This is a genomic window from Chenggangzhangella methanolivorans (assembly GCF_019797865.1).
GTDB classification, from domain to species: domain Bacteria; phylum Pseudomonadota; class Alphaproteobacteria; order Rhizobiales; family Methylopilaceae; genus Methylopila; species Methylopila methanolivorans.
Genome location: NZ_CP081869.1, coordinates 1,349,700 through 1,572,397, shown reverse-complemented (window position 1 = coordinate 1,572,397; position 222,698 = coordinate 1,349,700). Strand labels below are relative to the sequence as shown.

Here is a 222,698-nt window from a genome sequence, read left to right as displayed (position 1 = left end):
GGCTCGGGCGGCCGGCGGCCTTTTCGAGGTCGTCGCGCGCGAACACGATCTTGGCGACGCCGCGGATCGCCGCCATGTCGCCGCCGAGCTTGGGCTGGAAGTAGTGGGTCGCGATCGAGGTCGCGCCGCCGCGCAGCATCTCGATCTTGTCCTGCGGGTCGGCGAACTTCTCGAGTCCGCGCTCGCGGATCGGGTTCAGCACCGCCACGCGCGCGCCGCGCATCGAGGCCTTGCGCAGGTCGCCGAGCATGCGGGGATGGTTGGTGGCCGGGTTCTGCCCGATCACGAAGATGGCGTCGGCGTGGTGGAAGTCCTCAAGCAGCACCGTGCCCTTGCCGATGCCGATGGAGGCGATCAGTCCGACGCCGCTCGCCTCGTGGCACATGTTGGAGCAGTCGGGGAAATTGTTGGTGCCGAAGCTTCGCGCGAACAGCTGGTAGAGGAACGCGGCCTCGTTGGAGGCGCGGCCCGAGGTGTAGAACTCGGCCTCGTTCGGGGAGTTCAGCTTGCGCAGTTCGGCGCCGATCTCGGCGAAGGCGTCCGCCCAGTCGACCGCGACGTAGCGGTCGGTCGCGGCGTCGTAGCGCATGGGATGGGTGAGGCGGCCGACATTTTCGAGGTCGTAGTCGCTCCAGCCGCGGAGCTCGCTCACCGTGTGCCTGGCGAAGAACGCCGGCGTCGCACGCCGCTCGGTCGATTCCCAGGCGACCGCCTTCACGCCGTTCTCGCAGAATTCGAACGACGAGCCGTGCTCCGGGTCGCCCCAGGCGCAGCCGGGACAATCAAAACCGTCGGGCTGGTTGGCCTTCAGCATGGCCTTCGCGCCAGCGAGCGCGGAGCCGCTCGCGAGCAGATGCTTACCGCAACTGCGAAGGGCTCCCCAACCGCCGGCTGCCTTCGATTTCTTCAGTGCGGGAGCAGCGTCTGTCATTTGAAACGTCTATCAATCAAGCGGCTCGACCGCTGGCTTCGTGCGGGTCGGAAGCTAAGTGCAACCACCTAACTCAACAATAATTTTCTATTATCCGCACGGTCGATGGTTTGATCGGCGACGCCTTTCAATCCCGCTGGCTGGAACTCGTCACAACCCAAGTCGATTGTCAGATCTGATCAATCTCTTGGCGCTGGGGCTGCGGGGCGATGTCGCCCGCGATCGGCTCACGACGAAAAAGAGATCGCCTGTGTTGCGTAGCAGCATGGCACATCCGCGCCGGGCGCATGGCGCGTTGGGAAGGCTTCCCGGCCGTCGTCCGCGCGCCCGGCTTCCTTTCGGGCCCGCGCGCCTCTATAAGCCCGCATCCTGAAAATCTGCGGCCGCCCGCCGCGCGCGCCCGACCGGCGCCCCGGAGCGTCCGCGAACCGCCGGAGACTCCCTTGGCCGGGCATTCGCAGTTCAAGAACATCATGCACCGCAAGGGCCGCCAGGACGCGGTCCGCGCCAAGCTCTTCTCAAAGCTCGGCCGCGAGATCACGGTGGCGGCGAAGGCCGGCTTGCCCGATCCCGACATGAATCCGCGCCTGCGCCTCGCGGTGGCCGCCGCCAAGGCCCAGTCGATGCCTAAGGACAACATCCAGCGCGCCATCAACAAGGCGGCTGGCGGCGACACCGAGAACTACGAAGAGGTGCGCTACGAGGGGTATGGCCCGGGCGGCGTCGCCATCATCGTCGAGGCGCTGACCGACAACCGCAACCGCACGGCGTCGGCCGTGCGCTCCTACTTCACCAAGTCCGGCGGCGCGCTCGGCGAAACCGGCTCGGTCGGCTTCATGTTCAACCGTCGGCGAGATCGTCTATCCGGCGAAGGCCGGCTCAGCCGACAAGGTGCTGGAGGCCGCGATCGAGGCCGGGGCGGAAGACTGCGAGTCCTCGGAAGAGAGCCACGTCGTCACCTGCGCGTTCGAAGATCTCAACGAGGTGTCGAAGGCGCTCGAGGCCTCGCTCGGCGAGCCCGAAAGCGTGAAGGCGGTGTTCCGCCCGAACGTCACGACCGCGCTCGACGAGGAGAAGGCGACGAGCCTGATGAAGCTGCTGGACAGCCTCGACGAGGACGACGACGTGCAGAACGTGCACGGGAACTACGAGATCTCCGAAGAGGTGATGGCCAAGCTCGGCTGACGGGCCGGGCTGCGCGCCGTGGCCGAGCGTTCCGTCGCTCGGCCAAAATGTTCAGATTTTCTTAGGACTTGGGCGTCGCCCCGCCGTTCCCCGTTCGGTCACGGGAGAACGAATCGTGAGGCGCCGGTTTGTTCTCGTGGAGGGGGCGCTGACGAAGGGAGTCGTCGTCCCAGGTCTAGATGCGGCCGAGCGCTACGAGCAGCGCGAAGAGGGCCGACATCCAGACGGAGCCGCCAATAAGCCCGGTCCAGGTCTGCGACATCACGAGCAAGCCGGAGGCGTCGCGGCCAAAGCCATGCCACGGAAACTCGGTCCGTTCCCCTTGCATCGCCTCGGCCCACGCGCGGCCGAAGCTGAGGGCTGCGAGGGCGAGGCGTCCCGTGCCGTAGAGGATGAACTCCCACAGCACGCCGGCGACGAAACGGACGAGAGCCTCGATCATCGGCTGATGATCGTGGCTCGCCTTCCGATGCGCCAGTGGGCTTCAGCTTTCCGCGCCGTTCGCCCTGCGCACCATGCCCGGGATCAGGAAGAGGTCGACGAGATACCAGATGAGCGCGAGCGGGATCAGCAGATACTGAAAGTCGTTGCCGCCTATGATGAGCGGCAGGAAGAGCGTCGTCACGCCGAGCGCGAGTTGCGCGTAGCCGGATTGCTTGTAGCCGAGATAGAAGCGGTGGAGCCCCAGAAAGCCGCCCCCGCCCATGATCTGCAGCGCATAGGCGACCCACATGGTCTTGCGCGCAGGCGGCGTTTGCCGCGCCGTTGGCGCGGCTTCTTCGGACAGGGCGTCGTGGCTTGTGACGCGGGGCACTCTCGCCAAGGTTCGCCTCCTTCGCCCTGCGGCTTTGGCGTTCGGCTTGCCCGCTGACCTTCGAGAGATGCAAGCGCCAAGGCGGCGGCCGCGATCACGTCCGCGCGCGCCGCGGTAAGGAAGCCGGGCCCGAAGCCTGCGCTCCGGGCCCGGCTGACGCCGCTTACTTTGCGGGCGCGGCCTGAGCGCCCCCTTCGCCCCGCTGCATCTGGAAGAAGCGGTCGAGCTTCTTACCCAACTGCGCGATCATCGACATGTTGAAGAAGTGGGTCGCGCCGAGCACCAGCATCACGAGACCCACCTTGAACGACAGCGCCTCCAGCACGCCATCGACCGTCTCGGGCTTCTCGCCGTAGCTCATGGCCAGCATCGCGTAGCCGAGGTTCACGAGATAGAAGCCCACCACCAGCAGATGGTTGATCGAGTCCGCGAGCGTCTCGTTGCCGCGCAGGAACTCGACCAGGAACACTCGGCCGCGGGTCGAGAGCGTGTGCGCGACCCAGATCGTCAGCGCCGCGCTGATGGCGATGTAGGCGAGATAATTGACGGTCGCGAAGGTCATGACTGCTCTCCATCGGTCTTGGGCTTGGGCCGGTCATCGGCCCGGGCGCCCGGGATGAACCGGGCGATCTTCGCGCCCATCCGCATCAGGCCCCTGAGGGTGCCGATGGGGAGGCGCTTGATTTCGCGGTACCAGACGTCGAGCTCCTGCCCGAAGGCCGAGAGCTCCACGATGCGCCGCCTCGTGATCTCCGGCGTCTCCTTGTCGCCGCTCGCCTCTTCCGAGAGCGCCTTCAGCGCGTCGAGCGTCGGCTGGATCTCCCGCTGGCGGCGGGCTTCGGCGACCTGCATCGCCATCTCCCACGGGTCGCCCAGCGTCTCGAAGTGATCCTTGCGGGTCGCCGACCCGGTGGACGAGGCGGGCGAGACCGAGCTGCTGGAGCTCCTTGAGGCTGCCCGAGACGTTGGAGCGCGAGATCGCGAGCTCCCTGGTCAGCTCGTCGGCGTCCACCGGGCGGCCGACGATGAACAGATAGCCGTGGATCTGCGCGACCGAGCGGTTCACGCCCCAGCGCGCGCCCATCTCTCCCCAATGCAGGACGAAGCGTTCCATCAGCGGCGTCATCTGTAATTTCCGTTATTTCAGTCAACACTGAAATTACTGAAATGACGGGCGGTGTCAAGGGGCGGGGAGACGATGCAGCTCGAAAGGCTCGATCCGTCGGCGTCATCCCGGCCGAAGAGCCGGGATCCAGAACCATCTCGTCGGCCCCAGCCCTGCGCCGCCGCCGCGTCTGGATCCCGGGTCAAGCCCGGGATGACGGGTCGAGGTTCGGGCGCAGGCCGCCGCCCGGCGCGCTCCGCGGACGCAGAGAGGGCGCGCCATCCGCCGCCGTCATCCCGGCCGGAGAGCCGGGATCCAGAACCATCTCGTCGGCTCCAGCCCTGCGCCGCCGCCGCGTCTGGATCCCGGGTCAGGCCCGGGATGACGGGCCGAGGTTCGGGCGCAGGCCGCCCGCCCGGGGGCGTTCCGTGGACGCAGAGAGGGCGCTCGATCTGCCGCCATCATCCCGGCCGAGAGCCGGGATCCAGAACCGTCGCGCGGCTCCAGTCCTTCGCCGCCGGCGGGTCTGGATCCCGGGTCAGGCCCGGGATGACGGGTCGGGGTTCGGGCGCAGGCCGCCCGCCCGCCGTGTTCCGTGGACGCAGAGAGGGCGCGCCTTCCACCGCCGTCATCCCGGCCGAAGAGCCGGGATCCAGAACCGTCGCGCGGCTCCAGCCCTGCGCCGCCGCCGCGTCTGGATCCCGGGTCAAGCCCGGGATGACGGGCCGAGGTTCGGGCGCAGGCCGCCCGCCCGGGGGCGTTCCGTGGACGCAGAGGGGCGCTCGATCTGCCGCCATCATCCCGGCCGAAGAGCCGGGATCCAGAACCGTCGCGCGGCTCCAGTCCTTCGCCGCCGGCGGGTCTGGATCCCGGGTCAGGCCCGGGATGACGGGTCGGGGTTCGGGCGCAGGCCGCCCGCCCGGCGCGTTCCGTGGACGCAGAGAGGGCGCTCGATCTGCCGCCATCATCCCGGCCGAAGAGCCGGGATCCAGAACCGTCGCGCGGCTCCAGCCCTGCGCCGCCGCCGCGTCTGGATCCCGGGTCAAGCCCGGGATGACGGGTCAAGGTTCGGGCGCCGGCCGCCCGACCGGGGCGCTCCGCGGACGCGGGAGAAAGCGCGCGACGACTGGACGGACGCGGCCAAGGCGCGGTAGGAGAGCCGCCCTCCAAAGCGCCTGCGACAACGCCCATGACCGCCTGCGGCCTCGACTTCGGCACGTCCAACACCACGCTCGGCGTCGTCGAGGGCGGCAGGCCCGCGCTTGTCCGCCTCGAGGGCGAGGAGCGCACGATCCCGAGCGCGATCTTCTTCGCGCCGTCGGCGGCCGCCAAGGTCGGGCGCGCCGCGATGTCGGCCTATCTCGACGGCGAGGCCGGCCGGCTGATGCGCAGCCTCAAGTCCGTGCTCGGCACCGGGCTCATCGACGAGGCGACGCAGGTCGGGCGCGAGCGCGTGAAGTTCCGCGACGTCATCGCCCGGTACCTGGCGATCGTGAAACGCCGGGCCGAAGCCGAGGCCGGCCGCGAGATCGACGCGGTCGCGCATGGCCGCCCCGTGCATTTCGTCGACGGCGACGAAGCGGCCGACCAGCGCGCCGAGGACACGTTGCGCGAGATCGCGCTTTCGGTCGGCTTCCGCGAGGTGTCGTTCCAGTTCGAGCCGGTGGCCGCCGCGCTCGACTACGAGCGCGAGGTCTCCGGCGAGGAGCTTGCGCTCATCGCCGACATCGGCGGCGGCACCTCGGACTTTTCCGTCATCCGGCTCGGTCCCGACCGCAGCGGGCGCGAGGACCGAAAGGGCGACATCCTCGCCAATGAGGGCGTGCGGGTCGGCGGCGTCGACTTCGACCGGCGTCTATCACTCGGCTCGGTGATGCCGCTGCTGGGGCTGGGCTCCGATGAAGCGGCGCGAGCTCGAGGCGCCCTCGGTCTATTTCCACGACCTCGCCACCTGGTCGAGCATCAACCGCCTCTATGACGGGCGCGCGCTGCGGCAGATCCGCGAGGTGCGCCGCGAGGCGGCGAGGCCCGAGCTCATCGACCGCCTGATCCGAGTGGTCGAGGACGAGCGCGGCCACGGGCTCGCGGCCGCCGTCGAGGCCGCCAAGATCCGCCTGTCGGACGGCGAGGAGACCGAAGTCGCGCTCGGCTACGCCGAACAGGGCCTCGTCGCCCCATCCGCCGCGCGGCGTTCGAGCGCCACACCGCGGCGCTCGGCGAGAAGATCGCGGAGCGCATCCGCCGCTGCCTCGCCGCCGCAGGACTGAAGCCGGAGAGCATCGACGCCGTGTTCCTCACCGGCGGCTCGACCCGCGTGCCGCATGTGCGTGCCGCCATCCTCGGCGAGGTTCCGGCCGCGCGCGTGGTCGAGGGCGACATCTTCGGCGCGGTCGGAACCGGCCTCACCATCGAGGCCGCGCGCCGCTACGGCTGAGGCCTGTCGACGACAATCCTGTTCCGCTTGTGTTCTGATAACGATTGGCCGCTAGTCTCGCGGTCATGAGCCCCGCGCCGATTCGCATCCTTGGCGTCGACCCCGGCCTCCGCCGCACCGGCTGGGGGGTGATTTCGGCCGAGGGCTCGCGCCTTTCCTTCGTCGCGGCGGGCGTCGTGCGTTCCGACGAGACCGCCTCGCTCGCCGCCCGCCTCGCCGAGCTTCACCATGGGCTGGTCGCGGTGCTCGAAGCGCATGGCCCCCACGAGGCCGCCGTGGAGGAGACCTTCGTCAACTCCAACCCGCATTCGACGTTGAAGCTCGGGCAGGCCAGGGGGGTGGCGCTGCTGGTCCCGGCGCTCGCGGGGCTCGGCGTCGCCGAGTACGCGCCGAACCTTATCAAGAAGACCGTGGTGGGCGCAGGCCACGCCGACAAGCGCCAGATCCAGGCGATGATCTCGGTGCTGCTGCCGAAGGCGCTGGTGACGAGCCCGGACGCCGCCGACGCGCTCGCGGTCGCGATCTGCCACGCCCAGCACCGCGGCGCCGCGGCCCGCCTCGCGGCCCTGAAGGTTCCGGCGTGACGGCGGTTTTCGCAAGATCGGGTCGTCTCCGCCTCCCTCCTCCTCGCGGGGGTAAGGGTGGGGGTGGTTCAGAATTGACCTCCGTCGCCGGGCGTAGAGCTGCGTCTCCGTCGGCGCTTCTTTCGGAGCCACCCCCATCCCCGGCCCCTCCCCGCAAGGGGGAGGGGAGACGTCGCCGCCTCCACTGGAACGCCCGAGCATGATCGGAAAGCTCACCGGAACCGTCGACTCGGTCGGCCCTGACTGGGTCATCCTCGACGTCGGCGGCGTCGGCTATGTGGTCTATTGCTCGACCAAGACGCTCTCGCGCCTGCCGAAGGCCGGCGAGACCGCGCGGCTCTCGATCGAGACCCATGTGCGCGAGGACCGCATCCAGCTGTTCGGCTTCATGGCCGATCTCGAGCGCGAGTGGTTCCGACTGCTCAACACCGTGCCGGGCATCGGCACGAAGGTCGCGCTCGCCGTGTTGTCGACCCTCGACGCGCCGGATCTCGCCACCGCGATCGCCTTGCGCGACGTCGCCGCGATCTCGCGCGCGCCGGGCGTCGGCCCAAAGGTCGCGGCGCGCGTCGCGGCCGAGCTCAAGGACAAGGCGCCGCTCTTCGCCGACGTCGATCCGGGGCTGGCGCGCGTCGCCGGCGAAGTCGCCGAGGCGAGGGGCGCCGCGACCCCGGTGCGCGACGCGGTCTCGGCGCTCGTCAATCTCGGCTACGCCGCGCCGCAGGCGAGCGCGGCGGTCGCGGCCGCGAAGCAGTCGCTCGGTGACGACGCCACCACCGAGCGCCTCATCCGCGCCGGCCTGAAGGAGCTCGCCAAGGGGTGAGGGAGCGTTCGGCCGTCAGCTTGCGGGGTGAGGTCCTGCGCGCAGGCTATGGCCGCGCGCCGGCGCGCGTGCGACACCTCGGCCGATGACCACGAGCCCCATCCGAGACCCTGACAGTCGCGACGACGAGCTCGACGCCTCGATCCGTCCGCAGACGCTCGCCGACTTCACGGGGCAACGCCAAGCCCGCGAGAACCTCTCGGTGTTCATCCAGGCCGCCAAGACCCGCGGCGAGGCGCTCGACCATGTCCTGCTCGCCGGCCCCCCCGGCCTCGGCAAGACCACGCTCGCCCAGATCGTCGCGCGCGAGCTCGGCGTGGGATTTCGCGCGACCTCGGGTCCGGTCATCGCCAAGGCCGGCGACCTCGCGGCGCTGCTGACGAACCTCGAAGAGCGCGACGTGCTCTTCATCGACGAGATCCACCGGCTCAATCCGGCGGTCGAGGAAATCCTCTATCCGGCCATGGAGGACTTCCAGCTCGACCTCATCATCGGCGAGGGCCCGGCGGCGCGCTCGGTGCGGATCGACCTGTCGAAGTTCACCCTCGTCGGCGCCACGACGCGCGCGGGGCTGCTCACTACGCCCCTCCGTGATCGCTTCGGCATTCCGGTGCGGCTCAATTTCTACGACGTCGACGAGCTCGAGCTGATCGTCGCGCGCGGCGCCCGGGTGCTTGGCCTTCCGATGCGGCGCGAGGGCGCGCGCGAGATCGCGCGGCGCGCGCGCGGCACGCCGCGCATCGCCGGCCGCCTGCTGCGCCGCGTGCGCGACTTCGCCTCGGTGTCGGGCGAACCGGAGGTGACGGCGGCCTCGGCCGACCGGGCGCTCCGGCTGCTCGACGTCGACGATCTCGGTCTCGACGCCATGGACCGCCGCTATCTCACCGCGATCGCCGAGCACTATGGCGGCGGGCCGGTCGGAGTGGAGACCATGGCGGCCGCGCTCTCGGAGCCGCGCGACGCCATCGAGGAGATCATCGAGCCCTACCTGCTGCAGCAGGGCTTTCTTCAGCGCACGCCCAGGGGCCGCGTTTTGACGCAGACCGCCTATCGCCATCTCGGCCTTGCGGCGCCGGCCGCCGCGGCCCAGATGCCTCTTTTCGAAGGGGAAGGGGGCCCGACAGAGTGATCGCAAAGGTGACCGACGGCCTCGGCGGGCGGATGGAAGGCGTGCGCCACATCCTGACGCTGCGGGTCTATTACGAGGACACGGATTTCTCCGGCTTCGTCTATCACGCGAGCTATCTGCGCTTCATGGAGCGCGCGCGCACCGAGATCCTGCGGGCGATCGAGTTCGACCACCGGCGGCTCTGGGACGAAAAGCGCGAGGGCTTCGTCGTGCGCCGCATGACGATCGACTATCTGCGGCCGGCCATGATGGACGACGTCATCGCGGTGACGACGACGGCCGAGGACGTGAAGGCGGCCTCGCTCGTGCTGCGCCAGACCGTGACGCGCGACGACGACGTGCTGGTCGCGGCGACCGCGCAATGCGCCTATCTGCGCGACGGCCGCCCGGCCCGCATGCCCGATCGCATGCGGCGCGAGATGATGCGGACGGAGTAGAACTCGGGCGGGCCGCTCGCCCGCCGGCGGTCAGAACCGCAGGACGAAGTCGCCGGCGTCGATCGAGTCCGGATTGTCGAACTGGATTTCGGCAATCAGCTTCGCCTTGCCCGACCCCGTCCCGTCGGCGTCGAAGAACAGTTTCCCGGTCTTGGTGTTGAACAGGAACGTGCCCTCGTCGGTGACGGCCTTCGCGCCGGGTCCCTTGATGAAGGTCACGCCGTCGATGACGGCGTAGTCGCCCGCGAGCTTGAAGCCGCTGCGGCTGATCCCGATCATGTCGTAGATGTCGTAGTCGAGGATCAGGTCGCCGCCTTCCTTGACGTTGGCGTAGTAGAACTCGTCGCCGTCCGAGAAGCCGAACGCCTCCTCGTCGCCGCGCAGGGTGTCGGCGCCCTTGCCGCCCTGCAGCGTGTCGGAGCCGTCCTCGCCGTAGAGGATGTTGTCGCCGTTGTCGCCGATCAGCCGGTCGCGGAACGAGGAGCCGATCAGGCCCTCGATGTTCTTGAGCTTGATGCCGACGACGCCTTCGGCGTTCGCGACCCCGTCCTTGAGCGACGCGTAGACGCCGATGCCGCCAGTCTCGCGGATCCCCTCGAAGGAGGCGAAGTCGAAGGAGCCTTTGTCGTCGTCGCCGCCGTTCAGCGTGTCGCGCCCGCCGCCGCCGACGAGCGTGTCGTCGCCGAGCGAGCCGTCGAGAACGTTGGCCTCCTCGTTTCCGACGAGCTTGTCGTCGAAATAGCCGCCGGTGACGTCCTCGATCGACGAGTAGGTGTGTCCTTCCGCGATGCCCGTGTTCTTGCTCGGATCGGCGAGGTTGACCGTCACGCCTTCGCCGGCCGCGTAGTAGTTCACCTTGTCGAAGCCCTGTCCGCCGTCGAAATAGGTCTCGGCGTCATGGGCGAGGAACACGTCGTGCCCGGCGCCGCCGAACAGGAAGTTGCCGGCGTCGCTCTCGCCCGAGATCGTGTCGCTGCCCTTGCCGCCGAAGAAGGTGAATTCGTCGTCGGGCCCCTCGTAGTTGAGCCCAAGCACGAGGCGCAGCGGAAGCGTGCTGCCCACGAAGGCGACCGCGGCGATGAACTCGCTCGACGAGATGTCGAGGTCGACGTCCGAGATCTCCGCGACGACGACGCCGTTGATCTTGAGCACGCCGCTCGTGATGTGGCCCGTATTGTCCTTCGGACGCAGGTCGTCGCCGTAGAACTCGACCGAGACGCCGTTCTCGCCGGTCATCACGATCTTGTCCTTGAAGTACTTGATCTCCGTCGTCGGCGAGAACACGTCACCCCGGAGGTCGTTCATGAAATCGTCGTAGGAAAAGCTCTTCTTGGTGACCAGCGTAATGGCGGACATGATCGGATGCTCTGAGCGTGCGCGGAACAGATATTCATCTGAATACCTCGCCCGCAGGATCTTCCGCCATCCGGGGTTCTACGTAGGTGAAATGGGTTACGCCTCGGCGATCGCCCGCAAGAACACGTCGCCGAACGCTTCCAGCTTGGCCGCTCCGACGCCCTTCACGCGCGCGAGCTGGTCCATGGTGCGGGGCCGCGCCGAGGCCATCTCGATCAGGGTGCTGTCGGCGAAAATGACGTAGGCGGGCGCGGCGCGCGCCACCGCGAGCTCGCGCCGCAACGCCTTCAGCTTCGTCAGCAGCTCTTCGTCGGCGCCGGAGAGATGCGCGGCCTCCGCCACCATGCGGCCGCGGCGCTCGCGCGTCCTGGGCTTCGGCTTGGCGATCGAGACGCGCTCTTCGCCCGCGAGAACGCGCTCGCCCTTGGCGGTCATGACCAGCCCGCCATAGGCTCCGGTCTCGACCTCGAGCGCATGCACGGCGACGAGCTGGCGCACGATCCCGCGCCAGTCCTGCGCCGGCCGGTCGGCCCCGCGGCCGAAGCCCGCGAGCTTCTCGTGGCCGCGCGCCGTCACCGTCTCGCTTTCGTGGCCGACCGCGAGCGCCACGATGTGGGCCGCGCCGAAGCGCTGCCCGGTGTCGCGCACGAGGCCGAGCAGCAGCCGCGCCTCCTGCGTGCCGTCGATCACCTCCGGCGGGTCGAGGCAGACGTCGCAGTTGCCGCAGGGCGGGTTGGTCTCGCCGAAATAGGCGAGCAGCGCCTGTCGCCGGCAGGCGGTCGTCTCGCAAAAGCCCACCAGCGCGTCGAGCCGCCGGCTCTCCACGCGCTTGCGCTCGGGCGCTGAGTCCTGCTCGTCGATGAAGCGGCGGCGCGTGCGGATGTCCTCGAGCCCGTAAAGCATCAGGGCCTCGGCCGGCTCGCCGTCGCGGCCGGCGCGACCGATCTCCTGGTAATAGGCCTCGAGGCTGCCGGGCGCGTCGCCATGGACGACGTAGCGCACGTCCGACTTGTCGATGCCCATGCCGAACGCGACCGTCGCCACCATGACGACCCCGCGCTCGGCCAGGAACGTCTCCTGCGCGGCGGCGCGGGCCTGGGCCTCCATTCCGGCGTGATAGGCGAGCGCGTTGACGCCGGCGCCCTGCAGCCGGGCCGCGGTCTCCTCCACCTTCTTGCGCGAGATGCGGTAGACGACGCCGCTGAGGCCCTTGCGGGCGTCCACATAGCGCTCGATCGCCGTCATGGCGTCGCGCTTCTCGGAGACCGCGATCTGGATATTGGGCCGGTCGAAGCCGGCCACATAGGTCTCGGCCGAGCCCTCGAAGAGCTTCTGCAGGATGTCGTCGCGGGTCGACTGGTCGGCGGTCGCGGTCAGCGCGATCATCCGGGCCTTCGGCAGCGCGGCGCGCGCCTGTCCGAGCAGGAGATATTCGGAGCGAAACGAATGGCCCCACTGCGAGACGCAGTGCGCCTCGTCGATCGCGACCAGCGAGACCGGGAGCTTGCCGAGCGCGGCGAGCATGCGCTCGGTCATCAGGCGCTCGGGCGCGAGGTAGAGCAGCCGCGCCTCGCCGGACGCCACCCGCCGCCACGACGCGACGTTGTCCTCGCGCGAACGGCCCGAATGGATCGCCTCGGCCCGCACCCCGTCGAGCCGGAGCCCCGCGACCTGATCCTCCATCAGCGCGATCAGCGGCGAGACCACCACCGCGAGCCCGCCCATCACCAGCGCCGGCGCCTGATAGCAGAGCGATTTTCCGGCCCCCGTCGGCATCACCGCGAGCACGTCGCGGCCCGACAGCAGCGCGTCGATCACCGGCTCCTGGCCGGGGCGGAACGCGTCGAAGCCGAAAGCGGTCTTGAGGACCCGGTACTTCTCGGCTTCGAGCTCGGGCGGCAGGGCGAAGGGATTTGGCATCGCGGTCATCGGCTCGCGCGGAGGTCTAGGAGATTCTCCGCGCGGGCGCGAGCAGGCGCCGGGCTCAATGGCCCGAGTGGTCCATGCCCTTCATGTCGCCGGACTTCGGCGCCGGCGCGGCTCCGGGAGCCTCGACCGCGAACTCCACCTCGACCTTGCCGGCGGTCTCGAAGGTGAGCTCGCCCTTGACCTTCTCGCCCTTGGTCAGGGCCGTCTTGAGGCCGACGAACATCAGGTGCTTGCCGCCGGGCGCGAACGATACGGTCTCGCCGGGCTTGACTTCGACGCCGCCCTCGATCTCACGCATCTTCGCGACGCCGTCCTCGACCGAGCTCTCGTGCATCTCGGCGCGTTCGGCGAACGGAACCGACACGGCGACGAGGCGGTCCGGCTTGTCGCCGTGGTTCATGATGGTGAAGTAGCCGCCGGCGACCTTCACGCCCGGAACGGTGGCGCGCGACCAGGGATGGCCGATCATCAGCTTGCCGACCGTGTATTCGTGCGCGCTCGCCGCCCCGGCGGAAAGCGCGAAGAGGAGAGCGGCGAAAGGCGCGGCGAGGCGCAGCGGAAGCAGCTTCGGCATTGGGAACGGAACTCCGGCTGTGGCGGGCGCGGCCGACCGGGCCGACGCTGCTTTGCGGGTAGCCTTCTTAGAACGGGACCAGGCGCTTCGCCACGGTCTTTGCGGCCGCGGAGCCGCGGGCGACCTAACGGCGCTCCCGGCGCGGCGGCGCGGACGAGACCTTGATGGCGCCCTCGGAATCCCAAGCGATGCGCGCCCCGGCGAGCGTGTTGGCTCCCGACGACTTGGTGACGATGTGATCGGCGAGCCGCTCCAGCCGCTCGAGCTTGACGCGCACGCCGCCGATCTCGGCGATGACGCGGCCGAGCAGGCGCAGCTTGATCTCGTCCGGCAGCGTGGCGGCGCTCGCCCCGATGACGGAGACGCCGTTCTTGCGCGCGACATGGAGCGCGGCCGCCTGATCGATCGCCGCCTCGATCGCGGCGTTGACCCGGGCCATCCGGAACGCGAGCACGCCGAGCCGCTCGGCGGTCATGCCCTCGCGTTCGAGCGCGCCGCGCGCCGAGCGCAGCCGCGCGCGGGCGAAGCGCGGGTCGACGTTCATGGGGTCTTCGGCCCAGCCGAGATTGCGCGCCTTCAGCGTCGCGACGAGCCGCGCCTTCGGCACCACGAGGAACGGCCTCAGCAGTTCGATCCCGTCGCGCCGCACGGCGTGGCGCATGGCCGCGAGCCCCATCGGGCCGCTGCCAGCCGACAGCCGCATCAGCACCGTCTCGGCCTGATCGTCGAGCGTATGGGCGGTGGCGACCGCATCCGCCCCGATGGACCGCGCGTGCGCCAGCAGCGCGCCGTAGCGCGAGACCCGCGCGGTCTCCTCGATCCGGGTGTCGCGCGGCGCGGTGCGTCCGTCGAGCCGCGCGAACGGCAGCCCGAAGCGTCCGGCGAGCGCCTCGACGGCGTCGGCCTCGGCGCGGGCCTCCTCGCGCAGGCCGTGATCGACGGTCGCGACCGCGATCTTGGGCGCGCCGCCCGTCTGGAACCATTCGCCGGCCAGGACCAGGAGCGCCGTGGAGTCCGCGCCGCCCGACACGGCGAGCAGCGCCGACTTGCGGCCTGCGAACGCCCGCTCGAACAGCTTGACGCTCTCCACGCCGCCGATCGGGTCGGCCGGGGGAAGGTCGGCGGTCCTGACGCCGCGGCGGGCGGTGGACGCGCGTCGCTTGGGGTCTTTCGAGGGCGGAGCCGCGTCGTTCATCGACCTGACCGCCTCTCGCCCTCGGACCTCAGCAGGCGATCCGCTTGTACTCGCGGTCGGACTGGGCCTTGATCCGGGTGTATTTCTTGCCGGCCGCGTCGAGCGTCGCGCAGGCCTGCTCCTTCTCGCCCATGCCGTTCAGCGCCATGCCGAGCTTCAGCATGCTTTCGGGCGCCTTCGCCGACTGCGGGTTGTCGCGATAGATGCCGAGGAAGGTCTCGACCGCGTCCGGATACTTCTTGCGCTGATAGAGGCTCTCGCCGAGCCAGTAGCGCGCTTCCGCGGCCTTCGGATCGTTCGGGTTCGACCGCAGGAAGTCGCGGAACGTCGCCTCGGCCTCGGCGTAGTCGCGCCGCTGCACGAAGCCGACGCCGAGCGCGAACTGGTCGTTGGGCGAGCCGGAGCCCGCGGTGATCCCGCCCGAATCGCGAGAGGCCATGCGGTCTCCGCCGGCGTTGCGGTCCGGCAGGCCGCTCGCGCCGACCGACTGCGAGCCGCCGCCGACGCCCGGCGGACGGATGCTCATCGGCGTTTGGGGTCGTCGTCGAGAAGGCCGCCGATGGCGTCGCCCGATCCGCCGCTCGAGCGCGTCTGCCCGAGGCTGGAGGGGGGCGCGCCGAGGCCGTCGTTGCGGCCCGTCGAGGCGGTCGAGGACCGGAGGAGCCGCCGTAGTCGCCGGCGTCGCCGCGACGGTTCGGGCAGGCTTCGACGAGCCACCGCCTCCGCCCTTGCCGCTTTCGAGATCCTGCAGGCGGAAATCCACGTCGCCCTGCATCTTGCGCAGGTTCTCGTCGTTCTTGCGGGTCTGGAACTGCATCTCCTCGATGCGGCCGTTGAGCTGCCGGATCTGGTTCTCGAGCCGATCGAGACGGACGGCGATGTCGGCCATCGAGGACTGGGCCGGCTGCACGACGCTCGGCGCGGCGGGGCGCTCGTCGCGGCCGCCGAAGAAGGCGAGGCCCTTCTCGAGCCCCTGCACGCGCTGCTCGAGCCAGTTTGGAGCCGCTCCCTCGCCGGCCGCCTGGGCCACGGCGGCGGAGGCCGTCAGGCAGGCGAAAGCGGCGCCGAGCGCGAGCCGCCTGGCGATCTTGGAGCGCGTCGAATCGAACATGTTCGGAAGAGGTCCCGGCCGGTGAGCGAGGCGATTTTCGCCTGTTACGCTTTCACTTCGGCCGAATTAGGGCCGGTCCCGGGACCGCGCGTCAAGCGACGCGGGGTCCCGGGACCGAAGTTCGTCAGGAGCCGGCGCCGCCCGAGAGCGCGGTGACCGCGCGGCGGTTCTGCGACCAGCAGGAGATGTCGTCGCACACCGCGACCGGACGTTCCTTGCCGTAGGAGGTGGTGCGCATGCGGCTCGAGGAGACGCCGCGGGCCGCGAGGTAGTCGCGGCTCACCTGCGAACGGCGGGCGCCGAGCGCGAAGTTGTATTCGCGGGTGCCGCGCTCGTCGGCGTGGCCTTCGACGAGGATCGAGTAGCGCGGATAGCGGCTGAGCCACGAGGCCTGCTTGTCGAGCGTCGCGCGGGCCGTCGAGGTGAGTTCGGTCGAGTCGGTCTCGAAGAACACGCGGTCGCCGACGTTCACGACGAAGTCCTGCTGGCTTCCGGGAGGGCCTCCGCGGCCGCCGCCGGCGCCGTAGCCGTTCGCGCCGTCCATTCCTTCGCCGGGCTTCTTGGCGCACGCGCCGAGGGCGAGCGCCGCGCACAGCGCGACGGCGATCTTGGCGCTACGGCCGATACGCATGGTACGCAACATACCCGATGACTCCTTGTGGCTGTCGGTTGCGCAATCCATAGCATTCTCCCCGTTAACCGAAGGTTCCGTTAGGATTAAGCAAAGGTTGATTTCGCCCTTGCGACAGTGGAACCGCGGAGCTCGAAAACGCCCGCCGAAGGCGGCGCGAACGTGGCCGCGATGGGGCGGGGAGGGGAACTCCTCACAGGTGAGTCCGGAAGGACACAGGGGGGAGGGATGGATCGGAAAGAGCTCAATCATTGCCGCGTCTGCGGCTTCAACCAACACGAGCCGTGGGGGCCGGATGGCACGGAGCCGACGTACGACATCTGCTCCTGTTGCGGCGTTGAGTTTGGCTACGAGGACTGCACGGTTGAGGGCGTGAAAGCGTACCGTGCGGAATGGCTCGCCAAAGGCGCGACCTGGTTTCAACCAAAAGAAAAGCCGACCGACTGGGATCTCGACGAGCAGATGAAAAGCGTTCCCGATCGCTTCAAGGACACGCTGGTGGGAAGCTGACGGCGGAAGCCATTGGAGGCGCAGAATGGGCGAAGCGGTGGAACCGACTCCGTCTCAACTGATCGACCAGAGGGTCGCCGACCTAGCCGATTGGCGCGGCGAGACGCTGGCGCGTGTGCGCGCCGTCATCCGGCGCGCGATGCCCGACGTCGTCGAGGAGTGGAAGTGGCGGGGCGTTCCGGTCTGGGAGTGCCGCGGGATCATCTGCACCGGCGAGACCTACAAGGCGGTCGTGAAAACTGACCTTCGCCAAGGGAGCGGCGCTCGATGACCCGGCGGGTCTGTTTAACGCGAGCCTTGACGGAAATGTGCGGCGCGCGATCGACATCCGCGAGGGCGAGGCGATCGACGAGGACGTGCTGGCGGCGCTGGTGAACGCGGCGGCCGAGCTCAACGCGGCGAAGAAGCGGTAGCCGAAGGGCGACGAGTCGAGAGGGAAGACCTCAGTCGTCATCCCCCGGCTTGTCCGGGGGATCCACGCTTCGTCACAGAACGCTGCGCTTCGGAAGCGTGGATGCCCGGACAAGCCGGGGCATGACGAGGTTTGTTCGTCCAACTCGGAAGACGATCCCGGATCGGCCCTTATGGGCCGTCCGGGATGACGCGTTCGGGGCTCAGTTCAGCGGGGGCGACCAGGCCGGGTCGGAGGCGAATCCTTGCGTCGGGATCGCCTGCTCGTTGCCGGTGACGTCGATCGAGAAGATCTTCGGGCCCGCGCCCTGGTCGCGGAAGAACATCAGCACGCGGCCGTTCGGGGCCCAGGTCGGGCCTTCGTTGTGGAAGCCCTCGGTAAGGACGCGCTCGCCCGATCCGTCGGGACGCATCACGCCGATCGCGAACTTGCCGCCGGACTGCTTGGTGAAGGCGATGAGGTCGCCGCGCGGGCTCCACACCGGGGTCGAGTAGCGGCCCTGGCCGAAGGAGATGCGCTGCGCGCCGCCGCCGCCGGCCGACATCACGTAGATCTGCTGGTTGCCGCCGCGGTCGCTCTCGAACACGATCTGGTTCCCGTCCGGCGAGTAGGACGGCGAAGTGTCGATCGCGCCGGAGTCGGTGAGCTTGGTGGTGGCGCGCGAGCGCAGGTCCATCGCGTAGATCGACGAGTTGCCGCCCTGCTCGAGGCTCATCGCGACCTTCTGGCCGTCGGGCGAGAAGCGCGGCGCGAACGTCATGCCGGGGAAATTGCCGACCTGCTCGCGCTGGCCGGTCTCGAGGTTCAGCAGGTAGACCCGCGGGTCCGCGTTGCCGAACGACATGTAGGTGATTTCCTGGCTGGTCGGGCTGAAGCGCGGGGTCAGCACCAGCTCGCCGCCGGCCGTGATGAAGCGGTTGTTGAAGCCGTCCTGGTCCATGATGGCGAGGCGCTTCACGCGCTTGTCCTTCGGACCGGTCTCGGAGACGTAGACCACGCGGGTGTCGAAGTAGCCCTTCTCGCCGGTCAGGCGCTCGTAGATCATGTCGGCGATGAGATGCGCCACGCGCCGCCAGTTCTTGTCGGTGAGGAACTGCTGGCCCTCGAGCTGGTTGCCCGCGAACACGTCCCACAGCCGGAACTGGGTCGAGACGCGGCCGTCGCCCTGGCGGACCACCTGGCCGGTCACCAGCGCTTGCGCGTTGATGATGCGCCAGTCGCCGAAGCGCGGGGGCGCGTCGAAGGACGAGATCTTCTCGATGAAGGCCTTGTGGTCGATCGGCGCGAAGAGCCCAGAGCGCTTCAGGTCGGCGGCGATGACGCCGGCGATGTCGCGCGCGAGCTGCGGGTCCGAGCCGTTGGCCAGGAAGTCCGGGATCGCGATCGGCAGCGGCTGGACGTTGCCCTGGTTGATGTCGATCGACACCTGGGCGCGCGCCGGGGCCGCGACCATCGCGAAGGCCGCGGCCAGCGCCGCGAGGGCGGCGATCCACGCGGCGGTCTTGAACATGCGGTCGGCGAGGGTCGTCATCGAGCGGTTCCGGTGTCGGCGCGGGACGGCGCTAGAAGGGACTGAGCGCCGAAGCCGCCCGGCCCGCGCATGCGGGCCTCCGCGGCTTCTGCGTCGTGAAGTTCCGGCATCGCCGGGCATGACGGCGAGAGCATGACGGCGCGAACCAGCCGGCTCATCCGCCCATCATGTCCCGCGGATCGAAGTTGATGGTGACCTGCCGCCAGTAGTCGTAGGCCTCGGCCGGCAGCTTGAGCGGCGCGCAGCGCTGCACCGCGCGGGTGGCGGCGCCTGCGGCCGCCCGGAAGGCGGGGTTCGACGAGGAGTTGGTGACGGTCGGCCCGTCGGCGAGCGTGCCGTCGGAGTTGAGCGTGAACGAGACCTTGACCGCAAGGCTTCCGTCGTTGGAGGCGCCGACCGGCGGGTTCCAGCACTGCATGACCTGCTCGCGCACGGCGTTGTCGATGCCGGTGCGGGCCGACATCGAGAGCTTGGTCGCCGTGCCGCGGCTGGTGCCGGCGGTCGTCTCGGGCGCGGCCTCGCGCGCCGAGGACGCCTTGCGGCTCGGGTCGCGGACGTCCTTCATGGCGCTCTCGCTCGACGACGGCTTGTCGCCCAGCAAGCTCGCGATCTTGGTCGGGTCGAACTTGCGCTCGGCGGCCTTGGCGGCGGCGGCCTTCTCCTTGGCCTCCTTCTCGGCCTTGGCCTGTTTTTCGGCGTCCGCCTTCGCCTTGGCGGCCTTTTCGGCCTCCGCCTTGGCGAGCTTCTCGGCCTTTTCCTTCGCCGCCTTCTCGGCGTCGGCCTTGGCCTGCGCCTCGGCCTTCTCCTTGGCGGCCTTCTCGGCCGCGACCTTTTCCTGCGCGGCCTTTTCGGCCTCGGCCTTTTCCTTGGCGCGCAGCTCCGCGGCCTCGGCCTGGGCGAGCTTCTCGGCCTTCTCGGCGGCGGCGGCCTTTTCCTGCGCGGCCTTGGCCGCGGCGGCCTTCTCGGCCACGGCCTTCTCCTGCGCGGCCTTGGCGGCCTTTTCAGCCTTCTCCGCCTTTTCGGCCTTCTCGGCTTCCGCAGCCTTGGCCTTTTCGGCGGCTTTCTCGGCAGCGACCTTGGCGGGATCGGGAACCGGCGGCGCGTCGCTCGCCTCGGGCTGCGGCGGAGGCGGCGGGGCCTTGACGTCTTCCTTGGCGATCTTGAGGTCGTCGGACGCCGGCTCGCTCGGCGGCCTCGACCGTCTCGGCCTTCTGCTTCGGCGCGTCGATCTTCGTCGAGGTCTTCGAGCCCTTGGTCATGGCGTCGAATTCCTGCGGGGTCAGGATCTCGATCGGAAGCGCCTCTGTCGGCCCGGTCTCGAACGGCTTCGCGCTGCTCAGGCCGACGATCGCATAGGCGAGCAGCGCGGCGTGAGCGGTCGAGGAGAAGATGAGCCCGGGACGCACCTTCACGGCGTCAGCTCCCCTGCTCCAGCTCGGTGACGAGCGCGACGCGCTTGAAGCCGCTCCGGAGAGCGTGCCCATCACCTTCATCACCTGGCCGTAGTTCACGTTGCGGTCGCCCCGGACGTAGATGCGCTCGTCGTAGCCGGAATTCGTGATTGCAATGAGGCGCGGCGCGAGCTCTTCGACCGTGACGGGAGTCTCCTGCAGGAAGACTTCGCCCTGGGTGTTCACCGAGATCGTCAGCGGCTCCTTCTCTTCGTTGAGAGGATTGGCCGAGGTCTGCGGCAGGTCGACCGGCACGCCGACGGTCAGCAGCGGCGCCGACACCATGAAGATGATGAGCAGCACCAGCATGACGTCGACCATCGGCGTCATGTTGATCTCGGCCATGACCTGGCTGCGGCGTCGCCGCCGCGCGCCGTGGGCGCCTGCCGATCCTCCGCCTCCGCTCATGCCCATGGGATCAGCCCCGCTCGTCGATCTGGCGGGACAGGATCGCCGAGAACTCGTCGGCGAAGCCTTCCATCCGCGACGCCTGGCGCGTCACCTGGTTGGAGAACTTGTTGTAGAAAATGACCGCCGGAATGGCGGCGATCAGGCCGATGGCGGTGGCGAACAGCGCCTCCGCGATGCCGGGCGCCACGACCGCGAGCGAGGTGTTCTTCGAGGCCGCGATCGACTGGAACGAGGTCATGATGCCCCACACCGTGCCGAAGAGGCCGATGAACGGGCCGGCCGAACCGACGGTCGCGAGCACGAGAAGCTTCGACTCCAGCCGCTCGACCTCGCGGGCGATGGTGACGTCCAGAACCTTGTCGATGCGCTGCTGAAGGCCGGCGACCGAGCGCGAGCCGCTCTCGTAGGAGCGCTTCCATTCGCGCATCGCGGCCACGAACAGGGCCGCCATGCCGGAGTTCGGACGGTTCAGCAGCGAGCGGTAGAGGTCCTCGAGGCTCTGGCCGGACCAGAAGATGGTCTCGAACTTATCCATGTTGCGCTTGTTGCGCGAGAACAGCAGCTGCTTGTCGATCACGATCGCCCAGCACCACACGGACGCGGCGAGCAGGCCGAGCATAACAAGCTTGACGATCAGAGCGGCCTGGAGGAACAGGCCCCACAGCGACATGTCGGGGGTCGGCATCGTCTTCGTCGTCTCCAGTCCTCGCGGCCGGGGGCCGCAAGCGCCGCGACCCGGGCGCCGCGGTCCTTCAGGGACCGTGGCCGCCGCGTCGATCGACCTTGAGGCTCGGAGCGTCCGCGCCTTTGGCGCGTCAATGTGTTGAAACTGCGACCCGATCCCGCAGGGCTAGGCTCGTTCATCGCTCGTCAAGGTTAAGACAGCGTTACCGGAGGCTCTCTGTTGCAGATGCGCGACGTTTTGCGCCCGCTCGCCGCCCTCGCTCTCGCGGTGCTGATTTCCGCGCCCGCCGCCGCGCAAACCGAGGGCTCGCCCGTGTCCTCGACGGTTTCGGTGCAGGCGGTCGAGCCTACCGCCGACGGCCGCGCCAGGGTCGCTGAATGCAGCGGCGCCTTCATCGCGCCCGACCTCGTGCTGACCTCCGGGCACTGCCTCGACGGAGCCGCGGGTCCGGCCCGCGTCGCGGTCTTCGCCTATCGTGACGGCAAGCCCGTTCCGAAGCCGCTGCTCGCCCGGGCGATCGCGCGCTTTCCGGGCCATGTCCCCGGCTGGAAGGACAAGGACGGCGACCCGGAGACGCGCCAGCGCGAAATCGCCGCGGACATGGCGCTGATCCGTCTCGCCGAGCCGGTCGCGGCCGTGCGTCCGCTCGTTCTCGGGCGGAGCATCGGCGGCGCGATCTCGGGCGCGGGGGCGACGGCGCCGGGCGGCCGGTCCGGCGTGATGAAGAGCGCGACGCTTTCGTCCGTGCGCGCCTCGACGGGATCGGGCGCCCATGTGGTGTTCGCGACCGCCTCGAAGACGGTGTGCGGCGGCGACAGCGGGGGACCTGCGGTCGCGGTCGCGGCGGACGGATCACCGGCGCTCTGGGGCGTGGTCTCGGCCGTTCTGAAGCCCAAGGGCGGCTGCGGGACGCGGATCGCGATCACCCCCGTCGATCCCGACCATGAGGGCTTTCGCGCCATGCGCGCGGCGGTCGGTCGTCCCTGACGACGGCTCGTTGTCGCGCGACGGACACAGGACGGCGCCCGTATGGCCGGAGCGCCAATTCGTGTTCGCGCCGCGCCGGAGGGACGTGCCAAGGTGGCCGTAACAGGATGGGTCGCCGCGCGTCGCCGCGGCCTCGTACGGGATTCCGGTATGCGTTTGTCCGCCTGGCGGCTCCTCGCCGCTCTGAGCCTTGTCGTCACCGTCGCGAGCCCCGCCATGGCGCTTTCGGGGGGATCGCCCGCGCGCGCCGGCGACCGACTGACCCGCGCGACCGTGTTCATCACGAGCCTCACCCCGTCGGGCCGCAACAAGGCGCAGGTCGGCAACTGCACCGGCGTGCTGATCGAGCGCCAGTTGGTGCTGACGGCCGGCCATTGCCTGTCCGATCTCGGCGGCCCGAGCCTCGTGGTGGCGCAGTTCTTCGACAAGTCGAACAAGGTCGCGGCCACGATCCAGGTGGCCTCCGGCGCGCTCCATCCCGACTACGCCGGCCGCGCCTCCGCCGAGAACCCGAGCCCGGAGCTTCTGGGCGCCGACCTTGCGGTGCTCAGGCTCGCCGAGCCCGCCCCCAAGGACCGCCAGCCGATCGCGCTGTCGCGCAACTCCGTCGAGGCCGCCAAGGCGAAGTCGATCCTGGCGGGCGCCGGCCTGCGGGTGCCGGCCGACGAGGCCTCGGGCGGGCAGCTGCGCATGGCGCGGGTCTCGGCCGAGGTCGTCACCAAGGGCCCGACCGCGGTGGCGCTCGGCGCCGCGGGCGGCTCGATCTGCCGCGGCGACAGCGGCGGCCCGGTGATCTCGTCGGGCGGCCTCTGGGGCATCGTGATCGCGATCGTGCGGCGCAAGAACCTCTGCAACTCGACCGTGTTCATGGCCGTGCTCGATCCGGAGTCGCGCTCCTTCCGTACGATGGTGTCGCGCGCCCGCAGAAGCTGAGCCGGCTTGATTTAAGCCGACGAGTTCTCCGTCATGCCCGGCTTCGGCCCGGTATGACGGCGGCGTCTCACCCTCGCGTCAGCGCATAGAGCGCGACCGCGCCCGTGGTCGCGACGTTGAGGCTGTCGAAGCCCGCCGCCATGTCGATCCGCACGGTCTTGGCTCGCGCCATCAAGCTCTCGGGCAGCCCTGGACCCTCGGCTCCGAGCATCAGCGCGGCGCGGGGAGCCCGTTCCACGTCCCCGAGCCGCACCGCGCCCGCAGGGCTGAGCGCCAGCGTCTCGAAGCCCGCCGCCTCGAGCGCGTCGAGCATTTCGGAGCCTGTTCCGCCGCGGGCGAAGGGCGTGATGAGGCTCGCGCCGACCGAAACGCGGATGGCCTTGCGGTAGAGCGGATCGCAGCTCGATGCGTCGAGCAGCACGGCGTCGGCCCCGAAGGCGGCCGCGTTGCGGAAGATCGCGCCGACATTGTCGTGGTTCGAGACGCCGACAAGCGCCACGACCAGCGCGCGTTCGGGCAGGCTCGCCAGAAGCTCCGCGGCGCCCAGCGCCGGCGCGCGGCGGCCGATCGCCAGCACGCCGCGGTGGATGTGGAAGCCGACGACGGCGTCCATCACCGCCTGGTCGGCGACATAGAGCGGCGTTTCGGGCGGAAGCGGCGCCAGCAGGTCGCCAAGCCCCTCGATGCGCCGCTCGGACACCAACACGCTCTCGACCTCATGCCGGCAGTCCGGCGCGAGCAGCAGGCGCAGCACAACCTCGCCTTCGCCGACGAAACGCTCGCCGCGCCCCACGACGTCGCGCTCGCGGACGGCGCGGTAAGGCGCGATGCGCGGATCGTCGGGGTCGTGGATGGGAAGGGGGGCGGGCAGGGCGATGTCTCAGCCTGAAGTGGCGCGACGTCGATGCGCCCTTCTCCCGCTTGCGGGAGAAGGTGAGGATGAGGGGGCGTCGAGAGCAGGCAGGGTCAAGGACTGACCCTCTCCCTTACTCTCTCCCGCAAGCGCGAGAGGGGAAGGGCGGGCGTCCCGCCTCATCCGGCGAGCTCCTCGCGCATCATTTCGAGCTCCAGCCAGCGGTCCTCGGCCTCGGATCGCTCCTTGGCCTTGGCCCCGAGCGTCGCGGTCGCGGTCTCGAACGCCTTCGGGTCGCGCGAATAGAGCGCGGGGTCCGCGAGCGTCTTTTCGAGTTTCGCGATTTCCGTCTCCAGCTTCGCGATCACGCCGGGCAGCGTGTCGAGCGCGTGCTGATCCTTGAACGACAGCTTTTTCTTCGCCTGCGGGCCGCGGCCTGCTTCGGCGCGTCGTCGCGCTCCTTTTTCGCGGCCGCGCTCGCCGCCTGCTTGGCGTCGACCCCCCGGCCGCGCTGGGAGACCATGTCCGAATAGCCGCCGGCGTACTCCACCCAGCGTCCCTCGCCCTCCGAGACGATCACCGCCTCCACGGTGCGGTCGAGGAAGTCGCGATCATGGCTGACGAGGATTACGGTGCCGGGATGGTCGGCGATCATCTCCTGAAGGAGGTCGAGCGTCTCGAGGTCGAGATCGTTGGTGGGCTCGTCGAGCACCAGGAGGTTGGCGGGCTTCGCCAACGCGCGCGCCAGCAGCAGGCGGCCGCGCTCGCCGCCCGACAGCGCATGGACGGGCGAGCCGGCCTGCTCGGGGCCGAACAGAAAGTCCTTCATGTAGCTCACGACGTGCTTCGTGCCGCCGCCCACGTCCACCGTGTCGCCGCCGCCGCCCGTCAGCGCGTCCTTGAGGCTCATGTTCGGGTCGAGGCTCGCGCGGCGCTGGTCGATCGACGCGATCTCGACGCTCGCGCCGATCTTGACCTTGCCCTGGTCGGGCTCAAGCGCGCCGGTCAGCAGGTTGATCAGCGTCGTCTTGCCGGCGCCGTTGGCGCCGACGAGCCCGATGCGGTTGCCGCGGGCGATGCGGGTCGAGAACTCCTTGACGATCGGCCGGTCGCCATAGGCCTTCGAGACCGAGATCGCCTCGACCACCAGCGCGCCGGAGCTCTGGGCCTCGGTGGTGGTGAGCGTCACTGTCCCCGTCGCCTTGACGGCGGTGCGGCGCTCCTCGCGCATGTCGTCGAGGCGGCGCATGCGGCCCATGTTGCGCTTGCGCCGGCCGGTGACGCCGTAGCGCAGCCAGTCCTTCTCCATCTCGATGCGGCGGTCGAGCTTGTGCCGCTCGACCTCCTCCTGCGCGAGCGTGTCGTCGCGCCAGGCCTCGAAGGCGGCGAAGCCCTGGCCGAGCTTTCGCGTGCGGCCGCGGTCGAGCCACAGCGTCGCCCGCGTCAGCGTCTCGAGGAAGCGCCGGTCGTGGCTGATCAGCACCAGCGCCGAGCGAGACGCGCGCAGCTCCTCCTCCAGCCATTCGATGGCGGGGAGGTCGAGATGGTTGGTGGGCTCGTCGAGCAGCAGCACGTCGGGCTCGGGCGCGAGCGTGCGGGCGAGCGCGACGCGGCGGGCCTCGCCGCCCGAAAGCTTCGTGGGGTCGCGGTCCGCCGCCACGCCGAGCGAGTCGAGCAGATAGACGCCGCGATGGGAGTCGTCGCCGGGCGCGAGCCCCGCCTCGACATAGGAAAGCGCGGTCGAGAAGCCCGAGAAGTCTGGCTCCTGCGCGAGGTAGCGGATGGTCGAGCCCGGCTGCAGGAAGCGCGTGCCGTCGTCCGGCTCGATCGCGCCGGCGGCGATCTTGAGCAGCGTCGACTTGCCCGAGCCGTTGCGGCCGACGAGCCCCAGCCGTTCGCCGGGCGAGACCGAGATCTCGGCCCCGTCGAGCAGCGGGCGGCCGCCGAAGGTCAGGCGGATGTCTTTGAGGAGCAGCAGAGGGGGAGGAGCCATGGCCGCGGATGTAATGCGGCCAGGCGCCCAGCGGCAAGCGGGATGCTGCGCGCCCGTGGCGTCGACGGCGGGCTTACCCGACTTTCGCGCCGCGCGGGTTCATGCCGATCGTCGGCTTGTCGGAGGCGAGCGGCGCGAAGATGCGCACCGAGCCGTCCTCGAGCTCGTCGACCGAAGTCCCGAGCTGATCGGCATAGGCGCGGATCAGCCGCTGCGAGAGGCCGGTTTCGGGAAGCCACCCCGCGGACGGCCCGGAGATCACCAGCGGGAGCTTGCCGTTCTCGCCTTTCGCGCCGACGACGGTCGCGGCTTGGGTGGCGCTGGCGGCGGCGGTCAGCAGCTCCATCACGAGCAGCGCGAGCGAAACCGCGCGGTCGAGATCGATCTCGCCGGCGTCCTTTCCGAACTGGGCCGAAACCTCGAAATGGCGAGATCCGCCGGCCTGCCGCGCCTGGCTCGCGACGTCGCGCACGAGCGCCGCGACGTCGACATGGCCGATCTCCCCGGACGAATAGGAGACCTTGTAGGCCGCGGCCATGGCGCGCACGCGGTCCTCGGGCGGGCGCAAGATCGCGCTCAGCGTCTCGGGCGCCTCCTGCCGCTGGAGCGCCAGCAGGCTCGCGATCATCTGGAAATTGTTCTTCACGCGGTGATGCAGCTCGCGCAGCAGCTTGTCGCGCTCCTCGACCGCCGAGGTCAGCGCGCGCGAGCGCTCCTCGACGCGCGAGGACATCGCGCCGAGCGCGTCGCCGAGCTCCATCAACTCGTCCGGCGCGCCTTTCAGCGCCCCCGTCGAGGGCTGCAGCGCCCCGCCGTCGGACGCCGCGGCCGCAGCCCGCAACGCGCGGATCCAGCGCAGCACGAACCGCTCGATGCCGAACAGCACGAGGCCGACGCAGAGCAGGATCATCAGGGCCGGCAAAGCGAGGGCGAGCAGCAGCCACTGGGTCTTCGAACGGGCGAGGAGATCGAAGGGCGAGGCCACGATCGCGAGCGCGTCGCCGGACTTCACCGGCGCCACCGCGTAGCGATAGGCGCGGCCGTCGGCGCCGCGCGCCTTCAGGATGCGTCCGTCGCGGTTGATCGAGGTGGTGGGAAGCCCGTCCTGCGGCAGCCACTTTTCGCCAAAGGGCGCGACCTCGACGTCCTGCGCCAGCACCGCGCCGTCCGGACGCACGATCGCGGCCGCGATCTCCGACCGCGAGCTGCGGTCGCGGAACACGGAATCGCGCGCGGCCCCGGCGATCGTGGCGTCGCCGACGTTCATCGCGCGCGCGGCGACCAGCGAAGCGGCCTGGACGAGACGGTCGCGGTCGGCGAGATCCGACATCTTCGACTGGTTGACGCCGATCGCGACCGCGAGCGCCATCACCGGAAGATTGGCGGCCACCAGCAGCAGCGCGATGCGACCGCGGAGCGTCTTGAAGGCGGAGAAGGCCATGGCGGCTCCGGGGCGGCCTCAGCCGCTCCCGGACCTCGCGGGCATTCCCCCGAGCGCCGCGCGGAGCTCCGGATCGAGGCCGATCTCGCCGACGTCGAGGTTGAGGCGCTTGGCGAGCGCGTTCCGCGCGCGGTTCACGCGGCTCTTCACCGTGCCGACGGCGCAGCCGGCGATCTCGGCGGCCTCTTCATACGAGAACTCCGCCGCGCCGATGAGGATCAGCGCCTCGCGCTGCTCCTCGGGAAGCTCGGTCAGCGCGTTGCGGAAGTCCGCGAGATCCATATGGCCGTTCTGCGCGGGGGCCACGGCGACCCCCTCGGCGAACACGCCGTCGGTGTCCTGCACCTCGCGGCGGCGCCGGCGGATGTCGGAGATGTAGACGTTGCGCAGGATCGTGAAGAGCCAGGCGCGCATGTTCGTGCCCTCGGTGAAGCTTCCGAGGTTGCGCCAGGCTTTGACGAGCGTCTCCTGCACGAGATCGTCGGCCCGGTCGATCTGACCGGACAGCGAGACGGCGAAGGCGCGCAGGCTTGGAATATGGACGAGCAACTCGTCCCGCGGCGACTGCGGGGCGGCTGTCATCGTGAGCGGTTCTGCCGAACGTCCTCGTCGCGGTCGCCGGGATCCTGCCGGCGGTCAAGCTCGGCGAGGAGCTCGAGAAACCTGTCCGGAACCGGCTGGTTCAGAATGTCGACGTAACCGGCGCGCAATTGGCGGCCGATATGCGCCTGCACATCCGTGTCGAGCTGGGAGGCGTCGCCCTTACGCTGCGTCATTCAGAACCCTTTTCCACGGCATCGTCGCCCGTCGACGAGCCGCGACCCCATTCAATTCACACCAGTTCGCCCGACGAAGATCGCGCTCTTAAACATCGCGCGCGCCGGTTGACGCACCGCTAACGTTATTGGGCGTCCAAACCGTAAAGGACAGATCGTCGCAGGAAGAAGTTTTGCGACATTCGTTTGACGTCATCGCCCGCCGAGGAACGGCGAGTCCGGGCTGAGCGGCGCGGTCGCGCCCCGCTCGATCGTGGTGGTGCGGGCCTGGGCGTCGACGGTGACGCCCGCGGCGCTCGTCGCGGCGGCCCGAGGCGCCGCGATGCGATCGGCCTTGGCCACGCTCGTTTCGGTCGCCGATCCGCCGCCTTCCGACAGCGCTAGGATGGCGACCGCGGCTGCGAGCGCGAGAAGCGCGGACTTCACGAAAGTGGGTCCGTACGACGTCGCCGCGGCGGACGCGTTGCGAAGAGACTGGAACTCACGAACGGGACTGTGGCCGACATACGCCATTTTCCGCTCCTTGTTTGAAAATGCCCCCGGCCGACGTCAGTCGGCCGCGATCGCCTTCAGCATCCACACCGCCTTCTCGTGGAAGGCGAGGCGTTCGGTCAGAAGGTCATGCGTGACGAAATCCTCGAGCTCCTCGGCCTCGCCCGCGGCTTCGCGGATCAGCCTCGTCAGGGCCTCGTGGTCCTCGATCAGCTCCTCGACCATCGCAAGCGCGCTCATGCGCCCGCCGATAGACAAGGCCTTGTCGAGGCCCGCCGCAGCCTTGCCGGTCGGCACCGGATAGCCCAGCGCGCGGATGCGCTCGGCCAGCGTGTCGATCGCGGCGAAGAGTTCGGAATAATGCTGCTCGGTCAGTTCATGGATCGGCTGGAACAGCGGACCCACGACGTTCCAGTGCACCACCTGCGAACGCAGCAGCGTCCGGTAGGTCTGCACCGTCACATCACTCAGCATCTCCGCGACGAGCTTGCGGTCCGCGTCCTTGAGGCCGGTGGACAGCTTAACGACGCGCGGGGAGGCGCTCAGAGCAGCGGCGGCTTTCGACATGCACAAACCCGTCATCGACATCGTGTACGAGCGGTTGGTCCGCTCGCCGCTCCTCATGGAGCTTCGATCCCGACAACGTCGCTCTGCGCCAAAAGTTGCAGCGGAGTCGACGGATACGTGTTTGTACGGATGCGCGCGGGCTGAACGCGTGGTCGCGCCGCCTTAGGCGAACGCCGGGTCAGCCGCGGGCGCGGACGTCCCCGGCCCTGGCCCTCGCCCCGAAGAACAGCGCCTGGCTGACGATCGCCTTCACGGTCGACGTCTGGAACGGCTTGGTCACCAGGAACACAGGCTCGGGCCGCTCGCCCGAGAGCAGGCGCTCGGGATAGGCGGTGATGAAGATCACCGGAACCTCGAGGTTCGGCAGCATCTCCTGCACGGCCTCGAGCCCCGAGGAGCCGTCGGCGAGCTGGATGTCGGCGAGCACGAGGCCGGGCCGGTGCTTCTCGGCGAGCGCCACGGCTTCGGCATGGGTGCGCGCCGTGCCGACCACGCGGTGGCCGAGACCCTCGACGAGCTTGGCGAGATCCATCGCGATGATCGGCTCGTCCTCGATGATGAGGACGTCGGTCGCGACCTGCTCGGCGATCTCGCGGCCCGCGTCGTCGATCGCCTGCGTCACCTCGCTCTCGGACAGGCCGAGGATGCGGCCGGCCTCGGCCGGGGTGAAGCCTTCGACCGAGACCAGCAGGAAGACCTGCCGCGAGCGCGGCGTCAGCGCCTCGATGGTGCGCTCCGACTGCGCGGCTTCGAGGCCGGTCTCGACGTTGAGCGCGACCGAGGACCAGATGCGTGAGAAGATGCCGTAGAGCCCGACGCGGGGGTCGGCGTCGGTCGGGAAGATCGTGGGATCTGCGATCAGCGCCTTCAGCACCGCCGCCACATAGGCGTCGCCGCTGTCCTGTCGGCCGGTGAGCGCGCGGGCGTAGCGGCGCAGGAAGGGAAGATGCGGTGCGATCGTGTCGGCGAGAGCCATGAAGACGGTGTCCGGCGGTCTGAACTCAGAAAGGGCGATCGCGCGCTGTCGGGCGAAGGTCCGGCGCAAGATGGCGCTCGGCGTGCAATGAGCAAGTCTCGGGCGAGGAAGTCAACGGCTGGCGCGTTCCGCGGGGATCGTGACCTCGCTCGACAACGGTCCGTCGGCGGCCCGCGCGATCGATCCGCCGAGACTGCGCGCGAGGCTGTCGGCGATGGCAGCGCCGAGATCCGACCGGTCGCGGCGCGGGGAAGCGTCGGCCGGCGCCGTCTGGACCGCGCGCATCATGAGAGAGCCGTCGGCCGCGCCCGAGATCACGATTTCGGCCGCGCCGGTCCGCCCGTCCGCGAAGCCGTTGCGGAAGAGATCGACGACCAGTTCGGCGAGGATCTGGGCGAGCGCCGAGGCCCGCTTGGGGTCCGCCAAGATCAGCGAGCCGGCGATCGCGAGCCTGTGCCGGAAATTCGGGTCGAGATGGCCGGCGACGCGGCGCGCCACTTCGGCGAGGTCGATCTCGAAGCGGCCGTCCTGGTCCGGAAGGGCGTCGTCGGCCGGACCGAAGGTCGCGGCCTCGAAGCGGGCGCGCAGGTCCATGAAGGCATCGCGTCCTTCGCCGGGGGGCAGCTTGCGGCCGAACAGGCCGACGAGGCTGGTCATGGCCTGGATCTGGTTCCGGAACAGGTGCCGCACGGCCGCGGCCTCTGTCTGCTCACGGTCGGCCGCCACGGCCGGCTTGGTCGGATCGCTGTCCATGGATTGGGATTTATCGCCTATCGGCGGTCGACCTATGTGGTTTGACATAGCGGGGCGCAGCAAACTGTCGGAAATGTCGCCGAAGGCCTCTGGCCCACGTTTCCGGATCGCGAGACTGAAATGCACGTCCGCTGCACCCAGTGCGTCCTCCGGCGCCAGCCGGCCTTCATCCAGAAGTCCGACGAGGAAGTCGCGCTGATCGACTCGCTCAAGAGCGAGCACATGACCGTCGAGGCCGGCGTCGAGTTCATCCATCCCGAGCAGGCGGACTCCGAACTCTACACGCTGTTTTCGGGATGGGCGTTTCGCTACAAGGAGCTGAGCGACGGCCGGCGCCAGATCCTGAGCTTCTCGCTGCCGGGCGATCTTCTCGGCCTGCAGGGCACGATGTTCGGCAAGTCGGTCTATGGCGCGATCGCTCTGACCGACATCCAGCTGTGCGTCATTCCCCGCCGCAGGCTCGCGCGGCTCTTCGAGCGGGTGCCGGAAGTCGCCTATGAGGTGACGTGGCTCGGCGCGCGTTCGGAAGCGATCGTCGACGAAAATCTGCTCAATGTCGGGCGCCGCGGGGCCGCCGAACGGATCGTGGCTCTCATCTGCTCGCTCTACAAGCGCGCGGAGCCGCTCGGTCTCGTGGTCGACGGCTCGTTCGAGCTGCCGCTCACCCAGCAGCACATCGCCGACGCTCTCGGGCTCTCGCTCGTGCACACCAACAAGACGCTGGCGCGCCTGAGGGCCGACGGCCTGTTCTCGATTTCGGGCGGGCGCCTCGTGGTGCGCAATCTGCGCGGGCTCAGCCGCTTCGCGCAGCACTTCGAAGAGGAATTCGTTCCCCGTCCGATCATCTGACGGGCTTGACGGCCGCGCCCGCGGCCCAATGATCGGCGCTTAGGAGGCGCATCCCGCCCTTCGCCCCGACGAGAGGTCGTAGATGAGCGTATTGGTCACCGGAGGCGCCGGCTACATCGGCTCGCACATGGTGCTCGCGCTCGTCGACGCCGGACGCCCGGTCGTGGTGCTCGACGACCTGTCGACGGGCATGCGCTCCGCCGTGCCCGAGGGCGTTCCGTTCTACGAGGGCTGCGTCGGCGACGAGGCGCTCGTCGGCCGCATCCTCGCGGAGAACGGCGTCGAGGCGATCGTGCATTTCGCAGGCTCTATCGTGGTGCCGGACTCGGTGACCGACCCGCTCGGCTATTACCTCAACAACACCGTGCGCTCGCGCGCGCTCATCGCGGCGGCGGTCGCAGGCGGCGTGAAGCGCTTCGTGTTCTCGTCGACGGCGGCCGTCTACGGCGAGGCCTCGGCCGAGCCGCTCTCGGAGAGCGCGCCGCTCGATCCGGTGTCGCCCTACGGCGCCTCGAAGCTCATGACCGAGCGGATGCTCGCCGACGCCTCGGCCGCCTATGGGCTCGGCTTCGCGGCGCTGCGCTATTTCAACGTCGCAGGCGCCGATCCCAAGGGCCGCGCCGGCCAGTCGAGCGCGCGCGCCACCCATCTCATCAAGGTCGCGTCGCAGGCCGCCGTCGGGCAGCGCGACAAGCTGCAGATGTTCGGCGAGGACTATCCGACGCGCGACGGAACCTGCGTGCGCGACTACATCCATGTCAGCGACCTCGCCAAGGCCCACGTCCTGGCGCTCGATCATCTCGCCAAGGGCGGCGAGAGCCTGGTCGCAAACTGCGGCTATGGGACCGGGGCCTCGGTGAAGGAGGTCATCCAGTCGGTGAAGCGGGTCTCCGGGATCGATTTCCCGGTCGAGGCCGCGGCGCGGCGCGCCGGCGACCCCGCCTCGCTCGTCGCCAATCCCGCCAAGGCCCGCAGCGTGCTGGGCTGGACGCCCGACCACGCCGACCTCGACACGATCGTGGCGCACGCGCTGGCCTGGGAGAAGCGTCTCGCGGAGAAGACCGCGGCGCGCTGAGCGGCGCGCGATCCGGTTTCGGAAACGAAAAACGCCCGACCGGACGATCGGGCGTTTTCTGTCTCAGGGAGCGCGCGTCACTTCGATTTGGTGACGCGCACCTTGTAGACGTCGCCCTTCCGGCTCAGCACTTCGACCTTCACGCCAAGCGCCGCGTCGTTGAACGTCTTGCCCGGCGCATAAGCGAGGTTCACGAGGCCCTCGCCGCTGCATGACGAGGCGTTCCAGTCCCCCGGAACCGCGTCATAGGGCATCGCCCAGCCGCTCTGGTCGTTGAAGTAGCAAGCCCCGGACACCGGCGCGCGGTCCATCTGGACGTTGTGGATCACCACGCCTTCGCTCGGCACGCCGCCGTCGAACTTGGCGGTCCGGGTCTTCACCTCGATGGTGAGGAACCGCCCGTTGGACTGGCTCGACGCGCACGGCTCGCCCGCAAGGCACACCACCACCAGCTTGAGCTTGCCGCCAAGCGGAAGCGCATTGGCCTCGATCGAGAACGTCTTCGTTCCCTTGGCGCTGACGACCGCCTTTCGCGCTGCAGGGATCCAGCCGAGATGGTCCTGGTGGGCCATGATGTACCCGCCGCCCGGCTCGTTGCAGAAGATCGGCGTGTTCGGGCCGCCGAAATTGACCGAGTCGTAGGAGCCGCACTGGATCGTGGCGGCGCGGCTGCCGGCGCTCATCTCGTCATGCCCGCTGTCATAGGCGAAGTAGCGCCAGCCGGAATGGGGCAGGCCGAGGCTGTGGCCCATCTCGTGGACGTAGGTGCTGGCCTCCTGGCCCCACGGCGGCTCCCAGGTCGCGCCCCAGAACCGCGCGCCGTTGCTGTAGCCGCCGCCCCAGGCGCAGCAGTCGAGGTCGTTGTTGAAGACGAAGTTGATGTTGTCGAAGTCGTTGACGTCGACGTCGTTGCGCACGAGCGCGAGCGCGTCGTCGCCGAGTTCGTTGAGATGGGAAGCGAAACAGGCGGAACTCGCGCCGCAATCCGCATAATCGGTCCGCGCCTTCGGCAGGGTATACCACTTGCCGCCCGCGATCTTTCCTGACCACTTCAGCTTGCCGTACGACGCCTTGTCGAAGAAGCCGTTGATGGTCGCCGGCACGCCCTTGGAGGGCTTCAGCGGGTTGGTCAGCTTCGTGAAGTACTTGACCGGATGGGAGGTCTGCGGGTCGCCCTTGAACTTCAGAAGGATGAACAGGACCTTGCGCTCGCCGATCGCCTCGGCCTGAGGTTCGATCCCCGAGACGTCGAGGCCGGTCGCGCCGATGCGCTGGGACCCGGGCGCGCCGCTTGCCCCGCCGCGAACCGTCACCCGCTTGCCGGTGAGCCGGATCGCCTCGTTCTGCAGGCCCGGCCCGATGTCGAGCGGGACCCGGGTTCCGTCCGGATAGACCAGCGAGAACGCGATCGCGCCGGCCGCTCCCGAGTTGCGGTGCGGGTCGCCCCAGACGGTCGTCAGGATGCCCTGGAAGCTGTCGCCGGAGGGCGCCGGCTGCGCGGCCGCCGGGGATGCGCCGGTCGGGCTGAGCGCATGGATGGCCATGAGCGCCAGCGCGCCCGCAAGCGTTCGAACGAGGCGCTTCATGTGCTTACCAGGCCCCCTTGCGTCGACGTCTCCCGCGTCGGTCGCATCGGCGGACGATACACCCCGCGCGACCGGACGACGAGACCCGGTCCGAAGGTTGTCGAAGGATCGCTTGGGCGCGCGTCCGGTCCTCGACCCGGCGGCGCTCCGACCTAAAAGGAAGGAGGCGGGCCGTCGGCCGAGATGGTCGGCCCGCCGGATCGAGGGACGCATTGAACGCATCGCCCACACCGCAGCGCACGGTCGAGATCGACATTCCGGCGCGGATGGACCGGCTGCCGTGGTCGCGCTTCCATTGGCTCGTCGTGATCGCGCTCGGCGTCACCTGGGCGCTCGACGGGCTCGAGGTGACGATCGTCGGCGCGCTCGGGCCGCGGCTGCAGGATCCGGGCTCGCTCGGCCTCAGCCCCGCCGACATCGGGGCGCTCGCCTCGGCCTATCTCGTCGGGGCCGTTCTGGGGGCGCTCGGCTTCGGCTGGCTGACTGACCGCTACGGCCGGAAGCTCATCTTCTTCACCACGCTCGCGATTTACGTCGCCGGCGTCGCGCTGTCGGCCTTCGCCTGGGATTTCTGGAGCCTCGCTCTGTTCCGGGTGATCACCGGGATCGGCATCGGCGGCGAATACGCGGCCATCAACTCGGCGATCGACGAGCTCGTGCCGGCGCGGCTGCGCGGCCGCGTGGCGCTCATCGTCAACGGCAGCTTCTGGGCCGGGGCCGCGGTCGGCTCGTTCGCCTCGGTGATCCTGCTCGATCCGTCCTGGTTCGCGCTCGATCTCGGCTGGCGCATCGGCTTCGCGATTGGCGCGGGGCTCGGGCTGCTGATCCTGTTCACCCGTCGCTTCGTGCCCGAAAGCCCCCGATGGCTCGCCTGCCACGACCGGGTGGAGGAGGGCGAGCGCGTGACGGCCGAGATCGAGCGCAGGGTCGAGGCCGAGACCGGCGATAAGCTGCCGCCGGCTTCAGGACGCATCGCGATCCACCCGCAAAAGACCTTCGGGCTAGGGCCGATCTTCGCTTCGATGCTCACCGACTATCGCGGCCGTTCGGCGCTCGTGCTGCTGCTGATGATCGCGCAGGCCTTCCTCTACAACGCGATCTTCTTCAGCTACGGCCTGATCCTCACCAAGTTCCACGGCGTCTCCGAGCAGCATGTCGGGCTCTATCTCGTCCCCTTCGCGATCGGCAACGTGATCGGGCCGATCGTGCTCGGTCCCCTGTTCGACACGGTCGGGCGACGGAAGATGATCTTCTCGACCTACCTCGTCTCGGGCGTCCTGCTCGCGATCACCGGATATTTCTTCGCGATCGGCGCGCTCGACGCCACCACCGAGACGATCGCGTGGTGCGTCATCTTCTTCTTCGCCTCCGCCGCCGCGAGCTCGGCCTATCTCACCGCGAGCGAAGTGTTCCGCTCGAGGTGCGCGCGCTCGCGATCGCCGCCTTCTACGCCATCGGCACCGGCGTCGGCGGGGTGGCGGCCCCCTATCTCTTCGGCGTGCTGATCGGCGGCGGGCAGCCCTGGCCGATCTTCTGGGGATATGTCGGCGCCGCCGTCCTGATGATCGTCGCGGGCACGGCCGCGCTGTTTTACGGCGTCGACGCCGAGGGCAAATCGCTCGAGGATGTCGCGGCGCCTTTGTCTAAGGCGCGCTGAGAGCCGCTCGACTTTTATCGATCGCGCGCAACTTTGGCTTCGGCGGCGGTCTGAGGCCGCTTAGGCCCCGGGCAGAACCAAGGAGGACCGATGACCGACGCCCCGTCCTCCAAGACGCGCGCCGACGACGGCGAGGGCGAATACGCCTCGGGCGTGACCGCCACCGCGCCCTCGCGCGACTGGCGCATCGACTTCTGGCGCGGGCTCGCCATCGTCTTCATCTTCTGGAACCACTCCGTCGACAACGTCATGAGCTGGTTCACGACGAAATATTACGGCCTGTCGGATTCCGCCGAGCTCTTCGTGTTCCTGTCGGGCTTCGCCATGTGCGGGATGTTCCTGTCGAAGTTCCTGAGGCGCCCCTTCATGGCCGCGCCCTATGCCGTGACACGCGCCTTCACGCTCTACATCCATCACACCGCCTTCGTGGTGATCGCGACGCTGGCCTCGGCCTACCGCACCTATGCGGGCTCGAGCGTGATGGAGCGGGATCTCTTCATCCGGCCGTTCTTCATCGCGACCGAGACCGTGATCACGAAGCTTGCGACGCTCGCCTATCTGCCGCCGCTGCTCGACATCCTGCCGCTCTACATCCTGCTGACGCTGCTGCTCGGCCTGCTGTTTCCCGTGTTCCGCGGAAACTGGAAGCTCTATGCAGGCTTTGCGGTCGTCGTCTGGCTGTTCGCCTTCTTCACCGGGGCGACGCTTTCGTCCTATCCCGACACGCGGCTCTGGACCTTCAATCCCTTCGCCTGGCAGGCCGTGTTCCTAGCGGGGTTCTGCGCCTGCCTCGCGCGCGACGAGCCGTGGCTGAAGCGCGTCGTCGCCGCGCCCGCGACGCTCGCGCTCGCCGTCACCATCGTGATCGTGGGCTTCATCGCGGCCGCCCCGTGGGCGACGCTCGGCCTGCTGGACTGGCGCCCGCTCCGGATCCTCACCGACGTCGCCGACAAGGCCAACGCCTCGCCGATCCGGCTCGTCCACTTCCTGTCGCTCGCGCTCATCGCCTGCTGGCTCGTGCGCCGCGAAAGCGGGCTCGGCGCGACGCGGTTCGGGCGGGCCATGATCCTGATCGGGCGGCGCAGCCTGCCGCTGTTCGTGATCTCGACGGTCTTCGCCGCGATGAGCCACGGCGTGTTCGACTGGTTCGGCCGGTCGATCCCGGTTCAGATCGTCTACGCGCTCGGCATGGCGGGGGTGCTGGTGGGGCTCGCCTTCGTGGCCGACGCCCTCGGAAAGGCGACCAAGACGAAGAAAAGCGCGCCGCCGAGCGCGCCTTCGGCGGCTCCGGAGCCCAAGCGAGCGCCGGTCAGGATCGAGGACGGTCCCGAAAGCGCCAAGCCCGCGACCGCGGCCGCGCCATGAGGCTCTTGGCCGAATTTCCGCTCGATTAAGTTTAATCGACGATTTCGCCGCCCTCATAAACGAAGTCTTCGACACGGCCGCCGCAGGCTGGGGCTCCGTAAGAGAGCGCCTTCGAGGACGAAATGCGCGTCGAGATCCTGCTCGCCGGAGCCGCGGCCCTCGCGGCGGCGTTCTGCCCTGTCGCCGCGAACGCTCAGGCCCCGACCGGCCTCGCTGTCAACCGGAACAGCGGCATGTGCATGGGGGTCGCGGGCGCCGCGGCCGACGCCCCGGTCGCGCAGGGCGCGTGCCTCGACCAGACCGCTCAGCAGTGGGCGCTCCAGTCGGCCGCCGGCGGCTACGCGATCGTCAACCGCGCGAGCGGCCTCTGCCTCGAGGTCTCGGGCGGATCGAAAAAGAACGGCGCGGGCGTCGTTCAGGCCACCTGTTCGGGGAAGTCGAAGCAGATCTGGGCGACGGTCGCCGACGGCGACTGGCATCGGCTGAAGGCGAGCCATTCAGGCAAGTGCCTCGACGTCGACGGGAGTTCGATCGACGAGGGCGGCGCGCTGGTCCAGCAGGCCTGCGCCTCTGCGCCCAGCCAGGACTGGACGCTGTCGCCGCCGGCCGCGCCCTCGAAGTGGTCGGCCAAGATCGACCTCCCGATCATCCCGGTGGCCGCCGCGACGCTGCGCAACGGCAAGATCCTCGCCTGGTCGGCCTATGACCGCTTCAACTATTCGAGCCAGGACCAGGGCAAGACCTTCACGACGCTCTACGATCCCGACACCGGAAAGGCGAGCGAGCGGCTGGTGTCGAACACCGGCCACGACATGTTCTGCCCCGGCACCGCGACCTTGCCGGACGGCCGCATCCTCGTGAACGGCGGCTCGTCGAGCGCCAAGACCTCGATCTACGACCCGGCGACCAACAAGTGGACGCAAGGCGCGGCCATGAACGTGCCGCGCGGCTATCAGGGCGACACGGTGCTGTCGAACGGCGACGTGCTCACCGTCGGCGGCTCCTGGAGCGGGGGCGTCGGCGGCAAGATCGGCGAGGTCTGGTCGGTCGAGGGCGGCTGGCGCACGCTGCCCAACATCGTCGCGGAGAAGATGGCCGGGCCCGACCCGCGCGGCCTGTTCTACGGCGACAATCAGATGTGGCTGTTCGGGATCGCGGGCGGCAAGGTGTTCCACGCCGGCCCCGGCGCCGAGATGTTCTGGCTCACGACCGGCGGCGACGGATCGATGAAGAGCGCCGGCCTGCGGGCCGACGACGCCTATTCGCAGAACGGGAACGTCGTCTATTTCGACGTCGGCAAGCTGCTGAAGGTCGGCGGCGCTCCGGCCTACACCGACGCCAAGGCCAAGGAAGGCGCTTATCTCATCGACTTCTCGAAGGGGCCCTCGAAGCCGGTCAAGGTGACGAAGCAGCGGCCCATGGCGTTTCCGCGCTCCTTCGCAAACGGCGTCGCGCTGCCGACGGGGCAGGTGCTGATCGTCGGCGGCCAGGCCTACGCCAAGGCGTTCTCCGACGAGCGCTCGGTGATGATCCCGGAGATCTGGACCCCGGAGACCGGCGAGTTTCGGCGGCTCGCGCCGATGAGCGTGCCCCGGAACTACCACAGCGTCGCGACGCTGATGCGCGACGGGCGCGTGTGGGTCGGCGGCGGGGGCCTGTGCGGCGAAGGCTGCTGGGCCAACCACGCCGACGCCGAGATCCTGACGCCGCCCTATCTGCTCGACGCCGACGGCAGGGAGGCCGCCGGCCGGCGATCGCCAAGGCGCCGTCCAAGGGCGCGCTCGGCGATACGATCTCGGTGACGACCGACCGTCCGGTCGCCTCCTTCGCCATCGTGCGGCTCTCGGCGGTGACCCACACGGTCAACAACGACCAGCGCAGGCTCGCGCTGCCGATCGCGAGCGTCGAGGGATTGACCTACGCCCTCAAGCTGCCGGACGATCGCGGAACCCTGATCGCCGGCGACTGGATGCTGTTCGCGATCGACGCCGCCGGCGTGCCGAGCGTCGCCAAGGTCGTGAGGATGAAGTGATGCGGACGAAGGCCGCGCTGCGCTTCGCGCTCTATGCGGCGGTCGCGACGGCGGCGCTCGCTCTGCTCGTCCTGCAGGCCGAGGGCGCGCCTGCGGGCGGCGCGGCGATGACCACGCCGGGCGCCTTCGAGCTCGCCCGCACGGACGGAACCACGCTCGACTCGATCGAACTCGACGGCGCGCCCTACGCGCTCATGTTCGGCTTCACCCATTGCCCGGACGTCTGCCCGACGGCGCTCGCCGAGGTCACCACGGCGCTCGAAACGGCGACGCGCCTCGGCGCCGGCTACCGCGTCTATTTCGTCGCCGTCGACGAGGCGCGCGACACGCCGGACGCCGTGAAGGCCTATCTCGAGCCCTTCGACCGCCGGATCGTCGGCCTGACCGGAGACCGCGGCGCGATCGCGCAGGCGACGCGCGCCTTCGGGGCGGCGGCGACGCGCCGAGACTTTCCCGGCGGCGGCTACACGATGGAGCACACCGCGGCGCTCTTCCTCGTGGACTCGAACGGCGTGATCGCGGATCGCGTGGCGTTCAGCGAGACGTCCGAGACGATGGCCAAGCGCATGGAAGCCGCCGCCCGCTGACGGCCGAAAGGGCCTGCCCTTCCGAAAAATGTCTGGCTGAGCCCGCCCCTGCATCAAGTCTTGTATAAGACTCGACCAGGGGCGTATCACTGGACTTGCGAGTCTCTTCGCAATTGCGAAGACTGGCCGGATCGTCGGCGTTTTCGGCGCCGGCGTCCGCCGTCCCAGCCATCGCGAGCGCTCCATGACCGTCGTCCCGGCCAAGATCACGAAGCTCCTCGTCGCAAACCGCTCCGAGATCGCGATCCGCGTGTTTCGCGCGGCCGCCGAGCTCGGGATCCGGACGGTCGCGATCTACGCGGAGGAGGACAAGCTTTCGCTTCACCGCTTCAAGTCCGACGAGGCCTATCAGGTCGGCCGCGGCATGGGGCCGCTCGAAGCCTATCTCTCGATCCCCGAGGTGATCCGCGTCGCCACCGACGCCGGCGTCGACGCGATCCATCCGGGCTACGGCTTCCTGTCGGAAAGCCCGGAATTCGCCGAGGCCTGCGCGGAGGCCGGCATCACCTTCATCGGCCCGAGCCCGGCCACCATGAAGGCGCTCGGCAACAAGGTGGCGGCCCGCAACCTCGCGATCAGCGTCGACGTGCCGGTGATGCCCGCGACTGACCCGCTCCCCGACGACGACGCCGAGATCAAGCGGCTGGCGCAGGAGATCGGCCTGCCCGTGATGCTGAAGGCCTCATGGGGCGGCGGCGGGCGCGGCATGCGGGTGATCCGCGACCTCGACAAGCTTCCCCAGGAAGTGAAGAACGCCAAGCGCGAGGCTAAGTCCGCCTTCGGCAAGGACGACGTCTATCTCGAGAAGCTGGTCGAGAAGGCCCGCCACGTCGAGGTGCAGATCCTCGGCGACCGGCACGGAAACGCCGTGCACCTGTTCGAGCGCGACTGCTCGGTGCAGCGCCGCCACCAGAAGGTCGTGGAGCGCGCGCCGGCCCCTTACCTCGACGAGAAGACCCGCGAGGAGCTCTGCGCCAGCGCGCTCCGGATCGCGAAGGCCACCGACTATGTCGGCGCGGGCACGGTCGAGTACCTGATGGACGCCGATACGGGCGCCTTCTACTTCATCGAGGTCAATCCGCGTATCCAGGTCGAGCACACGGTGACCGAGGTGGTCACCGGCGTGGATATCGTGAAGGCTCAGATCAAGGTGCTGGAAGGCGCAGCCATCGGGACGCCCGAAAGCGGCGTGCCGGTGCAGGCCGAGCTTGCGCTCAACGGCCACGCTCTCCAGTGCCGCATCACGACCGAAAACCCGGAAGACAACTTCATCCCGGACTATGGCCGCATCTCGGCCTATCGCGGCGCCATGGGCTTTGGCATCCGCGTCGACGGCGGCACCGCCTATTCGGGCGCGGTCATCACGCGCTTCTACGATCCGCTGCTCGAAAAGGTCACCGCCTGGGCGCCGACGGCCGAAGAGGCCGCCAAGCGCATGAGCCGCGCGATCCGCGAATACCGCATCCGCGGGGTCGCGACAAACCTCGCCTTCCTCGAGAATGTGGTCGAACACCCGATCTTCCTCGCCGGCGAAGTGACCACGCGCTTCATCGACGACACGAAAGAACTGTTCGCCTTCGAGAAGCGGCAGGACCGCGCGACACGGCTTCTCACCTACGTCGCCGACGTCACGGTGAACGGCCATCCCGAAACCAAGGACCGCGCCAAGCCCAAGTCCGGCGCGCCGAAGCCCGTGCCGCCGCTCTTCGCCGAGGCCAAGGGCGCGCCGATCGATCTCGGCGCGGGCGCGCCCACCGGCGGCAGCGAGCTTCCGGCCAAGGTCGGCCGCGGGGCGGGCGAAGTGCCGCCCGGCTCCCGCCAGCTGTTTGAGAAGCTGGGGCCGAAGAAGTTCGGCGAATGGATGCGCGACCAGAAGCGCGTCCTCATCACCGACACCACCATGCGCGACGCGCATCAGTCGCTGCTCGCGACGCGCATGCGCACCGCCGACATCGCGGCGGTCGCCGGCTCCTACGCCTCGGGCATGCCGCAGCTCTTAAGCCTCGAATGCTGGGGCGGCGCGACCTTCGACGTCGCGATGCGCTTCCTGACCGAAGACCCGTGGGAGCGCCTCGCCAAGATCCGCGAGGGCGCGCCGAACCTGCTGCTGCAGTGCCTCGTGCGCGGCTCGAACGGCGTCGGCTACGCGAACTATCCGGACAATGTCGTGAAGCGGTTCATCGAGCAGTCGGCGCGGGAGGGGATGGACGTCTTCCGCGTGTTCGACTGCCTCAACTGGATCGAGAACATGCGCGTCACGATCGACGCGGTGAACGAGGTCGGGAAACTCTGCGAGGGCTCGATCTGCTACACGGCGGACCTGCTGGATGCGAGCCGTCCCAAATACGACCTCAAATACTATGTGACGCTCGCCAAGGAGCTCGAGAGGGCCGGCGCGCATGTTCTGTGCGTGAAGGACATGGGCGGACTGCTGAAGCCCTCGGCCGCCGGGATCCTGATCAAGGCGCTGCGCGAAGAGGTCTCGCTGCCCCTGCACCTCCACACGCACGACACATCGGGCCTTTCGGCCGCGACGCTGCTGGTCGCGATCGAGGCGGGCGCCGACGCCGTCGACAGCGCCATGGACGCGCTTTCAGGCATGACCTCGCAGCCCTGCATCGGCTCGCTGGTGGCGACGCTCAAAGGCGGCGAGCGCGACACCGGCCTCGACATGGAGGCGATCCGGGCGATCTCGCTCTACTGGGAGGCGGCGCGGGCGCAATACGCGGCCTTCGAGAGCAACCTGCTGGCGCCGGCATCGGAAGTCTATCTGCACGAGATGCCCGGCGGGCAGTTCACGAACCTCAAGGAGCAGGCCCGCTCCATGGGTCTCGAGAACCGCTGGTCGGAGGTCGCCAAGACCTATCGCGACGTCAACGACATGTTCGGCGACGTTGTGAAGGTGACGCCGACCTCCAAGGTGGTGGGCGACATGGCGCTGGTGATGGTCTCGGCGGGCCTGACGCGAGAGGACGTCGAGAACCCGGACGTCGAGGTGTCGTTCCCCGAAAGCGTCGTGCAGCTGATGAAGGGCGAGCTCAGCCAGCCGCCCGGAGGCTTTCCGGAGAAGATCCAGAAGAAGGTGCTGAAGGGCGAAAAGCCCCTCACGGTGCGCGCCGGCGAACTGATGCCGCCGGCCGACTTCGACGCCGTGCGCGCGGAGGCCGAGGGCAAGGTCGACCGGAAAATCTCCGACGCCGAACTCGCCTCGTACCTCATGTACCCGAAGGTGTTCGTCGACTTCGCGCTCGCGGAGAAGAAATACGGCCCGGTCTTTGTCTGCCGACGCCGACCTTCTTCTACGGCCTCCCCTCAGGCGAGGAGATCTCGGTCGAGATCGAGCGCGGAAAGACGCTTGTGATCCGGTGCCTGGGCGTCGGCGAGACCGACGAGGAGGGCCAGGTGAAGGTCTTCTTCGAGCTCAACGGCCAGCCGCGCATCGTCAAGGTGCCGAACCGCTCCGCCGCGAACGTGCGCGAGGCGCGTCGGAAGGCCGAGGAAGGCAATCCCGCCCATGTCGCGGCTCCCATGCCGGGCGTCATCTCCACCGTCGCGGTCAAGCAGGGGCAGAGCGTCGCGCAGGGCGACGTCATCTGCTCGATCGAGGCGATGAAGATGGAGACCGCGCTCCACGCCGAGCGCGGCGGCGTGGCCAAGGAGGTGCTGGTCTCGCCCGGCACGCCGGTCGACGCGAAGGACCTGCTGGCGATCGTCGAAGAGGCGTGACGCCGGACTCCCGGAACGCCTTCAGACCGGCTAGATTTCCGGGATGCTGGACACGCCGAGCGAGGATGGGCCGCCCGACGCCAGGAGCGCGGCCTCGTCCGCGCTTCAGGCCGCGCTCCGCCGCGCCCGCGTCGAAGCCGCCGAGCAGACCGACGTGGTGATGGACTTGCGCCAGGCCGAGATCGCGCGACTGGAGATCCTTCAAGAGGCGCTCGAGCCGGTGTTTTGCGGCCGCGCCCGAGGACGTCGACATCTTCGACGTCGGGCTCGCGCCCGGCGAACGTCCGCGGCTCTTCGTCGACATGGTGACGTTCGTCGAGATGGGGCGCGACCGGCGCACTTATCGGGTGATGCGGGACGGACGCCGCGGCCGGATCTGCCTCGCCGAAAGCGCCGAGGTCGAGCCGATCGTCGAGGCGGTGACGGCCTATGTCGCCCGCCGCCTCGTCGAACGCGAGCGCCTGCTCGTCGACGACGAGCGCGCAGTCCAAGAAACTCAACCGATCGAGGTCGCCCGCACGATGACGGCATCCGCGCCCGCCGAGACACAAGCCGCCGCATCCGCCGCGCAAACCGCCGCGCCGCCGTCCGGCCGCCGCCGCCTGCTCGGGGTCGTGGCGTTCCTGTTCGCGTTCGGTCTCGGAGCAGGGATCGGGGCGCTTGCGGTCGGCGCGCTGATCATCGCGTCCGCGAAGGGAATGCTGCCGCTGTAGCGCGCGGGAAACGCCGCCGCCCTTGTCCCGGACTTGATCCGGGACCCAGAACCGACAGGGCCTCAAAAGAGGACGCCGCCGTTCGCAGCCATTTCCTGACGCTGTCGGTTCTGGGTCCCGGATCAAGTCCGGGACAAGGGGCGCCTCACGCCACCTTGAACCGGTCCGTTTCCTTGATGTCGCCCTCGCGGGTGAAGCCGCGGGTGACGCATTCGCACTCCCAGCGGCCGGCCTCGCCCGAGACCTGGTAGAGGTTGTAGGCCGCAAGCGGCTCGTGGCTGAGCAATCCGGTGGAGCAGGACGGCACCGCGATCACCGGCACCTCGCCGTCGGGCCCCGGAATCGCGGCCCTCGCGGGCTCGTGGTTGTGGCCGTGCAGCACGAGCTCGGCGCCTTCGCGGGCGATGATCTCGCGCAGCTCCGCGGCGTCGCGCAGGCGCCGCAGCCAGGGCGTGCCGTCCTCCGCCACCGGGTGATGCACCAGCACGATGCGGAAAAAACCCTCGTCCTTCAGGCTCCTGAGCAGGGGACCGAGCGCGTCGCGCTGGATCGCGCCGACCTCGCCGGTGGCCGCGAGCGGATAGGTGGGCACCGCCGACGACAGCCCGATCAAGGCGACGAGCCCGTGGCGACGCACGTAAGGAAAGCCCACGCGCCCGTCGTCGCCCGACATATGCGCGCCCCACACCCGCGCGGGCGCGCCCGCGACGTTGCGCACATAGGCGTCGTGGTTTCCGGGAATCGCCGCGACCTTCTCGGGCGGGCCGAGCCGGCCGAGGAACAGCGCCGCCGGCAGGAACTCGCCCTCGAGGCCAAGATTGGTGAGGTCGCCCGTGACGGCGACCGCGTCCGGCGCCTCGTCGACGACGTCGGCGACCAGCAGGTCGAGCACCCGCATGTCGTGCCAGCGCCTTCGCCGGCGCAGATAGTTGATGGCGCCGAGACCCCGCTTCGACAGCAGGTCGATGGGCGAAAAGCTCGGCAGCGGACCGAGATGCGGATCGGAGATGGGCGATGACGGTCATCGCGCGCCGTTATAGGGGGATCGGCCACGCCCGCCACGCCTTTTCCACGCCGGCGCGATGATATCCTGCGCGGCGGGATGAGCGGGAGATGACCCAAACATGTTCAAGTCGAAGCTCGTGCGCGCGGTCGTCGCCCGCTGGGGCCGCGCGCGGCGCGGCATGACGCTCGGCGTGCGTGTCGCGGCGCGCGACGGGGAGGGCAGGGTCATGCTCGTCCGACACGGCTATGCGCCGGGCTGGCATCTGCCGGGCGGCGGCGTCGAGGTGGGAGAGACGGCCGCGACGTCGGCTGCGCGGGAATTGATCGAAGAGACGGGGCTTCGGGCGGAGCGGCTCGTTCTCGCCGGGCTCTACTTCAACCCTGCGTTCGGCGGTCGGGACCATGTGGCGCTGTTCCGGGTCGATCGTTTCGAGCGAGGGCCAGAGCCCGCGCCCAATCGCGAGATCGCCGAGCGGGGCTGGTTTTCGCTCGACGCTTTGCCGGCTGACACGACGCCCGCGACGCGCCGACGGCTCGCGGAGCTTTACGGCGAGGCGGAGAGCGACGGGCGGTGGTGAGGACTCGTCTTGTCCCGGAATCGATCCGGGACCCAGAGCCGACGCCGTTTCCGAAAGTTGCGAACCGCGCGCCGTTCCTTCCTTGAACCGTCTCGGTTCTGGGTCCCGGATCGAGTCCGGGACAAGAGCGGGGGCGCTTACCCCAGACCCTGCCGTCCGTGCGGCGCGGAAAAATCCAGCTTCGGTCCCTTAGGGATCACCCGCGTCGGATTGATGGTCGTGTGCGACCAGTAATAGTGCGTCTTGATATGCGCCAGGTCGACCGTCTCTCCGAAGCCGGCGGCCTGGAACAGGTCGCGCAGATAGCCCGAGAGGTTCGCGTAGTCGGCGATCCGGCGCTTGTTGCACTTGAAATGCCCGACATAGACGGCGTCGAAGCGCGCGAGCGTCGTGAAGAGGCGCACGTCCGCCTCGGTGAGAGCCGAACCCATCAGATAGCGCTGGCCCGCCAGCCGTTCGTCGAGCGCGTCGAGTTCGGAGAACAGCGCGTCGAAGGCCTCCTCATAGGCTTCCTGGCTCGTGGCGAAGCCCGCGCGATAGACGCCGTTGTTGACCCGCTCGTAGACGCGATCGTTCAGCGCGTCGATCCCGGCCCGCAGGGGCTCGGGGTAGAGGTCGCGATCGTTCCCCGTCAGCGCGTCGAAGGCGCTGTTGAACATGCGGATGATCTCGGCGCTCTCGTTCGAAACGATCGTCTTGCGCTCGCGATCCCAGAGCACGGGCACCGTCACGCGCGTCGTCGCGTCGGGGGCGGCCCTGAGATAGAGCTCGTAGAGCCGCGCCTCGCCATGCTCACCCTGCGCCGAGGCGCCGGGAAAGTCGCCGAACGTCCAGCCTTCCGCGCCCATGCGCGGGTCGACGACGAAGACGTCGATGAGGTTCTCGAGCCCCTTCAGCTTCCGGAAGATCAGCGTGCGGTGCGCCCAGGGGCAGGCGAGCGAGACATAGAGCGTACCGCCCGGCCTCGGCCTTGAAGCCGGCCTCCCCGCTCAGGCCCGCGGCGCCGTCGGACGTCACCCAGTTGCGGAACTGCGAGGCCTGCCGTTCGAAGCGGCCGCCGGATTTCGACGTGTCGTACCACTTGTCCTGCCACTTGCCGTCGACCAGCAGACCCATGCTCAACTCTCCCTGTGCAGGGCCGACATAGGGCGCTCGCATGCGAGGGCGCGTCGCGAAAAAGTCACTCGGACCGCTCCCCCTCCGCCGATGATCTCGATTGACTCCCGTTCACGCATTTTCACGTGATTGCGGCGGCGCGCTCACGCGCCATCGGGGAAAATCGACATGCGTGGTCTGATTGCAGGGATCGCTCTTGGTCTGGCGGCGTCATCGCCCGCCGCCGCGTTCTCGAAGGGGGATTGGGTGCTGGCCCAGTGGAAGGGCGGCGAACACTGGTTTCCGGGCGTGGTGGAGAGCGTGTCCGGCGGAAAGGTGACCGTGGCCTACGATGACGGCACGCGCGAGACGCGCCCGTCGAACCAGGTCCGCGACTACGACTGGCGGGTCGGCTCGAAGGTCGAGTGCAACTGGAAGGGCCAGGGCTGGTACCGCGGGAGGATCACGGCGCTTTCGGGAGAACGGCTCAGCATCGCCTATGACGACGGCGACAAGGAGACCACGAAGACCGGCAGCTGCCGCTCGAACTGACGTCCTGTCGTGGCCGCGCGCCGTCGAGCGGCGCGCGGCTCGTCCGTTCTCGCCGGTCCCGCTGGCGTTCCGGGTCGCCGCATGATATGCGCCCGGCCGTCATGCACGACGTCACGCCGCTCCTTCTCCGACGACGCTCCGCGCGGCGCCTTCAGGTGCCGAATACGCGCGGCTGACCGCACGCCCGCCGGGCGCTCGGACGGCCGGACCGAACGAGATCCGCGTGCGAGCGCCGACATGACCTCCCTTCCGCTGACCATCCTGCACGAGCAGCCCGCCGACGGGCCTGCGATCGAACGTCTTCAGGAGCGCGCCTTCGGCCCCGGCCGCTATGCGCGCTCGGCCTATCGGTTGCGCGAGGGCGTGGCCTTCGATCCGCAGCTGTCCTTTACGGCCCAGGTCGGCACGCTGCTCGTCGGCTCCAACCGGATGACGCCGATCACCATCGGCGGGGCCTCCGTCCAGTTGTTGGGACCTCTCGTCGTCGATCCCGCCTTCATGAACCGGGGCATAGGGCGCGCGCTGATCCACGCCTCGCTCGAGGCTGCGGCCGCCGCCGGCCATCGGCTCGTGATGCTGGTCGGCGACGAGCCCTATTACGCGCGCATGGGGTTCGCGCGGATCCCCGAGGGGCGGGTGACGATGCCGGGCCCGGTCGATCCCGCCCGCATGCTGTGGCGCGAGCTCGCGGCCGGCGCCGCCGAAACCGTCGGCGGGCGGGCCTGGAAAGCGTTCTGAGGCCTCAGCAGACCACCGCCTCGACCATCTGCAGCAGCCAGCCGACGACGACGAGGAACAGGCCGATCGGGATGATGAAAAGCCCGATCAGATATTTGAGCGTGTCGACGCCGAACCCGACGACCCGCCAGCCGAAGTCGGTCGTGGCCTTGCCGCGGCCGCAGGATTCCTCCTTCTCCTGAGCCGTTGGCGGAAGCGCCGAGCCGCGCGCGTGTCCGTAGCCGGGCGTTTGGGCGAACGCCGGCGTCGTGAGGCCGAGCGGGCCGGGGGTCGCGAGCAGCAGAGCGCATATGAGCGCGTTCAGGGCGACGCGCATGCGGGCGAACGACATGGAAACTCCTCGGGTTCCCGTCGTTTAATCGGACATCGCCCGTGCGAATCAAGCCGACGAGCCGATTCCGGCCATCCGGAAGACGTCGAGGACGCCGTTCAGCGTGATCTGCACGCCGACGCAGAGCAGGATGAAGGCCGCGAGCCGGCCGATGACCCGCACGCCGCCCGGGCCGAGAAGCCCCGTGATCCAGTCGGCCCAGCTGTAAGCGAGCCAGATCGCGATCGCGTTCGCGATCGCCGCGAGCGACGCCCCGATGGCGAAAGCCGCGAAGGCCGCACCCTCGGCCGGACGGTTCGCGCCGAGCGCGATCGCGACCGCGATGGTGCCCGGGCCCGTCGTGAGCGGCATTGTCAGCGGATAAAAGGCGATGTCGGGCTGGCCGATCGCGTCGTCCGCCTGGCTCTGCTTGCGGTCTTCGTGGGCTTCCGGCGCGGTGAGCATGCGCCAGGCCGAAGCCGCCACCACGAGGCCGCCGGCGATCTTCAGCGCCGCGATAGTGATGCCGAAGAAGGCGAGCACCGACGCCCCGACCCAGAGCGAACAGAGCAGCACGCCCTCGGCGTAGAATCCGATGCGGCGCGCGAGCGCCTTGCGCTCTTCATGGGTCCGGTCGGCGGTCACCTGCGCGAAGATCAGCGCGCCCCCGATCGGGTTGATGATCGAGAAGAACGCCGCGGCGGCGAGCAGAAAGTGCTGCGAGACGTCGAGCGCGAAGCCCATCGCGTGTTCCCCGGGTCAACGCTCCGCATATCCACGGTTTGGGGGCGAAACGCCACCCCCTCTCGAGCGGAAGGCGCTACGCCGCCGCCTTCTCTCATGACCTTTCGTCATGCCCTCCGCCTTCGCGCGGGTATCCAAGACTTCGGCTCGTGCGGCGCCTTGCGAAGAAGCCGTGGATGTCCGGCTCGGCCGCGCATGACGGCGAGGTTCGAGCCCGAATTATGGGACGACCGTCCTCAGCGCCCCTCGCGCGCCCAAGTGGCGGCGAAGGCGCCGAGCAGCAGGATGAGGCCGAGGATCCCGGCGAAGATCGGCAGGATGCCGATGCCGCGGACGACGCTCGCCTCCGCCTGCCGGACGCCGATCCAGTCGGCTCCCGAGGCGCGCGCGCCGGCCGAGACTGGCACGATCCGCGGCACGTCGATCGCGGCGCCGGGCTCGGGCTCCAGCCGGCGGGTCGAACCGCCGGTCTGCGACGCAAGCGGGCCGAGCCGGCGCTCGGTGCTCGCGACTTCGGTGAATTCGCGCGGGTTCGGCGGGCCGACGTTCACGAGCGTCGAGAACGTGCCGTCGGTCACGCGATGGAGGCCGAGTTCGGGCGTCTCGAAGGTCGCGCGCCAGAGGCCGGGCTCCTCCTGCGCAAAGCGCGATCTCGCGCGACTGGCCGTTCGGCAGCGTCACCGTCACGGGCGCGGCCTCGTCCTTCAGGGTCTGGCGTTCGAAGGTGACGGTCCTGCCAGTCGCTTTCGCGCGCAGCGCCTCTTCCTCGAGGTCCGGCTCCTTCATGAGCCAGTGCGACAGCCGGCGCAGCAGGTCGACATGCGGGCCGCCGCCGTCGAAGCCACGGGCCCAGAGCCAGGCGTGGTCGGACAGCAGCAGGGCGACGCGGCCCTTCTCCTCGCGGGCGAGCACGAGCAGCGGACGCTCCTCCGGCCCCTGCAGCACCGCATCGCCTTCGCGAAGGCGCGAGTCGACCATGCGGAACCAGGGCGCCCAGCTGGGCGGGTTTTGCTCGGAGCCCGGAAGCCCCCGCGTCACCGGATGCTTGCGGCCGACCTCGGAGAGCGCCGCCTTGAACTGGCGCTCCACCACGCCGCCCATGGGCTCTGCCGGGAGCACCGCGGAGAGCGGAGTCTCGTAGAGCGAGCCCGGCTCCGAGTAATCCGGGCCGCCCGCGACCAGAACCGCGCCGCCGTCGCGCACATAGCGCGCGATGTTGTCGAAATAGACGATCGGCAGGATGCCCTGACGGGCGTAGCGGTCGAAGATGATGAGGTCGAACTCGTCGATCTTCTGGGAGAACAGCTCGCGGGTCGGGAAGGCGATGAGCGAGAGCTCGTTGATCGGCGTGCCGTCCTGTTTTTCCGGCGGACGGAGAATGGTGAAATGCACGAGGTCGACCGAGGCGTCGGCCTTGAGAAGGTTGCGCCAGGTGCGCTCGCCCGCATGCGGCTCGCCCGAGACCAGCAGCACCCGCAGCTTCTCGCGCACGCCGTCGATCGGCACGACCGCGCGGTTGTTGACGGTGGTGATCTCGCGCCCGGCGTCCTCCGCCTCGATTTCGATGAAGTTGACGCCGGGATGGGCGACCGGAGCCTCGATCGTCGTGGTCTGGCCCGGCAGCGCCTCGACGCGGTCGATGATCTCGCCGTCGCGGCGGATCGTGACGGGAACCGGGCGGCCAAGGCCGTCGCCGACCTCCTCGATGCGGAAGCCGATGCGCTGGGTCTGGCCGACGATGCCGAAACGGGGGCTGAGCGTCAGAGCGACGCGCCGGTCGCGCTCGTCGGGGCGCCCGGTGATCAAAGCGTGGATCGGAGCCGAAAACCCGAGGTCGCGCGCCGCGCCGGGAACGTCGTGGACCACGCCGTCTGTGACGAACAGGGCGCCGGCGACGCGCTCGGGCGGCACGTCCGCGAGGCCGTTGCGAAGCGCGGCGAAGAGCTCGGTGCCGTCGCTCGCCGAGCCGTCCTGGCCCGCCTCGATCCAGCGAACCTCGGTGTCCTTGAGGCCGGAGAGCCGCGCCTCGAGCTGCCGGCGCGCCTCGTCGGTCTGGCGGTTGCGGCCGTCGAGCGACTGGCTGCCGGAGCGATCCACCACCACGGGCAGCACGTTGGTCAGCGTCTCGCGGTCCTCGCGGGTGAAGGACGGGTTGGCGAGCGCGATCAGCAGACACGCGATCGCGCCGGCGCGAAGCCATGCGCCGCGGGTCTTGCCGAAGATGCAGAGGCCCGCCACCACGATCCCGGCGAAGGCGAGGGCCAGAAGCGCGGGCAGGGGGATGAGCGGGGCGAAGTCGACGTCGATGCTCATCACTGCCCGAGCCTCTCGAGCAGCGCAGGAACGTGGACCTGATCAGCCTTGTAGTTGCCGGTCAGCGTGTACATCACGATGTTGATTCCGACGCGGTAGGCCATCTCGCGCTGGCGTTCGTCGGAAGAGGTCGGGAACAGCGGCATGCCGTCGGCCCCGACCGCCCATGCGCCGGCGAAGTCCGCGGAAGAGATGAGCACCGGCGAGACGCCGTCGCCGGCGCGCGCCGGTCGGTCCTCGCCTTCGTCGGCCGGCGGCAGCGCCTCGACCCAGAGCGGGCTTCCGGAATAGCGGCCGGGGAAATCGTCGAGCAGATAGAAAGCCTTGGTCAGGACGTGCTCCTTCGGGGCCTTCTCCAGCGCCGGCACGTCGAGCCCGTCGAGCAGGCGGCGGAGCGCCTCGTTCTGCGGGCCGCCGGTTCCGGCGGTCAGCGCGTCGCGGGTGTCGAACAGGATCGTGCCGCCCTGCTTCATGTAGGCGTCGACGCGCGCAAGCGTCTCAGGGGAGAGCTGCGCCGCGCGGTCGGTGACGGGCCAGTAGATCAGCGGGAAGAAGGAGAGCTCGTCCTTGGCCGGATCGACCGCCATCGGCGTCCCGGGCTCGAGCGCCGTGCGTTCGGCGAGCGTCTGGGTGAGGCCTTCAAGGCCTGCCTTCGAGACGCGGTCGACGTCGCGGTCTCCGGTCGCCACATAGGCGAGGCGCGTGGAGAGCGTCGCCTCGAGCGCGAAACGTTCGTCGATCGGCTGCTTCTTCGTCGCCGCCGGCGGCCGCTCGGCGGCTGTCTGAGCCAGCGCGGGACCGGCCGCCAGAGCGAGGCCGCAGGCCGCGAGCAGGACGACGGCGGCCCCGGCCTTGGCCGCGCCGCGGGGCGTCCGGCCGATGAGCGCGAGGCCGCCGGCCAGCAGGAAGACAACGAGGCTGTCGAGGATCGCGAGCAGCGCCGCGGCGGTGAACAGCCAAGGCGCGACAGGCGTCGGCTCGACGGCGACCACGGGCGCGACGCCGGCGTCGAGACCCGAGAGGTCGAGCCGAGCGAGGGCGGCGTCGGGGGGCAGCAGATTGACCGCGATTCCCGCGTCGACGGGCCCGTAGAAGCCCGGAGGGTTGTCGCGCGTCGCGGCGGCGCGGCCGTCGACCGAGACCGGCTTGGCGGTGGCGGGTGGACTGCGGAAGGCGCCGAAGCCGTCGAGCGTGCGCGTCGGGGGCAGGGTCTGGGCGCGCGGCGCAGGCGCCTGCGCGGCCTCGCCGGCGGCCGGTTGTCCCGCGGCCGCGCCTTCGGGCTTGGCGGGGGGCGGGTTCGAACCCGCAAGGTCGACGATCCGGCGCAGCATGTCCACGAACGCGCCAGAAAGCGGCAGGTTCGACCAGCGCGTGTCCGCGGTCACATGAAAGAGCACGCTGAGCCCCCGGTCCTGCTTTACGGCGGTGACGAGCGGCGTGCCGTCGCCGAGCGTCGCCCACACCCGGTCCGGCAGGTCGGCGTCGGGCTCGGCGAGCACTTGACGGGTGACGGTGACGTCCTTCGGCGGAACGAGCGGCGCGAACGGACTGTCGGCTGCGTAGGAAGAAAGCGGCTGCGGCGTCTCCCAGGCGAGCGCGCCGCCGAGAATGCGGCCGCCCTGGCGAAGGCGCACGGGCGAGAGCTCGTCCTGCGGCGCCGCCGCAAGGCGCGGACCTGCGAAGCGGATCAGCACGCCGCCGCCCCGGACCCAGCGCGTCAACGCGTCCTGCGCCTCGCGCGTCAGCGCGCCGACGTCGGCGAGCAGGATGACCGGCAGCTTGTCCGCCACGAACTGCTCGACGGCCTGGCTCGGCCCCTGGCCCTGCGCCTCTCGCACGTCCGCGAAAGGCTTGAGCGCGCGGTTGACGTAGTAGACCGGCGAGAGCAGCGGCTGGGCGACGTCGGCGGTCGCGCCGGTGACGAGGCCGATCGACCGACGCTTCGAGCGCTGGTCGAGCAGCTGGACGGCGCCGGCGGTCTTGGCGCCGACGAGTTCGAGCCGCGCGATGTCGTTCCGGAGCTCCACCGGGAGCTGGAACGACGCGGTCGCGTCCCGCGCGCCGACCGCGAAGGCCGCGTCGACCTCGGCGAGCGGACGGCCCCGCAGGTCGGAAGCGCGCACGCGCAGCGGCTCCGCGCCGGAGGCTTCGGCCCGCAGCGCCTTGACGGTCATCGCGCCCGGCGTGTTCTCGGCCGCCGCGAGCGCCCGGGCCGAGCCCGTCGGATCAATCCGGACCGAGAGCGGGCGGCCCCCGAGCGCCGCCCTCAGGCCCTCGGCGAAGGCGCGGGCCTCGCCGCCCGCCAACCCGTCGGAGATCCAGACCGCGTCCGCGGTCGCATGCGCTTTCAGGAACGCCTCCACGGCGGGCAAGCTGCGGTCGGCGACGAAGGGTTCGGGCGACAGCACCCGGAGCCGCTCGATTGCGGCCTCCGCGGTTCCGAGGCCGATCTCGCGCGGCGGCTCGGCGGTCGCGAGCAGCGCGACGGGGCGTCCCTGATCGCCCGCCGACTGGAGCGCGCCTTCGGCCGCGGCGAGGCGGGCGTCCCATTCGGACGCCGCCGCCCAGCCATTGTCGACGACGCAGCAGCGGCCCCGAGCCGGAGCTCGCGGCCCGGCGGCGGGTTCAGGATCGGCTTCGCCAGCGCGAAGATCAGCAGCGCGGCGAGCCCGAGGCGCAGCAGCAGCAGCCACCATGGCGTGCGGGCCGGGGTCTCGCGCTTGGCCACGACGTCGAGCAGCAGGCGAAGCGGCGGGAAGTCGACGGTGCGCGGGCGCGGCGGCGTGAGGCGCAGCAGCAGCCAGAGCGCCGGCAGCGCGATCAGCGCCGTCAGCATCCAGGGCGCGAGGAAGGCCAGCGGGAGCGCGCTCATCGTTCGGCCTCGCCGAGGCGGGCGTGGAGGGCGAGCAACGGCTCGGTGGCCGGACGGTCGGTGCGGTGGATCGTCAGCGTCCAGCCGCGGCGGCGCGCGATGTCGGCGAGCGCCGCGCGGTGGCGCGCGAGGCGCGCCTCGTAGCCCGCCCGCCACTCCTCCGCGCGGCCGGCCACGAGCTTCACCGAGGCGTCGGGGTCGAGAAATTCGGTGCGGCCGGAAAAGGGGAAGGTCTCTTCGACGGGATCCACGATCATGACCATGTGCCCCCGTCCCCCGCGTCCGGCGAGGGCGGCGACGGTGGCGGCGATCTCCTCCTCCGGCGCAAGCAGGTCGCCGATCAGCACCGCCTCGGCGAGCCGCGCGATCGGAGCGGCGGGCGGCGGCAGATGGTTGGCGTCGTCCTCGGCGTGGACCAGCGCTTCGGCGAGCTTCTCGATCGCGAGGCGGCTCGCGGTCGGGCGCGTGAGGCCCAGGAGCCCGACGCGCTCTCCCCCGCGCACCAGAAGGTCGGCGACCGCCAGGCCGAGCACGACGGCGCGCTCGAGCTTGGTGACGTCGGACAGGCTCGATCGAAACGCCATGCTGCGCGAGCGGTCGATCCAGAGCCAGACCGTGTGGGCGGCCTCCCACTCCTGCTCGCGGATGTAGAGATGCTCGTCGCGCGCCGAACGGCGCCAGTCGATGCGGCCGGGCACGTCGCCTTCGTTGAAGCGGCGGAACTGCCAGAAGTTCTCGCCCACGCCGGAGCGCCTGCGGCCGTGGAGGCCGTGCACCACGGTGGCGGAGGCGCCGCGCCGCGACCAGAAGGCGCGGCAGGGCGGAGGCGAGGCCGAGCGCCGCCTCCTCGTGCCGCATCGTGATCGCGGCTTCCGAGGGGTCGACGAGCCCGGCGCGGACCGCCATTCGCGTCAGCCGAGCCGCTCGACGAGCCGGGCGATGACGCCCGACAGCGTGTCGCCCGACGAACGCGCGGAGAAGGTCAGCGCCATGCGGTGCTTCAGGATCGGCTCGGCCAGCGCCGCGACGTCGTCGATCGAGGGCGCGAACCGTCCGTCGAGCAGCGCGCGGGCGCGCACCGCGAGCATCATCGACTGGCTGGCGCGCGGGCCGGGGCCCCAGGCGATCTTTTCGGCGATCGTCTTGTCGGCGGTCTCGGGCCGCGCGGAGCGCACGAGGTCGAGGATCGCCTCGACGACGCTTTCTCCCACGGGCAGGCGCCTGACGAGGCGCTGCGCGCTCATCAGGTCGTCGGAGGAGAGGGCGGGGCGCGCCTTGACCTCGTCCGCTCCCGTCGTCGCGAGCAGGATGCGGCGTTCGGCGTCGCGGTCGGGATAGTCGACGTCGATCTGCAGGAGGAAGCGGTCGAGCTGCGCCTCGGGCAGCGGATAGGTGCCCTCCTGCTCGAGCGGGTTCTGGGTCGCGAGCACATGGAAGGGGCGCGGCAGGTCGTGGCGCTGGCCCGCGACCGTGACGTGATATTCCTGCATCGCCTGCAGCAGCGCCGACTGGGTGCGCGGGCTCGCGCGGTTGATCTCGTCGGCCATCAGAAGCTGGGCGAACACCGGACCGCGCACGAAGCGGAACGAGCGCTTGCCGGTCGGATCCTCCTCCAGGACCTCGGAGCCGAGAATGTCGGAGGGCATGAGGTCGGGGTGAACTGGACGCGCCGGGCGTCGAGGCCGAGAACCACGCCCATGGTGTCGACGAGCTTGGTCTTGGCGAGGCCCGGGACGCCGACCAGCAGCGCGTGGCCGCCGCAGAGCACCGTGAGCAGCGCATGGTCCACGACCTTGTCCTGGCCGAAGATGATCTCGCCGATCGCCGCGCGCGCCGCCGCCACATGTCCGCCGATGGCCTCGGCGTTTCGGACGATCGCGGCGTCGAGGTCGGTCGCGGCTTCGGCCTGTTGCATCAAGGCGAGTCTCCTTCGCGGTCAGCCTGCGCGTCGCACGCTCATCGGACGACCGTCTCGCCCGCTTTGCAAGCCCCGCGAATGCGGAGCCGTTAACGGGCGGCCGGCGCCCGGCCCTTATCCACGGCCCGATCAGGCCTTAAGTTCAACCCGATCCGCCGAAAGCGGCGGGAGCAAGGCTTGGGCCAGACAGTTGGGCCGGCGAGCCCGAAGCGCCAGGAGCGTCGAGAGATCGTGACTTCGGACGAAATCGCCGTCGGATCACAGCGTATGCAGGCGCTTGCGGAGGCCGCTCGGGCCGCATGCACGCGCGGACCGGCGCCGGTGCACAAATGGAATCCGGCGCATTGCGGCGAGATCGACATCGTCGTTCACGCAGACGGAACCTGGGACTACAACGGCTCCCCGATCGGCCGGCCGGCGCTCGTCAAGCTGTTCTCGACCGTGCTGCGCAAGGATCCGGACGGCTTCGTGCTGGTGACTCCCGCCGAAAAGCTCTCCATCACGGTCGAGGACGCGCCGTTCGTCGCCGTCGAGATGGCGAGCGAGGGGGAGGGCGCCGGCCGCCGGATCCGCTTTCGCACGAATGTCGACGAGACCGTCGACGCCGGGCCGGACCACGAGCTTCGGTTCGAGGAGGACGCCGGCGGCGGGTTCCGCCCCTATGTCCGCGTGCGCCACGATCTCTGGGCGCTGCTCGCGCGCTCGGCGGTCTACGACCTCGTGGATCTCGCCGAGGAGAAGGACGGAGCCTTGGGCGTCTGGGCCGGCGGCGCGTTCTTTCCGATGGCCGGCGCATCGGCATGACGCTCGCCGAAGCCTTGTCGCTCGCTGATTTCCGCGCGCGCGCCTCCGAAAGGCTGCTCGGCGCGCCGCCCGATCCCGACGATCCCGATACGGTTCCGATCGGCGAATTCGCGCTGCTCGCGCCGGACCGGATTCCGCGCGCCGCCGCCGTGCTGATCGGCGTGGTGGCGCGGCAGGAGCCGCAGCTGCTCTTTACGCAGCGCGCCAAGCATCTGCCTGTCCACCCCGGTCAGGTCGCCTTTCCCGGCGGCAAAGCGCGAGCCGCAGGACGCCTCGCCGCTTGCGACCGCCCTGCGCGAGGCGAACGAGGAGATCGGACTGGACCCGGCCTTCGTCACGCCGCTCGGCTATCTCGACCTCTACGTCACGAATTCGGGATTCGGGATCGTGGGCGTGGTGGCGGAGATCGCGCCGGGCTACGGGATGACGCTGGCGCCCGGCGAGGTCGAGACGCGTTCGAGGTTCCGCTCGACTTCCTCATGCGACCGAGAACCATCGGGTCGAGATGCGGGAGTGGCAGGGCGGCCTGCGGGAGATCAACCACATGCCCTGGGGCGACCGGAACATCTGGGGCGTGACCGCGGGCATGCTGAAGAACCTCTATGAAAGGCTCTACGGCCCATGAGCCGCATCGCGTTCCAGCTTCTTCTCGCGCTGTCGCCCTTCGTCGCCTATGCGCTGTGGCTGCATTTCACTAAGCGCGGCTGGCGCGCGCCCGAGCACTGGCGCGGGGTGCCGCTCGCATGGCTCGTCGCGGCGGCCGTCGCCATCACGCTCGGGAGCCTCGCGTTGCTCGCCCTCACGACAGGCGGCTCGACGCGTTCGCTCTACGTGCCGGCGCATATGGAGAACGGCGTGTTCGTGCCGGGCAAGATCATCGAGCCCGACAAGAAATGACGGCGGCCGTCGCCCGGCTCGACGGCGCCGACTGGGCTTCGCGAACCGCCGCTTCGCGATCTCCTCGCAGTCCTCGACGCCGAAGGCGAGGAGGCGCGGGTCAACGGCGGCGCGGTGCGCGACGCGTTGCTCGGGATTGAACTCGGCGACGTCGACGTCGCCGCCACGGCGCTTCCGGAAGAGACGACGCGGCGCGCCATGGCCGCCGGATGGAAGGTCGTTCCGACCGGGCTCGAGCACGGTACCGTCACCGTCGTGATCTCCGGCAAGCCGTTCGAGGTCACGACGTTGCGCCGCGACGTCGAGACCGACGGACGCCGCGCGACCGTCGCCTTCACGCGCGACTGGGCCGAGGACGCGGCGCGCCGCGATCTCACGATCAACGGCCTTTTCCTGTCGCGCGACGGCGTGGTGCACGACCATGTCGGAGGGCTCGCGGATCTCGCCGCCCGGCGCGTGCGCTTCATCGGCGACGCGCGCCAGCGCATCCGCGAGGATTATCTGCGCACCTTGCGGTTCTTTCGGTTTCACGCCCGCTTCGCCGAAGGGCCGCCCGACGCCGAGGGGCTCGCGGCCGCGATCGCCGAGCGCGACGGCCTGAGCCTGCTCTCCGCCGAGCGGGTGAGGGCGGAGCTGCTGAAGCTTTTGGCGGCGCGTGGCGCATCCGAGACGGTCGCCGAGATGGCGGGCGCGGGGCTGTTGACGCCGCTGGTCGGCGGAGTTCCGCGGACCGCGCATTTCGCCCGTTTCGTTGATGCCGACCGCGAAGCGCCCGACGCTCTGCTTCGGCTCGCGGCGCTGTCTCAGTTCGTCAGCGAAGACGCCTTGAGGCTCAAGGAGCGCCTGCGGCTGTCGAATGCGGAGAGCCGGCGCCTGGAGGCGATCGGCGACATGACGCCCCGGCTCGATCCTGCAGACGAGCCTGCGGCCAAACGCGCGCTCTACCGGCTCGGACCGCAAGCCTATCGAGACCGCGCGCGGCTCACTGCTTTAGGAGGCGGCGACTGGAACGCCGCGATCGCGCTGTCCGACCGCTGGCGCGCGCCGAAATTTCCGATCGCCGCCGACGATTTCAAGGCGCTCGGGCTTGAAGGCCGGGCGCTCGGCCGCGCGCTCAAGCACGCCGAGGAGGCGTGGGTCGAGGCGGGGTTTCCGACAGGACGCGCCGAGATCGAGGCGCTGATCGAACAGGCGTCATCCCGGCCGGAGCGCAGCGCAGAGCCGGACCGTCTTCCGAAGAAGGCTAAAAGCCGCCTGGGTCAGGCCGAGACGCCGAGCGCGGCCTCGGCGCGTGCGATCCAGTCCCTGAGGCGAGGGAACGGCGCGAGATCGAAGCCGCCCTCATGGGCGAGCCGCGTGTAGGCGAGCAGCGAGACGTCGGCGAGCGTCGGCGCGGCGCAGGCCATGAACGCGCTTTCGCCGAGCCGCCGCTCCATCAGCGCGAAGGCGGCCTCGCCGCGCTCCAGCAGACGCGGATCGAGCTTTCGGGCGTCTTGCCGAGATAGCGGATCTGGAAGCGGCGCACGGCGACATAGGGCTCGTGGCTGTACTGCTCCCAGAACAGCCACTGCAGCATCACGGCGCGCTCGAAGGCGTCGGTCGGGACGAGCGCCGAGCCGTCGGCGAGGTGGAGGATGATGGCGTTCGACTCCGACAGCGACCGCCCGTCGGCGAGAACGACGAACGGGACTTTTCCAGCCGGATTGAGCGCGAGAAACGCCGGTGTCCGGGCCTCGCCCTCGACGACGTCGACGTCGCGCCACTCGAACGGAACGCCGAGGAGCTCGGCGACCCAGCGCACCTTCATGCAGTTGCCCGAAATCGGGTCGCCGTAGATCGTCAGCATCGGAGCCTTCTCACGGCCACGCCGCGTGCGGCGGCAGCGACGACAGGATCGAGGCGACGTTGCCGCCGGTCTTGAGGCCGAAGATCGTGCCGCGGTCGTGCAGCAGGTTGAACTCGACATAGCGACCGCGGCGCACGAGCTGCTCGGCCGGTCGGCCTCGGTCCAGGGCGTCGACAGGTTCGCCCGCACGATGTCCGGATAGGCCTTCAGGAAGGCCTCGCCGACCGATCTCGTGAAGGCGAAGTCGGCGTCGAAAATCGTTTGAGTCGAGCCAGTCGTAGAAGATGCCGCCGACGCCGCGCGGCTCGTTGCGGTGCTTGAGGAAGAAGTAGTCGTCGCACCACTGCTTGAACTTCGGATAGTCGGCGACCGCATGGCCTTCGCAGGCCTGCCTGTAGGCCGCATGGAACGCGACCGTGTCCGGGTCGTCCTGCGTGCGCCTGCGGTCGAGCACGGGGGTGAGGTCGCCGCCGCCGCCGAACCAGGCTTTCGAGGTCACGACGAACCGCGTGTTCATGTGCACGGTCGGAACGTGCGGGCTCCAGGGGTGGGCGATCAGCGAGATGCCCGACGCCCAGAAGTCCGGCGCTTCCGTGGCCCCGGGAATGTCCTTGCGGAACTCGGGCGCGAATTCGCCGAAGACGGTGGAGACGTGCACGCCGACCTTTTCGAACACGCGTCCCTTCATCATGCCCATCACGCCTCCGCCGCCGTCCGCGCCGGTGTGGTCGGCGCGCGACCAGGGCGTGCGCTCGAAGCGTCCGGCGGGGGCCTCGCCGCCGGCCTCGTCCTCGATCGCCTCGAGGCTCTGATGGATCCGGTCGCGCAAGGTCTCGAACCAGGCGCGGGCCTGCGTCTTGCGGGCGTCGATGTCGTCGGGAAGGGGCATTGGCGTCTTCGCGTCCTTTGCGGTCGCGCTTTTTAGGGCGTCTTCGCAAACGGTGGAAAGCCGTCCGTCCGGCGAAGCGCCTCGCCGAGGACGATCGCGGCGGCGACCGCGACGTGAGAGAGCGCAGGTCCGGCCGCATCGGGATCGCGATCCGCAGATCGGCGGCCTCATGCACGCAATCCGGCGCGCCGGACGATTCCCGGCCGACCATCAGAACGTCGCCGGGCCGAAAATCCGCTGAAAGATGAGAGGTCTCGGCCTTCGTCGTCAGGAGCGCGAGCCGTCGGCCCTCCGCGCGGCGGATTTCCTCGAACGCCGTGAAGGACGCATGGCGGCGGATGTTCACATGATCGAGATAATCGAGCCCCGCCCGGCGGAAGGCGCGGTCCGAAACGGGAAAACCCGCCGGTTCGACGATGTCGACATCGACTCCGAGGCAGGCCGCCATCCGCAGCATCGTCCCGGCGTTCTGCGGGATGTCGGGCTGGAGGAGGGCGAGCCGCATTGGGAAAAAAGCCTTTTCTGTGCGTCGATAGCCATTTGGCTGCGACAAGGTGTCATGATCGGCCATCCGGGCTTGGACGAAATGTCCACCCGTGTCAGATAGCCACTCGTCTTGAGAGCCATTCCAATCGGCCGCTCCTGGGACCAGCCGAAAGGGTCCACGATCCGGTTTCGGCCAGCAACGTAGGTAGCGGCGGAGACCCCAGTGACGACCACCGAGCACGCCGAACAGCCGAACCGCCGCGATTTTCTGTATCTCGCCACCGGGGCCACCGCCGTCTGGGGCGCGGCCTTCCTGGCCTGGCCGTTCATCGACCAGATGAACCCGGACGCCGCCTCGCTTGCGCTCGCCTCCACCGACGTCGATCTCTCGCAGATCGCCGAAGGCCAGGTGGTCAGCGTGAAGTGGCGCGGCAAGCCGGTCTTCATCTGGAACCGGACCAAGCAGCAGATCGAGGAAGCGTCCAAGACGCCGCTCGGCGACCTGCCCGACAAGAACGCCCGCAACGCCAACCTTCCGTCCGACGCGGACGCCTCCGACGCCAATCGCGGCGCGAAGGGCAAGGAGAACTGGCTGATCGTGACGGGCGTGTGCACGCATCTCGGTTGCGTGCCGCTCGCGAATTCCGGCGATTTCGGCGGCTGGCTCTGCCCCTGCCACGGATCGCACTACGACGCCGCCGGCCGCATCCGCCGGGGCCCGGCGCCGGAAAACTCGCGATCCCGCCATACGCCTTCGAAGGCGACACAAAATCAAGATCGGCTGAGGGAGACGGCCGCCGCAAGGCGGCCGGGAGGGGTGAACGACCACCATGCAGGGACATTCGACCTACGAGCCTAAGCCGGGCGTCGCGAAGTGGTTCGAGGACAGGCTGCCGATCGTCGGCCTGATCCATTCGAGCGCCGTCGCTTATCCGGTGCCGCGGAACCTGAACTACCTCTGGACCTTCGGCGGCATCCTGACCTTCATGCTGGTCGCCCAGATCCTGACTGGCGTCGTGCTCGTGATGCACTACACGCCGCACGCCTCGCTCGCCTTCGAGTCGGTCGAGAAGATCATGCGCGACGTCAACTACGGTTGGCTGCTGCGCTATCTGCACGCCAACGGCGCGTCGATGTTCTTCATCGCGGTCTACATCCACATCTTCCGCGGCATGTATTACGGCTCCTACAAGGCGCCCCGCGAGATCCTCTGGATCCTCGGCGTTCTGATCTTCCTGCTGATGATGGCCACCGCCTTCATGGGCTACGTGCTGCCCTGGGGTTCAGATGTCGTTCTGGGGCGCGACCGTCCATCACCAACCTGTTCTCCGCCATTCCCGTGGTCGGCGAGACGCTGGTGACGTGGCTCTGGGGCGGCTTCGCGGTCGACAACGCGACGCTGCAGCGCTTCTTCTCTCGCTGCACTATCTGCTGCCCTTCGTGATCGTGGGCGTCGTCGGACTCCATATCTGGGCGCTGCATCATGTCGCCAGAACAATCCTGCGGGCGTCGACATCAAGGATATCCGCCGCGACACCGTGCCGTTCACGCCCTACGCCACGCTGAAGGACGGCTTCGCGATGGTGTGCTTCCTGATCTTCTTCTCGTGGTTCGTGTTCTACACGCCGAACTACCTCGGCCACGCCGACAATTACATCAAGGCCAACAGCCTGGTGACGCCGTCGCACATCGTGCCGGAATGGTACTTCCTGCCGTTCTACGCGATCCTGCGCGCCATCCCGTCCAAGCTCGGCGGCGTGCTCTGCATGTTCGGCGCGATCGCGGTGCTGTTCGTGCTGCCCTGGCTCGACACCTCGAAGGTCCGCTCGGGCAAGTACCGGCCGCTGTTCAAGCAGTTCTTCTGGGTCTTCGTGGGCGTCTGCGTGCTGCTCGGCTGGCTCGGCTCGAAGCCGCCGGAGGGCTGGTACGTCACGATCTCGCAGATCGCGACCTTCTACTACTTCGCCCACTTCCTGATCATCCTGCCGCTGCTCGGCATGCTCGAGACGCCGAAGCCGCTGCCGGCCTCGATCGCGGACGACGTGCTCGCCGACGAGGAGAAGAGGGGCGGCCATTCGGCGCTCGCCAATCTCGCAGCAGCCCGGGAGGCCCAACGATGATCCGCCTGACCTTCGCCCGCCCGGTCCGGGCGGCCCTGGCGGCGGTCTCGATCGCCGCCGCGACCTTCGCGGTCGTTGCTCCCGCGTCGGCCGCCGAGCAGGTTCACCCACCGCGGCAGCAGTGGTCGTTCTCCGGGCCGTTCGGAAAGTACGACCAGGCGCAGCTGCAGCGCGGCTTCAAGATCTACCGCGAGGTCTGCGCAAGCTGCCACGCGATGTCGATGGTCGCGTTCCGCAACCTCGCGCAGGAGGGCGGCCTCGGCTTCACCGAAGGCCAGGCCGAGACGATCGCGGCCGAGTACCAGATCAAGGACGGCCCGAACGACAGCGGCGACTTCGTCGACCGCCCGGGCAAGCTCTCGGATTATTTCCCGAGCCCGTTCCCGAACGAGCAGGCGGCGCGCGCCTCGAACGGCGGCGCCTATCCGCCGGACTTCTCCACGCTCGCCAAGGCCCGCACCTACGAACGCGGCTTCCCGACCTTCGTGTTCGACATCTTCACCCAGTTCCAGGAGCAGGGTCCGGACTACATCCACGCGCTGCTCGCCGGCTACAAGGAGCCGGAGCACGGCGAGAAGCCGCCGAAGCCGGGCCTCCACTACAACACCTACTTCCCGGGCCACTGGATCGCGATGGCTCCGCCGATCCAGGCGGTCAGGTCGAATACACCGACGGCACGCCCACGACGGTCGATCAGTACGGCAAGGACGTCGCGGCCTCATGGTGTGGGCGGCAGAGCCCCACATGCTCGATCGCAAGCAGATGGGCTTCAAGGTGATGTTCTTCCTCATCGTCTTCGGCGCGCTGCTCTATTTCACGAAGAAGAGCGTCTGGGGCGGTCTGAAGTCGCGGACCGCGTGAGATAGCCATGACGGCCTGACGCTTCGGCGTCCGGTCTGATATCGCAGGCGGCGGGCTCTTCGCGGGGCCCGCCGTCGTCGTTTCGGGGGGAGCAGGACACATGGCCGAAGTTCAGAAACGACGCGCGACGCTCGGCGTCATCGGCGGTTCGGGGATCTACGACCTTTCGCTGCTGACCGATGTCCGCGAGCTCGATCTGTCGAGCCCGTGGGGCGAGCCTTCGGCGAAGCCGATCGAAGGCGTGATCGGCGAAACCCGCGTCGTGTTCCTTCCGCGCCATGGCGCGGGCCACCGCTTCGCGCCCTCCGACATCAACTACCGAGCCAACATCGACGTGCTGAAGCGGGCGGGCGTCACCGACCTGATCTCGGTCTCGGCCTGCGGCTCCTACAAGGAAGAGCTGCCGCCCGGGACCTTCGTGCTGGTCGATCAGTTCATCGACCGCACGTTCCGCCGGGAAACCTCGTTCTTCGGCGCAGGATGCGTGGCTCACGTCTCCTTTTCCGATCCGGTCGCTCCCAATCTCGTCGCGCGCATCGCCCGCGCGGCGGCCGCGGAGGAGATCCCGCATATCGTGGGCGGATCCTATGTCTGCATGGAGGGTCCGCAGTTTTCGACGCGCGCGGAGTCGGTCGCCTACAAGGCGATGGGCGCTTCGGTGGTCGGGATGACCAACATGCCCGAGGCCAAGCTCGCCCGGGAAGCGGAGCTGCCCTATGCGACCATCGCCATGTCACCGACTACGACGCCTGGCGCCCGCATGAGAGCGGGGTCGGCGTCGCCGAGATCCTAGAGGTGATGCGTGCGAACGGCGACAGGGCGCGGAGGCTTCTGGCGCGGCTCGCGGCCGAGTCCCGGCGGAGCCGGAACCGTGTCCGCTCGGCTCGGACCGCGCGCTCGACTTCGCGCTGGTGACGGCGCTGGAGCATCGCGACCCGGCGCTTCTGGCGAAGCTCGACGCGATCGCAGGGCGCGTGCTTGACTAACGGCGCGTCAGCCTTGGGGCCGCGTCTCGACGAACACCGTGCTGGTGAACCGCAGGGCTTCCTCGCCGCGCTGGTTCACCGCCGTGTTCAGCGCCTTCACCAATCCCCATCCGGGCCGTGAGGCGCTCGGCCGCGCCTCCAGCGCCTCGGCGAAATAGGTCAGCGTGTCGCCCGCCATCACGGGATGGCGCCACTTGAGGTCCGTGAAGCCGGGCGAGGGGCCGGCGCGGCCGACGGGGAGGCCCGCGGCCATGCGCTCCTTGGCCATGCGCACCTGGAATGCGATCATCAGCTTCATCCAGATCGCGCAGCTGTGCCAGCCCGAGGCGGCGAGCCCCTTGAACGGCCCCGCGCCGGCCCGCCTCCTCGGACAGATGGAAGCGCTGCGGGTCGTATTTTTCGGCGAAGCGGATGATGTCTTCCGCCGCAAACGTCCAGTGGCCGATCTCGACTTTCTTGCCGACCTCGTAATCCTCAAGATGCATCAGGGCGCCCTCCGCCGGCCGATGAGCTTCGTGCTCACCTGCCGCATGACCACGACGCCGTTCTGGTTCCGCACCTCGAATTCGAACTTCACCAGCCCGCCTCGGAACGCCCCGGCACGCCGCGCGCGGTCAGAACTTCCGGCGCACCGACAGTTGGTCGCCGGCCTTGACCGGCGCGCGCCATTCAAGACTGTCGGCGCCCGGCGAGCCGAGCGAAGCGGCGTCCAGAAGAAACGCGTCGCAGTTCATCCGCATGAGGAGGGCGGCGGTGTACCAGCCGGAGCCGATGAGCTCGCCCAGCATCGAGCCGCGGGCGGCTTCCTCGGAGAGATGCATCGGCTGCGGATCGAACTCGCGCGCGAACTCGACCATGTCGTCGCGGTCGACGGTCCAGTCGCCATAGTCGGCGACGTCGCCGGGGAGGAAGTCCTCGAAGAAGATGTTCGGGTCGCTCACGGGCTCGCCTTCATCAGTCGATTGCGTGCTTCGAGACGGCGGCTGACGCCGCCTCCTCAGCATGAGGGGAGTTTAGAAGCTCAGACCTTCCTCATGCTGAGGAGCGCCGAAGGCGCGTCTCGAAGCACGCAGTTCGTTTCCGCCCCGACAATGGATCCTCGGGCCAAGCCCGAGGATGACGACTGAGGAAACTCAGCCCTCAGTTCGCGAAGCGGAAGTGGAGCACGTCGCCGTCCGCGACCACGTAGTCCTTGCCTTCGAGGCGGAATTTTCCGGCCTCCTTCGCGCCCGCTTCGCCCTTCAGCGCCACATAGTCCGGGTACGCGATGGTCTCGGCGCGGATGAAGCCCTTTTCGAAATCCGAGTGGATCACGCCCGCGGCGCCCGGGGCCTTGGTGCCCCTCTCGATGGTCCAGGCGCGCGCTTCCTTGGGGCCGACCGTGAAGTAGGTCACGAGGCCGAGCAGCTGGTAGCCCGCGTTGATCAGGCGGTCGAGGCCGGTCTCCTCGAGGCCGAGCGCCTCGAGATACTCGGTGCGCTCTTCGGTCGGCAGCGTCGCGATCTCGCTCTCGATCTTGGCGGAGATGACCACGGTGACCGCACCCTCGGTCTTCGCCTGTTGCTCCACCTTGGCCGAGAACTCGTTGCCGCCGGCGGCCGAAGCCTCGTCGACATTGGCGACGAAGAGGATGGGCTTGGAGGTCAAGAGGTTCAGCGCGTCGAACGCCGGGCGCTCGTCGTCCGAAACCTTCGCGGCGCGGGCCGGCTTGCCGTCGCGCAGCAGCGGCAGCACGCGGTTGACCAGCTCGAGCTGCTCCTTGGCTTCCTTGTCGGCCCCGCGGGCGCGCTTTTCGAGCGCGACGACGCGCTTCTCGAGGCTCTCGAGGTCGGCGATCATCAGCTCGGTCTCGACCGTCTCATAGTCGGAGAGCGGGTCGATCTTGCCCTCGACATGGGTGATGTCGTCGTCCTCGAAGCAGCGCAGCACATAGGCGATCGCGTCGACTTCGCGGATATGCGCCAGGAACTGGTTGCCGAGGCCTTCGCCCTTGGAGGCGCCGCGCACCAGGCCTGCGATGTCCACGAAGGTGAGGCGCGTCGGGATGATCTCCTTGGAGCTTGCGATCTTGGCGAGCGCCTCGAGCCGCGGGTCCGGCACCGCCACCTCGCCGACATTCGGCTCGATGGTGCAGAACGGATAGTTGGCCGCCTGCGCCGCGGCCGTCTGCGTCAGCGCGTTGAAGAGGGTCGACTTGCCGACGTTCGGCAGGCCGACGATGCCGCATTTGAAGCCCATGGGAGAGAAACCGATCAGTTTGGTGAAAGCGCCTCGTCCGGCCGGACGAGAAACGGGTCGAGGATGCGGAGCGGACCGATGCGTCGCCGATGGCTCATATCTTCCGAGAGCAGCACATCGCAATCCGACTGAAGCGCCGAGGCGACGATCAGGCTGTCCCACCAGGCGAAGCCGAACTGCTTATGGACGTCGAAAGCGAGAAGCGAGGTGTCGACCGTCAATGGCGCGGAACACCATCGCCGCAACTCGAGGACCAGCGGTTCCATTTCGGGATCGTATAGAGCTTCAGCTTGCGGGTGAGAACCGACGTGAACTCATTGATCACCTGAGGGCTGATCACGATCGCCTCGCGCGACGCTGCAAACCGCGTCCACTCGGCCGCGCGCTCAGTCTTCGCCAAATCCCTCGTGTCGCGGAGATAGACCAGCACGTTGGAATCGATGAAGCAGCGCATCGTCGTAGATCTCGTCGCGGCGCGATGTCGGGGTGGGATCGGCGAGAGGCTCGTCGCGAGTGGGCTGCGCGAGGAAGCGCTCGAGGCTCTCCAACTGGGAGATGGCAGGGGATTGGCGCTTTTCACGAACGATGCCGGCGATGAAGCGCGAGACGCTCTCGCCGCGCTTGGCCGCTTCGACCCGCACCCAGCCGAGCACGTCTTCGTCCATGGTGATCGTCACGTTCTTCATGGAACCCTCCAGGACACGAAGTTCGTGTCTTCGTGTCCCCGGGTCAAGGCTTCCCGTCGCCCGGCTTCTTCGGCTCGCCGAACCCTGCGGCGTCCATCCGCAGGTGCACCTTGTTCTGAAAGCTGTTGTCTTCGCGCTTGGCCAACAGCTCCGCGGCGTCGGCGATGGCGTCGTTCAGCTCCCCGACCCAGACCATCTCGCCCTTGCCGAAGTCGTTCAGCACGTAATGCAGAACGGCGTCGCGGCCGGGATGGCCGATGCCGAGCCGCACGCGGCGATAGTCGTTGCCCATGTGAGCGGTGATCGAGCGCAGCCCGTTGTGGCCGGCGTTTCCGCCGCCGGTCTTCACGCGCATCTTGGCGGGAGGGAGGTCGAGCTCGTCGTGGAACGCGACGATGTCGGGAAGCTCGATCTTGAAGAAGCGCGCGGCCTCGGCGACCGAGCGGCCGCTTTCGTTCATATAGGTGCCGGGCAGCAGCAGCAGCGTCTTCACGCCGGCGATCGAGCCTTCGGCTGTCACGCCTTGAAAGCGCGCGCGCCACGGCGAAAATCCGTGGCGCGACGCGATCCGGTCAACGGCCATGAAGCCGATATTGTGCCGGTTCTTCTCGTATTTCGGCCCCGGATTTCCGAGGCCGACCAGGAGCAGCATTGGCGAAGGCTCCCGCAGGGAAGAGGATTAGTCCTCGGACTTCTTCTCGTCCGAAGCCTCGGCCTCGCCGCCCTCGGACGCTTCGCCCTCGGCGGCCTCTTCCTCGGTGGTCTCGCCGGCTTCCTCGGCGGCCTTCTCGGCCTCGATCTCGGCCTGCTCTTCAGCCTGCTCCTCGGCCACGACGGTCGGGGCGGCGATGGTGGCGATCGTGTATTCCTCGAGGTTCTCCTCGACGAACTCGACGCCCTTCGGCAGCTTCACCGACGAGCCGTGCACGATGTCGCCGATCTCGAGACCCTTGAGGTCGACCTCGATCGCCTCGGGGAGGTGGTCGACGCCGGCCTTCACCTTGACGGTGTGAAGCACCGTGTTGAGCACGCCGCCGCGGACCAGGCCCGGAGCCTTGTCTTCGTTGAGGAAGTGCACCGGCACCTCGACCTCGATCACCGAGGAGGCGGTGACGCGGAAAAAGTCGACGTGGATCAGCGTGTCCTTGACGACGTCGCGCTGGTAGTCGCGCGGGACGACCCGCTCCTTGCCCTTGCCGGTGTCGATCTCGAACACCGTGGTCTTGAAGCCGCCGGCGTGCAGCAGCTTGAACATCATGTGGCCGTCGAGGACGATGGACACAGGGGGCTTCTTGCCGCCGTAGATGACGGCGGGGATCTTACCTTCACGACGGAGAGCGCGGGCGGCCCCCTTGCCGGCCTTCTCGCGCGTCTCGGCCTTCAGGGCCTTGGGAGCGGACATTGGATCGTTCTCCGAAACTAAAACGGCCGCCCGGGGCGGGCGGCCTCTCCGACTGCCGCGCGGCCGAACCCCTCCAGGGGTGTGGGACGTCCGCGCTGGCGCGCGTATAGCCGAAAGCGCCGGAGGGCGCAACGCGCGGGGGCGCTCAGGAGGCGTCCGCCACGCCGTCGAGTTCAGCCGCCGCGTCGGCCGGCAGTTCGAGATCCGCCGCCGCAAGATTCTCCGCAAGATGCGTGGTCGAGGACGTGCCCGGGATCAGCAGGATGTTGGCCGAGCGCCGCAGCAGCCAGGCGAGCGCCGCCTGCATGGGCGTCGCTCCGAGCGTTTCGGCGACGCCGGACAGCGTCGAAGACTGGAGCGGGGAGAACCCGCCGAGCGGGAAGAACGGCACATAGGCGATGTTTTCGCGCGCGAGCTCGTCGACCAGCGCGTCGTCGCCGCGATGGGCGAGATTGTACTGGTTCTGCACGCAGACCACGGGCGCGATCTTGCGCGCCTCCGCCACCTGCGCGGACGTCACGTTGCTGAGGCCAAGATGCCGGATGAGGCCGCGGCGCCGCAGATCGGCGAGCACGGCGAACGGGGCTTCGATCGAGCCCTCGGCGGGGCCATGGACGTCGATCATGACGCGGAGGTTCACGACGTCGAGCTGATCGACCTTCAGATTGCGCAGGTTGTCGTGCACCGCCGCTTCGAGCTGGTCGGGCGCGAACGCCGGGTTCCAGGATTTGTCCTCGCCCCGCTTGGCGCCGACCTTGGTGACGATCACGAGACCGTCCGGATAGGGCGCGAGCGCTTCGGCGATCAGGCGGTTGGTGACGTGCGGGCCGTAGAAGTCGCTGGTGTCGATGTGGTCGACGCCGGCCGCGACGGCGGCGCGCAACACCGCGAGAGCTCCGCCGTGGTCCTTGGGCGGGCCATAGACACCGGGGCCAGCGAGCTGCATCGCGCCGTAGCCCAGGCGTTTCACCGTGCGGTCGCCGAGCGCGTAAGAGCCGGATTTTTCAAGTGCGGCCATGATCAGCCTCCTGTTTCCATGAGACAGACTTAGCGCCCGGCCGGCTGTTCGATAACGATGGACGATCTGCACGGCCTGTGCTGATTTTCGTACAATGAAGGTTGATCTGTCTGACCTGAGCGCGTTCGTGACCGTCGCGCGCGCCGGCGGCTTCCGCGACGGCGCGCGCGCGAGCGGCCAAAGCGCCTCGGCGCTCAGCGAGGCGGTGCGGAGGCTCGAGGCGAGGCTCGGAGTTCGCTTCTCCATCGTACGACCCGCAGCGTCGCCCCGACGGAGGCCGGCGCGCGGCTGCTCGCCCAGACCGGCCCCGCCTTGGCGGAGATCGGGGCTGCGCTCGACGTGGCGGGCGGCTCCGGCGACCGGCCCGCGGGCACGCTCAAGCTCAACGTGGCGGTTAGCGCCGCGCGGCTGGTGCTGCCCAAGATCCTGCCGCGGTTTCTCGCCGCCTATCCGGAGATCAAGGTCGAGATCGTCGCCGAGGACGCCTATGTCGACCTGCCGGCTTCGGGCTGCGACGCTGGGATCCGCTACGGCGAGCGGCTCGAGCAGGACATGATCGCGACGCCGATCGGGCCGAGGACGCAGCGCTACGCTGCGGCGGCCGCGCCGTCCTATCTCGACCGGAATGGTCGGCCAGAACATCCGCGCGACCTGCTTGCTCACGAGTGCCTGCGCGTCCGCTTCCCGAACCGCGCGCCGATGGCGTGGGAATTCGAGCGCGACGGCGAGACCGTCTCTATCGATCCTCCGGGCCAGCTCATCGTGCAGGCCGGAACCGCGGTCGATCTCGCGGTCGATATGGCGGTCGCCGGTTCCGGCGTCGTTCTGCTCTTCGAGGACTGGCTACGTCCGCACCTGGCGTCGGGCGCTCTCGTGCCGGTGCTGGGGCCCTGGTGGGAGCGCTTTCCAGGACCGTTTCTCTATTATTCCGGCCGCCGCCTCATGCCGGCCCCGCTCAGGGCCTTTGTGGACTTCGTGAAGGCCGAAGGCGTGTGGGCGTAAGGCTCGTCACTTCGCCTTCGCGGTCTCCATGATGAGGCGGGTGAGCAGATAGAGCCGCGGCGCGACGCTCGCCTCTTCGCCATACTCGTTCGGGGTGTGGATCTCGCCGCCCACGATCCCGAGCCCGTCGATCGCCGGCACGCCGGCGCCCGCCGCGATGCTGGAGTCCGCGGCCCCGCCCGAACCTTCAAGCGTGAGCTTTCGGCCGAGTTCGCCGTAGATCGCCTGCGCCTTTTCGGCGAGGGCGTCGGTCCGGTCGTTCTTCGGCATCGGCGGGAAATTGCGCTCGAGCCGCACCCTGACAGTGGAGTCAGGTACCGCTTTTTCCTGCGACTTCTCCTTGAGGTCCTTCTCCACGCGGTCGAACTCGTCGGCCGTCCGCACGCGCACGTCCGCTATCGCCTCCGCGTCCTCGGGAATGATGTTGGAGGCCGTGCCGGCCTTCAGAACAGTGAAGTTGAAGCTCGTGCCCTTGTCCTTGTCGCCGAGCCCGCCGAGCTGCAGCACCTGGTGAGCGAGTTCGGCCGCAGCGTTGCGGCCGCTCTCCGGCGCGACGCCCGCATGGGCGCTCTTGCCCTTCACCGTGACGTAAGCCCTGCCCGAGCCCTTGCGGAACGTCACCAGCCCGTCGGCCGGGCGGCCTGGCTCGAGGTTCAGCGCCACGTCATGGGCTTTCGCGGTCTCCTCGATCAGCGCCCGGGAGCCCGGCGATCCGATCTCCTCGCTCGAGTTCAGCAGCAGCGTGAGGCTCGCGAAGTCCTTGAAACCGATTTCGTTGAGGATCTTGAGGGCCGAGATCCCGAGCGCGATCCCGCCCTTGTCGTCGACGACGCCCGGTCCGTAGAGCCGTCCGTTCTCGATCCGGAACGGCCGCTTGGCGGCGTCGCCCTCGCGGAACACCGTGTCCATGTGCGCCATGAGCAGGATGCGGGCCTTGCCGGTTCCCTCGACGGTCGCGACGAGGTTCTCGGCCTTCCCGGGCGCTGCGGCCCTGTGCGCTTCGACCTTGGCCCCGAGCTCCTTCAGCTCGTCGGCGACGACCGCCGCGACGGCCGAGAGGCCCGCCTCGTCCGTACTTCCGGAGTCCTGGTCGACGAGCGTCTTCAAGAGCGAAAGCGTCGGGCCCTTCATAGCTTCCGCCTTGTCGAGCAGCGCCTTGTCGGGCTCCGCCGCCGCCGGCCCAAGCAGGGCGGCGCAAAGAGCGGCGACGAGCGGCGGTCGAATGATGAAACGCATGGCGAGCATATCCGGTCCTCCTTGCCGGAGACCTAGCGCGCGGGCTCTCCATTCCGACCCGTCGGGCGATCCGCCCATCGCCTGACTTCGCCTACGTTTTAAGCGGAAGCCCTAAAACTGCGCATCAGCTCTGGCTATTTGTAGTGCAAATCTCGTGTATACATATCAATTTAAGTAAATATCCGTTAAGATTTCGCGCGATCAACCCAATGTTACCGTCTTTACTGGATCTTCATACGCCTCGTTCTATCGTCTGTCGTCGCTCGTCCGGGTGTGGGCCATGGATCGCCATATAAACGACTTCCTTCGCCTGACGTCGGACTGGTTCTGGGAGATCGACGCCGAGCGCCGCGTGACCTTCCTGTCGGACAACTCGGAAGCGATTTCTGGGCGGCCGCAGGCCGACCTTCTCGGTCGGGAGCGCGCCGCGTGGGCCCGCACCGCCGAAGAGCGCGCGATCTGGGACGACTATCACGCCGCGATCGCCGACCGCCGCGAGATCCGAGACTTCGTGTTTCCCTATCGCCATCCCGACGGAGGCAAGCGCTGGTTCGAGCTGAGCGGCGCGCCGATCTACGACGAGGACGGCGCGTTCGCCGGTTACCGCGGCGTCGGCTCCGACGTCACGTCCCAGCATGAAGCGCGCGACGCGCTCGCCGAGCAGGTCCGGCGCTTCGACGCCGCGCTCGAGAACATGAGCCAGGGCCTGTGCATGTTCGACGCCGACGCCCGGCTGGTCGTCGTCAACAACCGCTATTGCGACATGTTCGGCCTGAAGCGCGACATCCTTCGCGTCGGAATGACCCAGCGCGAGATCGTCGAGGAGCTCGTCACGCTCGGCCGCTACCAGAAGGGCCTCACCGTCGACAAGCTGTGCGAGGGCACCCGAACCTCGCTCGCGCTTGACCACGCGGCGCCGGTGCATCGCGAACTCGCCGACGGCCGCGTGATCGCGGTCAGCCATCGCCCGATGGACGGCGGCGGCTGGGTCGCGACCTTCGAGGACGTCACCGAGCGGCGTCGCACCGAGGCCCGCATCGCGCACATGGCGAGGCATGACGCCCTCACCGACCTTCCCAACCGCGTCGCTCTTCGCGAAGTCGGCGGAACGCTCAGCCGTGACGGCGCAGGCGGGCGGCTGTCGGTGCTGTGCCTCGACCTCGACCGCTTCAAGGCGGTCAATGACGCCCACGGCCATTCGGTCGGCGACGCGCTGCTTCGCGCCATCGCCGACAGGCTGCGGACCAACGTGCGGGACGTCGACCTTGTGGTGCGGCTCGGCGGCGACGAGTTCTCGGTGCTGCATCGGGTGAAGGACGAAAACGCCGCCGTCACGCTCGCCCATCGGCTGATCTCGATCGTGAGCGCGCCTTACGACCTCGGCGGCATCCCGGTCCAGATCGGCGTCAGCATCGGCGTCGCGCTGTCGGATGAGGCGGGCGACGACGTCGAACGACTGCTGAAGAACGCCGACATGGCGCTCTATCACGCCAAGTCGCTCGGCCGCGGGGTCGCGAGCGTGTTCACCCTCGTCATGGACGAGAACGCGCAGCAGCGAATCGAGCTCGAGCGGGATCTGCGCGAGGCGCTGCGCAACGGCGACTTCGAGCTGCACTATCAGCCGCTCGTCGAGCTTGGGGACGACGCCATCAAGGGGTTCGAGGCGCTTGCGCGCTGGCGTCATCCCACCAAGGGGCCGATCAGCCCCGCGACCTTCATCCCGATCGCCGAAGAAACCGGGCTCATCGTCCCGCTCGGCGAATGGATCCTGAACCAGGCTTGCCGCGACGCCGCGACCTGGCCCGGCGACGTCAGCGTGGCGGTCAACGTCTCGGCGGTCCAGCTGCGCCGCCAGAGCTTCGCGCAGTCCGTCCTGCTGGCGCTCGCCACGAGCGGTCTGCGGGCCGACCGTCTCGAGCTCGAGATCACCGAAAGCGTGCTGCTCGACGACACGGAGGCCAATCTCGAGACGCTCCATCTGTTGCGCCGCATGGGCATCCGCATCGCGATGGACGACTTTGGAACCGGCTATTCGTCGCTGAGCTATCTGCGCCGCTTCCCGTTCGACAAGGTCAAGATCGACCAGTCGTTCCTGCGCAACGCCGACGCTTCGGCCGACGGCGCGGCGATCATCCGCGCGCTGGTCGGCCTCGGATCGAGCCTCGGCATCACCACGCTGGTGGAGGGCGTCGAGACCGCCGACCAGCTGGCGGCGGTGCGGGCCGAAGGGGCCCAGCAGGTGCAGGGCTTCCTGTTCAGCCCGCCGAAGCCGGCGCACGAAGCCGCCCGCATGCTCGGCGTGGAGGCTCGGGAGCCCGCGCGGAAGGCCGCCGTCGCGGCCTGAGGGGGCCTCAGTCGAAGAGGCTCGAGACGCTCTCTTCGGACGAGGTGCGGGCGATCGCCTCGCCGATCAGCGTGGCGATCGAGAGCACGCGGATGTTCTTGGCCACCCGCACCGCCTCGGTCGGCTGGATCGAGTCGGTGACGACCATCTCCCTGATCCGGCTTGCGGTGATGCGCGCCACCGCGCCGCCCGAGAGCACGCCGTGGGTGAGATAGGCGTAGACGTCCTTGGCGCCCTTGGCGATCAGCGCGTCGGCGGCGTTCACCAGCGTGCCGCCCGAATCCACGATGTCGTCCACGAGGATGCAGGAGCGGCCCTCGACGTCGCCGATGACGTTCATGACCTCGGACTCGCCCGGCCGCTCGCGGCGCTTGTCGACGATCGCGAGCTGGGCGTCGATGCGCTTGGCGATCGCCCGCGCCCGCACCACGCCGCCGACGTCGGGCGACACCACCATGACGTTGTCGAGCGGCAGCCGGTCCTTGATGTCGCGCACGATGACGGGGGCGGCGAACAGGTTGTCGGTCGGGATGTCGAAGAAGCCCTGGATCTGCCCGGCGTGGAGATCGAGGGTGAGAACGCGGTCGGCGCCTGCCTGCGTGATCATGTTGGCGACGAGCTTCGCCGAGATCGGCGTGCGGCCGGAGGAGCGGCGATCCTGACGCGCATAGCCGAAATAGGGCATCACCGCCGTGATGCGGCGCGCCGAGGAGCGGCGCAGCGCGTCGATGATGATGAGCAGCTCCATCAGATGGTCGTTCGCCGGGAACGAGGTCGACTGCACCACGAACACGTCCTCGCCGCGGACGTTCTCGAGGATCTCGACGAACACCTCCATGTCGGCGAAACGCCGCACGTTGCAGCGCGTCAGCGGCGTCGCGAGATAGGCCGCGATGGCCTCTGCGAGCGCGCGGTTGGAGTTGCCGGCGACGACCTTCATGCGCAATTCCCGTGACTTCGGCGCGAGACGCGGGAAGAGGTCCCGCGCCGGGAAGCGGCACGGCTCTTAACAGCGATTCAAAGGAGCCTCAACACGCCGTGAGCGATGCGCGCGGCCAAGCCGCATCTGTCCCCGGTGAATTGGGCTCCGGCGAAAGCGTGATGTCGTCTTTCTGTCGTATGGGGATTCTTGTGGACCCGCAGATCAGCGCATCGGTCTGAGCCGACGCAGCGAAGCGGGTTTTGCGCGCGCCGTTCAGACGAGCGCGATCGCAGCGATCATGCGGCCGTAGTCCGGCTCGCCGCGATGGGTGGTGCGGCGGAACGAGAAGAAGCGCTCCTCGTCCGAATAGGTGTCGATGCCGAGGTCGTCCACATGGCCGACCCCGGCGTTGCGCAGCCGCTCGACCACATAGCCGCCGAGCTCGAACATCGCGTGCCCGGGGCGCGCGGAGGGCTCGAAGAAGCGCGCGTTGGCGGCGTCCTCGGCGGTGAAACGGCCGGCGAACTCCGGCCCGACCTCATAGGATTTCTGGCGGATGCAGGGTCCGAGCGCCGCCACGACGTCGGCGCGGTTCGCGCCGAGCTCCTCCATGCGCAGGAGCGTCGCTTCGAGCACCCCGCCGATCGCGCCCTTCCAGCCGGAATGGGCGGCCGCCACCACGCGCGCCTTGGGATCGGCGAACAGGATCGGGCAGCAATCGGCGATCGTGACCGCAACGGCGAGGCCCGGCGTCACGGTCGCGACGCCGTCGACATGCGGGCTCTTCTCCCGCGCCCACGGGCCGTCGGTCACGACCGCCTCGGCCGAATGCACCTGCCAGGGCACGGCGAGCCGTCCGGGCGCGACGCCGAGCGTCGCGGTCATGCGGGCGCGGTTCTCCCTCACGGCTTCCGGATCGTCGTTCGAGCCGAGCCCGCCATTGAGGCCGGCGTAGATGCCGGTCGAGACCCCGCCGAGGCGGGTGAAGAAGGCGTGCGAAATCCCGGGAAGCGCCGACAGCGCGGGCGAGGTCACGGTCGGAACCGTGACGGTGGAAGAGGTCGCTGCGTCCATGGCTTCGCTCCTCAGGTTTCGGCGTTCAGAATCGGCTCGAAGGCCGGCGGCGCGCCGAGCCTTGGATCGCAGACGGCGAACGCCTTGAACAGGGCGCCCATGCCGCGCGGGCTCCGGTCGGTCAATCGCCGGGCGGCCGCGAAGATCTGCTCGCGTCCGGTCGGCGAGGCCCGCGACAGCGCCTCCGCCCGAAGTCCGAGGCCGAGCCGCTCCATGAGGTCCGACTGATCGATCAGGCGCATCGGGGCCGCGCCTGCCGCGCGCGCGGCCGCGGCAAGCGCGCCGAAATCCACATGCGCGGTGAGGTCGGCCTCGCCCGGCGTCGCGAAAGGATCGGCGAAGGCGTGGGCCTTCATGGCCTGCAGCGTGTCGCCGAAGCCCGCGGCGTATCCGTAGTCGATCGCGAGCATCGAACCGCCATGGCGGGCGAGATGGATCGCGACGGCGGTCATGACGTCGAGCGCCTGCGGGCAGATCTCGCGGACGGAGCCTTCCGGCGCATCCGGCAGCGGAAGGTCCGCGGGCGCCGGCGACAGGCCGAAGGCGAGGCGTCCTTCGCCGTTAAGGCCCACAAGCCGCTCGCGCCAGCCGGCGCCGGTTCGCACGAACTGGCGGATCGGCAGCGCGTCGAAGAACTCGTTCGAGACGACGATGGCGGGAAGGGCCGTTTGTCCAAGCGCGTCGTCGACGGTCTGGACCCATCGTGTCGTGCGCCCCGAGAGCGCCTTCGCCTGAACCTCCCGCAGCGCGGGGCTGGTCTCGACGAGCACGATCTCGGCCGCCTCGAGAAATCCCGGCGCCGCCTTCGCGGCGCGCAGCATGTCGGCCATCAGCGTGCCGCGTCCCGGTCCAAGCTCGATCAGCGCGAACCGACCCGGCGCGCCCATCTGGCGCCAGACCTCGGCGGCCCAGAGGCCGATCAACTCGCCGAACATCTGGCTGATCTCGGGCGCGGTCACGAAGTCGCCGCCGCGGCCGAACGGGTCGCGGGTCGCGTAATAGCCATAGGCCGGATGCGACAGGCAGAGCGCCATGTAGCGATCCACCGGCATCGGGCCCTCGGCCGCGATCGTCTCGGCGATCTCTCGCCCGAGCGGCGTCATTCCGGCGCGAGACGCCGCCGCGCCGCGAAGACCGCGAGCGCGAGACCGAGCGGGATCATGGGCAGCGACAAGATCATGCCCATGGTGAGATCGTGGGCGTAGAAGCCGAGCTGCGCGTCCGGCTGGCGGAACACCTCGCCGAAGCTGCGCGCGGCCCCGTAGCCGGCGATGAAGAGCCCCGCGACGAGCCCCGGCCGCTTCAGCCCACCGAAGCGCACCGCGATCAGCATCAGCAGGAACAGGACGACGCCTTCGAGCGTGGCCTGGTAAAGCTGGCTTGGATGGCGCGGCTCCGGGCCGCCATGCGGGAACACCATGGCCCAGGGCACGTCGGCCACGCGGCCGTACAGTTCGCCGTTCACGAAATTCGCGATCCGTCCGAAGAACAATCCGATCGGCGCGACCACGCAAGCGAGGTCGAAGGTCGACCAGAGCGGCTTCTTCTGGAAGTGCGAGAACAGCAAGACGGCGATCGCAGCGCCCACGAGCCCGCCGTGAAAGCTCATGCCGCCTTCCCAGACGCGGAAGGCCTCCAGCGGATCGGCCTTGAGCTGCTCGATGCCGTAGGGCAGCAGCACGTAGCCGAGGCGCCCCCCGAGGATCACCCCGAAGGCGACCCAGACGATCAGGTCGTCGACGTCGAGCGAGGCAGGATGGCGCGCGCCGCCCCACAGGGCGTCCTTGGCGCAGATGCGCTTCGCCAGCCACCAGCCGCCGATGAAGCCTGCGATGTAGGCGAGCGCATACCAGCGGATGGCGATCGGCCCGACCTCGATCGCGATCGGATCGATCATCGGGAAGGGAATCGCGAAAACGGGCATGGAGGCGGGTCGCCGGCTGATGAGATGCGGGGCGCGAGCCATGGGCGAGGCCGCGCAGGGCGTCAAGCGCGGCGGGCCGACCGCCAATGCCCCAAAACGCGAAGAAGCGCCGGAAACTCTCGCTTCCGGCGCTTCTTCTTCGTTCAAACGGACGGCGGCTCAGCCGTCGTTCGCGTCGTTGCTGCGGCTCGTGCCGGCGCCGCGGTTGGTCGCCCAGTCGTTCGGCTCGAACTTGTCCTGCCGGACCCGATGCGCCGTCGCCGCGACCGTGTAGGTCTGGGCGGCCGAAGCGTGGTGGTCCTGAGCGGGCGAGGTCGGGGGAACCGGGTCGGCGTGAGCGGCCGAAACGGCCAGAGACAGCGCGCCGATGGCGGTGATCACGGACTTCATGACTTTTCTCCCTTGTCACAGGGGCGTTGCGTCAATGCAGCGTCCATCGTCCGCGGAGGGATTTATGCGTGCTTGTGTGCACGACATCCGTTGTCGTCGCATGGCTGGCGGACGCAACGCGCATGGCGCTCGCGGCGCCGTGAGCGACCTTTGGTCGGATTGCGGCTTCGCCGTTCGAGGAGCATCACGATCGGCATGAGCACCCAGGATCGGCCTCTCACCCTGTTCGCCTACTGGCGCACCTCCGCGACCTATCGAGTGCGGGTGGCGCTCGCGCTCAAGGGCCTCAAGGCGGACGAGAAGATCGTCGACATCGACGCCGGCGAGCATCGGTCTCCCGAGTTCCTGAGGATCAATCCGCTCGGCGCGATCCCGGCGATGATCGACGGGGAGGGCGATCCGCTCACCCAGTCGCTCGCGATCCTCGAATATATCGAGGAGACCCATCCAGAGCCGCCGCTGCTCCCCGCCGACGCGCGCGGCCGGGCGCGGGCGCGCGCCATCGCGGCGATGGCGGCGGTCGACACGCATCCGCTCATAACGCCGCGCGTGCGCCGCTATCTCACCGGCGCGGGCTTCGACGCCGCCGCCTGGAAGGCGTGGCAGACGCACTGGTTCACGACCGGCCTTCAGGCCATCGAGGCGCGGCTTTCCGCCGAGACGGCGACGGGCGCGTTCTGCCATGGCGACCAGGTGACGATCGCCGACATTTGCCTCGCGAGCATCCCGGCCGTGATGCAGGTGTTCGACGTCAAGGTCGCGGACACGCCCACCGTCGACAGGATCGTGGCGGCGCTCAACGAGATGCCGGAATTCGCCAACGCCGATCCCTACAGGCAGGTCGGCGCGCCGACCCGCTGACGGCGGTCCGCGGCGACATCCGCGGACCCGTCGACGTTTCGCTTCGCGCCGATCAGCGAAGCTTGCAGGCCAGAACGGCCGCGCCCTTGAAGCGGACCTCGACCTTCGCGCCCTTGCCCAGCTTGGGGAAGTCGCTCGGGAACGGCAGTTCGTCGGGGCTGTCGGCCTTGGTGTCGTAGTTGAGGTCGCCCACGACGTCGCCGCCGACCACGGTGTCGAGAGTGACCGAACCGACATTGGCGCCGTCGATCGCGATGGAGATCCGGTCGCCTTCGGCGAAGCGGCCGCCCGGAGCCGCCTCGAACTCGGTACTGAACTTCTTGCGGTTGTCCCGCTTCTCCCACTTCGCCGACATCGAGATGTCGCCGTCGCCCGAGGCGTCGCACTTGCGACGGACGCGGTCGTTGGCGGCTGCGGCCGGAACGATCGTGGCGGAGACGACGGCGAGGGCCGCAAGCGCGGCGACGACATGTCTTGTCATGACGGAGGCTCCCTTGATGTCTTCTGTCCGATCGGCGCCTGACTTTGTGGTGCGGGCCGACGCTGCGATCATTGCCGCATGGCGCCCGGCGCGATCCTGACCGAGCCCGTCAGCCTGGAGTCAGTTTCAGGATTATAAGGTCTCCGATCGACATGATCGTGGGCCGCCCGCGGATCGAAGGCGTTTGGAACGAGCGTAATGCGCATCCTGATCGTCGAGGACGAGAAAGCCATCGCCGACGACGTCGCGCGGGCGCTGACGGCCGCGAGCTATGTCGTCGACGTCGTTTCGGACGGCGAGACCGGCTGGTTCCGCGCGGGCACCGAGGCCTATTGCTGCATTGTGCTTGACCTCGGCCTGCCGCGCCTCGACGGCCTCACCGTGCTGAAGCGCCTGCGGGCCGAGGGCGTCCTGACCCCGGTGCTGATCCTGACCGCCCGCGGCGCGTGGATGGAGAGGGTCGAGGGCATCGACGCCGGGGCCGACGATTATCTTCCAAAGCCGTTTCAGGTCGAGGAGCTGGTGGCGCGCGTCGGGGCGCTGGTGCGCCGGGCGGCGGGCGTCGCGAGTTCGGTGATCGAGGTCGCGGGCCTGCGGATCGACACCCGCCGGCTGAGCGTGAGCCGCGACGGCCGCTCAGTCGAGCTTTCGAGCCTCGAGTTCCGCGCCATCAACTATCTCGCCCACCGCAAGGGCTGCGTCGTCTCGCAGGGGGAGTTGATGGAGCACGTCTACGGCGCCGAGCGCGAGCCTGACAGCAACGCCATCGAGGTCCTGATCGGCCGACTTGCGCCGCAAGGTCGGCGCGGAGGCGATCGCGACCCGACGCGGCCAGGGCTACGTGGTGGGGGCTGAGCATGACGGCCTTCGCCAAGAGCCTGCGCGGCCGCATGCTGCTGCTCGCGGTCGCCTGCGTGCTCGGCACGCTCGCGGTCGCCGGCGCCTCGCTCATTGTGGTGTTCGAAAGCACGTGCTCGAGCTGATCGGCCGGGACCTCGACCTGCGCTGGGCCGAGCTCGCCCGCGACGTCGCGCTTGACGACGACGGCGAGCCGCGGCTCGTGATCCGGCGCGCGACGCCCGCTACGACGCGCGCGGCAGCGGCGCCTACTGGCAGCTCATGGACAAGGACGAGCCGGAACTGCTGTCGCCGTCGCTCGGCGGGCGGCCGCTCGATCTGTCGGAGGCCGGCCCCGAACGCGCCGCGGGAAAATGGTTCGAGGTCGACGGCGCGGACGGAAGCGAGCTTTACGTGGTCGAACGCCCGCTGTCGGTCGGGCCTCCGAAGGCGCAGCGTCGGCTGATGCTCGCCGTCGCGCTCGACCACGCCCAGGTCGCGGACGCGCGCCGCGCCTTCGTGTGGGACATGGTGGTGGTGCTTGCGCTGATCTCGCTGGTGCTGCTCGCCGCCGGGCCTGCAGTTCCGGGTGATCCTTCAGCCGCTCGACCGGCTGCGGCGCGAGCTCGGCGAGATCCGGGAAGGCCGTCAGTCGCGGTTTCGCGGGGCCGTCCCCGCTGAGGTCGCGCCGCTCGCCGACGATCTCAACCGGCTGCTCGAAGGCCAGGAACATCTCGTCCGAAAGGCGCGCGAGGCGGGCGGGCGCGCTGGCGCACGGCCTCAAGACGCCGCTCGCGATCCTGGCGGCGGAGCACCGCAGCCTGGAGGCTGAAGGAAGCGTCGACGTCGCGAGGCGCATCAAGGAGCAGACGACCGCGATCCAGACCCATGTCGAGCGCGAGCTCGCCCGGGCGCGCGCCAACGGGGCCGCGACGGCTCTCGGCGCCAATGTCGGACGCGTCCAGGACAGCCGAGCGGCTGGTGCGGGTGATGAGCCGCATGCCGCGCGGAGAAGAGCTCGAATGGCGGTGCGACGCGCCGCCCTCGCTGATGCTGAAGATGGATCCGGACGATTTCGGCGAGATCCTCGGCAATCTGCTCGACAACGCCCGCAAATGGGCGGCCGGAAGCGTCACGGTGCGCTGCGAGGATTTGGGCGGCGCCGCGCGGATCGCCGTCCAGGACGACGGACCGGGCTTTGGGGCGAACGCCTCGCCTTCGAGCCTGACGGCGGGAGACCGCGAAAGTTCGGCCGGCCTCGGCCTCGTCATCGTGCAGGACATTCTCGCGGCCTACGGCTCTTGTCTCTGGATCGACCGGGCCGCGACCAACGGGGTGGTGTCGTTCCAGATCGCGACGCCCGGCGGCGCTCGAGCGGAGGAGCCGCGCAAGGAAGCGGCGTCTTCCAGAGGAGACTGGCGCGTCGCCGGCGAGGGCCGCGCCTCCGGCTGAGCCCGGGCTGCTCCGAGCGCGCCGCCGTCTTGCGCCGCAGCGCGGGCCGGGCCATCTGTCGAAGACGCGGCGCGCTTGCAATCAGGCGCCCGCCGAGACCCGAGCCGGAGACCGACGCCCATGACCGAAGCCCGCGGACGCGTGTTCGACGAACTCGGCCGGCTGATGACCGACGCTGCAGGGGCGGCCGCCGGCGTGCGCCGCGAGGTGGGAGACGGCGGTCCGGTCGCAGGCCGCCCGCGTTCTTTCGGAGCTCGAAGTGGTGCGCCGCGACGAGTTCGAGGCCGTCAAGGCGATGGCGGTGAAGGCGCGCGAGGAGAACGAGCCTCGCCGAGAAGATCGCGGCGCTCGAGGCCAAGCTCGGCGCGACCCGCGACGAGCCGCTGGGCGAGCCGGTTCCAGAGCCTGCGCCCGACGGCGCGCCCAAGGGGCCCGACGGCGCCGTCGGCGATTGATCGGCCGATCATCAAGAGGCTTTGGGGCAACAGATCCCCACGCCGGGGCGATCCGTTGCAATCTGTCGTGTGCAGCGCGAAAAGACGGGCCATATACTGTATCAGGCGGCCCGAATCGTGCGGACCGAAAGGTCCGGATGGATTGCAGGCTGCGGTTGGCGGGCAGCCGTTGCCCGTCCGTCACGCGTAACGTCGTTCCCACGCCCGTCAGTCGGGCCTCACCCGGGGAGGAGCTCACATGGCTCTCATCGACGTGGACGCCGATCGCCAGGCCCATCCTGTCGACATGATCGAACGCATCGCGACGTTGAACGACTGGTCCTTTGACCGGACGGGCGACGAGAGATCACGATCTCGGTCGACGGATCATGGTCCGACTACCACGTCTCGCTGACGTGGATGGGCGAACTGGAGTCCCTGCATCTCGCCTGCGCCTTCGACCTCAAAGTTCCCGATCGCCGCAAACCGGAGGTTCACTATCTTCTGACGCTGGTCAACGAGCAGCTTTGGCTCGGACATTTCGATCTCTGGAGCGACGAAGGCGTGGTGGCCTACCGCCATACGCTTCTGCTCGCCGGGGGCGCCGAGGCGAGCGCCGCGCAGTGCGAAGCGCTGCTCGAGGCCGCTCTCGAGGCCTGCGAACGCCACTATCAGGCGTTCCAGTTCGTCGTCTGGCGGGCAAGGGCGCAAAGGAGGCCATGGAGGTGGTGGCCTTCGAAACCGTGGGGCAGGCGTGACGGTTCAGTCTTCCCTGTGAAAGCATCCTCATGAACGCGCATTATTCCGGGCCGCTCGATCCGGGCGGCCCGGTTCTTCTGATCGGCGCCGGCAAGATGGGCTCCGCGCTCCTCGAAGGCTGGCTGAACCGAGGGCTCGATCCCAAGACCGTCTTCGTCGTCGATCCGGCGCTGCCTGACGCGTCGCTCGAGGCTAAAAGGGCTCGGCGTCACCGTCGGCCCGCAGGCAGGCGACCTTTCCAATCCCGCCGCGATCCTCGTCGCGGTGAAGCCGCAGATCGCCGAGGGCGCCCTGCCGGTCGCCGCGGCCTTCGCAGGCCCTTCCACCGTCGTGGTCTCGATCATGGCCGGCACGACGCTGAAGACGTTGTCGGCGGCGTTCTCGGCGGAGGCGGCGATCGTCCGCGCCATGCCCAACACGCCGGCGGCCGTCGGTCGGGGGATCACCGGAGCGTTCGCGGATGAGACCGTCTCCGAGCGCCAGCGGGCGGTCGCTCAAAAACTGCTCGAGGCGGCCGGCGACGTCGTCTGGGTTTCGGAGGAAGCGCTGATCGACGCCGTCACCGGCGTGTCGGGTTCCGGGCCCGCTTACGTGTTCCTGCTCGTCGAGGCGATGGCCAAGGCCGGCGTCGCCGCCGGACTGCCGGCCGACGTCGCCGAGACGCTCGCGCGCAAGACCGTCGAAGGGGCGGGCGAGCTGATGCGCCAGTCGAGCGAGCCGCCCGCAATTCTTCGCCGCAACGTCACGTCGCCGAACGGAACGACGGCCGCGGCGCTCGGCGTGCTGATGGCCGACGACGGGCTCGAACCGCTGGTCGAGCGCGCGGTGCTGGCCGCGACCAGACGGGCGAAAGAGCTCGCGGGCTGAGGATCAGCCTTCGGTTCCGCACTCGCCGAGGCGCACGCTCGTGAACGGCATCATGTAGCGCAGGGGCGCGGTCGAGCCGTCTTCACGCTCGACCGTCGTACGCACCATGCCCTTCAGGTCGCCGGAAAAATCCCCCGCGATCTGAAGCTTTCCGCGAAGCACATAGCCGCGCGTGCGGCATTCGGCCTGCATCGGTAGCCCTCGAGCAGAAGCGGCTTCTGGGTCGAACGCGTGCAGGCGTCGATGCCGACGGTGTCGACGAAGGCCGACCGTTCTCCCTGGCGGAAGCAGCGGCGGATGACCTTGTAACGGCCCTTGATGACCGCGCGGGTCTCCCAGAGCCCGGGTTTGCGGGGCGGCAGGTCGATGGCGAGCGCAGGCGTCGCGGCGAGCACCGCGGCGGCGAGGACAGACACACGGATGCTCATCTCGCGACGATCGAGGCTCCTGACTCCGTGTTCGCAGACGGGAGAGCGGCCCGGCGTCGAGCCCGGCCGCGTCCGCAAACGTCGCCCAAGCCATCATCTTTCGCAAAACACGGCGAGACCAAGGTCTCGCCGCCGTCGAATTTCGCAACCGGCCTGAGTCTTTGGTCGAAGGCGCGCTGCCAAAAGGGCCGAATTCGCCTTCAGGCCGCGCGCAGGGCCCGGATGAGCGCCATGATCAGGCCGTCGCCCTTGGCGCGCGGGGACACATAGCCGTCAGGGACATATTCGGCCGGCCGCCCGTCCTGATGCAGCAAATAGAGCGGCGGGTCGACCTGGCCGACGAGGTTCATGAACAGCCGGCTCTTGTCGCTTGGCTGCCGAACCGTCACGCCGTGCACCGACTTCAGCGAGTTGATGAACAGCACCACGGTGTTCTTGGCGTAGGGCACCGTGGCGACATGCTCGAGATGCCGGTCCTCGACATAGGCGTCGTCAAACAGCGCATGGCGCTCGACGTCGGTCAGCGCGGCGTCGGCGAAACGCGAGATCGTCAGGTCGCCGCCGACCGCGTCGTAGTCGTCGGGCGCATGTAGAACAGGCCCGAATAAAGCTTGTCGCCGAGGTCGACATGGCTCGTCCGCACCGAGCCGGCGGTCGTGACGGGGGTGTTGCCGCTGATCATGGCGTCCATCAGGACGTCGGCGCTCGAGAAGTCGACCAGCTTGCGGGTTCCGGCGCGCATGCCGCGCATCTGCGCCTTGTCGCCGAACCGGCCGGGATAGAGCGCGGCGATGTCCTCGTAGAACAGATCGACAATCTCGTCATAAAACGCCTGCGACGCGTGATAGGCGATGAAATCGCGCCAGATCTTCGGCAGGCTTCCGTTCTTGGTGACCTTGTAGGCGAAATAGTTCCAGCGCTTGTTGTTTTGCCTCGTGTCGACGCCGAGCGCCTTGGCGCTCGGAAAGCTTGCGGCCAACTCGTCGTAGAGCGCCTCCGGCAGCGCGTTTTTCAGGACGATATGCGGAAACGGATCCGAGCGCACGTCGGCCCGGTCGCGTTCTGAAGAACCGAGAGCGGTCTCGTCATCTTCGTTCCTCTGGCGTTGTTCGTTCGGCCGACGGCCGCATCAATGGCGATTTGTAGTGGTTTCGCAACAGTCTGGCCGCAAGGCCCCGGGGTGGCGGGCTAGTCGACCCACGCCTCCTCGCCGTGCGCGCCCAGAAACGTATCGGCCGGCAACTCCGCCCCGTCCGGCGCGACCACGAGCGCCCAGGGCGCGCCGTCGGGACCGTCGGAAGCGTAGATCAGCAAGGACTTCGGCGCTCCGGGACGGGCCGCGCGCGCGATCGTGAAGACGCCGTCGCGGTCTGGACCATCGCGGGCGGCGAGTTCTCGTCCGAAAGCTCGGCCGACGCGGCCAGATATCCGGCGGCGGCGGCGTGGCTGGCGTGGCGGCGGACCACCACCCAGCCGTCGTCCAGCGCCGGATCGGGCCGTGCGAACGGCGCCCGCTCGGCCTCCTCGACGCCGGAAAGATCCGCGTCGCCAAACACATAGGCCAAATGCGGCGCGCGCCAGGGCGCCTCTCCCGGCCGCTCGCGCCAGGAAAAGCCGGCGACGCGATAGACCGGCGGAAACGCGATCCCCGCGGCGGCGAATCGCCTGGAATCCGAACGCCTTGCGAGAAACGACACGATCTCCGCGCCCGCCCGTCGGTGGCCGAGCGCGGCCGCCGCCCGCGCGGCGCTCGGCGCGGAGGTTTGCGCGGCCGACCCCGCGGCCTCCGCCGCGCCGCGCGCCGGCGCCGGCGAAAACTCCGCGACCAGCAGCGCCACCAGATAGGCGAGCGTCGCCGCAAGCTCTCCGATGTCGTTCAGATATTCGAGCACCTCGGCGCCGGTCGGCGTCTGCGGCTGGCTCACCGACAGCCAGCCGGCATATTGGGCGATCGCCTGCAGGCCGAGCCCGAGCCCGAGCGCGGGCGTCGCGATCCCGCGGGCCGAAAACCGCCGCGCGGCCCAGAACAGCAGTCCGGCGGCGACGAGCCAGGTGACGATCGACAGCCCCATCTCGGTGACGGCCCAGTTCGCCGGCCCCCAGCGCTCGATCGGAAGGACGGCGTCGAGGTCGCCGTCGACGGCGAGCATCGCCATGGCGATCGTCGCCGCGGCCCATGCGGCGCGCAGCCGCCGCTCGCCCCAATGGGCGCGCAGCTCGATCAGCGTCCAGACGAGGCCCGCCAGCGCCACGATGTTGCTGGAGAGTTCGACGGGCGCGAAATGGCCCCAGGGCGAGACGCCGCTCGTGTACTGGATGAGGAAGACGGCGAGCACCACGGCCGCGCCGGCGAGCGACAGCCGCGCGGGCGAAGCCGCCAGCGGAGCGATCGCAGCTCGCGCGCCGGACCGGTGCACTCAAGCCCTCCCACAGGCGATGTTCCGTCAGGCTCCGGCCGCAGGCCCGGAGGCGAAAAACCTTACGGGGCGGCGGCCCGCCGGCAACCGGCGCGCTTCGGGCGGCCCCGCCCGCGGCTCACTTCGCGCCGGGCGTCTTCACCACCTTGCCGTCGGAGAGGATGATGTCGCCCGGCGCCTGCCCCGGCTCGCAGTCGCCGAGGCGCCGGGCCTCGATCACGGTCTTGCGCGGCGTCGGCCCGGACTGTCCGGCACGCCCGTCAGCGTGGTCTCGAGCTCGGTGCGGACCTGGCGCTTGAAGTCGCCCGTGAAGCTGCCGCGCGACGTCGCGGTGATCTCGCCGATCTTGCATTCGGTCTCGCTCGTCCAGCCGTCCGCGGTCTTCGTCACGGCGTTCTTCGAGCACTGCCGGTTGCCGCCCATCGCCGCGACGGCGGCCGCGTCCGTGCCCTCGCCGACGCACTGCTTTGCGGTGGTGACCCCGTCGGCCGAGGTGGTCTTGGATTCCCACAGGCCCGGCGCGCGGGGCGGCAGGGTCGGCGGCGAGCGCCGGAGACGCGACAGTCAGACACGGCGAAAGCGAGACTGCGCATGCGACGCTCCAAACTGTTCAAATGATCACGAGGCCGTCATAGGCGGCGGGTTTTTCGAGCGCAACCTCGGGAGACCGAGGCGGCCCCAGCCGGCGTGATCCGACATGGTCATGGTTGGTTGCATGAATGATAAAAAATATTTTTTGAGTGTGATGAAACGTAATCCCGATCCGAACCGTAATGGTGATGAGATTTCGCGCAAGGCGTATCCAAGTCGCGTTGAAATATCACGACATAAATTCGCGGATAAACGCCAGATAAAAATTTGGCGCGCGGAAGCAATATGGAGGAACGACATGACCATCAAGACCATTATCGCCGCCGGCCTCGCGACTGCGGCTCTCATCGCCCCGACCACCTACGCGTCCGCGCAGGCGACGGGCAAGGAGAACAACGCCACCATGGGGTCCGAGACCGGCTCCGGTCCGAAGTCCGGCATGGAGCAGAAGGGCTCGACCGGCCAGATGGGCATGGAGAACAAGGGCTCGTCGTCGTCCAAGATGGACAGCGGCACGCCGACCTCGGCCGGCACATCGAAAGAGCAGGCCAAGGATCTGCGCGGCCACAGCGAGACCCCCACGACGGGCTCCGGCAAATAAGCCGCCGCAAGTAGGCTTCGTCGACGCTTCGCCGGACCTGACCTGAAGAAGGGCCTCGACCGCATCGGTCGGGGCTTTTTTCATGACGACGCGACCGTCCTCTCGTCGGCGCGCCGCGTCGTGGCGGCGATCTCGTCCGCCAGCGCGGACCTCGGCTTCGACGGCAAAAGCCCGTCCGCGCCCGCCGGCAGAAACCGCCGGATCGTCTGGCCGAGCGCGCATTCATAGGCCGCCGCGCCGAAATTAGAGCCGATGAGGAAGGCGAGCGCGTCCCGCGCGGTCAGCTCCTCGACGACGAGCGCCGCGCCGAAGGCGCCGGCGTAGTAGGGCGCCTCCTTGGCGACCTCCATCGCCACATAGCCCGCGGCCGCCGCGCGCCGGCGCAGGAGGAGGTTTCGCGATCTCGCCTGCGCGACGTCGTAGGCGGCCTTGGAGAGCGCGTTGGAGCTTGCGCCGGTGGTCTCCAGAAGCGTCCAGTTGGCCGCGATGGCGACCCGCAGGCCGAGCGCCCAGACCACATAGCTCGCCGCGAGCAAAGCGAGGAGCGGCCCGATCCCGGCCGCGGCCAGGACCCTCGAGGCGGCGAGCCCCGCGCCCGCCGCGGTCGCGACGGCGTCGAGCGCATAGGTCGAGGCGGCGGTCGCCGCCAGCGTCAGCGCCCAGCGCCGCCCGACGGAGAGCCGAGGAGTCCCAAGCGCTGGACCGGCTTCGAACGCGACGCGGGCCATGCGAGCCCCCGATGTCGTCTTGTGTTCTGTCCGTCGATCAGGCGCTTCGAAGAGATGCGAGTCAAGTAATGTAAGTATTCATACTGAGGGGTAACGTGACCCTACGTGAGAAAATTCGAATAACTCGTTCATTTTGTCAAAACACTATATATTAACTGATTCATTTGTGAAGATTTTCCGAAGTATGTGAGTCTGTGATTTCTGGATATCGCTGAAAGAGTTCGACTTCCGACAGCAGATGACCAAGATAGCCAATCGGACTGTCCGGCACCTAAATATTGCGCTCGCAGTTCGCTTAGACCGTACCGTGCATCGCCAATCTCAAGTATTTTTGACCTTGATATGACGCTTGCGTTGCGATGATTAAAAGTTAGATCAATTATTCTAGCGGCATTTTTAGTATTAATAAGGTGTGACTCGATAATCCAGCCAACCCAGAATAGCTGAAATTCTTGAAGATTGTTTTCTTGAGACAACAAATTTAATATGATATCAGCAAGTTCATCTTTGTTTTCTATGAACTTGCAGAATCCATAAATGCTTTTTATTAGATGAGGAAAATTAACGATCATGTCGCCTAAACGTGGCGCTACTTCTTTCGGGTACTCACCCATGATAGTAAGCACAAGTTCCACGTCTTCCTCTTCAAGATTTTCCTTTTTCAGAAGTTCAAGTATATAGTTCAATTCATCATTCGATAGTTTCAGATTTATTTTTTGCTCTTTAGTGATTTCGTTTTCGTTCTCGTCGTAACCGATCGTAACAATATTTCTGCGTCGCCTTAAAAGCGCTCGCTTTACTTCGTCGACTTCGGCTGAAAAGTCACCGTGATCTCCAGCCCTAAACGTCTTATTCGGGTTTAAAGAGAGTCCTTTGTCGCCAAGAAGTTTCTTAACAAAAAGTCTGAAGTAATATTCTTTTCGTTATCATCAAATAGGTACATATCGTCCATAAATCGTATCATTACTTCTGATTTTAAGCCATGAAAGTTGTCTATAAATCTCAGAAAATCATTTCCAATCATTTTCGTAGGGTAAAGACCTTGAGGAAGGCAATCGATCGAGCGGCCCGAGTTAATCTCGCGAAGAAATTGCCCCAATGACATAAAATCTTTTTCTTCAGCACCTATGTCGGCCATCCATGAAACGATATCATGATGATAAATAGAATTAAAGAACGAAGCGACGTCGCATGCAATGTAATGCTTGTACTTTTTTACGTTATCAGCGATTGCGCCCTTGAAGCCTGCGTATGATTGAGATGGATTTATTGGAGTTCCCTCTGAAAAACGATAACCAAAATGTTTTCGATTCTTAGTATGAGGTTGGCGAAATCGCGATCTATTATTGTAAACTATCTTATAAATAAAAAATCCGCAACCGGATCAAGTTTGACAGTTCTTCTTAAATGTAGATTTGGTTTTCCTGCATAAACCCTGGTCTGTGGTAGAAATGAAACTTCAGGAATCGACTGGTCAACGCATTTATCAATAAATTGAGAAATTTAATCTTGCCCGTTCTCTAGCAAAAAGCGATTACACTGCATCGGAAACAGCGTGCGGTGATGATCGTCTGCATAGAATGATTTGAAATCAGTCATGAAATCTCTCAGCTACGTGGATCTTCGCAAGTTTCACATCCCTGAGTAATTCGGCCCGCCGCCGCCCTCGGGCGCGACCCAGACGATGTTCTGGTTCGGGTCCTTGATGTCGCAGGTCTTGCAATGCACGCAGTTCTGCGCGTTGATCTGGTACTTCGGCTCCGGGCCGTCCTCCAGCCACTCATAGACGCCCGCCGGGCAGTAGCGCGCCGAGAGGCCGCCGAAGACGTCGTGCTCGGATGACTTCTGGAGCCCCATATCCTTGACCCGAAGATGCACGGGCTGGTGCTCCTCGTGGTTGGTGTTGGACAGGAACACCGAAGAGAGCTTGTCGAACGTCAGCACGCCGTCGGGCTTGGGATAGGCGATCTTCTGGAAGTCCTTGGCGGGCTTCGTCGCCTTGTAATCCGGCTTGTCGTGGCTGAGCGTGCCGAACAGCGAGATCCCGAACTGCTCGGCCCACATCGACAGTCCGCCCAGCATGACGCCGAGCCGCGTGCCGTAGCGCGACCACAGCGGCTTGACGTTGCGCACGGGGCGAAGATCCGCGCCGACCGCGCCGTCGCGCCAGGCGGCGTCGTAGGACGAAAGCTCGTCGCCGGCCCGGCCGGCTTTGAGCGCCTCGACGATGTGCTCGGCCGCGAGCTTGCCGGTCAGCACCGCGTTGTGGCTGCCCTTGATGCGCGGCACGTTGATGAAGCCCGCGCCGCAGCCGACGAGCGCCCCGCCCGGGAAGACGAGCTTCGGCACCGACTGGAACCCGCCCTCGGTGATGGCGCGCGCGCCGTAGGAGAGACGCTTTCCGCCCTCGAACACGCCGCGGATCGCCGGATGCGTCTTGAAGCGCTGGAACTCGTCGAAGGGCGAGAGCCAGGGGTTCTGGTAGTTGAGGTGCAGCACGAAGCCGACCGCCACCAGATTGTCGCCGAAGTGGTAGAGGAACGAGCCGCCGCCGGTCTTGTCGTCGAGCGGCCAGCCGAAGCTGTGCTGGACGCGGCCCGGCTGGTGCTTTTCGGGCGCGACCTGCCAGAGCTCCTTCAGGCCGATGCCGAACTTCTGGGGGTCGCGGCCCTCGGCGAGCGAAAACTTTTCGATGAGCTGCTTGGTGAGCTGCCCGCGCGCGCCCTCGCCGAACACGACATACTTTCCGCGAAGCTCCATGCCGCGGGTGAAGTTGGGGCCGGGCGTCCCGTCGCGGTTCACGCCCATGTCGCCGGTCGCGACGCCGACGACCTCGCCGGCCTCGCCGTAGAGGATTTCGTTCGCGGCGAAGCCCGGATAGATCTCGACGCCGAGCGCCTCGGCCTTGGCGCCGAGCCAGCGGCAGACGTCGCCCAACGAGACCACATAGGCCCCGTGGTTCGACATGAGCTTGGGCATGCCGAAATTCGGCAGGCGGATCGAGCCCTGTTCTGTGAGGTAGAGGAAGACGTCGTCCTTCACCTCGGTGCGCGTGAAGTCCGCCTCCTCGCGCCAGTCCGGGATGAGGGCGTCGAGGCCCTTGGGGTCGATGACCGCGCCCGAGAGAATATGCGCGCCGACCTCCGAGCCCTTCTCCAGCACCACGACGGTCAGGGTCTCGTCGAGCTGCTTGAGGCGGATGGCGGCCGCAAGGCCCGCGGGGCCGGCCCCCACCACCACGACGTCGTAGTCCATGCCTTCGCGTTCGGGCAGGGCTTCGGGCGTCGTCTCGGCGTCGGTCATGTCTGTGCTCAAGCTTGGGCGTTTTCGCGGTCTGGAACCGTTCGCATCCGCGAAGGGCGTAAACTAGCGATAAATTGCCTCGAAGCGAGTTGGCCGATCGGCGGACGCCGGACGCTGGACGCGCCTCGCCGTCAGGGCGCGACGGCGTCGGGGCGGGCGCCCTCGCGCCCTGATGGCTGCAGCGTCACGACGACATAGCTCGCGCCCGCGGGCGGCGCCGGGTCGACCGCGCGGAGCTCGCGCGTCTCGGCGACGAGGCGCCGGCCGCCGCCGCCGTCGAGCCGGTAGACCCGGTAGGCGGAGAACGACCGCTCATACATCAGCGGGCCGCCGGGCGGGGGAGGGGGCGGGCGCCAGCGGATCTCGACCGAACCGTCGCCAAGGCGAGCCGCGACGAGGTCGCGCGGCGGCTGGGGCGTCTGGCGCTCGTGCTGGTCGGCGGTCATGCCGCCGGCCGAGAGGCCCTCGGCCCTGGCCGGGCCCGCGAGCGCCGCGCAGAAGAGGACGAGCGCGGCTGTTCTCATGTAGGGGGCTCCGGGGGCGGCCGGTCGGCCGGCGCCCCCGGAGCGGTTTGGCGTCACTTGCCGCGCTTGCTCTTCATCTGCAGATAGTCCTCTTCGGTCATTTCCTTGAGGTCGGTCTGCGGGTCGGCGAGGAAGCTCGCGCGCGGGTCGGCGCCGGCGCCCACGCTGCCGGCGGCGAAGATGAGGTTCGACCATTCCACGAAGCCGCCGCGCAGCGTCGAGACCGTGCCGGTGTTGTTGATGTCGGCCGAGATGGGGTTCTCGATCGAGCCGTTGATGTTCCAGTCGACGTTCGAGCCCGCCGCGTTGTTCTTCTGGCGAATGAAGCCGCTGCGGACCCAGCGCACGCCGTAGCCCGACAGCGCGACGTCGCCCGCCGTGGCGTCGAGGCCCGCGCCCTCGTTCAGCGCGCCCTCGTTGAGGTCGGAGAAGCTGAAGCGGTCGTAGTCGAGCAGCGGCCCGCCGTCCTTCAGCACCCAGTCGAACTGGTTGAGATAGCTCATCACCGACAGGTGGTTGGGCTTGTAGTTCTCGTGGTCGACGCCGCCGTGGCGCAGGCCGAGCGTGTGGCCGAGCTCGTGCATGATGGTGCCGGCGCGCTGCGCGAAGGTGCCGGGGTTGGAGGAGAACCGCCCGAGCGTCTCGATGAAGTCGCTCGCCGGGATGCCGCGGGCGAGGCCGCTCGAGCCGCCGTTGCTGTAGGCGTGGCCGTTCAGCATGCCCGGTAGATCTTGCGCTGGGCGGCGGTGAGCTTGGGCGCCATCAGGGCGTCGAACTCGTCCCAGACCGGGTTGAGGTCGTCGTCATGGGCGACGCTGCCGGTGTTCTTCCAGTGCACCTTGACGCCGTTTCGGCCGTTGGGGTTCGGCACAGGCGCGCGGTCGAAGGCGGCGCTGACCTCGTCGAGCACGGCCTGGCTCGGCTCGTGCGAGAGGCGTTCGCTGGGGCCGGCCGTCATCCAGGCGTAGGCGATGAACAGGTCCTTGCGCTTCGGGTCCGCGCCGAGCGCCGGCAGGTCGACGTCGATGCGGCCGTCGCCGTCGTGGTCGTAGCCATTGGTCTCCCAACTGTCCATCAGGCCGTCGCCGTCCTCGTCGCCGTCGATGGCGGCGTCTGTCGACAGGTCGAACCAGGCGAAGAAGATGTTGTCGTCGCCCGACGGATTGACGGTGTCGACGCGGATGCGCGTGTCGGTGCGGCTGATGAAGGGCAGCAGCGAATAGCGCTCGTCGTCGCTGCGGGGCTTGCTCGGCCCGGAGAAGGGCGAGCCCGGGTTCTTCGGCTTGTCGCCGAGGCCGCCGGCGGTGATGAGGCCGCCGTTCGACACGTTGCCGGGGGATCCGTCGTCCTGCCCGCCCGCGGCGCTCGTCACGCGCTGTCCGTTGACCTCGATCGTGCTGTACTGCTGCACGCCGGAGAGCTGGTAGGAGTACGAGATGCCGAGCCCCATCTCGGCGCGCGCGCCCGACGATGCCGGATTGATCGGGCGGTCGAGGATGATCTCGTAGGTGTCGCCGCCGACCCGCTGGCCGCCGAACAGCAGCGCGATGGTGCGCGGCTTGGGATCGCTCGGGGTGCTGAACACCACCACCAGCGTCTCGCCGTCGATGCCGCTCGATTGCGACTCGAACAGCTTCTCCTTGAGCGCGAGCGTGATCTTGCCGGCCGGCGCCGCATCGATCTTCGCCTTCACGATGCTGGTGACGTCAGCAAGGCCGGACTGGAAGAAGCCCGGATAGCCCGGCGCGTCGTTGAGCTGGGTGGCGAACCAGGTGACGTTGCGGCCCTCGATCTGGACGCTGCCGTTGGCGAGGCGCGCGTAGTTGTAGGTCGCCGACATCAGATAGGCCTTCTCCACGCGGGCGTTGGAGGACGGCTTGTTGACGTTGATCTTGTTCTTGACGGTCGCGGCCTTGCCTGCGGCGTCGACGGAGAGCTGATACTTGCCGTAGGCGCGGTAGAAGGTCTTGAGGCCGGTCGGCGTGTCGTCGAGATAGGCCGGGCGAGGGGGCTCGGGCGCGATCCGGAGAGGCTCGGCCGGGATGGTTCCGGGCGTTTGGGCCGAGGCCGCGCCTGCGAGCGCCGCAAGCGCCGCCATCGCGATGGACAGTCTGAACGCCGTCATCTGCTTGCTCCCCGAAGTCCCGGTCGCCGGCAGATCGGAACGCCGAAGCCGTCCCGACTTGCGAACAGATCCGGCGACTCCCTGCGTGTGTGAGATCAGAGATTGCTATCTTGGGAGGAGAGCGGCGCGCATCTTGGTACGAATACCTATGCGCGAAAGTCGAACGGCTATGCGTTACCTCGCGTCCGATCCGTCATCCTGCGCGGCTTTTCATCCCGCGCGGCTCGGGCGCCGCGACTTAAGACCCGCGACGCGATAAGCTCGTCGCCATGCCGCCTTCGCTTTCCACAGACGAAGCCCGCGCGCTGCTCGAATGGCACATCGCCATGGGCGTCGACGTCGCGCTCGAGGACGACCCGCAGGACCGCTACGCCGAGACCGCGGCCCGCGCCGCCGCGGCGCGTCCGGCGCGCGCGCCCGAGCTCGACCGCGCGGCCGATCGGCGGCCGCCCGCGTCCCCCGCAGCGCTGCTGGCGGGGCCGGGCGAGACGGCGGCCGCGGCGCGCGAGGCGGCGGCGTCGGCCGCGACGCTCGACGAGCTGCGCGCCATCCTCGAGGCCTTCGACGGCTGCCCCCTCAAGGCGACCGCGAGCCGCACCGTCTTCGCGGACGGGACGCCGGGCGCGCGGCTGATGCTGGTGGGCGAGGCGCCGGGCCGCGAGGAGGATCTGTCGGGCCTGCCCTTCGTCGGGCGCTCAGGCCAGCTTCTCGACCGGATGCTCGCCGCAATCGGCCTCGACCGCTCGTCGGTCTACATCGCCAACGTCATCCCCTGGCGTCCGCCCGGAAACCGGACCCCGACCCCGCAGGAGACCGAGACCTGCCTGCCGTTCGTGCGCCGGCAGATCGAGCTCGCCAGGCCCGACGTCCTCGTCGCGCTCGGCGGCGCCTCGGCCCAGAGCCTGTTCCGGGCCAAGGAAGGGATCCTGAAGCTGCGCGGCCGCTGGCTGGAGCACGAGGTCGGCGGGCGCCGGATCAAGGCCATGGCGACGCTGCACCCGGCCTATCTGCTGCGAAGCCCCGCGCAGAAGAAGCTCGTCTGGCGCGACCTCAAGGCGATCCGCAAGGCGCTCGAAAGCGAGGGCGGGTAAGGGATTTGGTATTGTTGCGCTGCAATAGGCGCATGTCTGGCATGCCAAGCCCTGCGTTCTGCTTGCGACTTTGGTATGCCATAAGGCCCAACGAAACGTCAGGCGCTCCGGCGCCCAATCGAAAGGCCCCATCATGACCAGCGCTGTTCTCCAGGCTCTCTCCGGCTCCCCAATCGCCGCCTTCTTCGCCCGCGCCTACATCGAAATCGAAGCGTTCTTCGAAGAGGCCGGCGCCGCGCTCGTGCGCGCCCAGAAGGAAGAGCCGTTCGGTCTCTGATCGACCGCCGGACGACGAGCTTTCAAATCGGGGTCGCCTGCAGAGGCGGCCCCGTTTCTATTTTGCGCTGCAAGAACCGCACTTCGGGACCACTCCGGCGGTTTACCGCCGGTTAGCCCGGCCGTGCCTAGCCTCACGGCCATGAGCTTCAGCCTTCTTCAGTTCAAGCGCCCGCGGGCGCCGGAGCCCGACCTGGCCGCCTTGCGCGAGCCGGAGCCGGCGGCGCGCGCCGAGGCCGTCGTCGCGGCCGGGGGACCGGACGCGCTCGACCTCATCGAGGCCGACGTCTCCTCCGCGATCGGGAAGGTCGGCGCGTCGATCGCGCTCGCGCGCGCCGAGACCGCCGACATGCAGGCGGGGATCGCGGGCATCCGCGCCCAGACCGCCGACCTCGCCGAACGCTCGCGGCTCGCAGCCGACGGCGCCGACGGCTTCGCGCGCGGCGCCGAGGCGCTGGCGCTCGCCTCCGAGCGGATCGACGCCGCGATGCGGACGGCGCTCGTCTCGCTCGAAAGCGCAGGCGAGCGGGGCGAGGAGGCGCGCGCGCTGATCTCTTCGCTCGGCGAGGCGAGCCAGGAGATCTCCGGCATCGTCGACGCGATCTCGGCGATCGCGGCGCAGACGAGCCTTCTGGCGCTCAACGCCGCTATCGAGGCCGCGCGCGCGGGCGACGCCGGCCGGGGCTTCGCGATCGTGGCCAAGGAAGTGAAGGCGCTCTCGATCCAGACGGCGTCGGCGGCCGACGACGTGAAGGCGCGGATCGCCAGAATGCGCGACGGCGCGCGCGCCTCGGCGCAGGCGACCGAAGCCGCGGCGCTCGCGATCGACGCGCTGCGGCCGACCTTCGAGACCGTGAAGGGCGTCGCCGAGGACCACGCGCTCACCGTCGCCCACATCGTGGAGGACGCCGCCCGGGTGTCGGCGTCGGCCGCCGAGGTCAGCCTCGAGGCGGGGGCCGCGAGCCTCGCCACGCTCGAGCTCGACGCGCGCGCGATCGCCATGGAGGCCGCCGCCGTGCGCGCCGCCGACGAGGCCGGGGCGCTCGGCCGCCGCTTCGTCGCCGTCATCCGCCAGAGCGAACTCGGCGACCGGCGCCGGCATGACCGCTTCCCCGTAGAGCTCGACGTGCGGCTCGCCGACGGCCGCGCGACCCGCACCATGGATCTGAGCCAGGGCGGGGTGCTTGTCGGCGCGGTCGAGCCGGCGGTCGAGGCCGGCCGCCGCCTGAGCCTCGCGATCGAGGGGATCGGCGACGTCATGGTCCGGGTCGCGGAGGTGAGCCCAATGGGGCTGCATTGCGCGTTCGATCGCCTTGAGCCCGACGCCGCCGCGCGACTCGCCGCGACGCTCGGGGAGGTCGAGGCGCGCTACGCCCCGCTCGTCGCGCGCGCCAAGGACGTCGCGGCCCGCGCCGCCGCCGCCATGACGCGCGAGATCGAGGCCGGGACCTTGCGCGAGCAGGCGCTCTTCGACGCCGACTACCGGCCGATCGCAGGCTCCGAGCCGCAGCAATATCTCACCGACGCGGTGGCCCCGCTCGAGCGGCTGCTGCAGGACATGATCGAGGCCGAGCTCGCCGCCGACCCCGCGATGATGTTCTGCATCCTCACCGACCGGAACGGCTTCCTGCCGATCCACAACCTCAAGGTCAGTCATCCCCAGCGGCCCGGCGACCCGGTGTGGAACGACGCCAACTGCCGCAACCGCCGCATCTTCGACGACCGCACCGGCATCACCGCCGCGCGCTCGACGCGGCCGGCGACCGTGCAGGTCTATCGCCGCATGGTGGGCGGCGCGGTGGTGATGGTGCGCGAGATCGACGCCCCGATCCGCGTCAACGGCCGGCACTGGGGCGCGTGCCGGATGGCCTACCGGTTCTGAACCTGCGCGGACGGAGGCGGGCGGCGACGTCCGCCGTCCGGATTTGGACGTGAGGCCGTCACGCTCCTATGTTTCCTCGGCATGTTTCGACAGCCAGGAGATCCGACGCCCATGGCCCGCAAGCCCTCCGACCCCGCCGGCGGTCTCGACGACGCGGCCGCCGCGCCCCAGCCCAAGCCCGCCGATCCGCGCGAGAAGATCGTCGCGGCGCTGATGGACCTGCTCGCGGTCCGGCGCTGGAACGACGTCGGGCTCTCCGACGTCGCGTCCGCCTCCGGCGTGTCGCTCGCCGAGCTTCGCGGGCTGTTCCCGTCGAAGGGCGCGATTCTCGCCGGCTTCGTGCGGCAGGTCGACCTCGACGTGCTCGCCCATGACGTCAAGGACATGGCCGACGAGCCGGTGCGCGAGCGCCTGTTCGACGTGCTGATGCGCCGCTTCGAGGCGCTCAGAGATCATCGCGAGGCGCTGCGTTCGGTGCGCGACGGCCTGCGGGCCGATCCGCTGGGCGCGGCCTCCATGAACCAAGTCGCGGTGTCGTCGATGCAGTGGATGCTGGCGGCGGCCGGCGTGCAGGAGGCCGGGCCGGTCGGGACCGCGCGCGCCCAGGGCCTGGTGCTGGTTCTCGCGCGGGTGTTCGAGACCTTCCTCAACGATCCCGACGAGGGGCTCGCGCGCACCATGAAGGCGCTCGACGCGGAGCTTCGCCGCGCCGAGAGCCTCGCGCGCCGCGCCGACGATTTCGGGCGCCTGACCGCGCCGTTCCGCGAGGCTTTCGAGCGCGTGCTCGGCCGCGGCGGGCGCCGCGACAAGGACGACGACGTGGCGACCGCCGCGTGAGCGGGGAGGGGGCGGCCGCGGAAAGGATCGCGTTCGACGACTTCCTCAAGGTCGACGTCCGGGTCGGGACGATCGTCGAAGCCGAGCCGTTTCCCGAGGCGCGCAAGCCCGCGATCAAGCTCCGGATCGATTTCGGTCCGGAGATCGGGGTGAAGCGCTCCTCGGCGCAGATCACCAAGCACTACGCGCCCGAGACGCTGGTCGGGAGGCAGGTGGTCGCGGTCGTGAATTTCCCGCCGCGCCAGATCGGGCCGGTGATGTCCGAGGTGCTGACGCTCGGCGTGCCGGACGCGGCCGGCGAGGTGGTGCTGCTGTCGCCGACTGTCGAGACGCCGAACGGCGGGCGGATGTTCTAGGCGGGGGCCTCCTCTGCCGTCATCCCGGCTCTCCGCTTCGCTGCGGCCGGAATGACGGGCGGGGTCGCGGGAGCGTCGCCTCGGACGGGCGGCGCGGCCTCATCGCCGCCGCTTCGCCCTAGGCTGGCACGCGCACCACCGCCCGCAAGCCTCCGAGCGGGCTCGCCTCCAGCGTGACGTCGCCGCCGTGGCTGCGGGCGATGTCGCGGGTGATCGCAAGGCCAAGCCCCGAAGAGCCGCCGTCGCCGGCCTGGGTGCGGCTCTCGTCGAGGCGCAGGAACGGGCGGAACGCCTCCTCGCGCATCTCCATCGGGATGCCGGGCCCGTCGTCGTCGATCCGCACCTCGAGCCGGCGCCCGTCATGGACCGCCGTGATGGCGATGCGGCGGGCGTACCGCGTGGCGTTCGCCACCAGATTCTGCAGGCAGCGGCGGAAGGCGTCGGGCCGCACCATCGCGATCGGCTGGCCATGGGTCTCGACGCTCGCCGAGACGCCATGATGCTCGGCGCCGCGCTTCAGGTCGTCGAGCATCGCGGGAATGTCGGTGGCCGAAGCCGCCTCGCCGGCGTCGCCGCGCACGAAGGCCATGTAGGCCTCGAGCATGCGGCTCATCTCCTCGACGTCGCGGTTCAATTCCTCGACCTCGGGGCTCTCGTCCAGCATGGCGAGCTGCAGCCGGAAGCGCGTGAGGATGGTGCGCAGGTCGTGGGAGACGCCCGCCAGCATGGTGGTGCGCTGCTCCATGGCGCGCTCGATGCGGTTGCGCATGTCGATGAAGGAGACGGCCGCGAGCCGCACCTCGCGCGCGCCCTTCACCTTGAACTCCGGCGCGTCGCGGCCCTTGCCGAAGCTCTCGGCGGCCTCCGAGAGCGCGAGGATCGGGCGGATCTGCTTCTTGAGAAACACGATCGCGATGCCGAGCAGCACCGCCGAGGCCGCCACCATCCAGATGAGGAAGATGTGGCTGTTGGAGGCGTAGGACTGGCTGCGCTTGGCCAGCACCTTCATCACCGCGTCGCCGAGGTCGACCCGGATCTCGACGAAGTTCGAGCGGCCGACCGTGTCGATCCAGATCGGGCGCTTCACCTCGTCGGTGATCTCGCGCAGGAGCGAGGCATCGACGATCGAGAAGAACGGCTTCGGCCGCGCCGGCGGCAGCGGCTGGTAGGGCAGGAACTCGACCTGCAGCGAAAGCTTTTCGCGCGCGATGCGTTCGAGCCGGCGCTCCTCCTCCGGTCCGGGATCGGCGGCGCGCAGCTCGATCAGCGCCGCGATGTCCTGGCCGACGGCGGTGGCGAGCCGCTTGGTGACGAGCTCGTAGTGGCGCTCCATGAACAGGAATGCGACCGCGCCCTGCAGCAGCACGACAGGCGCGATGATGATGATGAGCGAGCGCGGATAGAGGCCCGTCGGCATCACGCGCTCGAGGAAGTCGTTGAAGCCGCGGCGGAGGTTGGCGAGGCCGCCCGACGGTCGGGCCGGCCGGTCCGCGCGCTCCGCGATCTGGTCCGGGGCCTCGCGCGCGCTCATTCGTCGGTCAGCAGGCGGTAGCCCATGCCGCGCACGGTCTGCAGCAGGATGGGGTTGGCCGGGTCGGTCTCGATCTTGCGGCGAAGCCGGGTCACCACGACGTCGACCGCGCGGTCGCCGGGGGCGGCGTCGTCGCCCGCGATCGCCGAGCGCGGCACCGTCTGGCCCGGGCGCTCGGCGAGGGCTGCGAGCAGGTCGCGCTCGCGGTCGGTGAGGCGGATGACCTCGTCGGCCCGCTTCAGCTCTCCGCGGCCGCGGTGGAAGGAGAACGGACCGAAGCGCACCTCGGGCTCGGACGCCGTCGCGCCGTTCGAGGCGTTGGAGCGGCGCAGGATGCCGCCGACGCGCAGCAGCAGCTCGCGCGGATCGAAGGGCTTGGTCAGATAGTCGTCGGCCCCGGTCTCGAGGCCCGCGATGCGGTCGTCGGCCTCCGAGCGCGCGGTCAGCATCAGGATCGGGACCGAGGAGCGGGCGCGGACGGCGCGGGCGAGGTCGAGCCCGTTCTCGCCCGGCATCATGACGTCGAGCACCAAGAGGTCGAACGCCAGGCTGTCGAGCTTCTGCCGCGCTTCCGCCGCCGAGGCCGCGACCGTGACGCGGTAGCCGTTCTGGCTGAGGAAACGGTGCAGCAGGCTGCGGATGCGGCCGTCGTCGTCGACCACGAGGAGATGGGAGGCGTCGTCTGGAAGGGGCTGCGCTGCGGGCATGGGCTATCGGACCGTCACTCTGCGTCCCTCGTCATGCCCGAGCTCGTCTCGGGCGACCACGACGTCGTCGTCGGGCTCAGCCAGCCGACGTCGTGGATACCCGGCTTCGCCGGGCCTGACGAGGTGTTTCGGGCTCGATCGCCCCATCACGTTCCCTCGCCCGCCTCACCGCCGGGGCGGAATCTCGGCGCCGCTGACGGCCGACACCTTCGAGCGCTCCTCGGGTTCGATGATCTCGAACAGGAAGCGGCGCACCGCCTCCTGTTCGCGCGCGTCGAGGGTGGAGAGCGCGTGGCTGACGCGCCGGGTCTGGAGCCGGGCGAGCTCGCGCGCGAGGCGGTCGCCGCGCTCGGTCACGAACAGCAGGCGCTGGCGCCGGTCGGCCGCGCCCTCGCGCTGGGTGATGAAGCCCTTGTCGACGAGCTCGCGCAGCACGCGGCCGAGGCTCTGCTTGGTGATCTTGAGAATGTCGAGCAGCTCGGTGACGCGCAGGCCCGGATTGCGGTCGACGAAGTGCAGGACCCGGTGGTGCGCGCGGCCGAAACCGTAGGCGGTCAGCTCCTCGTCGGGATCGCGCACGAAGTCGCGATAGGCGAAAAACAGCAGCTCGATCACGTCGAACGCCGGTTTGTCGGCGTCCGCGGACATCTCGTCCCGCGGCGCGGCGGCAGGTCGCTCAGTCGAAATTACGTCAGCCATGTTGACTTATTTCGATCCTGTCGCCATGTTGCGGCGGTCGCGTCGGAGCCGTCCGCGCCGACGGTCTTTCGGCGTCGGGCCTGTCCCGGACCGCCGTTCCGGCGACGATATCGGCTCCGCGCGGACGACGCAAAACCGCCGTTTCATAAGGGTCGACGGTTGCGCCGAGCCTCCGAAGGGAGGATCGTCCGCGGTCGCGAAACACGTTCGAACACCCGAAGCCGGCGACAGCCCGGCCAAGACAACAGTCTCGAGGAGCCAGGCGATGGCCGACCAGCAGCCCTTCGACAGCCGCGACGGCGTCATCTGGTACGACGGCAAGTTCGTGCCGTGGGCGGACGCCAACGTCCACGTGCTGACCCACGGCCTGCATTACGCGAGCGCCGTGTTCGAGGGCGAGCGCGCCTATGCCGGGCAGATCTTCAAGATGCGCGAGCACAATCAGCGCCTGATCGATAGCGGCAAGCTGCTCGGCTTCGACATTCCCTACACGGTCGAGGAGATCGACCGCGCCTGCGTCGAGACGCTGGCCAAGCAGGGCTTCGAGGACGCCTATGTCCGCCCGATCGCGTGGCGCGGCTCGGAGATGATGGGCGTCGCGGCGCAGAACAACAAAATTCATCTTGCGATCGCGATCTGGCAGTGGCCGAGCTATTTCGACCCCGCCGAGCGCTTGAAGGGCATCCGCATCGACCTCGCCGAATGGCGTCGGCCCGATCCGCGCACGATCCCGTCGAAGGCCAAGGCCACCGGCCTCTACATGATCTGCACGCTGTCGAAGCACGCCGCCGAGCGGAAGGGCTACGCCGACGCGCTGATGCTCGACTGGCGCGGCCAGGTCGCCGAATGCACCGGCGCCAACGTGTTCTTCGTGAAGGACGGCGTCATCCACACCCCGACGCCGGACTGCTTCCTCGACGGCATCACGCGGCGCACCGTCATCGGCCTCGCCAAGGCGCGCGGCATCGAGGTGGTGGAGCGCGCGATCCTGCCGGAGGAGCTCGACGGCTTCGAAGAGTGCTTCATCTGCGGCACGGCGGCGGAAGTGACGCCGGTGTCGGAGATCGCTGAGTGGCGGTTCACGCCGGGCGCGATCACCAAGACGCTGATGGAGGACTACGACGCGGCCGTGCGCGCCCATGTGAAGGCGGTCGCGGCGGAGTAAGACGCTGCGCCGGCTTGCCGGGCCGCTCTTTGCACGACGCCTTTTGCGCGAGGCTTGAAGTCCCCCTCTCCCGCGCGCGGGAGAGGGTAATGGTGAGGGCCTCCAGCGCCGACGCCCTGACGACATGCCCGTCCGTTACGGGCTGAGCGCATTTGAGGGGGGCGTCCCGCCCTCGGCGGCGACAGTCTCAGCGCCGCCTTTATAAGCCCGTCCCCTCACTGAACCTGATCGGCGGAGTCGGTCGACGCCTGGGCCGTCTGGTTGTTCAGCCCGTTCAGCAGCGCGCGGATGAAGGGGCGGGGCTCGAGCGACAGCTCGAACACGCCGCCGGTGTTGACGCTCGTCCTGGACTTCGCGACCGAGAGCGCGGTCTCCCAGCCATAAGTGTCGACCAGCGGATAGATCGTGTAGCCGAGCATCGGCGTCCCGTCCTCCATGGCGGCCGCGGTCTCGAGCAGCATCTCGGCGTGCCAGCGCGCGCCGTAGGCGTAGAACGGCGTGCCGGTCTCGCCGATCATCATCGGCATGCGGTAGCGGTCGTGATAGTCGCGGATCATCTGGTAGAGCCCGCGCCGCTCGCCGACGGCCGCCTGCGCGGCGTAGAGCTGCGGCTCGGGCGAGAGCCACGCCCCGCTCGCGCCCTTTGCCTCGTTGTGCGCGTAGTAGTCGGCCGCGAACACGGTGTCGTCGCGCATGGTCTTGCCGTGCGACTCGGCGAGCCGCTCGTGGAGCTTGCGCAGCGAGCCGATCATGCCGACGAGCTTTTCGAGGCGCTCGGCCTGCTCGTCCTCGTCGTCGGTGGCGAACACGTAGGCCGACAGCAGCCACTCGCGGGTCCGGCGCTTCTCGGCGGACTCCTTGCCCGCCTCCTGCGCCAGGAATTCGAGCGGCTCCTCGGCCATCCGGTCGAGGTCGATCTCGAACAGCCATTCCTTGCCGAGGATGAGGTCGCTCGGCAGGAAGCGGACCACGCGGTTGAAGTCGTCGGAGGCCGGCTTCCAGACCGCGGCCTCGGTGTGCATGAACAGCGTGCGACCGCCGGTCCGCGCAAGCTCCTTCTCGATCGCGATGCGGGCCCGGACCGCCGCCGACGCGATGGCGAAGGCGCGCTCGACATAGACGCGGTCGTGGCGCGGGTCGCGCCAGCCCGGAAAGGCGCCGTGCCACATCTGCGAATTGAAGCCGACCGTGGTCTCGGGCTCGTTGATCAGGGTGACGGCGCGGATCTTGTCGCGGTAGCGCGCGAAGGCCTCGCGGGAGAAACGCGCGAAATATTTCGGCCAGTCGGGGTGGAGGTAGTAGCTCGTCTCCGGCTCGCCGGAGCGGAACCGGTCCTCGACGCCGAAATGGTGCAGGTCGAGGCTGAGGTTGAGGCCGGCCGCCGCGAGGTCGCCCACGAAGGCGTCGTGCCTCGCCCAGCTTTGCGGGTCGTCGAGGTCGATCTCGTGGTTGGCGAGGCCGATCCGCAGGTTCGAGACGCCGAGATTGCGGACGCCGTCGATGAGCCTGGCGCGCCGGTCGGCGTCGAACAGGCCCTGGTCGTCGATCGCGTTCCAGCGATAGCGCGCGTCGCGGGTGAGGGGATTGGCGGTCTCGACGCCGCTCCACACGAAGCTTGCGGGCGAGTTCGCGCCGATCGTCTCCTTGTAGAGCGCGATCGTCGCGGCGTTGCGCGCCGCCTCGGCGGGGGTGGGGGGGGACGCGGGGCGGCGCTGGAGCTGGGGCGCGACCGGCGTCGCGAACGCGGCCGCCGGGTCGACGATCGCGGAGACGCCGGAGATCTCGTCGATCTTTCTGCGAGGCCCAGTCGCCGAGCCAGGCCTGCTGGGCCTGCGCCGGAAGAACCGCCCACGCGAACGCGACGCCGAGCGCAAGCGCCCGCGCCAGATGCACACCACGTCCCGCCAAGTGTCCCCCTTCTCGCGACCGCACACGAATCTTTTGCGACCGCGAGAAGGTGTCAGGCGATGCTCCGCCGGCAAACCGACATTTGCGTAAGAGGCGCGTTATCGTCCGCCGGCGCGGTGTTTGGGTGACGCCTTCGTCACGCGATCGCGCCGCCGTCGAGCGTGATGCGCGCTCCGGTGACGAACTTGCCCTCCGAACTCGCCAGCCACGCGACCGCGCCGGCGATGTCGTCGGGCGTGCCGTATTTCTGGATCGCCATCAGCGCGAGCTGGCCGGCCGAGGTCTCGCCGTCCGCGGGGTTCATCTCGGTGTCGGTCGAGCCCGGCTGGACGACGTTCACGGTGATGCCGCGCGGGCCGAGGTCGCGGGCGAGGCCGCTGGTGAAGATCGCGACCGCGCCCTTGGTGGCCGAATAGACCGTGACGCCTGGGAACGGCACGCGCTCGCCAAGGCCCGAGCCGATCGAGATGATGCGGCCGTCATTGTCCGGCAGGTGCTTGGCGGCCGCCTGCGAGGCGACGATGACGGCGCGGACGTTGACGTCGAGCAGCGCGTCGATGTCCTCGAGCGACCATTCGCCCACCGGACCGCCGCGCGCGATGCCGGCGTTGTTGACGAGGATGTCGAGGCCGCCGAGTTCGCTGGCGGCGCGGTCCACGGCCTCGACGACCGCCTTCGGGTCGCGGCTGTCGGCCTGGAGCGCGACGCCCTTGCGGCCGAGCCCCGAAATCTCCTTGGCGACGGCTTCGGCCTTCTCTGCCGACTTCTCATAGGTGAGCGCGACGTCCGCGCCTTCCCGCGCGAGCCGGAGCGCGATGGCGGCCCCGATGCCGCGGCTGCCGCCGGTGACGAGCGCCTTCTTTCCCGAGAGGCGCTTGGGTTCCTGTACGTTCGACATGGTCGTGATCCATTTTTGTATCGTTTGATACAGAACAGGTGGATCGCTTGTCCGGCGGCGTCAAGAGATTTATATATCGATCGGCATAAAATTGGCGCGACGCGATGGCGATGACGGATCAAGACACCGCAGGCACGATCGACAAGCCGGGACGCGGCCGCCCGCGGGCGTTCTGCCGCGAGACCGCGCTCCGCAAGGCGATGGAGACCTTCTGGGCGCTCGGCTACGAGGGCGCCTCGATGGCCGAGCTCACGCGCGCCATGGGCGTCGGCTCTCCGAGCCTCTACGCCGCCTTCGGATCGAAGGACGCGCTGTTCCGCGAGGCCTGCCGGCTCTACGAGCGCGAAAGCAGCGGCGCGATGATCGCGGCGATCGAGGATCCCGCCACGGCGCGCGAGGGCATCGAGGGCTATCTCATGACCACGGCCGACGGTCTGTCGGCGCCCGGACATCCGCCCGGCTGCATGATCGTGCTCGCGGCGGTGAGCGCGCACGGCGCCTGCGAAGCCGCGCGGGAGGAACTCAAAGGGCGTCGCACGGCGGTCGTGGCCATGCTCGAACGGCGGCTTGCAAGAGGCGTCGCGTCCGGAGAACTGCCGAAAGGCCTCGATATCGCCGCGATCGCGGCGTTCTACGTGACGGTGCAGCAGGGCATGTCGATTCAGGCGGTCGACGGCGCTTCGACGGAGACGCTTCGTGGCGTCGCCAGGGGCGCGATGGCCGCCTGGGACGGGCTCGTGGGCGCGGGCGCGGCGCCGGACTGACGGTCACGATCGTCGGCTTCGGGGTTGTGAGCCGGGCCCCGGGCGTTCATCCTGCCGAACGCTTCGCGCGTCGCCGCCCGCCGGACGACGCCCGCAGGAAGGATGACCGCCTCGTGACTCACTCGCTCTCGCGTCTCGCGCCGATCGCAGCCCTCGCGGCGCTTCTGGCGGCCGGTCCCGCGCTCGCCAACCCGAACGACGCGGCCGAGGTCGACACGCTGGCGACGCGCGGGACGCTCACCGGCAACTATCTCGCCGGCCGCGTCGCCGGGGCGAGCCGTGACGCCGGCGCCGCCGCGACATTCTTCCGCGCGGCGCTGAAGAGCGACCCGCGCAACGCCGAGCTGCTCGAGCGCACGTTCCTGCTGACGCTCGCCGACGGCGACGGCGACGGGGCCATGCGCCTCGCCGAGCGCGTGGTCGCCACCGACCCGTCGAACCGTATCGCGCGGCTCGCGCTCGCGGCGCGCTCGATCCGCACCCACAATTACGGCGCGGCCCGCCATCACCTGTCGCGCGGCGCCAAGGGGCCGCTCGCCGACCTCACCACCCAGCTGCTCATCGGCTGGACCTGGCTCGGCTCCGACCAGCCCGCCAAGGCGGTCGAGGCCGTGGACAAGCTTCAGGGCGCGGACTTCTTCGGCACGTTCCGCGACTATCACGCGGCGCTGATCGCCGACATCGGCAACCGCAAGGACGAGGCGGCCAAGCGCTTCAACGCCGCGCTTTCGGGCGACGGCTCGGCGCTGCGCATCGCGCAGGCGGCCGCGATCTATCGCGCGCGCGCCGGCGACAAGGCCGGGGCGCTGAAGGCGCTCGCCGATTTCGAGAAGGCCTCGCCCCGCCATCCGCTCATCCGCGAGACCCGCGACGCGATCGAGCAGGGCAAGGAGGCCAAGCGCATCGTCAAGGATCCGACCGACGGCGCGGCCGAGGTGCTCTACGGCATCGGCGGCGCGCTCGGCCGGCAGGGCGGCGAGGATCTCTCGATCGTCTATCTCCAGCTCGCGCTCTATCTCGAGCCCGAGCACCCGATGGCGCTCGTCACGCTCGCCGACCTCTATGATCAGCTGAACCAGTACGCCGACGCGATCGACGTCTACGACCGCGTTCCGGAGAGCTCTGCGCTCAAGCGCAACGCTGACATCCAGAGCGCCATGGACCTCGATCGGCTCGACAAGACCGACAAGGCCAAGGCGCAGCTGAAGAAGCTGATCGACGCCGACCCGACCGACCAGGAGGCGATCGTCGCGCTCGGCAACATCGAGCGCGGCCGCGAGCAGTTCAAGGAAGCCGCCGACACCTACAGCAAGGCCGTGGATCTCGTGGAGAAGCGGCAGGCCGCGGAGGCGGCGGCCTCGCCCGCCCAGCCCGCGGACGTGAAACCCGCACAGTCCGCCGCGGCGGCGGCCTCGCCCGACCGGAGCAACTGGTCGCTCTACTATGTCCGCGGCATCGCCTATGAGCGCTCCAAGCAATGGGCGAAGGCCGAGGCCGACCTCAAGAAGGCGCTGGAGCTGTCGCCCGACCAGGCGCTGGTGATGAACTATCTCGGCTATTCCTGGATCGACCAGGGCGTCAATCTCGACGAGGGCATGAAGCTGATCCGCAAGGCGGTCGAGCTGAAGCCGGACGACGGCTACATCGTCGACAGCCTCGGCTGGGCTTTCTACAAGCTCGGCAAATATGAGGACGCCGTGCGCGAGCTTGAGCGCGCGGTCGAGCTGCGCCCGCAGGATCCGGTCATGAACGATCATCTCGGCGACGCCTATTGGCGCGTCGGGCGCAAGCTCGAGGCGCGCTTCCAGTGGAGCCACGCGCTGGAGCTGAAGCCCGAGGCCAACGAGCTTCCCAAGATCGAGGCCAAGCTCAAGGACGGGCTCGAGGCCGACAAGAAGACCGACGCGGCGGAAGTGAAGGAAAAGCGCGAGGGCGGCTGAGCCCCGCTTGCGCCCTGCGTCGCCATGATGGCGGCGTCTCGCCCCCAATGATAAAGGCGGCGCGATGCTCCGCGCCCGCGCTCCCGCCAAGGTCAATCTGACGCTCCACGTCCTCGGCCGCCGGGCCGACGGGTTTCATGAGCTTGACAGCCTCGTGGCCTTCGCCGGCTGCGCCGCGGACGCGCTGGCGTTTCGCCCAAGCGAGGGTCTGGCGCTGTCCGTCGAGGGGCCGTTCGCTTGCGCCGCCGGGGACGTTGCGGGCGACGACAATCTCGTGCTGAAGGCCGCCCGCGAGGCGGCGGCGCGCATCCCCGGGCTGCGGCTCGGGCGGTTTTCTCTCGTGAAGCGCATTCCGGTCGCGGCGGGCCTTGGCGGCGGTTCGGCCGACGCCGCCGCGGCGCTGCGGCTGCTCGCGCAGGCGAACGGGATTGCGGCCGAGGATCCGCGCCTGGTCGAGGCGGCCGCCGCGACGGGCTCGGACGTGCCGGCCTGCCTCGTCTCGCGCGCGGCGCGGATGACCGGGCGGGGCGAAGGCGTGGCGCCGCTCGCGGGCTTCGCGCCGCTCGCCGCCGTGCTCGCGAACCCGTTGAAGCCCGTCTCGACGCCCGAGATCTTTCGCCGCCTCGCCCTGAAGCCCGGCGAAACGCGGTCAGAGACGACGGCCGCGCCCGACGCCGGGCTCGCCGCGCTTGTCGCGGCCCGCAACGACCTCGAAGCGCCGGCCCGCTCCCTGCTCGCCGACATCGGAACGGGGCTCGAGGCGCTCGCCCAAACAGAAGGCTGCCGGCTCGCGCGGATGTCGGGCTCGGGCGCGACGGTGTTCGGCCTCTATGACGACCAGCGGTCGGCCCGCCGCGCCGCGCGCGCGCTGCGCGCCGCCTTGCCCGGCTGGTGGGTCATGCCGACGATGCTGCGGTGAGGAGCCGAGCCCCATGACGCCTGTCGTCTACGTCGCCGCGGCGCTCGCCGAGATCGCCGGCTGCTTCGCGTTCTGGGCGGTCGTGCGCCACGGCGCGCATGTGGGCTGGCTCGCGGCGGGCGTCGTCTCGCTGGTCGCCTTCGCCTGGCTGCTGACGCTCGTCGAGAGCGAGGCGGCGGGGCGCGCCTATGCGGCCTATGGCGGGGTCTATGTCGCGGCCTCGCTCGCCTGGCTCTGGGCGGTCGAGGGCGTGCGGCCGGACCGCTGGGACATGATCGGCTCGGCGATCTGCGTCGCGGGCGCGGCCGTCGTGCTGTTCGGGCCGCGCGGCTGAGAGGCCGTCAGGCGCGGCGCTCGCGCTGGAGCGCCGCCGCCGCGACCGTCGCGGCCATGATCCAGAGCGACAGGGTGAGGCCCGCGGTGAGCCCGTGCGGCCCGTCGGAGACGAAGCCGCTCAACACCGGGCCGACGATCTGCCGACGCCGAACGCGACCGTGAGCAGGCCGATGGCCGGCGTCCAGAGCTCCGGCGGGTAGATGCGGCGCGCGAGCGTCGTCACCGCGGTCACCGAGGCGAGGCCGGACGCGCCGAACAGAACGGCCGACACATAGGCGCCGGTCCGAGACGGCTCGAAAATGACGAGCGCGACGCCGCCATCATGATCGAGGTGGTGGCGATGAGGCCGAGCCCGCCGCGTAGGCGCCCGAGCACCGAACCCCAGAGGAACGTGAAGGCCACGATCGAGAGACCGAGCACGGTCCAGAAGGCTGAGATCTCGACGGCGCCGAAGCCGAGCTCGGCTTTGAGATGCGCGACCACGAAGGTGGCGTAGGCGATGTAGCCCGCGCCAAGCAGCCCGTAGGCCACGAAGACAGGCAGGATGGGCCGGAGGTCGAGGCCGCGCCTGCCGCCGCTCGTGCGCATGGCCGGCGCTGGCGTTCGCCGGACCGCGGGCGCGGCGAGGAGTGCCGCGAGCACGGAAAGAAGGCCGAGCGATCCAGCCGCCGCGCCAGCCGGCCTCGGCGACGACGGGCGGAACGGCGAGCGCCGAGATCGCGATGCCCACGCCGACGCCCGCCACATAGACGCCGAGCACGGTCGGCGCCCGGGCCGCGCCGCGCCGGAGGCCGCCGCCGCGGCGAGCGCGCCGCCGACCACGAAGGCGACGCCGCTCGAAACGCCCGCGGCGAGCCGCAACGCCCCTTGCGCCCAATAGTCCGAGGCGAGCGCCGCGGCCGCGATGGCGATCGCCGAGGCTGCGAGCGAGACCGAGAAGACGCGCTTGGCGCCGTAGCGCTGGGCGAGGCCCGCGGCCACGATCGCGCCGATCAGGTAGCCGATGGCGTTGGCGGCGCCCATCGCGCCGGCGTCCGCCCAGGACCAGCCGAGGTCGTCGCGCATCGCCGGCAGCACCAGCGCATAGGCGAAGCGCCCGAACCCCTGCGCGACCGCAGGCGCCATCGCGAGGCCGGCCACGATCCAGAGCGAGGTCAGGGCCTCGGCGGGAGGTTGGACGGAGGGCGTGGAGCGCGGAGCCGCGTCGCAGGCGCAGGCCTGCGCGACCGTGTCGGAAGACGTCATGGATCGCCCCTCAATTAAAAATACGGTCGTACGTATATTAATCAGGCGCCGGTCTGTCCAGAGGGCCGAGCGGCCTTTTGTCCGGAACGTCTGGCCGTCACGCCGTCGAGGAGCGCGAGCGAGGACGCGCGCGCCTGCTCGAACTCGGCGTCGTCGCCGATCGTCACCGCGACATTGGCGAGCGCCTGGAACGCGAGCAGCTCGAAAGTCAGCTGTCCCGGGTTCGCGTCGGCGTCGATCTCGCCGGCCGCCTGTCCCTCGCGGATCGCCTCGACATAGCGCCGTCGCTTGTCGGCGCGATGCGCGGCGACCCGGTCGCGCACGGCGCCGGGGCGGGCGCGGAACTCGCTCGCGACAGCGTTCATGAAGCAGCCGCCCGGGAGCTCACGCGCCTCGACGAAGTCGAACCAGCGCTCGACCATGCTTCGCAGACGCGCGACGGGGCTCGCCTCGGCGAGCGCCGGCTCGACGATGGCGGCGACATGGACCGCCCGGACGAAGTCGACGGTCGCAAGCTGCAGCGACTGCTTGTCGCCGAACAGCACCTGGATATTGCCCTTGGCCACCCCGGCCTCGGCGGCGAGACGGCCGATCGTCAGCCCTTCGAGGCCGTCGACCGAGGCGATCGCGGCGGCGTGCTCCAGCACGCGCTGGCGCGACTGCGCCCCGCGTCGCTTGCGGCGGTCGAGGATTTCAGCGGCAGGGGCTGCGTCGGTCATCGGCTGGGCGTCGTCATATAAATACGTACGGACGTATATTATGCGCGTGCGACGCGGCGCCATCAAGTCTTCCGGGCGGCGCGGCCTTGACAGGCCCGGCCGCGAGTACCATACCTGTCGGTACGATACCAATCGGTATAGTTCGGGACGCAAAGCTCATGTCGAACTGGTTTTCCCGCCTCGGCCGTCCGGCCGCGGCGACGGCTGCGCTCGCTCTGGCGGCGCCGCCGTCCTCTCCGTCAAGATCGAAGCCGACAGCGCGCCGGCCAAGGCCGCGGTCGCCGAACAGGCGACCGCCGTGACCGTGGCGCGCGTCGAGCAGAAGTCCGTCACGCCCTGGGCCGCCTTCTCGGGACGCCTCGAAGCGGTCGACCGCGTCGAGATCCGGCCGCGCGTCGCGGGCGAGATCGTCGCGGCCCATTTCCGCGAGGGCGCGCTGGTCAAGCGCGGCGACGTGCTGTTCACGATCGACCGCGAGCCCTATGCGGCGGCGGTCGACCGCGCCCGCGCCGAGGTCGCGGCCGCCGAGGCCAGGGTGAGCCTCGCGCGCTCCGACCTCGACCGCGGCCGCAAGATGACCTCGATCGCGATCTCGGGCCGCGACCTCGACCAGCGCGACAGCGAGCTCCGCTCGGCCGAAGCCGCGCTTCAGGGCGCGCAGGCCTCGCTGCGCTCCGCCGAGCTCGACCTCGGCTACACCGAGATCCGCGCTCCGGTCGCAGGCCGCGTCGGCCGCATCGAGATCACGGCCGGCAATCTCGTGGCGGCCGGCCCGGCGCCCCGGTGTTGGCGCGGCTCGTTTCGGTCGATCCGATCTATGCGAGCTTCGACGCCAACGAGGACGCGGTCTCGCGCGCCCTCGACAGCCCCGCAGGACCGCGACCGCGCCGACAACGTCTCGGCGATCCCCGTCGCGATCGAGGGCGCAGGCGAGGGGCGGCTCGCTTATGTCGACCCGACGGTCGACGCCGCGACCGGCTCGGTGCGGTTGCGCGCGGTGTTCGCCAATCCGACGGGTCGTCTCTCGCCCGGCCAGTTCGCTCGCATGAAGCTCGGCACGGCCAAGGCCGAGACCGTGGTTCTCGTCAGCGAGCGCGCGGTCGCGGCCGACCAGGACCGCAAATACGTGCTCGTCGTCGGCGACGACAACCGCGCAGTCTATCGCGAGGTGACGCTCGGGCCGACGAGCGACGGGCTGAAGGTCGTCACCAGCGGCCTTCGCGAGGGCGAGCGCGTGGTGGTCGAGGGGTCCAGAAGCTCAAGCCCGGGGCGCTCGTCGCGCCCGAGCCGGTGGCGATGAGCGCGAGGGCGCCGCTCAGCAAGCAGGCCTCCGCCAACTGACGTCGTCCGCGTAACCCCCGGACCGGCGGCTTTCCGAGCGCCGGCCCGGCGGACCCCCGCGTTCCCTGAAATCGATCCGGACCCGGCGCGCGATGCGGCCGGGAAGGGCGGAGCTCTACTCAGAGGCCGACCATGAACATCTCGCGCTTCTTCATCGATCGCCCGGTCTTCGCGGGCGTGCTCTCGGCGATCATCTTCCTCGTCGGGCTGCTCTCGATCCCGGTGATGCCGATCTCCGAATATCCGGAGGTCGTGCCGCCGCAGGTCGTGGTGCGCGCCACCTATCCGGGCGCGAACCCCAAGGTCATTTCCGAGACGGTGGCGACGCCGATCGAGGAGCAGATCAACGGCGTCGAGGACATGCTCTACATGTCCTCCCAGGCCACGACCGACGGCGTGATGACGCTGACCGTGACGTTCGCGCTCGGGACCGATCCGGACAAGGCTCAGCAGCTTGTCCAGAACCGGGTCTCACAGGCCGAGCCGCGGCTTCCCGAAGAGGTGAGGGCGCTCGGCGTCACCACGGTGAAGTCCTCGCCGGACCTGACGCTGGTGGTCCATCTCACCTCGCCCAACGGACGCTACGACTCCAAGTATCTGCGCAACTACGCGGTGCTGAACGTGAAGGACCGCCTCGCCCGCATCCAGGGCGTCGGGCAGGTGCAGCTGTTCGGCTCGGGCGACTATTCGATGCGTGTCTGGCTCGACCCGCAGAAGGTGGCCGAGCACGGGCTGTCGGCCGCCGACGTGGTGGCGGAGATCCGCGCCCAGAACGTGCAGGCGGCGGCCGGGCAGGTGGGCGGTTCGCCGACGCCGTCCGACGTCGAGTTCCAGCTTTCGGTGAACGCCCAGGGCCGCCTCCAGTCCGAGGAGGAGTTCGGCGACATCATCGTGAAGTCGGGCGCGAACGGCGAGATCGTGCGCCTGCGCGACGTTGCGCGGCTCGAAATGGGCGCGTCGGACTACGCGCTGCGCTCGCTGCTCGACAACAAGTCCGCGGTCGCCATCCCGGTGATGCAGGCCCCGGGCTCGAACGCGATCGAGATCGCCGACAAGGTCCAGGCCGAGATGCGCGACATCAAGGCCAACATGCCGGACGGCGTCGACTACTCGTCGTCGACGACACCACCGTTCGTGCGCTCCTCGATCGAGGCGTGGTGCACACCCTGCTCGAGGCGGTGGCGCTCGTCGTGTGGTGATCCTGTTCCTGCAGACCTGGCGGGCCTCGATCATTCCGCTCATCGCCGTTCCGGTCTCGATCGTCGGCACCTTCGCGGCGATGCATGCGCTGGGCTTTTCGATCAACGCGCTCAGCCTGTTCGGCCTCGTGCTCGCGATCGGCATCGTGGTCGACGACGCGATCGTCGTGGTCGAGAACGTCGAGCGCAACATCGAGGAGGGGCTCCAGCCGCGCGCGGCCGCCCTGAAAGCCATGGAGGAGGTCTCCGGCCCGATCGTCGCGATCGCGCTGGTGCTGGTCGCGGTGTTCGTGCCGCTCGCCTTCATCTCGGGCCTCACGGGCCAGTTCTACAAGCAGTTCGCGCTCACCATCGCGATCTCGACCGTGATCTCGGCGATCAACTCGCTCACGCTGTCGCCCGCGCTCGCGGCGCTGCTGCTGAAGGGCCACGGCGCGCCGAAGGACCGGCTGACGCGGGGCATGGACTTCCTGTTCGGCTGGTTCTTCCGCCGCTTCAACCGCGGCTTCGCCTGGGCGTCGGAGTCCTACGGGCGCGGCGTCAGCTTCGCGATCGGCCGCAAGGTCCTGATGCTCGTGCTCTATGTCGGCCTGATCGGAGTCACGGGGCATCTGTTCAAGATCATCCCGGGCGGCTTCGTGCCGGCGCAGGACAAGCAGTATCTCGTGGGCTTCGCGCAGCTGCCCGACGCCTCGACGCTCGACCGCACCGAGGACGTCATCCGCCGCATGGGCGACGTCGCGCTGAAGTCGCCGGGCGTGGAGAGCGCGGTGTCGTTTCCGGGCCTGTCGATCAACGGGTTCACCAACTCGTCGAACGCCGGCATCGTGTTCGTGACGCTCAAGCCCTTCGAGGAGCGCAAGGACCCGAGCCTCAGCGCCGCCGCGATCGCCCAGAGCCTCAACATGCAGTACGCCTCGATCAAGGAGGCGACCATCGCCATGTTCCCGCCGCCGCCCGTGCAGGGCCTCGGCACGATTGGCGGCTTCAAGCTGCAGATCGAGGACAAGGCGGGGCAGGGCTACGCGGCGCTCGACCAGGCCACTAAGGCGTTCCTCGCCAAGGCCAACCAGGCGCCCGAGCTCGCCGGCCTGTTCTCCTCCTATCAGGTGAACGTGCCGCAGCTTTACGCCGACATCGACCGGACCAAGGCGCGCCAGCTCGGCGTCGCGGTCTCGGACGTGTTCAACACGCTGCAGATCTATTTCGGCTCGCTCTACGTCAACGACTTCAACGCCTTCGGCCGCACCTATTCGGTGCGCGTGCAGGCCGACGCCGCCTATCGCGCCCGGCCCGAGGACATCGGTTTCCTGAAGGTCCGCTCTGCGTCCGGCGAGATGATCCCGCTGTCGGCGCTGATGAGCGTGAAGCCCTCCACGGGGGCCGAGCGCGCCATGCGCTACAACGGCTTCCTGTCGGCTGACGTCAACGGCGGCGCGGCGCCCGGCTACTCGACCGGGCAGGCGCAGGACGCGGTGGCGCGGATCGCGGCCGAGACGCTGCCCAAGGGCTTCTCCTACGAGTGGACCGAGCTCACCTATCAGGAGATCATCGCGGGCAATTCGGGGCTCATCGTCTTCCCCGTCGCGATCCTGCTGGTGTTCCTCGTGCTCGCCGCGCAGTACGAGAGCCTGACGCTGCCGATCGCCATCATCCTGATCGTGCCGATGGGCATTCTGGCGGCGCTCGTCGGGGTGTGGCTCTCGGGCGGGGACAACAACGTCTTCACCCAGATCGGCCTGATCGTGCTTGTCGGCCTATCGGCCAAGAACGCGATCCTAATCGTCGAGTTCGCGCGCGAGCTGGAGATGCACGGGCGCACCCCGCTCCAGGCCGCGATCGAGGCGAGCAGGCTGCGTCTGCGGCCGATCCTGATGACCTCGCTCGCCTTCGTCATGGGCGTGCTGCCGCTCGTCATCTCGACCGGCGCAGGCTCGGAGATGCGCGCCGCGATGGGCGTCGCGGTGTTCTCCGGCATGATCGGCGTCACCGCCTTCGGCCTGTTCCTGACGCCGGTGTTCTACGTCCTCGTCCGCCGTCTGGCGGGCGTGAAGGAGACGCAGGCGCCGGCCGAGAAGACCGAGGAACCGGCCGTTTCTCACGAGAGCGCGCCCCCGGCGCCCCGCTCTCGCTCGGATGAGGCGCGCGGGGAAGATAGCGTCCCCCGCATCTTCGCGCGTTTCATAGGACGGCCGCCGGAGGGGGCTCCGGCGGCCGTCGTCGTTTTGACAGGAAGGGCTGGGAGGAAGGTCCGATGAACGTCTTCGACGATCCGGACGCCGTCGCCTCCTACGCCGAGCGGCCGAAGCGCCAGGTGCCGGGCTTTTCCGACATGCAGCGCATGGCGATGCTGCTGCTCGCCGAACGCGCGGCGGACGAGGCGCGCATTCTCGTGGTCGGCGCCGGCGGCGGGCTCGAACTCAAGGTCTTTGCGGAAGGCCGCCCCGGCTGGCGCTTCGATGGGGTCGACCCGTCGGCCGAGATGCTGAAGCTCGCGCGGCTGACGCTCGGGCCGCTCATCGAGCGCGTCACGCTTCACGAAGGCGAGGTCGACGCGGCGCCCGACGGGCCGTTCGACGGCGCGAGCTGCCTGCTGGTGCTGCACTTCCTGCCGGAGGACGCGCGCCTGCGTCTGCTTCGGGAGATCCGCCGGCGGCTGAAGCCCGGCGCGCCGCTCGTCGTCGTGCATCACAGCTTCCCGCGCCCGAAGGCGGAAGCGGAGCTCTGGCTGTCGCGATATGCGGCCTTCGCGGCGTCGTCGGGAACGGACCCGGCGCAGGCGGCGAACGCGGCGCAGACGATGGCCGAGCGCCTGCCGGCGCTCTCGCCCGAGCAGGACGAAGCCATGCTGCGCGAGGCGGGCTTCTCGAATGTCGGACTGTTCTACGCCGCCTTCACGTTCCGCGGCTGGGTCGCCTACGCCTGAGCGGCGAGCGCCGGGGCCTCGATGGGCGCCGCCACGGGCAGCGCCCGCAGCGCCATCGCGCCGACCTTTTCGAGCTCGTCGCGGCGCGCGCCCGACGTGGCCTTCACGGCCATGCCGAGACCGACCGACATCACGAAGCGGGCCCAGTCGGCGGGATCTTCGCCCGCCGGCAGCTCGCCCTCGGCGGAAGCGCGTTCGAAGCGCTCGCGCAGCGTCGCTTCGCTCAAGCTGCGACGGGCGATCAGCTCCTTGCGGATGGCCGCGCTCTCGCCGCCGCCGCAGACCGCGCTGTTGACGCCGAGGCAACCGGGGGGATGCATCGGGTCGGTCAGCACCTGGGCGTAGCCGTCGAGCAGGCGCTCGATCGCGCGGAGCACCGAGCGCTCGGCGAGCGCGTCGGCCACGAAGCAGAGATGGCTCTCTTCGTAGCGGTCGAGCACCTTGCGGAAGAGCTCTTCCTTGTTGCCGTATGTGGCATAGAGGCTCGGGCGCGTGATTCCCATGGCCTCGGTGAGGTCGCTCAGAGACGCGCCCTCATAACCGTGCTTCCAGAAGACCTGGAGCGCAGCGCAGAGCGCGGTGTCCGGGTCGAACTCTTTGGGCCTGCCCATGTCACGCGGGCTCCGAGAATTTCATACCAATCGATATAGTCTCCCGCCCCTGATTTGTCGAGGCGCGAGGCGGGGCTTTCGTCACGCCGCCGTGAGCCTCAGGCGCGGCCGTCGATCCATTCGCGGACGCCGCTTTTGACGGCGTCGTAGACCGCGGCTCCGAGCGCTTCGCCGACAGGCGTGTGCAGCCCCGCGAAGGGCGCTGGCTCGCCTTCCGCCGGGCAGGCGAGCGCGATGCAGTCGGTGCCCGTGCCGGTGGCGAGGCCGCCCGCATAGGCGCAGTCCATCACCGCGGCGGTGCGGGCCTGCGTCCCGATCGAAACGGCTTCGAGCAGCGCGGCGTCCGTCAGCGCGACCGAGACGGCGGCGAGAAGATTGATCGTGCCGGTCCGACGCCCCGGGCCGGACGCGACGCCGATCCGCCCGGCGTTCGACAGGCCCGCGGTCGCAAGGCACTGCGCCGCGACGCCGCCCGCCCATCGCGCCACGCCCGAGTGATGGGCGCACGTCGCGCGCGGTCATCATTGCGACAGCGTCCGAAAGCCCCGCATCGCCGAGCTTCGCGTCGAGCAACGCCGCGGGATCGACTTCCGGCGGCAGGTCGGCGTCCTTCACCTCGAGCCAGACGACCTTTCGGGCGACCTGCCGCCCCGGCCGCGCGACCGCCCAGCTCAGAACGGCGACGGGCGCGGGGAAGCGCGCGACGAGGAGCGGGCGCGCGCAGTGGACGGCGAAGAGCGGCTGTGGAGAATGGCCGGCGGCCGGTTCGTCAAGTCGGGCGGGGCCATCCATCTTCGCGTCCGGCGTCGTCTCAAGGGCAGCGTTCGGATCGGGCAGTAGCGATCTTTCCCGCATGAAGCCATCGAAAGCCGCGCGCCACAGCCACATCCTCGCCGAGGTCGGCCAGACCCCGAGCCTGCGCGTCGCGGAGCTTGCGGCGCGCATGGGCGTGTCGACCGAGACCATCCGGCGCGACCTCGACGAACTCACCGAGCAGCGGCTGATCAACCGCACCTATGGGGGCGCGGTGCGCTCGCCCGGCGCCGAGCCCGCGGTCGGCGAGCGCCACGGCCTGCTGGTCGCCGAGCGCGAGCGCATCGCCCGCGCGGCCTCGGCCCGCATCAAGCCCGGCGCGATGGTGATGATCGGCTCCGGCGCGACCACGACGCATGTCGCGCGCAGGATCGCGATCGACCACCGGCGGCTCACCGTCGTCACCCATTCGTTCAGCGTCGCCACGGTGCTCGCGCTCAACCCCACCATCGACGTGCTGATGGCGCCGGGCCGGTATCTGGCGAGCGAAGGCGCGATGGTCGGCGCGCTGACGACGCGGTTCTTCGGCGACTTCACGGCCGACGTCGCGATCGTGGGCGCGAGCGGGCTCACCGCCGAGGGCGCGACCGACGCGATGGTGGAGGAGGCGGCGGTCTACGGGACGATCGTATCCCGCGCGGCGGAGACGCTGATGGTCGCGGACCGGTCGAAGTTCGACCAGGTGTTTCCGGCCCGCTTCGCCTCCTGGCGGGAGATCGGGACGCTGATCAGCGACGCGAGGCCCGAAGGGGCGCTCGGCGAGACGATCGGGCGCCACGGGGTGGAGCTGGTTCTCGCCTGAGCCGCGCCCGCGGCGATGTTGTGACCGCGCCATCGATGTTGCACTTCCCACATTTGCGTGGGATCACTCAGGCGAACGATCCGCGGGGCCACGCATGTACGACGCCGGTTTCCTGTCGAGGCTCGAGACGCGGCTGCGCGGCGCGCTGCCCGAATGGGGCCTTCAGCCTGACGCGCCGCTGAAACTGCTGACGATCTCCGAGAACGCGACCTTCCTCGCGCATGACGGCGCCGGGACGCCCATCGTGTTCCGCGTCCACCGGCCGGACTATCAGGCGGCCGACGAGATCCGCTCCGAGCTCGACTGGGTGTCGGCGCTGAGGGCCGACGGCGTCGCGGCGACGCCGGAGCCGATGATCCGCCGGGACGGCGGCCTGCTCGGCGCCTTCGAGGACGAGGGCGAGACGCGCCATGTCGCGGCGTTTGAGTTCATGAGCGGCAAGGAGCCGGAGCCCGGAGAGGATCTCGCAGCGTGGTACCGCATCCTCGGGGCGATCACGGCGCGCCTGCACGGTCATGCGCGCGGCTGGGCGGCGACGCCGGGGTTCCGGCGCAAGACCTGGAATTTCGACACGACGATCGGCGCGACGCCGCTCTGGGGCGACTGGCGCGCGGGGCTCGGGCTCGACGACCCAGGCCGCGCCCTCATCCAGCGCGCCGGCGACCGGCTGCGCGACGAGCTCGCAGCCTATGGCGCGACAGGCGACAAGGTCGGGCTGATCCATTGCGACCTGCGGCCCGCCAACCTTCTCGTCGACGGCGACCGGCTCGCGGTGATCGACTTCGACGACTGCGGCTTCTCGTGGTTCATGTACGACTTCGCCGCGGCGGTCAGCTTCATGGAGCACGAGCCGTTCATTCCGGAGCTGCTCGAGGCCTGGCTCGCGGGCTACGAGACGGTCGCGCCGGTCTTGTCCGAGGACCGCGCCGTCATGCCCGCGCTCATGATGCTGCGGCGGATCCAGCTCACCGCCTGGATCGCGAGCCACGCCGAGACGCCGACCGCGCAGTCGATGGGCGACGCTTACACGCACGGAACGCTCGCGCTCGCCGAGCGCTACCTCTCTTCCCGATGACGCAAGGCCAGGCCATGTCCGCGGCGAGCCGCCAGATCCTGAAGCTCAACGCCTATGACGCGGCCGCGCCCGCCGAACTCGACGCCGACGTCGCGGCTCGTGGAGCGCCGGCAGGCCACGATGGGCCCGACCTCGGTGCTGTTCTACGAGAAGCCGCTGCATGTGGTCTCGGCCGAGGGCGTCTGGCTCCAGACCGCCGACGGTGCGCGCTATCTCGACGTCTACAACAACGTCCCCTCGGTCGGGCACTGCAACCCGCGCGTCGTGAAGGCGATCGCCGACCAGGCCGCGCAGCTCAACATCCACACGCGCTATCTCTACGACGTGGTGCACACCTACGCCGAGCGGCTGCTCGCCACCTTCGGCGCGCCGCTCGACAAGGTCGCGTTCTGCTGCACCGGCAGCGAGGCCAACGACCTTGCGCTCCGCATCGCGACCGCGGCCACGGGCAAGCGCGGCTTCGTCGTCACCGAGGCCGCCTATCACGGCAACACCGCCGCCGTGACCGACGTCTCGCCGTCCTCGCGCCCCGGAAAGCCGCTCGCGCCTCACATCCGCGCCGTGCCGGCGCCGATCGGGGCCGGGCTCGAGGCCTTCGCCAGCAATGTCGAGGCGGCGATCGCGGATCTCGAGCGCTCCGAGTTCGGCTTCGCCGGGCTGATCGTCGACACGATCTTTTCGAGCGACGGCGTCGCGGCGGATCCGGCCGGCTTCCTGAAGGACGCGGTCGAAGCGACGCACCGCGCCGGCGGCCTCTTCATCGCCGACGAGGTGCAGCCTGGGTTCGGGCGCACCGGCGCAGCCATGTGGGGCTTCGTTCGCCACGGCGTCGCGCCCGACGTCGTCACCATGGGCAAGCCGATGGGCAACGGCATGCCGATCGCGGGCGTCGTCTCCAGCGCCCCGCTGCTGAAGGCGTTTGCGGACTCGACCGGCTACTTCAACACGTTTGGCGGCAACCCCGTGACCACCGCGGCGGCGCTCGCCGTGCTCGATGAGATCGAGGAGCGCGGGCTCGTCGCGAACGCGGCCGATGTCGGCGGCCACCTGCTCGCCCGGCTGCGGGGGCTGACGAACCGGCGCGGCCAAATCGGCGAGGTGCGCGGCGCGGGGCTCTATCTCGGCGTCGATTTCGTGCGCGACGGCGCGCCCGCGCCCGAGACCGCGACCCGCGTGATCAACGCGCTGCGCGAGCGAAAAATCCTGATCGGGGCCGCGGGGCTCTACGGCAACGTGCTGAAGATCCGCCCACCGCTGGTGTTCGAACGCGCCCACGCCGACATGCTGGTCGACGCGCTGGACGAGGTGCTGGCGGAGGGCTGACAGCCCACTTGTCCCGGACTTGATCCGGGACCCAGAGCCGAGGCGCTTTCCGACGAAGGCTTTGACTTGACCGCGTTTGCTGGCCCAGCCGTGTCGGCTCTGGGTCCCGGATCAAGTCCGGGACAAGGGGGCGCTAGTCCCCCATGGCGTCGAGCGCGCCGGGGCTTTCGGGGAGCACCTGGCCGCCGTCGACCACGATGGTCTGGCCCGTGACGTAGCCAGCGCCCTCGCTTGCGAAATAGAGCGCGGCGTTGGCGATGTCCGACACCGCGCCGAGGCGCTTCATCGGGATGCAGGCGCTCATTTGGTCGAGATAGTCCTGGCCCATGCCGGCGAGCCCCTCGGTCAGGATGTTGCCCGGCATCACCGCGTTGACCGTGATCCCGAAGGGCGCGAGCTCGACGGCCGCCGTGCGCATGAAGCCGAGCTGGCCGGATTTGCTCGCCCCGTAATGCGACCAGCCCGGATAGCCGGTGATCGGCCCGGTGATCGACGAGGTCAGCACGATGCGGCCCGCGCCGGCCGCCTTCATGGCCGGCAGCACGGCCTGGGCGGAAAACACCGTGCTCTTGAGGTTGGCGTTGATGACGAGGTCGAAATCCGCCTCGGTCATCTCGGAGAGCTTGGCCGACGGGAAAATGCCGGCGTTGGCGCAGAGCACGTCGATCGCGCCGTAGCGCTCGACGGCCGCGGCCGCCATCGCCTTCGCGGCTTCGGGCCTGGAGAGGTCCGCGGCGAAGCCCGAGGCGCCGCCGCCGATCTCGGCTGCGACCGCGCTCGCTTCCGCCTCGTTGCGCGAGACCACCAGCACCGAATAGCCGGCGTCGGAAAAGCCCTTGGCGATGCCCTTTCCGATGCCTTTCGAGCCGCCAGTGACGATCGCGATGCGGGTGCGGTCTGAACTCATCGGGCGCCTCTGGGCCAAAGAAAGGAGAGGCCAAAAGCTTGCCTATCGATGAGGCGTTGTAAACCCAACATCTGCCTGTTGTTGATCCAACAGTTCCCGTCCGACCCGCCAAGCTCAAGCGCTGCCTCACGAATCCGTGAGGCACAGTTGATGCATGGGCTTTTCGAGACGCGAAACGGGAGAGGGTCGCATGTCGAGCATTGATGCAACGTCGTCGTCGCTGGCGGCGCCAAGCTCCGGGATGGACGTCGCGAGCCGAAGCGACGTGCACAAGCTGCATGGCGGGGCGATCGGCCTCGTCGGCGTGCTGCAGCTCACCGTGACGGGGGCTGCGCCCATCACCGCGATGCTCGGCAACGTGCCGATCGTGGTCGGCAACGGCGTCGGCGTCGGCGCGCCCGCCGCCTTCCTGTTCGCCACGATCGTGCTGACGATCTTCTCGGTCGGCTACGCCGAGATGGCGCGGAAAGTCTCGGCCGTCGGCGGCTTCTACTCCTTCATCAGCCACGGGCTCGGCCGCGAGTCGGGGATGGCGCTCGCGCTGGGGTCGATCGTCGCCTATTCGGTGTTCGAGGCCTCGCTCGCAGGCGGTTTCGCCTATTTCGCCTCCGCCAAGCTCGCCGGTTGGGGGATCACGATCCCATGGCCCTACCTCTCCATGGTGATGCTCGCGGCCGTCGCGGCGTGCTCCTATTTCGACGTGAAGATCTCGGTCGCGATCCTGGGCGTGGCGCTCATCGGCGAGGTCATCGCGCTCACCGTGTTCGACATCGGGGTGTTCACCAACTCCGGCGTGACCGCCAATCCCGCGGCGCTCAATCCGCTCGCGGCCTTCCAGGGGTTCGACGCGCCAGGCAGCCTGAGCCTGACCGCGGGCGTCGCCTCGATCGGCCTGTTCTTCGCCTTCTGGAGCTGGGTCGGCTTCGAGATGGCGCCGAACTACGCCGAGGAGTCAAAAAACCCCAAGAAGATCATCCCGCTGTCGCTTTACATCTCGGTGATCTCGCTCGGGATCTTCTACATCATCACCAGCTGGGCGGCGCTTTCGGCCTATCCGACGCCCGCCGACGCGATCGCCGCCGGCCAGACCGACGCCGCGAACTTCTTCATGAAGCCAGCTTCGACGCTTGTCGGCCCATGGCTCGGCGACGCGATGAGCTACCTCATCCTGATCTCGTCCTTCGCCTGCGGGATGGCGTTCCACAACACCGCCTCGCGCTATCTCTACTCGCTCGGCCGCGAGGGCATTCTGCCGAAGGCCGTCGGCAAGACGCACCCGGTCTACAAGGCGCCCTACGTCGCCTCATTCACCCAGTCGGCGATCGCCGCGGTTCTGGTCATCGTGTTCGCCGCGGCGCTCGGCATGGACGATCCGAACCAGGCCTATGCGGGCCTCTACGGCCTGATGGCGCTGTTCGGCACCACGCTGATCCTCGTGGCGCAGGCGGTCGTGTCGGTCGCCATCATCGCCTATTTCAAGCGCGAGCATCCGCAGGACCACCACTGGTTCAAGACGCTGGTCGCCCCCGCGATCGCCTTCGTGGCGCAGGTGGCGGTCATCGTCATGCTGGTGGCCAACCTCGACTTCCTCTCGGCCGGCTACGCCTTCGCCAAGTGGATCCCGGGGCTCACCGTCGCGATCCTCGCGATCGGCTTCGGCGGCGCGATGATCCTGAAGCGCATGAACCGGGCGAAATACGACTCGATCGGCCGGATGATCTACCAGGGCGTGGACTGAGCCGACCCCGTCGCGCCCGTCCCGGAAGCCGGGGCGGGCGCGACCGCCACCTTCAAGGGCGCAGGCGCTCGACCGGCGGGGCGCCGCCAGCGACGATCGGAAGCGCCTCGACGTAGCGGAGAAACGCCCGCGCCCACTCGGGCGCGAATTTCGGCTCGTGATGGTAGACGTGGACCGGGAAGGTCTCGTCGGCCCAGTCGGGCAGCAGCCGGACGAGGCGGCCCTCGGCGAGATGGGGCTGCGCGTAGATCTCGAGCGGCTGACCGACGCAGAGGCCGCCGAGGCACGCGCCCATCAGCGAGCCGGCGTCGTTGACCGTCACGCGCCCCGTAACCGAGATCGGCACGGTCTCGCCGGCGCGCACGAACTCCCAGTCGAACGGGCGTCCGGTGGCGGGATTGCGCATCAGAACGCAGTCGTGGCCGGTTTCGAGATCGCGCGGCTCGCCGGGCGCGCCGCGCCGCTCGAGATAGGCCGGCGAGGCGCAGGTGACGACCGCCACGTCCATTAGGCGCCGGCAGATCAGCGGGCTCGCCTGCGCGTCGCCGAAGCGGAAGGCGAGGTCGAACCCGTCGGCCACGAGGTCGCCGAGCCGCTCCTGCACGACGATCTCGACGTCGAGCTCGGGATGGGCCGCGAGGAACGGCTCAAGCGCGGGCGTCAGCACGTGCTGGGCGAAGATCCGGTCGGCGTTGACGCGCAGGAGGCCCGTGACGGCGCTGGTCGTCTCGCGCGCGTCGAAGGCCGCGGCCTCGATGCCGGCGAGCAGCGGCGCGACGGCCTCGTAGAAGCGGCGGCCCTCGTCGGTGAGGGTGACGGCGCGCGACGTGCGGTGAAAGATCCGGACGCCGACGCGCTGCTCGAGCCGCGACACCGCCCGGCTCACCGCCGGCTGGGTGAGCCCCAGCGCCTGGGCGGCGCGCATGAAGTTGCCGGCGCGCACGACCGCCGAAAGGACGCCGACCCCGCTTAGGAGCCGGCTGTCGAAGGTCTGCTTGGTCATGAGCGCCCGTCAGTCCGCGAGAACCGACGGGTCGCATAGCCTCAAAGCGCGCGGCGCTCCAGCGCGCCGCGCCGAAGTCGTCCGGTCCGGGAGATCAGTTCCAGGTGTGGAGCAGCGTCTTGAGGCCGCCGTCCTGCTTCTCGAGCACGTTGATCCAGTTGCCGCTGAAGGTCTTCTTCTGGCCGCCCTCGGACGGGCCGGTCATCTCCCAGCGGCCGGTGGCGACCACGACGTCGCCCTTTGTGCGGACCGACTGGACCGTGATCTTGTGGCCGTCGAAGCCCTTTTCTTTGAGGCCGGCGAAGAACGCCTTGATGTCGGCGCCGGAGCGCTGGTCGGCGTTGGTCACGAGCACCGCGTCCTTCGAATAGAAGGCCGAGAGGTCGTCGAGCTTGCCGCCGTTGTAGGCCGCGTCCCACTTGTCGGCCGCGCCCTGGACGTCGGCCGTGCTGGTCTCGGCTAGAGCCGCGCCCGAAAAGGCGAGCGCGCCCGCCAGAACCGCCGAGCGCGCGAAGGAAGCCAGGGTCATCGTCCATCCTCTCGTCGCCCCGCAGGCCGTCGCCGGGCGGCGGCCTGCGACCATGGGTCGGGGCGCCGGCGAGCCGAGAGGAGCGTGGGTCACGTGTGCCCGCGGACCCTAGACGGCCGGCTCCTCTGCCGAAAATGAATTCGGATCATGTCTGAGATGACTGAAAGTATGGGCGCGTACGGGCGCCGCCGAACGCCAGGCGGGAGATCGTCTCATGGCGGCATGGAGGCGGTGAGCGAGGCCGGACCCGTCAAACTCGGGCGCGCCGTCTCGGGCGTCAAAAACGAACGCGGCGGGGACATGCCCCGCCGCGCCGCCGTCCGTTACGGCCTTGGCCGTGACGTCCCCCGTCTTAGAACTTCACCGCCGCGCTCATGATCACCGAGCGGCCCGGCTCGTAGAGCGGCGTCACGTTGCCGAACTCGCTGCCGTAGCTGGCGCGGCTGCCGTAGGTGTTGTCGAAGATGTTCTTCACGTCTACGCGCAGCGTCGTTTCAAAACCGACCCGTCTGAGGCTTCCATTCGAGGAACGCGTTGACGACCTCGTAGGCCTTGAAGTGCTTGAGGCGATAGCGCTCGCCGGTGTTCTCGTCATAGGCGAAGCCGACGCGCTTGTACTTCGGCGCGATCTCGGCGTCGGCGCCGATGGTGACGTTGTGCTGCGTGAAGGTGTGGGCCGCGGTCAGGGTGATGATGTCGCCGACCGGCGTCGCGATGTAGTTGCCGGTGTCGGCGTCGCCGCGCCGGCCGTTGATGTCGACGTCGATATGGGCCCACTTGATCCGCGCGAAGCCGGTGTCCCAGGCGTAGCCGGCGCCGACCTCGAAGCCGCGCGTCTTGAGGTCGGGCGCCCAGACCGCGCCGAGCCGGTCCCGCAGCGCCGGGCCGCCGAACCCGTCGGGATCGTAGGCGTTCGAATATTTGGCGTTGCGGGCGTTGTCGATGTTGGTGCCGAATACGCTGCCTTCGACGGTGAAGCCGTTGTGCTTGGCGACGAGGCCGAGCGTCACGTTGTCGGCGACGGTCGCCCTCAGCTTCTGCCCGGCTCCCTCATAGAGCCAGAGGTGGTTGAACACGAAGTTCTCGGCGAGCGGCACGCCGCCCCACACGTGGCTGTACGCCGCCTTCGCCGTCAGAAGGTCGTCGATCAGCTCGTATTCGCCGGAGACGTTGCCGCTCAGGCCGCCGTGGTTCTTCTTGGCGCCGGGCGAGTCGTTGACGCCGCGGAACCACTGATAGTCGGCGCGGCCGCCGAAGGAGAGGTGGAAGCGGTCGATAGGCTCCAGCCGCGCCTGCGCGAAGGCGCCTGCCTGGGTCGAGCGCTCCCGCGCGGGAAGGTCGAAGTCGACGGGCGAGTAGTCGATGCGGGCGCGGTCGCGGCGGAAGTCGACGCCGGCGACCACGGTGCCCTTCTCGAACGAGAACTTGTTCTCGGCCTTGGCGCTGTAGGTCGAGGTGTCGCCCATCGCGTCGCGGGCGTAGGCGAAGATGCGGTCGCCGCCCGGGGTCGTGTCGCCGGTCCATTCCCAGATGGGGAGACCGACCTTGGTCTTGCTCCAGGAGGCGACGATCTTCGGGTCCCACCAGCCTTCGGGCGTGGTGTCGGTGTAGGTGAAGACGGCGTTCTGGCGGTCGAGATCGTAACGGCGGGTCTTCGGTTCGCCGACGCGGCCGGCGATCTCGAAGTCCCCGCCGTTCGCGCGGTAGGGGCGATAGGCGTCGTCGCTCACCCGCTCATAGCTGAACTCGAAGCGATCGCCCGAGTCGGCCTCGTAGGCGACCTTGCCGAGGCCGCTCGTGAGATGCGTCGCGGTGCCGCCCACCTTGTCGCCGTTGCCCGCCTTGTATTTGCCGCCGCGCGCGACGTTGAAAAAGCCGAGGACCTCGAAGCCGTTGTGGCGGCCAAAAAGGCCGAGGTTCTGGCTGAAGACGGCGCCGTTGGTGTTGAAGGTGGCCTTCGAGAAGCCGCCCCAGTCCTTCGAGGCGGCCGGCGAAATCCCGTCCTTGGTGACGAGGCCGGGAACCGACGCTGAGGCCGGGCCGAGAAGGTCGACGACGTCCTTGGTCTCGTAGGCGATCGAGCCCGCGAGCGCGGCGAAGCCGGCGTCGGCCGGCGCCACGCCCGCGTCGACGCGGGCCGTCTTCAGCAGCGAGGGGTCGATCACCGTCGTGGCGTTGTGGTGGAACACCTTGTTGTTCTGCGGCGCGCCGTCGATCGAGACCGCGAGGTTGTTCTCCTCGACGCCGTGGACATAGACCTTCTGGCTGAGCGGGATGGAGCTGCCGACCTGGATGCCGGGCTCGCCCGCGAAGACGTCGCGAATGTCGTTCGGCTGCTTGCGCTCCATCTCCTGCGCGGTGACGTCGTACTTGCCGTCGCCGCCGTCCGAACGGCGGACGTTCTGGCCGATGACGTCGATCGGCTCCAGCGTCTCGGCCTCGGTCGCGAGCTGGACCGGCTGGATCTCGCCGACGCGCTCGAGCGTCACGGTGCGCGGGCCCGCGGCGCGGAACCGGAGGCCGGAGCCTTCGAGCAGCTTCTTGAGCGCGCTTTCGGTGTCCTGACGGCCGACCACCGCCGGGGCCTCGCCTTCCAGACGCTGCGCGCCGGGACGGACCACCTGGACGCCGGTCGTGGCGGTGAAGTCGGCGAGCGCGGCGAGCAGCGGTTTTTTTCGGGATGTCGAAGCTGTAGACCGCCGGGTAGGACGGCTCGGCCGCAGCCGGCAGGGCGCCCGCGAGCGCCGCGGCGAGCACCGACGCGCCGCCGAGCAGCGCGCTACGCACATGAATTCCCATAATCCGCCGTCCCCGAACACGCACCGGGCGGCCGCCCCCGCGGCCGCCTCTCACAAGCCGAACGGCTCAGGGCGCGCGGCGCCTCAAAAAAACCTGGCGGAAAAGAGTCGGCGGGACGGCGGAAGGACGAGGCGTCAGCGATAGACCAGCGTGGCGAGGCCGGGGGCGGACGCGGTGCGCAGCCCGAGGCCGCTGCGGAGGGCCTCGATCAGCGCCTGCGGATCTTCGGCGCGGAAGACGCCCGACAGCCGCAGAGCGCGCACTTCGGCCTGCGGCGCGATCACGCGCCCGCCCGCCATCCGGGCGATCTCGCGGAACACGTCTTCGAGCGGGGCGGCGTCGAGCACCAACAGGCCGCGCCGCCAGGCGAGCGCCGTCGAGGGGTCGACGGCCTCCGGAGCCAGGAGGCGGCCGTCGCGGCTCGCCACCTGCTGTCCGGGCGTCAGACGCAGATGCTCGCCGCCCTCCGCCACGCTGACCGACCCGTTCTCGACGGTGACGACGCCCCGGTCGCGGTCGACGCCGAAGGCCGTGCCGGTCACGCGCACGTCGATGTCGCGGGCATGGACCAGAAAGGGGCGGGTCGGATCGGGCGCGACGTCGAACCAGGCGCGCCCACGCAGCAGCTCGACCTCGCGCCGGCCGTTCGAGAAGCGCTCGGACACCGCGCTGTCGGCGTCGAGGAAGAGCGAAGACCCATCCTCGAGCGCGACCGAGAGGCTTTCGCCCGGCGGCGTCGCGTGGTCGGCGCGGGCCCGCGCGATCAGGCCGGGGTCGCGCCAGACGATGACGGCGAGACATGCGGCCATGAGCATGATCGCGACGGCCGCGCGGCCGAACCTGCGGCGCGGCGCAGGCGCGGCGCGCCGCGCCGCGGCGGCGGGCGGCGGCCGCCGGTCTGTCGAGTTCGCGCCACAGGCGCTCGACCTCGGCGAAGGCGCGGCCGTGCTCGGCGTCGGCCTCCAGCCAGCGGCCGAAAGCCTCGCGGTCGGCCGGCGTCGCCTGCGAATTTCCAAGGCGCACGAACCACGCCGTCGCTTCGCGCTCGATCCTTTCGGACCGGGCGCCGTCGTCCCCCGTCGGCTGCATCAGACCCGCGTCGTTCCCGGCTGCGTTTCGCCCGTTATGATATCGGAACGCTCGAGGGTCGACGCCCCCTCAATTCAGGCGCGACGTCGGCGCCAGTCGCGGCAGAAGGAGAGCGCGGAGATCATCTCCTTCTCCACCGTCGAGACCGAGACGCCGAGGCGGGAGGCGATCTCGGGATAGGGGACTTCGTCGACCTTGTTCATCAGGAACACCCGTCGCGTGCGCTCGGGCAGCGCCTCGATGGCGGCGAGCAGCGCGTCGAGCTCCTGACGGCTCGCCGTCGCCTGGTCGGGAGCCGCGAGCCCCGGGGCGAGCTGCTCCTCGGTCATGCGGGCCGCATAGGCCGTGCGCACGCGTGACGCCCGCATGGCGTCGCGCGCCAGATTCTGCGTGGTGCGGACCAGAAGCCCGACGTCGTCGGCCTCGACCTTGCGGCCCGAGAGCTTGACGAAGGCGTCCTGCACGACGTCCTCGGCGGCGTCGCGACACCCCGTGATGCGTCGCGCGATGCGCCTGAGACGGCCATGTTCGCTCGCGTAGAAGCCCGACAGGGCGGAGATCGACGACACGTTCGGCATCACGTCTTCTCGGCAGGCCGGCGCCGCTCGCGACGCGCAGAGGCGTCTTGAGGCGGCGATCGAGTGCGGTTCGCCGGCGTACTTGCGAATGGCTGTCACAAAGACAAAAACATGCAAGGCAAGTCAATCACTTTGTAAAACATCAGTTTATTATAATTCTAAAATGTGGTCGTCCAGCAACTCAAGCATCGTCTTCAAAGATATGTAGAACGAAGGGCGGCCGTCGATGGTCTCGACGCGCATCGAGAAGCCGAAGACGTCGCTCAACGTGTCCGCCGTCAGGATCTCGGCCGGAGGCCCGTCGGCGACGACCCGGCCCGCGCGCATGCACACGATCCGGTCGGCCCAGGCGCGGCGTGGTTGAGTGTCGTGCAGCACGACCACGATCGTGCGGCCGCGCTCGTCGGCGAGCGTGCGGAGGCGCCGCATCAGGTCGCGGGCGTAGGCCATGTCGAGATTGTTGAGCGGCTCGTCGAGCAGCAGGCACGGGGTGTCCTGCGCATAGGCCATCGCCACGAGCGCGCGCTGGCGCTGGCCGCCGGACAACGTCTCGACGAAACGCTCGGCCAGCGGCTCGAGATCGAAAGCGGCGAGCGCCTGCGCCACCATTTCGCGTCCTGCGCCGTCATGCGCCCGCGCGAATGCGGAAACCGGCCGAAGCCGACGAGCTCGCGCACGCGCAGCCGGCTCGCGACGCCCGGATCCTGCCGCAGGATCGCGAGGCGCCGCGCAAGCTCGCGCGAGGGCGCGGTCGCGACCGAGAGGCCGTCGACCGTGACGGCGCCGGTTTCGAGCGCCGCAGCCGCGCGACGAGCGACAGCAGCGTCGATTTTCCCGCGCCGTTCGGGCCGACGAGCGCGGTGACGCCGTCCTTGGCGATGTCGAGCGAGACCTCGGTCAGGATCGCGGCGCCGCGGATGGCGAGCGATACCCCCTCGATGCGGATCATCGCCGGACCTCCATGAACAGCAGCGCCAGGAACATGATGCCCCCGACGAACTCGATCACGATCCCGAGCGACGTCGCGCCGCGAGCCCGTGCTGCAGCAGCGCCTGCCCGCCAACGAGCGCGATCGTCCCGACGAGCGCGGCGGCCGGGAGGAGAGCGGCGTGGCGGCGGGTGCCGACCGCGCGTTCGGCGAGCGCCACCACCACGAGGCCGAGGAAGACCACCGGTCCGACGAGCGCGGTGGAGGCGGCGACGAGGCCTGCGGTGACCGCCATGAGGCCGGCGGTCGCCCGCCGCCAGTCGACGCCCAGTCCGGTCGCGGCGTCGCGGCCGAGCGCGAGCACGTCGAGCTCATGGCGGGCCCGCCAGGCGAGGCCCGAGCCGATCGCGGTCACGATCGCGGCGATCGCCAGGAGGTCCGGGGGCGGATCGCGGTGAAGCTCGCAAAGCTCGAGACCTGCGCGATGGAAAAATCGTTGGGGTCGATCAGCCGCGAGAGCAGGCCCGCGAGGCTGCGGAACAGCACGCCCGCGACGACGCCCGCGAGCAGCAGCAGCGTCATGTCGAGCCGGGCCTTCAGCATCGGCAGCACGAGCGCGAGCGACAGCGCCATCAGCAGCCCGACGTCGGCCAGGAATTTCAGCCGCGGGTCGAGGCTCGCGAAGCCGAGGCCGCCGAGCGTGAAGATCAGCGCGGTCTGGCCGAACATGTAGAGCGCGTCGATCCCCATGATCGAGGGCGTCAGGATGCGGTTGCCCGTGATGGTCTGGAACAGCACGGTCGAGACGCCGATCGCCGTCGCGACCGTGACGAGCCCGGCGAGCCGCACGCCTCGGAGCTCCAGCGCGAAGGCGACGTCGCCGCGGATGTTGAGCGCGAGATAGGCGCCCGCGACGGCGAGCGCGGCGAGCGCGAGCGCGCCAGTCGCCAGGCGCCCCCAGGCATCGGCGGGCCCGCTTGAGCAACAGCGCCAGGAACAGCCCCGCGCCGACGACGCCGAGCACCACGCCGACCGGGATTTCGTAGGGATAGCGCAGCAGGCGGCCGGCGAGGTCGCAGGCGAGCGTCAGCCCGGCGCCCGACAGCGCGACGAGGGGGAGGGCGCCGCGCACGTCGTCGCCGCGCAGCCGCGTCACGAGGTTCGGCGCGACGAGCCCGACGAAGGGCACGACGCCGACGGTCACCACGGTGACGGCCGCCGTCACCGAAACGATCAGCAGCCCGACCTGCATCATCCGGGCGTAGTCGAGGCCGAGCCCCACGGCCGTCTCCTGCCCGAGCGACAGCACGGTGAGGCGGTCGGCCGTCCACCAGGCAGCGCGATCATCAGGGCGGCGGCCCAGAGGATCTCGTAGCGGCCGCGCAGCACGCCGGAGAACTCGCCGACGGTCCAGACCTCGAGATACTGGATCATGTCGAAGCGCCAGGCCGCGAAGGTGAGACCTGCGCCGAGCGTCGCGCCATAGACGAGGCCGACGAGCGGGGTGAGGTAGGGCTGGTCGGGCGGCAGCCGCCGCGCGACGGCCAGAAACAGCGCCGTGCCGGCGAGCGCCGCAAGCGTCGCGATCGCGGTCTTGACCGGCAGGGAGGCGCGGGAAACAGCAGCGTGGCGGCCAGCAGGCCGAGCCCCGCGCTCTGCGCGCTTCCGGCGGTCGCGGGCTCGACGAAGCGGTTGCGCGCCAGCGTCTGCATCACGAGGCCCGCGATCGCGAGCGCGGCCCCGGCGAGGATCGCCGCGAGGGTGCGGGGCGCGCGGCTTTCGAACAGGATCTGCGCGTCGAAGTCGCCGGCTCCGACGGCGAGGCTCGTGGCGACGAGCGCGGCTCCCGCCAGCAGTCCGCAGGCGAGACGCCTCACTTGGCCGCCGAGAACGCGCGCGTCACCGTGTCGAGCACCCGCATGGTGGCCTGAACGCCGCCGGCCGCGATGTAGACGTCGGCGGCCGGCAGGAAGATCACCTGATGCTTGCGCCAGGCCGTGGTCCCGGCCACGAGCTCGTTGTCGAGCGTCGCGCGGGCGTTCTGCTCGCCCGCGCCGAGCGCGGCCGCGCGGTCGACCACGATCAGCCAGTCGGGATCGGCCTTGGCGATGAACTCGAACGACGCCGCTCGCCATGCACCGCCGCGCCGATGCGCTCGACCGCGGGGCTAATCCCAAGTCCCGCATGCAGCCAGCCGAAGCGCGAGCCCGCGCCGTAGACGGTGATCTTGGGCCCGTTGGTCATCAGGATCAGGGCTTTGCCCTTGCCCGCGACCGCCGCGCGCGCGGCCGAAACCGCGGCGTCGAGCTTTTCCTCTATGGCCCTGGCCTGCGCCTGCCGGCCGAACAGCGCCCCATAGGCGTCGAGCCGCTCGCGGGATTCGGCCAGAAGGTCGGCTCCCGCCATGGTCATGTCGATCGTCGGGGCGACGCGCGACGTCGAGGCGGAGCGGGGCGAGGAGCGGCCGCCGACGATGATAAGGTCGGGTCGGAGCGCGTTGAGCGCCTCTAGGTCGGGCTCGAACAGCGTGCCGACCGGCTCGGCCTTCTTCGCGACGGTCTCGAGCTGGGGCACGAAAATGGTCGCCGGAGCGCCCGCGGGCGCGACGCCGAGCGCGTCGAGCGTGTCGATCGCGGCCACGTCGAACACCGCGACGCGCTTCGGCGTCTCGGCGATCGCGGCGAGCCCCGTCGCGGTGCGGATCTCGACGGCCTCGGCCGCGCCGCTGACGCAGGTCAGGAACGCGAGGCTGGCGAGGAGGCGGATCAAGGTCATGGCGGGCTCGGCGACGGCTACGGAGTGAACGGGCGAGCCCGCCTTGCGTAAACGATCGAACCCGCCGCGTCCCTCATCGCGAGCGCGCCGTCGCCCGCCGCCTCACCTGCGGCGCGTGACGAACTTCGTCCGCAGATACGCTTCGAGGCCTTCCGTGCCGCCCTCGGAGCCGTGGCCGCTGTCCTTGAAGCCGCCGAACGGCGTCTCGGGCACGCCGAGGCCGAAATGGTTGATGGTGACCATGCCGGCCTCCATCTCGTCGGCGATGCGGTCGGCCGCGTTCAGCGAGTTGGTGAAGGCGTAGGACGCGAGCGCGAAGGGCAGGCGCCGCGCCTCGTCGAGCGCCTCGTCGAGCGAGACCCGGTTGACGATGGCGACCGGCCGAACGGCTCCTCGTTCATGATGCGCGCCGACAGCGGAACGTTCGCCAGGATGGTGGGGGCGTAGAAGAAGCCCTGATTGCCGATGCGGCGCCCCCGTGCGGATCTCGGCGCCGTTCGCGGCGGCGTCCTGGATCAGCGCGTCGACGCCCTCGACCCGGCGGGCCTGCGCGAGCGGGCCCATCTTGACGCCGTCCTCCATGCCGTCGCCGACCTTGATGGCTTCCGCCTTCTCCGTGAAGGCGTCGACGAAGCGGTCGAACACCTTGTCGTGGACGAGGAAGCGGGTCGGCGAGATGCAGACCTGGCCGGCGTTGCGGAATTTCGACGCCGCGGCCGCGCCCGCGACCGCCTCCGGGTCGACGTCCTCGGTCACGATGAAGGGCGCGTGGCCGCCGAGCTCGAGCGTCGTGGGCTTCAGGTGCTGGGCGGCGAGCGCGCCGAGATGGCGGCCGACCGGCACGGAGCCCGTGAACGACACCTTCTGGATGATCGGCGAGGCGATCAGCTTCTCGGAGATTTCGGCCGGGACGCCGAATACGAGGTTCACCACGCCTTCCGGAACGCCGGCTTCCTCAAAGCACTTCACCAGCTCGACCGCGCAACTCGGGTCTCCTCGGGCGCCTTGACGATGATCGAGCAGCCGGCCGCGAGCGCCGAGACGATCTTGCGCACCACCTGGTTGACCGGGAAGTTCCACGGGCTGAAAGCCGCGACCGGCCCGATCGGCTCCCGAAGCGAGATCTGGGTGACGTCGCTCGCGCGCGCCGGGATCAGCCGGCCGTAGGCGCGGCGGCCTTCCTCGGCGTTCCATTCGGTGTGCTCGGGCGCGAGCGCGGCCTCGATCCGGGCTTCGGCGATCGGCTTGCCCTGCTCGGCGGTGATGGCCCGCGCCTCGTGGCGCTCGCGCATGTGGCCGGCGGCCTTGCGCATGATCTTCGAACGCTCGACCGGGCTCATGGCCTTCCAGACCAGAAAGCCCTTTTGGGCGGCGGCGAGCGCGCGGTCGAGATCGGCCTCCTCCACGAAAGGAACCTCGCCGGTCTGCTGGCCGGTCGCGGGGTTCAGGATCTTGCCGCGGCGCTTGCCCGAACCTTCGGTCCACACGCCGTCGATGAAGAGGGATGCTGACATGAGAAATAAGCCTTGGCCTGAAAATGAAGAACGGCGGCGCATCCGGCAGGACGCGCCGCCGTTTCGGTCGTGCGGGAATTAAGTCGCGGAGGCCGGCGCGTCCATTGCGCGGGCGGAATAGACCAGCGCCGCGCCTGCATTGAGCGCCACCGCGACGGTGAGCGCCTCCATGATCTCCTCCTTGCCGGCGCCGGCGTCCTTGGCGGCCTGCGTGTGGACGGCGATGCAGCCGTCGCAGCGCGCCCGGTCCCCCGGGGAGCGGACGGTTCGACCTGTTCGTCGAGGAGCCTCTTGCCCGCGATACCCCCGCGGGGTAAATTCAGGTCATGCAGTGCAGCACCAAGGCGTCTTGCGGGAAGCGTTTGAGCCGGATCGAAGGTCAGGTCCGCGGCATCGCGCGCATGCTGGAGGAAGGCCGCTACTGCATCGACGTGGTGACCCAGATCTCCGCCGTTCGGGCCGCGCTGAAGCGGGTCGAGGAGGAGATCCTCAAGGACCATGTCGGCCACTGCGTCGAGGCCGCCATCCAGTCGGGCGACAAGGACGAGCAGCGCCAGAAGGTCGCCGAGCTCGTCAGCGTTCTCGGCAGAGTCCGCGGCTGACGCTGCGCCCGTTCCCGCATTCGGTCGCCCCGCCGGCGCGGGCGCGGTTCCGCTGAGGGACGAACTGCCGAGCGCTCGCGGCGCGCTCAGGTCGTCGGCGTGCTCATGCTCCACATCACGTCGAACATGGCGGCCTGGAAGGCGGCGTATTCCGCGCTGTCCAGGATGAGGCCGTAGCTCTCCCGCGCGGACGAGATCACGCAGACCTTCGTTCCGTAGATGAAGCAGGTCATCGCCAGATTGTGGGCGGCGGGCGCATAGCGCAATTCGCGCTTCTCGCCGGCGCTCGACGGCCAGATCGGCGCGATGTCGCGCTCCTCGGAACGGATCACGCGCAGCCAGATGCCGCGCCGCGCGCGCTCTTTCAGATAGCGCTCCATCTCCTCGAGCCCGGGCTCGGCCATCAGCTCGCGCATCGAAAGCGTTGCGCGGAGCTCCTTCTGCTCGCCCGTCAGCGTGTCCCAGAGGGCCTCGCGGATGCCCTCGGGGCCGGGGTGGAAGCGGACGTTCGGCTGGCCGTTCTCGTGGTGATACATCGAGCGCAGCGTCGGCATGACGTCCTCGAGCATCTGCCGGCGCGCTTCCGCCCGCTCGAGCAGGATGCCCGGATCCTGCGCCACCACGAAGCGGCGCTTGCCGTGGTCGACGAAGCGCACCAGCCCCTCGTCCTCGAGCTTGGCCAGCCCGTCATGGGCCGTGGTGCGCGCCATGCCGGCGCGCGAGGCGACCTCGGTCACCGAGCCGCCGCCGAGGCCGATCGCCGTCACATAGAGCCGGTAGAGCGTCCCCGTAATCCCGATCCGGGCGAGCTTTTCCTCAAGATCCACGCGGCGTTCCTGTTGTTATTCCGCGGCGCAGCATGTCCGATATCGCCCTGCGCGTCCATGTGTCGGTTTAAGCCGACAATTGGTGAGTGTCAGGATCAAATTTCAGGCGCCGTTGCGTCAGTTATCTGCTGATTTATGAAGGCAATGCATTCGCATTGGTCAGGTATGGCGCGTTTTTGGCGTTGACGGTTATGGCCGACACTTTCATGGATTGATCGTCAACCACAGGCGACGGGGTCCGACCGACCGCCTCAGCCGGGTCGTGGGATCGAACATGCTCATGGAAATGAAGGCCGAAGCCGCCCCCGCTTCCGTCTCCGCCGGCCGAGCCAAGCGCGGCGGCCTCGCCGTCCTGTTCGCCGATCGATCGGTGCGCGCCGCGCTCGGCCTTGCGGCCTTCTTCGCGGTCTGGCAGGCGCTGACGAGCCTCGGGATCATCGACGGCTTTCTGCTGCCGTCCCCCGTGGCGGTCGCCGGCGCGCTGTGGGAGATGGCGCTCGACGGCTCGCTCTGGGTGCATCTCGGGGCCAGCCTGCAGCGCGTCGCGATCGGCTTCGCGATCGCCTGCGTGGTCGGGATCAGCCTCGGCCTCGTCTGCGGATGGTGGCGCGCGGTCGCGGATTTCGTGCGCCCCGTGGTCGAGGCGCTCCGGCCGATCCCGCCGCTCGCCTGGATCCCGATCACCATCCTCTGGTTCGGGCTCGGCGACTCGGCCTCCTACTTCCTGGTCTTCCTCGGCGCCGTGTTTCCGGCCTTCGTCGCAACCTACACCGCGGTCCGCGGCCTCGACCGCAACCAGATGAACGCCGCGCTCTGCCTCGGCGCAAAGCCCTGGCAGCTCTTTACCGACGTGCTGATCCCGGCCTCGCTGCCGATCATCCTGCCGGGCCTCAGGATCGCGCTCGGCGTCGGCTGGATGTGCGTGGTGACCGCCGAGCTGATCGCGGCCCAGACCGCCTCGGCTACCTGATCCAGCAGTCCCGTATGCTGTTCCAGATCAACAACGTCGTGGCCGGCATGGTGGCGATCGGGCTCGTGGGCTTCGCGATGTCCGCGGTCCTTGAAAGCATCGAGCGCCGGGTGAACGCCTGGGCTCCTTCCGAGCGCAACTGAGCCGAGGAGCCGAACATCATGTCAGCCGCCGTCGCCCTCATGACGCCCCCGCCGCTCGCCGACGAGGCCCTGCCCGAGACCCAGATCGATATCCGCAACGTCGGCAAGGTCTATGGCGGCGGCGCGGACGCCGCCGTGATCGCCCTCGACGGGGTCAGCCTGAGCATCCGCCGCGGCGAGTTCGTCTCGCTGCTCGGGCCCTCGGGCTGCGGGAAGTCGACCCTGCTCAACATCATCGCGGGCTTCCAGTCGGCCTCGAGCGGCCAGCTGATGCAGAACGGCCGGGCGATCACGAAGCCCGACCCGTCCCGCACGGTCGTGTTCCAGGACTACGCGCTGTTCGGCTGGGATGACGGTGCAGCAGAACGTCGAGTTCGGCCTGAAGGCCAAGGGCTTGGCCAGGCGCGAGCGGGCCGAGATCGCGCGCTCGCTGATCGACACGGTCCGGCTCACGGGCTTCGAGGACAAGTTCCCGCACCAGATCTCGGGCGGCATGAAGCAGCGCGCGGCCATCGCCCGCGCGCTCGCGCCCGATCCCGACATCCTGCTGATGGACGAGCCCTTCGGCGCGCTCGACGCGCAGACCCGCGTGCTGCTGCAGGAAGAAATCGCCCGCATTTCATCGGAGGCGAAAGAAGACCGTCGTGTTCGTCACCCACGGCATCGACGAGGCGGTGTTCCTCGCCGACCGCGTGGTGGTGATGAGCCCGCGGCCGGGCCGCGTCCGAGAGGAGGTTCTCGTGCCGCTGCCGCGTCCGCGCACCGCCGAGATGCGCTCCGATCCTTGGTTCGTCTCCACCGTCAACGCGCTGTGGGAGACGCTGAAGCCCGAATGGCAAAAAGGGGAATAGACGTGACCGTGATGCTTTCTCGCCGTCGCTTCGGCCAGCTGTCGGCCGGTCTCGTCGGCTCCGCCGCGCTCGCCATGCCCGCGATCGTGCGTGCTCAAGGCTCGACCGACACGGTCAAGATGGGCTGGTTCAACACCACCACCGTCTCGGCCCAGATCGCCCATGTGCTGAAGCGCACCGACATCGCGGCCCGCAACGGGCTGAAGATGGAGATGATCCAGCTCAACGCCTCGCCGGCGGTGAACGAAGCGATCGTCTCGAACGCCGCCGACGTCGGCACGCTGTCAGACTTCGCCGCGGTCACCACCATGGCGGTCGGAGCGCCCGTCACCACCATCGCGTCTCAGGCGCGGTTCCGCTCGGCTGTGCTCGCCACCAAGAAGTCCGGCATCACCGATCTCGCCGGGCTGAAGGGCAAGGTGTTCGGCACCTTCGGCATCACGGCGTTCCAGAACGCGCAGGAGGCGGTGATCGGCGCGGGGCTGAAGCCCGGCTCCGACATGACCTTCGTGAACGTCGGCCCGGCCGAGCTCGCCGACGCCGTCGGCGCGCAGCGCATCGACGCCTTCTTCACCTACGACCCGTTCGTGTCGTTCTTCGAGAATTCCGGCCACGCCCAGGTCGTGTCGCAGAACCTCACGCCCGTCATCGTGCTCACAGCCAACAACCGCTTCGTGAAGGACCGTCCGGAGGTCGTCGAGCGCTATCTTCGCGCAAGCTCCGAGGCGCTGTTCTTCGCGAGCCAGAACCACGACCTCGTCAACGGCTGGTTCCGTTCGCTCGAGCCGGCCAAGAACATCCCCGAGCCCGCTGCAGAAGGCCTCGAGCTACGACCCGGCCTGGAACGCGAAGGCCGTCACCGACATCAAGGCGGCGCTCTCCGACGAGCAGATCGCCAAGATGGGAACGCTCGCCAAATGGGGCGTCGAGGCCAAGCTCCTGCCGCGCATGCCCGACGTCTCGAAGTTCATCAACACCGAGATCGCGGGCAAGGTCGACACGGCGCTCGCGGCCGCGAACTTCGATCCGAAGTCGGTGAAGGTCATCGGCTGATTTCAGCGCCGCCCCTTGCCGACCATGTCTCCGCGGTTGGCGGCGCCCTTCGGCCGGCTTGGCGAAGGGCTCCACGCCGACCATCCCTCCCCCTTGCGGGGAGGGTGAGGGTGGGGGTGGTTCAGGAGAGGGCGTTGACGTTTTGCGTAGAGCGGCGTCGGCCGCGGCGCTCCCTTCTGAACCACCCCCACCCCCGACCCCTCCCCGCAAGGGGAGGGGAGAGGCGCGCGCTTCTCGGCGCGGCCTTCAGGCGAGAGTCCGCGCCAATCCCGAATTTGTGGCGACGATGATGACGATCTTGGAAACCCGATCCGCGCCGCCATCCGCCCCTGCCTCCCGCCATTTCGACTTCGGCGCGATGGCGGCGGAGGATCGTTATCGCCTTCTGACCGCAGCCGTCCTGCCGCGGCCGATCGCCTGGGTGACGTCCGCTTCGCCCGCCGGCGAGATCAACGCGGCGCCCTATTCCTTCTTCAACGTCTTCGGCTCCGACCGTCCTGTCGTCGCGCTCGGCGTGCTGGCGCGGCCCGAGCGGCCGAAGGACACCGCCGCCAACATCCGCGCGACGGCCGAGTTCGTGGTCAACCTCGTGCCCTACGAACTCGCCGAGGCCATGAACGTCACCTGCGTGGACGCGCCCGCCGGCGTCGACGAGCTCGATCTCGCGGGCCTCGACCGCGGCGAGCGTCGCGGTCGCGCCTCCGCGCATCGCAGCCTCCCCGGTCGCGTTCGAGTGCCGGCTGATCCATGACTACGAGACCGGCCCCGGCCAGTGGCTGCTGGTCGGCGAGGTGCTGCACGCCCATTTCGCGACCCGCGTCCTGACCGGGGACCCGGCGCGCCGCGCGTCGACCACGCGGCGCTCGACCTCATCGCCCGCATGCACGGGCCGACCGCCTACGCGCGCACCCGCGACGTCTTCGACATGTCCCGGCCGGTCTGGTCCGGCGGCTTCCGACCTGTCACCTCCCATCCGAGATCCAAGAAACATGACCAAGATCAAGGTCGCGGCCGTCCAGGCGTCCACCGTTCCGTTCGACGCCGCGGCCGCGACGGCCCGCACGATCGAGCTGCTGGCCGAGGCCGCCGCCAAGGGCGTCTCGCTCGCGGTGTTTCCGGAAGCCTTCATCGGCGGCTATCCGAAGGGGCTCGACTTCGGCTGCGCGATCGGCCGCCGCACGCCCGAGGGCCGCGCCGACTTCGCCCGCTACTTCAAGGGCGCGATCACTGTTCCGGGCCCGGAGGTCCACGCGCTGTCGCTCGCCTGCGCGCGGCTGAAGATCTACGCCGTGGTGGGCGTCATCGAGCGCGACGGCGGCACGCTCTACTGCACCGTGCTCTACATCTCGCCGACCGGCGAGGTCGGAAAGCACCGCAAGGTCATGCCGACCGGCTCGGAGCGTCTCGTCTGGGCTTTGGCGACGGCTCGACGCTCACCACCATGGACACCCCCTTCGGGCGCGTCGGCGGCGCGGTGTGCTGGGAGCACTACATGCCGCTGATGCGCGCGGCCTATTACGCCAAGGGCGTCCAGCTCTGGGCGGCGCCGACGGCGGACGACCGCGAGAGCTGGATCTCGACCATGCCCATGTCGCGATGGAGGGGCGCTGCTTCGTGATCGGCGCCTGCCAGGTGATGAAGCGCTCCGACTTCCCGGAGGACTACGCCAGCCGCATCGAGGCAGGTCCCGACGAGTGGATGATGCATGGCCGCTCGGTCATCGTCGGCCCGCTCGGCGACGTGCTGGCGGGCCCGCTGGTCGACGAGGAGGGCACGCTGACGGCCGACGTCGACGTCGACGACATCATCGGCGCCAAGCTCGACTTCGATCCGGTCGGCCACTATTCGCGGCCCGACATCTTCAGCCTTCGCGTCGACGAGGCCGAGAAGGCGCCTGTCGTCGCCGGCTCCAAGCCGACGAAGCCGGCGGGCGGCGAGATCTCCGTCGAGGAGGCCGCCTGACGGCGGCCGACCGGCGCGACGCGCCATAAAGGTCGATCTTTCGTCGCCCCGGCTCACGGGCGTCGCGCATCCGCCGCGGGACCGATCGGGCGGGCGCGCGCCGACCTGAAAACCCAGAACGACCGGCGCGCTTCAGATGCCGTCCACGAAGCTCGCCATGGAATCGGCCCGCGCGTCGCGCAGTTCGGCGAGCGTCCGGTGGCCGAAAACGCCCGCGTTCGCCGGTTTGGCTCGTTCACCTGACTCCAAAGAAACATCCAGTACGCCACAGAGTCGCCAAACAGGTAAAAAGGTATTGTAAAAAATAACCTTAGCGTAGAGGTGGAGAAAATAAATCTCCCCGAACTTTTGGGGGTGGACGATTGGAGATTCGTTCGACTACGCAGAAATACGTAGGTTCGAGGCGATTCGGACGCAAAGTTTTGCATGTGCATCCACAGAGGGGCGCATACATTACAAGGCGGGGATGTGATTTATGTCGGAATATACCAGCGCTGATGACATGATGTTCTTTTTCGCTGCGGAGGAGAACGAAGGCGCTAAAGATCTGTCGACAGAACGACTGGGGTGGCTTCATGACGATGCTGCGCCCGCCTCGGGATGGACATACGACCACCTTTACGTCGGCGACTCCGGGTCGAGCGGCACGATGGGCACGGAAGGCCGCGACCTGATGTATGGGAAGGGCGGCGAAGACCATCTGGCTTCGATTAGCGGCGCTGACAAGCTTTATGGCGGGGGAGGTGGCGACGTCCTGTCCGGCGGCGACGGCGCCGATACGCTCGTCGGGCTCTGGCGGCGATTACCTGTTGGGCGAACTTGGAGTCGACAAGTTGACAGGCGGTCCCGGGCGACCAGTTCGCATTTCAGGCGCAGATCTGGGCGCACGAGAGCGGGCCAGGCGGAGGCGGTCGCGACACGATCACGGACTTTCATCGCGGCCAAGACCGGCTGACCTTCGCGGAACTTCCGCTGAACGGGTCGAAAGGCGGATATGACTTCATCGGGGAGCAAGAGTTCGATCACGCCGGACAGATCCGTTACGAAACGACCAAAAACGGCGATCTCAATGTCTTCGTCAACATGGACAATGATCGTGCGCCAGAGCTGGCAATTCATCTCAACGATATTTCGAAGCTGGGGGCGGACGACTTCTTTTTGTGAGCGGGAGATTTTGCGAGTGACAGGAAAATCTGCTGCGGCGAAGCTCGAACTCCCGGCGCCTCGGTACAGTCCGTCGCGTCCGCAAGGGTCGGGACCGGTTGGCGGCTAAGGGCTCGCCTGTCGCCGCCCTAAGCTTCTGCGCCGCCCTGAAACGAGACGAGAAGCTGAAAGCGCCGTCCGGCCCCTGTCGTGAAAGCTGACGCGAGCGCGCAGGGGCGGCTGGCGAGCGACGGGATCAGGTCCGCCATCGGCGACATAAGCCGGTCAACTTGCCAGCGGCTGAGCCGGCTTTGGCGGATCAGCCGGCCTTGGAGACCAGAGGCGACCCATACGGCGCCCAGCCGCCGCCGAGCGCCTCGAACAGCGACACGATCGCCTGGAAACGCGCGAGCCGAACCTCCACCAGGATGTCCTGCGCCGAGAACAGCGACTGCTGCGCCGTGAGGACCGTGGTGATGTCGATCGCCCCGCCCTTGAGCTGCTCGCGCGCGATGTCATAGGCCTCGCGCGCGCTGTCGACCGCAGATCGCTGGAGCCTTTCCTGCTCGGTCGTCTTGCGCACGGAGACGAGGGCGTTCTCGACGTCGACGAAGGACTGGACGGCGGCCCGGCGGTAGGCGAACAGGTTTTCGCGATAGCGCCCCTTGGCGAGATCGAGCTCTCCCGGAAGCGTCGGGTCGAGCAAGGGCTGGGTGACGCCCGCGGCGAGCGCATAGACGAGCGATTGCGAGGCGAACAGCGATCTCAGCGCCGTGCTTGCGACGCCGCCTGCGGCGGTCAGGTCGAACGACGGCAGGAACGCCGCGCGCGCGGCCGTGACGTCGCTGTCGGTCGCGGCGAGCTCCGCCTCGACCTGGCGCATGTCGGGCCGGCGCAGCAAGACCTCCGACGGGATGCCCGGCGAGACCTTCGGAACCGCAAGGCCGGTCATGCGGCCGCCCTTGACCGAGAGCCGCACCGGCGGGCGTCCGAGAAGGAGAGCGAGCGCCGTCTCGTTGAGCCGGATGTTCTGCTCGATCTCCGGGATCCGCGCCTTCTCCTGGTCGAGCACGCTGCGCTGCTGGGCCCGGTCGAGCGCAGTGGCCGTCCCGGCGTCGACGCGCCCCTGGATGGCGTCGAGAATCGTCTTGGCGCTCGCGACGTTGTTCCGCGCGATCAAGAGCTGCTCCTGGGAGGCCATCAGCGCGAAATAGGTGTTGGCGACGCTCGTGACGACGCCGAGCGCGACGACCTCCTTGGCGAATCTCGCCGCCGCCGCCGAAGCCTCGGCGGAGCGGAGGTTCGCGCGGTTCTTGCCCCAGAAGTCGAGCTCGTAGCTGGCGTTGAGCTGCGCCTGGAGCAGGCCGACGGTGCGCCTCGACCCGGACACGCGCTCGGCCTGGGCGTCGGCCGAAGCCGACACCAGCGGGATCAACGGAGCGCCGGCGATGCGCGACTGGGCGTCGGCCTGCTCGATCCGCGCCAGAGCCGCTCCGATGTCCTGGTTCTCCCGCTCCGCAGTCTCGATCAGCAGGCTGAGTTCCGCGGATTTAAACCCTCGCCCACCAATCCGGCGAGGGCCACGCCGCCTTCGCGCCGCTCTCGTCGCGCCACCGGTCCGGCGCGTCGACGCCAAGCGCTGGACGATCCCACTTGTCGGCGCAGCCAGCGAGCGCCAGCGCGCCGGCGGCCATCGCCAGTCCAAGAAAAGTTTTTACAGCGCGCAAAAGTTCGACGCCCGCAGATCCGCGAATGGATACGTGTTGTGCCACGCCGAGACTAGCGCGTCAGTTGCATTTGAGAGACAATCTTCGATGAAAGAAAGCTTCGGCAAGAGCAGTCGAGGAACGTAAAACCAATCTAAGTTAGTTTCGGGGCGTCGCACCGGTAGTTCCTTCAGAACACTGAAGACGTTTCTTCAAGAGCCGTCGTGATCGGCGCCCGTCCCGGGCTGGAAGCGCTGCTCGCCTCGAAAGACGCATCGCCGCCACGCGCCGGCGTGAAACCTGTCAGAGGCGACATGTCCGAGAACCGTCGGTCCAAGGGGATTTGCGTCACGGTCGTCTCGGTTCTCGCCGTTCTTGCGAGCTTCGCGTCGCCCGCCGGCCCCGGCTTTGCGGCCGAGGCTGCGCCCGCGTCCGACGACGTCGACGTCTTCCAACCGCCCTCCATCACGCCGGCGCGGGGCGCGGGCGTGATCGTCGACGGCCTTCGAAGCGCGCAGCCCGGAGAGATCGTGACGCTTGCGGGAGACTTCGGCGAAAAGGTCTCGGGTTTCGAGACGTTCGGGCAGACCGCCGCCGGAAACGCCGTGCGCCGCACGGTGAAGCCGATCCGCATCGACGCCGGCTCCGCGGTGATCAAGCTGCCCGAGGGCCTGCCGCCGCATTCGACCTATCTGATCTGGCCGAAAAGCCGCGCCGGCTATGGCGCGCCCTTCGCGGTCAACCAGACGGAAGTCTGGTGGATCGGTCCGAAGGCGGCGCGAGGCGGCGAGCCGGTCTCGGTCTTCGGCCGCAACTTGACCGGCCCGGGGCGATCGCCGCGCGTGGTCATCCGTCCGGCGGACCGCGACGGCGCCTGGCGGCCGGCGTCGATCGTTCGCGCCAACCCTTTCAGGCTCGAGCTGATCATGCCCGATCTTGCGCCCGGCGAATACGAGTTGAAGGCGCACAACGGCAGGGGCGGCGATCTCGGATGGAGCCAGCGCCTGCGCTTCGTGATCGAATCCGGCGCGGCTCCCGCATCCCCGCAAACCTTCGACGTCAAAACCTTCGGCGCGACGGGCGACGGAGTCCAGAACGACGGGCCCGCCATCGCGGCGGCGCTGGCGGCGGCCGCCGCGGCGGCGCCGTCGACGCTGTACTTTCCGCCGGGCCGCTACCTCTGCGACAGGGCGCTGATCGCGCCGTCCGGCGTCGAATGGCGCGGCGCGGGCCGCCAGGCCAGCACGCTCGCGTTCTCGGTCGAGCTCCGGACGCTCGACGCTCCGGCTTTCATCCATTCGCGCGGCGAAGCCTCCCACGTGACGTTCGACGGTCTCACGATCGAGGCGGACGGAAAGGTCGGCGGACCTGACGGGGGCCTCGTCAGCCTCAGCGGGTCTCGTCTTCGGTTCACGAAAGTGAAGCTGTCGTCCTGGGGCGGCCTCACGCTTCGGCTGGCCGCCGACGACGTGACGATCGAGGATTCCGACATCGTCGGTCCGGGCAGCTTCCTGAAGTCGAGCTCCCAGGCGTTCATTTCCGGAACCACCTTCCAGATGACGAACGACGGCGAGTCCGCGATCGCGAGCTGGGGCGGGCGCGACATCGCGATGACGGGCAATCGCCTCGTCAACGCCGATGAAAGCCGGGCGGACGGACATGGCGTCGGGCGGCTCTTCGTGGCGCAGCCCCACCTCGGCAGGACCCGGAACCTATATTTCTCCGGCAACGAGACGGTGAACGCCGCGCCGCGCGATTGCGCCGAGGTCGACTGCAACAAGGGCGAGCAGATCATACTGGAGTTCGGCGGGGTCCTGTTGAGGCCGCGGCCGGTCTCGATCGGTCCGTCGAGCGTCACCTTTCGCGCGCAGGACGGCTTGGAGATCGAGCCGGGTTTTGACGTCGTCGTGTCGGGCGGCCGGGGCTTTGGTCAGCGCCGGCGGATCGTGTCGGCAGAGAAAGGGAAACTGACGCTCGACCGGCCATGGGACGTCACGCCCGACGCGAAGGCCAGCCGCTTCTTCGTGACGCCGGTCGCCGAAAGGGCGGTGGTCTATCGAAACCGCTTCGAGGGCCGGCGGACCCATTCGCAGCACGACTCCAACTCGACCGCGACGCTGGTCTGGGGCCTGTGCTTCGACGTCGTGGTCGCGGACAACGACATTTCGAGGATGCGCCACGGAGTGATGGTGGCGGCCACCTCGGGCACGAAGCGCGACAGCGTCTCGGCCCCCTTCTTCGCGCTCGTCGAGGACAATCGCATCAGCGACGGCTGGAACGGGCTCTATACCGGCCTGACGTTCGGCTTCGACACGGACCCCGTCGTCGCCGGCGGCGTCGGAACCGTGTTCCGTCGCAACGACATTCGCCGAATGAGCAACATCGGCGTTGCGTTCGACACCTGGGACACGCGCGGAGGCGATTTCAGCGCCACCGTGTTCGAGAGAAACCAGATCGAGCAGGTGCGCTACGGCGTCGTGTCGGGCCTCAAGCTCATCTGGTCGAACGGCGCCTTCGCGCCGACGCCGGCCGACGGAACGCGGCTGCGCCAGACGGTGCTTCACGCCAACCGGATCGACGGCCTCGGTTCAGGCGCGCGCGGCGCGGCCTTTCGCTCGGACCGCTTTCAGGACTGGATCGACATCGGCGGAACCTGGAGCGGCTTTCCGCCCGGTGATCGTCCGCCACGGGGAAAAGATCGGGACTAGGGAGAGCCCGTCCGCGATCCAAAGCGGTATGTGAGCTGGCTCATGAGGGAGCTCTCTACCTCCAAAGGCGCTTCCGGCAGCCGGCCTTATCACTTCTGCAAACTTGTCCGCCCGGCCTCGGCTTGATGCCATCGCGTCAACGCAACGACGGATCGGGCGGATGAAGATCGTCATCGTCAACCGCTTCTTCGCGCCCGACCAGTCGGCCACCAGCCGCATGGCGACGAGCCTCGCGACCGGCCTCGCCGCGAGCGGCTTCGAGGTCGAGGCGATCGCGAGCGCGTCGTTTCACGACGACCCGTCGCGGAAGCTGCCGCCGTCCGAGACGATCGACGGCGTCGGGGTGACGCGCATCGACGCCGCCCGTTTCGGCCGCGGCCGGACGTTCGGGCGGGCTCTCGACTATCTGTCTTTCCACGCTGGCGCGGCCTGGGGCCTGCTCCGCCGCGTGTCGCCGGGCGACGTCTGCGTCGTGTGCACCGATCCGCCCCTGATGTCGATCAGCGCGCTGCCGGCGCTTGTGATCCGGCGGGCGGCGCTGGTGAACTGGCTGAACGACCTGTTTCCGGAAGCGGCCTTCGGGGCCGGGATGATGCGCGGAGACGGCTTGATCGGCCGTATCCTGCTTGCGCTTCGGGACTTCTCGGTGCGGCGGGCGGCGGCGAACGTCGCGCCGATCGAGCGCATGGCGGCGGCGCTCCGGTCCCGAAACGCCGAACGCGCGAAAATATCCGTGGTGCATCACTGGTCCGAGGGCGAAGCGCTGAAGCCGATGCCGCGCGGCCTGAGCCCGTTCCGGCGAGACTGGGGGCTCGAGGGCAAGTTCGTGCTCGGCTATTCGGGCAATCTCGGCCGCGCGCACGACTTCACGACGCTGATCGAGGCGGCCGACCGTCTTCGCGCACGCAAGGACATCGCGTTCCTGATCGTCGGCGGCGGCCACCGATTGGGCTGGGTCATCTCGGAAGCGGCCCGTCGAAAGCTTCCGAACCTGCTCATCAGGCCGCTCCAGCCCGAAGCCCGGCTTCGGGAGTGCCTCGCGGCGGCCGACGCGCATTTCGTGTCGCTGCTGCCAGCCTTCGAGTCCTCGGTCGTGCCGAGCAAGTTCTACGGCGTGGCCGCCGCCGGACGCGCGACGCTTTTCGTGGGCGACCGCCGGGGCGAGATCGCGCGGTTGCTCGAGGACGGCGACTGCGGCGCGTCGTTCGAGATCGGCGAGTCCCTGTTTCTGGCGCGGGCGATCGAGCGCTACGCCGACGATCCCGTTCTGGTCGACCGCCTCGGAGGAAACGCGCGGCGGCTGTTCGAAGCCCGCTTCAGCCGCGACCGCGGCCTGGCCGCCTGGCGGGACGTCGTCATGTCCTGCGCGACCCGCCCGGCCTCCGGCCGACTGCGCGGCCCGGCGCGCCCGCGCGACCCCGCCCGGCCCGGACGCATGTCATGACCGGCGGCCGCGTCATCGTCGCCCAACTCGGCGCGCGCATGCATTACGCGGTTCCCCGCATCCTGCACGCAGAGGGCCGGCTCGCGCATTTCTACACCGACATCTGCGCGACGAGCGGCTGGCCGCGCATGCTTGCAGGCCTTCCGTCGTCGATGTTGCCGAGAGGGGTGCGCCGGCTCGTCGGACGCGTCCTGCGACTGCCGGCGAGCCGGATCACGAGCTTTTCCTGGCTCGGCCTGTCCTTCGCGATCCGGCGCGCGCGCGCCGACACGCCGACCGCCGCCACTGAGGCTCACCTCTGGGCCGGGCGCCGGCTGTCGCAGTGCGTGCGGCGCGACTTCGGCCGACATGGACACCCCGAGGCGACGCATCTCTACGCCTTCAGCGGCGAATGCCTCGAACTGCTGCGCGAGGCCCGGTCGCGCGGATTGAAAACGATCGTCGAACAGATCAACGCCCCGAGGGGAATCCTCGACAAACTTGTCGAGGAGGAGCGGCGGTCCTTCCCCGATTGGGTCGGCGTCCCTGAACCCGACGCCCGCTCCGAAAGCTACGCCTTGCGCGAGACCATGGAGTGGGCGGCGGCGGACCTTGTGGTCTGCGGCTCCGATTTCGTCCGCGCCGGCGTCATCGCGAGCGGCGGAGATCCCAACAGGACGGTGGTCGTGCCCTACGGCGTCGACCTGCGGGCGGGACGGCGCGAGCCCAGGAGACGCGGCGACGGCCCGCTGCGGGTTCTGACCGTCGGCGGCGTCGGCCTGCGGAAGGGCAGCCCCTATGTGCTGGAGGCCGCGCGGCGGCTGCGCGGCGTCGCGGAGTTTCGCCTCGTCGGCGGGCTCGATGTCTCGCATGCGGCGCGGAGCCGCCTGGCGGAGGCCGCGACGCTGACGGGCGCCGTTCCCCGATCGGAGATCGCCGCCCATTACGACTGGGCGGACGTCTTCCTTCTTCCCTCGATCTGCGAGGGCTCGGCCACGGTGATCTACGAAGCGCTCGCCTGCGGGCTTCCGGTGGTCACGACGCCCAATTCCGGCAGCGTGGTGCGGCAAGGCGTCGACGGCTTCGTCACGCCGATCCGCGACCCTGACGCGATCGAGGCGGCGCTTCGTCAGCTCGCCGGAGACGGCGGCCTCTACCTGAAGATGGCGGAGAACGCTTTTCAGCGAGGGCGCGAATTCGGGCTGCGCGATTATGGACGCAGGCTGATCGAGGCGCTCGACCACCCCTGCGCCGCGACCCCCAGCGCGACGAAGGCCGCATGAGCGACCCTGCGACGAGCGATCTGTCTGCGGCCGGAAACGATCGTCCGGTCCGGATCGGCATGCTTGTCGGGTCCGTCGGGGAGCAGGGCGGCGGCGTGCCGGCGAGCGTGCGCGACATGGCGAGCGCGCTCAGCCGCCTGCCGAACGTCGAGGTGGTCGCATTCGCGTCCGCCGGCTCCGTCGAAGCCCTCGAAATCGCGTCCTGGAGGCCGGTAGGGCTGAGAGTCTTTCCGATCTTCGGTCCCACCACGTTCGGCTACGCGCGCGGCCTCGACCGCGCGCTCTCGCAATCAGGGATCGACGTCCTGCATGTCCACGGACTGTGGATGTACATATCGATCGCGGCGCGGAGCTGGTCGCGCCGCACCGGGCGCCGCTATCTCGTGAGCCCGCATGGCATGCTGGACAGCTGGGCGCTGGCCAACAGCGGCTGGAAGAAAGAGCTCGCGCTGCGCGCCTATGAGCGCCGGCATCTCGACGGCGCCGCCTGCATCCACGCCCTGTGCGAAAGCGAGCGGCAGGCCGTCCGCTCTTTCGGGCTTTGCAACCCCATCTGCGTCATTCCGAACGGTGTCGCGCTGCCCCCAGACGACTTCGTCGCGCATCGTCGTTCGGGCGAGCGGCGCACCTTGCTGTTCCTCGGGCGCGTCACCCCGAAAAAAGGCCTCGTCGCGCTGATCGAGGGCTGGTCGCAGTCACGACGCCATCCGGGCGCAGGGGCGTGGGATCTCGAGATCGCAGGGTCGGGCGAACCGGCCTTCGTCGCCGAACTCGAGGCGCTCATCGACCGGCTCGGCGTGAGGTCGTCCGCGCGCCTTGTGGGCCACAGGTCGGGCGAGGCGAAGACCCGCGCCTTCACGAACGCCGACGCCTTCGTGCTGCCGTCGGTGAGCGAAGGACAGCCGCTCGCCGTGCTCGAGGCCTGGGCGCACGGCCTGCCCGCGCTCATCACGCCGCGCTGCAACCTGCCGGAAGGCTTCGCGGCCCGCGCCGCCCTTCCGATCGGGTGGTCGGCGGACGAGATTTCGAGCGGTCTCGCGACGCTCTTCGCCATGCCCGATCGAGAGCGCGCCGAAATGGGGCGACGCGGCCGCGCCCTCGCCGAGCAGAGCTTCTCATGGCGGTCGGCGGCCGAGCGGTGGGCGAGGGTCTATCGCTGGGCGGCCGGGCCCTCGACGACGCCCTCGACTCCCTTGGTCACGCGGTGAAGCCTCGACGGTCGACGCAGCAGGATCGCGTGACGGAGTCTAGTTTGCGTAACGGCTCAACCCATACGTAGTAATACGGACGTACGCCTTACGATTATTGCAAAACGACAATCTATGTCCCGATTTGGCGCAAAAAATCTGATTATTCATTTTTGTCAATGACTCCTAATCTAGGTTAAAGAAGATTTCCACAACCACGGGTTACCTTTTTGGTAAGCTGAACGCGAGCGCTTCCTTAAGGCGACAGGGCAGGCATAACAAGACGAAGTGACGTCACAGTGAGAGCGAAACAGGTGGAATATGAGCGTTCTTGCAGGCTTGGAGATAAGCAAGTCCGAGCTTAATCTCGGATTTCCGAGCGTCGGAACAATAGCTATCATTGATGAACGAAATATTGTGTCTGAATGCTTGGCGCTTTGCGTTCAGATGAAAAGACCGCAGGAAAATATCGTCAACTTTACGAGCATCATTGACTGTGTGGCCGCGCTGGACGTCGACAGTCACGTCAAGTTGATCCTGTACAGTCTCGGCCGCGCGACGATATCCGGAGAGGCGTTCGTCACCCATCTCGAAAACCTGATCCAGCATTTTCCGGACGCGCCGATCGTCCTCATCACAGATTGCGAGGATGCGGCTGAAATTCTGAAGTCTCTGGATTGGGGCGTGCGTGGATACATCCCCACAAGTTCAAGTCTCAAGGTCGCCCTGGAGGCGCTGAGCCTTGTCGAGGTCGGAGGGACCTTCATCCCGGCCAGCAGCCTGGTGTCTTCCCGAAAGTCAATCATGGGGACGGCTGAGAACAAGTCTTGCCAGGTGGACGGCATGTTCACCGCGCGGCAGGCGGCGGTCGTGGATGCGCTCCGGCAAGGCAAGGCGAACAAGATCATCGCCTACGAGCTCGACATGCGCGAGAGCACCGTCAAGGTCCATGTCCGGACGATCATGAAGAAGCTAAAGGCGAGAAACAGGACCGAAGTCGCGTACATAACCAACAATTACGCGAACCTGTCCTGATCCGTCGTCTCTGACAGGGGACGATCCTGATGATCATATCGCAAAGACTGGAGAGCAGCCGATCGGCGGCCCCGAACATGCTCGAGCGCATTCGGGACCGCTGGCCCTGGTTCGCGGCCGCCGTCGGATTGGGCGTCGCGGGCGGCGTCGGCGTCTGGCTCGTCACGCCGAACAAATATGTGGCGGAAGCCGTCGTCGCGCTCGACGCCCGAAAGGTCCAGGTGATCACGATCGACTCCGTCGTGTCCCGCTTGCCTCAGGACAGCCCGGTCCTCCGCACCGAGCTCGACCTGATCGCGTCGCGCTCGATGGCGCAGAAGGTCGCCCGGCGGCTGGGCCTCGTTTCCCGCGCCACGGCCGACGGTCTAAGCGAGCCGGCGCCGGAGGACCCCGCCGCCAAACGGTCGCCCGAGGCGCGGGCCGTGGACCGGCTGGTCAACGGCCTGCGCGTCAACAATGACGGCCGGTCTTTCACGATCTTCATCTACTTCGAGGCCGCAGATCCGGTCTTCGCCAGGAACGCGGCGAACGCCTACGCCGAAGCCTATCTCGATCATCAGATCGAGGTTCAGACCCAGGCCACGCGAAGCGCCAGCGACTGGCTTGGCCGAAAGGTTTCGGAACTCGGCGTTCGACTTGAAACGTCGGAGAAGGCCGTCGAGGAATTCCGTCGCACAGCCGGGCTCCTCGAGACCAACGGCGCCACCGCCGACGCGCAAAAGCTGGCGGGGGTCAGCGCCGAATTCGCCGCGGCCAGGTCGCAGCGGGCGGGGGCCGAAGCCAGACTCTCCGCAGCCAAAGAGCTCACGAACCACGCCGCAGGCATGGCGGCCTTCAACGAGGTTCTCGCCTCCGCGTCGATCCAGGCGCTGCGCATGCGCGAGGCCGAGATCGGCCGAGAGATCGGCGACATCGAGGCGAGCGGCGCGATGCTCAGCACGGCGCTTCCGGCGCAACGCGTCCAGCTGGCCGCCTTACGCCGGCAGATCGACGGAGAGGTCGATCGCGTGGTCGCGAGCCTCGCGAACGAGGTCGACGTCGCCGCTCGCAAGGAAAAGGCGCTCGACGCGGAAGCCGCGAGGCTTGCCGCGGTCGTGGCCGAGAACAGCGAAGCCCGGGTCGAACTGAACCGGCTCGAGCGCGAGGCCTCGGCGAACCGGACGATCTATGAGAGCTTTCTCAATCGCTACAAGCAGACGATCGAGCAGGAAGGACTTGCGGCTCCCGACGCGACGCTGCTGTCCAGCGCCGAGGTTCCGATGAGGCCGTCGACCCCCAAGCTCGTGCCGCTGCTCGCCTTCGGCCTGGCGATCGGGTCGGCGGTCGGCGTCGGCCTCGTCTCGATGCCGCGTCGGCGCGAGCCGGAGCTTCCGACTGCGCCCGAGGCCGAAGCCGACGGCGCCGCCGGCGCGCCGCAGTCGCGAAAAATCCATGGCGGCGACATATCCATCAGGTGGCCGAGCCATGCGCCTAGACCTCCAAAGGCGCAGCCGGCGCCATCGGCCGGCCGGCCGTCTTCTGATCGCTCTCGCCATCGGCGCGATCGCGGCGCCGGCCGAGGCCGATCCGCGCGACTATCGTCTCGGGCCGGGCGACGTGCTTCAGGTCGGCGTCTACGGCCAGCCCGAACTGTCGGGAAAGTTTCGCGTCGGACCGGACGGGACGCTGAGCTATCCGCTGATCGGCGCGGTCACGGCCGGAGGACTGACGACCGAAGAAGTCACCGAAAGTCTTCGCTCGCGCCTTTCGCAACGGATACCGGTGCGCAGCGCTCCTTCGGTGGAGGTCGCCGAATTCGCGCCCGTCTTCGTGACCGGCGTTGTGGAGAAGCCGGGACAGTATCCCTACCGTCCTGGCATGATCGCCCTCGAGCTCGTCGCGCTCGCGGGCGGCGAGCGCCGCGCGGCGGCCGCCAGCGAGACCCGCGCTCTCCAGCTCATCGCGGCGGAGCAGGCGGTCGAGACCCGCATGCTGTCGCTGTTCGCTAGCCGCGCCCAGAAGGCGCGCCTGGAAGCGGAGATTAGCGCGGGCGACTTCAGTCCCGACGTTCGGGCGCTGGCGGTCGGCCTGTCGATCGACCCGGACGAAGCGCGGAAGATGCTCCTGAACGAGATCGATCTCTTCACAGTCAGGCGAAAGGTCATCTCCAACCAGATCGCCGCGCTTCGCGACCAGCGCGCGAACTTCGACCGGGAGATGGACACGCTGCGGGCGGCGAAGAAGCTCCATGACGGCGAGATCCTGCTGCTCGAGCAGGAGACGGCGAACGCCCAGAAGCTCCTTGATAAGGCGTTGGGATTGCTGCCGACGCTTCTGAGCCTGAAGCGCCAGCTTTCGGCGACCCGCCGTGACGCGCTCGAGATCGTGTCGTACCTCGCCCGAGCCCAGCAGCAGCAGCTTGAAATCGACAAGAAGATCCAGGACGTCGAGGACCAACAGAAAAAGGAGAACGCCGCGGCGCTTCGGGACGTCGAGCTGGCGATCGCCCAGGGCGAGCGCGGCGTCCAATCGGACGCGCGGGCGGTCGCCGAGATCCGCTCGGCGCTTGGAGGCGACGCGCTGGAGCCGGCCCCGATCACCTATCGCGTGGCCCGGCTCGTCGACGGCGTCTACACGGACATCAAGGTGGGCGACTACACCGAGCTCGCGCCCCGCGACATCCTGCGCGCCGATCGCAGCGTGGGCGCGCCGGGCGCCGCGGTCACGCGGACATCGCGGCGGGGTCCGGACGCGCAGACGACAGCGTATCAAGCCACTGCCGATAGGTCTCCCGGAGCCCCTCGGGCAGACTGATAGACGGACGCCAGCCAAGCGCCCGGATCCTGTCCGAGTTCAGGAGCTTGCGCGGCGCCCCGTCGGGCTTGGACGTGTCGAATTCGAAGGCGCCGCGATAGCCGACCGTCGCCGCCGCAAGCGCCGCGAGCTCCCGGATCGTCAGCTCTTCGCCCGAGCCCACATTGATCGGGGCGGCGTCATGGTAGCGCCGCATGAGGAAGACGCAGGCGTCCGCCAAATCGTCGACATGCAGGAATTCGCGGCGCGGCGCGCCCGTGCCCCAGATCCCGACGACGCTGCGCCCGGCCGACTTGGCGTCGTGCATCTTCCGAAGCATCGCCGGCAGGACGTGCGAGCTCGACAGGTCGAAATTGTCGTTCTTCCCGTAGAGGTTCGTCGGCATGGCGGTGACGTAATCGAGCCCGTGCTGGGAGCTGAAGCTCTTCACGAGGCTGAGGCATGCGATCTTCGCGATGGCGTAGGCTTCGTTCGTGGGCTCGAGCGGCCCCGTAAGCAGTTGTCCTTCGTCGATCGGCTGCTGGGCGTGGCGCGGATAGATGCAGCTCGATCCGAGGAACAGAAGACGGCCTACGCCCGCGGCCGCCGAGGCCGAAACCAGGTTCGCGCCGATCATCAGGTTCTCGTAGAGAAATTCGGTCGGCTGCGTGGCGTTGGCCATGATGCCGCCGACGCGGGCCGCCGCGATCATCACAGCGTCTGGCCGATGGGCGGTCATCCAGCGCTCGACGTCGGACTGGGCGGGTCAGGTCAAGGCTCTCGCGGCCGACCGTCAGGACCTCGCAGTCCTCGCGCGCGAGGCGCCGCGCCAGCGCGGAGCCGACCATTCCACGGTGCCCGGCGACGAAAATCCGCTTGCCGCTGAGATCGAAGTCCGCCGTCGTCGGCGTGTCAGTTTGTAGCGGTCATTCCGCCCGGCCTCCATCAACGCGACGTCGAGATCCGACGAGACCATCTCGGCGACCAGCGCCTGGAACTTCACCCTCGGCTTCCAGCCGAGCCTCTGGCGAGCCTTGGTGGCGTCGCCGAGAAGCAGATCGACCTCGGTCGGACGGAAGTAGCGCGGGTCGATCTCGACCAGCGTGGAGCCGCTCGCCGCGTCGTAGCCCTTCTCGTCGACGCCGTTTCCGCGCCATTCGATCCGCCGGCCGACGCAGCCGAACGCGGTCTCGACGAACTCGCGCACCGTGTGGGTCTCGCCGGTCGCCAGCACGTAATCGTCCGGTTTCGGCTGCTGCAGGATGCGCCACATCCCCTCGACATAGTCGCGGGCATGTCCCCAGTCGCGCCGGGAGTCGATGTTGCCGAGAAAGAGCCGCGGCTGAAGCCCGTGATGGATCGCCGCGACGGCGCGCGAGATCTTGCGCGTCACGAAGGTTTCGCCGCGGATCGGGCTCTCGTGATTGAACAGGATGCCGTTGCTGGCGTGGACGCCATAGGCCTCCCTGTAATTCACCGTGATCCAGTAGGCGTAAAGCTTGGCGGCCGCGTAGGGGCTGCGCGGCGCGAACACGGTGCGCTCGTCCTGCGGCGACGTCTCGACGCGTCCGAACAGCTCCGAGGTCGAGGCCTGATAGAAGCGGCAGGTGTCCGTCATCTTCAGGATCCGCAGCGCCTCGAGCACGCGCAGCGTTCCGAGGCCGTCGGTGTTGGCCGTGTATTCCGGTGTCTCGAAGCTGACCTGGACGTGGCTCTGCGCGGCGAGATTGTAGATCTCGTCGGGCTGGGTCTCCTGGATGATCCGGATCAGGTTCGTGGCGTCGGTCATGTCGCCGTGATGCAGGATGAACCGGACGTTCTCCTCGTGGGGATCCTGATAGAGGTGGTCGATGCGCCCGGTGTTGAACGACGACGAGCGGCGCTTCAACCCGTGGACCAAATAGCCCCTCGCAAGGAGAAACTCCGCGAGGTAGGCGCCGTCTTGCCCGGTGACCCCGAGGATCAAGGCTGTCTTCGCCGATTTCCGCCGCCATCCGGATGTCTCCCCAGCCGCCGCGGAGACCAGCCGCCGCGGACGTCGGGAGCAAGTCTCGAAGAGACGGAGAAGCCGTGGAACGCCCTCGTCCGGACGCGGGAGGCGCTAACGCTAGGCCCGATGGGGGAGCGGCGCCTGCAAAAAGGCGCAGACGCGCCTCGTCATCCGCCTTTTGAGCGCGGAAGGAGCCGGCCGTCGTCGCGTAATGTTGTGCTCAGTGTCGCCGTTTGGGCGGCGTCAGATAGTCGGCGTCGAAGGCGGCGAGCTCCCGCAGGCCCTCGAAATTGTGGATCTCGACATGGCCGGACCGCATCGTCAGCAGATGGGCCTCGCGAAGCTCTCTCAGCACGCGGTTGAGATGGATCGCGGTGAGGCCGAGCGCGTCGGCGAGCCAGTACTGGTTGACCGGACAGTCGAAGCCGCGGCGCGTGTCCTCTCCGATGAGGCTCAGCCGGGTCGCCAGCTCCAGGATGAAGTGCGCCGTCCGCACGAGCGCGCTTCGGCGGCCGAGGCTGATCAGTCGCTCGATCAGGATCGCGCTTTCGAGCGCGACCGACCATTGCATGGCTCGGGCGACGGCGGGCTCGCTCGCCAAGCCGCGAAACAGCGTCGCGCTCGAGATTGAGGAAATCTCGACCTCGGTCAGGCTTTCGAACCAGAACGGCGAAGCGCCTTCGAGAGAGAGCCCGGGCAATCCGACGATGTCGCCTGGCAGTGAGAAGGACAGAACCTGACGGCTCCCGTCAGGCAGGAGCTTGTAGACGCAGGCCCACCCGCGCTGGATGAGATAGGCCTCCTCCGAGGCGTCGTTCGGTAGAACGATCGGCTGGTTGGGGTCCACACGGCGTTTTCTCTGGCTCATGGACGTGAGGACAGACAGCTCCGAATCCGTCCAGGTCCGAGCGACTGGAGCTTTCGCAGTAGCGGGCTTTGAGGGCCCATGGGCAGGATCCTTGATCCGCAGAAAATATTTTCCGAATTCGCACTCAAATTAGCATATGCAATTGATAATAGGTAACTTATAAGGCGATGAAGGCGCATTTTTTTGCGTCGCCTCCTACGTAGTACTGGAAATTTTAATGCCAAATTCTAAAGAGTATCTCAGCTTGGCGGCGTTGGCTGTACTTGAATCATTGATTTTATCATTACGTGACAAGCAGGTGCTTTCCTATCGGGAAACCGATAATATCTTCTCAGACGCGATAGCGGCCCTGAAAAACGAGGCCGCACTTGACGGGGCGTCGCCGATTTACAGTCAGGCGGCGCTCGTCATCCAGAAGATCCAGAAAGGCACGAACGGCGTTCGGGATATCGAACCACCTGCGCTCACATGAACTGCGCGAGCGCGCCGGGATCCGGCTGGTCCGGGCGAAGCGCCAGTTCCGCGGCTTTGAGGCCGCCCGCCTGAAGGCGCATCACCGCTTCCGGGCCGATGGCGGATAGCAGGATCGCCATATGGCCATAGGTCGGCGGCGACGGCGGCCAGACCGCAAGGCCGCACTCGGCCAGCGCCGTGCGATCGAGATCCCCCCAGAACTGAGCGACGATCGTCCCCGGCGCATGGGCCGCCAGGCGTCGCGCGTCCTCGGCCTCCAACCTGAGCTCGCGTTCGGCCGGTTTGAGCGCGACAAGCACCGCCTCGTAAGGCTGCGGCGGAAGCTCGCGCAGGGTTCTGGCCTGCGTCACCTGCGCCCCCTGGCCAATCAGACCGGAGAGGATCGGCTCGTCGAACGCGTTGTCGCACACCAGCGCGATCCTGCTTCGGTAGACCGAGACGCCGGCGTCATGCAGCAGCCGTACGGCGAGCGGCCCCAGATAGCTGAAGACGTCCACGGCCGCATGCCGTTCGTTCACGCCGACGACCCGGATGTTGCGCCGGGCGCATGCGGCGAAGTCGATGTCGGCTTCCCTGCGCTCCCACGCCTCGAACATCAGCGCGATCACCGCGTGGGGCGGCAACGCGTCGATGATCCGCGCGTCGATCGGCCGGAGGTGGCCGGTGTTGGTCACGACGTCGACATAGCCGAGGGCCGCTTCCGGCAGCCGGTCGACGACCGCGATCGAGTCCGCGACTCCGGCGATCTCCGCGACCTCGCGCAGCCAGCCGATCGCCTCGACGGCCGCGCCATGGCCGCTGTCGCGCGCGAAGGCGAAGACGCGGCGCGCGCCGGCGAGCGCGGCCAGCAAGGGCGTCGCGACATAGACGCCGGTCGCGGCCTCCGTGAGCACGGTGCGGCCGCGCAGATCCAGTCCCGTGTCCTCGATCCGCTCGCGCGCGAGCGCGACGAGCCGTGCGGCCGAGAAGCCGGGGCGATCCGGCCCGGGCCGTAACGCCTGCCGACGGGTCGTCGGGTTGCGGTCGTCCGTCAGCATGGCGGATCCACCCTTCAGGCGAGCCGCAACCGCGCGGCGTTGGTCGGTGACGAAGACGTTTCGCCGCCGGCCGCTGCGGGTCGGCGTGCGGACGCGCTTTCCTGCGCGGCGAGCGCGCTCTGGAGCGCCGCCGCGACGCGACGCTGCATGCGCTCCGTCATGCCGGGAAAGAGCGGCAGCAGGATGCATTCGTCGCGGGCGCGCTCCGAAAGCGGCAGTGGCGTGCGAAGAGGCTCGGAAGCGTAGGCGGGCTCGAGATGGATGCACATCAGCCCGCGGCGGGTCGCGACGCCATCGGCCATCATGGAGGCCATGACGTCGTGTTGCGAGACGCCCTGCGGCAGCCTCACGCAGAAGCTCTGCCAATTGGACTGCGCCCATTCCGGCTCGTCGGGACAGTCCACTCCGATCGGCGTCAGGAGGCAGCGATAGCGGGCGGCGAGCGCCCGCCGCGCCGCGACGATCTTGGGAAGACGCTTCAACTGTTCGCGGCCGACCGCGGCCTGAATGTCGGTGAGGCGATAATTGTAGCCGACGACCGGGTAGCTCTCGATCACCGGGCGGTCGCTCGCGTGCCGCACGGTGTCGGAGATGCTCATCCCGTGCTGTCGCCACAGGCGGAACCAAGCGTCCCAAGTCGGGTTGGACGTCGTCAACATGCCGCCGTCGCCGACCGTCAGGATCTTGCGGGGATGAAGCGAAAAGCAGGCGACGTCGCCATGCGGCTTGCCGATATGCTCCCACCTGCCGTCGAGGCTGATGCTCGAACCGATGGCGCAGGCGGCGTCCTCGATGAGCTTGAGGTTCGCGGCCCTCGCGATCGGCAGGATGCGCGCGAGGTCGCACGGCATGCCGATCTGGTGCACGCACATGATCGCCTTGGTGCGATCCGTGATCGCGTCGGCGACGGCCTGGGGGTCGAGGTTGAAGGATCCCGGGGCGACGTCGACGAACACAGGGGTCGCGCCGCAATGACGGATCACGTTGGCGCAGGCGATGTAGGTGTGGCTCGGTACGATCACCTCGTCGCCGGCCTCGACGCCGGCGGCGAGCAGCGCGAGATGAAGAGCCGTCGTGCCGTTCGAGACGGCGCAGGCGTGAGCGGCGCCGACTGTCGCGGCGAACTCCTCCTCGAAGGCTGCGACCTGCGGCCCCTGTGTCAGCCAGCCTGAGCGGATGACCCGCGCCGCCGCGAGCGCCTCGGAATTGCCGATGACGGGACGTGTGATCGGGATCATTCCGCGGCCCGCCTCCTTCCGTCGAGGCCGCGCTCCGCGCGCCACCAGGACACGAGCCCGCGAATCCCCGCGGCGAGGTCGATCCGGCTTTCGAAGCCGATGAGATCTCGCGCGAGGCGAACGTCCGCAAGCCGTCTCGGGACCGGGTTGACCGCGCGTTCGGCCTCGTGAAGCGGAACGAGGTCCGGCCGCCCCATCTCGCGCGTCGTCAGCCTGGCGAGCTCGACCAGCGAGGTCTCGGTCGAGCTGCCGATGTTGAGGGCGACGTCGCTCGCGCCGGACGTCGCGGCGAGGATGTTGGCCCGCGCCACGTCCTCGACGTGAATCATGTCGAGCGTCTGGAGCCCGTCGCCGAAGATGAGAGGCGGAAGCCCAGCCTCGATCCTCTCCATCCAGCGGATCATCACCTCGGTGTAGCGCCCGTGGATGTCCATGCGGGGGCCGTAGACGTTGAAATAGCGCAAGGCGACGTAGTCGAGCCCGTGCATGTCGTGGAAGGCGCGGAACAGACCTTCGTTGAAAAGCTTGGCGGCTCCGTAGAGGGTGCGGTTGTCGTAAGGGTGCTGCGCTTCCGGCGTCGGAAACGTGTCGGCGAGGCCATAGACCGACGCCGACGAGGCCGCCACGACCTTCCGAACCCGCTTCTGCGCGGCGAACTCGACGAGGTCGAAGGTGGCGTCGACCATCACCTGAAGCGCGGCGCGCGGCTCGGCGGCGCAATGGGTGATGCGCAGAGCCGCCTGATGGAACACGGTGTCGACGTCGTCCATGAGCGTCAGCATCAGGCTGCGGTCGCGGATGTCGCCTTCGAAGAACTTGACCCTCGGGTCGCCGAGGACGTCGTTGAGGTTCTCGGTCCGGCCGCGAACCAGGTTGTCGACCACGACGATTTCCGCCGCGCCCTCCGTGACCAGCAGCGAGACGATGTGGGAGCCGACGAAGCCCGCGCCTCCGGTGACCAGAATCTTCTTGTCTCTGAGCGAAGCGTGCGTCTGGCTCATGTCGCGCTCCCTGCCGCCAACTGACGTGTTTCGTCCTCGAGCTCGCACTGTCGCGACGCGCGGATGAGGCTGGCGCAGATCCGGCCGACGTCGTCGTCCGACAGCTCGGGATAGATCGGCAGCGACAGCGTCTCTTCGGCGAGCGTCTCGGCCTCTGGCAGACTTCCGCGGCCATAGCCGAGGCCGGCGTAGGCGGGCTGGAGATGAACCGGGCGCGGGTAATGCAGGCCGGTCTCGACCCCGTCGATCATCATGGCCGCGCGGACCCGGTCGCGGTGGCGAAGCCGTACGGCGAACACGTGATAGGCGTGGTCCTCGCCGGCGCTTGGAGCCGGCAGGACGACGCCACTTTCCTGGAGCAGCCGGCGATAGCGATCCGCGATCCGACGGCGCGCGCTCGTCCACTCCGGCAGCCGCCGAAGCTTCACCCTCAGCGCCGCGCCCTGAAGCGCGTCCATCCGGTTGTTGAAGCCCCGCCGGACGTGATTGTACCGGCCTTCCTGACCCCAGTCGCGGAGCTGCCGAACCACGTCGGCGAGCGTGTCGTCGTCGGTGACCACCGCGCCGCCTTCGCCGCAGGCCCCGAGGTTCTTGCCCGGATAGAAGCTGAAGCAGCCGATGTCGCCGAACAAGCCCGCCCCGACGCCCGACCGGAAGGCGCCATGCGCCTGGGCCGCGTCTTCGATCACCCTCAGCCTGTGGCGTTGCGCGATCTCGCCGATCGCCGCCATGTCGGCGATACGCCCGTGCAAATGCACAGGCATGATCGCTTTGGTTCGGGGGGTGATCGCCTGCTCGATCAAAGCGGGGTCGATCGTCCAGGTCTTTGGGTCGACGTCGACGAAGACCGGCGTCGCGCCGGCGTAGAGAATCGCCGCGACCGTCGCCACGAAGGTCGCGGACGTCGTGATGACCTCGTCGCCCGGGCCGATCCCGAGCGAGAGCAGAGCGAGATGCAGCGCCGACGTGCCGCTGTCGACCGCCACGGCGCGCCGCGCGCCGCAGAAGGCCGCGAACTCCTGTTCGAAGGCGTCGACTTCGGGTCCGAGCACGTAGCGGCCGCCGCGAAGCACGGAGATCACCGCCGCCTCGATCTCGCCGGCCATGGGCCCGTATTGCGCCGAGATGTCCGAGAGCGGGATCACGACGCGACCCTCAACGGCTCGAGGTCGATCGGATGGCCGCGCCGCTTCATGGACAGCGTGGCGCATTCCAGCATTCGGACGACGTCGAGCCCGTTGCGCCCGCTGGTGATCGGCGTCGCGCCGGTCGTGACGCACTCGACGAAATGTTCGAGCTCCGTCGCGAGCGCTTCCTTGATGGGATGTGCGGGGACCACATGTCGCCCATCCGGTAAGCGACGTGGCGCTGATAGAGGTCCTCCGGCGTGGCGTCGGAGGTGACGCCGCGGTCGTAGATCTTGAGCTTTTCGCTGGTCTGGAGATCGTCGTAGACGATCATCTGCCGGCTGCCGGCGATGTAGGTCTGCCGGACCTTGACCGGCGCGAGCCAGTTCACGTTGAGATGGGCGATCGCCCCGCAATCGAAGAACACCGTGATGTGGGCGAGGTTCTCGGGCGAGCCGATGATGTGGCCTGCGCCGCTCGCCGAGACCGCGACCGCCTTCGCCCCAGGGCGTAGTCGAGGATCGCGAGATCGTGGACGGCGAGGTCCCAGATCACGTTGACGTCCCTCTGGAACTTGCCGAGGTTGATGCGCGTCGACTCGTAGTAGAAGACGTCGCCGACGTGACCGGACGAGATGATCTCCCGGATCTTCTGCACCTCGCCCGGTGTACGAAGGTGTGGTCGACCATCAGGACGAGGTTTCGGCGCGCCGCTTCCTCGATCAGTCGTTCCGACTGCTCCGCGGTCTCGGTCATCGGCTTTTCGACGAGCACGTGCTTGCCCGCCTGAAGCGCCTCGAGGGCGATCTCATAGTGCGTATGCACAGGCGTCGCGATGACGACGGCCTCGACGTCGGGCGCGGCGATCAAGCTGCGCCAGTCGTTGGTCAGCCGCGCCAGCGGATGCCGCTGGGTCGCGCGGCCGAGCGCCGCCGAAGACATGTCCGCGATCGCCACGACCGAACAGCCTTCGGTCTCCGCCGCGACCCGCGCGAGGTTCGGCCCCCAATACCCGTAGCCGATGACGCCGACGCCGATCATGACGCCACCCGCTGGCCGGCGACGCGTTCGGACAGCAGCGCCGCAGCGCCGCTCCTGCGCCTGTCCCTGACGTCGCCGACGACGGGCGGGCGAGCCCATGACGAGCGCGTGGTCGGGCACGTCCCTGGTGACCACCGCCCCGGCCGCCACCAGCGCGCCGGCCCCGATGGTGACGCCGGCGACGATGGTCGCGTTCGAGCCGATCGAGGCTCCCCGGCCGACGAGCGTCTCGGTCAGCGTCCAGTCGCCTTCGCCCTGCAGCGCCCCGCCGTCCGAGGTCGCCTTCGGGAAAAGGTCATTGGTGAACATCACCCCATGGGCGATCATCACCTCGTCTTCGATCGTCACGCCTTCGCAGATGAAGGAGTGCGACGAGATCTTGCAGGACGCGCCGATCGCGACGCCCTTCTGGATTTCGACGAAGGGTCCGACGCGCGTGCCGCGCCCTATCGAACAACCGTAAGCGTTGACGAGGTCGGGATGGGAGAAACCGCTCCCTCGCCCAGCGAAACATTTGCGATCGCCATGGATGCTGCCCCCCGTCGCCCCGAAATGAGGCGAACGCGAGAAGGCTATGGCCGCCCCGGAGTCGCGGGAAGATGATGAAAGGTTTCGAGCCTCTAGGCCAAAATCGTCTCGTAAGACGAAAGCGGCGTCGCCTTTCGACGACGCCCTCTACCCCCTAAGGATGTCGGTGGTTTTAGCCTGCCCCGGTTGGTCGAAGACCAAACCTACGCCTGAGCTCCGGCGTTGGAGGGGTGGCGACGCCGCTCGCGCATCGGCGACGCCGGATTTCCGGCGTGCACGGTCCAGGCCGAGAGATTTCGCATCGCGACGCCGCGGGCGCCGAGGACCGCGCCTTCGGCGACCGTCACGCCGGGGCCCACGAAGGCCTCGGCCGCGATCCAGGCGTTCGCCCCGATCTCGATGGGCAGGGACCGAAGGGGAAAATCCGGGGTCGTGACAGTCATGCGTGCCGGAGCAGAGATGCGCGCGCTGGGAGACGATCGCGAACGCACCGAGCCGGATTTCGCCGACATTGTAGCAGGTCACGCCCGGCCCAAGCGACGCGTGCGTCTCCATGACGAGATGCGCAGGCCACCAGATGACGACGTCCGGATAGACCCGTGCGCTCGCCGCCAGCCTTGCCCCCCAGAGCTTGAGCAGCGCGCGCCGCCAGCCATGCATCGGCGACGGGGTCCAGCGCGCGAGCGCAAGCCATGACAGCCTCCATCCGATGCGGAGCAGGCGATGGCGCAGCGTGAAAGTCGGGCCGCCGAGGCGAGGGGAGAGCGGCTCGGCCGCAGCTGTCTCCCGAACGAGGCTCATCTAGGCCGCCCTGCCGGCGACGGGCGCGCGGCGTCGCCGGCGGCCGGCGTAGAGAAGCGCCGGCCCGAGGAACATCGCCATCTGGATCCAGGCGGTGACGATCCAGTTGGTGTGATGGGAGAACACGTGCATGGCCGGCAACGCGCTCAGCATGTAGATGATCTGGCAGGAGGCGTCGCCCGACTCCGCGCTGCGATAGATGCATCGCATCAGCCAGGCGACGGCGAAGAACTTGACGAAGCCGAGATAGCCGAACGAGCCGAAGGCGTCGGCCATGCCGGTGTCGGTCGTCCCGTAATTCGCCGCGTAGAACCTGTCCACGGCTCCGGGCGTCACGACCAGCAAGGAGCGCTTGAAGGCGTCTCCGACGATCTGCGCCGGCACATAGGACATCACCAGATCGTTCCAGTGCGAGAGCCCGTAGTCGAACGACTGGTTGCGCGAGACGACGTCCATCCGCATGACGGCGTTCTGGAACTCCGTGCCCCCGGACTCGAGCAGCGTCTCGAAATTTCCGATGAAGTCGATCTTGGCGATGTCCTCGAGGCCCGGCGTCTGCCCTCGCCGCGTGATGTTGCGGTAATCCTCCGTGCTTGACAGGCCGATCACGCCGACGAGCACCGTCAGGATCACGAGCGCTCGCGGCAGGGCGCGGCGCATCTGGAACCACACCGCCAACGCGATGATGAGGACGAATTCGAACGCTTCGCCGCGCTTTCCGGTGACGACGATGCGGTCGAGGTAGAGCGCCGCGTCGCAGGCGAGGATCGCAAGCGCGACGGCCGAGGGCCGGCGGGCCGCGCACAGCGCCGCGATCGCGAAGCCGAAGACCAGCATCTTCGAGAAGAAGAGGTAGATCACGGTCGGGCCGCTCAGCGCGGTCGACACCACGGTCTCGGGCGGCAGGCGGCTTATGACGACGTAGAAGCCCGCCCCGATCGCCGACAGCGTCGCGGCGGCCGTCAGCAGCCGTGTCTCGTCGAGCGGGATCGGCGTCGAAAGAAGGGGACGGTCCGAAAGCCGCCAGCCGATCGGGACGGCCGCGAGACAAACGATCGAGAACGCAAGCGTCTTGGCGAACCCGTCGGCGGGCAGGAAGACATTGTCCGCGAGCCCGGGCAATTGCGGAAGGATGAACGCGGTCATCATCGCCGCGGCGAGAAACGGATACTCATAGACCGCGCCGCGACGGAGAACGCCTTCGGCGATCAGGAAGAAGCACAGCGCCGCAAAGGCCAGGATCAGGGCTTCGTTCACGCCGGCGGCCCCAGAGGTTCCGCGGTCAGGCGGACGAACACCCCGTGGGCGATCGCATACCAGACGATCTTGACGTATTCCGACAGCGTCGCCTGCGGCTCCGACGACCAGCCCAGGCGCCAGCGCGGGGAGCCCTCCGGCGTGACGGAGGCCGCCGTGAACGCGACCTCGGGCGCCGCCGCGCGAAACGCGGCGATCGCCCGGCGAGCGTGAAACCAGTGAGTGACGAGTTTGGCGGAGCGCAGCCCCTGCGCGCGCAGGATCGCGGCGACGTTGATCGCGTTCTCCTGCGTCGTTCTCGAATTCGGCTCCATCACGATCGATCGCTCCGGAACGCCGCGCGGTCAGGGTGTCGCGCATCGCGTCGCCGTCCCCGGCGCCTGTGACGACGACGCGCGCATAGGCTCCGCGAGCGAACAGAGACGCCGCCAATTCAGCCCTAGGGACGCCGAATCCGCCAAGAACCACCAGAGCGTCGGCCGACTGTGAAACGTCTTTGACCGGCAGCACATAGCCAGCGCCGGTGATCGCAGCCGCGGCGAAAAGACATGCGGCGGTGGAGACGTAGATCAGACCGCAAAGTCCTGATCAGCCTGTGCGAAGCGCCTGAAAGTCCGGGCGCCGGTCGGCCATACGCCGGCCTGCAAAGGCTGCGCTGCTCCATCGGTCAGGGCTTCTGGCTTGCAAGCGCGGCCGGAGCGCTCCCGGCGTTCTCCGCGACCTTGGCTTCCGCGACCAGCGTCCGGCCGCAGCGCGATCTGCCAGTAATAGAACCCCCGCGCCATGGCGAAGTGAAACCCCGCCGAGCCGTCCAGAAATCCGAGCTTGAGCACGTAAGAATGCAGGAACGCCGTAAGCCCAGCGGCCCGGTATTTTTCTGAACGCCGTCTTCATGAGCCTGCGGGACAGACTTTCGCTCGCCGCGAGCTTCGCCAGGCCGCCGCGTTGCGCAAGCCGGGCCTCCCAGTCGGCGTAGAGGTCGTGCCGGCCGAAATAGGCGGCGGCGGGCTTGCGGTCCCAGTGCAGCAGCGACGACTTCAGCCGGCCGATCCTGCCGTCGATCGTCGGCTGGTAATGGCCTTCGACCTCCCAGCCGCCGGGAATGTCGAGATCGTCCGGATGAGGGAACGTCGTGCGGCGGCGATCGACCAGCATCATCTTGCAGTTGCGATGGCCGAAGCGAAGCTGCTCTCCAAGAAAGACGAAACGGCCCTCGATGAAATAGGCCGAACACCGCGGCCCCTGCCTGAGCAGCGCCGAGATTTCCTGCACGAGCGCCAGAGACACGATCTCGTCGGCGTCCAGCATGAAGACCCAGTCGTTGCGCACCGAAGGGTGCTTCAGCGACCATTCCTTCTTCTTCGGATACTGCCTGTTCCAGACGAACGGCAGGACTTCCGCGCCGAACCGGCGCGCGATCGCAGCCGTCGCGTCGGCGCTTTCGCTGTCGCAGACGATCACCTGATCGAACGCCTTGAGCGCCGCCAGGCAATGCGGCAGGTTCACCGCCTCGTTCTTGGTCGGGATGACGACGGAGACGGGGATCATCTTGCTTCTTCCGTTTCTGCAGGGGAGACGATCGCCGCGCTGAGCCCAGACGCGGGTCCGGCGAGCCGATCGGAGATCGACCTGGCGGCTTGCAGCGCGCCCGCGCCGTCGGGCTTTGCGAGCTGGAGCGCGATCCACGCGGGAGCCTTCCAGACCACGAGCGAATGGAGCGCCGCGACCAGCGCGAGGCCGACGAAGATCGCGAGGTCGTCGACGCCCAGGATCGCGGCCATGTAGCCGAGCGCGCCGAGCGTCCCGCAGGCCACGATGAGCGTCGCGGCCGCGCTTCGCGGAGACATGCCTGCGTCGACGAGAAGGATGGAGGTGCCGGCGGTCGCCCGCCATCGGGCTGCGGGCCGGCGCGCAGGCGCCTGACGATCAGGCTGAGGGTCTCGATGGCGGGAAGCGCGCAGATCCACAGGAGCGGCCCCATGGAGACGACGCGTTCGCCGCCATTGGCGAGCGAAAGGCTGAAATAGGCGACGGCGGCGCCAAGCATCAGACTGCCGGCGTCGCCCATGAACACGGACGCCTTCGCGCGCCAGCGGTGGCGAAGGTTGAAAACGAGGAAGCCGAGCACCGAGAACAGCAGCGGCAGAGCCGCGACGATCGCGTCCTCGCGCCCCATCGCCATAGCGGTCAGCGCGAGCCAGAACAGCGCTGAGGCCGCCGCGCCGCCCGCGAGACCGTCAAGGCCGTCCATCATATTGAAGGCGTTGGCCAGCCCGACCACGAAGACAAGCGCGAGCGGTGCTCCCGCAAAGGCGGCCAGCGCGAGGACTTCCGCGGGCGTTCCCGCGAACCAGTCGACCGAGGGCGCGATCGGCCAGATCATCAGGAGCGCGGCGCCCGTCTGGGCCGTCAGCCGGACTCCGGCCCGCAGACCGAACCTGTCGTCGATCGCTCCGACTACGACCAGGGCCCCCAGCCCCGCCATCACGCCAAGAGGCGCCCTGAGGTCCGGCGCGAGGAAGATCGACGCGACGACAAAGGCGGGAAACATCGCAAGACCGCCGACCAGAGGGACGTCGCCCTGATGTCGTTTGCGCTCCTGATCCGGCCGGTCGACGAAGCCTGCTCTCGAGGCGATGTCGCGGAACAGGACGATCAGGACCACGGTCAGGAGAAAGGCGTTCAGGTAGAGGGGCGCTTGAGACATCGTGGTGCCGCCGCGTTCGGAGGCCGCCGGCCTCTCGGTCGCGCCGACGATAGGCGGGCGTCTGCGCGCGCCGCGACCTAGGATTCCTGTCGATCTTCCGTCCGTCTTTCTTGCCGTCCGGGCCCACGGGGAAGTCAAAGGGCGTAGGCGCTCAGACAGTCGGACGATGTCACTCGCCAGGAGCGAGAGAGCGCCGGCCCAGCTGCGCCGCCTTTTGGAGCAGGCGGGCGCGCATTCCGTCGTCGAGCACGAGGGTGCAGAAGCCCGCAAGTCCGACCGCGCCGCCCGCGGCCGTCGCGGCGATCAGCTTGGCCAACGGCGCGTCGGGCGCCGCGGTCCGTAGGTCACGAGCCAGATCGCCGCGCAGGCGGCGATGAACAGCGCGGCGATCGGCGCGGCCACGTGCGAGAGATACTGCGAGAGCTCGATGTCGAGCCGCCGCAATCCCAAAAGAGGTATCCGCCATCCGGTCGTGGCGGCCTGCGCCAGCAGGGTCGACAAGGCGACGCCGACGAGGCCGAGCGTGGGGGTCAGCACGAAGCTCAGGCCGATGTTCAGGGCGCCGGCCGCAAGATACCAACCGGCGTAGACCTCATGTTCGGTCGCCCGCGAGAAGCCGAAGAGCAGGCTCTGCTGCGTGTAGAGGATCAGCATGGCGCTGAACGTCGCCATGACGGGCAGGCCGACGAAGCGTCCGTCGCCGAGCCAGACCGCCGTGATCGACGGCCCCGCGAACAGCAGGAGAGCGGCGCCCAGCGCCATGAGCCCCATGCCCACTCTCATGCTCCTGAGGACGATCGCCCGGACGCGGTCGGTCGTCCCGGTCCGCCAGAGCTGGGACACATAGACGTTGCCGGCGTCGCCGATCGCGATCGAGATCACCGCAGCGTTGAAGGCCAGCAGATAGTTGGCGGCGTAGACCGGCAGGCTGGCGGGATCGAGGAAGGCGGCGATGAAGTAGGGGTCGGCTTTCATCAGCAGAAGCGCGCCGACTTCGGTCAGGAAATACTTCAGCGACGGCCCCATCAGGTCGACGGCGGTCGCCTTGTCCCACCCGCCATTGATCTTGGCCAGCGAGGGTTCCTTGCGCCGGAGATAGGCGACCGCGCCGATGCGAAATCCGAGGCTGCCAAGTGCGCCGGCGACCGCGAGCGCCGTCAGCCCGCCGCCGGCGATGACGATGGCGCACTGCGCGAGGATCGTGGCGGCGTTGAACGCGATCGCGAGAAGCGAGACCGGCGCGACGTGGCCAAGGCCCGAGATCGCCGCGGTCCAGAGCCCGTTCGACAGCGCGATCGCTTGCCCGAAGCAGATGATCGACCAGGCGAGCAGAGCTTCCTGCATCAGCGCCGATCGATATCGAGCGTGGCGATGAAGGCGAGCCCGCCGAGCCAGGAAATTCCTCCGACCGCGAGCGCGATCATCAAATAGAGCCGCCGTCCCGTCGCCGCGAGCCGGGAAAAGCTCCGGGCCGCGTCGTCGGATTCGCCCCCGCCCACCATGAGGTCGCCCTGCCAGAACGCGAAGCGGCGGATGAGCGTCGAGGTCAGGCCGAAATCGAGCAGCAGGATCAGGACGCCGCTCTGGCTGAGAAGCAACCATACGCCAAGCTCCGCGGCGGGCAGCCGCGCGAACAGGAGCGGCATCAGCAAGAGGCCGAGCGCGATGGCGGCGACGCGCGACAGCCACATCGCGAGCACCGCCAAGGTGATGCGGCGCGCGGTGGACGGCGCCGCGCGATCCGGCGACGAAGCCGTCACGGTCGGGAGAGCCCAACGATCGTGTCGTCAGGTCTTGTCGCGCGCGGCTTCGGGACGGTGACGGAGCCGCGGCTCGACGTCTCGAACGATTTCATGGCCCGAACTCCCCGTCGACCGCCCCCGTGGTGATGGCCGAGGCGTCCGGTTTGGGGCAACGCGCCCGAAGGATCGGGCTCGGCGACGCCGGCTACCTCTTTCGTGCGGGATTGGCCAGGGCATCCGTCGAAAGGGTCAGGCGTCGCTCCAGCCGACTCGCGCGAGCGTCCACGAGCCGGTCCGTCGAAAGTCCAGCCGTAACACTTTCTACCGTTCGGAGGGCTCCTGTCCTCATCCTGAAACGGTGTTGCGTCGCCAGGCCGACGCCAAGAGGTCTCGGCTGACGAGCCCATCCCACGATGGAAGGAAGCGCTCGCCGCGGCGAGCGTGCGCTTCACTCCCTCCTGCGCGATCGCTGTCCTCATCATCGGGCCGGAGGCTCGCGAAGGACGGATCGGTCCGTCCGAGACCCAGGCGAACGCTCCATGGCCACGAACAAGATCTCGATCGAGAACCAGCTCGCCGGAAACCCGGCCAGCGAATGGGATCTTCAAGGCATCGGCGACGACAACATCGTCGGCTTCGCGACCGACATCAGCGTCAACCGCGGCCAGACGGTCAGCTTCAAGATCCTGACGGACTCGACCAACTACAGGATCGACATCTATCGCCTCGGCTATTACGGCGGATCGGGCGCGCGCAAAGTGACGACGATCCAACGGCAGCTCCCGAGCGCGCAGACCCAGCCGGCCCCGATCGTCAACGCGGCTCTCGGCCTCGTCGATTGCGGAAATTGGGCGACGTCGGCGAGCTGGGCCGTGCCGGCGAGCGCCGTCTCCGGGCTCTACATCGCCAAGCTCGTTCGCCAGGACGCGACCACAGGCGCTAACCACATCCCTTCGTGGTGCGCGACGACGGCGCGACCAGCGACCTGATCTTCCAGACGTCGGACACGACGTGGCAGGCCTACAACTCGTGGGGGAACTATAGCCTCTACGGCGGCGCGACCGCGATCAATCGCGCCGTCAAGGTCAGCTACAATCGGCCGTACAACACCCGCGGCTACCAGTTCCAGAGCGGCCCGTGGGACTGGATCTTCGGCGTCGAGCACTCGATGATCCGCTGGCTCGAGCGCAACGGCTACGACGTCTCCTACACGACCGGCGTCGACGTCGACCGGCGGGGCGGACAGCTTCTGACGCGAAAGATCTATCTCTCGGTCGGCCACGACGAATACTGGTCGGCCGCGCAACGCGCGAACGTCGAGGCGGCCCGCGCGGCTGGGGTCAACCTCGCTTTCTTCAGCGGCAACGAGTGCTACTGGAAGATCCGCTGGGAGCCGAGCACGGACCCAAGCGCGACGCCGTACCGGACGATGGTCTGCTACAAGGAGACGCGCGAAAACGCCAAGACCGACCCGAGCGCGACATGGACCGGGACGTGGCGCGACCCGCGCTTCTCGCCGCCTTCCGACGGCGGCCGGCCCGAGAACGCCCTGACGGGCACGATCTTCCAGGTCGATTCCTATCGCCTCGACACGATCAGGATCCCCTACGCCCAGTCGCGCTTCCGCTTCTGGCGCAACACCTCCGTCGCCAATCTGACGCCGGGCCAGACGGCCTCCCTGGTCACGAACTATCTCGGCTACGAGTGGGACGAGGACGTCGACAACGGCTTCCGGCCCGCCGGCCTCATCGACCTGTCGCTGACGACTGTCGCGGTCGGCACATATCTGCGCGACTACGGTCTGACGCTCGGCTCGGCTAACGCCACCCACAGCATGACGCTCTACCGCGGATCCGGCGGCGGCTTGGTGTTCGGCGCGGGCACGGTCTACCTGGTCTGGGGCCTCGACGCGCAACATGACGCGGAAGCCACCGCCACCGACACGCGCGTCCGCCAGGCGGTGGTCAACCTGTTCGCCGATATGAACGTCCAGCCGGCGACGCTTCAGAACGGTCTCACCGCCGCGACGAAGTCGACGGACGTGACGCCCCCGGTCTCCACCATCACGGCGCCGGCGAGCGGAGCCAGCATCGTCGAAGGCCAGTTCGTCACGATCACCGGGACCGCGACCGACGTCGGCGGCGTGGTGGCGGGCGTCGAAGTTTCGACCGACAACGGCGCCACCTGGCGCAAGGCTGCGGGCCTTGCGTCCTGGTCCTATCTCTGGATCGCCCAGTCCGCCGGAAATTACGTCATCCGCTCGCGCGCGGCCGACGACAGCGCCAACCTCGAGGCGCCGAAGCCCGGCGTGCCCATCACGGTCGCGCCGGCGGCGACCAAGAGCCTCTGGAGCTACGCCGACAAGCCGACGAACGTCTTCACGCAGGACGTCAATTCGGTCGAACTCGGGGTGAGGTTCTCGTCATCCCAGAACGGGTCGATCACCGGCGTGCGGTTCTACAAGGGCGAGAAGAACGTCGGGCCGCACAGCGCAGCCCTCTGGAGCGCCGGCGGCGCGCAACTCGCCGCCGCGACCTTCGCCCAGGAGACCGCGACCGGCTGGCAGACCGCGACCTTCGCGACGCCGGTCGCCGTCTCGGCGGGGGTCACCTACGTGGCGTCCTATCACACCAACGGCTTCTATTCGGCCGATCCGGGCTATTTCGCCAACGCGCGGACCAATGCTCCCTTGACCGCGCCGGGAGCCGCCGGCGGCGGCAACGGCGTGTTTCACTACGGCGCTGCGACGGTGTTTCCGGACACTCTGGCCAATGCGTCGAACTACTGGGTCGACGTGGTGTTCGCGCCCGCAGCGCCGCCGCCGCCGCCCCCGGGCACGACGCTGTTCGCGACGACCGACACGCCGGCGACCGTGACGGAAAACGACTCCCAGTCCGTCGAGCTCGGCGTGAAGTTCCAGGTGAGCGCCGCCGGGACGATCGTGGGAATGCGCTTCTTCAAGGGGCCGCAGAATGTCGGCGTGCATCAGGCCCGCCTCTGGAACGCGAACGGGACGCTGCTTGCGACCACGACTTTCGCGAACGAGACGGCCAGCGGCTGGCAGCAGGTGCTGTTCTCGACCCCGGTCCCGGTCTCGACCGGCGTGACCTACGTGGCCTCGTACCACACCGCGGGATACTATTCGGTCGACGGGAACTACTTCGCCTCCGCGCGCACGAGCGGGGCGCTGACCGCGCCGTCGGATGCGGCGAGCGGCGGGAACGGCGTCTACGCCTACGGCGCGTCCGGCGTGTTTCCCAACCTCAGCTTCAACAAGTCCAACTATTGGGTCGACGTCATCTACCAGGCGTCGGGGAGCTGACGACCAGGCCATGAGACTGGCGATCGTCGGCCGCACGAAACTGCTCGTCGATACCGCGCGTCGTCTGCTCACGGACGGGCACACGATCGGACTCGTCGTGACCTCCGGCGACATGGCGGCCAGCGAACCGTTTGCGGCGCTCGCCTTCGCCTGCGGGGCGGCCTTCGTCGAAACCGCGAAGGTCAATTCCCAGCAGATCGTGGAGACCATGCGGGACGCCGCCTGCGAACTCGGGATCTCGCTGAACTGGAGAACGCTGATCAAGCCGGCGACGCTCGCCTGTTTCGCGCGCGGCGTTCTCAACGGACATGCCGGCGACCTGCCGCGATTTCGCGGAAACGCCTGTCCGAACTGGGCGATACTGGCGGGCGAGCCCCATGTGGGCCTGTGCGTCCACCAGATGACGCCGGAGCTCGACGCCGGTCCGATCTATGCGCGGACCCATTATCCGCTCGAGGCCGACACCTACGTCACCGACGTCCAGAACTGGATCGACGCGACGATGCCGGAGCTGTTTTCGTCCGCGCTCGCTTCGATCGCGCGCGGCGAGGAGCCTGTGCCGCAGAATCCGGATCCCTCGGCGGCGCTGCGCTGCTATCCCCGCCGCCCCGACGACTCCAGGATCGACTGGCGGACCGACGCGGACACGATCCGCCGCCTGATCCGCGCCTCGTCGCGGCCGTTCGACGGCGCGTTCTGCTTCCTCGACGACCGCCGCGTGACGATCTGGCGGGCCGACGTCGTCGAGCCGACGTCCCGCTATCTCGCGGCTCCCGGCCAGCCCTGCGAACCCGTCGAAGGCGATCCGATCGTGGCGTGCGGAAGCGGATTCCTACGCCTGACCGACATCAGTCTCAACGGGTTTTCGAACATCGACTCCAAAGCGCAGGTCAATCGAAGCGCCCGGCTGCGCCTGACGTGAGGCCCTGATCGGCCCTGCGCGTACCACTTTCGATCTCTGCGGCGTCCTATCGGGGGCGTCGCGCGGCCGAGCGCAGAGCGCTTAGCGTCGCATCAGACCTTGATCCGGCAACGCTCCGACTGCGAGGGCTCCATGGCGGTCGTCGACATCGCGATACCTTGCTATCGCTACGGGCGCTTCCTTCGCGAATGCGTCGGCAGCATCCTCGCCCAATCGATGAACGACGTTCGCGTCCTGATCATCGACGACGCCTCGCCGGACGACTCCGCCGATGTCGCGCGCGAGCTCGCCGCCTCCGATCCTCGGGTCGAGGCGTTGGTCCACCGGGAGAACCGAGGCCACATCGCGACCTACAACGAGGGCATCGCCTGGGCGACGGCTCCGTACTTCCTGTCGCTGTCGGCCGACGACTATCTCGCCCCCGGCGCGCTCGAGCGCGCGGCCGCGCTGATGGACGCCCGGCCCGAGGTCGTGCTGACCTACGGCGCCTGCGAGACCGCGCGCCCCGACGAACCCGCGCCCGCGCTTCGCGACGACCGCGTCGACCCAAGCTGGCGGGTGCGTCCAGGCCGGGATTTCGTCAAGGAGCACTGCGAGCAGATCCGCAATCTCGTGCCGACGCCGACCGCCATCGTGCGGACGAAGACGCAGAAGGCGATCGGCGGCTATCTTCCGTCCCTGCCGCACGCCGGCGACATGGAGATGTGGCTGAGGTTCGCGGCTCATGGCGACGTCGCCGATACGCCGGTTCCGCAGGCGGTCTATCGGCTGCACGGCGCCAACATGTCCGCGGACTACTACCGGAACGTCCTGATCGACTACGCTCAGCGGGCTGACGCCTTCGACACGTTCTTCGGGAGCGACGGGCGACTGCTCGAGGACGCGGAGGCTCTGCGCGCGCTCGCGCGGCGCCGGCTTGCGGCCGCGGCCTTCTGGACCGGGGTCGCGCAATGGTGTCGGGGGCGACGCCAGACCGGAGCGGACGTCCTCGGCTTCGGGCTGCGCCTCAATCCCGCGATGCGAACGGCCCCGCCCTTCGGCCACCTCATGAGGCTCGAGCGCGTCGATCGGAGGCTGAAGAGCGTCTTCTCCGACATGATCGGCCGCCGCGCCGGCCTCCCGTGAGCTCGCGACCTGACCCAAGTCCTGCTTTCCACGGTTCGCCCAGATGACGCCGCAGCTCAATTTCGTGATCGACCAGCCGGACCACGCGATGCCGCGGTTCCTGGCGATCCGCAGCGTGGCCGACTGCTTCGCGCGCGACCCCGGCGTCGCCGCGGGGATCGCCTCCCAGGGCGACCTGTGCTGGAGCCTCCAGACCTATCTCAATCTCGCGCAATGGACCTACTTGCCGGTGTCGTGCAGCAACCGCCTGCGGGACGACGCGATCAACTTCGTGCACTCCGACCAGCTCGGCAAAATCGGAGGACGATCGTCGGCCTTCGTCGTTTGCCTCCGCGCGGACTACCCGGCGCGGCGCTGGGCCCATCACCACATCGTCCAGAACAAGCTCCAGGCGTCTGCGACGGCGACATACCTGCCGCTGTGGGCCCAGCCTGGACTCATCAAGCGCAGCGGCGGTCGGAAAAGCGTCGAGACGGCTGCCTATGTCGGGCAGACGTTCAACGGCAATCTCGCCGCCGACGCCGTCTTCTGGCGCAAGGCCTTCGCCTCGATCGACCTGGAGTTCCTGACGCCGCCCCGGGAGGCGTGGCACGACTTCAGCGGCGTCGACATCCTTGTCGGGGTGCGGAGTTTCGATCGCCGGCGCTATCCCACCAAGCCCCCGAGCAAGCTGATCAACGCCTGGCGGGCCGAGGTTCCCTTTATCGGCGGCTTCGACAGCGCCTATGAGCAGGTCGGGCGGCCCGGACAGGACTTTCTTCAGGCGAGAACGGTCGAGGGCGTCATGCAGGCGGCGTTCGTGCTCAAGCACGACCGCTCGGCGTATGAACGGCTCGTCGAGACGGGCCGGGCTGCGGCGGAGGCGTTCTCGGAAGAATCTCTGTGCTCGCGCTGGACGTCCGTCATCCGAAAGGTGATCGAGCCGCGCTATGAACGCTGGCTCGCCGGAGCGCGCTACGAGACGCCGAGATTCCACGCGATGTTCGCGCTCGGGAGGGTCGAGAAGCGCACCCGCGCCTTCGCGCGCGGCGCGATCGACCTTGCGCGGTTCGCCGTTCGGCCTGAGCCCGCTCTCAGCCTTCGATGAGATTCTCGAGTTCGTCGAGGCTGAGAATCCAGCCGCTGTCGCTCAGGATCGTCACCTTCTCATGCTCCGCCTGCCCGAGTTCGCGCGCAAGCTCGAGGGCTTCGGTGACGGTCGCCGCGACCATCGTGTGAGGCGGCTCCGTTCGTGACACGACCATGTAGGACATCTGGAAGGCTCCCAAGAGCGGAACGATCGCTCTTCAGTACCTCCGCGCATTGGCCGCCTCGATTCAGCTTCGAGGCGATGGAGGCGGCAAAAAGACGTGTCGCCCTGTCCGGATATGACGGCGGACCCGATGCTGGCCCTACCACTTTCTACGCCTACGCCGCCCCAGGGCGTCGCCCGCGCTGCTCGAGACTCTCTTTTGAGCGTCTTAAGCGGCATGGCGGGCAAGCCTAGGAATTCCTCGTCAAACGTTTCGGGGAACTGTCATGCGGGCGCCCATCGTCTCCTTTGTCGCAGCGGTCGTCTGCCTGGCGTTCATCGGGTCGGGCGGCGCGTTCGCTCGGGTCGAGCGGTTGCTCGTCAACCGCAACAGCGGAATGTGCGCGGAGCTGAAGGACGCGAATCTTCAGGTCGGCGCGCGCGTGTCCCAAGGCCGTTGCTCCGATCAGCCGCACCAGAGGTGGCTGTTCCAGAAGACGGCGGCCGTCAGCCGGATCGTCAACGTCCGCTCCGGCATGTGCCTCGCGGCCCGTCCGAGCGACGGAGCCGCAGTCGTTCAGGCGCCGTGCAACGGCGAGGCGAGCCAGAACTGGAGTTTCCGGCGCGTTCAGGACTGGTTCCAGATCGTTTCGGCGGTGTCCGGCGAATGTCTCGACGTCGCCGACTCGTCGATCGACGACGATGCGGCGTCGCTCCACGCAGCGTGCGGCGAGGCAAACTCCCAGAAATGGACCTTGTCGGATCCCGCACTGAAGTCGGTTTGGTCGCCGAAAATCTCCCTGCCGCTGATCCCGGTCGCCGCGTCCACGCTGCGCAACGGCAAGATCCTCATGTGGGCGTCCCATGACCCGTTCACCTTCGGCGACGATCAGGGAAAGACCTTCACGACGATCTTCGATCTCGCGAGCGGATCCTCGACGTCCGTGACTGTCTCGAGCACCGGCCACGACATGTTTCTGTCCGGGCACCGCCACCCTGCCTGACGGTCGCATCCTCGTGAACGGCGGATCGAGCAACGCCAAGACCAGCATCTACGATCCCGAGCTGAACGTCTGGACCACGAGCGCGGAAATGAACGTGCCGCGCGGCTATCAGGGAGACGCCGTGCTGCCGTCCGGCGACGTGCTGACCGTCGGCGGATCATGGAGCGGCGGGATCGGATACAAGAAGAGCGAAGTCTGGAACCGTCTCTCTGGCTGGCGGGTGCTTTCGGGCGTCAACGGCGAAGACCTCGCAGGACCCGATCCCGCCGGACAGTTCCGCTCCGACAACCACATGTGGCTGTTCGCCTACAGCGATAGATACGTGCTGCACGCCGGCCCCAGCGCGCAAATGCACTGGATCGACGTCAAGGGCGACGGGCGCATTCTGCCGGCCGGCGATCGGGGCGACGACGCCTACGCCATGAACGGCAACGTCGTGATGATCGGGCCGACCAAGCTGCTGAAGATCGGCGGGGCTCCGGCCTATGAAAGCCTCCAGGCGTCCGATGGAGCCCATCTGATCGACTTTGGGGACGGGCCGAAGGGACCGATCCAGGTGACGAGGCAAAGGCCGATGGCCTTCGCCCCGCGCTTTCGCCAACTCCGTCGCCCTGCCGGGCGGAGACGTCGTCGTGATCGGAGGAAGCAATTTTCCAGAAGCCTTCAGCGACGAGCGGTCGGTCATGATCCCGAGCTCTGGTCGAAGTCCGGCGGAAACGGAGCCTTCCGGAGGCTCGCGCCCATGACGGTCCCGCGGAACTATCACAGCATCGCGCTTCTCATGAAGGACGCGAGGGTGTTCGTCGGCGGCGGCGGGCTGTGCGGTTCCCCATGCGACACCAATCATCCCGACGCAGAGATTCTGACGCCTCCCTATTTGTTGAACGACGACGGATCGCTCGCGGCCCGGCCGGCGATCACGAGCGCGCCCGCCACAGCGCGACTGGGCGAGCGCATCAGCGTGTCGACCGACGTTCCGGTCTCCCCAGTTCTCGCTCATCAGGCTGGCGGCCGTGACCATTCGGTCAGCAACGACCAGAGGTCGGGTGCAATTGAAGCCGGCGGCCGTCAACGGGACGACGTACGCCCTGGACCTCAAGACGAAGGGCGCGCGGCTGCTCCCGGGCGACTGGATGCTGTTCGCGATCGAGCCGAAACGGCGTCCCAAGCGTCGCGGCGGTCATCCGGATAAGCGCGGCTTCGTAACGCTCAAATCTTTCTGGCGAAGTCGTCTCCCGACGCCGGCCGGCGAGGCGATCGCCAGCGCGCCGCGAGGCCGGCGACGGCGTGACGCGCGGGCGAGGGCGGGGGCTTCTCGCCCAAAGCATCGAGTCTGCCGGCGGCGTCGTCGGGGCGCCTAATCCAAATCAGTGAAACATGCCGCGCATCGCCTGATAATGAGCGGCCTAGCGCCATGAGGAGCCGATGACGACCACAGCTTCTTCCGCCGCGATCGTCACCCTGTCGCGGTTCCTCATGTTGCTCGTCAGAGCCCAAAACATGCGCAAGACGGGCGTGGACGCAGACGGCCTGACGCGTTTCACCGTCACGCCTCAACGAGGGGCCCCCTACGACATCAAGATGTGGCTTCCCGAAGAATGCGACCTCGCCGAGTGGAATGCGGAGATGGAGCGGAAGCTCGAGATCGCCGCAGCCGACCTCGAACGGCTCAACGGGGCGCATCTGAACAGCTAAGCGCGACCGGCAGCCAGATCGTAAACGTCGAGCCGCGACCGACCTCGCTTTCGACGGTGATCGACCCGCCATAGCGCGCCATCAGCGTGTAGCTGGTCGAGAGGCCGAGCCCCGTTCCGCCGCTCGTGCGCGTGGTGAAGAACGGGTCGAAGATCTTTTCGAGCTTGTCGGACGGAACGCCGACGCTGGTGTCGATCACCCGGATCGCGACGCCGGGCGCCCCCGATCGGGCTTCGTCGGCGGTCGAGATCGTCAGCGCGCCCCCCTCCGGCATGGCGTGGATGGCGTTGACCATCAGGTTGATGACGACCTGCTGCAGCTCGGTGCGGCTGACCTCGACCTCGCGGCTCGTCGCATCCGTCGTCTCGACCGTGATGGCGGCGCGTTCGAGCAGGTGGCGAACGAGCACGAGGCAATCGGTCACGACGCTTCCCGGCGCGACCTGCTCGACATAGCCGGCGTATTCGTCCGGCCGCGCGAACTGGAGCAGCCGCGTGACGATCATGTTCACCCGGTGGACCTGCTGGTCGATCAAGTCGAACTCGGTCTTCACGTCGAGCGCCGCCGGTCCCAGCGCCTCGCGCGCGACCTCTAGATTGCCCTGGATCACCGCGATCGGGTTGTTGATCTCATGTGCGACGCCGGCCGTGATCTCGCCGATCGCCGCGAGCTTCTCCGACATCACCAGTTGGCGGGCGGGCGTCCTCGAGCTGGCGGGTGCGCTCGGCCACCCGGGCGTCGAGCTCGGCGCCCCAGGTCCGAAGCTCCGCGTCGCGGGCCTGCAGCCGTCGAGCAGCTCGTCGAAGCGAAGCGCCACGAGGCCGATCTCGTCATGGCAGGCGAGGTTGCCGGTCCGGGCCGACAGGTCGCCGGCGTCGACCGCCGCGATCGTGCGGTTCATCTGCTCGAGCGGCTGGAAGATCGCGCGCGCAAGCCGCAGCAGGAAAGGCAGGGTGAGGGCGGCGGCAAGCGCGAAGGCCGCGAGCACGGCCGCGATCATGGTCCAGCGCACGGTGCGGAACGGGCTCTCCAGAAAGCCGACATAGAGCATGCCGACGCGCGTTCCCCCGCCGTCCACGATCGGCTCATAGGCCGAGATGTAGCGGTCGTTGACCACGAAGGCGCTGTCGAGCCAGGTGCGGCCCTCGCCCAGCACAGCGTCGCGCACTTCGCGCGAGACCCGCGTGCCGAGCGCGCGGCGATCGCCGAACAGCCGCACATTGGTGGCGATGCGCACGTCGCCGAGGAACAGCGTCGCGGTGCCTTGGCCGCCGGCCGGCAGCTCGCCATGGGCGTAGATCAGGTCGTTGATCGTATCGACGAAGCCGAGATTGCCGTTGAGCAGCGCGCCGCCGACGAGCGCGGCCCGCCGCCCGTCGCCGAGCGTCACGGGCGTCGCGGAATGGATCACGAGGCCGCGCGTCTCGACCGTGCGGTCGGTCTCGGCTGCGTTCGGGGTCTTGACCAGCTCGACCCGCGCGCGCTCCGCCATGCCGGGCGACAGGCGCATCATCTCGTCCTGCTCAAACAGGTCGAGCGCGGTTTCGGGGCGGCCGGAAAGCGCCGCCTCCACCACCTTGCGCTCGGGATCGGGCGTCGCCGCGCCGTTGCGCTCGACGAGGTAGAGGAAATCAAGTCCGAGTTCGGCGCGCCTTGCGTCGAGCAGGCGCCGGATCCCGCCCGAGCGCGCGGCGTCGGCGAAGGCCTGCGACTGGGCGAGGGCGGTCAGCTGCTCGCCGCCGCGCTCCTTCAGGCGGCTGAGATACTGGCGCGCGATGATGAGGTCGTCATTGGCCTTGGAGATCAGCAGGGCGTCGAACTGGGCGAGCCACCAGAACAGCGCGAAGCCGAGCACTACGGGCAGCACCACGCCCATCGGCAGCAGCGCGATGGCGAGCAGGCGCGAGCGGACCGACCGCAGCCGCCAGTCCGAGGAGGGGCTCTCAGGCATTCCACTCGGCGCATTTGCGGTCGAGCGTCTTGCGCGACACGCCGAGCCTGCGCGCAGCCTCCGCACGATTGCCGCCGGCGGCGTCCAGCACCCGCAGCATGTGGCGCTTTTCCAGTTCCGACAGGTCGTCGGTCTCGGCCTCGCCTGCGTCTTCGACATGCGGCACGTCGAAGGCGCCCATGATCAGGCCGCGCTCGACGCGGTTGCGCAGCTCGCGGGCGTTGCCGGGCCAGGGATAGGCCGCGAAGCGTTTCAACGTCTCGTCATCGAGCGCGAGCGGCGGCAGGCCGAGCTGCGCCGAAATCTGCCCCATGAACATCCGCGCCAGCGCCTCGACGTCTTCCGGCCGGTCGCGCAAGGGCGGCAGGTGGATGCGGAACACGTCGAGCCGGTAGAAGAGGTCGGCGCGGAAGCGCCCGGCCGCGACCTCTTCGGAAAGGTCGGCGTTGGTGGCGGCGATCAGCCGGACGTCGATCGGCACCTCGCGGTCCGAGCCCACGGGCCGCACCTTGCGGTCCTCGATCACCCGGAGCAGCTTGGCCTGAAGCGCGAGCGGAAGCTCGGCGACCTCGTCGAGGAACAGCGTGCCGCCCTGCGCATAGAAGAACAGGCCCTCGCGCGAGGACGCCGCGCCCGTGAAGGCGCCCTTCACATGGCCGAACAGCTCGCTCTCGATGATCTCCGAGGAGATCGCCGCGCAGTTCACCGGCACGAAGGGTTTTGCGGAATAGGGCGACTGGTCGTGGAGCGCCCGCGCCGTGATCTCCTTGGCGGTGCCGGATTCGCCGGTGATCAGCACCGTGGTCGGGGTGGCGGCGGCGCGCGCCACCATCTCGCGGATGCGCGCCATCTGGGGCGAGGTCCCGACGAGGCGGCCGGGTTTTTCGGGCTCAGGGCTCGCGCCGAGCTGGCGGCGGAGGACGAAATTTTCGCGCCGGAGCGCCGCCCGGTCGAGGCAGCGCGCGATCGCGTTGAGGATCTGCTTGGTGCGGAACGGTTTCAGCACGAAATCGGCCGCGCCGGCGCGCAGCGCCTCGATCGCGGTCTCGAGGTCGGCGAAGGCCGTGATCAGGATGACTTCGGTGAAGAAGCCGTCGCGGCGCAGCTCCGCGAGCCATTCCAGGCCTGTGCGGCCCGCCATCTTGTTGTCGAGGATGATGAGGTCGAAATGGCTGGCGTCGATCAGCCGTCCGGCCGCAGCCGTGTTCTCCACCGCCTCGACGCGCGCGCAGCGCGGGGTCAGCGTGCGGGTGAGGAAGTTCCGCATGCCCGGCTCATCGTCGACCACGAGGATGTGGGCGCGCGCGAGCCATGGATCGTTCGGCGCGTCCGGCTGGTCGTCTGGAGCTGTCGTCTGGTCGCTCATGGCGCCGCCGTCTCGGGCGGATAGTCCGCCGCCACGTGATTAGAACATCGCGGCGCTGAACGCGAAGGCCCGCCGGTTTGTCGCCGGTCGAGAGGCTGGAGGTTCCCGCCTCCCTCTCCCGCTTGCGGGAGAGGGTAGGGGTGAGGGGCGTTAGCTCCGAGGCTTCAGAATTGAAGCTCAGAGGCTTCAGAATTGAGCGCTTCCAGGGCGGACGAGCGGCGTTCGGATCCCGCTGCGCTATGCCCCCTCATCCTTACCTTCTCCCGCAAACGGGAGAAGGGGTCACGGACGTCGCGCGTTATGCTTCTCCCCTCTCCGCAAGGGGGAGGGGAGCAGAACGCGCGATCCGCTCAGTGCAGCAGGATCACGGCCTTCTGCAGCGTGATCAGCACGCCGATCGCGAGAGGGATTCCGACCGCGGCCCAGGCGAGGCCGACGAGGACCAGCGAGGTCGTGGCCGCCGCCGTCGGGGTCTCGCTGATGCTGGCCTGCGCCGTCGCGGCGTTCGCCTGCCGCGCGGTCTTGTCCTCGGCCATGTGGTGGCGCGCCGCGACCGGGCGGACCAGCAGGTTGCAGATCATGCCGAGCACCAGAAGGCCCGCCAGGATGTACATGGTCTGGTTGTAGGCCTGGGACGACGGCAGCCCGGCGGCGAGCTGGTATTCGCGCAGATAGTTCACCAGCACCGGGCCAAGAATACCTGCGGTCGCCCAGGCGGTCAGCAGGCGGCCATGGATCGCGCCGACATATTTCGTGCCGAACATGTCCGCGAGATAGGCCGGGACGGTGGCGAAGCCGCCGCCATACATCGAGATGATGACGCCCATGGCGAGCACGAAGAACAGCGTGGTGTTGAAGCCCGCGAAGGTGGGGGTGAGCGCGTAAAGCACGACGCCGAGCGTGAAGAAGATCGCGTAGGTGAGCTTTCGGCCAAGCTTGTCCGAAGAGGTCGCCCAGGCGAAGCGGCCGCCGATGTTGCAGAGGCTGAGCAGACCGGTGAAGCCGGCCGCGATCGCGGCGATCGAGGCCTTCTGGGCGGCCGAGAGTTCGCTGAACGGAATGTCGAGGCCGATGAGCTTGCCGCCGAACACCTCCTGCAGCATGGGCGAGGCCATGCCGATGACGCCGATGCCGGCCGAGACGTTGAGGCAGAGCACCAGCCAGATCAGCCAGAACTGCGGGGTCTTGGTCGCGACGTTGAGGTCGACGTTCTTGGCCGACACCATGGCGTTGGCGGAAGGCGCCGGCGGGGTCCAGCCGGCCGGCTTCCAGTTCTCGCGCGGAACGCGGTAGCCGAGCGCGCCGCCGACCATGAACACCACGTAGATCGCGGCCATCGCCACGAAGGTCTGCCACACGCCGACCGAAGTCTCGGTCGCGAAGTGGCGCATCAGGAAATCGGCGAGCGGCGCGCCGATCATGGCGCCGCCGCCAAAACCCATGATGGCCATGCCGGTCGCCATGCCGCGGCGGTCGGGGAACCACTTGATGAGCGTCGAGACCGGCGAGATGTAGCCGAGGCCGAGACCGACGCCGCCGATGACGCCCGAGCCGAGCCACAGCATCCAGAGCTGGTGGGTGTAGACGCCGAGCGCCGAGATCAGCAGGCCGCCGCACCAGCAGGCGGCGGAGACGAGGCCCGCCTTGCGCGGGCCTGCGCGCTCGAGCCAGCCGCCCCAGATCGCCGCCGAGCAGCCGAGCAGCACGAAGAACAGCGTGTACATCCAGCCGAGCTGGCTGATCTTCCAGTCGCAGCCCGTGGCCACCATCCCTGCGAGGAAGCTCATGTCGGCCGGACAGGCGACGGGTTGCGTGATCCCGACCGCGCGCGAGAGCGGCAGCCAGAAGACGCTGAAGCCGTAGGCCATGCCGATGCACAGATGAATGGCGAGCGCAGCCGGCGGCACGAGCCAGCGATTGAAGGTCGGCGCGGCGATGGTTCGCTCGCGGCTGAAGAAGCCGGCGTCTGCGGCGATGCTTGCGGACATGGAGCCTCCTGGCGGTCCCGGGCGACGCGGTCTTCGCCGCGTTCGCCGAGCCGGTCAGCAATGTCCGGGCCACCCGCCAAGCGCCTCGTTTTTCAACGGTCTCCATGATCTTCGTCGCGCGCGAGTGGACAAAATGTCCTTCTGCGCCCGGCGACTTCCAGGCAAGTTGGACAATCTGTCCTTCATGCTGCGCTTGCATGCGATTGCGTCGCAAGGCGCGCTTCCGCGTCGTGCTGAAGGTCGCGGCCTAAGTGCCGATCTCGGCCGCCACGAAGTCCACGAAGGCGCGCGTTTTCGCCGGCACGTGGCGGCCATGCGGGTAGACCGCGTAGACCGTGCTGTCGGCGACCTGCCACTCGGGCAGGACGCGGACGAGCCGTCCCTCGGCGAGGTCGGGTTCGACCAGGAAATCCGCCAGAAGCGCGATCCCGCGCCCGCCGAGCGCGGCGAGCCGCAGAGCCTCGGCGTTGTCGGCCTGGAGCAAGGGGTCGATCGTCACGTCGGCGGCGCGTCCGTCGCGGACGAGCCGCCAGCTCGCGCCGTCCATCAGCGGGCTGAAATGCAGGCAGTCATGCGCGCCGAGATCGTCGATCGCCGTCGGCGCGCCGCGCCGTTCGAGATAGGCGGGGACGCGCACAGGTTCCGCCGGTTCATCGTCAGCTTGCGCACGACATAGTCGCCGCTCGTCAGCGTCCCGATGCGGACGCCGACATCGACGCGCGTCTCGACAAGGTCCGCGAACCGGTCGTCGAACAGCAGCTGAAGCTTGAGCCGCGGGTGGCGCTCCATGAAGCGCGGCAGCAGCGGCGCGACCACCTTCTGGCCATAGAGGTTGGGCAGCGCGATCCGCAGCAGGCCATGCGGCTCGACCGCGTGGGCCGAGACCGCCGCGTCCGCCTCCTCGGCGCACGCCAGCACGTCGAGGCAGCGGTCGAGATAGATTTCGCCCGCTTCCATCAGGGTCACGCTTCGGGTCGTGCGGTGGAGCAGTCGGCAGCCGAGCGCGTTCTCGAGCTGCGCGATTCGGCGGCTGAGCGCCGAGGCGCTGATGTCGAGCGCCGCGGCCGCATTCACGAAGGAGAGTCGCCGGCCGACCATCGCGAAGGCGCGCATGGCCGACAGCCGATCGAGATTCTGTTCGCCCAAGCCGACCTCCATTGCGCTTGGCGGCGCAATGGAGGGAATGTTTAGTGGATTGTCGCGCGCAGAAAACCGGCGCTCCGATCAGATGGCCGCGAGCGTGCCGCCGTCGACCACGAAGGCCGCGCCCGTCACGAAGGTCGACTCGTCGGAGGCGAGCCACAGGATCGGACCCGCGGCTTCCTCCGGCGAACCGAGGCGCTTCAGGCCCCAGACGCCGGTCGAGATGCGATCGCGCGCCTCCTCGGTCTTGGCGAAGCCGCGGAGCATGGCGGTGTCGACCGGGCCGGGGCAAACTGCGTTGACGCGGATCTTGTCGGGCCCGAGCTCGAGCGCGAGGCCGCGTGTCATCGCCATCACCGCGCCCTTGGTGGTGGAGTAGCCCGACAGCCGCGGCCGCGACGCGAAGGCGTGGATCGACGCGGTGAAGCGCGGCATCACCGTCGCGGAAGTCACCTTCTGCAACTCGATCAGCGTCGCCGAGCATGTGGTGATGATGATCGTGTCCCAGGTCCGCAACTACCTGCCGTCCTACGAGTGGGTGAAGAAGGGCGGCTGGAACATCGCCGACTGCGTCTCGCGCTCCTACGACGTCGAGGGCATGCACATCGGCACGGTGGCTGCCGGCCGTATCGGCCTAGCAGTGCTGCGCCGTCTTAAGCCCTGGGACGTGCACCTGCACTATTTTGACCGCCATCGTCTGCCGGAACCGGTCGAGAAGGAGCTCAACCTCACCTGGCACGACACCGTCGAGGACATGGTCAAGGTCTGCGACGTCGTGACGATCAACTGCCCGCTGCACAGCGAGACGCTGAACCTCTTCGACGAGACCATGATCTCGAAGATGAAGCGCGGCGCCTACATCATCAATACGGCGCGCGGCAAGATCGTCGATCGCGACGCGATCGTCCGCGCCTGCGAAAGCGGGCAGCTCGCGGGCTACGCCGGCGACGTCTGGTTCCCGCAGCCGGCCCCGAACGACCATCCGTGGCGCGCCATGCCGAACCACGGCATGACCCCGCATATCTCGGGAACCTCGCTCTCGGCGCAGGCGCGTTATGCGGCTGGAACGCGCGAAATCCTCGAATGCCACTTCGAGGGCCGTCCGATCCGCGACGAATATCTGATCGTCCAGGGCGGCGCGCTCGCGGGCGTCGGGGCCAAGTCCTACGCCAGCGGAAACTCGACCGGCGGTTCGGACGAGGCCGCGAGGTTCAAGAAGGCGAGCTGAGGCCAAGCGCCTTCAAGGGGATCGGCGGCCTCGCCGCCGGTCCCGCCACGCTCTCACAAGAACACCAAACGGGAGGGCGCTTATGGCGTCCCGGGAGGCCGCGCGCGCCGCGGCGATGGCCGGCCTCGGCGGCTTTCTCGTCATCTTCGCGCTGGCCGAACTTTCGCAGTTCTCCGGAGCCGCGCTCCTGATCGCGCCCTTTGGGCGAGCTGCGTTCTGGTCTTCGCTTTGCCCGCCAGCCCGCTCGCCCAGCCGCGTAACGTCATCGGCGGCCATCTCGTTTCGACCGCAGTCGGGCTTGCGGCCTTCATGGCCTTTGGGGCGACGCCGCTCGCCTTCGGGGTGGGCGTCGGGCTCGCAATCGCCGCCATGCTGCTGACCCGAACGACCCATCCGCCGGCCGGAGCCGACCCGATCGTGGTGATTCTTGCCGGCGCCTCCTGGACGTTCCTCGTCGCGCCGGTGCTCGCCGGAGCGGTCGCGATCGTGCTCGGCGGCGCGGTCTATCACCGGGCCGCGACGGGGTCCGCGTATCCCGTTCGGAACTGACGGCGCTGGACGCTCGAAGCCGCCTCCGACTGTGAGACCGTGATTCTGACGCTTCGAACCTCCGATGGCTTCGAGGCGTCCTGCTCTCTCGACAAATCCGCCGCGACCAAGCTTGCCCGCACGTCAGACGAGGCGCCGGGGCGCATGCGGCCGCCCCTTCTAAAGAGCCAAGCCGCGGCGCTCAGGCGGCGTTCGAAGTCACCGGATTCTTTTCATCCGACCTCTGCGTGCCGGACTGCAACGCGGCTAGTTGGGCTTTCGCAGCCTTAGCGGCCGCCTTCTCGATCGCGCGATACCGCTGGATCAGTTCTTCGCCGAAGGCGGTGAGCTTCGCTCCGCCGCCGTGTTTCCCGCCGGTCTGCGACGCGACCACCGGGCGGCCGCAGATCTTCGCCGTCTCGTCGACGAGGTCCCACGCCCGACGATAAGACATATCCATCGCGCGCCGGCGGCTGAAATTGACCCCTCCCGATGGATCGCTTCGAGCAGTTCGATCTTCCCGGGGCCGATGCTGCCTTCTGGATGAAGATCGATCCTGATGCTGAGAGACGCCATCGGTCCAACCCTGCTGATGGCGGACGTGACGGCCCGCTATCCGATGCGTTCAGAGTACCCAGACTCCGTTCTTAGCGACAGTGAGCCGTGGCGTAAACCCAGCTTTGGCGACGAGTCCCTCAGAAATCAGATCCACATCACTAGACCGAGGTGCGGTCTGGAAGGTTCTACGACCGTAGGCGATCGGCAATCTATGCCGGAGAAAGTTCTTACCTTCGTTAGACTGGTTGGCCGGGTTGTTTCCCAGGCAGCCGCTGCCGTTGGCTATCAGTCTTTATTGCCGTCAGGCCCACAGTCGCTTGGCTGAGGCATGCCGTTTGTCAAAGCAGCCAGCCAGACGTCGAGAAAAAACGGGCCGAAGCCACCTCGCGGCTGCGAGGCGTTGGAACGTCTGGCAGATGGACAGCCGTGCCGGCGGCGTCACCGAATCGATCGACGCCGGCGCCGACCTCGAACGCGCCCGTCGCCTGCCGGGCCGTTCGAACCTGAAGACGACGGGCGCCACTCGCGAGACGGCGCGTCGAAAACGTCGAAGGTCGCGAAACTGCGGGCCGCCCCCCGAGCGGATAACACGGTGGAAACGAAGGCTTCCAACGCGCAGGCTTCAGGAGTGGGATAACGCCAGGGATTTGTTGGTGGTGGACGCGGTCCACAGCGAACTGGTCTCACCTGCGCCAACTTCACTGCTCTGAGGGAAATCTGCAGGAAAATGTCCTCGGAGCAGCAACAATTCTCGTTGACAAACACTTGTACTTTCAGGTCTTGAAAAATCCAAGTCCAAGGCCTTGACATCCGCGTACGGTGGTGGTTCTTTCCTCGTATACCGACTCGGAAGAACGTGCATCGCACGGGCATTATAGTTGGGCCTCTCGGCGACACAATAGTGTCGAGAACCGCCAGAGTTCGTCTGGCGTGAGAGGCTGACTCATGCCCAGGCGAAACGACTGTGAGCTCCTCCCGCTTCAGAAACTCCACTACTATTCCGATCCCGGCCGCTGACGTCTCAGCTACGTCGCGCGACCTCTACGCCGACCTGCGCGTGAAGATCGAAGACGTCCCGATCAGCCAGATCAAAGGTTACGCGCGCAATGCGCGGACGCACTCGCCGGCCCAGATCGAGCAGATTAAGATTCGATCGAGGGCTTCGGCTTTGTGATCCCGGTCACGCTCGAAGACGACGGTACGCTGATCGCCGGCCACGGCCGCGTGGCGGCGGCCAAGCTGCTCGGCCGCAAGAGCGTGCCGGCGGTCCGCGTGAGCCACCTCGACGATGCTCAGAAGCGCGCGCTGCGCCTGGCCGACAACAAAATCGCCGAGAACGCAGGCTGGGATAAAAAGCTCCTGGCGATCGAGTTCGCCGAGCTGGTCGCGATTGATCTCAAGACGGACATCTCGTTCGACCTGACGGTGACGGGTTTCGCCTCCCCGGAGATCGACCGCCTCATTGAGACGGGCGGCGCCGAGGGAGAACAGAAGGACGAGGACGACAGCGTTCCGGAAACGCCCGGGCAGCTGGTCACCCGCCTCGGCGATATGTTCGAGCTCGGCGACCACCGCATCGTCTGCGGCGACTCCACCGATCTCGCGACCTACGCGGCGCTGCTCGGCGACGAGAAGGCGGCGATGAGCATCAGCGACGCGCCGTACAACGTCTCGATCAGGAACCACGTCGGCAGTTCTCGCCACAGCGAGTTCGTAATGGGCGTCGGCGAGATGACCGCCGAGGCCTTCACGACGTTCCTAGCAAACTTCCTGATGATGTGCTCGCGCTTCTGCCGTGCTGGCGCGGTGCACATGGCGTTCATGGACTGGCGCCACATGGCCGAGATGTTGGCAGCAGGAGCCGCGTCGAAGCTTGAGCTCAAAAACCTCTGCGTCTGGGACAAGGGCTCGGGCGCGATGGGCTCGCTGTATCGCAGCCAGCATGAGCTGGTGTTCGTGTTCAAGGAGCCGAGCGCTCCGCACGCGAACAATGTCCAACTCGGCAAGTTCGGCCGCAACCGCACGAACGTCTGGGCCTATCCGGGCGCGGCGGGCCTGCGCAAAGAGCTCGAGCTGCACCCGACCCCCAAACCGGTCGCCATGATCGCGGACGCGATTCGCGACGTCTCGAACCGCAATGACATCGTGCTCGACGCCTTCTCGGGCTCCGGCACGACCATCATCGCGGCGGCCAAGACCGGCCGCCGCGCGCGCGTCATCGAGCTCGACCCGGCCTATGTCGATGTCGCGATCCGCCGCTGGGAGGCGTGGTCCGGAGGCGTCGCCCGCCACGTCGAGACGGGCGCAAGTTTCGCTGAACTGGCGGCCATGCGCAGCGCCAAGAGCGACGAGACGCCGGAGCCCGAGGTGGAACCGGCGCCGGCGGCCATCCGCGTGCGCCGCCGCGTTCCCGCGGTTCAGGCTGCGGAGTGATCGACATGGCGAAGTCGAAGAAGCCCGCCGGTGCAAATGGCGAATCCGGGGGCGATGACGGTTACGAGGTCGGGTACTGCAAGCCGCCGAAGACCGGCCAATTCAAAAAGGGCCAGAGCGGCAATCCGGGTGGCCGCAAGAAGGGAAGTCAGAACATCAGCGCCACACTGAAGGAGGTGCTCGACCAAGAGGTTGAAATCACCGAGAGCCAGAAGAAGCAACGCGCCACTCTCGAGAAAGCGCTAATGCTGCGCTGGGTGCAGGAGGGCTTGAAGGGCAACGTTCGTGCGATTGAGGGCATTTACGATCGCAAACAGCGCATCGAATTGGCCTCCGACGCTTCTGAACAGGATCACGACGCCTCAGACGACGCGCTGCTCGAGAACTACGTCCAAGCGAAAATCGATGCGGCGCTCGCGAAGTTCAAACGCGAGTGGGCGAACAGAGCAGCGCAGCCGAAGACGGAGAGCGACGAGGATGTCTGATCCGCGTCTGCGCGCCGTGTTCCGAAAGGATCTCAAGGTCTTTGTCGAAAAGTGCTTTACGACGCTGGAACCCGGCGCCTATCAGCCCAATTGGCACATCCAGCACATCTGCTGGCAGCTTGAGAGAGTGGCGCGCGGAGACGTGCGCCGCCTCATCATCAATGTTCCGCCGCGCTCGATGAAGTCGATCACGGTCTCGGTCGCGTTCTCGGCCTGGCTGATGGGCCGCGATCCGACCAAGAAGATCATCGCGGTGTCTTACGCCGAAGAGCTCGCGCGCAAGCTCGCCTCCGACGCCAAAACCGTCATGCAGACCAACTGGTTCGGAACGACGTTTCCGCGGTTTGGTTTTGCGGGACGCCCTCGCACGCTCAAGCTGGAAACGACGCTCAAGGGTCACCGTCTGGCGAGAGGCATGTGCGGATCGATTCTTGGCGAAGGCGCGGACCTGATCCTGGTCGACGATCCGATCAAGGCGACCGACGCACTTTCCGAGGCGAGCCGTCGAAGCGTCAACGAGGCGTTCGACAACACGCTGCGCACCCGCCTCAACAACAAGGTCGAGGGAGCCATCGTCATCATCATGCAGCGCCTGCATGAGGACGATCTTGTGGGCCATGTGCTCAAATCCGAGGACTGGGAGGTCGTCGCGATCCCAGCGATCGCGCCCGAAGACCAGACCTATCAGCTGAGCGACGATCCCGGTGACGTCTACGTTCGCAAGGCGAACGAGGTCCTGCATCCCGAACGCGAGCCCCTCGAAGAGCTCGAGACGCTACGGCGAGCCCAAGGCAGCCTCACATTCTCGAGCCAGTACCAGCAGCAGCCGCTCCCGCTCGAGGGCAACATCGTCAAGCGCGAGTGGATGCGGAGCTATGTCGAGGCGCCAGAGGAATTTGACCTCGTCATCGCCAGTTGGGACACGGCCTCGACCCTCTCAGAAACCGCCGACTGGTCGGTCGGCACGGTCTGGGGCGCGAAGGGGCTCGACTTCTATCTGCTCGACTGCCTTCGAGTCCGGAGCGAGGTCCCGGAGCTCCGCCGTCAGATCGTCGCGCTCGCTGAGCGTTGGGACGTTGATCAGACCGTCGTGGAAGAAGGCGACATGGGCCGGGCGATCGTCCAAGACCTACGGCGCACACGCCATCGGAACTTCATCATGCAGAAGGTGCGGATTGAAAAGCAGGCACGCTTCTTGGCGCAATCAGCGCGTTTTGAGTCTGGGCAAGTGCACGTGCCGGTTAAGGCACCGTGGTATGCGGATTGGCTGAACGAGCTCTTGGCGTTCCCGAACGGCAAGCACGATGACCAGGTCGACTCTACGAGCCAGGCGCTCGCGTATCTGACCGACCGGACAAAAACCCTCAACCCGGTGCACAAACTCGAAAACGGCAGGCAGCGGCCCAGCCCTCCAAGACCCAAGGGACGGTGTTTTAGGTCGCTCCGAGCCTAAGCGCCGGAAACAGCTTTGATATGCGACGGACCGGCACGGCTGCGCCGGTGCGTCGGCTTTAGGCGCACACTCAGCGGAGCCGACCTGCTTCTGCCCGGACGTCGATCGGCTGGTCCCGCCGGATATCGAAGTCGCACTCGTAGACCATGTTCTGCCAGGCGCCGAAGCCGTTCTGGAACTTGATGGCTCCACCATAGTAGGTGACGACGCCCGCGCGGTTTCCCCAGCGATAGTAGGGAAACTTCCGCTCGCCGAAGCTGTCGCTCCACTCAGATTGGTATTTGGCCAGTTGCTCGACGGCCATGGAACAGAAGGCGTTTGCGGTAGCCATTTTCTTCATGCCGATGCAGTCGAGATCCTTGTCGCAGTTCTTCTCTTTCCAGGCCGCGAGTTTGACCTCGGTCGCTTTGCGCTCGGCCGCCGCGGCTTCCTGGATCTCGGCCTTTCGCTCTTCTTCCTTCCGGAGCTTCGCGGCTTCGGCGGCGAGCTCCGCCTTGCGGACACGCCAGACCGCTGGATCAAGGATGCCTTCAGCCTGGGCCTTCTGGTGGTCCGCGGAATCTTGAAAACCTAGAGCGACGGCTTCGTCGTCCAGTTGGCGCATCATGACAAACGACAGCGCGGCAATGCTGACCAGGAACGCCCATCCAGAAAGTTTAAGCCATTTCTTCGCTGACGCTCGTTGCGAGTGGAAGATCAGTCTTACGAGACTGATCACGAAGACAACCTGCAAAATCATGCTGATCGCGATGAGCGCCTGCGACATGGCGTCGGCTACCTGGTCACGTAGAAATGTTGATGGGCCGCCGCCAGCCGCGTCGCGGCGAGCGGAGATCTATGAGCTGTGCCGGGGCGATCGAATGAATGAAGCGAGAGCCCGCGAGAGGGAACTCGCGACTGACGTCTTGAGAAGGCATCAGCCTTCCGCTTCGAAACCCGAGATAAGCAACACATTCGACGTTGTCCGGATGAGACTCATAGTCAGCATACTAGTGCTCGGAAGCGTGGGCGTGTCGAGTGAAATGAGACTCATCGTCTGTAGATTGATAGGCGACATCGCCGTGACCGTCCGCCCATGGACGTACGGCGGCGGGTCGGCCTCAACGTGAAGCGGTTCCGGCAGGAAAAAGGCCTGTCGCAGGAGGCGCTCGCCTTTGAGGCCAAGTTGCACCGGACCTATATCAGCGGGGTCGAGCGCGGCGTAAGGAACCCCACGATCGTAGTGCTCGAGGGGATCGCCTCAGCGCTAGCCGTGCCAGCCGCTAAGCTTCTCGAATAGGCAGTTTCTGACCCACCGGACGCCGCGTAAGTCCGCTCCGATACACTGCAGCCAGTGTCTTCTAGACGGCGCCAACGTGCGAAAAGCGAGCCAACTTATCGAGACCTTTCGTTATCTGCTGATGCGGGGTCGTTGATGCCGGTCGGCTGGCGCGTGTCCCAAAAAAAACTTCTGGTGTTGGTAAGGGATATGTGTCTCGCACCATCGCTTGAACTCCTTGACCGCCAAGTAGATAAGTTCGCATTCTGCGAGCTGATGGCTTATGATTTCACCGGATTGTCTTTCAGCGAATTCGAAGATCTGGCCCGCGACCTGATCGGCCGCGAAATCGGCCTGCGCTTTGAAGCCTTCCCCGAAGGCCCGGATGACGGGATAGACGGCCGCCATGCGCTCGCCGACGGCGCGATAATTCTCCAGGCGAAGCACTACCAGCGATCCGGGTTCTCAAAGCTCAAGTCAAAGATGTCCAAGGAGCGGGAGTCCGTCGATCGGCTCCAACCTAAGCGCTAGTCCTTGCGACATCCGTCTCGCTCACAAACAAAAAGAAAGCCGTGCTGGGCGAGCTCATCGGGCCAGCCTTGTTGACGAGCGGCGACATCGTCGGGCTCGAAGACCTGAATGCGCTGCTTCGCAAGTATCCGGACATCGAGAGGGCGCACCCGAAACTCTGGACGCAAAGCGCCGGTGTTCTCGAGGCCATCGTCACCAGCGCTGTGCAGAAGGGCATTGCGAAGTCCGCACCGGTTCCGGACGTCCTCGCCAGACTGCTGCCTCGCGCCGAGGCTGTCGGCGAGGCAGCCGAGCGCGACACGCTCTTCCTGATCAAGTCATCTCCATCCGACGACGAATTCGCGCTCTGGCTCGCGCCCAAGCTCGAGGCCGCGGGTTACAGGGTGTTCGCCGACGTCCTGACCCTTTCGCCGGGAGACCGCTGGCGCCGTGAAGTCGGCCAGGCGTTGCAGCATCGAGCGGCGAAGGTCCTGCTGATTTGCCGTCAGGCCACGCTCGACGACCCTCACGTCAGGGACGATCTCGATCTCGCGCTGGAGATGTCGAAGGAGCTCGGCGACGCGCGCTTCATCATTCCGCTTCGCTTGGAGCCGGCTCGCAACGTCAAAGGCCTCGGCGACGCGATACCTGTCGACTTCGTTCGAGGATGGGCGGAAGGGCTCGATCGCCTGCTGGACGCGCTCAAGCGGCGCAACGCGCCCCGCTTCCCCGACAAGGTCGCGATCGATCCCAATTGGGAGATCTTTCGCCGACGCGGCGCAGTTGCGCTCGTTGATCAGGCTGAACGCCTCACGTCAAAACTGGTTGCGCGCGGCCGAGGCCCCGGACGTCATCCGGTATTTCGAGAGTTCGGGAGCGATCGATCGCAAGCTTCTGGATCAGGCGCTTGCCGCCTTCGATTGCCCCCACGTCGTCCATGGCTCCGGCGTGCTCTGCTTCGCTGACCAATCCGAAATCGACGCGGGCCTCGCGAGAGTCGGCAGGTTCGTGCTGAAGCATGAGATCCCGTTGCTGGAGTTTGTCGAGCACGGCTTTCCCGCCCTGGGCATTGGGCAGAAGATCGCATCGAACAACGTCGTCGCGATGATTAACGTCGCCTGGCTGGAGTTCTGCCGCGACAGGGGCTTCGTCGAATACAAATACTCGAAAGGCGCCGGCTTCCACGCGTCCGCCGAGCAAGCTTCGACCGGTCAGCGCATCCCCTGGGGGAAGCAGGGTGAGCGCCGATCCTCCATGCTGCGCAATATCGCCAAGGGTCACATCTGGCAGTTCGGCGTCAGTGGCCGGCCCCCATCGAGTGGTCCGGTTGCAATGTTAGTTCATGAGCGGCGCTGACGCGATGGTTGGTGTGGCCGGCGGAGCTGGTCGGGGTTGCGCAGCCGGCCATAGCGCGACCTCGGGCGCGGGCGGTCTGTAGCCGAGCGCCGAGTGCGGCCGGACGGCGTTGTAATGCCGTCGCCAGCCTTCGATCACGGCTTTGGCCTCGGCGAGCGAGTAGAAGATCTCGCCGTTGAGAAGCTCGTCGCGTAGCCGGGCGTTGAAGCTCTCGCAGTAGCCGTTCTCCCAGGGACTGCCAGGCTCGATGAAGGCGGTCCGGGAGCCAACGGCCACGATCCACTCGCGGACGGCCTTGGCGGCGAACTCCGGGCCGTTGTCCGATCGGATGTGGCCCGGCGCGCCGCGCAGGACGAACAGGTCCGACAGGACGTCGATGACGTCGGTCGACCGGAGCCTCCGCCCGATCCGGATCGCAATGCATTCGCGCGTGAACTCGTCGATCACGTTGAGCATCCTGAACTTGCGGCCGTCGTGCGTGCGATCCTCGACGAAGTCGTAGGACCAGACGTGGTTCGGCCGCTCCACGGCCTGCGCCACGCGCCGCACATGGCCTTCCGGCCAGCCGAGCAGACGGATCGCGGCCCCATGGCGGCCGGCGAGCAGCCAGTAGTGCATCTCGCGCACGAGCTGAGGCGCCAGCACTGGCAAGGAAGAGGGGCGCTCGAACAGCCGCATCAGGCGGAGCGCCGCGTCCGCTGTTTCCGCGTCCGTCGGATGCACGCGCACTGGCGCGCGGTCGCCGGTCTCCTCCTGCGGCATCTGCGCCGTCAGGTCGGCGATGACGGCCGGATCGAGCTCAAGCACCAGAGAGACATACGGCGCGGCCGGGCTCGCGCGGGTTATCTTGCTCAGCGTCGGCACGTCGGCGGTGACGAGCAAAGAGTCGCCGGCGGAGAAGTCGAAGGCCGTCACGCCCATCGCGACATGCTTCGATCCCTGCAGCACCAGCGCCGCCAGCGGGCGCGGGATCTGGTGGACGAGCTCGCTTGGGGCTGTGACCCGCACCAGGGTCAGGCCCGCGACGGGCGTGTCGAACACGCCGTCGCCGGCCCCTTGCAGGTCGATATGCGCGCGGACGGCGTCAAGCAAAGCGGTCATGGCCGAAAGCTAAACCGACCGCGCAGGGATTGCACGCCCCTTCGGAGGAATAGGCAAAAACCTTCGAGATTCGGGAAACAAGCCGGGACGGCGGCGGCCCATGTTCGGCCCGTCCTCAAAACGGAGCTTCCGAAGATGACCACAATCTCCCTCGTCACCGGCGCCAGCCGCGGCCTCGGCGCAACACCGCGCTCAGCATCGCCCGCGGCGGCGGCGACGTCGTCATCACCTATCACAGCCGTTCCGAAGAGGCCGAAAAGGTCGTGGCCGAAATCGAGGCGATGGGCCGCAAGGCGCTCGCCTTCCAGCTCGACAGCGGCTCGGTCGCGGCGTTCAAGCCGTTCGCTGACACGCTGAAAGCGGCGCTCCGGCCAGACCTGGCGCCGCGAGACCTTCGACCATCTCGTCAACAACGCCGGCCATGGCGACTACGCGCTGATCGCGGACGCCACCGAGGCGCAGTTCGACCGGCTCGTCGACGTGCACTTCAAGGGCGTGTTCTTCCTGACGCAGGCGCTGCTGCCGCTGATCGCCGACGGCGGGCGGATCGTGAACCTGTCGTCGGGCCTGACCCGCATGTCCTATCCAGGTTACGGGGCCTACGCCGCGGTCAAAGGCGCGGTGGAAACGCTCACCCTCTACATGGCGAAAGAGCTCGGCTCCCGCGGCATCGCGGTCAACACGGTGGCGCCCGGCGCGATCGAGACCGACTTCGGCGGCGGCGTGGTGCGCGATGACGAAAACCTCAACAAGGCCTTCGCGCAGATGACCGCTCTCGGCCGCGTCGGCGTGCCGGACGACATCGGCTCGATGATCGCGAGCCTGCTCGCCCCCGCCAACCGCTGGGTCAACGCGCAGCGGATCGAAGTGTCGGGCGGCCAGATCATCTGACCGCCGCGGACGGCGGAGTTCCACGAGATCCGCCGCGCGAGCACGAGGACCGGGCCGGCCACGCCGAACGACAGGAGCGAATACGATGAACAGGCGACACGCCCTTGCGGAACTGGCCGGCGTCGCGGCCGGGGCCGCTTTGGCCGCGCCGTGACGAGCGCGCGCGGCTTCCGAAGAGAAGGTCCGGCGACGGCAGCGATCGTCGGTGGAGGCGATCGCGTCAGCGCCCAAGCCTGATCACGCCACGGCTGGTCGCCTGGCGGCGACCGAGATTGCTGCGGCGGAATTAGGCCAACAAACAGCCGAGAAGACGGCTCATGGCGATCCGGCCGAGAGATCGCACACGTTGTTCCTTAATGCGCGGCTGCGCGAGTTTGCTCGCTGAGCGTCGGCTCCGGCGGCCGCGATCGGTCTTAAGACCGCGGCCGCCGGTCGGATCGGGCTTGGGGGACGCTTTCCCGATCCGAACTCAATCCGCCGCGCCGAGAACCCGGCAGATAGCGACGTGGTTGCCACGCTCCGTCGAGGCGCAGGAGCGCCAGGGCAGCTCCGCCCGACGCGCGAGCGGCAGACGGTCGCCCTTCGCGGAGCGGTTCGAGATCTCGGCCGGCGCGCCGAGTGGAACGCGGCTTTCGGCGTATCCCACCACGGCGGGCAGAGGCAGCAGCAGCAACGACAGCCAGCCCAAAGCTGCGCGACGCAATCTGGCGGCCATCGCTTTCTCCTAGACTTGTTCGACGGACGAAAGGCGCGCCGTCGCGGCCTCCGGTCCGCCGGGCACCGCGACCGCTTCCGACGTCAGCAAGAGCGATGCGCCGAACGCGCCGGTTCGGGCGAGCAGGACCGCGCAGACCGCGGCGAATCTCATCATGCGCATGCGAGCGGCTCCTGGATGCGTGCGGAGGCGGCGATCGTGGAAGCCGCAAGCGGCCGGTTCGATCAACGACTGGCCGGCACCATGCAGGGCTGAGCGGTTGCGATGAGTTTTTGTTTGTTAAGAAATGTTGAGTCGAGCGCGGCGAGGTATTCGGACCCCGCCCCTCAGCATGGTGCGCGCCCGAACATCTCTTAACAAAGAGACATCCAAAGCAACGTCACAGCGCGGCAGGTCTGGTTCCGGCAAGCGGCGACGCGCCGACGCGACAGGACCGACCCATGACAGCCACTCTATCCTTCGACGGCATCACCTTTCTTCGCGAATGGCTGGCCGCGCCGCTGCGCGTCGGAGCTCTGGCGCCGTCCGGCGCCACGCTTGCGCGGGCTATCACGGCCGAGATCGGGCCGGAGATGGGTCCGGTGATCGAGCTGGGACCGGGCACCGGCGTCTTCACCCGCGCGCTCCTCGATCGCGGCGTGGCGGAACGCGACCTGACGTTGGTCGAGGCGGGCTCGGAGTTCGCCGTCATGCTGGAGGCGCGCTTCCCCGAGGCGCGCGTCTTGTGGATGGACGCGTCCCGGCTGCGCGCCGTGGATCTGTTCGGCGGCGGACAGGCGGGCGCGGTGGTGAGCGGCCTGCCGCTCCTCTCAATGTCGCCTCGGAAGGTTGTGGCGATCCTCGACGGCGCCTTCCGCCATCTGAAACCCGGGGGGGCGTTCTACCAGTTCACCTACGGGCCGGGCTGCCCGGCGCCGCGGCCGATTCTCGACCGGCTCGGCCTGAAGGCGAGCCGCGTCGGCCGCGCGCTGTCCAACGTCCCGCCCGCCACCGTCTACCGCATTCAGCGCCGTTCGCAGCGCCATCCCACGGAAGGCTGGCGTTGACCTCGGCTCCGGTTCGCAAAGGAGATTGCCTCATGTCCCATTCCATCTCGGTCAACGGCGAGGAGCGGAGCGTCGACCTCGACGGGCGGACCCCGCTGCTGTGGGTGCTGCGCGACACGCTGCAGCTCACGGGCGCCAAATATGGCTGCGGCGCCGGTCTCTGCGGCGCATGCACGGTTCATGTGGACGGCCGCCCGACACGGTCCTGCGCGATCCCTCTCGAGGAGGCGGCCACGGCGCGGATCGTCACGATCGAGGCCCTGAAGGGCGCCGAGGCCGAGGCCGTGCGGACTGCATGGGTCGCGCGTGACGTGCCCCAATGCGGCTTCTGCCAGTCCGGTCAGGTCATGAGCGCCGTCGCGCTGCTGCGCGAGGAGCCCTCGCCGAGCGACGACGACATCGACGCCGCGATGAGCGGAAACATCTGTCGCTGCGCCGCCTATCCGCGCATCCGCGCCGCGATCCACGACGCGGCTGAACTCTTGCGCCAGCAGGCGAGCGAGCAGGCCAGGCGATGAGAACCTCCGCATCCGACAGCCCCAATCCAAAGGGCCGCTTCCCGCTGTCTCGCCGTCGCATCCTGCTCGGCGGGGCGCTGGTCGGCGGCGCCATGATCGTCGGCTACACGGTCGCTCGACCTCTGAAGGTCGCGGGCGCCGTCCTGCAGGCCGGCGGCGAGCCCGTCGAGACCGGCGTCTTTGGGCCGTTCATCCGCATCGGTCCCGACGGCTGGGTGACGGTCGTCAACAAGCAGCAGGAGATGGGCCAGGGCGTCCATGCGGGCATCGCGGCCATGGTGGCCGAGGAGCTCGACGCCGACTGGGACAAGGTCCGCGTCGTCGACGCTGCCGGAAATCTCAGCGCGTACGGGCCGCAGTTCACGGCCGGCTCCGGCTCGATCGCGAACAACTGGGACACGCTGCGCGCCGCCGGAGCGGCCGCACGGGCGATGTTCGTGGCGGCCGCCGCCGAACGCTGGGAGGCGCCTCCGGACACGCTCGTCGTGCTGGACGGGGTCGTGTCCGACCTCGCCTCCGGCCGCTCCGCGAGCTTCGCCTCCCTGCTCGAGGAGGCGGCTCGCCAGTCCCCTCCCTCCGCCCCGGTTCTGAAGCTTCCGCCAGACTTCCGGCTGATCGGGACCGATCGCGTTCGCCGCAAGGACAGCCTGGGCAAGAGCACGGGCGAGACGATCTACACGCAGGACGTTCGGCTGCCGGACATGCTTTCGGCCGTCGTGGCGCGCAGTCCGCGCTTCGGCGGCAGGCTGGCGAGCTTCGACGACACGAAAGCCCGCGCCGTGCCGGGCGTGATCGACGTGTTCGCGATCGAGAGCGGCGTCGCTGTGGTGGCCGAAACCACATTCGCGGCGATCGAGGGCCGCAAGGTCCTCAGGACCGCTTGGGACGACCGCGACGCGGAACGGCGCTCTTCGCCGGAGCTCTCGCGTTGGTTCGGTGACATCGCGGAAGGGCGCACGGAGCTGAAGCCGAGCGCCTTCGGAACGCACGGCGACAACAGAGCTCCGTTCGGACCGAACGCCCTCGAGTTCTCGCTGGACGTCCCGTATCTCGCCCATGCGCCCATGGAGACGCTCGATTGCGTCGTCCGCGTCGATGGCTGGTCCGTCGAGGTGATGTCGGGCTCGCAGATGGCGACCGTCGATCAGATCCAGGCTGCCCGCGTCGCGCTGACGCTTCCGGGCAAGGTGGAGATCAAGGTGCTTCCGGCCGGCGGATCGTTCGGCCGGCGCGGCGTCCTGTCGGCCGACTGTCTCGTTGAATGCGTGCGGATCGCGAAGCGCATCGAGGGGCGGCCTGTCAAACTCCTCTGGACCCGCGAGGACGACATCACCGGCGGCTACTACCGGCCAATGGCCCATCACCGCGCCTGGATCGAGCTCCGTCCCAACGGCTATCCAACGCGCTGGCGCCACCATGTGGTCGCGCAGCCGTTGCTGCCGATGATGACGGGCGTCACGGCCGAAGGCGTGGAGGGGTCGCCCTACTTCTCGGGCGCTTCGGCGATCGACGGCAAGGTGTTTTCCCCGAGCTTCCCCGTGCCGGTGCAGTTCTGGCGCTCGGTCAGCCATTCGCACGCCGCGATGGCGATGGAGCACATCGTCGACCAGCTCGCCCGGCGCGTCGGCCGCGACCCCGCGGACTATCGGCGCGCGCTCTACGAGAAGGCGGGCTCTGCTCGACGCATCGCGGTCCTGGACGAGCTCCGCCGAAGATCCGGATGGGGGTCGCCGATCGAGCCCGGCTGGGCGCGCGGCATGGCGGTGCATGAGAGTTTCGGCACGGTCGTCGGCCAGGTGGCGGAGGTCCGGATCGCCGACGGCCGGCCCTCCGTGCGCAGGGTGGTCGCGGTCGTCGATTGCGGCTTGGCGATCGCGCCGGACCAGATCGCGGCGCAGATGGAAGGGTCTGTGGGCTTCGGTCTCTCGGCGGCCCTCTATGGCGCGATCACGCTCAAGGACGGGCTTGTCGAGGAGCGGAACTTCGACCGCTATCGCTTGCTGCGGATGAGGGAGGCTCCGGCGGTCGAGACGCACGTCATCCCCTCGGCCGAAAAGCCCTCCGGCATGGGCGAGCCCGGCGTGCCGCCGATCGCGCCCGCGGTCGCGAACGCGATCCTGGCCCTGACCGGCGCCCCCACGACCGCGCTTCCATTCGCACGGATCGGCGGTCGGCAGGCCGCGTTCCACCCCGCGCAGGAGGGCTGACCATGGCGCGGTGGTCGACGTCCGACATGCCCTCCCTGAAGGGCCGATCCGCAGTCGTCACCGGGACCGGCGGCCTTGGCTACGAGACGGCGCTTGCGCTCGCGCGCTCCGGCGGGGAGGTGATCGTCGCCGGTCGCGATCCGGAGAAGGGCGCGGACGCGGTCGCGCGGATCCGGCGCGAGGAGCCCTTCGCCGACGTGACGTTCAAGCAGGTCGATCTCGCGGATCTGAAATCCGTGGCGCATTTCGGCGAGCGGCTCCGCGCCCAGCGGGACAGTCTCGACCTGCTGGTCAACAATGCTGGCGTGATGACGCCCCCCGTGCGTCGCGAGACCGCTGACGGCTTCGAGCTGCAGCTCGGGGTGAACCATCTCGGCCACTTCGCGCTGACCGCGCAGCTGCTGCCGATTCTGAAGTCCGGCCAGGACGCCCGCGTGGTCTCGGTGTCGAGCGTCGCGGCGAGACGCGGGACGATCGACTTCGACGATCTGAACGCCGTGAAGGACTACCGTCCGATGCCGGCCTACGCCCAGTCGAAGCTCGCTTGCCTGATGTTCGCCTTCGAGCTCCAGCGCCGCAGCGAGACGGGCGGCTGGGGGATCTCGAGTCTCGCCGCCCATCCGGGCGTCTCGCGGACGGACCTGCTGCTCAACGCCCCCGCCCGCTGGAGCGCCGCGGGTTTGGCCCGCCGGATGCTCTGGTTCCTGTTCCAGCCGGTCCCGCAAGGCGCGCTGCCGACACTGTTCGCGGCAACGTCGCCGGAGGCGCGGCCCGGCGGCTATTACGGCCCGGACCGGCTCGGCGAAACGCGCGGCTTTCCGGCCGCCGCGGCCCCACCGCCGCAGGCGCTCTACAAGGAGGCGGCGTTGCGTCTCTGGCGCTATTCGGCCGCGCTGACGGACGCGCGCTTTGAATGACCAGGCGCTAAGGCTTCACAAAACAAAACATCTCGCCCCGTGACGCGGCGTCGGGCGGCGATTCTACTGCCCGACGATCGCGAGAAGGGGCGCCATGACCGCGCACATGCAGGCCTACGCCCGGGATTCGACGGCAACGATCCTCCTCGTTGAGGACGATCGTGACATCGCCGACATGCTGTCCGAGACGCTCCTCCAGAACGGCTACACGGCGGTCTCGGCGCAGTCGGGCGCCGAGATGGACCGGCTTCTGCGACGGCAGTCCTTCGATCTGGTGGGTGCTCGACGTCATGCTGCCCGGCGAGGACGGTTTTAGCATCTGCCGGCGGCTGCGGGCCGCTGCGCGCACGCCCATCATCATGCTGACCGCAGTCGCGACAGACGTCGACCGCATCGTGGGGCTCGAATTCGGAGCCGACGACTACGTGACGAAGCCCTTCAACACGCGCGAATTGCTGGCGCGCATCAAGAGCCTGCTGAGGCGCGCCTCCTACGGCGCGGAACGCCCGGAGCGTCCGGGCGCGATGAGCTTCGCCGGCTGGAGGATCGATCCCGTCTCACGCACCCTGGTCGATCACGCCGGCTCGCAGGTATTCATGACGACGGCCGAGTTCGACCTGCTGGTCGCGCTGTGCCTCAACTCCGGCCGCGTGCTCACGCGCGAGCAACTGCTGTCGCTCACCCATGCCGGCGTCGCGGGGCCGGTTGAGCGCAGCGTCGACGTCCACATCAGCCGCATCCGCCAGAAGATCGAGCCCAACCCGAAGGACCCGAGCTTCATCAAGACGGTTCGCCTCGGCGGCTATCTTTTCACGCCCATGGTCGAGGCCGAGGCATGAGCCGCTGGCGGTCGCTTTTCCTCTGCGGCTCGATCCGCCGGCAGATCATCGTCCTGACGGCGCTGCCGATCATCGCGGTCGTCGTCATCGCGAGCCTGATCTACAGCAGCGAGTCCAAGACGCCCTACAAGAGCCGGGTCGCCATCAAGATCCAGACCGTCATGGCGCAGATCTCAGCCGCGCCGAGCCCCGAGATCGCGCGCGCCATCATGGCCGCGACAGGCGCGACCGGGCTGAAGGTCGATCTGCTGACGCCTCAGGCGGCCGCAGCGCAGCTCAGGCCCGCGCAAAGCTTGGACTGCGACCTCGCCGAGATCGGCTCCGAGCTCAAGACGACGCTCGGCGCGGAGCTCCGGCGCAGGACGACGCAAAGCACGACCGAGGACACGATCGCGGTTCCCTTCGGCGACGGCGCGGTTCTGACCTTCACACCGGCCGCCCGCGCGCCGCTTCCGCTCCTCCACCCGGAACGCTTCTTCTTCCTGCCCAAGGTTCTCGTCGTCGTCCTGCCGATGCTGCTGCTCGCGCTTTACGCCGGCGGGGTCATCATCGCGCCGCTGACGACCTTCGCGCGCGAGGCTCAAGGGCTCAGCCCGGACGAGGGGCCCGACCGCCCGTTCGACGAAGAAGGGCCGCGCGAGATCCGCTCGCTCGCCCGCGCGCTCAACGACATGCGGGTCCGCATCCGGGAGATGATCGACGGGCGCACGCGCATGGTGCGCGCGATCAGCCATGACCTCAGGACCCCGCTCACGCGGCTGCGGATGCGCGCCGAGCGCACGACCGACGCGGGACTGCGCGACGCCATGCTGACCGACATCAGCCGCATCGACGCGATGATCGAGGAGACGCTGACCTATCTGCAGCGCGACGTCGCCACGGAGGCCGTCCAGCGCGTCGACCTGCCGAGCCTGCTCCAGACCGTGTGCCACGATTTTGCCAATGCGGGCATGCCCGCGACCTATGACGGGCCCGACCGGCTCGTCTTCGCCTGCAAGCCGCAGGCGCTCGTCCGCGCCGTCACCAATCTCGTGGACAACGGCGTCAAGTTCGCGGGAGCCGCGACCGTGCGGCTCGAGACGCAGACCGAAGGCGGCGTACGGATCGAGGTCGTCGATCTCGGTCCGGGAATCCCGGAAGATCTGAAGGCCAAGGTGCTCGAGCCCTTCTTCAAGGGCGACGCCAGCCGCTCCGCCGCGGGTCCGAGGAGCTTCGGTCCGGGCGGCTTCGGGCTCGGGCTCTCGATCGTCCACGAGGTGGCGGGCGCCCATGGCGGAACGATCGAACTGCGTGACGGCAAGCCCCAGGGGCTCGTCGTGCGGCTGGATCTTCCCCGGCAGGCCGCCGCCGAAGCGCCCGGTCACACCGAGCGGTGGCTGCGCCGTGCAGACCTTGCGGCCTCGCCGGCGCGCACCTGACCCTCTTCGTCCGGAGGCGCGCGCCGGTTTGCCTCTCGCCAAACTTGGACGCGCATCAAGGAGACCACGCATGGCCCGCTTCGCCATCGACCGCCGCAAGGCCATATTGTCGGCCGCCGCCGGCGCGTCCGCGCTGAGCTCCGGAATCGGCTTCCAGCCGAGCGCCCTCGGCCAGCCCGCGACGCCCGTTATCGGCAACGCCTCCACCTACCGCTTCAAGGTCGGAGAAATCGTGGCAACCGTCCTCAGCGACGGGCAGATCAGCGGCCCGCCCCGCGTCTACGCCAGCGACGCGCCGGAGCCCGAACTGACCGACGCGCTCCGCCGCGCATTCCTGCCGACCGACAGAATGACGCTCGACCTAAACGTCGTCCTCGTCGAAACGGGGGGCAGGCGCATCCTGCTGGAGGCCGGCGCCGGCGGAACAATGGGCCCGAACGGCGGCAGACTGGTCGGCAATCTCGCGGCGCTTGGATTGCGCGCCGAGGACATCGACGTAATCGTGGTCTCGCACACGCATCCCGACCATGTCGGAAATCTGCGGAGCGCGGACGGCGTCAAGGCCTTTCCGCGCGCGACCGTGCTCGCGCCGAAGGCGGACTGGGACTTCTTCGTCCGGAGCGATCCCGATCTCTCCTACATGCCGGTTCCCGCCGACTTCAGGAAGCGCTTCACCGAGGCCATCAAGCGGAGCGTGGAACCGATCGCGCGGGAAATCGAACTTTACGAGGCCGGCGACGCCATCGCGCCCGGGCTCACGACGATCGCGGCCCAGGGCATACGCCCGGGATGGCGACCTTCCTGATCGATTCGGGCGCGGAGCAGGCGATTTTGACCGCCGACCTCGCCTACCACCCGGTCGTCAACATCGACAACGCTTGGAAGCCCGGTCCCGACCGCGACAAGGATGCGGCGCTTGCTTCGCGGAAACGGATCTTCGACAGGGCGTCGGCCGACCGGATGCTCGTGCTGGGCTTCCACTACCCGTTCCCGGGGCTCGGCCGCCTCCTTAAGACCGCCACTGGGTACACTTGGGTCCGAGCCCCTGGCGGATCTGAAGTCGCGAAACGCGACAACCGAAATCGTTTGGACGCCCCTCAACGGACCACCCCCGCGTCCGCTGTGGGTCAGCCGCGGCGGATGCCGATAAGCCGAGATGCGCCAACAGCTGACCTCTGCGGCAGCGCCAAAAGTAGACGTCGCGATCTTGTCGCCGCGCTTCCAGCTATGCGCGGTCGAGTAGTAGAAGTGTGGCGTGTTCGCTCGCCGTCGATTCTACTCTCCTGACCTCCAATCCCTCACGATCCGTGATGCCGTCGCCGGAGAGCGGTCTCGTCGTATCTGCGGGGCGTCGGACGTGCGCGCGACGGAGACCATAAATTGAGCTCGCCCGGGTCCGACGACGAGCCGCCACAGGGTGAGATTGGCCGCCAGGCGGTGGCGGCGTTGGGCGGCTACGTCTATCAGGTCTATGCCTCCACGCTGGCGTGGTTGAGGCTGTCTGACGGCGAACTGCTCTATCTCGAAGTCGCCGAGGACTACGCGATCGCAAGCCGCGGCGCGCTGACCGGCGTCCAGGTGAAGAACACGGCGGGCAGCGGCCGTGTCACCCTCCAGACCGAAGACGTCCGTACGGCCATCGACACCTTTGTCGATCTCGTGTCGCGCAATCCTGACCGCGTGGTCTCGCTTCGCTATCTGACGACGGCGGAGATAGGGCACGAGCGGATGATCGAGCACCGCGTGCCGAAAGGGCCGGCCCTCGCCTATTGGCGTCAAGCCGCGCTGTTCGCTGACTCCGCTCCGCTCCGCTCAGTCCTGCTGAAATCGAAGCTGAAACAGGACACGCTCGATTTCATCGCAGCACTCGATGAAGAGGCGTTCCGCAGCCAGTTCCTGAAGCGGATCCACTGGCTCTGCGGCGCTCCGAATCTTGCAGATCTAATATCCGACATCGACGACGAACTGATTGAATTCGCCTCGACGCAGCGTCGGCTGACGAGCAGTCAGGCGCGCCGTCTGCGCCCGGCGCTCGCCGAAAAGGTTCTGAGCGTGGCGTCCGGGGAGCCTCCACGGCGCCTGCGCAAGAAAGATCTTCTCGAGCTGATCGATCGGCACGCGCGCATCGACGTGCCGATCGGGCATTATGAAGATCTGGTCGCCAATCAGCGTGACAAAACGGTGCCGCAGGAAGCTCTCCTGGCGCCGCCCGCCGTGGCGTCGTCGCAGGATTTCTCTCCGGCCAACATCTCGACGATGAGGCAGACCGCGGAGGAGCTGCTCTCGGTTCTCGACCAGATCGGATCCGTGCTCGCCGAGAACCTTCAGACCGCACTTGAGGACGATCGAGCCGGGCGCTCGCGCAAGCTGCGTGAATGGTTGGAGGAAGGCAGACGCGCAGCGACGAACCGCGCTGGAATTCGCTGTCGGCGGAAACCCGGGCCAAAGCGCTGCGGGCGCAAGCCGTGCTCGCCTTGCGCGACGTCGATGTCGCGACGGCTGAAGGCCTGTTTGACCAAGCCGACGAGTTGAGCGCTCCGGTTGATCGGTCGGATCGCGCCATGGCGTTAAGTGTCAAGGGCGAGCCGCATGAGGCGATCAAGCTTCTTTCGGACCCCGTTACGGCCCACGAGCGCGAGCTCCGTGCAGGCTTGCTGCTCGAGACCGGCGATCTGGAGTCCGCCAGTCGGGAGCTCGAGGGCGTCGCGGCAAGCGAAGTGACCGCCGAGATCGTCCGTCTGCGCGCGATCCTTGCGATGCTCAATGGCGACAGGGTCGCAGCCTTGCGCTTTGCGTCTTCTGCGGTCGAACGCGGTCGCGGCGCGTTTGCGCCCCTTATGACGCGTGGCGCGATCCGCTTTTTCTGCGCGCTCACGCCAGGCGCTGCGCCGCAGTTCGGCGGCCGGCTGCAGCCGGTTCATCCTGGCCTGCTCGCCGAGGACGCAACGGTGCGCCGAAATCTCGATCTCGCGTTGGCGGACTTCGACAGGCTGATAGAGGGGGACCGCCCCGAGACGTCCGAGGTCGAGACGTGGCGGCTCGGTTCTCTCCTGCTGCACCCGGACCTGGCGGACGAGGCCGACTTTACGTGCCGGCAGCTTCTGCGCCGCGACCCTGTCGATCCGATTGTCGTGATGTGGTGCTGGTCCTTCGGACGGCTGCAGCGTCTGGGGAAGACCAGGAAGTCGCTCGGGGACGCTGTCCGCCAAGGAAAGGGCTCCGAGACGCACCTCATCGCTTGGGCGACGCTCAGCGCCGGGGCTTCGCGACCGGAGCGCGGTCTCTCCATCATCAAGCAGCATCAAGACCGTTACCCGAAGAGCCGCGCGCTCCTCGACAGCTGGCGCATTCGTTTTGGAGACGAAACCATCGAGCCGTCGACGCCCTATGAGCGCGCGATGCGGAAGGCGGTGGCGGGAGACTACGGATCGCTGGTCGAAAGGCTTCGCGAGTCTTCGGTCCCTCCGGCGGAGGTGGCCGTTGGCGCAGATTTCCTCGCCTCTCGCTCGGCCTGGACCGAAGTCGTCAGCTTGCGGCCCGTCATGTTGTCGGTCGCCACTCCTCGGGTCCTGAGGCTAGCGGCCGCGGCGGCGCTTCAGGTCGAGGACGCTGCAGGTTGTCTCGAGGTGATAGCCGCCGCAGAGGGCGCATTGAATGGATTGCCGCCTGAGTTCCGCGGGCTGCGGATCCGCGCTTTCCAGATGCTCGGTCAGTATCAGCCGTTGATCGACGATTTACGCGCGATCCGGGGAGAGCCCGGGTCCGATCCCAAGATCGGCGGCCTCCTGCTCGACGTCTACTACAAGATCGGCGCCCTGGCGGATTTTGCAGACGAAGCTCGACGCTCGATGGCCGCCGGCGAGCTCGATCCGCATCAGACGCTGAACGTCGCGCACGTCATGCGGGGACACGACCAGGAACTGGCGAGCCAGGCGCTTCAGAAGGCGGTCGAAGCCGGGGTCGGAGCGGAAGCGTTGCAGAACGCCTTTGTCCTGGCGATCGAGCTCGGGCAGCACAAGATCCAGAAGGAGATCGTCGAAACATCCGGGCGTTCGCTCGAAAGCCAGGCGGTGCGCTCATTCCAGACCGTCGAGGAACTTCTGGGCTACCTCGAAGAGAGAAACGAGGCCTACAGAACAGATTTCGAAAGATGGCTTCGCGGCGAAGTGCCCGCCGCTGTCGCCATGCTGGGCGATCTCAAGGGCTTCGCTCGGTTGTTCCTGGCCGATCCAGCTGAACGCGAGAACCTTCTCCGTGAGCGGTTCCCGATGTTGCTGCTTTCCGGCGGGCGCAGGAAGGCGCCGCTCCCGCAAGTGGAGGAATGTCCGGTCCTGCGGCTCGACCTGTCGGCTCTGTTGCTGGCCGCCAAACTCGACATGCTCGATGCGGTCGAGCAGGCTTTCGTCATCGAGACACCCGTTTCGCTCTCGGAGGCGCTGGCCGATCTCGACGACAAATTCGTCGGCCTCGATCCGGAGGTGGCGTCTCGGTCGCGCAAGGCTCTGGCGCCTGCGGGGCCACTGCGCGTGGTCGACGCGTTCGAGCCCGATTGGGTTTCGCTCGATGGCGAAGAGGAAACCGGCGGCCTCGACCCGCAGGCGCTGCGCCGTGTGTCCGAAGCTGCGTTCTCCGAAGGCCATCTCGACCCAGATCAACTGGCGAAACTTCAAGCGCTCATCGCTCAGGGCGCCGGCGAAGTTTGGGGGACGGACATGACGCTGCGCGAGAGCCCGCCGGTCACCGTGTCCCGGCGATGTTTCTGGCGGCTCGCATCGAGCGGCATGCTCGAGCAGCTCTCTCGCTCGACCGAAATCTACATTCAGCGATCCGAGTTCGCCGCGCTTGTCCGTGGTCTGCACGAAGCCGAAGCCGACGCCAGGATCAAGGCGACGATCGGGGACCTTCGACGTCGCGTGACCAACCGTCTGATGACGGGCAAATGGACCGGCGTCCAGATCGCGCCGTCCCACGAGCACGCTCCGGCCCGGCGCATATCCGTTGTCTGATGGAACTGCTTTGGAAGCAGGAGCGCGAGCCGACGCTGCTCTGGATCGAAGACCGCGCGGTTTCGCACAACCCGCACGAGCGGGCGCTATGCGTCACGGAGGTCCTCGCGCATCTGCGGCGGAGCGGGGTGGTCGACCACGCCTGGGTCAAGCAGCGCGTGAACAGGCTGATGACAGCCGGGTACGCCTATCTGCCGGTCGAAGCGCTGGAGGCGTCGCGAAAACTCCTGGAGACGCCGCTCGGAGAACGCGGCCTCGTTGAGACCCCAGAGCTCGTGGGGCTGCAGAGCTGGTACGCGCAGGAAAGCCAACGGTTGGGCTGGCTCGACGCGACCCCACGCCATGATCGCGAAGGCCGGGTCGTGGGGGAGATTCGCCGAGCGCTCGATCTGGATCTCGCTCATACGACGTTGATCGACATCTGGGGCCAGGCCCCCGTCGACCAGGACTACGCCGCCGCCAGAGCCCGGTCGGAATGGCGTGGGCCCGCCTTCGCCAGCAGGCGCCGTATGCGCCGTCCAAGCTCGTCGATTCTCATGTCCGCAACTACGTCGCCATCCATCTGGCGCATGCCCTGACCATACCGTTGTCGAGCGAGCTCACGCCGAAGCCCCTGTCGCGAAGCGCGCAGTCCGAACTCGCGAACTGGTTCGTGGACTCGGTCATCGCGCCGCTTGAACGTGCAGATCCGGAGACTTTCGAGCTCGTCATGGAGACGGTCGCTCAGAGCGTCTCGCGGATCATCGATTGAAGGCTCCGACGACACTGGCATGGATGACGACCTTCGCGAGCGGCTGGCGCGCCGCATGAACGCCGTCGCAGGCCGCTTCCTCGACCTCCTTCCCGACAGGATGATCGAACACGTTCTCGATCATGGGGGCCTGAGAGAGACGCTCCCGCGGCGCACTTTCTCGGCCTTGCCGCTCACCGACGACGTCAGCTTGCCGCTCGAGAGCTTCACGGGAGTTGCGGAAACCTTGCTCGCCGCAGGCGTCCCGAAAACGCTCGCCGTGACGCTCAGTGATGGCAAGCCTGCACGCCTTGAGGCGCGGTTTGTCGATGACGAGCTCGAACTGGCCGTCGTGCTCAAGAAACGCCGCTTTGCGATCGCGGCCGAGACGCGTGCGATCGTTCATCCCGACGAGGCCTCGCGCCTGGCCGGCGTGGAACTGTATTTCCTCGATCGCGCCAGCGCCGTCAGCCGAGACCGACACGACGCCGTCATGCGGCTGCCGACTGCACAGGAGCGGTTCGACGCTCTGAAGCGCCTTAGAAGTCTCGATTTCTATTACCGTTCGAGACTCGTGAGATCGAAAGTCGAACGGCGGCAGCGTCTTGCCGTCGACGATCTGACGCCGCCCTCGGTCGAGGAGATGTCGCGTTTCTTGCGAAGCTCCACGGCCGATATGAGCGCCATCGTTTCACGCGAAGACGTGCTCGGTCTCTCGGAGTCGTTGGGCGCGCGGCCTGCGCTTGAACGTCTGGCTTCTCGTCCGACCGGCTTTTCAAGCGAAGCTCTGCTGGAGCTCGGGGCCCGTATTCGTGAAGAGGCGCCGCAGAGCGATCCCAACGCGATCGTGACCCCCGCCGAGGCGCTGCTCAGACTACGCGCGGCCCTCGCCGCGAAAGCCGATCTTGAGGAGCTGAGGGCGCTTGTCGCTGGTCTTGCAGCCAGTTTCGAGCGGAACGGCAAGCTGTTTGTCGCGCTGATCCGGTACGGCGCGCTTGCCGCATGCAGGATGGCGGAATGGCGTGAGCTGTCGCCAGAAGCCTGGACCGGGTTTGTTTGGGCATATGCCGACCAAATGCTGCGGGCGATAGCGCCAGACTATGTCGATGCGCAAGGCGTCGCCGCGATCATCGCCGGTCAGTCGCATCGGACATTTCGGGACATCGCCGCCGTCGAGAAGATGCCGCGCTGGGCGCGTGAGATCTCCAGCGAGATGTCGGCGGACCGCCTAATTCTTACGGCTGTCGCTGCGCTCATCGGCGACGGAGCCTCGGATCGCGACTTCGAGCTGCTTGATCCGCTTCAATTTCTGATCGGCCGAGAGAAAAACAACGCCTGGTGGCCGCCAACGGGCACGCTTGCGCCACCGCCCGAGGCGCCTGCCAACATATGGCCGGCCCGCGATGTGGTTCCCGCTTTGATCGCGGGCGGCTGGCTACCGCCTGACCATCCTTTCGCCGTGCGGGACCACGACGTCATCGCGCGTCGGATCATGGATGATGCGCCTCTCGACGAGGCCCGCCACCTGCGGTCGTGCATGCTGTCGCATGTCGATGCCAGCCGCGTCAGCCCGGAAACTCTGGCTAGGATCCGATCGACCCTCGTCGATGATCCCGTAGCGGCGGGCTTGGAGCCTCAGATGATCGGGGCGCAGATGGTTCTGTCGGCCTGGGCCGACGTCCTCGCGCAGCTTGACGACAGCGAGGGGTTTACGGCCGTTGTCTCGACTTTCGCGCGGCGTTGCGCTTCACGGTGGCCGACATATCGCACCCAGTCCGGACAGGTGAGGCCCGAGCCGTCGGGCGCGCTTCACATGGTGGCGGACAGCGCGCTTGAGCATGTTCTAGCGCTTCCGCGATCCCGCTTCGATCAGCTGACGACTTTCAGCTCGATCATGACCGCCGTGGCCGCAGCTTGGCCCAGTATGTCTCGCGAGATCGCGTCAGTCATTCGGGGACTGGCGGACGCGGCGGAGGCGCCGGATGCGGTTCCTCTGTGGCGCGCCGCATCTCGGCTCATTGCTTGTGCTGGCGGCGAACCTGATCATCCCTCGCCTTAGCCGTTGGCATTCAGCGCGGCTCGCCGCCTGCGTCCCGCGGTTGGCAGGATTGGCTGTGGCGAGTGAGGCGCCGCACGGCGACGCGACGCTTGCCTTGGTCGAGCGCCTGCAGGCGGACGTCTCCGACGTCCGATTTGGGTCAGGCCGGGACAAGTGCCTCTAGCTGAGACGCGCCAAAGGCGGACGTTCCTGCGATTGTCACAAAAAGCTGTCCAACGTGAACCTGACTAGGTGGCCAGCTATGTGACGGGTGTTGAGGCTCGACATGCGAGGATGTTGTGGATGTGAGCTAAACGCGATGCAGCCCGTCATCCTGAAGGCAATCTAGGTGGCGTGCGCGTTCTGATGAGGCACGATGCGATCCGAGTAGCGGTTGAATGCTGTGACGCGCGCAATCGGCAGAGCTACCTCCCGCTTGTAGATCTTGGCGCACAGGTATGCCTTCTCTGCCTCGATGTCGCTCTCAGCAACGTCTGTCCACCATGCGCGGGGCCGACCGTCCTCGCCGCCGTTCCACCGATATCCCCGGCGTTTCAGCAAATCCTTCGCGTCAAACGGCGAGTTCTCGGCCCAGCATCGCAGAGTTGTTGCTTCGTGCTGAAGTGAGGAGCGCCGCCAGCGCTGTGACGCCGGATGTCGGCAACGGTCGGGAGAGCAACTCGATCGTCGCGTGGCAGTCGTGCACCGCCCGGTGCCGATCGTAGTAGAAGCCGCTGCTCATCGCGAGATAGGCGAGTTTGGTGCTCTCGAATCCCTCGTCGGCCCAGCGCACTTCGCTAAGCGAGCATGCCCATGGATTTTGCGATAACGCCGGGCAGAACCGCTCAAGGAATCTGCGGTCGAACGAGGCGTTGTGCGCGATCATTAGGGTTGTTGCCGACAAATGCGGCGACCTCAGCGGGATCGATCGACCGCCCGGCCACCATCGCGTCGTCGATGCCCGTAATCTGCGTCACCTCAGCGGGGATAGGCGAGGCGGGCTGCCTGAGAGCGTTGAAGGGCTTGCCGACCCCGACAATCTCATCGTCTGCCGTGTAGAAGAACGGGACCATCGCGAGTTGGATAATCTCGTTGATATCGGGATCCAGCCCGGTCGTCTCGACGTCTGCGAGCAGGGCGCGACGCGTGCCAGCCGGAGCCTCAGATATGGGTTCTGGTGGTCGCAGCCGCCGCAGTACACGGTAGTCGCCAAGCGCCTCCAGCGCTGTGATCATGTCGTCGAGTTGGCCGCTAATCATGGCCTTCCGCGCCATCTTCGGCGGGGCCGAGCGGAAGAAGGGACGGTCGCCCAGCTTCGTGGAACCACAAGTCAACGATCTTCGCATCGTCGCTCGCAGGAAGAGGATCGGCTTTCCGCACCCTGAAGGTAGTGGGAAGGTTGACGGAGTTTCCAAATACCAGTGCGTGCTGCTTAGGCAGTGAGGGGAGCCTGCGCAGAACACTGTCAGAGATGAAAGGTGTCATCTGGCGTATCTGGGAAAGGTCGTCCGGATTTTGAATCCGGTGGACAACAAAGTTCGAGCATTGCGACAGCACGGTCTTCGACAGTTCGCTGGGACGCTGCGATGCAACAAGCAAGAACAGCCCGTACTTGCGTCCCTCTTTTGATATCCGCTCGAAGATCCGGCTCGCGTCGACCGCGTGGCGGGACGGCGTGGACGCGACGTAGCGATGGGCCTCCTCAAGTAGCAGGTGGACGGGGAAGCGGTTGCGGGGATCGGCTTGACGGAGAAGGCGGAAGACCATGCGTGCGATCACGGCGCTGACCAGTTCGACGACCTCGTCTTCAACCGCGTTCATGTCGAGGATGACGATCTGTGCACCCTTGGTGTGACCGTCAGCGATAGGTTCCAGGCCCAGCAGCGTGGCGAGAAACATTCGTCTGTCGCCAGCGGCGACGGCGTTGTGGCGCAAGAAACGATAGTCTCCGCGTTCCTCCAGCGCCTTGAAGCGTGTGACCATCTGCGCACAGTAGTCGCGGATCTGGCGGTTGCCGTGCGCCTCCTCGTATAGCAGCGCTAGGTCGATGGCGTCGCCTAAGGCGGAGAAGTCGAAAGGCGTGCCATCGTAGTCAGGGAGCTTCAGGTTTGGAATGATGAAGCCGGCGTGCCCACCGCCACCGGCGAGATATTGGTACGCCGCCTCGATCCCGGCCATATTGCCCCAGTTGACCCCGATCATACCCCCGATCTGCGCAGGGTTGATTTGCGCCGTACTGAATCGTTGCAGGATCCCGCGGATGCGCGTCTCTTTAGCTCCTGGCGGGGTCTCATCACTGAGGATGAGGGTGATACAGGTCGCCAGCATGTGATTTCGTATGTTGTTCAGCGGACCAACATCGGCAGCACCAAACAGCGTCGCGAGGCCAAGCGCCATGCGCAAGATCGGCACCTGGGTGCGCTCGCTGGCCTGAAGTAATAGCTCCCATTCGGAGAGGTCGAGGTACCAGTGCGGAAGCCGGAACCGGTCTGGCGACGCCGTTCCGTCGAGGATAAGACGCTTGACCCCGATGTCGGCGACCTCGGGTAGCCGGGCGAACGCCCGATCGTATTCGCCGTTCACGTCCAGCACGACGAACGTGGCACCACGCGCGTGGTGCTCGTCTGGCTTCTCAAACAGCGCTTGGAGGATTGACGCGACCGTGCAGGATTTCCCGCTCCCGGTATTGCCAAGCACCGCGACGTGACCGCCGAAAAAGTCGTCAATCCTCACCTTGACCGCGTAATCTTCGAACACGACAGACTGCCCGATGCCCAAGTTCCGGTAACGAGTAGCCTCCGCAGGCACACAGTCGGCTCCGTTGTGACCAAGCGCTGGAATGGTGTCCGTCTCGGTATCGAAGATGCGGTCAAGTTCGCCGTCGAGAGCGTAAAGCGCGTCGGCGTAGAGCGAAGGGAAGATGGAGATGCCGAACCGGAACTTGCGGTCGCCATCGGCCGGCAGCATCCCAACGGGCACTACGTCGAGGTATTTGGCGGAACTGGCTTTCTCGAGTTGCCAATCGGCGGCGCCGCCGGCGACATCCCGCTCGCGCAACCCGACGACTTCGGCAACAACGTACTCGGACTGAGCGGGGATCATGATAAAGGAGCCCAGCCGGGCCACGTAGTGGAGGTCGTCGAAGCCGACGACGGTGAAGTTGTCGGTGCCGCCGAGCATCTCGATGACGAAGCGATCCGCAGCGACCGACGTGACTTTGCCGATTGCCCGGCGGCGATCGTCAGATCCCATCGTCGCCTTCGTTCGTCTTGCGACCGAAGGTCTCGAGCACAAGCTTCACCGCGTCGTCGATTCGCTCGGCTGGCCGCTGGGGGAGGAAGCGCTCGACCACGATGTCGAAGTAGTGAGCACGGGTGCCAACGGCTGGTCCGTCGCCACCAATGATCCAGACGCGGGGGTCGTTGAGTGCGCGGAGCTTAGCGATCTCTCCCGGCGAATCCGGATCGGCGAAAATGATCAACCGGAATGTCGGGATCGTCAGCGCTTGGTAGATTATGTTGTTGAGGTGTTCGTCGCCGAAGGCGAAGCCCGCGGTGATCAGGACGCTCTGCTCTCGCACGACATGCGACTGGAATTCGCGGAAGAGGTCGGCATAAGGCGATCCGAGGCTCGAATTCTGCTTCGCCGGCGTCGGATAGATCATGACCTTGTTCGGCGCGTCCTGCGGCCAGGTTTCCCGCACGGGGAAGAGCCCGTGGTCGTCCTCGGTCCAGCTGATCGATCCGTGGACCTTGCAGAGATAGACGAACCCATCGACAGCCGACCATTTGCGGTTCGACAGATCGAGCTGTTCGGCTAGGGCGTAGCGGAAGGTAGCGGGATTGAAGCGACGCTCGACGACGCCCGAGAACCCGTTAGCGTAGGGCAACCCTAGCCGATCCATCGCACGTTCGTTGAATAGGTCGTAGTTGGTAGTGAATACCCAAGGTCGCGGCAGTGAGCGGTCACGCATCACAAGCTTGCGGTAGAAAGATTCGTATAGCTTGAGCACCGCGCCGTCGCCGTGAGCGAACGCGCCGTTGGTACAACGCTCCCAAAGGAAGTCCTGGATCTTCTTAATTAGCGTCTCGACCTTCACCCTACGCTCGACGTGCTCGGGCTTGTCACTGCGCGTGAACACGAAGCGTAGGCTGTGGAGCAGCTCCATCAGGCGCTCGAGGTTGCGCGCGTATTCGGTGCCTTCGAGCTTGGCGCCGAGCTTGCCGAGAAACTCGACGTCGCTTGCATCGAGCGCCCATGCGGGCGGCGGTACGAGCTCGAGGTCGTCATCATACGTAGGTGTCGGAACGACGCAGAATTCTTTCGCCAGAGGCCCCATTGTTGGGACCCCGAGCTCCTTGCCCTCCTCCACGCGCGATGAGCAACCGGCGCCGAGCAAGAAGGCGACGTTGCGTGCATTCAGCGCTTCGCTGACGGCCTTGCGGACCTGCTCTTCGTCTTTCCCCCACTCGAGCGGCGCTCCTGGGGCATCGCCGGCCCGCACGAATTGGAACTGTTGGGCGGGCACAGGCGGAATTTCATCGGCCACGGCCAAAATCCTCCCGCAGCCTTTCATTCTCTCCACTAAAAATGGTCATTCTTAGTGCTCCCCCCAGCTGGCAACCTTACTCTGGTTGCACTTTGGATCCATCACCTCATGAGCGGCGGACTGCCCTGCCTAGCGACGATCCTGGGGATGACAGCACCGCGGCGCAATCACGATGGAGCACTGATCCTCTCTGCATGACCGGGACCGTCGAGGAGTAACGGTCCCGCAACGGCTAGTTGTGCGCTAACTCGTCAGAGTGCCCACGAGCAGACATTTCGGACGTCGGATAGGGGTCAGGAGCGGGCTGCAGCTGAGCTTCAAGCTCGCGACGGGAGCCCGGCTGTGGGCCGCCCCGTCAGCGCTAGGAAACGACTTCACTTCGTCTCCAAACAGAGCGTCAGTGCTGACGTCGCGGACGGAGGCCTGAGCATGAAATCGAAAAAGATCTGAGTTGCTTGTTTGAGCGCGATGGTCCGCCGGGTCGTCCAGAGCGGCGAGCGGGCGTAGAGTGCAGAGGAGCTTTTTTTTGAAGCTTGGCCGCTTCGACGAGGCCATGGACATCGCATTTAAGATCGAGCCCCTTCTTTACGAAGCGAACCATTTCCTTCAGAGCGCCAGTCTGTTGAGGAGCTCCGACGGGAAAGCCGAGAAACGCTGTTCAGAGTCAGCCTGACGGCGGCTTTTGGATCCAGTCGGCTCCCTTCTCCCACCCCGCACTTGCGGGGCGCCTCAGTAGCAGCGGCCCTCGCTGCGAAGATGCGATGGAGAAGTACTCATGCCCCACACCACTTCGGCGGAACCCAAGCTCACGGACGCCCAACTCGTCCTCCTGTCCGCAGCCTCGCAGCGGGAAGACGGTCTCATCGTTCTGACGGACGCTCACCCGTCGGTTGCCCGCACCATCGCTGCGCTGCTGCGGAAGGAGCTGCTGATCGAACTGGTCGTTCAGCGTCGCCAGCCCCACTGGCGCCAGGACGAGAACGGCAAACCGATCGGGCTTAAGCTCACGAAGATCGGATATTTGGCAATCGGCGCTGAAGGTGGTGTGGACGCCACCACCGAGCCCGCGCGCGCCGCTCCTGAGATCGACACCATCCGAGCCGGTACCAAACAGGCGATCATTGTCAATCTTCTGGCCAGGCCGGAAGGTGCGACACTGGGCGACCTGATCGACGCGACTGGTTGGCTGCCGCACACGACGCGGGCGGTGTTGAGCGGCCTCCGGAAACGAGGTTTCGTACTCTCGTCGGAGAAGCCCGAGCAGGGCGAGTGTCGCTATTCGATCGCCGCTTCGGCCCAAGCGTCGGCGGTCTGAAGATGTCCCGCACGCCCGGGATCGAAGTCGAGCTTCGCCGACTGGAGACGCTCGACTTTACTACGCTTAAAGCTCGTTGGCGCAGCGTCACCGGTCGCGCTGCGCCAACCGTTGTCACAAGATCACTGCTGCTAAAATTGCTGGCGTATCGAGTGCAGGCCGATGCGCTCGGCGACCTCGATCCGGACACGGCGCGGTTTCTCGACCGCGTCGCTACCGATCGAAAGTTCGCCAAAGCCAAATCACTGCCCATGCCCGACAAGGTTCGGGCGGGGCAGGGGGCGATCTTCATCCGTGAATGGGAAGGCGTCACCCATCACGTGATGCACATCGCTGACGGCTACGCCTGGAACGGCGCCACCTACCGCAGCCTGTCCGAAGTCGCTCGCGCGATCACAGGCGTCCGATGGAACGGGCCTCGCTTCTTCGGCCTGAGGGCGAGGGAGAATGTTCGGTGAGCCGCCAGCCGCCAACCATCCGACGCTGCGCGGTCTATACGCGTGTCTCGACCGATCATCGGCTGGAGATGGACTTCAACTCTCTCGACGCGCAATGCGAGGCGGCCGAGGCCTATGTGCGAAGCCAGGCCGGGGAGGGCTGGAAGCTCGTCAAAAACGGGGTGTTCTCCGACGGCGGCTTCTCCGGTGGTTCAATGGAGCGGCCAGCGCTGCAGCGGCTGCTCGATCTGGTGCGGTCACGCGGCGTTGACGTGATCGTCGTCTACAAAGTCGATCGCCTGACCCGCTCGCTCGCCGACTTCGCCAAGCTCGTTGAGCTGTTCGACGCCAACGGCGTCTCGTTCGTGTCGGTGACGCAGTCATTCAACACAACCACCAGCATGGGGCGGTTGACCCTCAACATGCTGCTGTCCTTCGCGCAGTTCGAGCGGGAGGTCAC

Annotated in this window: 188 protein-coding genes and 52 pseudogenes (2 of these 240 cut by a window edge); 113 read left to right on the top strand and 127 right to left on the bottom strand. The window is 68.2% G+C overall.

Translation table 11 applies throughout. From position 1 onward, the window contains the following. Positions 1-931: the start of an FdhF/YdeP family oxidoreductase gene (locus tag K6K41_RS08295; RefSeq protein ID WP_261404641.1), read on the bottom strand. The gene continues 1,367 nt to the left of window position 1, outside the view; the window shows 931 of its 2,298 coding nt (coding positions 1-931); its start codon is at positions 929-931; its stop codon lies beyond the left edge, outside the window. Between the two features lie 443 nt (positions 932-1,374). On the opposite strand from K6K41_RS08295, the pseudogene K6K41_RS08290 reads away from it, so the two are divergent. Continuing rightward, positions 1,375-2,116 (top strand): annotated as a pseudogene (locus K6K41_RS08290) (YebC/PmpR family DNA-binding transcriptional regulator). A gap of 175 nt (positions 2,117-2,291) precedes the next feature. Here the strand turns inward: K6K41_RS08290 and K6K41_RS08285 are convergent. The 4 genes from K6K41_RS08285 to K6K41_RS08270 form a co-directional block, all read right to left on the bottom strand. Beyond that, complete coding sequence (locus K6K41_RS08285) at positions 2,292-2,558, bottom strand: hypothetical protein (RefSeq protein WP_261404640.1); 267 nt, start codon at positions 2,556-2,558, stop codon at positions 2,292-2,294. Positions 2,559-2,600: 42 nt separating this feature from the next. After that, positions 2,601-2,930, bottom strand: a complete 330-nt coding sequence (locus tag K6K41_RS08280; RefSeq protein WP_261405682.1) for a TM2 domain-containing protein — start codon at positions 2,928-2,930, stop codon at positions 2,601-2,603. Between the two features lie 163 nt (positions 2,931-3,093). Continuing rightward, entirely contained in the window at positions 3,094-3,492 is a 399-nt protein-coding gene (locus K6K41_RS08275; protein ID WP_261404639.1) for a hypothetical protein, read from the bottom strand. Continuing rightward, positions 3,489-3,782, bottom strand: a complete 294-nt coding sequence (locus K6K41_RS08270) for a hypothetical protein (protein WP_261404638.1) — start codon at positions 3,780-3,782, stop codon at positions 3,489-3,491. Before K6K41_RS08270 ends, K6K41_RS08275 begins: the two co-directional genes overlap by 4 nt. 40 nt (positions 3,783-3,822) lie before the next feature. On the opposite strand from K6K41_RS08270, the gene K6K41_RS08265 reads away from it, so the two are divergent. The 6 genes and pseudogenes from K6K41_RS08265 to ybgC all read left to right on the top strand — a co-directional run bounded on the left by K6K41_RS08265 (position 3,823) and on the right by ybgC (position 9,442). Next, positions 3,823-4,062: a hypothetical protein gene (locus tag K6K41_RS08265; RefSeq protein ID WP_261404637.1), complete on the top strand. Its 240-nt coding sequence runs from the start codon at positions 3,823-3,825 to the stop codon at positions 4,060-4,062. 1,162 nt (positions 4,063-5,224) lie between these two features. Beyond that, positions 5,225-6,469, top strand: a pseudogene (locus tag K6K41_RS08260) (Hsp70 family protein). Positions 6,470-6,534: 65 nt separating this feature from the next. Further along, the gene (gene ruvC / locus K6K41_RS08255; protein ID WP_261404636.1) at positions 6,535-7,053 is read left to right on the top strand and encodes a crossover junction endodeoxyribonuclease RuvC; all 519 of its coding nucleotides are present in this window, start codon (positions 6,535-6,537) and stop codon (positions 7,051-7,053) included. 199 nt (positions 7,054-7,252) lie between these two features. Next, positions 7,253-7,876, top strand: coding sequence for a Holliday junction branch migration protein RuvA (ruvA, locus tag K6K41_RS08250; protein ID WP_261404635.1), 624 nt, complete (start codon positions 7,253-7,255; stop codon positions 7,874-7,876). Positions 7,877-7,961: 85 nt separating this feature from the next. Next, positions 7,962-9,005, top strand: a complete 1,044-nt coding sequence (gene ruvB / locus K6K41_RS08245; protein ID WP_261404634.1) for a Holliday junction branch migration DNA helicase RuvB — start codon at positions 7,962-7,964, stop codon at positions 9,003-9,005. After that, positions 9,002-9,442, top strand: coding sequence for a tol-pal system-associated acyl-CoA thioesterase (gene ybgC / locus K6K41_RS08240; protein WP_261404633.1), 441 nt, complete (start codon positions 9,002-9,004; stop codon positions 9,440-9,442). Before ruvB ends, ybgC begins: the two co-directional genes overlap by 4 nt. Positions 9,443-9,472: 30 nt before the next feature. On the opposite strand, the gene K6K41_RS08235 is transcribed toward ybgC, so the two are convergent. The 6 genes from K6K41_RS08235 to pal form a co-directional block, all read right to left on the bottom strand. Next, positions 9,473-10,798 (bottom strand): calcium-binding protein, encoded by a 1,326-nt coding sequence (locus K6K41_RS08235; protein ID WP_261404632.1) that lies wholly within the window; start codon positions 10,796-10,798, stop codon positions 9,473-9,475. Positions 10,799-10,894: 96 nt separating this feature from the next. Further along, the gene (gene recQ, locus K6K41_RS08230; RefSeq protein WP_261404631.1) at positions 10,895-12,727 is read right to left on the bottom strand and encodes a DNA helicase RecQ; all 1,833 of its coding nucleotides are present in this window, start codon (positions 12,725-12,727) and stop codon (positions 10,895-10,897) included. 55 nt (positions 12,728-12,782) lie between these two features. Then, positions 12,783-13,301, bottom strand: a complete 519-nt coding sequence (locus K6K41_RS08225; RefSeq protein WP_261404630.1) for a copper chaperone PCu(A)C — start codon at positions 13,299-13,301, stop codon at positions 12,783-12,785. Between the two features lie 124 nt (positions 13,302-13,425). Then, entirely contained in the window at positions 13,426-14,496 is a 1,071-nt protein-coding gene (tilS, locus tag K6K41_RS08220; protein WP_261404629.1) for a tRNA lysidine(34) synthetase TilS, read from the bottom strand. Between the two features lie 28 nt (positions 14,497-14,524). After that, on the bottom strand, positions 14,525-15,607 hold the full coding sequence (ybgF, locus tag K6K41_RS08215) for a tol-pal system protein YbgF (RefSeq protein ID WP_261404628.1): 1,083 nt from the start codon (positions 15,605-15,607) through the stop codon (positions 14,525-14,527). A 124-nt stretch (positions 15,608-15,731) separates the two neighbouring features. Further along, on the bottom strand, positions 15,732-16,238 hold the full coding sequence (pal, locus tag K6K41_RS08210; RefSeq protein WP_261404627.1) for a peptidoglycan-associated lipoprotein Pal: 507 nt from the start codon (positions 16,236-16,238) through the stop codon (positions 15,732-15,734). A 228-nt stretch (positions 16,239-16,466) separates the two neighbouring features. On the opposite strand from pal, the gene K6K41_RS08205 reads away from it, so the two are divergent. Next, on the top strand, positions 16,467-16,748 hold the full coding sequence (locus tag K6K41_RS08205) for a hypothetical protein (RefSeq protein ID WP_261404626.1): 282 nt from the start codon (positions 16,467-16,469) through the stop codon (positions 16,746-16,748). A 25-nt stretch (positions 16,749-16,773) separates the two neighbouring features. Continuing rightward, positions 16,774-17,161 (top strand): annotated as a pseudogene (locus K6K41_RS08200) (DUF1801 domain-containing protein). A gap of 201 nt (positions 17,162-17,362) precedes the next feature. On the opposite strand, the gene tolB reads toward K6K41_RS08200, so the two are convergent. The 4 genes and pseudogenes from tolB to tolQ all read right to left on the bottom strand — a co-directional run bounded on the left by tolB (position 17,363) and on the right by tolQ (position 21,238). Next, the gene (gene tolB, locus K6K41_RS08195; protein ID WP_428978599.1) at positions 17,363-18,613 is read right to left on the bottom strand and encodes a Tol-Pal system beta propeller repeat protein TolB; all 1,251 of its coding nucleotides are present in this window, start codon (positions 18,611-18,613) and stop codon (positions 17,363-17,365) included. A gap of 232 nt (positions 18,614-18,845) precedes the next feature. Then, a complete protein-coding gene (gene tolA / locus K6K41_RS08190) occupies positions 18,846-19,850 on the bottom strand; it encodes a cell envelope integrity protein TolA (RefSeq protein WP_261405680.1) in 1,005 nt (334 codons plus the stop codon). 257 nt (positions 19,851-20,107) lie between these two features. Continuing rightward, a pseudogene (tolR, locus tag K6K41_RS08185) lies at positions 20,108-20,556 on the bottom strand (protein TolR). Positions 20,557-20,560: 4 nt separating this feature from the next. After that, positions 20,561-21,238 (bottom strand): protein TolQ, encoded by a 678-nt coding sequence (gene tolQ, locus K6K41_RS08180; protein WP_261404625.1) that lies wholly within the window; start codon positions 21,236-21,238, stop codon positions 20,561-20,563. A gap of 225 nt (positions 21,239-21,463) precedes the next feature. On the opposite strand from tolQ, the gene K6K41_RS08175 reads away from it, so the two are divergent. Both K6K41_RS08175 and K6K41_RS08170 read left to right on the top strand, forming a co-directional pair. Next, positions 21,464-22,225, top strand: coding sequence for a trypsin-like serine protease (locus tag K6K41_RS08175; protein ID WP_261404624.1), 762 nt, complete (start codon positions 21,464-21,466; stop codon positions 22,223-22,225). Between the two features lie 150 nt (positions 22,226-22,375). After that, the gene (locus tag K6K41_RS08170; RefSeq protein WP_261404623.1) at positions 22,376-23,158 is read left to right on the top strand and encodes a S1 family peptidase; all 783 of its coding nucleotides are present in this window, start codon (positions 22,376-22,378) and stop codon (positions 23,156-23,158) included. 67 nt (positions 23,159-23,225) lie between these two features. On the opposite strand, the gene K6K41_RS08165 is transcribed toward K6K41_RS08170, so the two are convergent. The 9 genes and pseudogenes from K6K41_RS08165 to K6K41_RS08125 form a co-directional block, all read right to left on the bottom strand. After that, complete coding sequence (locus K6K41_RS08165) at positions 23,226-24,029, bottom strand: TrmH family RNA methyltransferase (RefSeq protein WP_261405679.1); 804 nt, start codon at positions 24,027-24,029, stop codon at positions 23,226-23,228. Between the two features lie 161 nt (positions 24,030-24,190). Continuing rightward, positions 24,191-26,004: pseudogene (locus tag K6K41_RS08160) on the bottom strand (ABC-F family ATP-binding cassette domain-containing protein). Positions 26,005-26,077: 73 nt separating this feature from the next. Next, positions 26,078-27,445 carry a sensor histidine kinase gene (locus tag K6K41_RS08155; RefSeq protein WP_261404622.1) on the bottom strand — a complete coding sequence of 456 codons (1,368 nt, stop codon included), beginning with the start codon at positions 27,443-27,445 and terminating at the stop codon, positions 26,078-26,080. Between the two features lie 18 nt (positions 27,446-27,463). Further along, positions 27,464-28,027 (bottom strand): sigma-70 family RNA polymerase sigma factor, encoded by a 564-nt coding sequence (locus tag K6K41_RS08150; protein ID WP_261404621.1) that lies wholly within the window; start codon positions 28,025-28,027, stop codon positions 27,464-27,466. After that, positions 28,024-28,221, bottom strand: a complete 198-nt coding sequence (locus K6K41_RS08145; RefSeq protein WP_261404620.1) for a NepR family anti-sigma factor — start codon at positions 28,219-28,221, stop codon at positions 28,024-28,026. The genes K6K41_RS08150 and K6K41_RS08145 overlap by 4 nt, the downstream gene beginning before the upstream one ends. A 192-nt stretch (positions 28,222-28,413) precedes the next feature. Further along, a complete protein-coding gene (locus K6K41_RS08140; RefSeq protein WP_261404619.1) occupies positions 28,414-28,647 on the bottom strand; it encodes a hypothetical protein in 234 nt (77 codons plus the stop codon). Between the two features lie 123 nt (positions 28,648-28,770). Next, positions 28,771-29,280, bottom strand: a complete 510-nt coding sequence (locus tag K6K41_RS08135; RefSeq protein ID WP_261404618.1) for a Dps family protein — start codon at positions 29,278-29,280, stop codon at positions 28,771-28,773. Positions 29,281-29,458: 178 nt separating this feature from the next. After that, positions 29,459-30,256 (bottom strand): response regulator, encoded by a 798-nt coding sequence (locus K6K41_RS08130; protein WP_261404617.1) that lies wholly within the window; start codon positions 30,254-30,256, stop codon positions 29,459-29,461. Positions 30,257-30,367: 111 nt separating this feature from the next. Beyond that, a complete protein-coding gene (locus tag K6K41_RS08125; protein ID WP_261404616.1) occupies positions 30,368-31,009 on the bottom strand; it encodes a sensor histidine kinase family protein in 642 nt (213 codons plus the stop codon). A 120-nt stretch (positions 31,010-31,129) separates the two neighbouring features. Here K6K41_RS08125 and K6K41_RS08120 point away from each other — a divergent pair, with 120 nt between their 5' ends. Further along, the gene (locus K6K41_RS08120) at positions 31,130-31,858 is read left to right on the top strand and encodes a Crp/Fnr family transcriptional regulator (protein ID WP_261404615.1); all 729 of its coding nucleotides are present in this window, start codon (positions 31,130-31,132) and stop codon (positions 31,856-31,858) included. Between the two features lie 82 nt (positions 31,859-31,940). After that, positions 31,941-32,933 carry a UDP-glucose 4-epimerase GalE gene (galE, locus tag K6K41_RS08115; protein WP_261404614.1) on the top strand — a complete coding sequence of 331 codons (993 nt, stop codon included), beginning with the start codon at positions 31,941-31,943 and terminating at the stop codon, positions 32,931-32,933. Between the two features lie 77 nt (positions 32,934-33,010). Here the strand turns inward: galE and K6K41_RS08110 are convergent, their stop codons facing one another. Continuing rightward, positions 33,011-34,519, bottom strand: a complete 1,509-nt coding sequence (locus tag K6K41_RS08110; protein WP_261404613.1) for a hypothetical protein — start codon at positions 34,517-34,519, stop codon at positions 33,011-33,013. A 266-nt stretch (positions 34,520-34,785) separates the two neighbouring features. Here K6K41_RS08110 and K6K41_RS08105 point away from each other — a divergent pair. From K6K41_RS08105 to K6K41_RS29355, 7 genes and pseudogenes are all read left to right on the top strand, one after another. Then, positions 34,786-36,176: pseudogene (locus tag K6K41_RS08105) on the top strand (MFS transporter). A 90-nt stretch (positions 36,177-36,266) separates the two neighbouring features. Beyond that, positions 36,267-37,541, top strand: coding sequence for an OpgC family protein (locus tag K6K41_RS08100; protein WP_261404612.1), 1,275 nt, complete (start codon positions 36,267-36,269; stop codon positions 37,539-37,541). Positions 37,542-37,663: 122 nt separating this feature from the next. Further along, positions 37,664-39,343: an RICIN domain-containing protein gene (locus K6K41_RS08095; protein ID WP_261404611.1), complete on the top strand. Its 1,680-nt coding sequence runs from the start codon at positions 37,664-37,666 to the stop codon at positions 39,341-39,343. Further along, entirely contained in the window at positions 39,340-39,573 is a 234-nt protein-coding gene (locus K6K41_RS08090) for a galactose oxidase early set domain-containing protein (protein ID WP_261404610.1), read from the top strand. The genes K6K41_RS08095 and K6K41_RS08090 overlap by 4 nt, the downstream gene beginning before the upstream one ends. Beyond that, positions 39,573-40,160 (top strand): SCO family protein, encoded by a 588-nt coding sequence (locus K6K41_RS08085; protein WP_261404609.1) that lies wholly within the window; start codon positions 39,573-39,575, stop codon positions 40,158-40,160. The genes K6K41_RS08090 and K6K41_RS08085 overlap by 1 nt, the downstream gene beginning before the upstream one ends. A gap of 184 nt (positions 40,161-40,344) precedes the next feature. Beyond that, positions 40,345-43,886 (top strand): annotated as a pseudogene (pyc, locus tag K6K41_RS08080) (pyruvate carboxylase). Between the two features lie 302 nt (positions 43,887-44,188). Beyond that, positions 44,189-44,599 carry a hypothetical protein gene (locus K6K41_RS29355; protein WP_315855161.1) on the top strand — a complete coding sequence of 137 codons (411 nt, stop codon included), beginning with the start codon at positions 44,189-44,191 and terminating at the stop codon, positions 44,597-44,599. A gap of 145 nt (positions 44,600-44,744) precedes the next feature. Here the strand turns inward: K6K41_RS29355 and K6K41_RS08070 are convergent, their stop codons facing one another. After that, complete coding sequence (locus K6K41_RS08070; protein WP_261405678.1) at positions 44,745-45,557, bottom strand: metallophosphoesterase family protein; 813 nt, start codon at positions 45,555-45,557, stop codon at positions 44,745-44,747. Between the two features lie 166 nt (positions 45,558-45,723). Here K6K41_RS08070 and K6K41_RS08065 point away from each other — a divergent pair, with 166 nt between their 5' ends. Then, positions 45,724-46,182 (top strand): NUDIX domain-containing protein, encoded by a 459-nt coding sequence (locus tag K6K41_RS08065; RefSeq protein ID WP_261404608.1) that lies wholly within the window; start codon positions 45,724-45,726, stop codon positions 46,180-46,182. A 137-nt stretch (positions 46,183-46,319) separates the two neighbouring features. Here K6K41_RS08065 and K6K41_RS08060 read toward each other — a convergent pair. After that, positions 46,320-47,298 (bottom strand): annotated as a pseudogene (locus K6K41_RS08060) (glutathione S-transferase family protein). A 168-nt stretch (positions 47,299-47,466) separates the two neighbouring features. Here K6K41_RS08060 and K6K41_RS08055 point away from each other — a divergent pair. Continuing rightward, on the top strand, positions 47,467-47,829 hold the full coding sequence (locus tag K6K41_RS08055) for a tudor domain-containing protein (RefSeq protein WP_261404607.1): 363 nt from the start codon (positions 47,467-47,469) through the stop codon (positions 47,827-47,829). A 237-nt stretch (positions 47,830-48,066) separates the two neighbouring features. Beyond that, entirely contained in the window at positions 48,067-48,567 is a 501-nt protein-coding gene (locus K6K41_RS08050; RefSeq protein WP_261404606.1) for a GNAT family N-acetyltransferase, read from the top strand. A gap of 4 nt (positions 48,568-48,571) precedes the next feature. Here K6K41_RS08050 and K6K41_RS08045 read toward each other — a convergent pair whose 3' ends face one another. The 6 genes and pseudogenes from K6K41_RS08045 to K6K41_RS08020 form a co-directional block, all read right to left on the bottom strand. Further along, positions 48,572-48,898, bottom strand: a complete 327-nt coding sequence (locus tag K6K41_RS08045; protein ID WP_261404605.1) for a hypothetical protein — start codon at positions 48,896-48,898, stop codon at positions 48,572-48,574. Between the two features lie 48 nt (positions 48,899-48,946). Next, positions 48,947-49,621 carry a MarC family protein gene (locus K6K41_RS08040; RefSeq protein WP_261404604.1) on the bottom strand — a complete coding sequence of 225 codons (675 nt, stop codon included), beginning with the start codon at positions 49,619-49,621 and terminating at the stop codon, positions 48,947-48,949. Positions 49,622-49,857: 236 nt separating this feature from the next. After that, positions 49,858-51,934 (bottom strand): annotated as a pseudogene (locus K6K41_RS08035) (hypothetical protein). Further along, positions 51,934-54,806: pseudogene (locus tag K6K41_RS08030) on the bottom strand (DUF4159 domain-containing protein). Before K6K41_RS08030 ends, K6K41_RS08035 begins: the two co-directional pseudogenes overlap by 1 nt. Then, a pseudogene (locus tag K6K41_RS08025) lies at positions 54,803-55,712 on the bottom strand (DUF58 domain-containing protein). Before K6K41_RS08025 ends, K6K41_RS08030 begins: the two co-directional pseudogenes overlap by 4 nt. Before the next feature lie 5 nt (positions 55,713-55,717). Then, positions 55,718-56,721 (bottom strand): annotated as a pseudogene (locus tag K6K41_RS08020) (AAA family ATPase). A 270-nt stretch (positions 56,722-56,991) separates the two neighbouring features. Here K6K41_RS08020 and K6K41_RS08015 point away from each other — a divergent pair. The 4 genes and pseudogenes from K6K41_RS08015 to K6K41_RS08000 all read left to right on the top strand — a co-directional run bounded on the left by K6K41_RS08015 (position 56,992) and on the right by K6K41_RS08000 (position 59,787). Then, positions 56,992-57,528, top strand: a complete 537-nt coding sequence (locus K6K41_RS08015; RefSeq protein ID WP_261405677.1) for a DUF1285 domain-containing protein — start codon at positions 56,992-56,994, stop codon at positions 57,526-57,528. Then, a pseudogene (locus K6K41_RS30280) lies at positions 57,525-58,153 on the top strand (NUDIX hydrolase). Before K6K41_RS08015 ends, K6K41_RS30280 begins: the two are co-directional and overlap by 4 nt. Continuing rightward, on the top strand, positions 58,150-58,425 hold the full coding sequence (locus K6K41_RS08005; protein WP_261404603.1) for a DUF6111 family protein: 276 nt from the start codon (positions 58,150-58,152) through the stop codon (positions 58,423-58,425). Before K6K41_RS30280 ends, K6K41_RS08005 begins: the two are co-directional and overlap by 4 nt. A gap of 114 nt (positions 58,426-58,539) precedes the next feature. Further along, positions 58,540-59,787: a CCA tRNA nucleotidyltransferase gene (locus tag K6K41_RS08000; protein ID WP_261404602.1), complete on the top strand. Its 1,248-nt coding sequence runs from the start codon at positions 58,540-58,542 to the stop codon at positions 59,785-59,787. Here K6K41_RS08000 and K6K41_RS07995 read toward each other — a convergent pair. The 3 genes and pseudogenes from K6K41_RS07995 to K6K41_RS07985 form a co-directional block, all read right to left on the bottom strand. Next, positions 59,685-60,271, bottom strand: a pseudogene (locus tag K6K41_RS07995) (glutathione S-transferase family protein). The gene K6K41_RS08000 and the pseudogene K6K41_RS07995 overlap by 103 nt on opposite strands. A gap of 10 nt (positions 60,272-60,281) precedes the next feature. Further along, positions 60,282-61,160 (bottom strand): oxygen-dependent coproporphyrinogen oxidase, encoded by an 879-nt coding sequence (gene hemF, locus K6K41_RS07990; RefSeq protein WP_261404601.1) that lies wholly within the window; start codon positions 61,158-61,160, stop codon positions 60,282-60,284. A 32-nt stretch (positions 61,161-61,192) separates the two neighbouring features. After that, a pseudogene (locus K6K41_RS07985) lies at positions 61,193-61,665 on the bottom strand (tRNA (cytidine(34)-2'-O)-methyltransferase). Positions 61,666-61,869: 204 nt separating this feature from the next. On the opposite strand from K6K41_RS07985, the pseudogene petA reads away from it, so the two are divergent. The 4 pseudogenes from petA to K6K41_RS07965 form a co-directional block, all read left to right on the top strand. Next, positions 61,870-62,423, top strand: a pseudogene (petA, locus tag K6K41_RS07980) (ubiquinol-cytochrome c reductase iron-sulfur subunit); the annotation flags it as partial. 53 nt (positions 62,424-62,476) lie between these two features. Then, a pseudogene (locus tag K6K41_RS07975) lies at positions 62,477-63,766 on the top strand (cytochrome b). Further along, positions 63,763-64,627 (top strand): annotated as a pseudogene (locus K6K41_RS07970) (cytochrome c1). Before K6K41_RS07975 ends, K6K41_RS07970 begins: the two co-directional pseudogenes overlap by 4 nt. A 100-nt stretch (positions 64,628-64,727) precedes the next feature. After that, positions 64,728-65,613 (top strand): annotated as a pseudogene (locus K6K41_RS07965) (S-methyl-5'-thioadenosine phosphorylase). 7 nt (positions 65,614-65,620) lie between these two features. On the opposite strand, the gene K6K41_RS29345 reads toward K6K41_RS07965, so the two are convergent. The 9 genes from K6K41_RS29345 to K6K41_RS07920 all read right to left on the bottom strand — a co-directional run bounded on the left by K6K41_RS29345 (position 65,621) and on the right by K6K41_RS07920 (position 70,957). Next, positions 65,621-65,911: a hotdog family protein gene (locus K6K41_RS29345; RefSeq protein ID WP_315855158.1), complete on the bottom strand. Its 291-nt coding sequence runs from the start codon at positions 65,909-65,911 to the stop codon at positions 65,621-65,623. 316 nt (positions 65,912-66,227) lie between these two features. Further along, a complete protein-coding gene (locus K6K41_RS07955) occupies positions 66,228-66,554 on the bottom strand; it encodes a MaoC/PaaZ C-terminal domain-containing protein (RefSeq protein WP_261404600.1) in 327 nt (108 codons plus the stop codon). 199 nt (positions 66,555-66,753) lie between these two features. Continuing rightward, entirely contained in the window at positions 66,754-67,851 is a 1,098-nt protein-coding gene (ychF, locus tag K6K41_RS07950; RefSeq protein WP_261404599.1) for a redox-regulated ATPase YchF, read from the bottom strand. A gap of 14 nt (positions 67,852-67,865) precedes the next feature. Then, positions 67,866-68,072 (bottom strand): PIN domain-containing protein, encoded by a 207-nt coding sequence (locus K6K41_RS07945; RefSeq protein ID WP_261404598.1) that lies wholly within the window; start codon positions 68,070-68,072, stop codon positions 67,866-67,868. Further along, positions 68,069-68,191 (bottom strand): hypothetical protein, encoded by a 123-nt coding sequence (locus tag K6K41_RS07940; protein WP_261404597.1) that lies wholly within the window; start codon positions 68,189-68,191, stop codon positions 68,069-68,071. The genes K6K41_RS07945 and K6K41_RS07940 overlap by 4 nt, the downstream gene beginning before the upstream one ends. Before the next feature lie 46 nt (positions 68,192-68,237). After that, positions 68,238-68,537 carry a hypothetical protein gene (locus K6K41_RS07935; protein WP_261404596.1) on the bottom strand — a complete coding sequence of 100 codons (300 nt, stop codon included), beginning with the start codon at positions 68,535-68,537 and terminating at the stop codon, positions 68,238-68,240. 43 nt (positions 68,538-68,580) lie between these two features. Then, entirely contained in the window at positions 68,581-69,189 is a 609-nt protein-coding gene (gene pth / locus K6K41_RS07930; protein ID WP_261404595.1) for an aminoacyl-tRNA hydrolase, read from the bottom strand. A gap of 27 nt (positions 69,190-69,216) precedes the next feature. Beyond that, a complete protein-coding gene (locus K6K41_RS07925) occupies positions 69,217-69,939 on the bottom strand; it encodes a 50S ribosomal protein L25/general stress protein Ctc (RefSeq protein WP_261404594.1) in 723 nt (240 codons plus the stop codon). Between the two features lie 145 nt (positions 69,940-70,084). Beyond that, the gene (locus K6K41_RS07920) at positions 70,085-70,957 is read right to left on the bottom strand and encodes an aldo/keto reductase family oxidoreductase (RefSeq protein ID WP_261404593.1); all 873 of its coding nucleotides are present in this window, start codon (positions 70,955-70,957) and stop codon (positions 70,085-70,087) included. Positions 70,958-71,051: 94 nt separating this feature from the next. Between K6K41_RS07920 and K6K41_RS07915 the strand changes: the two are divergent. Beyond that, positions 71,052-71,959: pseudogene (locus tag K6K41_RS07915) on the top strand (LysR family transcriptional regulator). 6 nt (positions 71,960-71,965) lie between these two features. Here K6K41_RS07915 and K6K41_RS07910 read toward each other — a convergent pair. After that, entirely contained in the window at positions 71,966-73,195 is a 1,230-nt protein-coding gene (locus K6K41_RS07910; protein ID WP_261404592.1) for a glutamate carboxypeptidase, read from the bottom strand. A 280-nt stretch (positions 73,196-73,475) separates the two neighbouring features. Between K6K41_RS07910 and K6K41_RS07905 the strand changes: the two genes are divergently transcribed. Further along, entirely contained in the window at positions 73,476-75,539 is a 2,064-nt protein-coding gene (locus tag K6K41_RS07905) for a putative bifunctional diguanylate cyclase/phosphodiesterase (protein ID WP_261404591.1), read from the top strand. A gap of 7 nt (positions 75,540-75,546) precedes the next feature. On the opposite strand, the gene K6K41_RS07900 is transcribed toward K6K41_RS07905, so the two are convergent. The 5 genes from K6K41_RS07900 to K6K41_RS07880 all read right to left on the bottom strand — a co-directional run bounded on the left by K6K41_RS07900 (position 75,547) and on the right by K6K41_RS07880 (position 79,849). Next, positions 75,547-76,479 (bottom strand): ribose-phosphate pyrophosphokinase, encoded by a 933-nt coding sequence (locus K6K41_RS07900; protein ID WP_261404590.1) that lies wholly within the window; start codon positions 76,477-76,479, stop codon positions 75,547-75,549. A gap of 255 nt (positions 76,480-76,734) precedes the next feature. Continuing rightward, positions 76,735-77,535: a peptidoglycan editing factor PgeF gene (gene pgeF, locus K6K41_RS07895; protein ID WP_261404589.1), complete on the bottom strand. Its 801-nt coding sequence runs from the start codon at positions 77,533-77,535 to the stop codon at positions 76,735-76,737. Positions 77,536-77,546: 11 nt separating this feature from the next. Next, entirely contained in the window at positions 77,547-78,638 is a 1,092-nt protein-coding gene (locus K6K41_RS07890) for a class I SAM-dependent methyltransferase (RefSeq protein WP_261404588.1), read from the bottom strand. After that, positions 78,635-79,459, bottom strand: a complete 825-nt coding sequence (gene lgt / locus K6K41_RS07885; RefSeq protein ID WP_261404587.1) for a prolipoprotein diacylglyceryl transferase — start codon at positions 79,457-79,459, stop codon at positions 78,635-78,637. Before lgt ends, K6K41_RS07890 begins: the two co-directional genes overlap by 4 nt. 159 nt (positions 79,460-79,618) lie before the next feature. Next, on the bottom strand, positions 79,619-79,849 hold the full coding sequence (locus K6K41_RS07880; protein ID WP_261404586.1) for a hypothetical protein: 231 nt from the start codon (positions 79,847-79,849) through the stop codon (positions 79,619-79,621). Positions 79,850-80,044: 195 nt separating this feature from the next. Here K6K41_RS07880 and maiA point away from each other — a divergent pair, with 195 nt between their 5' ends. Further along, entirely contained in the window at positions 80,045-80,710 is a 666-nt protein-coding gene (maiA, locus tag K6K41_RS07875; RefSeq protein ID WP_261404585.1) for a maleylacetoacetate isomerase, read from the top strand. Positions 80,711-80,762: 52 nt separating this feature from the next. On the opposite strand, the gene K6K41_RS07870 is transcribed toward maiA, so the two are convergent. Beyond that, positions 80,763-81,191, bottom strand: coding sequence for a hypothetical protein (locus K6K41_RS07870; protein ID WP_261404584.1), 429 nt, complete (start codon positions 81,189-81,191; stop codon positions 80,763-80,765). A gap of 198 nt (positions 81,192-81,389) precedes the next feature. Between K6K41_RS07870 and K6K41_RS07865 the strand changes: the two genes are divergently transcribed. The 8 genes and pseudogenes from K6K41_RS07865 to proC all read left to right on the top strand — a co-directional run bounded on the left by K6K41_RS07865 (position 81,390) and on the right by proC (position 85,540). Continuing rightward, a complete protein-coding gene (locus tag K6K41_RS07865; protein WP_315855157.1) occupies positions 81,390-82,046 on the top strand; it encodes a response regulator transcription factor in 657 nt (218 codons plus the stop codon). A 2-nt stretch (positions 82,047-82,048) separates the two neighbouring features. Next, positions 82,049-82,174, top strand: coding sequence for a hypothetical protein (locus K6K41_RS07860; RefSeq protein ID WP_261405912.1), 126 nt, complete (start codon positions 82,049-82,051; stop codon positions 82,172-82,174). Positions 82,175-82,310: 136 nt separating this feature from the next. Further along, positions 82,311-82,709, top strand: coding sequence for a hypothetical protein (locus tag K6K41_RS07855; RefSeq protein WP_261405911.1), 399 nt, complete (start codon positions 82,311-82,313; stop codon positions 82,707-82,709). After that, complete coding sequence (locus K6K41_RS30970) at positions 82,618-82,860, top strand: hypothetical protein (protein WP_487308363.1); 243 nt, start codon at positions 82,618-82,620, stop codon at positions 82,858-82,860. The genes K6K41_RS07855 and K6K41_RS30970 overlap by 92 nt, the downstream gene beginning before the upstream one ends. A 116-nt stretch (positions 82,861-82,976) precedes the next feature. Next, on the top strand, positions 82,977-83,480 hold the full coding sequence (locus K6K41_RS07850; protein WP_261404583.1) for an ATP-binding protein: 504 nt from the start codon (positions 82,977-82,979) through the stop codon (positions 83,478-83,480). 120 nt (positions 83,481-83,600) lie between these two features. After that, positions 83,601-83,935, top strand: a pseudogene (locus K6K41_RS07845) (accessory factor UbiK family protein). A gap of 238 nt (positions 83,936-84,173) precedes the next feature. After that, positions 84,174-84,672: pseudogene (locus K6K41_RS07840) on the top strand (type III secretion system chaperone family protein). Between the two features lie 30 nt (positions 84,673-84,702). Further along, a pseudogene (proC, locus tag K6K41_RS07835) lies at positions 84,703-85,540 on the top strand (pyrroline-5-carboxylate reductase). Positions 85,541-85,653: 113 nt separating this feature from the next. Here proC and K6K41_RS07830 read toward each other — a convergent pair. The 6 genes from K6K41_RS07830 to K6K41_RS29340 form a co-directional block, all read right to left on the bottom strand. Continuing rightward, positions 85,654-85,968 carry a hypothetical protein gene (locus K6K41_RS07830; RefSeq protein ID WP_261404582.1) on the bottom strand — a complete coding sequence of 105 codons (315 nt, stop codon included), beginning with the start codon at positions 85,966-85,968 and terminating at the stop codon, positions 85,654-85,656. Between the two features lie 200 nt (positions 85,969-86,168). Further along, positions 86,169-86,417: a hypothetical protein gene (locus tag K6K41_RS07825; protein ID WP_261404581.1), complete on the bottom strand. Its 249-nt coding sequence runs from the start codon at positions 86,415-86,417 to the stop codon at positions 86,169-86,171. Between the two features lie 101 nt (positions 86,418-86,518). Continuing rightward, positions 86,519-87,013: a hypothetical protein gene (locus tag K6K41_RS07820; protein WP_261404580.1), complete on the bottom strand. Its 495-nt coding sequence runs from the start codon at positions 87,011-87,013 to the stop codon at positions 86,519-86,521. Between the two features lie 143 nt (positions 87,014-87,156). Then, positions 87,157-87,282, bottom strand: a complete 126-nt coding sequence (locus tag K6K41_RS07815) for a hypothetical protein (RefSeq protein WP_261404579.1) — start codon at positions 87,280-87,282, stop codon at positions 87,157-87,159. Continuing rightward, the gene (locus K6K41_RS07810; RefSeq protein WP_261404578.1) at positions 87,276-88,385 is read right to left on the bottom strand and encodes a hypothetical protein; all 1,110 of its coding nucleotides are present in this window, start codon (positions 88,383-88,385) and stop codon (positions 87,276-87,278) included. The genes K6K41_RS07815 and K6K41_RS07810 overlap by 7 nt, the downstream gene beginning before the upstream one ends. 216 nt (positions 88,386-88,601) lie before the next feature. Then, entirely contained in the window at positions 88,602-88,898 is a 297-nt protein-coding gene (locus tag K6K41_RS29340; RefSeq protein ID WP_315855211.1) for a hypothetical protein, read from the bottom strand. A 376-nt stretch (positions 88,899-89,274) separates the two neighbouring features. Here K6K41_RS29340 and K6K41_RS07800 point away from each other — a divergent pair, with 376 nt between their 5' ends. Continuing rightward, positions 89,275-89,577 carry a hypothetical protein gene (locus tag K6K41_RS07800; RefSeq protein WP_261404576.1) on the top strand — a complete coding sequence of 101 codons (303 nt, stop codon included), beginning with the start codon at positions 89,275-89,277 and terminating at the stop codon, positions 89,575-89,577. 80 nt (positions 89,578-89,657) lie between these two features. Here the strand turns inward: K6K41_RS07800 and K6K41_RS07795 are convergent, their stop codons facing one another. From K6K41_RS07795 to K6K41_RS07770, 7 genes are all read right to left on the bottom strand, one after another. Further along, positions 89,658-90,305, bottom strand: coding sequence for a hypothetical protein (locus K6K41_RS07795; RefSeq protein ID WP_261404575.1), 648 nt, complete (start codon positions 90,303-90,305; stop codon positions 89,658-89,660). Between the two features lie 128 nt (positions 90,306-90,433). Then, positions 90,434-90,991: a hypothetical protein gene (locus tag K6K41_RS07790; RefSeq protein WP_261404574.1), complete on the bottom strand. Its 558-nt coding sequence runs from the start codon at positions 90,989-90,991 to the stop codon at positions 90,434-90,436. Positions 90,992-91,164: 173 nt separating this feature from the next. Beyond that, entirely contained in the window at positions 91,165-91,503 is a 339-nt protein-coding gene (locus K6K41_RS30275) for an RNA-dependent RNA polymerase family protein (RefSeq protein ID WP_428978598.1), read from the bottom strand. 434 nt (positions 91,504-91,937) lie between these two features. Then, complete coding sequence (locus K6K41_RS07785; protein ID WP_261404573.1) at positions 91,938-93,608, bottom strand: electron transfer flavoprotein-ubiquinone oxidoreductase; 1,671 nt, start codon at positions 93,606-93,608, stop codon at positions 91,938-91,940. A gap of 131 nt (positions 93,609-93,739) precedes the next feature. Beyond that, on the bottom strand, positions 93,740-94,132 hold the full coding sequence (locus tag K6K41_RS07780; protein WP_261404572.1) for a hypothetical protein: 393 nt from the start codon (positions 94,130-94,132) through the stop codon (positions 93,740-93,742). A gap of 53 nt (positions 94,133-94,185) precedes the next feature. Further along, the gene (locus tag K6K41_RS07775) at positions 94,186-94,851 is read right to left on the bottom strand and encodes a zinc metalloprotease (protein ID WP_261404571.1); all 666 of its coding nucleotides are present in this window, start codon (positions 94,849-94,851) and stop codon (positions 94,186-94,188) included. Next, positions 94,845-96,257: a hypothetical protein gene (locus K6K41_RS07770; protein WP_261404570.1), complete on the bottom strand. Its 1,413-nt coding sequence runs from the start codon at positions 96,255-96,257 to the stop codon at positions 94,845-94,847. The genes K6K41_RS07775 and K6K41_RS07770 overlap by 7 nt, the downstream gene beginning before the upstream one ends. A gap of 269 nt (positions 96,258-96,526) precedes the next feature. On the opposite strand from K6K41_RS07770, the gene K6K41_RS07765 reads away from it, so the two are divergent. From K6K41_RS07765 to K6K41_RS07745, 5 genes are all read left to right on the top strand, one after another. After that, on the top strand, positions 96,527-97,348 hold the full coding sequence (locus K6K41_RS07765; protein WP_261404569.1) for a uracil-DNA glycosylase: 822 nt from the start codon (positions 96,527-96,529) through the stop codon (positions 97,346-97,348). A gap of 133 nt (positions 97,349-97,481) precedes the next feature. Then, on the top strand, positions 97,482-97,625 hold the full coding sequence (locus K6K41_RS07760) for a hypothetical protein (RefSeq protein WP_261404568.1): 144 nt from the start codon (positions 97,482-97,484) through the stop codon (positions 97,623-97,625). A 141-nt stretch (positions 97,626-97,766) separates the two neighbouring features. Next, complete coding sequence (locus tag K6K41_RS07755; RefSeq protein WP_261404567.1) at positions 97,767-99,506, top strand: methyl-accepting chemotaxis protein; 1,740 nt, start codon at positions 97,767-97,769, stop codon at positions 99,504-99,506. 111 nt (positions 99,507-99,617) lie between these two features. Further along, positions 99,618-100,343: a TetR/AcrR family transcriptional regulator gene (locus tag K6K41_RS07750; protein WP_261404566.1), complete on the top strand. Its 726-nt coding sequence runs from the start codon at positions 99,618-99,620 to the stop codon at positions 100,341-100,343. After that, the gene (locus K6K41_RS07745; protein ID WP_261404565.1) at positions 100,340-100,699 is read left to right on the top strand and encodes a tRNA-binding protein; all 360 of its coding nucleotides are present in this window, start codon (positions 100,340-100,342) and stop codon (positions 100,697-100,699) included. The genes K6K41_RS07750 and K6K41_RS07745 overlap by 4 nt, the downstream gene beginning before the upstream one ends. Before the next feature lie 118 nt (positions 100,700-100,817). Here the strand turns inward: K6K41_RS07745 and K6K41_RS07740 are convergent, their stop codons facing one another. From K6K41_RS07740 to K6K41_RS07730, 3 genes are all read right to left on the bottom strand, one after another. Continuing rightward, a complete protein-coding gene (locus K6K41_RS07740; RefSeq protein ID WP_378149482.1) occupies positions 100,818-102,230 on the bottom strand; it encodes an ATP-binding protein in 1,413 nt (470 codons plus the stop codon). Beyond that, on the bottom strand, positions 102,227-102,937 hold the full coding sequence (locus tag K6K41_RS07735) for a response regulator (RefSeq protein ID WP_261404564.1): 711 nt from the start codon (positions 102,935-102,937) through the stop codon (positions 102,227-102,229). Before K6K41_RS07735 ends, K6K41_RS07740 begins: the two co-directional genes overlap by 4 nt. Before the next feature lie 165 nt (positions 102,938-103,102). Then, entirely contained in the window at positions 103,103-103,585 is a 483-nt protein-coding gene (locus tag K6K41_RS07730) for a MarR family winged helix-turn-helix transcriptional regulator (protein ID WP_261404563.1), read from the bottom strand. A 316-nt stretch (positions 103,586-103,901) separates the two neighbouring features. Here K6K41_RS07730 and K6K41_RS07725 point away from each other — a divergent pair, with 316 nt between their 5' ends. Continuing rightward, complete coding sequence (locus tag K6K41_RS07725; RefSeq protein WP_261404562.1) at positions 103,902-104,801, top strand: branched-chain amino acid aminotransferase; 900 nt, start codon at positions 103,902-103,904, stop codon at positions 104,799-104,801. A gap of 215 nt (positions 104,802-105,016) precedes the next feature. Here the strand turns inward: K6K41_RS07725 and K6K41_RS07720 are convergent, their stop codons facing one another. Then, entirely contained in the window at positions 105,017-106,696 is a 1,680-nt protein-coding gene (locus K6K41_RS07720; RefSeq protein ID WP_261404561.1) for a family 1 glycosylhydrolase, read from the bottom strand. A gap of 149 nt (positions 106,697-106,845) precedes the next feature. Beyond that, positions 106,846-107,607 carry a 3-oxoacyl-ACP reductase family protein gene (locus K6K41_RS07715; protein WP_261404560.1) on the bottom strand — a complete coding sequence of 254 codons (762 nt, stop codon included), beginning with the start codon at positions 107,605-107,607 and terminating at the stop codon, positions 106,846-106,848. 110 nt (positions 107,608-107,717) lie between these two features. Between K6K41_RS07715 and K6K41_RS07710 the strand changes: the two genes are divergently transcribed. The 4 genes from K6K41_RS07710 to K6K41_RS07695 all read left to right on the top strand — a co-directional run bounded on the left by K6K41_RS07710 (position 107,718) and on the right by K6K41_RS07695 (position 111,564). Next, entirely contained in the window at positions 107,718-108,371 is a 654-nt protein-coding gene (locus K6K41_RS07710) for a TetR/AcrR family transcriptional regulator (protein WP_261404559.1), read from the top strand. Positions 108,372-108,484: 113 nt separating this feature from the next. Next, positions 108,485-110,311 (top strand): tetratricopeptide repeat protein, encoded by a 1,827-nt coding sequence (locus tag K6K41_RS07705; RefSeq protein ID WP_261404558.1) that lies wholly within the window; start codon positions 108,485-108,487, stop codon positions 110,309-110,311. Positions 110,312-110,375: 64 nt separating this feature from the next. Continuing rightward, complete coding sequence (locus K6K41_RS07700; protein ID WP_261404557.1) at positions 110,376-111,230, top strand: 4-(cytidine 5'-diphospho)-2-C-methyl-D-erythritol kinase; 855 nt, start codon at positions 110,376-110,378, stop codon at positions 111,228-111,230. A gap of 13 nt (positions 111,231-111,243) precedes the next feature. Beyond that, positions 111,244-111,564, top strand: a complete 321-nt coding sequence (locus K6K41_RS07695) for a YnfA family protein (RefSeq protein ID WP_261404556.1) — start codon at positions 111,244-111,246, stop codon at positions 111,562-111,564. Between the two features lie 120 nt (positions 111,565-111,684). Here the strand turns inward: K6K41_RS07695 and K6K41_RS07690 are convergent, their stop codons facing one another. The 3 genes from K6K41_RS07690 to K6K41_RS07680 are packed head-to-tail and all read right to left on the bottom strand — an operon-like array spanning position 111,685 to position 113,593. Further along, complete coding sequence (locus K6K41_RS07690) at positions 111,685-111,837, bottom strand: hypothetical protein (RefSeq protein ID WP_261404555.1); 153 nt, start codon at positions 111,835-111,837, stop codon at positions 111,685-111,687. After that, positions 111,795-112,811, bottom strand: a complete 1,017-nt coding sequence (locus K6K41_RS07685) for a YbfB/YjiJ family MFS transporter (RefSeq protein WP_261404554.1) — start codon at positions 112,809-112,811, stop codon at positions 111,795-111,797. Before K6K41_RS07685 ends, K6K41_RS07690 begins: the two co-directional genes overlap by 43 nt. A gap of 41 nt (positions 112,812-112,852) precedes the next feature. After that, entirely contained in the window at positions 112,853-113,593 is a 741-nt protein-coding gene (locus K6K41_RS07680; protein ID WP_261404553.1) for a TetR/AcrR family transcriptional regulator, read from the bottom strand. Positions 113,594-113,828: 235 nt separating this feature from the next. On the opposite strand from K6K41_RS07680, the gene K6K41_RS07675 reads away from it, so the two are divergent. The 3 genes and pseudogenes from K6K41_RS07675 (at position 113,829) to K6K41_RS07665 (ending at position 118,996) form a co-directional block, all read left to right on the top strand. Next, a complete protein-coding gene (locus K6K41_RS07675; RefSeq protein WP_261404552.1) occupies positions 113,829-114,830 on the top strand; it encodes an efflux RND transporter periplasmic adaptor subunit in 1,002 nt (333 codons plus the stop codon). A 173-nt stretch (positions 114,831-115,003) separates the two neighbouring features. Beyond that, positions 115,004-118,112 (top strand): annotated as a pseudogene (locus tag K6K41_RS07670) (efflux RND transporter permease subunit); the annotation flags it as partial. Between the two features lie 212 nt (positions 118,113-118,324). Continuing rightward, on the top strand, positions 118,325-118,996 hold the full coding sequence (locus tag K6K41_RS07665; RefSeq protein ID WP_261404551.1) for a class I SAM-dependent methyltransferase: 672 nt from the start codon (positions 118,325-118,327) through the stop codon (positions 118,994-118,996). Here K6K41_RS07665 and K6K41_RS07660 read toward each other — a convergent pair. From K6K41_RS07660 to K6K41_RS30965, 3 genes and pseudogenes are all read right to left on the bottom strand, one after another. Further along, positions 118,987-119,607, bottom strand: coding sequence for a TetR/AcrR family transcriptional regulator (locus tag K6K41_RS07660; RefSeq protein ID WP_261404550.1), 621 nt, complete (start codon positions 119,605-119,607; stop codon positions 118,987-118,989). The two genes, K6K41_RS07665 and K6K41_RS07660, sit on opposite strands and share 10 nt — an antisense overlap. A 98-nt stretch (positions 119,608-119,705) precedes the next feature. Beyond that, positions 119,706-120,095: an adenosylcobinamide amidohydrolase gene (locus K6K41_RS07655; protein ID WP_261404549.1), complete on the bottom strand. Its 390-nt coding sequence runs from the start codon at positions 120,093-120,095 to the stop codon at positions 119,706-119,708. Positions 120,096-120,171: 76 nt separating this feature from the next. Further along, positions 120,172-120,399: pseudogene (locus tag K6K41_RS30965) on the bottom strand (hypothetical protein); the annotation flags it as partial. Positions 120,400-120,460: 61 nt separating this feature from the next. On the opposite strand from K6K41_RS30965, the gene K6K41_RS07645 reads away from it, so the two are divergent. From K6K41_RS07645 to K6K41_RS07635, 3 genes are all read left to right on the top strand, one after another. Beyond that, on the top strand, positions 120,461-121,222 hold the full coding sequence (locus tag K6K41_RS07645; RefSeq protein ID WP_261404548.1) for a DeoR/GlpR family DNA-binding transcription regulator: 762 nt from the start codon (positions 120,461-120,463) through the stop codon (positions 121,220-121,222). 94 nt (positions 121,223-121,316) lie between these two features. Beyond that, positions 121,317-122,297, top strand: coding sequence for a phosphotransferase enzyme family protein (locus K6K41_RS07640; RefSeq protein ID WP_261404547.1), 981 nt, complete (start codon positions 121,317-121,319; stop codon positions 122,295-122,297). Between the two features lie 54 nt (positions 122,298-122,351). Further along, a complete protein-coding gene (locus tag K6K41_RS07635; protein ID WP_261404546.1) occupies positions 122,352-123,620 on the top strand; it encodes an aspartate aminotransferase family protein in 1,269 nt (422 codons plus the stop codon). A gap of 133 nt (positions 123,621-123,753) precedes the next feature. Here the strand turns inward: K6K41_RS07635 and fabG are convergent, their stop codons facing one another. Continuing rightward, positions 123,754-124,527, bottom strand: coding sequence for a 3-oxoacyl-ACP reductase FabG (fabG, locus tag K6K41_RS07630; RefSeq protein WP_261404545.1), 774 nt, complete (start codon positions 124,525-124,527; stop codon positions 123,754-123,756). A gap of 190 nt (positions 124,528-124,717) precedes the next feature. Between fabG and K6K41_RS07625 the strand changes: the two genes are divergently transcribed. Continuing rightward, positions 124,718-126,265: an APC family permease gene (locus K6K41_RS07625; protein WP_261404544.1), complete on the top strand. Its 1,548-nt coding sequence runs from the start codon at positions 124,718-124,720 to the stop codon at positions 126,263-126,265. 52 nt (positions 126,266-126,317) lie between these two features. Here the strand turns inward: K6K41_RS07625 and K6K41_RS07620 are convergent, their stop codons facing one another. The 13 genes and pseudogenes from K6K41_RS07620 to K6K41_RS07560 all read right to left on the bottom strand — a co-directional run. After that, the gene (locus tag K6K41_RS07620; protein WP_261404543.1) at positions 126,318-127,268 is read right to left on the bottom strand and encodes a LysR family transcriptional regulator; all 951 of its coding nucleotides are present in this window, start codon (positions 127,266-127,268) and stop codon (positions 126,318-126,320) included. Between the two features lie 94 nt (positions 127,269-127,362). Beyond that, positions 127,363-127,797 carry a YybH family protein gene (locus K6K41_RS07615; RefSeq protein WP_261404542.1) on the bottom strand — a complete coding sequence of 145 codons (435 nt, stop codon included), beginning with the start codon at positions 127,795-127,797 and terminating at the stop codon, positions 127,363-127,365. A 352-nt stretch (positions 127,798-128,149) separates the two neighbouring features. Further along, the gene (locus tag K6K41_RS07610) at positions 128,150-128,272 is read right to left on the bottom strand and encodes a hypothetical protein (protein WP_261404541.1); all 123 of its coding nucleotides are present in this window, start codon (positions 128,270-128,272) and stop codon (positions 128,150-128,152) included. A gap of 19 nt (positions 128,273-128,291) precedes the next feature. Next, positions 128,292-130,586 carry a TonB-dependent receptor gene (locus K6K41_RS07605; protein WP_261404540.1) on the bottom strand — a complete coding sequence of 765 codons (2,295 nt, stop codon included), beginning with the start codon at positions 130,584-130,586 and terminating at the stop codon, positions 128,292-128,294. 144 nt (positions 130,587-130,730) lie between these two features. After that, positions 130,731-131,405: a FecR family protein gene (locus tag K6K41_RS07600; protein ID WP_261404539.1), complete on the bottom strand. Its 675-nt coding sequence runs from the start codon at positions 131,403-131,405 to the stop codon at positions 130,731-130,733. 166 nt (positions 131,406-131,571) lie between these two features. After that, positions 131,572-131,685: pseudogene (locus K6K41_RS07595) on the bottom strand (DUF4880 domain-containing protein); the annotation flags it as partial. A gap of 74 nt (positions 131,686-131,759) precedes the next feature. Continuing rightward, positions 131,760-132,263, bottom strand: a complete 504-nt coding sequence (locus K6K41_RS07590; RefSeq protein WP_315855156.1) for an RNA polymerase sigma factor — start codon at positions 132,261-132,263, stop codon at positions 131,760-131,762. A 150-nt stretch (positions 132,264-132,413) separates the two neighbouring features. After that, positions 132,414-133,212: pseudogene (locus K6K41_RS07585) on the bottom strand (iron ABC transporter ATP-binding protein). Next, positions 133,209-134,142, bottom strand: a pseudogene (locus tag K6K41_RS07580) (iron chelate uptake ABC transporter family permease subunit). The pseudogenes K6K41_RS07585 and K6K41_RS07580 overlap by 4 nt, the downstream one beginning before the upstream one ends. Before the next feature lie 22 nt (positions 134,143-134,164). Beyond that, a pseudogene (locus tag K6K41_RS07575) lies at positions 134,165-135,068 on the bottom strand (iron chelate uptake ABC transporter family permease subunit); the annotation flags it as partial. Continuing rightward, positions 135,065-135,966: pseudogene (locus K6K41_RS07570) on the bottom strand (siderophore ABC transporter substrate-binding protein). The pseudogenes K6K41_RS07575 and K6K41_RS07570, both read right to left, overlap by 4 nt. Before the next feature lie 102 nt (positions 135,967-136,068). After that, positions 136,069-137,480: pseudogene (locus K6K41_RS07565) on the bottom strand (NAD-dependent succinate-semialdehyde dehydrogenase). Between the two features lie 78 nt (positions 137,481-137,558). Continuing rightward, positions 137,559-137,720: pseudogene (locus K6K41_RS07560) on the bottom strand (carboxymuconolactone decarboxylase family protein); the annotation flags it as partial. An 86-nt stretch (positions 137,721-137,806) separates the two neighbouring features. Between K6K41_RS07560 and K6K41_RS07555 the strand changes: the two are divergent. Continuing rightward, on the top strand, positions 137,807-138,082 hold the full coding sequence (locus K6K41_RS07555) for a metal-sensitive transcriptional regulator (protein ID WP_261404538.1): 276 nt from the start codon (positions 137,807-137,809) through the stop codon (positions 138,080-138,082). Positions 138,083-138,168: 86 nt separating this feature from the next. Here K6K41_RS07555 and K6K41_RS07550 read toward each other — a convergent pair whose 3' ends face one another. Beyond that, positions 138,169-138,909, bottom strand: a complete 741-nt coding sequence (locus K6K41_RS07550; protein ID WP_261404537.1) for a TrmB family transcriptional regulator — start codon at positions 138,907-138,909, stop codon at positions 138,169-138,171. 286 nt (positions 138,910-139,195) lie between these two features. Between K6K41_RS07550 and K6K41_RS07545 the strand changes: the two genes are divergently transcribed. The 10 genes and pseudogenes from K6K41_RS07545 to K6K41_RS07495 all read left to right on the top strand — a co-directional run bounded on the left by K6K41_RS07545 (position 139,196) and on the right by K6K41_RS07495 (position 144,843). Then, positions 139,196-139,879: an ABC transporter permease gene (locus K6K41_RS07545; protein ID WP_261404536.1), complete on the top strand. Its 684-nt coding sequence runs from the start codon at positions 139,196-139,198 to the stop codon at positions 139,877-139,879. A 14-nt stretch (positions 139,880-139,893) separates the two neighbouring features. Then, positions 139,894-140,022 (top strand): hypothetical protein, encoded by a 129-nt coding sequence (locus tag K6K41_RS07540; RefSeq protein WP_261404535.1) that lies wholly within the window; start codon positions 139,894-139,896, stop codon positions 140,020-140,022. Positions 140,023-140,040: 18 nt separating this feature from the next. Beyond that, a pseudogene (locus tag K6K41_RS07535) lies at positions 140,041-140,298 on the top strand (ATP-binding cassette domain-containing protein); the annotation flags it as partial. Between the two features lie 73 nt (positions 140,299-140,371). Next, positions 140,372-140,527, top strand: a pseudogene (locus tag K6K41_RS07530) (ABC transporter ATP-binding protein); the annotation flags it as partial. Between the two features lie 139 nt (positions 140,528-140,666). Further along, positions 140,667-140,873 (top strand): hypothetical protein, encoded by a 207-nt coding sequence (locus K6K41_RS07525; RefSeq protein ID WP_261405910.1) that lies wholly within the window; start codon positions 140,667-140,669, stop codon positions 140,871-140,873. Between the two features lie 11 nt (positions 140,874-140,884). Next, positions 140,885-142,216 carry an ABC transporter substrate-binding protein gene (locus tag K6K41_RS07520; protein WP_261405674.1) on the top strand — a complete coding sequence of 444 codons (1,332 nt, stop codon included), beginning with the start codon at positions 140,885-140,887 and terminating at the stop codon, positions 142,214-142,216. Beyond that, complete coding sequence (locus K6K41_RS07515) at positions 142,216-142,677, top strand: flavin reductase family protein (protein WP_315855155.1); 462 nt, start codon at positions 142,216-142,218, stop codon at positions 142,675-142,677. The genes K6K41_RS07520 and K6K41_RS07515 overlap by 1 nt, the downstream gene beginning before the upstream one ends. A 238-nt stretch (positions 142,678-142,915) precedes the next feature. After that, positions 142,916-143,544 (top strand): annotated as a pseudogene (locus K6K41_RS30270) (nitrilase-related carbon-nitrogen hydrolase). Next, positions 143,523-143,888: a nitrilase-related carbon-nitrogen hydrolase gene (locus tag K6K41_RS07500; RefSeq protein WP_261404534.1), complete on the top strand. Its 366-nt coding sequence runs from the start codon at positions 143,523-143,525 to the stop codon at positions 143,886-143,888. Before K6K41_RS30270 ends, K6K41_RS07500 begins: the two are co-directional and overlap by 22 nt. A 475-nt stretch (positions 143,889-144,363) precedes the next feature. Then, positions 144,364-144,843 carry a hypothetical protein gene (locus tag K6K41_RS07495; RefSeq protein WP_261404533.1) on the top strand — a complete coding sequence of 160 codons (480 nt, stop codon included), beginning with the start codon at positions 144,364-144,366 and terminating at the stop codon, positions 144,841-144,843. Between the two features lie 507 nt (positions 144,844-145,350). Here K6K41_RS07495 and K6K41_RS07490 read toward each other — a convergent pair. Further along, complete coding sequence (locus tag K6K41_RS07490) at positions 145,351-146,667, bottom strand: efflux transporter outer membrane subunit (protein ID WP_261404532.1); 1,317 nt, start codon at positions 146,665-146,667, stop codon at positions 145,351-145,353. 384 nt (positions 146,668-147,051) lie between these two features. Between K6K41_RS07490 and K6K41_RS07485 the strand changes: the two genes are divergently transcribed. The 5 genes from K6K41_RS07485 to K6K41_RS07465 all read left to right on the top strand — a co-directional run bounded on the left by K6K41_RS07485 (position 147,052) and on the right by K6K41_RS07465 (position 154,373). Further along, positions 147,052-149,445 (top strand): glycosyl hydrolase family 28-related protein, encoded by a 2,394-nt coding sequence (locus tag K6K41_RS07485; RefSeq protein ID WP_261404531.1) that lies wholly within the window; start codon positions 147,052-147,054, stop codon positions 149,443-149,445. Between the two features lie 160 nt (positions 149,446-149,605). Further along, positions 149,606-150,889 carry a glycosyltransferase family 4 protein gene (locus tag K6K41_RS07480; protein WP_261404530.1) on the top strand — a complete coding sequence of 428 codons (1,284 nt, stop codon included), beginning with the start codon at positions 149,606-149,608 and terminating at the stop codon, positions 150,887-150,889. After that, positions 150,886-152,151 (top strand): glycosyltransferase family 4 protein, encoded by a 1,266-nt coding sequence (locus tag K6K41_RS07475; RefSeq protein ID WP_261404529.1) that lies wholly within the window; start codon positions 150,886-150,888, stop codon positions 152,149-152,151. Before K6K41_RS07480 ends, K6K41_RS07475 begins: the two co-directional genes overlap by 4 nt. Next, positions 152,148-153,359, top strand: coding sequence for a glycosyltransferase (locus tag K6K41_RS07470; protein ID WP_261404528.1), 1,212 nt, complete (start codon positions 152,148-152,150; stop codon positions 153,357-153,359). The genes K6K41_RS07475 and K6K41_RS07470 overlap by 4 nt, the downstream gene beginning before the upstream one ends. A 426-nt stretch (positions 153,360-153,785) precedes the next feature. Continuing rightward, entirely contained in the window at positions 153,786-154,373 is a 588-nt protein-coding gene (locus K6K41_RS07465) for a LuxR C-terminal-related transcriptional regulator (RefSeq protein WP_261404527.1), read from the top strand. A gap of 365 nt (positions 154,374-154,738) precedes the next feature. Here the strand turns inward: K6K41_RS07465 and K6K41_RS07460 are convergent, their stop codons facing one another. Next, on the bottom strand, positions 154,739-155,329 hold the full coding sequence (locus tag K6K41_RS07460) for a hypothetical protein (protein WP_261404526.1): 591 nt from the start codon (positions 155,327-155,329) through the stop codon (positions 154,739-154,741). Here K6K41_RS07460 and K6K41_RS30265 point away from each other — a divergent pair. Together K6K41_RS30265 and K6K41_RS07445 are read left to right on the top strand one after the other, a co-directional pair. Further along, positions 155,249-155,653: pseudogene (locus K6K41_RS30265) on the top strand (hypothetical protein); the annotation flags it as partial. The gene K6K41_RS07460 and the pseudogene K6K41_RS30265 sit on opposite strands and share 81 nt — an antisense overlap. A gap of 184 nt (positions 155,654-155,837) precedes the next feature. Further along, positions 155,838-157,166 carry a polysaccharide biosynthesis/export family protein gene (locus K6K41_RS07445; protein WP_315855154.1) on the top strand — a complete coding sequence of 443 codons (1,329 nt, stop codon included), beginning with the start codon at positions 155,838-155,840 and terminating at the stop codon, positions 157,164-157,166. On the opposite strand, the pseudogene K6K41_RS07440 reads toward K6K41_RS07445, so the two are convergent. From K6K41_RS07440 to K6K41_RS07430, 3 genes and pseudogenes are all read right to left on the bottom strand, one after another. Further along, a pseudogene (locus K6K41_RS07440) lies at positions 157,075-157,993 on the bottom strand (GDP-L-fucose synthase family protein). The gene K6K41_RS07445 and the pseudogene K6K41_RS07440 overlap by 92 nt on opposite strands. 104 nt (positions 157,994-158,097) lie before the next feature. Next, positions 158,098-159,171: pseudogene (gene gmd, locus K6K41_RS07435) on the bottom strand (GDP-mannose 4,6-dehydratase); the annotation flags it as partial. Positions 159,172-159,355: 184 nt separating this feature from the next. Then, positions 159,356-160,003: a Crp/Fnr family transcriptional regulator gene (locus tag K6K41_RS07430; RefSeq protein WP_261404524.1), complete on the bottom strand. Its 648-nt coding sequence runs from the start codon at positions 160,001-160,003 to the stop codon at positions 159,356-159,358. Between the two features lie 244 nt (positions 160,004-160,247). Here K6K41_RS07430 and K6K41_RS07425 point away from each other — a divergent pair, with 244 nt between their 5' ends. Further along, entirely contained in the window at positions 160,248-160,475 is a 228-nt protein-coding gene (locus K6K41_RS07425; protein WP_261404523.1) for a hypothetical protein, read from the top strand. Here K6K41_RS07425 and K6K41_RS07420 read toward each other — a convergent pair. From K6K41_RS07420 to K6K41_RS07355, 15 genes and pseudogenes are all read right to left on the bottom strand, one after another. After that, positions 160,468-161,514, bottom strand: a complete 1,047-nt coding sequence (locus K6K41_RS07420; RefSeq protein WP_261404522.1) for a hypothetical protein — start codon at positions 161,512-161,514, stop codon at positions 160,468-160,470. The two genes, K6K41_RS07425 and K6K41_RS07420, sit on opposite strands and share 8 nt — an antisense overlap. A 14-nt stretch (positions 161,515-161,528) precedes the next feature. Next, positions 161,529-162,752 carry a DegT/DnrJ/EryC1/StrS family aminotransferase gene (locus tag K6K41_RS07415; RefSeq protein ID WP_261404521.1) on the bottom strand — a complete coding sequence of 408 codons (1,224 nt, stop codon included), beginning with the start codon at positions 162,750-162,752 and terminating at the stop codon, positions 161,529-161,531. Continuing rightward, complete coding sequence (locus K6K41_RS07410) at positions 162,749-163,753, bottom strand: NAD-dependent epimerase/dehydratase family protein (protein ID WP_261404520.1); 1,005 nt, start codon at positions 163,751-163,753, stop codon at positions 162,749-162,751. Before K6K41_RS07410 ends, K6K41_RS07415 begins: the two co-directional genes overlap by 4 nt. Then, positions 163,750-164,898 (bottom strand): DegT/DnrJ/EryC1/StrS family aminotransferase, encoded by a 1,149-nt coding sequence (locus K6K41_RS07405; RefSeq protein ID WP_261404519.1) that lies wholly within the window; start codon positions 164,896-164,898, stop codon positions 163,750-163,752. Before K6K41_RS07405 ends, K6K41_RS07410 begins: the two co-directional genes overlap by 4 nt. After that, positions 164,895-165,920: pseudogene (locus K6K41_RS07400) on the bottom strand (Gfo/Idh/MocA family protein). The gene K6K41_RS07405 and the pseudogene K6K41_RS07400 overlap by 4 nt, the downstream one beginning before the upstream one ends. A gap of 81 nt (positions 165,921-166,001) precedes the next feature. Continuing rightward, positions 166,002-166,447: pseudogene (locus K6K41_RS07395) on the bottom strand (acyltransferase); the annotation flags it as partial. A 204-nt stretch (positions 166,448-166,651) separates the two neighbouring features. Next, positions 166,652-167,249: pseudogene (locus tag K6K41_RS30260) on the bottom strand (LbetaH domain-containing protein). After that, positions 167,250-168,506: a hypothetical protein gene (locus K6K41_RS07385; RefSeq protein ID WP_261404517.1), complete on the bottom strand. Its 1,257-nt coding sequence runs from the start codon at positions 168,504-168,506 to the stop codon at positions 167,250-167,252. Beyond that, positions 168,503-168,820 carry an ElyC/SanA/YdcF family protein gene (locus K6K41_RS07380; protein WP_261404516.1) on the bottom strand — a complete coding sequence of 106 codons (318 nt, stop codon included), beginning with the start codon at positions 168,818-168,820 and terminating at the stop codon, positions 168,503-168,505. The genes K6K41_RS07385 and K6K41_RS07380 overlap by 4 nt, the downstream gene beginning before the upstream one ends. A gap of 274 nt (positions 168,821-169,094) precedes the next feature. Then, a complete protein-coding gene (locus K6K41_RS07375) occupies positions 169,095-170,054 on the bottom strand; it encodes a glycosyltransferase family 2 protein (RefSeq protein ID WP_261404515.1) in 960 nt (319 codons plus the stop codon). Further along, complete coding sequence (locus K6K41_RS07370) at positions 170,051-170,353, bottom strand: hypothetical protein (RefSeq protein WP_261404514.1); 303 nt, start codon at positions 170,351-170,353, stop codon at positions 170,051-170,053. The genes K6K41_RS07375 and K6K41_RS07370 overlap by 4 nt, the downstream gene beginning before the upstream one ends. Positions 170,354-170,574: 221 nt before the next feature. Further along, positions 170,575-170,991 (bottom strand): annotated as a pseudogene (locus tag K6K41_RS30255) (MraY family glycosyltransferase); the annotation flags it as partial. A 391-nt stretch (positions 170,992-171,382) separates the two neighbouring features. Then, positions 171,383-171,529 carry a hypothetical protein gene (locus K6K41_RS07365; protein ID WP_261404513.1) on the bottom strand — a complete coding sequence of 49 codons (147 nt, stop codon included), beginning with the start codon at positions 171,527-171,529 and terminating at the stop codon, positions 171,383-171,385. Further along, positions 171,517-172,557, bottom strand: a complete 1,041-nt coding sequence (locus tag K6K41_RS07360) for a lipopolysaccharide biosynthesis protein (protein WP_261404512.1) — start codon at positions 172,555-172,557, stop codon at positions 171,517-171,519. Before K6K41_RS07360 ends, K6K41_RS07365 begins: the two co-directional genes overlap by 13 nt. Then, on the bottom strand, positions 172,557-172,973 hold the full coding sequence (locus K6K41_RS07355) for a hypothetical protein (protein ID WP_261404511.1): 417 nt from the start codon (positions 172,971-172,973) through the stop codon (positions 172,557-172,559). Before K6K41_RS07355 ends, K6K41_RS07360 begins: the two co-directional genes overlap by 1 nt. Positions 172,974-173,509: 536 nt before the next feature. On the opposite strand from K6K41_RS07355, the pseudogene K6K41_RS07345 reads away from it, so the two are divergent. The 5 genes and pseudogenes from K6K41_RS07345 to K6K41_RS07330 all read left to right on the top strand — a co-directional run. After that, positions 173,510-175,794, top strand: a pseudogene (locus tag K6K41_RS07345) (N,N-dimethylformamidase beta subunit family domain-containing protein); the annotation flags it as partial. 33 nt (positions 175,795-175,827) lie between these two features. After that, positions 175,828-176,277, top strand: a complete 450-nt coding sequence (locus K6K41_RS30250) for a DUF4082 domain-containing protein (RefSeq protein WP_428978597.1) — start codon at positions 175,828-175,830, stop codon at positions 176,275-176,277. Positions 176,278-176,287: 10 nt separating this feature from the next. After that, positions 176,288-177,199, top strand: coding sequence for a methionyl-tRNA formyltransferase (locus K6K41_RS07340; protein WP_261404508.1), 912 nt, complete (start codon positions 176,288-176,290; stop codon positions 177,197-177,199). 132 nt (positions 177,200-177,331) lie between these two features. Next, positions 177,332-178,324, top strand: coding sequence for a glycosyltransferase (locus K6K41_RS07335; RefSeq protein WP_261404507.1), 993 nt, complete (start codon positions 177,332-177,334; stop codon positions 178,322-178,324). Between the two features lie 43 nt (positions 178,325-178,367). Continuing rightward, positions 178,368-179,411, top strand: a complete 1,044-nt coding sequence (locus K6K41_RS07330) for a hypothetical protein (RefSeq protein WP_261404506.1) — start codon at positions 178,368-178,370, stop codon at positions 179,409-179,411. Here the strand turns inward: K6K41_RS07330 and K6K41_RS07325 are convergent. Beyond that, the gene (locus K6K41_RS07325; protein WP_261404505.1) at positions 179,398-179,535 is read right to left on the bottom strand and encodes a hypothetical protein; all 138 of its coding nucleotides are present in this window, start codon (positions 179,533-179,535) and stop codon (positions 179,398-179,400) included. The genes K6K41_RS07330 and K6K41_RS07325 overlap by 14 nt on opposite strands. Positions 179,536-179,842: 307 nt before the next feature. Here K6K41_RS07325 and K6K41_RS07320 point away from each other — a divergent pair, with 307 nt between their 5' ends. The 3 genes from K6K41_RS07320 to K6K41_RS07310 all read left to right on the top strand — a co-directional run bounded on the left by K6K41_RS07320 (position 179,843) and on the right by K6K41_RS07310 (position 182,254). Next, on the top strand, positions 179,843-180,559 hold the full coding sequence (locus K6K41_RS07320) for an RICIN domain-containing protein (protein WP_261404504.1): 717 nt from the start codon (positions 179,843-179,845) through the stop codon (positions 180,557-180,559). 13 nt (positions 180,560-180,572) lie between these two features. Beyond that, on the top strand, positions 180,573-181,751 hold the full coding sequence (locus K6K41_RS07315) for a hypothetical protein (protein WP_261404503.1): 1,179 nt from the start codon (positions 180,573-180,575) through the stop codon (positions 181,749-181,751). A 233-nt stretch (positions 181,752-181,984) separates the two neighbouring features. Next, entirely contained in the window at positions 181,985-182,254 is a 270-nt protein-coding gene (locus K6K41_RS07310) for a hypothetical protein (protein WP_261404502.1), read from the top strand. Here the strand turns inward: K6K41_RS07310 and K6K41_RS07305 are convergent. The 5 genes and pseudogenes from K6K41_RS07305 to K6K41_RS07285 form a co-directional block, all read right to left on the bottom strand. Beyond that, positions 182,229-184,205 (bottom strand): annotated as a pseudogene (locus K6K41_RS07305) (cache domain-containing protein). The gene K6K41_RS07310 and the pseudogene K6K41_RS07305 sit on opposite strands and share 26 nt — an antisense overlap. Next, a complete protein-coding gene (locus K6K41_RS07300; protein WP_261404501.1) occupies positions 184,198-185,571 on the bottom strand; it encodes a sigma-54-dependent transcriptional regulator in 1,374 nt (457 codons plus the stop codon). The pseudogene K6K41_RS07305 and the gene K6K41_RS07300 overlap by 8 nt, the downstream one beginning before the upstream one ends. Positions 185,572-185,921: 350 nt before the next feature. Continuing rightward, positions 185,922-187,559: an OFA family MFS transporter gene (locus K6K41_RS07295; RefSeq protein ID WP_261404500.1), complete on the bottom strand. Its 1,638-nt coding sequence runs from the start codon at positions 187,557-187,559 to the stop codon at positions 185,922-185,924. Positions 187,560-187,806: 247 nt separating this feature from the next. Continuing rightward, positions 187,807-188,657 (bottom strand): annotated as a pseudogene (locus tag K6K41_RS07290) (LysR family transcriptional regulator). Positions 188,658-188,783: 126 nt separating this feature from the next. Then, positions 188,784-189,137, bottom strand: coding sequence for an SDR family NAD(P)-dependent oxidoreductase (locus K6K41_RS07285; RefSeq protein ID WP_261404499.1), 354 nt, complete (start codon positions 189,135-189,137; stop codon positions 188,784-188,786). On the opposite strand from K6K41_RS07285, the pseudogene K6K41_RS07280 reads away from it, so the two are divergent. Both K6K41_RS07280 and K6K41_RS07275 read left to right on the top strand, forming a co-directional pair. Then, a pseudogene (locus K6K41_RS07280) lies at positions 189,121-189,930 on the top strand (NAD-dependent formate dehydrogenase); the annotation flags it as partial. The gene K6K41_RS07285 and the pseudogene K6K41_RS07280 overlap by 17 nt on opposite strands. A gap of 228 nt (positions 189,931-190,158) precedes the next feature. Next, the gene (locus tag K6K41_RS07275; protein ID WP_261404498.1) at positions 190,159-190,479 is read left to right on the top strand and encodes an HPP family protein; all 321 of its coding nucleotides are present in this window, start codon (positions 190,159-190,161) and stop codon (positions 190,477-190,479) included. 181 nt (positions 190,480-190,660) lie between these two features. Here K6K41_RS07275 and K6K41_RS07270 read toward each other — a convergent pair. After that, positions 190,661-191,034 (bottom strand): annotated as a pseudogene (locus K6K41_RS07270) (winged helix-turn-helix domain-containing protein). Between the two features lie 1,152 nt (positions 191,035-192,186). Here K6K41_RS07270 and K6K41_RS07265 point away from each other — a divergent pair. Genes K6K41_RS07265 through terL form a run of 3 tightly spaced genes read left to right on the top strand, consistent with a single transcriptional unit; the run spans position 192,187 to position 195,387 of the window. Continuing rightward, positions 192,187-193,449, top strand: a complete 1,263-nt coding sequence (locus K6K41_RS07265; protein ID WP_261404497.1) for a DNA modification methylase — start codon at positions 192,187-192,189, stop codon at positions 193,447-193,449. A gap of 5 nt (positions 193,450-193,454) precedes the next feature. Next, on the top strand, positions 193,455-193,934 hold the full coding sequence (locus K6K41_RS07260) for a DUF5681 domain-containing protein (RefSeq protein ID WP_261404496.1): 480 nt from the start codon (positions 193,455-193,457) through the stop codon (positions 193,932-193,934). After that, a complete protein-coding gene (gene terL, locus K6K41_RS07255) occupies positions 193,927-195,387 on the top strand; it encodes a phage terminase large subunit (protein ID WP_261404495.1) in 1,461 nt (486 codons plus the stop codon). The genes K6K41_RS07260 and terL overlap by 8 nt, the downstream gene beginning before the upstream one ends. Positions 195,388-195,457: 70 nt before the next feature. On the opposite strand, the gene K6K41_RS07250 is transcribed toward terL, so the two are convergent. Next, positions 195,458-196,153 carry a hypothetical protein gene (locus K6K41_RS07250; RefSeq protein ID WP_261404494.1) on the bottom strand — a complete coding sequence of 232 codons (696 nt, stop codon included), beginning with the start codon at positions 196,151-196,153 and terminating at the stop codon, positions 195,458-195,460. Positions 196,154-196,462: 309 nt separating this feature from the next. On the opposite strand from K6K41_RS07250, the gene K6K41_RS07245 reads away from it, so the two are divergent. The 4 genes from K6K41_RS07245 to K6K41_RS07230 all read left to right on the top strand — a co-directional run bounded on the left by K6K41_RS07245 (position 196,463) and on the right by K6K41_RS07230 (position 198,511). Next, entirely contained in the window at positions 196,463-196,666 is a 204-nt protein-coding gene (locus K6K41_RS07245; RefSeq protein WP_261404493.1) for a helix-turn-helix domain-containing protein, read from the top strand. A 135-nt stretch (positions 196,667-196,801) separates the two neighbouring features. Then, positions 196,802-197,176: a restriction endonuclease gene (locus K6K41_RS07240; RefSeq protein ID WP_261404492.1), complete on the top strand. Its 375-nt coding sequence runs from the start codon at positions 196,802-196,804 to the stop codon at positions 197,174-197,176. 41 nt (positions 197,177-197,217) lie between these two features. Continuing rightward, a complete protein-coding gene (locus K6K41_RS07235; protein WP_261404491.1) occupies positions 197,218-198,120 on the top strand; it encodes a toll/interleukin-1 receptor domain-containing protein in 903 nt (300 codons plus the stop codon). Positions 198,121-198,163: 43 nt separating this feature from the next. After that, entirely contained in the window at positions 198,164-198,511 is a 348-nt protein-coding gene (locus K6K41_RS07230; RefSeq protein WP_261404490.1) for a hypothetical protein, read from the top strand. On the opposite strand, the pseudogene K6K41_RS07225 reads toward K6K41_RS07230, so the two are convergent. Further along, positions 198,491-199,036, bottom strand: a pseudogene (locus K6K41_RS07225) (IS3 family transposase); the annotation flags it as partial. The gene K6K41_RS07230 and the pseudogene K6K41_RS07225 overlap by 21 nt on opposite strands. Before the next feature lie 117 nt (positions 199,037-199,153). Next, positions 199,154-199,612, bottom strand: a pseudogene (locus K6K41_RS07220) (AraC family transcriptional regulator); the annotation flags it as partial. A gap of 135 nt (positions 199,613-199,747) precedes the next feature. Between K6K41_RS07220 and K6K41_RS07215 the strand changes: the two are divergent. Beyond that, a pseudogene (locus K6K41_RS07215) lies at positions 199,748-200,503 on the top strand (SDR family NAD(P)-dependent oxidoreductase). Positions 200,504-200,708: 205 nt separating this feature from the next. Beyond that, the gene (locus K6K41_RS07210) at positions 200,709-200,888 is read left to right on the top strand and encodes a hypothetical protein (protein ID WP_261404489.1); all 180 of its coding nucleotides are present in this window, start codon (positions 200,709-200,711) and stop codon (positions 200,886-200,888) included. Between the two features lie 84 nt (positions 200,889-200,972). Here the strand turns inward: K6K41_RS07210 and K6K41_RS07205 are convergent, their stop codons facing one another. Both K6K41_RS07205 and K6K41_RS07200 read right to left on the bottom strand, forming a co-directional pair. Continuing rightward, positions 200,973-201,218: a hypothetical protein gene (locus K6K41_RS07205; protein ID WP_261404488.1), complete on the bottom strand. Its 246-nt coding sequence runs from the start codon at positions 201,216-201,218 to the stop codon at positions 200,973-200,975. A 9-nt stretch (positions 201,219-201,227) separates the two neighbouring features. Then, the gene (locus tag K6K41_RS07200; protein WP_261404487.1) at positions 201,228-201,380 is read right to left on the bottom strand and encodes a hypothetical protein; all 153 of its coding nucleotides are present in this window, start codon (positions 201,378-201,380) and stop codon (positions 201,228-201,230) included. Between the two features lie 278 nt (positions 201,381-201,658). On the opposite strand from K6K41_RS07200, the gene K6K41_RS07195 reads away from it, so the two are divergent. The 12 genes and pseudogenes from K6K41_RS07195 to K6K41_RS07140 all read left to right on the top strand — a co-directional run bounded on the left by K6K41_RS07195 (position 201,659) and on the right by K6K41_RS07140 (position 215,958). Next, positions 201,659-202,264, top strand: coding sequence for a class I SAM-dependent methyltransferase (locus K6K41_RS07195; RefSeq protein ID WP_261404486.1), 606 nt, complete (start codon positions 201,659-201,661; stop codon positions 202,262-202,264). A gap of 32 nt (positions 202,265-202,296) precedes the next feature. Next, a complete protein-coding gene (locus K6K41_RS07190) occupies positions 202,297-202,782 on the top strand; it encodes a (2Fe-2S)-binding protein (protein ID WP_261404485.1) in 486 nt (161 codons plus the stop codon). Continuing rightward, positions 202,779-204,989 carry a xanthine dehydrogenase family protein molybdopterin-binding subunit gene (locus K6K41_RS07185; protein ID WP_261404484.1) on the top strand — a complete coding sequence of 737 codons (2,211 nt, stop codon included), beginning with the start codon at positions 202,779-202,781 and terminating at the stop codon, positions 204,987-204,989. The genes K6K41_RS07190 and K6K41_RS07185 overlap by 4 nt, the downstream gene beginning before the upstream one ends. Before the next feature lie 2 nt (positions 204,990-204,991). Next, on the top strand, positions 204,992-205,906 hold the full coding sequence (locus K6K41_RS07180; RefSeq protein WP_261404483.1) for an SDR family oxidoreductase: 915 nt from the start codon (positions 204,992-204,994) through the stop codon (positions 205,904-205,906). Between the two features lie 94 nt (positions 205,907-206,000). Further along, positions 206,001-206,745 (top strand): annotated as a pseudogene (locus K6K41_RS07175) (response regulator). After that, entirely contained in the window at positions 206,742-208,163 is a 1,422-nt protein-coding gene (locus K6K41_RS07170; protein ID WP_261404482.1) for an ATP-binding protein, read from the top strand. The pseudogene K6K41_RS07175 and the gene K6K41_RS07170 overlap by 4 nt, the downstream one beginning before the upstream one ends. Before the next feature lie 70 nt (positions 208,164-208,233). After that, positions 208,234-209,207, top strand: a pseudogene (locus K6K41_RS07165) (MBL fold metallo-hydrolase); the annotation flags it as partial. Positions 209,208-209,543: 336 nt separating this feature from the next. Further along, positions 209,544-210,695 (top strand): hypothetical protein, encoded by a 1,152-nt coding sequence (locus K6K41_RS07160; RefSeq protein ID WP_261404481.1) that lies wholly within the window; start codon positions 209,544-209,546, stop codon positions 210,693-210,695. Beyond that, positions 210,629-213,169 (top strand): hypothetical protein, encoded by a 2,541-nt coding sequence (locus K6K41_RS07155; RefSeq protein ID WP_261404480.1) that lies wholly within the window; start codon positions 210,629-210,631, stop codon positions 213,167-213,169. The genes K6K41_RS07160 and K6K41_RS07155 overlap by 67 nt, the downstream gene beginning before the upstream one ends. Next, the gene (locus K6K41_RS07150) at positions 213,169-213,747 is read left to right on the top strand and encodes a hypothetical protein (RefSeq protein ID WP_261404479.1); all 579 of its coding nucleotides are present in this window, start codon (positions 213,169-213,171) and stop codon (positions 213,745-213,747) included. Before K6K41_RS07155 ends, K6K41_RS07150 begins: the two co-directional genes overlap by 1 nt. 8 nt (positions 213,748-213,755) lie before the next feature. Continuing rightward, on the top strand, positions 213,756-213,920 hold the full coding sequence (locus K6K41_RS07145; RefSeq protein WP_261404478.1) for a hypothetical protein: 165 nt from the start codon (positions 213,756-213,758) through the stop codon (positions 213,918-213,920). A 19-nt stretch (positions 213,921-213,939) separates the two neighbouring features. Next, on the top strand, positions 213,940-215,958 hold the full coding sequence (locus K6K41_RS07140; RefSeq protein WP_261404477.1) for a hypothetical protein: 2,019 nt from the start codon (positions 213,940-213,942) through the stop codon (positions 215,956-215,958). Between the two features lie 550 nt (positions 215,959-216,508). On the opposite strand, the gene K6K41_RS29335 is transcribed toward K6K41_RS07140, so the two are convergent. From K6K41_RS29335 to K6K41_RS07125, 4 genes are read right to left on the bottom strand one after another with little or no spacing between them, the layout of a single operon-like run. Beyond that, complete coding sequence (locus K6K41_RS29335; RefSeq protein ID WP_315855153.1) at positions 216,509-216,730, bottom strand: hypothetical protein; 222 nt, start codon at positions 216,728-216,730, stop codon at positions 216,509-216,511. 52 nt (positions 216,731-216,782) lie between these two features. After that, positions 216,783-217,211, bottom strand: a complete 429-nt coding sequence (locus K6K41_RS29330; RefSeq protein ID WP_315855152.1) for an exonuclease domain-containing protein — start codon at positions 217,209-217,211, stop codon at positions 216,783-216,785. Continuing rightward, on the bottom strand, positions 217,189-219,189 hold the full coding sequence (locus K6K41_RS07130) for an ATP-binding protein (RefSeq protein WP_261404476.1): 2,001 nt from the start codon (positions 219,187-219,189) through the stop codon (positions 217,189-217,191). The genes K6K41_RS29330 and K6K41_RS07130 overlap by 23 nt, the downstream gene beginning before the upstream one ends. Next, positions 219,179-220,486: an SIR2 family protein gene (locus K6K41_RS07125; protein ID WP_261404475.1), complete on the bottom strand. Its 1,308-nt coding sequence runs from the start codon at positions 220,484-220,486 to the stop codon at positions 219,179-219,181. Before K6K41_RS07125 ends, K6K41_RS07130 begins: the two co-directional genes overlap by 11 nt. A 775-nt stretch (positions 220,487-221,261) precedes the next feature. Between K6K41_RS07125 and K6K41_RS07120 the strand changes: the two genes are divergently transcribed. The 3 genes in view from K6K41_RS07120 to K6K41_RS07110 are tightly spaced (at most 2 nt apart) and all read left to right on the top strand, a layout consistent with a single transcriptional unit that may run on beyond the window. After that, entirely contained in the window at positions 221,262-221,801 is a 540-nt protein-coding gene (locus tag K6K41_RS07120; RefSeq protein ID WP_261404474.1) for a DUF3489 domain-containing protein, read from the top strand. A gap of 2 nt (positions 221,802-221,803) precedes the next feature. After that, positions 221,804-222,259 (top strand): DUF2924 domain-containing protein, encoded by a 456-nt coding sequence (locus K6K41_RS07115; protein WP_261404473.1) that lies wholly within the window; start codon positions 221,804-221,806, stop codon positions 222,257-222,259. Beyond that, on the top strand, positions 222,256-222,698 hold the start of the coding sequence (locus tag K6K41_RS07110) for a recombinase family protein (RefSeq protein WP_261404472.1). It continues 1,102 nt past the right edge of the window; 443 of the gene's 1,545 nt are visible here — the first part of the coding sequence; the start codon lies at positions 222,256-222,258; the stop codon falls past the right edge of the window. The genes K6K41_RS07115 and K6K41_RS07110 overlap by 4 nt, the downstream gene beginning before the upstream one ends.

What these genes read in the sequence shown, in the direction of transcription:
- ybgF (WP_261404628.1), bottom strand. Translation starts at nt 15,607, where the DNA reads ATGTTCGATTCGACGCGCTCCAAGATCGCCAGGCGGCTCGCGCTCGGC.
- K6K41_RS07935 (WP_261404596.1), bottom strand. Translation starts at nt 68,537, where the DNA reads ATGAAGAACGTGACGATCACCATGGACGAAGACGTGCTCGGCTGGGTG.
- K6K41_RS07725 (WP_261404562.1), top strand. Translation starts at nt 103,902, where the DNA reads ATGGCCGACCAGCAGCCCTTCGACAGCCGCGACGGCGTCATCTGGTAC.
- K6K41_RS07520 (WP_261405674.1), top strand. Translation starts at nt 140,885, where the DNA reads ATGCTTTCTCGCCGTCGCTTCGGCCAGCTGTCGGCCGGTCTCGTCGGC.
- K6K41_RS07180 (WP_261404483.1), top strand. Translation starts at nt 204,992, where the DNA reads ATGGCGCGGTGGTCGACGTCCGACATGCCCTCCCTGAAGGGCCGATCC.
- K6K41_RS08040 (WP_261404604.1), bottom strand. Translation starts at nt 49,621, where the DNA reads ATGGGCTTCGCGCTCGACGTCTCGCAGCACTTTCTGCTCGCCGCCGCG.
- K6K41_RS07760 (WP_261404568.1), top strand. Translation starts at nt 97,482, where the DNA reads ATGACCAGCGCTGTTCTCCAGGCTCTCTCCGGCTCCCCAATCGCCGCC.
- K6K41_RS07635 (WP_261404546.1), top strand. Translation starts at nt 122,352, where the DNA reads ATGACGCGGCCGCGCCCGCCGAACTCGACGCCGACGTCGCGGCTCGTG.
- K6K41_RS08135 (WP_261404618.1), bottom strand. Translation starts at nt 29,280, where the DNA reads ATGTCGAAAGCCGCCGCTGCTCTGAGCGCCTCCCCGCGCGTCGTTAAG.
- K6K41_RS07340 (WP_261404508.1), top strand. Translation starts at nt 176,288, where the DNA reads ATGAGACTGGCGATCGTCGGCCGCACGAAACTGCTCGTCGATACCGCG.
- K6K41_RS07890 (WP_261404588.1), bottom strand. Translation starts at nt 78,638, where the DNA reads ATGACGCCGCTCGGGCGAGAGATCGCCGAGACGATCGCGGCCGAGGGC.
- K6K41_RS08100 (WP_261404612.1), top strand. Translation starts at nt 36,267, where the DNA reads ATGACCGACGCCCCGTCCTCCAAGACGCGCGCCGACGACGGCGAGGGC.
- K6K41_RS07475 (WP_261404529.1), top strand. Translation starts at nt 150,886, where the DNA reads ATGACCGGCGGCCGCGTCATCGTCGCCCAACTCGGCGCGCGCATGCAT.
- K6K41_RS07140 (WP_261404477.1), top strand. Translation starts at nt 213,940, where the DNA reads ATGGATGACGACCTTCGCGAGCGGCTGGCGCGCCGCATGAACGCCGTC.
- K6K41_RS07375 (WP_261404515.1), bottom strand. Translation starts at nt 170,054, where the DNA reads ATGATCCCCGTCTCCGTCGTCATCCCGACCAAGAACGAGGCGGTGAAC.
- K6K41_RS07190 (WP_261404485.1), top strand. Translation starts at nt 202,297, where the DNA reads ATGTCCCATTCCATCTCGGTCAACGGCGAGGAGCGGAGCGTCGACCTC.
- K6K41_RS07470 (WP_261404528.1), top strand. Translation starts at nt 152,148, where the DNA reads ATGAGCGACCCTGCGACGAGCGATCTGTCTGCGGCCGGAAACGATCGT.
- K6K41_RS07555 (WP_261404538.1), top strand. Translation starts at nt 137,807, where the DNA reads ATGCAGTGCAGCACCAAGGCGTCTTGCGGGAAGCGTTTGAGCCGGATC.
- K6K41_RS07785 (WP_261404573.1), bottom strand. Translation starts at nt 93,608, where the DNA reads ATGACCGACGCCGAGACGACGCCCGAAGCCCTGCCCGAACGCGAAGGC.
- K6K41_RS07735 (WP_261404564.1), bottom strand. Translation starts at nt 102,937, where the DNA reads ATGCCCGCAGCGCAGCCCCTTCCAGACGACGCCTCCCATCTCCTCGTG.
- K6K41_RS07855 (WP_261405911.1), top strand. Translation starts at nt 82,311, where the DNA reads ATGGACAAGGACGAGCCGGAACTGCTGTCGCCGTCGCTCGGCGGGCGG.
- K6K41_RS07320 (WP_261404504.1), top strand. Translation starts at nt 179,843, where the DNA reads ATGCGGGCGCCCATCGTCTCCTTTGTCGCAGCGGTCGTCTGCCTGGCG.
- K6K41_RS07420 (WP_261404522.1), bottom strand. Translation starts at nt 161,514, where the DNA reads ATGCTGACGGACGACCGCAACCCGACGACCCGTCGGCAGGCGTTACGG.
- terL (WP_261404495.1), top strand. Translation starts at nt 193,927, where the DNA reads ATGTCTGATCCGCGTCTGCGCGCCGTGTTCCGAAAGGATCTCAAGGTC.
- K6K41_RS07600 (WP_261404539.1), bottom strand. Translation starts at nt 131,405, where the DNA reads ATGGCCGCATGTCTCGCCGTCATCGTCTGGCGCGACCCCGGCCTGATC.
- K6K41_RS07500 (WP_261404534.1), top strand. Translation starts at nt 143,523, where the DNA reads ATGGAGGGGCGCTGCTTCGTGATCGGCGCCTGCCAGGTGATGAAGCGC.
- K6K41_RS07170 (WP_261404482.1), top strand. Translation starts at nt 206,742, where the DNA reads ATGAGCCGCTGGCGGTCGCTTTTCCTCTGCGGCTCGATCCGCCGGCAG.
- K6K41_RS08125 (WP_261404616.1), bottom strand. Translation starts at nt 31,009, where the DNA reads ATGGACAGCGATCCGACCAAGCCGGCCGTGGCGGCCGACCGTGAGCAG.
- K6K41_RS07515 (WP_315855155.1), top strand. Translation starts at nt 142,216, where the DNA reads ATGACGATCTTGGAAACCCGATCCGCGCCGCCATCCGCCCCTGCCTCC.
- K6K41_RS07880 (WP_261404586.1), bottom strand. Translation starts at nt 79,849, where the DNA reads ATGAAGTCCGTGATCACCGCCATCGGCGCGCTGTCTCTGGCCGTTTCG.
- K6K41_RS07665 (WP_261404551.1), top strand. Translation starts at nt 118,325, where the DNA reads ATGAACGTCTTCGACGATCCGGACGCCGTCGCCTCCTACGCCGAGCGG.
- ychF (WP_261404599.1), bottom strand. Translation starts at nt 67,851, where the DNA reads ATGGGCTTCAAATGCGGCATCGTCGGCCTGCCGAACGTCGGCAAGTCG.
- K6K41_RS08130 (WP_261404617.1), bottom strand. Translation starts at nt 30,256, where the DNA reads ATGGCTCTCGCCGACACGATCGCACCGCATCTTCCCTTCCTGCGCCGC.
- K6K41_RS08055 (WP_261404607.1), top strand. Translation starts at nt 47,467, where the DNA reads ATGCGTGGTCTGATTGCAGGGATCGCTCTTGGTCTGGCGGCGTCATCG.
- K6K41_RS08155 (WP_261404622.1), bottom strand. Translation starts at nt 27,445, where the DNA reads ATGGCCTTCTCCGCCTTCAAGACGCTCCGCGGTCGCATCGCGCTGCTG.
- K6K41_RS07865 (WP_315855157.1), top strand. Translation starts at nt 81,390, where the DNA reads ATGCGCATCCTGATCGTCGAGGACGAGAAAGCCATCGCCGACGACGTC.
- K6K41_RS07150 (WP_261404479.1), top strand. Translation starts at nt 213,169, where the DNA reads ATGGAACTGCTTTGGAAGCAGGAGCGCGAGCCGACGCTGCTCTGGATC.
- K6K41_RS07905 (WP_261404591.1), top strand. Translation starts at nt 73,476, where the DNA reads ATGGATCGCCATATAAACGACTTCCTTCGCCTGACGTCGGACTGGTTC.
- K6K41_RS07625 (WP_261404544.1), top strand. Translation starts at nt 124,718, where the DNA reads ATGTCGAGCATTGATGCAACGTCGTCGTCGCTGGCGGCGCCAAGCTCC.
- K6K41_RS07200 (WP_261404487.1), bottom strand. Translation starts at nt 201,380, where the DNA reads ATGCGCATGATGAGATTCGCCGCGGTCTGCGCGGTCCTGCTCGCCCGA.
- K6K41_RS07700 (WP_261404557.1), top strand. Translation starts at nt 110,376, where the DNA reads ATGCTCCGCGCCCGCGCTCCCGCCAAGGTCAATCTGACGCTCCACGTC.
- K6K41_RS08050 (WP_261404606.1), top strand. Translation starts at nt 48,067, where the DNA reads ATGACCTCCCTTCCGCTGACCATCCTGCACGAGCAGCCCGCCGACGGG.
- K6K41_RS08175 (WP_261404624.1), top strand. Translation starts at nt 21,464, where the DNA reads ATGCGCGACGTTTTGCGCCCGCTCGCCGCCCTCGCTCTCGCGGTGCTG.
- K6K41_RS07480 (WP_261404530.1), top strand. Translation starts at nt 149,606, where the DNA reads ATGAAGATCGTCATCGTCAACCGCTTCTTCGCGCCCGACCAGTCGGCC.
- K6K41_RS07360 (WP_261404512.1), bottom strand. Translation starts at nt 172,557, where the DNA reads ATGCAGGAAGCTCTGCTCGCCTGGTCGATCATCTGCTTCGGGCAAGCG.
- K6K41_RS08170 (WP_261404623.1), top strand. Translation starts at nt 22,376, where the DNA reads ATGCGTTTGTCCGCCTGGCGGCTCCTCGCCGCTCTGAGCCTTGTCGTC.
- K6K41_RS07850 (WP_261404583.1), top strand. Translation starts at nt 82,977, where the DNA reads ATGTCGGACGCGTCCAGGACAGCCGAGCGGCTGGTGCGGGTGATGAGC.
- fabG (WP_261404545.1), bottom strand. Translation starts at nt 124,527, where the DNA reads ATGAGTTCAGACCGCACCCGCATCGCGATCGTCACTGGCGGCTCGAAA.
- galE (WP_261404614.1), top strand. Translation starts at nt 31,941, where the DNA reads ATGAGCGTATTGGTCACCGGAGGCGCCGGCTACATCGGCTCGCACATG.
- K6K41_RS07260 (WP_261404496.1), top strand. Translation starts at nt 193,455, where the DNA reads ATGGCGAAGTCGAAGAAGCCCGCCGGTGCAAATGGCGAATCCGGGGGC.
- K6K41_RS07615 (WP_261404542.1), bottom strand. Translation starts at nt 127,797, where the DNA reads ATGACCCTGGCTTCCTTCGCGCGCTCGGCGGTTCTGGCGGGCGCGCTC.
- K6K41_RS07900 (WP_261404590.1), bottom strand. Translation starts at nt 76,479, where the DNA reads ATGAAGGTCGTCGCCGGCAACTCCAACCGCGCGCTCGCAGAGGCCATC.
- K6K41_RS08065 (WP_261404608.1), top strand. Translation starts at nt 45,724, where the DNA reads ATGTTCAAGTCGAAGCTCGTGCGCGCGGTCGTCGCCCGCTGGGGCCGC.
- pgeF (WP_261404589.1), bottom strand. Translation starts at nt 77,535, where the DNA reads ATGGACGCAGCGACCTCTTCCACCGTCACGGTTCCGACCGTGACCTCG.
- ruvA (WP_261404635.1), top strand. Translation starts at nt 7,253, where the DNA reads ATGATCGGAAAGCTCACCGGAACCGTCGACTCGGTCGGCCCTGACTGG.
- K6K41_RS29355 (WP_315855161.1), top strand. Translation starts at nt 44,189, where the DNA reads ATGGTGACGTTCGTCGAGATGGGGCGCGACCGGCGCACTTATCGGGTG.
- K6K41_RS07800 (WP_261404576.1), top strand. Translation starts at nt 89,275, where the DNA reads ATGACCATCAAGACCATTATCGCCGCCGGCCTCGCGACTGCGGCTCTC.
- K6K41_RS08145 (WP_261404620.1), bottom strand. Translation starts at nt 28,221, where the DNA reads ATGACGCAGCGTAAGGGCGACGCCTCCCAGCTCGACACGGATGTGCAG.
- K6K41_RS07430 (WP_261404524.1), bottom strand. Translation starts at nt 160,003, where the DNA reads ATGAGCCAGAGAAAACGCCGTGTGGACCCCAACCAGCCGATCGTTCTA.
- K6K41_RS08095 (WP_261404611.1), top strand. Translation starts at nt 37,664, where the DNA reads ATGCGCGTCGAGATCCTGCTCGCCGGAGCCGCGGCCCTCGCGGCGGCG.
- K6K41_RS07770 (WP_261404570.1), bottom strand. Translation starts at nt 96,257, where the DNA reads ATGACGGCGTTCAGACTGTCCATCGCGATGGCGGCGCTTGCGGCGCTC.
- K6K41_RS08015 (WP_261405677.1), top strand. Translation starts at nt 56,992, where the DNA reads ATGCAGGCGCTTGCGGAGGCCGCTCGGGCCGCATGCACGCGCGGACCG.
- K6K41_RS08110 (WP_261404613.1), bottom strand. Translation starts at nt 34,519, where the DNA reads ATGAAGCGCCTCGTTCGAACGCTTGCGGGCGCGCTGGCGCTCATGGCC.
- tolB (WP_428978599.1), bottom strand. Translation starts at nt 18,613, where the DNA reads ATGGTCGCGGCCCCGGCGCGCGCCCAGGTGTCGATCGACATCAACCAG.
- K6K41_RS29330 (WP_315855152.1), bottom strand. Translation starts at nt 217,211, where the DNA reads ATGGCGCGGAAGGCCATGATTAGCGGCCAACTCGACGACATGATCACA.
- K6K41_RS08235 (WP_261404632.1), bottom strand. Translation starts at nt 10,798, where the DNA reads ATGTCCGCCATTACGCTGGTCACCAAGAAGAGCTTTTCCTACGACGAT.
- K6K41_RS07775 (WP_261404571.1), bottom strand. Translation starts at nt 94,851, where the DNA reads ATGCTGAACGGCCACGCCTACAGCAACGGCGGCTCGAGCGGCCTCGCC.
- maiA (WP_261404585.1), top strand. Translation starts at nt 80,045, where the DNA reads ATGAGCACCCAGGATCGGCCTCTCACCCTGTTCGCCTACTGGCGCACC.
- K6K41_RS07310 (WP_261404502.1), top strand. Translation starts at nt 181,985, where the DNA reads ATGACGACCACAGCTTCTTCCGCCGCGATCGTCACCCTGTCGCGGTTC.
- K6K41_RS08150 (WP_261404621.1), bottom strand. Translation starts at nt 28,027, where the DNA reads ATGACAGCCGCCCCGCAGTCGCCGCGGGACGAGTTGCTCGTCCATATT.
- pth (WP_261404595.1), bottom strand. Translation starts at nt 69,189, where the DNA reads ATGCTGCTCCTGGTCGGCCTCGGAAATCCGGGGCCGAAATACGAGAAG.
- K6K41_RS07605 (WP_261404540.1), bottom strand. Translation starts at nt 130,586, where the DNA reads ATGTGCGTAGCGCGCTGCTCGGCGGCGCGTCGGTGCTCGCCGCGGCGC.
- K6K41_RS07295 (WP_261404500.1), bottom strand. Translation starts at nt 187,559, where the DNA reads ATGTCCGCAAGCATCGCCGCAGACGCCGGCTTCTTCAGCCGCGAGCGA.
- K6K41_RS29345 (WP_315855158.1), bottom strand. Translation starts at nt 65,911, where the DNA reads ATGAAGCTGATGATCGCATTCCAGGTGCGCATGGCCAAGGAGCGCATG.
- K6K41_RS07485 (WP_261404531.1), top strand. Translation starts at nt 147,052, where the DNA reads ATGTCCGAGAACCGTCGGTCCAAGGGGATTTGCGTCACGGTCGTCTCG.
- K6K41_RS07195 (WP_261404486.1), top strand. Translation starts at nt 201,659, where the DNA reads ATGACAGCCACTCTATCCTTCGACGGCATCACCTTTCTTCGCGAATGG.
- K6K41_RS07185 (WP_261404484.1), top strand. Translation starts at nt 202,779, where the DNA reads ATGAGAACCTCCGCATCCGACAGCCCCAATCCAAAGGGCCGCTTCCCG.
- K6K41_RS07240 (WP_261404492.1), top strand. Translation starts at nt 196,802, where the DNA reads ATGCCGGTCGGCTGGCGCGTGTCCCAAAAAAAACTTCTGGTGTTGGTA.
- K6K41_RS07495 (WP_261404533.1), top strand. Translation starts at nt 144,364, where the DNA reads ATGTCGGAATATACCAGCGCTGATGACATGATGTTCTTTTTCGCTGCG.
- K6K41_RS07285 (WP_261404499.1), bottom strand. Translation starts at nt 189,137, where the DNA reads ATGCCGCGCTTCACCGCGTCGATCCACGCCTTCGCGTCGCGGCCGCGG.
- tilS (WP_261404629.1), bottom strand. Translation starts at nt 14,496, where the DNA reads ATGAACGACGCGGCTCCGCCCTCGAAAGACCCCAAGCGACGCGCGTCC.
- K6K41_RS07710 (WP_261404559.1), top strand. Translation starts at nt 107,718, where the DNA reads ATGACGGATCAAGACACCGCAGGCACGATCGACAAGCCGGGACGCGGC.
- K6K41_RS08225 (WP_261404630.1), bottom strand. Translation starts at nt 13,301, where the DNA reads ATGCCGAAGCTGCTTCCGCTGCGCCTCGCCGCGCCTTTCGCCGCTCTC.
- K6K41_RS07715 (WP_261404560.1), bottom strand. Translation starts at nt 107,607, where the DNA reads ATGTCGAACGTACAGGAACCCAAGCGCCTCTCGGGAAAGAAGGCGCTC.
- K6K41_RS07765 (WP_261404569.1), top strand. Translation starts at nt 96,527, where the DNA reads ATGCCGCCTTCGCTTTCCACAGACGAAGCCCGCGCGCTGCTCGAATGG.
- K6K41_RS07325 (WP_261404505.1), bottom strand. Translation starts at nt 179,535, where the DNA reads ATGGTCGCGGCGACCGTCACCGAAGCCCTCGAGCTTGCGCGCGAACTC.
- K6K41_RS07540 (WP_261404535.1), top strand. Translation starts at nt 139,894, where the DNA reads ATGCTGTTCCAGATCAACAACGTCGTGGCCGGCATGGTGGCGATCGGG.
- K6K41_RS07250 (WP_261404494.1), bottom strand. Translation starts at nt 196,153, where the DNA reads ATGTCGCAGGCGCTCATCGCGATCAGCATGATTTTGCAGGTTGTCTTC.
- hemF (WP_261404601.1), bottom strand. Translation starts at nt 61,160, where the DNA reads ATGCCCCTTCCCGACGACATCGACGCCCGCAAGACGCAGGCCCGCGCC.
- K6K41_RS07645 (WP_261404548.1), top strand. Translation starts at nt 120,461, where the DNA reads ATGAAGCCATCGAAAGCCGCGCGCCACAGCCACATCCTCGCCGAGGTC.
- K6K41_RS07750 (WP_261404566.1), top strand. Translation starts at nt 99,618, where the DNA reads ATGGCCCGCAAGCCCTCCGACCCCGCCGGCGGTCTCGACGACGCGGCC.
- K6K41_RS07685 (WP_261404554.1), bottom strand. Translation starts at nt 112,811, where the DNA reads ATGACGTCTTCCGACACGGTCGCGCAGGCCTGCGCCTGCGACGCGGCT.
- K6K41_RS07465 (WP_261404527.1), top strand. Translation starts at nt 153,786, where the DNA reads ATGAAAAGACCGCAGGAAAATATCGTCAACTTTACGAGCATCATTGAC.
- K6K41_RS07730 (WP_261404563.1), bottom strand. Translation starts at nt 103,585, where the DNA reads ATGTCCGCGGACGCCGACAAACCGGCGTTCGACGTGATCGAGCTGCTG.
- recQ (WP_261404631.1), bottom strand. Translation starts at nt 12,727, where the DNA reads ATGACCGCGATGCCAAATCCCTTCGCCCTGCCGCCCGAGCTCGAAGCC.
- K6K41_RS08005 (WP_261404603.1), top strand. Translation starts at nt 58,150, where the DNA reads ATGAGCCGCATCGCGTTCCAGCTTCTTCTCGCGCTGTCGCCCTTCGTC.
- K6K41_RS07860 (WP_261405912.1), top strand. Translation starts at nt 82,049, where the DNA reads ATGACGGCCTTCGCCAAGAGCCTGCGCGGCCGCATGCTGCTGCTCGCG.
- K6K41_RS08045 (WP_261404605.1), bottom strand. Translation starts at nt 48,898, where the DNA reads ATGTCGTTCGCCCGCATGCGCGTCGCCCTGAACGCGCTCATATGCGCT.
- K6K41_RS07370 (WP_261404514.1), bottom strand. Translation starts at nt 170,353, where the DNA reads ATGTCTCCGCGAAGCGCGGCCGCGACGCTCATCGTGGCCTGCGGGACG.
- K6K41_RS07830 (WP_261404582.1), bottom strand. Translation starts at nt 85,968, where the DNA reads ATGAGCATCCGTGTGTCTGTCCTCGCCGCCGCGGTGCTCGCCGCGACG.
- K6K41_RS07410 (WP_261404520.1), bottom strand. Translation starts at nt 163,753, where the DNA reads ATGAGCCAGACGCACGCTTCGCTCAGAGACAAGAAGATTCTGGTCACC.
- K6K41_RS07620 (WP_261404543.1), bottom strand. Translation starts at nt 127,268, where the DNA reads ATGACCAAGCAGACCTTCGACAGCCGGCTCCTAAGCGGGGTCGGCGTC.
- K6K41_RS08270 (WP_261404638.1), bottom strand. Translation starts at nt 3,782, where the DNA reads ATGCAGGTCGCCGAAGCCCGCCGCCAGCGGGAGATCCAGCCGACGCTC.
- K6K41_RS07590 (WP_315855156.1), bottom strand. Translation starts at nt 132,263, where the DNA reads ATGCCGAACGTGTCGTCGATCTCCGCCCTGTCGGGCTTCTACGCGAGC.
- K6K41_RS07415 (WP_261404521.1), bottom strand. Translation starts at nt 162,752, where the DNA reads ATGATCCCGATCACACGTCCCGTCATCGGCAATTCCGAGGCGCTCGCG.
- K6K41_RS07330 (WP_261404506.1), top strand. Translation starts at nt 178,368, where the DNA reads ATGACGCCGCAGCTCAATTTCGTGATCGACCAGCCGGACCACGCGATG.
- K6K41_RS07795 (WP_261404575.1), bottom strand. Translation starts at nt 90,305, where the DNA reads ATGGCCCGCGTCGCGTTCGAAGCCGGTCCAGCGCTTGGGACTCCTCGG.
- ruvC (WP_261404636.1), top strand. Translation starts at nt 6,535, where the DNA reads ATGAGCCCCGCGCCGATTCGCATCCTTGGCGTCGACCCCGGCCTCCGC.
- K6K41_RS07445 (WP_315855154.1), top strand. Translation starts at nt 155,838, where the DNA reads ATGCGCCTAGACCTCCAAAGGCGCAGCCGGCGCCATCGGCCGGCCGGC.
- K6K41_RS07205 (WP_261404488.1), bottom strand. Translation starts at nt 201,218, where the DNA reads ATGGCCGCCAGATTGCGTCGCGCAGCTTTGGGCTGGCTGTCGTTGCTG.
- K6K41_RS08285 (WP_261404640.1), bottom strand. Translation starts at nt 2,558, where the DNA reads ATGATCGAGGCTCTCGTCCGTTTCGTCGCCGGCGTGCTGTGGGAGTTC.
- lgt (WP_261404587.1), bottom strand. Translation starts at nt 79,459, where the DNA reads ATGCCCGTTTTCGCGATTCCCTTCCCGATGATCGATCCGATCGCGATC.
- K6K41_RS07300 (WP_261404501.1), bottom strand. Translation starts at nt 185,571, where the DNA reads ATGAGCGACCAGACGACAGCTCCAGACGACCAGCCGGACGCGCCGAAC.
- K6K41_RS08205 (WP_261404626.1), top strand. Translation starts at nt 16,467, where the DNA reads ATGGATCGGAAAGAGCTCAATCATTGCCGCGTCTGCGGCTTCAACCAA.
- K6K41_RS08085 (WP_261404609.1), top strand. Translation starts at nt 39,573, where the DNA reads ATGCGGACGAAGGCCGCGCTGCGCTTCGCGCTCTATGCGGCGGTCGCG.
- K6K41_RS07740 (WP_378149482.1), bottom strand. Translation starts at nt 102,230, where the DNA reads ATGAGCGCGCGCGAGGCCCCGGACCAGATCGCGGAGCGCGCGGACCGG.
- K6K41_RS07245 (WP_261404493.1), top strand. Translation starts at nt 196,463, where the DNA reads ATGGACGTACGGCGGCGGGTCGGCCTCAACGTGAAGCGGTTCCGGCAG.
- K6K41_RS07545 (WP_261404536.1), top strand. Translation starts at nt 139,196, where the DNA reads ATGAAGGCCGAAGCCGCCCCCGCTTCCGTCTCCGCCGGCCGAGCCAAG.
- K6K41_RS07925 (WP_261404594.1), bottom strand. Translation starts at nt 69,939, where the DNA reads ATGTCCGCTCCCAAGGCCCTGAAGGCCGAGACGCGCGAGAAGGCCGGC.
- K6K41_RS07780 (WP_261404572.1), bottom strand. Translation starts at nt 94,132, where the DNA reads ATGAGAACAGCCGCGCTCGTCCTCTTCTGCGCGGCGCTCGCGGGCCCG.
- tolQ (WP_261404625.1), bottom strand. Translation starts at nt 21,238, where the DNA reads ATGCCGACCCCCGACATGTCGCTGTGGGGCCTGTTCCTCCAGGCCGCT.
- K6K41_RS07130 (WP_261404476.1), bottom strand. Translation starts at nt 219,189, where the DNA reads ATGGGATCTGACGATCGCCGCCGGGCAATCGGCAAAGTCACGTCGGTC.
- K6K41_RS08275 (WP_261404639.1), bottom strand. Translation starts at nt 3,492, where the DNA reads ATGACCTTCGCGACCGTCAATTATCTCGCCTACATCGCCATCAGCGCG.
- pal (WP_261404627.1), bottom strand. Translation starts at nt 16,238, where the DNA reads ATGCGTATCGGCCGTAGCGCCAAGATCGCCGTCGCGCTGTGCGCGGCG.
- K6K41_RS07920 (WP_261404593.1), bottom strand. Translation starts at nt 70,957, where the DNA reads ATGGCCGCACTTGAAAAATCCGGCTCTTACGCGCTCGGCGACCGCACG.
- K6K41_RS07695 (WP_261404556.1), top strand. Translation starts at nt 111,244, where the DNA reads ATGACGCCTGTCGTCTACGTCGCCGCGGCGCTCGCCGAGATCGCCGGC.
- ruvB (WP_261404634.1), top strand. Translation starts at nt 7,962, where the DNA reads ATGACCACGAGCCCCATCCGAGACCCTGACAGTCGCGACGACGAGCTC.
- K6K41_RS07120 (WP_261404474.1), top strand. Translation starts at nt 221,262, where the DNA reads ATGCCCCACACCACTTCGGCGGAACCCAAGCTCACGGACGCCCAACTC.
- K6K41_RS07680 (WP_261404553.1), bottom strand. Translation starts at nt 113,593, where the DNA reads ATGGCGCCGCGTCGCACGCGCATAATATACGTCCGTACGTATTTATAT.
- K6K41_RS07660 (WP_261404550.1), bottom strand. Translation starts at nt 119,607, where the DNA reads ATGGGCAGGCCCAAAGAGTTCGACCCGGACACCGCGCTCTGCGCTGCG.
- K6K41_RS07755 (WP_261404567.1), top strand. Translation starts at nt 97,767, where the DNA reads ATGAGCTTCAGCCTTCTTCAGTTCAAGCGCCCGCGGGCGCCGGAGCCC.
- K6K41_RS07640 (WP_261404547.1), top strand. Translation starts at nt 121,317, where the DNA reads ATGTACGACGCCGGTTTCCTGTCGAGGCTCGAGACGCGGCTGCGCGGC.
- K6K41_RS07910 (WP_261404592.1), bottom strand. Translation starts at nt 73,195, where the DNA reads ATGCGTTTCATCATTCGACCGCCGCTCGTCGCCGCTCTTTGCGCCGCC.
- K6K41_RS07870 (WP_261404584.1), bottom strand. Translation starts at nt 81,191, where the DNA reads ATGACAAGACATGTCGTCGCCGCGCTTGCGGCCCTCGCCGTCGTCTCC.
- K6K41_RS07380 (WP_261404516.1), bottom strand. Translation starts at nt 168,820, where the DNA reads ATGGAGCCGAATTCGAGAACGACGCAGGAGAACGCGATCAACGTCGCC.
- K6K41_RS07115 (WP_261404473.1), top strand. Translation starts at nt 221,804, where the DNA reads ATGTCCCGCACGCCCGGGATCGAAGTCGAGCTTCGCCGACTGGAGACG.
- K6K41_RS07335 (WP_261404507.1), top strand. Translation starts at nt 177,332, where the DNA reads ATGGCGGTCGTCGACATCGCGATACCTTGCTATCGCTACGGGCGCTTC.
- K6K41_RS08120 (WP_261404615.1), top strand. Translation starts at nt 31,130, where the DNA reads ATGCACGTCCGCTGCACCCAGTGCGTCCTCCGGCGCCAGCCGGCCTTC.